Here is a 226025-nt window from a genome sequence, read left to right on the forward strand (position 1 = left end):
GGCGTGCGAAGTATGACGGGCATGCTGGTCACACCCGCGCCAAAGCATTACAATACGCGCCCTGCACTTCTCTGCTCAGAATCAATGGCTAGTTCAATGACCAAAAAACTGCATATCAAAACCTGGGGCTGTCAGATGAACGAATATGATTCATCGAAGATGGCTGACCTACTGAACAGCACGCACGGCTATACCCTGACGGAGGAAGCCGAAGACGCAGACGTTCTGCTGCTGAATACCTGCTCCATCCGTGAGAAGGCGCAGGAAAAAGTGTTTCACTTACTGGGACGCTGGAAGAAGCTGAAGGCGAAGAATCCTGAGCTGATTATTGGCGTGGGCGGCTGCGTGGCTTCGCAGGAGGGCGATAAAATTCGCCAGCGCGCGCAGTGCGTGGACATCGTTTTTGGCCCGCAGACGCTGCACCGTCTGCCGGAGATGATTAATCAGGTGCGCGGCAGCAAGAGTCCGATTGTTGACGTCTCGTTCCCGGAAATCGAAAAGTTTGATCGCCTGCCGGAGCCGCGCGCTGAAGGGCCTACGGCTTTTGTCTCGATCATGGAAGGCTGCAATAAGTATTGCACTTTCTGCGTGGTGCCTTATACGCGCGGCGAGGAAGTGAGCCGTCCCTGCGATGACATCCTGCTGGAAGTTGCCCAGCTCGCAGCCCAGGGCGTGCGTGAAGTGAATCTGCTGGGGCAGAACGTCAACGCTTATCGCGGCGCGACCTTTGACGACCAGATTTGTACCTTTGCCGAGCTGCTGCGTCTGGTGGCCGCGATTGACGGGATTGACCGGATACGTTTCACCACCAGCCATCCGATTGAGTTCACCGACGACATCATCGACGTTTATCGTGATACGCCGGAGCTGGTGAGCTTCCTGCACCTGCCAGTGCAGAGCGGTGCCGATCGTATTCTGACGCTGATGAAGCGAGCGCACACTGCGCTGGAGTACAAAGCGATTATCCGCAAGCTGGTGGCCGCGCGCCCGGATATCCAGATCAGTTCAGATTTCATCATTGGCTTCCCGGGCGAAACCCAGCAGGATTTCGAGCAGACCATGAAGCTGATCGGCGAAATTAATTTCGACACCAGCTTCAGCTTTATCTATTCGGCGCGTCCGGGTACGCCAGCGGCCGATCTGCCGGACGACGTGCCGGAAGAGGAGAAGAAGCAGCGTTTGTACATTTTGCAGGATCGCATCAATCAGCAGGCGATGGCATGGAGCCGCCGCATGCTTGGTACCGTTCAGCGTATTCTGGTGGAAGGTACCTCACGTAAGAATGTGATGGAGCTGACCGGCCGTACCGAAAACAACCGCGTGGTCAACTTTGAAGGCGACGTGCGCATGATCGGTAAATTTGTTGATGTCGAAATCGTCGATGTTTATACCAATTCGCTGCGTGGCGTCGTGGTTCGCACCGAAGAGGAGATGGGCCTGCGCGTCGCGGAGAGTCCGGCATCGGTGATTGCGCGTACGCGTAAAGAGGATGAGATCGGCGTGGGCCTGTATCAACCTTGAGACCGCGATTACTGAGCGACAGCGCACAACGCGCTGTCGCCTGTTTCATCCCGCAGCCCTTGCTTTCCGCAGCTGCCGCCCAAATATCTCCCCTGAAGCTTGCGCCCGGGCGCGACCCCATAAATAATTCCGTAAAGATGCTGACGCCTGGCGTGCGGTATCTGCTATTTCTTTCAACTGGCCCTGAGTGACCCAAAGGATTCATTTGAATATCGAAACTCGTGAAATCGCCCTTGAACCGGCAGACAATCGTCGACTGATGAGCCTGTGCGGTCCGTTTGATGACAACGTAAAACAGCTGGAGCGCCGTCTGGGCATTGAGATCAATCGCCGCGACAACCTGTTTAAGCTGGTCGGCCGCGCCTTGAGTGTCGAGGCGGCCGCCAATATTCTGCGTTCGCTGTACGTTGATACCGCGCCGGTGCGCGGCCAGATCCCGGACATTGAACCGGATCAGATCCATCTGGCGATCAAAGAGAGTCGCGTGCTGGAGCAGACGGCCGACAGCGTGCCGGAGTACGGTAAAGCGGTAAATATCAAGACCAAGCGCGGCGTAATTAAACCGCGTACGCCAAACCAGGCGCAGTACATCGCCAATATTCTCGATCACGACATCACCTTCGGCATTGGGCCGGCCGGGACCGGGAAAACCTATCTGGCGGTAGCCGCTGCAGTGGATGCGCTGGAGCGGCAGGAGATTCGCCGTATTCTGCTGACGCGTCCGGCGGTCGAAGCCGGCGAAAAGCTCGGCTTCCTGCCCGGCGATCTCAGTCAGAAAGTCGATCCTTACCTGCGTCCACTGTATGACGCTCTGTTTGAAATGCTGGGCTTCGAGCGCGTCGAGAAGCTGATGGAGCGCAACGTGATTGAAGTCGCGCCGCTGGCCTACATGCGCGGCCGTACGCTGAACGACGCATTCGTGATTCTCGATGAGAGCCAGAACACCACCATCGAACAGATGAAGATGTTCCTGACGCGTATCGGCTTCAACTCCAAAGCGGTGATTACCGGTGACGTGACGCAGATTGACCTGCCGCGCAGCACCAAATCCGGTCTGCGCCACGCCATCGAAGTGCTGGCCAATGTGGAAGAGATCAGCTTCAACTTTTTCCACAGCGAAGACGTGGTGCGTCATCCGGTGGTCGCACGCATTGTTAATGCTTATGAAGCCTGGGAAGAAGCGGACCAGAAACGCCGTGATAAACTGGCGGAAGAGCGTAAGCGTGAAGCACAGGCGGCACAACCTGCCAGCCAGCCGACGCCGCAGGAGCCTTCATGAGCACGGTGATTTTAGATTTGCAGTTGGCGTGTGCCGATGAAAACGGCCTGCCCGCAGAAGCGGCGTTTCAGCGCTGGCTGGAGGCGGCGGTCACGCCGTTTCAGCCTGAGAGCGAAGTCACGATACGGCTGGTCGATGAAGCGGAGAGTCATGAGCTTAATCTGACTTATCGCGGCAAAGATAAGCCGACTAACGTGCTGTCGTTCCCGTTTGAAGCTCCGCCGGGCATTGAGCTGCCGCTGCTGGGCGACCTGATTATTTGTCGTCAGGTTGTTGAGCAGGAAGCGGCCGAGCAGGGCAAAAGCCCTGAAGCGCACTGGGCACACATGGTGGTTCACGGCACGCTGCATCTGCTGGGTTATGACCATATTGAAGACGAGGAAGCTGAAGAGATGGAAGCGCTCGAGACCGAGATAATGCTTGCTCTTGGCTATCCCGATCCGTACATTTCGGAAAAAGAAGACGCCTGAACCGCCGGTTCAGGACATTGCGCTGCTGGCGAGGATGCCGGCAGTTCCTTTCCCTCATTCGAGAGAACTAAATAAAAACGCCATGAGCGACGACCATTCTCAAAACAACGACGCACCCAGTAGTAAAAAGGGTTTTTTCTCCCTGTTAATCAATCAGCTTTTCCACGGCGAACCCAAAAACCGTGACGAACTGCTGGGGCTGATCCGCGATTCTGAGCAAAAAGAGCTGATCGACCAGGACACCCGCGACATGCTGGAAGGGGTGCTGGATATTGCCGAACAGCGCGTGCGCGACATTATGATCCCGCGCTCGCAGATGATTACCCTGAAGCGCAACCAGAGCCTTGAAGAGTGCCTGGCAGTGATTATTGAATCTGCCCACTCGCGCTTCCCGGTAATCAGCGAAGATAAAGACCATGTTGAAGGCATTCTGATGGCGAAAGATCTGCTGCCGTTTATGAGCAGCAGCGCCGAGCCATTCAGCATGGAAAAAGTGCTGCGCCCGGTCGTGGTGGTGCCTGAGAGCAAGCGCGTCGATCGCATGCTCAAAGAGTTCCGCTCGCAGCGCTATCATATGGCGATCGTCATTGATGAGTTCGGTGGTGTCTCCGGACTGGTGACCATCGAAGATATCCTTGAGCTGATCGTCGGCGAAATTGAAGACGAATATGACGACGAAGAAGATCGCGATATCCGCCAGCTCAACCGCCACACCTATACGGTGCGTGCGCTGACGCCGATTGAGGATTTCAATGAGGTATTTGGTAGCGATTTCAGCGATGACGAAGTCGATACCATTGGCGGTCTGGTGATGCAGGGATTCGGCCATCTGCCGGCGCGCGGTGAAAGCATCGACATTGAGGGTTACCAATTCAAAGTTGCGATGGCTGACAGCCGCCGTATCATCCAGGTGCATGTGAAAATTCCGGAAGACTCTCCGCAACCGCAACTGGAAGACGAATAATTTTATGGCATTAGCCTCTCTCTACTCGCAGCAGCGGGTTCGCCTGCTGCTGGCATTAATTCTGGGTGCCGCGGGCACCCTTGCCTTTTCCCCGTATGATTTCTGGCCCGCCGCCCTGCTCTCTCTGGCTGGTTTGCAGTTGCTGTTGCTGGATCGCCGCAGCGCGCAGGCGGCAGGCATCGGTTTTGCCTGGGGCTTTGGCCTGTTCGGTAGCGGCATCAACTGGGTGTACGTCAGCATTGCGACGTTTGGCGGCATGCCCGGCCCGGTAAATGTGTTCCTCGTGGTGCTGCTCGCCGCCTATCTGGCGCTCTACCCGCTGCTGTTTGCCCTGCTGCTGAACCGCTTCTGGCCACGAGCCACGCTGTGGCGCATGGCGCTGGCGGCACCGGCGCTGTGGCAGATCACCGAGTTTCTGCGCGGCTGGGTGCTGACCGGCTTTCCGTGGCTGCAGTTTGGCTACAGCCAGATCGATGGGCCGCTGAAAGGCCTGGCGCCGCTGGCTGGCGTGGAAACCATCACCTTCCTGCTGATGGTGATTGCCGGTCTGCTGGCCTCGGCCTGCTATCACCGCAGCGTGAAAAACCTGATTATCGCCGTCGCGCTGCTGCTGCTGCCCTGGCCACTGCGGATGCTGCAGTGGTATCAGCCGCTGCCGCAGCGCAGCGTCAATGTAGCGATGGTGCAGGGCAATATTCCGCAGTCAATGAAGTGGGATCCGCAGCAGCTGCTGACCACGCTGCGCGTCTATACCGCATACAGCAAGCCGTTTATCGGCAAAGCGCCCATCATCATCTGGCCGGAGTCGGCAATTACCGATCTGGAGAGTAATCAGCAGCCGTTTCTGCATGCGCTGGATGACGAACTGCGCGCGCGCGGCAGCACGCTGATCACCGGCATTGTTGATTCGCGCGTGGAGAGCGACAACCGCTATCACGATTACAACTCGGTGATTGTGCTGGGCGGCGCGCAGCCTTACAGCTATCAGAGCCGCAACCGCTACCAGAAAAATCATCTGGTGCCGTTTGGCGAGTTTGTGCCGCTGGAAGGTCTGCTGCGTCCGCTGGCGCCGTTCTTCGACCTGCCGATGTCCTCGTTCAGCCGTGGCGCCTACCTGCAGCCGCAGCTGAAAGTGGCGGGCTACAACCTCACCAGCGCCATTTGCTATGAGATCGTGCTGGGCGAACAGGTGCGCGCCAACTTCCGTCCGGACACCAACTTCCTGCTGACGGTATCGAACGATGCCTGGTTCGGTCATTCGATTGGTCCGTGGCAGCATTTCCAGATGGCGCGCATGCGCGCGCTGGAGCTGGGTCGCCCGCTGCTGCGCTCAACGAACAACGGTGTTACCGCAGTGGTGAATGCGCAGGGAGACGTGGAGAACATCATCCCGCAGTTCACCCGCGAAGTGCTGAGCGCAACAGTCACGCCTGCCAGCGGGGAAACGCCGTATGCACGCGTCGGTATCTGGCCGGTATGGCTGCTGACGCTGGCGGGCATCGTGCTGGCGATTTTACGCCGCCGCACCTGATATCCCGCCCCCTTTTACCAGGCGAAGCGCAGGCTTCGCCTTTTTTCTGCGCAGTTTTCCGCTCCCTTTATCCTTAGTCACCACCACTTTCTGCTGCCTTTTTGCCCGCTCTCCGCGTACTGGCACGATCATTGCTAATTATTTCAGTGGTTTTAGCAACATCCGTGATTTGTCAGCGTAATGCCACGTTTGCGCACCATGATCTGGCACCGAAGCGCACTTAATTGGCGCAGAGGCTGTTTTTTGCCTCTTATTGGTGCGGAGCGGCTCGCAAAAAACGAACTTTTTTGTTTCATTACGTTAACAATTCGCTATGTTAATCACTATCCTGCGCGCAGTTGCGCTAAGGGATAATTAAAAAAGCAGCAGGAAATACACACAACATCACAATCTGCGCAGTTTATGTTCTGCGCAACATTCACACGAAGGAGTAGGAACATGCAGATTCGCAAAGTGGCATTATCGCTTCTGCTGTTGGGCGCAGCAGCGGGCGCGGCCCAGGCGGAAGATCTCACCGGCACCCTGAAAAAAATCAATGATAGTGGCGTGATTGTCGTGGGGCACCGTGAGTCATCCGTTCCCTTTTCTTACTACGACAACCAGCAGAAAGTGGTGGGCTATTCGCAGGACTACTCCAACGCCATTGTTGCCGCCATCAAAGCGAAACTGAATAAGCCGGATCTGCAGGTCAAAATGCTGCCGATCACCTCACAAAACCGTATTCCGCTGCTGCAGAACGGCACCTACGATTTCGAGTGTGGCTCGACCACCAATAACGTAGAACGTCAGCAGCAGGCGGCGTTCTCTGACACCATCTTCATCATCGGTACGCGTCTACTGGTGAAAAAAGGTGGCGACATTAAAGATTTCGCCGATCTGAAAGGCAAAACCGTGGTCGTCACCTCGGGCACCACCTCTGAGATTCTGCTGCGCAAGCTGAATGACGAGAAGAAAATGGATATGCGCATCATCAGCGCGAAAGATCACGGTGACTCGTTCCGCACGCTGGAAACCGGTCGCGCAGTGGCCTTCATGATGGATGACGCGCTGCTGGCCGGTGAACGTGCCAAGGCGAAGAAACCGGATAACTGGGAAATCACTGGCACGCCGCAGTCCAAAGAAGCCTACGGCTGCATGCTGCGTAAAGACGATGCGCCGTTTAAACAGCTGATGGATGACACCATCGCCAAAGCGCAGACATCGGGTGAAGCCACCAAATGGTTCGATACCTGGTTCAAACAGCCAATTCCGCCGAAGAACCTGAACCTGAACTTCGAGCTGTCTTCTGACATGCAGGCGCTGTTTAAAGCACCGAACGACAAAGCACTCTGAATTAACAATGAAAACAAGGGCGACACTGCTGCCCTCTCGATTGCTGAACACGCGGTGCGGACAGACAGACTGTAACAGGCCGTTCCCCTGAAGCAGGACACAAGACACCGCTCAACAATCTTATGGGTAGCCTCGCTACCCTTTTTTTACCGGAGCTCGTTATGGGTATCGATTGGAACTGGGGCATCTTTTTACAGCAGGCTCCGTTCGGCAATACGACTTACCTCGGCTGGCTGTGGTCCGGATTTCAGGTGACCGTCGCGGTCTCCTGCTGCGCCTGGATTATCGCCTTCCTGGTAGGTTCCTTCTTTGGCATTCTGCGTACCGTGCCTAATCGCTGGCTGTCCACGATTGGCACCTGCTACGTGGAGCTGTTTCGTAATATTCCGCTGATCGTGCAGTTCTTCTTCTGGTATCTGGTGGCGCCAGAACTGGTCGGGGAGAAGCTCGGCATGTGGTTTAAGGCTGAACTGGACCCGAACATCCAGTTTTTCCTCTCTTCAACCATCTGTCTCGGTCTGTTCACCGCCGCACGCGTGTGTGAGCAGGTGCGCGCCGCGATTCAGTCGCTGCCGCGCGGCCAGAAAAACGCCGGTCTGGCGATGGGCCTGACGCTGCCGCAGACCTACCGCTACGTGCTGCTGCCTAACGCCTATCGCGTGATTGTGCCGCCGATGACCTCGGAAATGCTTAACCTGGTGAAGAACTCCGCCATCGCCTCGACCATCGGTCTGGTCGACCTGGCGGCGCAGGCGGGCAAGCTGCTGGATTACTCGGCGCATGCCTATGAATCTTTCACCGCTATCACCCTGGCCTACGTCGGTATTAACCTGGTGATCATGCTGATTATGAGTCTGGTAGAACGCAAAATCCGCCTGCCCGGCAACCTGGGAGGCAAATAATGTACGATTTTGACTGGAGTTCGATTCCGCCCAGCCTGCCCTATCTGCTGAACGGCATGATCATTACGCTGAAAATCACGGCGGTGGCGGTAGTGTTTGGCATTATCTGGGGCACCATTCTGGCGGTGATGCGCTTGTCCGCGTTCGCCCCGATCCGCTGGTTCGCCAAACTGTACGTGAACCTGTTCCGCTCGGTACCGCTGGTGATGGTGCTGCTGTGGTTCTATCTGGTGGTTCCCAGCTTCCTGCAGCAGGTGCTTGGGCTGTCGCCAAAAACCGATATCCGCCTGATCTCCGCCATGGTGGCGTTTGCGCTGTTTGAAGCCGCTTACTATTCGGAGATTATCCGCGCCGGTATCCAGAGCATCTCGCGCGGTCAGTCCAACGCGGCGCTGGCGCTGGGTATGACGCAGTGGCAGTCGATGAAATTGATCATCCTGCCGCAGGCGTTCCGCGCCATGGTGCCGCTGCTGCTGACGCAGGGCATCGTGCTGTTCCAGGACACCTCGCTGGTGTATGTGTTAAGCCTGGCGGACTTCTTCCGCACCGCGTCCACCATCGGTGAACGTGACGGTACCCAGGTAGAAATGGTTCTGTTTGCCGGTCTGGTCTACTTCGTGATCAGCCTGAGCGCTTCGCTGTTGGTAAGTTATCTGAAAAGAAAAAGGACGGTTTAAATGATTAGCCTGAAAAATGTTTCTAAGTGGTATGGGCACTTTCAGGTGCTGACCGACTGCTCCACCGAAGTGAAGAAAGGTGAGGTAGTGGTGGTCTGCGGACCGTCCGGCTCGGGTAAATCGACGCTGATTAAAACGGTGAACGGGCTGGAGCCTGTGCAGCAGGGCAGCATTCAGGTGAACGGTACCGAGGTGAACAACAAAAAAACCAATCTCGCCCAACTGCGCAGCAAAGTGGGCATGGTGTTCCAGCACTTCGAACTGTTCCCGCATCTCAGCATCATTGATAACCTGGTGCTGGCACAGGTGAAAGTGCTGAAGCGCGACAAAACTGCCGCGCGCGATAAGGGCCTTGCCCTGCTGAAGCGCGTGGGTCTGGCGGCGCATGCGGAGAAATTCCCTGGTCAGCTGTCTGGCGGTCAGCAGCAGCGCGTCGCCATCGCCCGTGCGCTGTGCATGGATCCTATCGCCATGCTGTTCGATGAACCGACTTCCGCGCTGGATCCGGAGATGATCAACGAAGTGCTGGACGTCATGGTGGAGTTAGCCAACGAAGGCATGACGATGATGGTGGTGACGCACGAGATGGGCTTTGCACGCAAAGTGGCGAATCGCGTCATCTTTATGGACGAAGGGAAGATCGTTGAAGACACCAACAAGGATGACTTCTTCAGCAATCCGCAGTCCGACCGTGCCAAAGACTTCCTGGCGAAAATTCTGCACTAATACTCACAATGCTGGCGGTCCACGGACCGCCAGCGTCAGGGCTTATCTTGCCCCTCCTGCACTTCACCAAAATCGATATATTGCTGCTGTGATGCGGTACCCGACTGCGCAAGGCATAGCGTCTTGCCGCACCGGCATGAATCCTCCTGGAGCCTGCCGCCGCGCCTTCCCTGGCGCGGAGGCTGCCGCAAGTCGCTATGCCTTGCGCACCATTAAGCTTCATCATCGCGGTGACTAAATGCGCGCATACCGCCGCACCTGTTTTTTACGGCAGAAGGGATCCTGAACCAAGCCGGACGTCACGCGGCAGGGATGCCGCGTGTCGAGGCACGCAGGGATGCGGGTTTTGCCGATCCGGGCGTGTTCAGGTTCCCTTCTGACAGTCCGCACGCCTTCAGCAGCAATACTTTTTTTGCTTCAGAGCACGGTGATAATTCAGGGCTCAAACGGCTGACGCTGGAACTGATCGTGGCCGCACTCCGGGCAGCGCGTCAGGCTCTCCGGGGTGTAAATCGCCCGGGTAAAACCGCACTTTTCACACACCAGATTGCCCAGCCCCACCACTTCGCCGCTCTGATACACGCCGTGATGCCGCAGATCCTGAAACACTTCGCGCCACTCCAGCTGGCTCTTATCGGTGATATCGGCCAGCTCTTTCCACAGGCTTTCACGGATCACCCGCAGAAACACTGAATCGCCGAGCGCTTCGCTGGATTCCTGATAGCTGAGCGCGAACTCGTGCAAATCGCGCCGCACCGCGCGCATGACCTCGTCGACTTCGGCGGTGGTCAGCGTCTGTTTCTGCAGCAGCGCGCTGCGCGCCTCGGCGACCAGTGCGTCGACATCACGCTCGCCACGCTCCAGCCGCTGGGTTAATGCTGCTACCGTTGCACGATACTCCTGCGCCACATTATTCATTTTGTTCTCCTTTCGGCTGCGGATGCTGAGTTAAGTTTAGCCGCTTTGCCATATTTGCTGCGCTTAGCGCAGAGGAAATCGCAAAAGGGTGAAAGCGCTGGCGCATTCCGCACAAATCACGCCGCCGGAGGGCGTCAATTGTTGTTGAGGGGCGGCCTTATGGGTATGCTATGCGGATCAAAAGTGTTTAAAAAACGATTTCACAAGGACCACAGGCAGCCATGCAAGAGCAATACCGCCCGGAAGAGATAGAATCCCGCGTCCAGCAGCACTGGGACGAAAACGAAACCTTCAAAGTGACCGAGCAGGAAGGCAAAGAGAAATACTACTGCCTGTCTATGCTGCCCTATCCTTCTGGCCGCCTGCACATGGGCCACGTGCGTAACTACACCATTGGCGATGTGATTGCGCGCTACCAGCGCATGCTGGGCAAAAACGTCCTGCAGCCGATTGGCTGGGATGCCTTTGGCCTGCCCGCCGAAGGGGCGGCGGTGAAAAACAACACTGCGCCAGCACCCTGGACCTACGACAACATCGAATACATGAAAAACCAGCTGAAACTGCTGGGCTTCGGCTATGACTGGAGTCGCGAACTGGCGACCTGTCAGCCTGAGTATTACCGCTGGGAACAGTGGTTCTTCACCAAACTGTACGAAAAAGGTCTGGTCTACAAAAAAACCTCCGCAGTCAACTGGTGCCCGAACGACCAGACCGTACTGGCGAACGAACAGGTGATCGATGGCTGCTGCTGGCGCTGCGACACCAAAGTCGAACGCAAAGAGATCCCGCAGTGGTTCGTGAAAATCACCGATTACGCCGAAGAGCTGCTCAACGACCTCGATAAGCTGGAAGACTGGCCGGAGCAGGTCAAGACCATGCAGCGCAACTGGATTGGCCGTTCTGAAGGTGTGGAGATCACCTTTGACGTGGCCAACAGCGCGGAAAAAGTCACGGTTTACACCACTCGTCCGGACACCTTCATGGGGGCAACTTATGTCGCCGTGGCAGCCGGTCATCCTCTGGCGCGCCAGGCTGCCGTCAACAACCCGGCGCTGGCTGACTTCATTGCTGAATGCAGCAACACCAAAGTCGCCGAAGCGGACATGGCCACGATGGAGAAGAAAGGCATGGCCACCGGCCTGCACGCTATCCATCCGCTGACGGGCGAAGAGATTCCGGTCTGGGTCGCTAACTTCGTGCTGATGGAGTACGGCACCGGTGCCGTGATGGCCGTACCGGGTCATGACCAGCGCGACTGGGAATTCGCCACCAAATACGATCTCAACATCAAGCCGGTGGTACTCAACCTCGACGGTACCGCGCCGGATGTCAGCGCCGCAGCGATGACCGAAAAAGGCACGCTGTTCAACTCCGGCGAGTTTGACGGTCTGGACCACGACGCCGGCTTCAATGCCATCGCCGATGCGCTGGCGGCCAAAGGCGTCGGCGTGCGTAAAGTGAACTATCGCCTGCGCGACTGGGGTGTGTCACGCCAGCGCTACTGGGGTGCGCCAATTCCGATGGTGACGCTGGAAGATGGCACCGTGATGCCAACGCCAGAAGATCAGCTGCCGGTAATTCTGCCGGAAGACGTGGTCATGGACGGTATTACCAGCCCAATCAAAGCCGATCCGGAGTGGGCGAAAACCACCGTCAACGGTCAGCCGGCGCTGCGTGAAACCGACACCTTCGACACCTTTATGGAATCATCGTGGTACTACGCGCGTTACACCTGTGCGAACTACAACGAAGGCATGCTGGATCCGGCGGCAGCGAACTACTGGCTGCCGGTCGATCAGTATGTGGGCGGTATCGAACACGCCATCATGCACCTGATGTATTTCCGCTTCTACCACAAGCTGCTGCGCGACGCGGGCCTGGTCAACTCTGACGAGCCGGCCAAACGCCTGCTGTGCCAGGGCATGGTACTGGCAGACGCCTTCTACTACGTCGGCGCCAACGGCGAGCGCAACTGGGTTTCTCCGGTTGACGTTAACGTCGAGCGCGACGAAAAAGGCCGCATCACCAAAGCCATCGACAATCAGGGCCGCGAAGTGATCTACGCGGGCATGAGCAAAATGTCGAAGTCCAAAAACAACGGCATCGACCCGCAGCTGATGGTTGAGCGCTACGGCGCAGATACCGTGCGTCTGTTCATGATGTTTGCCTCCCCGGCGGAAATGACGCTGGAGTGGCAGGAGTCAGGCGTGGAAGGCGCTAACCGCTTCCTGAAACGCGTATGGAAGCTGGCGTACGATCACGTGGCTAAAGGCGCGACCGTGGCGCTGGATGTCAACGCGCTCAACGATGAGCAGAAAGCGCTGCGTCGCGATCTGCACAAAACCATCGCCAAAGTGGCGGATGACATCGGCCGTCGTCAGACCTTCAACACCGCGATTGCGGCGATCATGGAGCTGATGAACAAACTGCTGCGCGCGCCGCAGGAGAGCGAACAGGATCGCGCCCTGATGCAGGAAGCGCTGGTCGCCGTAACGCGCCTGCTCTATCCCTTCACCCCGCACGCCAGCTACGTACTGTGGCAGGCACTGGGTGGCGAAGGCAGCATCGACGACGCCAGCTGGCCGGTTGCCGATGAAGCGGCAATGGTAGAGGATTCGCTGCTGGTGGTGGTGCAGGTCAACGGTAAAGTGCGTGGTAAAATTACCGTGGCGCCGGATGCGACGCAGGAGCAGGTGCAGGCGCGTGCGGCACAGGAGCATCTGGTGGCGAAATATCTGGATGGCGTCACCCTTCGTAAAGTGATTTATGTCCCTGGCAAACTGCTTAACCTGGTCGTAGGTTAAGTTCAGGAGGAACTGTGCGACAACTCGTTATCAGGCTGTTTGTCCTGCTGGCAGTGCTGGTCACTGCCGGCTGTGGTTTTCATCCGCGCGGCACCACGCAGGTGCCACCGGAAATGAAAACGCTGATCGTCCAGAGCGGCGATCCGTATGGCCCGCTGGCGCGCACCGTGCGTCAGCAGCTGCGCATCAACGATGTCAAAATCGTTGAAGACAGCAAAGCGGCCAGTGCGCAATACCCGACGCTGCGTCTCGGCGCGGAGAGCCAGGGACGCGACACCGCGTCGGTATTCATCAGCGGCACCACCGCCGAGTACTCGCTGGTGATGACCGTCAGCGCGCAGGTGTTGCTGCCGGGTAAAGGCATTTATCCGATCAGCACCACGGTATACCGTTCGTTCTTCGACAACCCGAACGCCGCGCTGGCGAAGGATGCCGAGCAGGATATGATTGTGCAGGAGATGCGTCAGCGTGCCGCCGAGCAGCTGGTACGTAAGCTGCTGACGGTACACGCCGCGCAGGAGAGCAACAAAGAGACGCTGCCGCAACCTGAAGTGATTGCGCCAGGCGCGGACTCACCGGAAGTGCCCTCCTCGTCAGCCACCAGTCTGCAATGATCAGGATCTATCCTGAACAACTGCGCGCGCAGCTTCGAGAGGGGCTGCGCGCCTGTTATTTTCTCACCGGTAATGAACCCCTGCTGATTCAGGAGAGCGCAGATGCTATCCGCGCTGCCGCCGCTCAGCAGGGCTTCGACGAACATTTTTCCGTCAGCGTTGATGCGCAGACTGACTGGGAGGCGATTTTCGCCCGCTGTCAGTCGCTGAGCCTGTTCACACAACGCCAGACGCTGACGCTGCAATTGCCGGAAAACGGCCCCAACGCCGCCATCGCCGAACAGCTGGTGAAACTGGCGGCGCTGCTGCACAGCGACATTATGCTGGTGCTGCGGATGGCGAAGCTGACCAAAGCGCAGGAAAACAGCGCCTGGTTTAAAGCGCTCAGCGCCAGTGCGGTGCTGGTGCCGTGCCAGACGCCGGAACAGGCGCAGCTGCCGCGCTGGGTGGCCGCCCGCGCGAAAGCCCTGCAGCTGAGTATTGATGACGCGGCAATTCAGCTGCTCTGCTACTGTTATGAAGGTAATCTGCTGGCGCTGGCCCAGGCGCTGGAGCGGCTGTCGCTGCTGTGGCCGGACGGCAAACTGACGCTGCCCCGCGTGGAAGAAGCGGTGAACGATGCCGCGCATTTCACGCCATTTCACTGGGTTGATGCGCTGCTGGCCGGCAAGAGCAAACGCGCGCTGCACATTTTGCGTCAGTTGCAAAAAGAGGACAGCGAAGTGGTGATTCTGCTGCGCACGCTGCAGCGCGATCTGCTGACGCTACTGCAGCTGCAACGCCAGCAGGCGAAGCAGCCGCTGCGTACGCTGATGGATCAACAGCGTATCTGGCAGAACCGCCGTGCTCTGTTCACTGAAGCGCTGCAGCGACTGGATGCGCAACGGCTGCAGCAAGCGGTGCATCTGCTGGCTCAACTCGAACTGACCATGAAGCAGGACTACGGTCAGAATTTGTGGCCGCAGCTGGAGACGCTGTCATTGCTGCTGTGCCATCGTGATTTTCCGCTGGGTTTAACTGATGTCTGACCTTTACGCGCTGTTTGGCGGCACTTTCGATCCCATTCATTACGGCCATCTGCGTCCGGTCACCGCGCTGGCGCAGCAGGTTGGCCTGCAAAAAGTGACGCTGCTGCCAAACAACGTGCCGCCGCACCGGCCACAGCCGGAAGCCAGCGCACAACAGCGCGTGGCGATGCTGCGCTGCGCCATTGCTGATCGTCCGCTGTTTGATATCGACACGCGCGAGCTGACGCGCACCACGCCGTCATGGACGGTGGACACGCTGGAAACCCTGCGCGCCGAGCGCGGTGCACAACAGCCCCTCGGGTTTATCATCGGTCAGGATTCTCTGCTAACGTTAGGAAAATGGCATCGCTGGCAGGAGCTGCTGTCGCTGTGTCACCTGCTGGTTTGTCAGCGTCCAGGCTACGCCGCGCAGATGGCTACGCCAGAGATGCAGCAGTGGCTGGATGCGCACCGCGCGCATGAAGTGCAGCAGCTGCATTGCGCACCGGCAGGCCACATCTGGCTGGCCGATACGCCGCTGTTCGACATTTCTGCCACTGAGATTCGCCAGCGCCGCCATCATGGCCTGGACTGCGCCGATCTGCTGCCAGCGGCGGTGATCGACTACATCGATCGCGCGGGCTTATATCGCGATTGATCGCCGCGTGCTATACTGCGCCGCTTCATTTTTGGCTGCGTTTTCCGGGGCATTCAGCCTGCCCATAATCACCTGTTTTTAAGGGGAACCTTTTGCAAGGCAAAGCACTCCAAGAGTTCGTTATTGATAAGATTGATGATCTCAAAGGCCAGGACATCGTTGCGATTGATGTGCAGGGCAAATCCAGTATCACCGATTGCATGATTATCTGTACCGGGACCTCCAACCGTCACGTATCCTCCATCGCTGACCATGTGATGCAGGAATCGCGCGCGGCAGGCCTGAAACCGCTCGGCGTCGACGGCAAAGCGGCTGCTGACTGGGTTGTGGTCGATCTCGGTGAAGTGATCGTGCACGTGATGCAGGAAGAGAGCCGCCAGCTGTACGAGCTGGAAAAGCTCTGGAGCTAAACGTTGAAACTGCAGCTTGTCGCCGTCGGCACCAAAATGCCCGACTGGGTTCAGACCGGTTTCATGGAGTACCTGCGTCGCTTTCCCAAAGATATGCCGTTTGAGCTGACTGAAGTGCCGGCCGGTAAACGCGGCAAAAACGCTGACATCAAACGCATTCTGGAAAAAGAGGGTGAAGCGATGCTGGCGGCGGTGGGCAAAGGCAACCGCATTGTGACGCTGGATATTCCCGGACAGCCATGGGAAACGCCGCAGCTGGCGCAGCAGTTAGAGCGCTGGAAGCTGGACGGGCGTGATGTCAGCCTGCTGATTGGTGGGCCGGAAGGCCTGGCGCCGGCGTGTAAAGCGGCAGCCGAACAGAGCTGGTCACTGTCCGCGTTAACGCTGCCGCACCCGCTGGTGCGTGTGCTGGTGGCGGAAAGCCTGTATCGTGCCTGGAGTATTACCACTAATCACCCTTATCACCGTGAATAAACGCCTGACAACCTCCAGACAATAAACGCAGCGGATGAAATTACAGAGCAACGCTTTTCGCGATTACACTGCCGAACAGAAACTGTTTGTCCGCCGCGCCCTGGTGGCCTTTGTCGGCATCCTGCTGCTCTCCAGCGTGCTGGTGGTCAATCTGTATCATCTGCAGATCCTGCGCTTCGACGACTACAGCACCCGTTCAAACGAAAACCGCATCAAACTGGTGCCGGTCGCCCCCAGCCGCGGCATCATCTATGACCGCAACGGTGTGCCGCTGGCGCTCAATCGCACCATTTACCAGGCCGAGCTGGTGCCGGAAAAAGTCGATGACCTGAAGCAGACGCTGCAGGATCTGCGGCCGGTGCTGGATTTGACCGACGACGATATCGATGCGTTTGAAAAAGAGCGCAAGCGCTCGCGCCGCTTTACCTCGATTCCGGTTAAAACCGGCCTGAATGAAGTGCAGGTCGCGCGCTTCGCAGTGAACCAGTACCGTTTCCCGGGCGTGGAAGTGAAAGGCTACCAGCGCCGCTACTACCCTTACGGCCAGACGCTGACGCACGTGGTGGGTTACGTCTCGAAAATCAACGATCGTGATGTCAAGCGCCTTGATGAAGAAGGCAAATGGCCGAATTACGCAGCCACCCACGATATCGGTAAGCTCGGCATCGAAAACTATTACGAAGATGTGCTGCACGGCAAAACCGGTTACGAAGAGGTGGAGGTCAACAACCGCGGCCGCGTGATCCGTCAGCTGCATGAGCAGTCACCGCAGGCCGGACGCGATATCTGGCTGACCATCGATCTCAAGCTACAGCAGTACATCGAAACCCTGCTGACCGGCAGCCGCGCCGCCGTGGTGGTGAGCGATCCGCGCACCGGTGAGATTCTCGCGCTGGTCTCCACACCCAGTTACGATCCGAATCTGTTTGTCGATGGTATTTCGAGTAAAGATTATAAGGCGCTGCTCGGCGATGAGAACCGCCCGCTGTATAACCGTGCGCTGCAGGCATCGTATCCGCCAGCCTCCACGGTTAAACCTTATGTGGCGGTCTCAGCGCTCAGCGCCGGCGTGATCAACCGTAACACCAGCCTGTTCGATCCCGGCTGGTGGCAGCTGCCGGGATCGGAAAAACGCTACCGCGACTGGAAAAAGTGGGGCCACGGTCGCCTCAACGTCACCAAATCGCTGGAAGAGTCGGCGGATACCTTCTTCTATCAGGTGGCCTATGACATGGGCATCGACCGCCTGTCGGAGTGGATGACCAAATTCGGCTACGGCCACCGTACCGGTATCGACCTGCCGCAGGAGAGCCCCGGTAACATGCCGACGCGCGAATGGAAGATGAAACGCTTTAAAAAGCCGTGGTATCAGGGCGATACCATTCCGGTCGGTATCGGCCAGGGCTACTGGACGGCGACGCCGGTGCAGATGAACAAAGCGCTGATGATCCTGATTAACGACGGCGTGATTAAAGTGCCGCACCTGCTGCGCGCCACCCGTGAAGGCAACAGCATGGTGCCGTATCGCCAGCCGCCGGATGCGCCGATTGGCGACATTCACTCCGGCTACTGGGAGATCGCCAAAGACGGGATGTATGGCGTGGCCAACCGCGCCAACGGCACCGCGCACAAAAGCTTTGCCGATGCACCGTACAAGATTGCGGCGAAATCCGGTACCGCACAGGTGTTTGGCCTGAAAGAGAATGAGACTTACAACGCGCATAAAATTGCCGAACGGCTGCGTGACCATAAGCTGATGACCGCCTTCGCGCCGTACGACAAGCCGCGCGTCGCCGTCACCATGATTCTGGAAAACGGCGGTGCCGGCCCGGCGGTAGGCACCGTGATGCGCCAGATTCTCGACCACATAATGCTGGGCGACAACAATACCGTGCTGCCAGAAGCCGCACCCATGCCGCCCGGCTACGAAGGTGAATAACGATGTCGATGAACGATAGTCCCCAGAAAAGAACGATCTGGACGCGTATCCATATCGACCCGCTGTTTATGCTGATTATCATCAGCCTGCTGGCCTACAGCGCCATTGTTATCTGGAGCGCCAGCGGCCAGGATCCGGGCATGATGGAGCGCAAGCTTGGTCAGATTGCCATGGGCACCATCATCATGCTGGTGATGGCGCAGGTGCCGCCGCGCGTGTATGAAAGCTGGGCGCCCTACCTCTATATTGTCTGCGTGATTTTGCTGGTGGCGGTCGATGCCTTCGGCCACATAAGTAAAGGGGCACAGCGCTGGCTGGATCTCGGTTTTGTGCGCTTCCAGCCGTCGGAAATCGCTAAAATCGCCGTGCCGCTGATGGTGGCTCGCTTCATCAACCGCGATGTCTGCCCGCCAACGCTGAAAAACACCGGCATCGCGCTGGTGCTGATTTTCATGCCGACGCTGCTGGTAGCGGCGCAGCCGGACCTCGGTACCTCCATTCTGATCGCCGCCTCCGGCCTGTTCGTGCTGTTCCTCTCGGGCATGAGCTGGAAGCTGATTGGCGTGGCCGTGCTGCTGGTGGCGGCGTTCATCCCGATTCTGTGGTTCTTCCTGATGCACGATTATCAGCGCGACCGCGTGATGATGCTGCTCGATCCGGAGAGCGATCCGCTCGGTGCCGGCTACCACATTATTCAGTCCAAGATTGCTATCGGCTCCGGCGGCCTGCGCGGCAAAGGCTGGCTGCATGGCACCCAGTCGCAGCTGGAGTTTCTGCCCGAACGTCATACCGACTTTATCTTCGCGGTGCTGGCGGAAGAGCTCGGCCTGGTGGGCGTCCTGCTGCTGCTGGTACTTTATCTGCTGCTGATCATGCGCGGGCTGGTGATTGCCGCACGCGCGCAAACCACCTTTGGTCGCGTGATGTCCGGCGGCCTGATGCTGATTCTGTTTGTGTATGTTTTCGTTAACATTGGCATGGTTAGTGGTATCTTACCGGTGGTTGGCGTGCCGCTGCCGCTGGTGAGCTACGGCGGATCGGCGCTGATTGTGTTAATGGCCGGATTTGGCATCGTGATGTCGATCCACACTCATCGAAAAATGTTATCTAAAAGCGTTTAAGAGGCTGCACATGCGTAAGGACTGGCTTGGGGTTGCTCTGGCATCACTGGTACTGGCTGCCTGTTCCACACCGGAACAGCAGACGAACACGGCCCCGCCGCAGCCGGCCTATAATGGTCCGGTGGTGGAGATTCCCGGCGTGGAGCCGCGCTATGAGCCGATCAATCCTTCTACCAGCCAGGACTACAGCGTCAACGGCAAAACCTACCGGGTGATTAAAGATCCGTCCAACTACAGCGAAGTTGGTCTGGCAACCTGGTACGGTGAAGAAGCGCAGGGCAACCGCACCGCGCTGGGTGAAACCTACGATCCGGACGCGTTAAGCGCCGCACACCCTACCCTGCCGCTGCCAAGCTACGTGCGCGTCACCAACCTGGCCAATGGCCGGCAGATTGTGGTGCGCGTCAACGATCGCGGCCCTTACACGCCGGGCCGGATTATCGACCTGTCGCGCGCCGCGGGCGATCGCCTGAATATTTCCAATAACACCCGCGTACGGGTGGATTACATCAAAGTAGCGCCGGACGGTTCGGTGTCCGGCCCGGGCACCATCGGCACCACCGTGGCCAAACAGAGCTATGCGCTGCCGGCGAGGCCTGACCTGAGCGGCGGCATGGTGATGACCGGCGCCAGCAGCGCGCCCGCCCCTGCCGCACAGGACGTCCGCGCGGTGGATAACAGTTCACTGCAGAGCAACGGCAACATCGGTGCACCGGTGCAGAGCAGCGGCTTTCTCGGCGCACCGCAGCCGTTAGCCAGCGGCGTACTGGAAGGCAGCGCGCCGGCCACACCGGTTGTCGCCAGCCCTGCCGCACCAGCTGCGGCTGCGGCAGCGAGTCCGGCTCCGGCCAGCCATAACGCCAGCGCCCATGCCGGCAGCGGTTTTGTGGTACAGGTTGGCGCCCTGAATGACGCCGCACGCGCCCGGCAGATGGCGGACAGCCTAGGCCAGCGCTTTGGTGTACCCGGCGCGGTGGAAGCCAATGGCAACGTCTATCGCGTGCAGCTTGGCGGTTTCAGCAGCCGGGCTCAGGCCGCGGCGCTGCAGCAGCGTCTGAGCAATGAAGCGCAGATCAGCTCCTTTATTACCACGGCCCGCCCGTCAATGTGACGGGCCGTGCCCTTGCCTGCTGACACTGAGGCATAAAGCCAGATGTCGCACGATGGCAGCTTTGCTATAGTAAGGCACTTTTTTCACTCTTAACCCCACGGATGCTGTAGTCCTGAACATGAATACGCTGAAACCTTCTCGTTTTCTGAAACGCCTGACAGTGGGATCACTGGTCGCTCTCTCCCTCAGCCACGTTGCCTTTGCAGATGATGTTAATCTGAAAACCATGATTCCGGGCGTGCCGGACATCGATGCCGAAGCTTACGTGCTGATCGACTATAACTCCGGCAAAGTGCTGGCGGAAAAGAACGCGGACGCGCGCCGCGACCCGGCCAGTCTGACCAAAATGATGACCAGCTACGTCATCGGCCAGGCGGTCAAAGCGGGCAAAATCCATCAGGATGACATTGTTACCGTCGGTAAAGATGCCTGGGCAACCGGCAATCCGGTGTTCAAAGGCTCCTCGCTGATGTTCCTCAAGCCGGGCGATCGCGTACCGGTCTCTCAGCTGACGCGCGGTATCGTGCTGCAGTCCGGTAACGACGCCTGCGTGGCGATGGCCGATTACGTCGCCGGCAGCCAGGACGCGTTCGTTAACCTGATGAACAACTACGTGGGCGCGCTGGGCCTGAAAAATACCCATTTCCAGACCGTGCACGGTCTTGATGCTGACGGTCAGTACAGTACGGCGCGTGACATGGCGCTGATTGGCCAGGCGCTGATTCGCGATGTGCCGGATGAGTACGCGGTCTACAGAGAGAAAGAGTTCACCTTTAATAACATCCGCCAGATGAACCGTAACGGCCTGCTGTGGGATACCAGCCTGAACGTCGACGGCATCAAAACCGGCCACACCGAAGCCGCCGGTTACAACCTGGTGGCGTCAGCGACCGAAGGCCAGATGCGTCTGATCTCGGCGGTGATGGGCGGTCACACCTTCAAAGGCCGTGAAACCGAGAGTAAAAAGCTGCTGACCTGGGGCTTCCGCTTCTTCGAAACCGTGGCACCGCTGAAGGCGGGCAAAGAGTTTGCCTCTGAGCCGGTATGGTTTGGCAACAGCGATCGCGTGCAGCTCGGCGTGGAAAAAGATGCCTACCTGACCATCCCGCGCGGCCGCATGAAAGACCTCAAGGCCAGTTACGTGCTGAACAACACCGAACTGCACGCGCCGCTACAGAAAAACCAGGTCGTGGGCAGCATCAACTTCCAGCTGGATGGTAAAACCATCGAACAGCGTCCGCTGGTGGTGCTGAACGAAGTGCAGGAAGGCGGTTTCTTCAGCCGCATCATCGATTACATCAAACTGATGTTCCATCACTGGTTCGGCTAAGGCGCGCTTGAAAAATCGCCAATCCGTCCCCAGATAAGCTACTATATTGCTCCCGCTTCGGCGGGAGCCTGTTTTTTATGCACCGGAGTTAATATGAAAACCAAACTGAATGAACTGCTCGAATTCCCGACGCCTTTTACCTACAAAGTGATGGGCCTGGCGCAACCGGAGCTGGTTGATCAAGTGGTTGAAGTGGTGCAGCGTCATGCGCCCGGCGACTACAGCCCTGACGTGAAGCCCAGCAGCAAAGGCAATTATCACTCGGTGTCGATCACCATTAACGCCACCCACATCGAACAGGTGGAAACCCTGTACGAAGAGCTGGGCAACATCGAAATCGTGCGCATGGTGCTGTAATGCTGACGCTGGTAAAGGCCGCTTTGCCAGCGTTATACTCTGCCCTCCACTCGCTACCGGACTTCTGCTTTGTCTGCTAATACGCTTCTTGTTCGTCAGCTTGGCCAGCGCGACTGGCAGCCCGTCTCCGATGCCATGCATCACTTTACCGATCGGCGCGACAGCGCCACCGCCGATGAACTCTGGCTGGTGGAACACCCTGCGGTGTTTACTCAGGGCCAGGCGGGCAAAGCCGAACATGTGCTGGTGCCGGGCGATATTCCGGTGGTACAGAGCGATCGCGGCGGCCAGGTAACCTATCACGGCCCGGGCCAGCAGGTGATGTATGTACTGATTGACGTTAAACGCCGCAAGCTGGGCGTGCGCGAGCTGGTCACCGCACTGGAAGAGACAGTCATCGCTACGCTGGCTGATTACGACATCAGTGCGCGTGCGCGTGCGGATGCGCCCGGCGTATACGTTGGCGATGCGAAAATCTGTTCGCTAGGCCTGCGCATCCGTAAAGGCTGCTCGTTTCACGGTCTGGCGCTCAATGTCGCGATGGATCTGGCGCCCTTCCTGCGCATCAATCCCTGCGGCTATGCCGGCATGCAGATGACGCAGATCAGCGCCTTCCAGCCCGGCATCACGCCGGCGGACGTGCAGCCGCGCCTGGTGCAGCATTTCGCGCGCCTGACCGGCTTTAGCGACACGGAATGGCATGATGAGGCCGCGTGCTGACCTTGACCGTACGTGCGCATTTACAAAATTGTAACTTTCGCCACGGCTTATCGGCTGCTTCTGCCCCGGCGAGATGATATAATTTTTGCAATTTTTTCAAATAAAGTTGAAAGCCTGGTTCTCAGTTTGAGTGAGGAAGCTTTCAAATCGCAATCCCGACCGGAACCTGCAGATTTATGAGTAAACCAATTCAGATGGAACGTGGCGTCAAGTATCGCGATGCCGACAAAATGGCGCTGATTCCGGTAAAAACCGTGGTCACCGAACGCCAGGAAATCCTGCGTAAGCCGGAGTGGATGAAGATCAAGCTGCCTGCGGATTCCAGCCGCATTCAGGGCATCAAAGCGGCGATGCGTAAAAACGGCCTGCACTCGGTGTGTGAAGAGGCTTCCTGCCCTAACCTTGCCGAATGCTTTAACCACGGCACCGCCACCTTTATGATCCTCGGTGCCATCTGTACCCGCCGCTGTCCGTTCTGCGATGTGGCACACGGTCGGCCAAACGCGCCGGACGCCAACGAGCCGCTGAAGCTGGCACAAACCATCGCCGACATGGCGCTGCGCTATGTGGTGATCACCTCGGTGGACCGCGACGATCTGCGTGACGGCGGTGCACAGCACTTTGCTGACTGCATCAGCGCCATCCGCGAGAAAAGCCCGACCATCAAAATTGAAACGCTGGTGCCGGACTTCCGCGGCCGTATGGATCGCGCGCTGGAGATCCTCACGGCTACGCCGCCGGATGTGTTCAACCATAACCTGGAAAACGTACCGCGCGTCTATCGCCAGGTGCGTCCGGGCGCCAACTACGAGTGGTCGCTGAAGCTGCTGGAGCGTTTCAAAGAGGCGCATCCGGACGTGCCGACCAAATCCGGTCTGATGGTCGGTCTCGGGGAAACCAATGCGGAAATCATCGAGGTGATGCGCGATCTGCGTCGCCACGGTGTCACCATGCTGACCCTCGGCCAGTACCTGCAGCCAAGCCGTCACCACCTGCCGGTACAGCGTTACGTCAGCCCGGCGGAGTTTGATGAGATGAAAGAAGAAGCGCTGGCGATGGGCTTCACCCATGCGGCATGCGGTCCGTTCGTCCGCTCGTCTTATCACGCTGATATGCAGGCGAAAGGCCTGGAAGTGAAGTAATCTCCTGCCGCGATTGCGCCCTGCTGCGGCGCAATCGCAAAAATTCTGCTTAAACCGCTTAATTCCTGTCGCAAATCTGTCGCTTTAACCGCTGAGGCCATAAGAGCCTGTTTATTATTTTATTTTCTCAGTGTTTTTTTCATAAAGGTCAGATTATGCAATCATCCTTTCATATCGATGAGCTCGATTTTATGCGGGCGGCGGATGTGTCAGGTCCATCCTCTGGTAGACCGCGAAGCGGCGCGTCGGGCGAAAGCCTGGATGCGCTAAAAGCGCGTACCACGCCCATGGATATCACTAATCCGTTCGTGACGCCCCATGCGTCGTGCGAACTGGCGTTTCTTGCAACCGCCATCAGCATCGACCACCGCTACGACGAAATTCATCTGCACCTGCCGCAAAGCGCGCAGCCTGCGTCTGCGCCCGCACTGCCGTTCACCGAACTGCGCAGCGTAACGCCGGATGAAACGCCGTTGCTGCCAGCGCTGCCGCCGCTTGAGTCAGCGCAGCAGGCCGCCGGCGAGAGCGTCTGGCACAGCCTGCCTGAGATTCCGGCGCTCAGCCCGGCGCTGTCGCTGGTCAGCGCGCTGCCTGCGGCATGGTATGCAGCAGAACACCAGACGCCCCACCCGTCGCCTGTCCCCACGCTCCCAGTCCGGCAGCCGCTGAGTCTGCCAGAGGTGGCTGTGCTGCGCGACATACGGCAACACGACTATGCGGTGGATTACGACGACAGCGGTGAGCCGAAAATGTTTAGCGGCACGCTGGCGGCGGGCGCTCAGGTGCATATTTATATCGATAATGTGCTGATCGAGGTGGTAACCGGCGACGAACAGGGTCACTGGCAGTTCGCTCAGCCCGCCGATTTAAGCGCGACACAGCATGTTTTCAGTGCAGAGTTCGTCGATGAACAGGGGCATGTCAGCAGCCGTTACAATAAGTTGATTACCGTACTGCCGCAGCCTGCCGCCATTATCACGCCGATTGATGACAGCGATCTCAGCGCGATTGATTGTGCACTGATGGAACTGGCGATGCAGCAGGATGATATTGCGCCCGCTATTCTGCCGCTGACCTTCAGCGAAGCATGGCTGGATGAGTGGAACAATGCTGACAGCACACTGACCGCCAGCGGCGATCACGGCGGCAACCTGCCAGGCTGGGATGAACCGCTGGAACATCACATTGTCTGGCACTAAAAAACGAAAACCAGACTGTGGCAGTCTGGTTTTTTAACGTAATAAATATTTACACTTATTGACGTTCAGCGCAGAGATTACTCTTTGTGGCCGACGCGTTCAGCAGGCGTTTCTTCGGCACTGCTTTTGGTTGCGGTGGATTCATCATCTTTCATGGCTTTTTTAAAGCCCTTGATTGCGGAACCCAGATCGCCACCCAGTGAACGTAACTTGTTGGTGCCAAAAAGCAGTACGATAAGCGCACCGATGATCAGCAGTTTGGCAATACTGATACCTTCCATATTTTACCTTTCAACCTTCGCGAAAAACGGACAGCACTATTAACGCGCAGTTATTCACCACGCTCAACTGCAATCTGTAACAGAGTGAGATCTCAGCGTCAGATAAAGCGGCTGAGAAACGCCTGGGTACGCGGATGCTGCGGATTGCCAATCACCTGCTCTGGCGGTCCCTGTTCCACCACCACGCCACCATCCATGAACACCACGCGATCGGCGGCTTCACGCGCAAAGCCAATCTCATGCGTTACCACAATCATGGTCAGGCCGCGATTGGCTAAGGTACGCATGGTAGCCAGCACTTCCCCCACCAGCTCCGGATCCAGCGCTGAGGTCGGTTCATCGAACAGCATCAGCAGCGGTTTGATCGCCAGCGCACGGGCGATCGCCACGCGCTGCTGTTGTCCCCCCGACAAATGTCGCGGCCAGGCGTCGGCTTTATCGCTCAATCCGACCGTTGCCAGCAGCTCACGCGCGTGTTGCAGCACCTCATCACGTGGGAACTTGTGCACGCCAATCGGCGCTTCCATGATGTTTTGCAGTACCGTCATATGGGGATAGAGATTGAACTGCTGAAACACCATGCCGATTTTCTGCCGCTGATGGGCAATTTTCCGCGCCGACAGGCGATGCAGCAGACCGCGCTTTAGCGCGTAACCAATCTGCTCGTCGCCCACCATAATCGAGCCGGCATTCATCTCTTCCAGATGATTAATGCAGCGCAGAAAGGTCGACTTGCCTGAGCCCGAAGGCCCGAGAATCACCACCACTTCGCCCGGAAACACATCGAGATCGATGCCTTTCAGCACCGCGTTATCACCGAAGCTCTTTTGCACATTACGCGCACGCACCAGCGGCTGAATCTCGCTCATACGTCCTCCTTTAAACGCGGGGCCGCGGCCAGCGCCGTGTCACTGCTGGCGCGTCGTTTGTTCATCATCACGGTACGTTTGCTGCCGCGCGCGTAGTAGCGCTCAATGGCTGACTGGCCGACGTTGAGGATCGAGGTAATCAGCAGATACCAGATCACCGCCACCATCAGCATCGGAATGATTTCAAAGGTACGGTTATAAACGGCCTGCACCGAATAGAGCAGATCGCCCATCGCGATGACGCTCACCAGCGACGTGGCTTTGATCATGCTAATCAGCTGGTTGCCGGTCGGAGGAATAATGGCGCGCATCGCCTGTGGAATGATGATACGCCGCAGCGCGCGGCTGCGGCTCATGCCAAACGCCTGAGTGGTTTCAACCTGACCGTGATCGACCGACAGCAGGCCGGCACGGATAATCTCCGCCATATAGGCAGCCTCGTTGAGCGCCAGACCGGCGATGGCGGCAGTCAGCGGCGTGATCAGATCGTTAGTGTTCCAGCTGGCAAAGGTGATGTCTGTCCACGGCACGGTGATCGAAAGCGTGGGAAACAGTGTCGACAGGTTGTACCAGAATATCAGCTGCACCAGCAGCGGCGTACCGCGAAAGAACCAGATGTAGAGCGCCGACACGCCGCTCAGCAGTTTATTCTCTGACAGCCGCCAGACCGCCAGCAGCAGCCCCAGCAGGGTGCCCAGCACCATCGACACCACCGTCAGCCCGAGCGTCACCTGCAGCCCTTTCAGCACCGAGCCTTCGGTAAACCACTGCAGCACCACGTGCCACTCAAAATTGGGATTGGTCGCCACCAGCCACAGACCATTCGCTGCCAGCGTCAGGACCACGATCCAGCTAACCCAGCGTCCATACGCGGGCGCGCTACGGGCAAAAGCGACGTCGCGCTGCGGCACGTCGGCCTGATCCGTGGGGCGCGCGTTGGGGCCGACGGCACTCATTTTGCCGTCTCCTGCGCCAGGTTACGTCCCGGCTGCGGCAGCATGTTGCCGTCCAGCTGCCACTTTTTCATGATGGCCGCGTAGGTGCCGTTGGCAAATAGTTCTTTGTAGGCATCCAGCACCACCTCGCCCAGCGGCGAGCCTTTGGGAACGACCGTGCCCTGAAAGATATCGCCAAAGCCGTTTTTCTGCCCCTGACCAGACAGTTCAAGCTGCCCCTGCGCCTGCTCAATGAAATAGGTCAGCGGCGCCTGCGAGGAGAAGAAGGCATCCGAACGCTTCGAGCGCACCGCCAGTATCGACGAAGGCTGATCGGTAAAGGACTGCACTACGACTGCAGGTTTGCCCGCAGCCTCACAGGCGGCTGACTGTTTGCGGATCACCTGCTCCGCCGAACCGGCCGCCATCACCGCAATGCGCTTGCCGCAGGTATCTGCCAGACCGTTGATGTGCGCCGGATTGCCCTTCTGCACGCCAAACACCACGAACTCCTGCACGTAGTCGATGAAGTCCACCTTCTGCTGGCGATCCGGATAATCACCTATCGGCCCGATGGCCATCTGATAGCGTCCGGAATTAATGCCGGCCAGTACGCCGGACAGACCGCTCACCGTCGCGTGTTCAATTTTCACGCCCAGCAGCTGGCCGAGCGCCACGGTAAGATCGGCCGAGGCGCCATCCATTGAGTGCGGCCCGTTAACGATCTCATACGGCGGAAAGGAGCCGTTGTTTACCGAGATCATTTTGCCAGCCTGTTTGATCTGCGCTGGCAGCCGATCGTGCAGCGCCTTATCCATTTTTTGCGTCGGAATGGCGTCCGCTGCCTGGACGACACTCGCCGTCAGGCCGGTCGCCAGCGCGATGGCGGTTAAAAGCATTTTCATCAGTCAGTTTCCCCCAGGCAGGTCAAAGTGATTGCAATTCCGGACGGGCAAAGCGGCGATTTTCCAGTACCGGCAGCACGCTGCGGGCGTAGGCGATGCGGGCCGGATCCAGTTCGGCAAACACCAGTGCAGCGCACTCCGGTGCCTTAGCAATCACCACGCCAAGCGGATCGATCACCAGACTGTTACCAATGTTGCGCGGCCCGCACTCGCCTACCGCCACCATGTAGCAGGTGTTTTCCAGCGCGCGCGCACTGGTCAGCAGTTCCCAGTGCATCTCCTTTAACGGTCCTTTTACCCAGGCGGAAGGCAGCACCAGCACGTCGGCACCGTCCAGCACCAGCCGGCGCGCCAGTTCGGGAAAACGCACGTCGTAGCAGGTCATCAGCCCGACTTTCATGCCGGCCACCTCAACCAGCGGCGGCACGGCATCACCCGGATTGACCCGCTGCGACTCCTGCATGGCGAAGGCATCGTACAGATGCAGCTTGACGTACTGCGCGATGATTTCGCCATTACGCACGGCAATCAGCACGTTGTGCGCTTTGTTATCCTGCGTCGGCACGTGCACGCTCATCATGGTGGTCAGCGCGTTACCTTTGCTGGTTTCCAGCAGCTGACTGACAAACGGCCCGTCCAGCGGCTGTGCGGCTTTTAACACCAGATCGGGATCGGCGATATCGCGCGCCAGCACGCCTTCCGGCAGCACCAGCAGATCGGCGCCCGCCGCCAGCGCATCCTGCATCAGACCGCGACAAATGGCGGTGTTCTCCTGCCATTCGCGGCTAACGGCGAACTGCCCCATGGCTACTTTCATCTTCACTCCCCTCTGGCCGCCGCCGGGAAAATCTCCTCCGGCGAGAGCAACGTTGTGGTTAAGCCCTGCTGAAACAGCTCACGGGCGAAGTCGGCAATCATCCTTTTGTTAGCGGTAAATCCGTTTTGATTCCAGTCGGCAGGCAATTCCTGCGCGGTGCGTCGCAAATCATCCAGCAGCCACGGCGTGGTATCCGCGTACTTCTCGCGTTTGCGCATCCACAGCTGATACGCGCGATCGATCACCTCGCTCAGCGCCTGCGGCAGCCACGGATGCGCCGCCGCCAGCGCCGGCTTCAGCGCCAGCAGATGAATACCGGGCACATAGCCGACGCGGTTGAAGTAGTCGCGCTCAGCACTGACGAAATCCGCCTGCAGCTGGCGCAGACCGGAATCTTTCAGGAAAAAACCCTCAGGCATAAACGGCGTGAACACCGCATCCAGCTCGCCGGCTTTCAACAGTTCAATCAGCGGACGCTCGTCCGGCGCCGGTTCGATGCGGCCCGGGCGACCAAATCCCGCCAGCCGGTCAACAATCGGATGATCAGCGGTCAGGCGTCCGGCAAACCAGAAGGCGTCGTTGATATCGACGCCCGCTTCACGCAGCACGGTGCGCGTCCAGGTATTACCGGAGTCCTGCCAGCCGGTAACGCCGATTCTTTTGCCTTTCAGCTGGGCTGGCGTGGTGAGCGGGCTGGCGGTGGTGGTGATGATGCAGCGCTGGCGAAAGCCACGCATCAGAAAGTGCGGCAGGCCGAGCAGTGAATTGTCGCCGCGCGCCCGTGCCTGCGCATAGCGGCTGAACGACACCTCACCGCCTTCGTAGTGTTCACTGCTGGCCAGGTTATCTACCAGCGTGCCTACGCGGTCAATGATCAGCCTGAAGCCCTGTGGCTGAATATCGCCCAGCGCCAGCGGCGTGAAGTAATCCCAGTCGCGCACCGCCAGTCTGATAGTGATCATCGTTGTGCTTCTCCGTTTGTTCAGCCGCCACGCTGGCGCTGTGCATTTTTTCTGCAAATTGTGCTTGAATTTGAGTCTAAAACGCGAATACTAATCTGAACAATCATTTCTTTGTTACTGAACAAAGCTTTTTCTTATGACGCAAATTGTGGATGCAGAGTGGCTCAGCCAGCAGATTAACGACGCCTCGGTCAAAGGCATTACCCTCGCCGCGTCAACATTGATTCGCGACGGACAGATTGCCGTGGGCATGCAGATGCCGGCGGTGCGCGATTTGGCGGAACGGCTGGGCGTGAGTCCGGCCACGGTATCCGCGGCCTGGGCGCAGCTGAAAAAGCAGAAAGTGCTGGCGGGTAAAGGGCGAAGCGGAATCTGGGTGTGCGGCAACAGTGTGATGCCGCGACCGGTCCGCTTTGAGAAAATTGGCAACTATGGTGAAAACGTCAAAGCCGCGCTGGCGATGGCTGCGCCCGATCCGGCACTGCTGCCGGACCTGCGCCCGGCGATGCTGGCCGGGCTGGCGTCACCGCAGCTGAATAGCTATCAGCGTGAGGCGATTTCGCCACAGCTGCAGGCGGCCATTGCGCCGCGCTGGCCCTGTCCGGCGGAGGCGTGGCTGGCGACCGATGGCGGCTTCGATGCCATGAACCTGATAGTGCAGACGCTGCTGTCACCCGGCGATCGGGTAGTGATTGAAGATCCGACCGCGACGCGTCTGCTGGATATGCTCGACAACATCGGTGCCGAGATCCTGCCGCTGCCCGGTGATGAGCAGGGACCGCTGCCCGCGGTGCTGGCGACACACTTACAGAAAGCGCCAGCGATGTTCATTTATCAGCCACGCACCCACTCGGCGACCGGCTACAGCGTCAGCCAGCAGCGCAGCGAAGCGCTGGCGCAGGTGCTGGCGCAGAGTGCCACCCTGATTGTCGAGGATGATGGCATCGGCGATTTGTCGCGCTGGCCGGTATGGAGTCTCGGCCGCCACTATCCGCAGCGCACGCTGCACGTGCACTCCTTTTCCAAAGCCTACGGCCCGGATCTGCGGCTGGCGGTGGTATCCGGCACGGCAGAACTGGTGAAACGGCTGCAATCGTGGCGTAACTTCGGGGTCAGCTGGACCAGCCGTATTTTGCAGGATGCGGTGGCCTGGATGCTGAGCGATGCGCCCACCCAGCAGCGCATACAGCAGGCTAAAGCCACGTATGCCGCGCGCCGTCAGCAGTTGCTGGCCGCACTGGCGCGGCGCGGGCTGGTACAGGAAGATCGCGACGGCCTGAGCGTGATGCTGCCGGTGGCGTCAGAGCAGTATGCCATGATCACCCTCGCCGCCCGGGGCATCACCGTGCTGCCAGGCGAACGCTGCAGCATCAACAGCGGACAGTTCATTCGCGTCAGCATTGCGCGGCTGCCGGCCGATCAGCTCGACAGCATCGCCGATGCGTTAGTGATTGCCTGCGGACGCGAGCTTAGTATCAGCCCAGATCTTTGATGTGATAGCGTGGCGATTCAACGTAGCCTTCTCGCGCATAAAACTGGTTGGCTTTCAGTCGCGAGGCGTGACAATGCACTTCCATGCGGTCGCAGCCGCGGGCGCGCGCCAGTTGCTCGGCGTGGTTCAGCAGTTGCTGGCCGCTGCCTTTACTGCGCTCGCCCTCGGCGATACAGAAATAGCTGATGCGCGCGAAATCGCCCGCTAATGCCAGCTGCGGAATGAAGTGCAGCGAAAGAAATCCCAGCACCTGGTTACCGTGTTCCGCCACCAGCAGCGTCTCGTCGGGATGGGCGCACAATTGCGCCAGCCGATCGCTGATAAATTTTTCCGTGCCGCGATAACCCAGCTCGGTTAACAGTGCACTCAGGGCAAAGCTGTCTTTGGCCTGTGCTTCACGTATGTTCATCCTGCCTCCTCCGTTCCCTGACTGCTGTTATATAGCGTTGCCGCTAAAAAATCTGCAAGTAAGCTTTGTTATGAGTATGTTACGGGAATTATCTGTGAGCGACGCCGCAGAATGTGCCTTGTCATGCCGCTGTCATGCTGGCTTAAGGCTGGCTTAATCTTGCTTTGCCATGCTGGCATAAATGAAGTTGCGAGGCATGGCACATGAAGAATCTGGTACCGCACTGTTTAAATGAATGGCTGGCGCTGTCGCTCAGTACGCTGGTGATTGTCGCCTGGGCCATTAGCTGGTGGCAGGGCTGAAAAAAGCACAAAAAAAACCCGCCATCAGGCGGGTTTTTAAAATTCTGACTGTTAACTTACAGAGCGGTAACGTTAGCAGCAGATGGGCCTTTAGCGCCGTCGGTGATTTCAAACTCTACACGCTGACCTTCAGCCAGAGTTTTGAAGCCGTTGCTCTGGATAGCAGAGAAGTGTACGAATACATCTTTGCTGCCATCTTCTGGAGTAATGAAACCGAATCCTTTGGACTCATTAAACCACTTAACGTTACCTTTGATCTTGGACATCTATATTACCTTTACATGAAAAATGGACACTAAACTGTGTCGGCATCTAGTACAGCAATTGCAGTGACATTTGTCCAGCGCGAATTGATGAAAAAGTGATAAATATTGATTTTTTCCATGCCCTTCACACTTTCTGCGCATCTTCAGCGATTAAAACTGAAATCTTAACCAGGCAAAATAGACGTTGCCGTTGTTATAAGTGCCTGGAATGTAAGTCATTTGGAAGGTTGCCGGGCCATACCCTATCGAAGCCAGCGGCAATACCAGCGGAACCGGGATATATCGCCAGTTATCTCTGGCCGTCACGCCCGCGGTGTAACCGGCGCCCAGATGGAAATTCTGATCGTTCAGCGGTCGCCAGGTCGCTTCCCAGCCGTAGCCGGCGATGGGCTCCCACTTGTTAAACGAGTCTTTAAACGCCATGGCATACAGGCCGTGCCAGTTGCCCTTTTCATCCCAGCGCGAAACGCCACCGCCTGCGCCCCACGGCCGCTCGTTGTACTTTTTGATGTGTTCATCATCGTAAGTAAAGCGGTTGTGCCAGGTGATAGCCGGGACGTAAAGATCGTAATTTTGCGGTTGTGTCCAGGTTTGCGCCACGTTATCGGAGAAGGTATTCCAGCCCGATTTAATCGCTTCGCCTGTGGTTGCCGCTGGTGTCGAAAAAGAGACCGATGAAATCAAAATACAGCCGCAAAAGGCTGCAGAAATACGCCAGTTCACAACAATGCTTCCTGTTAAATCATCCTGTATCCGGCAGTCACCGCGTAGCGCCACATCGCGCCGCACCATGCTGCCGTGGGTTAATGGCTGATGCCACGAGCGCGTACAGCGCGCGCGCCACGATGGCGCCAGTCGCACCCGGCTCTGCTGGCAATCAGCTGGTTAATTTTACCTCACTGCGCGAACGGAGTCGAAACGGCAAATAAACAAAACGCAGAGGGTAAAAGGTGCAGAAAATGCACCGCTCAGTTGATGATTACTTAGAGTGATTACTTAATATTCAGCAACTTATCCGTAGAAATTGATTTCATGAATAAATTAATAAAATTTATCAATTGAACTCACCCGATGATTGAGATAAATCTCATCACTCCAGGACGGAGAGAGGAGGAACTGAGATGACAATTCGTTGCAGCCGCTGCGGTTGCGCCAAATTTTTTTATACAGTACCCGGCAAGGAAAAGGTCGACGATCCCGATCATCACGGTGCCTGTTGCGCCGCATGCGGCAAGCCGATCAGCCTGCGCGATGTGATCCCGCTGTCATCCCTGCACCCGGCTTCTGCCGCCCGTCACGTTGAATAATGTTTTCAGGCACCCGCCGGGTGCCTGAACGCGTCAGAAAATCAGTTTAAACACGCCAGTAATCGTCAGTAACCCGACAATAAAGATGATGGCAATGATCCACAGTATTATTTTCATAGTTCGCTCCTTCAGGATGAAAAATAACGCATCGTGCATTCAGTATAGATGATTATTCCGGCTTCGCTGGGCGCTGCGAGCGCGATCTCAGTCACTTGCCTCAGAGACTGTTGCCTGCTCTTTTTTTCTGCGAGCCCGGTCGCAGCTTATCGCTTAAGTTGCTATCCCACCGCACGCGTAGCGCGCTGATTGTCTAAAATTACAGCGCCTGTAGCAGGCCTCAATTGTTCGCTATGTCTACGTAACAAGGAGATGATATGAGCACGATTAATACCAGCATGGGTCGTTACAGCCTCAAGGCAAAGGATCATGGCAGTCACATTCGTGGCAGCATTGCGATTAATGACGAAGGCGGTACGCAACTCACCCTGCAAGAGTTTGATGAGCATTATCTTGACGATGTCGTCAACAACGTTATTTATCCAATCACGGGTGGGAACCGTGAAATTGCACGCGCACTGCGTGAACAGATGGTTAAAGCCGGCTTCGAACAGCCGCACTGAGTTTGTTGGGCCACGTGTTGTGGCCCTTTATCAGCCCTAACTTGCGGTTATTATCCATTTCAGCGCAGGATGCTCTCTCCCCCCATAAGGAGATTAACCGCGTGACTGAACTGCATCGTGTTTCCCCTTCCCGCTTACATCAGTTTGTTCAGGCTATCTGGCTGCATGCCGGTAGCAGCGCCGAAGAAGCGCGCCTGGTGGCTGACCATCTTGTTGCTGCTAACCTCGCGGGCCATGACTCCCACGGCGTCGGTATGATACCGAGCTACATGGCCTCGCTGACGCAGGGCTTTCTCCGGCTCAATCAGCACGTCAGCATCGAAAAAGACGCTGGCGCTGTCCTCACCCTTAATGGCCAGAAAGGCTTTGGCCAGGTGGCCGCGTACGAGGCCATGCAGCACGGCATTGAGCGGGCGAACAGGTTTGGCCTTGCGGCGGTTGGCCTGCATCATTCGCATCACATTGGCCGTATCGGTCACTGGGCGGAGCAGTGTGCCGCAGCGGGCTTTGTCTCATTTCACTTCGTTAATGTGATGGGCGATCCGATGGTGGCGCCGTTTAACGGCAGCGATCGCCGCTTCGGCACCAATCCGTTCTGCGCGGTGTTTCCGCGTCGCGACGGCGAACCGCTGCTGCTGGACTTTGCCACCAGCGGCATCGCCTATGGTAAAACGCGGGTGGCGTATAACAAAGGTCAGCCGGTCGCGCCGGGCTATTTGCTTGATGCGCAGGGCCAGCCGACCACCGATCCGGGCGTGATGCATCAGTCGCCGTATGGCGCGCTGACCGCCTTCGGCCTGCACAAAGGCTATGCGCTGGCGACGATGTGCGAAATCCTTGGCGGCGCGCTGTCCGGCGGTCGCACTACGCATGACGCCACGCTGCTCACCGGCACTGACGCCATCTTTAACGGCATGACCACCATTATCCTGAACCCAGACGCGTTTGACGCACCGGCGATGCAGCAGGAAGCCGAAGAGTTTCTCGCGTGGGTCAGGCGTTCACCGCAAAGTGGTGAGGCGGAGATTCTGGTGCCGGGCGAATGGGAAACGCGCAACCGTACAGCACGTGAAAGCGAGGGCATTCCGCTGGACAGCAACAGCTGGCAGCAGATTTGCGCAGCGGCACGCCAGGCTGGCATGCCGGAGGACGAACTGGCGGCCTTCCGCGCCTTAGCGCAGTAAGCCGCCGGGGCTGAGGCACAGTGCCTCAGCCGGTTACAGCGCAGCGGACAGCAGCAAACAGCCCAGCAGACCGCACACCGAGATGATGGTTTCCAGCGCCGACCACGAGCGAATAGTTTCACCGATGGTCAGGTTGAAGTACTCCTTGAACAGCCAGAAGCCCGGATCGTTAACGTGCGAGAAGATGACACTGCCGGAACCGACGGCAATGACCATCAGCTCCGGGCTGGCGCCGCTGGTGGCAATCAGCGGTGCCACAATGCCGCCGGCGGTAATCGCTGCGACGGTGGCAGATCCCAGCGCAATACGCAGCACCGCCGCAATTGACCACGCCATAAAGATTGGCGAGACGTTGGTTTCATGCATCATGCCGGCGATGTATTTATCCACACCACTGTCCACCAGCACCTGCTTGAAGGCGCCACCGCCGCCGATGATCAACAGCATCATGGCGATGATTTTGATCGAATCAGTGATGGTACCCATCACCTCATCCATGCTGCGGCCACGGTTAAGGCCAAAGGTGAAGATGGCAATCAGCACTGCAATCAGCGTTGCCATGATCGGATCGCCAAAAAATTCCGCGTACGGCAGCAGCACATGGCCTTTCGGCAGCAGCATTTCTGCCACGGCACGCAGCGCCATCAGGATCACTGGCACCAGCGCCGTCCACACGCTAACGCCAAAGCCCGGCATCTCCGCTTCGCTGAAAGTTTTCGGGTTCCACAGCCCTTCCGGAATCGGCTTATCAATGCCTTTCAGAAAACGCGCATACACCGGCCCGGCCAGAATCACCGTCGGAATACCCAGCAGCGTACCGTACAGCAGGGTTTTCCCCATGTCGGCATTAAATAACGTGGCGATCGCGGTCGGGCCCGGATGCGGTGGCAGAAAGCCATGCGTGACGGATAAGGCGGCCGCCATCGGCACGCCGACATACAGCAGCGGCACGCGCGCCGACGCGGCAATGCTGAACACCAGCGGCAGCATCAGCACGAACCCGACTTCATAAAACAGCGCGAAGCCCACAGTGAAGCCGGTCAGCACCAGCGCCCACTGAATGTGCTTTTGGCCGAATTTTTTGATCAGCGTGGTGGCGATACGCTGCGCACCGCCGCAGTCGGCCAGCAGTTTCCCCAGCATCGCGCCAAAGCCCATGATCAGCGCCAGGCTGCCCAGGGTACCGCCGACGCCGGTTTTGATCGATCCAATCACTTTATTGACCGGCATGCCCTGCATCATGCCCACCGCCAGTGCCACCAGAATCAGCGCGATGAAGCCGTTAAGTTTGAAGCGAATCATCAGCAGCAGCAGTAACGCCACGCCAATTGCCACATAGAGTAATGGCATAATTTTTCTCCACTTTTGCGCTCGGCGTATTACCGGCAGCGGTTTGTTGTAATGGGACAAAGGGATTATCAGTGCCAGATGTTTCAGAATGCGACATCCTGTTACCGGTATCATGTTAAGGGTAACATTGACGGGAAAGCACCTGGTGCAGCGGGTGAATTTCTGTTTTGCGAAGGTGATCAACTTTTTGTCGGAGGGTTATCAGAATGTTTGCCCCGGCAGCGGCGTGGCTTTTGGTTACACTAGCTGTTTTATGCCAACCGATAAGGATCTGCAGGTGAGTGAGAATCTGATTGAGCTGTACAGTAATCAACAAACCCTGTTTGGCCGTGGCAGCATCGACCGCCTGGTCCCGCTGCTGGCGGCGAATCCGCAGCCCACGCTGCTGTTCTGCGGCCGCTCATTTCTCAACAGTCCGGCGTGGGCACGCCTGGGCGCGACGCTGAACGATCACATTCTGGGCTATGAAATTGTCAGCCATGAAGCCTCGCCAGACGAGATCGATGGCTGGGTGACGCGCTGGCGTGGCCACGTCGATCGCGTTGTCGCCATCGGCGGCGGCAGCGTGCTGGATGCGGCCAAAGCCTTTGGCGCCATGATGCAGCATCCGCTGAATATCGCGCGCTACCTCGAGAAAGTGGGCGATACGCCGGTACAGGCGGTCACGCTACCGCTGATCGCCATTCCTACCACCGCCGGCACCGGCAGCGAGGTCACGCAGAATGCGGTGGTGACCGATCAGCAGCACATTAAGGTGAAGGCCTCGCTGCGCCATCCGGTGTTTGTGCCGCAGGTGGCGATTCTCGATCCCGATCTGCTCAAAGGGGCGCCGGATCGTGTACTGGCTACCTGCGCCATTGATGCCTTTACCCACCTGTTCGAGGCTTATCTGTCACGCAAGGGCAACCTGTTCAGTCAGCAGAACGCGCTCAACGGGCTGCAACTGTTCATGCAGGCGTGGCCGTACCTCAATCAGGACGACAGCCGCGGCGATGCGGCACGTGAAGCGATGATGATGGCATCATGGCTCGGCGGCGTCAGCCTGAGCAGCGCGGGTTTGGGGGTGATCCACGGTATTGCCGGCGAGCTGGGGGCGATTAAACCGTTCCATCACGGCGAAGTCTGCGGTCGTTTGCTGTTCCCGTTCCTGGATGTACTGGCGGAGCGCGCGCACCCCGAACAGCAGCGGCTGATGGCGGCGCTGGCTGAACGCCTGCTGCCCGATGAAACGGCACCGCCGGCGCTGGCGCTGAAAGCCTGGCTGCAGCAGCAGGCTATCGTGCCGTTCTGGCTGGAAGGACCGACGCTGGCTGCGGAAGAGGTCGACTGGATTGTGGCGCGCGCCAACAGCAAAAACGGCTGGGTCAATTATGATCCCGCCACGCTCACGGAGATGATTACCGCCGCGTGGCGCGTCGTCTGAGCCTTTCGGGCAGCGCAGGCTGCCCATTGCTTATTCAGCCAGCAAACGGCCCTTCCCCCGCCAGCATCTGCTCAATCACCTGCAGCACGCCTTCCTGGTTATTGGACGGTGCGCCGTAGCGCGCAGCGTCTTTGACCCGCTGCGGCGCATTCTGCATGGCAAAGCTGAAGCGCGACTGCACCAGCATCTCCAGATCGTTGCCGCCGTCGCCAAACGCCAGCACCTCATCGCTGCTGATGTCCCAGCGCTGCTGCAGCAGGCGCAGACCGTTGGCTTTGTGCAAGCCGGGCACAATCAAATCCACCGAGCCGTGCCCGCTGGAAGTCGCCGCTGCTGCGCCCTGATGCAGACGCTCAATGTCAGCCATCAGAATATCGACATAATCATCGGACAGATTCAGCGCAAACTTGAACAGCCGGTCATCGCCCACGTCCGCGAGGCTATCGATCGCCTTGAGGCGATGGCAGTAGTGACGCATTTTGACCAGCCACTGCTCATCCATGGTGTTGAAGTGATAAGCGCTGTTACGGCCGCAGAGGATGTATTTCAGGTTGGGATAGTTACCGCGCTGCAGGGTATCGAGCACGGCATTAACGTCCTCACGCGAGAACGCGCCGCAGAACAGCTCCTCATCCCTATCGAGGATCCACGCGCCATTTTCGGCGACAAAGGCGATCTCACTGGCGATGTCGGGAAAGAAGGATTTGAGCTGGTAATACTGATTACCGCTGGCGACCACAAATTTGATGCCGCGCCGCGTCATCTCCTGATAGCAGGCCTGAAAACGTGCCCGGTTGTACTGTTTTTTATCGTCGAGAAAGGTGCCGTCCATATCCACCGCCACCATTTTTACCATGGTCATCATGACTCCTTAACGCGTTGAAAGGAAAAACGGGTTGTCCAGAGAATAACCTGGTGAGCGGTGAAAGCGGAGAGAAACACGGATGGCCGTCGCCATCCGTGCGGCAGGATTAGTTAAATGCGTTATTCAGCAAAATGGCGGTGATAATGCCGGTCGCGGCCGCCACTAACACATAATTTCCGTCGATAAAGGCCCAGTGCTCGCCGCGCGGCGGCTCATACAGACCGCGAGCCCGCCAGTCGTCGACGCGATAGTGTGGACCGCGAAACTCCGGCGGTGCCGGATAACCACGGCGAAAATCATGACCGCGCCAGGCAAAGCGATCGCCGCCGCGATGTCCCTCCGGCATACGGTGGTCAGCATAGTGGTCGTGACGATCCGGGCCCGGTCCGCGATCGTGGCCAAAGTCACGACGATCATGATGATCGGGACCCGGGCCGCGATCCTGATGGCGGTCGCCGCCGTGCGGGTCCCAGCGATGGTCACCGGGACCGTCGGCCCAGGAGACGCTGGAAAACAGTGTGCTGCATGCAATAAATGACGCAATAATCGTAAGTGTTGTTTTTTTCATGGTGTTACCTCCAGGGATAACGGCAGTCTGCGCGCCGTTGAGGCTTACTATTGCCTAAACAAAGCTAAAACAGCATTTCCAAAAGTCTTAAAAATCGGATACTTACAATACATTACGCCAGGTTAGCGCTTTCTTAACGATTGTGGAGACTTTATGGTGGCGTGGCACGATAAGGCTGGCAGGGAAATAAGCAGTTAATTCAGCGGGAATAAAGAAAACCCGATCGCGGGGATCGGGCGGACAATGCTATTTCCATAAAAAGCATAAAGCGGGGAAACCCTGCTAAAAAGAGGATAAAACTGAAGCACACAACGCCACATCACTAGCATTGCCCGGAAAGAATAACATTCATCAGGGCAAAATACTTTCAGAAAACTTCTATTTTCAGAAAAAACCGTAAAAATGTTCACGGCAGCGAAAATAACCACCAAAGGTACATAACGTGAAAGGAAATAAGGTCCGTGCTCTGACCAGCTGTCGTCAGAAAATATAGTCAGCCCGTATAAGATATCGACACAAAATCACAATGCATTGAATTTAAGAGATAAAAATTAAGCCATACCATTTTTTAGTTATGCCGCCATTTAAGCCGACCGGCAAACTAGCTGGCCGACACATTTCATTGATAATGCGAGCCCTATTGCTGCCCTGGCAATTAATCGATGTGCGTGATTAATATAACGCTAATTTTTCACTGCGCTGAAGCGTAAGGTTAAATAACCAGCAAGCGGGCGCATAATAATTATGCGCCGGCTATTAATCCAATTGCGCTGGCGAATTTAGCGGGGTGGCGCAGAAACAGGATATCGCTGAGTTGCAGCCGGATGGCGCAGCAGCGCCTGCGCCGGACGTATCGGCCGCCGTACCAGCTCACCCGCACAGTTCGGGCAGTGCTGCGCCAGCACGCCTTCCGCACAGTCAACGCAAAACGTGCACTCAAACGAGCAGATGCGCGCATCAGGCGAGGCCGGCGGCAGATCTTTATCGCAGCATTCACAGTTAGGACGTAATTCCAGCATGGCACTCTCCTGTCAGGGTTCAGGGCTATCATCGCCGCCGCCGCCCTGGCGCGCCAGCCTGTGAGCGGACATCGCGCGGACAGTTCGGGACAGCTTTTCATCCTGCATGCCTTGCCTTGCGCGCTAAAAACATTACATTCCGCAAAAGCCGTTCTATAGTTCATTCGCTACGTTTATCTGCGAGGCTTTTGCATGCGTGTTAAAGGGTTAAATATCGGTTTCTTTATAGTAATTCTGGCGATTGTCACGATCGCCTTTTTTGATGTGCTGGCGCCCTATTTCTCCGCCATTTTGTGGGCGGCGATTCTGGCGGTGATCTTTGCGCCGCTGAAGTCACTGCTGCGGCGCAAAATGGGCGACCGCAACGGGCTGGCCTCTTTTGTGACCTTACTGATTATCTGCCTGATCGTGTTCACGCCGCTGGCGATCATCACTTCGTCGCTGGTGGTCGAGATCAATACGGTGTACACCAAGCTGCAAACCAATTCCGCGCAGTTCCCGACGGTGTTTGCCTCGCTGCTGCAGCATCTGCCGGAGTGGGCACAAACCTGGCTGGCGGATCACGATCTGAACAATGCCGCACAGATTCAGCAAAAACTCTCCGGCTTTGCGCTGAAGGGCGGACAATACATGGCGGGCAGCGTGTTCCTGATCGGTAAAGGGACTTTCACCTTCACCGTGGGCTTTGGCGTGATGCTTTATCTGCTGTTTTTCCTGTTGAAAGACGGCGCCTGGCTGGTCGGGCTGATTCTCGAAGCGCTGCCGCTCTCCACCTATGTTAAGCACCATCTGCTGATGAAATTCGCCGCCGTATCGCGCGCGACGGTCAAGGGCACGGTGGTGGTGGCCGTGGTTCAGGGGGTGCTTGGTGGCTTCGCCTTCTGGATCACCGACATCGACGGCAGCCTGCTGTGGGGCGCGCTGATGGCGTTCCTGTCGCTGATTCCGGCAGTCGGCTCGGCCATCGTCTGGGTGCCAGCGGCCATCTTCTTCTTCGCCACCGGTGCGCTGTGGAAAGGCCTGTTCCTGGTGGGCTTCTTCGTTATCGTGGTCGGGCTGGTGGACAACATCCTGCGTCCGCTGCTGGTTGGCAAAGATACCAAAATGCCGGATTACCTGATCCTGATTGCCACGCTGGGCGGCATGGAAGTGTACGGCATCAACGGCTTCGTGATTGGTCCCTTGATCGCTGCCCTGTTCATCGCCTGCTGGAATCTGCTCTCCGGCCGCGACAACCGGGAAAATGTCGAAGAGATCGACGAAGAGTTTATCGAAGAGGGTAAAACCCGCGAGTAGCAGCGGTATAACAACTAAAGACCTGCTGACGGGCCACTATCGCTCACTGGCAGGCTCATCCAAAGCGGCGCTTTAAAGCGCCGCTTGTCTTTTCAGCGCGGCCGCCAGGCTGTCTCGCACGCAACGCTGTCTGCGCCTTTACTGACCTTTCCCTCCTGCCTTCACCCTTTTACCGGGCTCAGTCAGCACTCAGCCCGGACGTTTCACAATTAAACCCATGCTGCTAAGGTGTCAGAGGACAATCGCGACAATCTGGAGCGTATAATGCTTACAACAATAATTTATCGCAGCCACATCTCTGAAGATGTTCCCGTCAATATCCTGCCGGAGATGGTGGCAAAAGCGAGTCTGCTCAATGCTGAGCATCATGTTACCGGCATCCTGCTGTTTAACGGCACGCACTTTTTTCAAATCCTGGAAGGGCCGGAGCAAGGCGTTCTGGCAATCTACGCCCGCATCTGTGCCGACCGGCGTCATCACAATGTGGTCGAGCTGATGCGCGACTACTCCCCTTCGCGGCGTTTCGGTAATGCTGGCATGGAGCTGTTCGATTTGCGTAATCACCACAGCGGCAGTGTGCTGCAGGCGGTGCTTGATCGCGGCACGTCGAAATATCAGCTGACCTATGACGATCGCGGGCTACAGTTCCTCAGAACCTTTGTCGAAGCGCGTGAAAAAGAGAACTACTTTGAAGTGCCGCCGGCTGATTGCTGGGAGTTCATCCCCGCGGAAGGGCAATCTCCCGCGCCGGCCAGTGGCGTCACTTTCCGCCCAGTGGTTGATCCCCTCGGCCGTGAAGTGACGGCCATTGAGGCGATTCCGCACGCGCAACCCGCCGGATTAAAGGAACATGAGCGTTACATTCATGACCTCAACGTGGTGACAGACGCACTGCATAAAGCCGGCCAGGCATGTCCCGATGGCATGACGCTGTATATCAGTATCCTGCCGATGACGCTGGTTTATCTTCCCGATGCGGTAAGTCAGCTGGTCAGCGCCATCGCGCAGGCGGAGCTGGTGCCGCAGCAAATCATTCTTGGCGTGAGCGAAACGGAAGTCATCTCCCGGCTGGAAGATTTTTCCACGGCGGTCAGACAGCTGAAAGAGGCTGGCATCAGCCTTTCCATTGATAACTTCGGCGACGGCTCGGCCGGTCTCTCTTTACTGGCGCACGTCCAGCCTGACCGGGTACGTATCGGCGCGAATATTGTACGTGATATTCACCGTAGCGGCCCGAAGCAGGCGGTGATGCAGGCGGTCATCCGCTGTTGTTCGGCGCTGGAAATCAACGTCATTGCGGCCGGTATTGAGCGTCCCGAAGAGTGGATGTGGCTGGAGGCGGCCGGGATCATCGATTTCCAGGGCAGCCTGTTTACGCCTGAGGGCGGCGCCGTGGCATGGCCTGAGAGCCGCGAGGCGATCTGAAAGCGGTTAAGCCTGACGACGCAGAACCTCTGAAGAGATAAAACGTCAGGCTCACAGGAGAAGACAATGCTGAGCGATGCCCGACTGCAGTTTATATCCAGCCATCCGGAGGAGAACGAACCGGAGGCGGTTTCCATGGCGCGCGAGTTACTTCGGTACCGCAGTGCGCTGGCGCAGCCATGGGCTGTGGTGGAGGCACTGGGTGTGAAGTACGTGGAGGACGGTAACGGGGCGATGATCTGGCCGGCGCGTTACTGCGAACGCGGCGACACCTTACTTTATCGTCTGGATCAGGCGGCTTCAGAGGTCAGCGGGCGCGCTGAAGCCGCGGAACCCGTCAGAAAGTAGCGCCGTGATGGCCGGCGCAAACGCAAATGTCATCCTCTTTGCAACGCCGGCAACTCAATATGCTGATCATTGCGCCGATAACCCGCGTCCGGCATCTTTTAGCGGAGTTTGATGTGCTCAATGTGTCCGGGTGAGATTCCTGTGGTAAGCTCATTGCCCTAACCGCAGCCGGACAGACTGATGAAAAACAATTTTGACGATAAAATGGCGGATATCATCATCGGAGAAGCCGTAACGGCGTTACTCGATGATAACGTCGCCATAAGCTGGGCGGCCCTCAACGACAGGCTGCAGGCGATGCTTGACCGCGAAACAGACAGTGACCGCATTCGTGCTGTGCTGCGTGTCATTGAGGACGTCAGACGGGAAATGGAGATGAGCGCGGTGAAGAAAGAGGCGTTCACTGCCGGGCATTTTTCTTTTTCCGGCAAGCTGCACTGATCGCTGCCTGACAATCTGCCGCGCCTGACGCTGTGGTTTCTGCTATACTGTATGCTTATCCACCAACGGATGGAGGTCATTTGAGCGATGACACTACCGCCGAAGATATCTACGCCGTTATTGGAACGGTTGTGGCGCGCCTTCTTAAGCCGGACCAGCACCTGACACTTCAGGACATTACCCATGCACTGCATCATCTTGGCGAAACGGCAAGTGAAGATGAACTGCGGCAGGCCTGTTTAAACGCCATCAGTATGCTTGTGAAGCAGATGCACTAAGCTTAATCTACTGCTCCGGCTTACTAACCTTTTCAGAACCCTTCATCATCCGGCGTTCTGCCGACCACGATTTCAAGCACGTTGCGCAGTACATCCAGTTTGACAATATCGGTGGTCATCTCAAGCTCTGAGATGAGATACAGGATGATGGTTTTGCTCGTCACTTTTTGGCCATGGATGACGATGTCGCGAATCACGGCATCCAGTGCCGCGGCTTCGGCCGCATAGCGCTCACCGCCGCTGCGAAAATGGTGAATAAGGGCCGCTTCAGCGCTGAATGAGTGTTCATTGGTTTGCATGTGTAGTTATCCGTAAACCGGGCGCTGCTGACAGCCCGGTGGTCGCCAAAAAAATCGGCCATCCTGAGATGGCCGTGTTATGCCGGGCGTCCTGCCACACTCCGGTTAATCACGAGATCGTATCGTCCCTGTCATTAATGCTTTTTACCAGCCCTGGGTTGTGACATCCCGCCCAGAGCAGCCATCGGCTTTTCACGAATTTCACGGGCTGCTGACTGCATCTGCATTTCCCTGATGGCGATCCTGATCGCCTCCAGACGGTCGGGATTAAATTCCTCTGCGGCCATTGACCGGAGCCGGGCTGAAACGGTCGCCACATTGATTCGTTCATTATTATCGAGCAGCCTGACCACCGCCTCGCCCAGAACGATTTCGGTTAAACGTTCAATTTGACTTCTCTGCATGCCCACCCCCTGCGGGACTGTGCCCTTTCGGACAAGTGGCTGACCCTTCCCGGGTCATAAAGCGCATGCTGCAGGTACCACCGATTATCCCTTTTCGTATCAGCGTTCAAACAGCATGCCAATCAGCGTCTGGTAATGACGCTCTTCTTCATAATTTGCCGCGACCTCAAGGCGTCTCAGCAGTTTGGTGCAGATCGCCTTACGGTTGAGGTTTTTTCCTGCGCGCAGGATCTCAACGACAATCTGCCCCAGCGTTTCCTGCTGAGTAGGTGCTGTCGCTCTGCTGAAATAGCGGGCAATCTCACTGGCGCTGTCTGGAAATTTTGCAACATTCTGACGCATGATGATCCCCTCAGATGGTTAAAATACCGTCGCTTCTCTCTGTGCGTAAACTTATACAAAGAAATAAAACTTGTACAGCAATACTGTTTCTGTATTAGCTACATTCTTGTGCAAAAAATGCTAACACCTTAATCTCAGGGGCTTACGTGCTGAAATAATCAGCATGATGGCTGGGCTAAGCGGCAGGAAAAACGGTATCGATTTGGACAACCCGCTGATTACCTGACACGGTATGAGGATTGTTGCTGTACAGACGATATCGTATCGGTTACTTTGCGCCCTACAAGATGATCGTGTGCTGCAGGTGGACAAATGAGAAACAACGGGCTGCCGCCTTGTCACAATACCGGACTAGCCGGTTACTTCAGTCAGGTCACCGATCCCCGCCAGATTGCGCTACTGGGACGCATCACCGTTGAAATTTTGCGTCAGGAACGTCGGCTGACGCGCACCGCGATCTGCCTCAAGCTTATCGGGCACATCAATGACACGGACGATGACGTCGAAGCGGAACAGGCACGTTCCCTGCTGGCGATGCTGTTTGGTCGCTGATCGTTTGATTCATCCGCTCACCTTCAGCGCGTTGCACATCCGTCGCTAAAGCCCGCATCCGTTGCCACATGCCGCGTTGCCGAAAATCGTTAATACGAGGTTTGATGGTGGTGAAGACGTCATCCCTGACAGTTTTCTCCGGCCGGTACACGCTAACGCGCGTCCGATGAGGTCATCTACGTTGTCGTCTTCCGGCCAGAGCCGGACTACGTCTTATGGCGTCAGTTCTTCTCGTCGTTCAGGCCTGCAAGCGTCTGCAGGTACGGCACATGGATCGCGGCCTGCTCAGGCTCATCAAAGCTTCTGAGCCAGCCGATCGCCTCTGAAATCGCGGACAGGCGTGTGTCGCTGCCGCCAGCGCGTTTCATGTGTCTGAGCTCGTCGATAAGCGTATTAACGCTGATCTTCTTTTTGCCCAAAGCCAGGCTTAGTGCCGCTTCGCCAATAATGACGTGCCCTTTCCCGTCGTGTTGAATAGACAAATTTACTTCCTCCATTTCACGTTGATGAGAACCTCACGTCACACTTTAGACCCTATTGAGCGAACCGGTGCAGGCAAGTTCTGAAATGAAGCCTGTAACAGGATTTATTTTAGTGAGCATGAAAATGCCGCGGCGGGTGCCGCGACAAAGGTTTTTGTCGGCAGGCGCTGACGCAACCTGCCGCAGCATGACGACGATTCAGCCTGATGACGCGGCTTGATCCGCAGGTTCACCAAAATGCTCGCGCATGTGGGATTCAATTTCTTCCAGTGATTTCCCCCGGGTTTCCGGTAACATCACGGCAATAAACACCAGGGAAGCCACATTGATTGCGGCAAAGATAAAGAACGCCTTATTACCCACCAGCGACAGCAAAGGCGGAAACGCCAGCGCCACCACGGCGTTGCATATCCACTGAAACGCTACCGCTGAACCGGTTAATACCCCGCGAACTTTCATCGGAAATAACTCCGACATCAGCAGCCAGTAAACCGGGGAAATGCACATCTGCATAAAGAACAGGAACACCAGAATACACGCCAGCGCCAGCAGGCTTTGCGTCAGGCTTTGCGGCATGAGAACCAGCACCGCGCCCAGCGCCAGCTGCATCGCAATCACCACCGACAGCCCGGTCATCAGCATCGGGCGCCGGCCGAAATGGCTGATGGCTTTAATGCCGGCAAAGGTGGCCAGTACCGATACCACCCCGTTGCCGATGGTGGCCGCAATCGAAGCACTGGTGCCCAGCCCGGTACTTTTCAGAATGACTGGCGTGTAATACATGAAGGCGTTGACGCCGGTAAACTGCGCGACGATGCCCATGCCGCAGCCCAGCAGCAGCAGACGCACAATCCATTTCTCTTTTAACAGTTCGCGCGCGGGTGGCCCCTGACGGGCTTCGCGGGCATTCTGCCGCATCTCTGCCATCTCTTTTTTAATCTCGCGCGGATTTTCCCGCAGTTTGCGCAGGATACGCAGCGCCTCATTAAAGCGCCCTTCCGCCACCATCCAGTGCGGTGAGGCCGGGACAAAAAAGGTACCAATAAACAGCAGAATGCCGGGGATCATCGCCAGCGACAGCATATAGCGCCACATGCCCGGATCGTGTAGTAACAAACTCATGGCGGCGCTGACGACATAAGCCAGCAGTTGCCCTGACACAATCATCAGTTCGTTGCGGCTGACCAGCGGTGCCCGGCGCTTAGGCCCGGCAATTTCAGCGATAAAGACCGGAACCGTTGACGATCCGCCGCCCACCGCGAAACCCAGAATAAAGCGCATCACCACCATGATTTCCAGATTCGGCGCAACCGTGGTGCCTAACGCCCCGGCAATGAACAACAGGGCAAGGCTGCGTAACGTGATACGGCGACCAAAGCGGTCCGAGACATAACCGCTGATGAACGCGCCGAGCGCGGAGCCAAAGGTGAGCGCAGAGGTCACCAGCCCTTCGGTAAATGGCGTGAGATCGAGACCGCCCTGCGCGGCGGGCAGCGTCATGTAGGGCAGCGCGCCGGAAATAATGCCGGTGTCGTAGCCAAACGCCAGCGCGCCCATCGTGGCGACTAACACCACAAAAAACAGGCGCTGCTGAACAGTAAACGTCAGGCTGCCGCCATCATCTGATTGAGACTGCGAAGGATTTTGCTTGCTATCGTCCATGGGTGATTCAAGACCTGGTCAATGACGGGATAAAAAGGAGGTTTGAGTATAGTCAGAAACGAGAAAGTGTGAGGCCGGTCACGATTTTTACCGGATGGCGACTGAATAAAAATCCCGCACCGCCCTGACTGCTCAGCGCAGGTTTGCGCCGCAGCCGCGCCCTCGCACTGCGCTCAACCCCTGGCTGGCCTGCTGAAATCCTGTCCCCGACAGAGGGAAAATTTTCTGCTAAGGTACGCTGGCTGGTTAATGAGAAACACGCTAAGGCGTAACGCAGAAAGGCAGGTCCGGCGACAGGTTGCTGAATTAACGTTCAGGACAACGGTGTCTTTTAAGGTTGAACGTGAAAAAAGAAACGGTTAAGAAAAATATCATTCTCGCGGCGCTGCAGCTGTTTCGGGAGCGCGGCTTCAACAATGTTTCAACCCGCGATCTGACCAATACGCTGGGCATATCCCGCAGCCACATCTACCACTATTTCAAAAACTGGGATGCGCTGAGGCTGGACTCGATTGCTTTCATGCTGGATGAGGACGTTGCCGCTTTCTCTGTAGAGAGTGAAAAGAGGGATGATTCACAGCATGACGCCTTTTTTCGTGCGCTGGTGGATTATCTCCTGCCAGACGGGCCGGCTTCTCACTGGTTGATCTACCTCGAGTTGTGGCCGCTGGCGGCAAGGGATACGCAATTTGAGCAGCTGCTGCTCTCCAGCACGCAGACGTGGACGGCGATCATCCGTCAGGGCTTATCAGGCCAGGCATTTAGCCACCTCAGCGAAGCAGGTAAAGACGAGGTGGCGCGTAATCTTCACGCCCTGATTGACGGTTACTCAAGCGCGCTAATTCTTAACTACTCTGCGGATAAGCGGACACATTTTTTTCTTGAGATAATGGCCGCCTTGCAGAAACTTTGTCGCTAGCAGAGATTTTTCCACATAGCCGCTTACCTCCCGGGCTTTAAATCATTAAACAGCCTGGCCATCTTGCTGCCGGCTGAGGTGTAGGCCGGATTGTTTTTCTCCGGCGCCATCCAGCTTTCATCCGCTTCCGGATGCGGTCCGCTCAGGAGTACCGTGCCTTTACCGTAAGTATATTTCGCCAGCGCGATATCACCGTTGGCATAGCGCGCCAGAGCGACGAAGCCGTGCGCGTCTTCGGCATTCAGGTAAGGACCATCCTGATAATAAAATTTTTCGGTTTTCCCCTGCCAGACAACATCGACAACGTAATCGCCCTCATCGGATATGTTAGTCCCCTTGCGCATGACTTCAGAGTCCAGCGATGAGGGGATCAGCCCCAGCCAGTTTTCATCGGCCAGATACGCGCCCATGCACAATCCGAGAAAGCTTTTTCCATTGCGGACAAATTTGCGTATGGCCTCAGCTCCTTCGTCGCCCAGCGCAGCAAAGGCGCCGGGGATGTCCTGCCCGCCTCCGGGCTGGATGTACACATCAAAAGTGGCGAGATTATACTCCGTGACCTTTATTTTTTCCTGCTCTCCGACATACGCGATGTCCAGCGGCAGACCGCTCTGTTCCAGCGATTTACGGACCATTTCGGAGCAGCCCGGACAACCGGCACCGCCGCGATAGATTGCGACATGGGTGACGGCAGCACTGGCCATATTTACGGTGACTAACCCGCCGGCAAGCAGAATGGCAGCATACGTCAGAAGGTTCTTCATCAGATAACGCCAGAAACGGGAGGAGGCTCTCAGTGTCATTGTTTTCACCATTAGCGGCTGGACCAGGCTCAAAATTAGAGCGACTGCTCAATTTAGGACCAGCACGAAGAGACTGTCAACAGCCTGACAGGGCGAAAAATACAAGCCTCTGTTTTAATTACTCTTTCACATAATTCCGTCAACGGTTGCCGCGATTGTGCCGGTTGCAGAAGGAGTGTCTGAAGCTGATCGGCCGGGAGTTATTCGATAAAACCGCTAGCTGACTGCCGTAACCGCCCGGTGATGGCGATCAGCCCTTCGATGTCTTCCGGCGTCAGCAAATCGAGGAAATTTCGCCGCACGCCCGCGGCATGTATCGGCCGCGCTGTAGCAAGCAGCTGGCTCCCTGCCTCTGTCATGCGGACTGAAATCCCTGCGCGAGTCGCGCGGCTGCGCTGTACCAGATCCCGGACGGCCATACGTGAAAGCTGGTGCGATAGCCGCGACTTGTCCCATTCAAGGTATTCCAGCAGCTCTCGCTGCAGCAGTACGCCCTGCGGACTGCGGTTGATTTCCATCAGGATCATGAAATCCGGACCGGACAACCCGGTCGCCTCATTGATCTCTCTGACAATGCGTCCGGTGATGATTTCAGCAAGCCGGCGATATCCGCGCCATGCCTGCCACTCTGCGTCTGAAATCTCTGTGCTGCCCATTATTTATCCCGTCGCGTAGTTGATATGTCAACTTTGTGATTATACAGTATCCACTTTCACATTGGGGAAGAAAAGACATGTCGGACAAACTGACTATCGCTATTGTGGGCGGCGGCCCGGCAGGCCTCACGGCGGCCGTGATTCTTCAGCGCCACGGTTTTAACGTAACGGTGTTTGAGGATGAGCCGGCGGATGCTGCGCGGAGTCAGGGCGGCTCGCTTGATTTGCATGCTGACAGCGGCCAGGCGGCACTGCGCAGAGCGGGCCTGCTGGAGCAGTTCATCAGTATCGCCAGGCATGAGGATCAGGAAAGCCGGATGCTGAATTACCTTACCGGAGAAGTTGAGGCCGACAGATTCACGCCGGAAGGTGAAATGGATAAACCGGAGATCGATCGCGGCGAGTTGAAAAACCTGCTGCTGAGCGCCCTGTTACCGCAGACCCTGCAGTGGGATCACAAACTGCATTACGTTGACTATGGCCGGCAAAAAGCGCACGGGCTGGTATTCAGAAACGGCAGGCGCTACGAAGCCGATATCGTGATTGGTGCAGACGGTGCCTGGTCGCGGGTCCGCCGTTATCTGACACCGGTACGTCCGTTTTATACCGGCATTACCTTTTTCGAAGGCTGGATAGATCACCCGTCCGACCAAATCAACAGCATTGCCGGCAACGGGACCGCGTTCAGCTTTGGCGATGCGCAGGCGCTGGTCACGCAACGCAACGGCGGCGGGAGGATTTGCGTCTATGCGGCGATGAAGCGCGCCCCTGATGTCATCGATCAACACATAGCCTCCTCCGGCCTCACCGCCTGGGTGCGCGACAGCTACCGCGACTGGGCCGCTTCCCTGCAGTTGGTGGTAAACGCCACCGGTGACTATGTCAGACGCCCGATTTACAGCCTGCCCGCCGATTTTGGCTGGGCACCACGGCCGGGCATCACCCTGATTGGCGATGCCGCTCACCTGATGCCGCCGGTTGGCGTCGGAGTCAACCTGGCGATGCTTGATGCTTCAGACCTGGCTCTGGCACTGTGCGAGGCCTCGCACCCGCAGAACGGGCTGCGCTCTGCGGAGATCCTGATTATGGAACGCGCACGCGACATGATGCCTGATGCAATAGCGGGGTTTCAGCACTGGTTCGATGAGAGAACCTGACACCAGTTTTACGTGACCGCCACCCGCGGTTTACTGTTGCTTTTGTTCCGCCTCTTTCTGTTTTTTGGCGGCCATGTGGTGGCCCACCGCGCAACCAGCTGCCGCACCGGCAACGCCATGATGAACCAGATGACCTGCCACGCCGCCTGCGACGGCGCCTTTCAGACACCCTTTTGCCTCTGCCTGGGCGCTAACGACTAAAAGAAGGCCTGCCGCTGCCAGGGCCGCAATCCACTGTTTTTTCATTGCCTTGAATCTCCATAAAGATACGTGTTATGTCAGTAATGCTGAGCATAGCCTGGCAGAACTGACGGCGTGATATACAGGGGTTAAACGGCAAACTTTGTTACCTATGGTTACGCTTATGCAGCAACGGTCTGATCGGGAGAAAGCCAGTCAGGGCGCAAAACGCACCGGTATCTTTTCTTTCAGATACGCAGGCCGCATGGGAAAGGTATTGGCATCTATCGCCTGCTTTACCGCATCGATAGCGACGGCGCACAGATCAGCATCTCCGGCCTGCGCAGTGACGTTTGTCGGTGGCTGACCTAAGGGCTGCGTAATGACCAAATCACAGGTCTTACCGTGATATAAATTCGCGTCAAAAAACCGATACTGTATTGCGGTAACGGCCTGACAAAGCCACAGATGAGTATCTTTATTTGCTATTTGCGAGGAGGTTTGCGATTCGCACTGGCTTCTTATCTCGGAAGCGGTTGGAAACCTGAATGACTGCCTTGCTGTTTGTTTAGTATGGGACTGGCAGCCGACTAATAACATGACGGCGATAAGTGAGAGTGTTTTTTTCATCATGGCATCCATGCAAATCATTTATGCATTTATAGCATCCCGGACAGATTGCGGAAACCGTGCCTGCTATCGGGTTGCTTTCGCATTGGCAGCGAATACTCACAACCCAGCAACCGACCGCATTATAGATGTGAGAATAAACAGCGTAACGTCTCAAGCCAATTCGCAGACCCCATCAAAGGTTGCGAAATAAGGCCAGCGTGTTTTGGCCAGCCTGACATGCAGGGATAGGTTTCTGTTGAAAGGTCGGGACGGCTGCAGAATAAATTCAGCAAAGATCTTTCCGCCCCACCCGACTCAATCCCCAATATGCAAGTGATTTATTGGGCGTCCTTAGTCTGATTTCTACTCAGGAACGCTGAGCCCTTTTACGTCAGACACGAAATGTGTCCACCATCCCCCGCAGAGCGTGCGCCTGCTCAGAGAGAGACTGAGACGCCGAAGAGGACTCTTCAACCAGCGCAGCGTTATTCTGCGTGACACCATCCATCTGACTTACCGCAATGCTAACCTGAGAAATGCCCTGCATCTGTTCTGAAGAAGCCAGTGAAATATTATCCATGGCCTCTGCCAGTTCGCCCACCATGCTGACAATCTTCAATATGCTCTGCCCTGTACCTGCTGCCACCTCAACGCCGCTTTCGACCTGCTCAACGGCCTGTTCAATCAGCTGTTTGATGTCGCGAGCAGCATTTGCACTGCGCTGTGCAAGCGTTCTGACTTCACCGGCAACCACGGCAAAACCGCGTCCTTCTTCACCTGCCCGTGCGGCCTCCACCGCTGCGTTGAGCGCCAGAATGTTGGTCTGGAAGGCAATGCTTTCGATCACGGAGGTGATGTCCCGTACCTTTGTCGCGCTCAATGAGATCTCATTCATGGTTTCAGACATACGCTGTACGTCGGCCTCTCCTGCGCGTGCCAGCGTTGCCGCATCCCGGGCAGACCCAGCGGTCTGCTGCGCGCCAGCCGTATTACTTTTCACGGTGGCGGTAAGCTGCTCCATACTGGCCGCAGTTTCCTGCAGCGCTGCAGCCTGCTCCTCGGTGCGGGATGACAATTCTGTATTGCCCTGTGATATCTCATCCGCTGCCAGCGCCACAGAAGCAGCAGAGTCTTTTATCTTTGACACCAGACCACGCAGGTTTGCCTGCATGCCATCCAGAGAAGCCATCAGGCTGGTACTGTCATTGTTTCGCAGCGTTACAGGCGTCGTCAAATCGCCAGAAGCAATGGTTGCCGCAAGAGTCTGCGCCTGTACAGGCTCGCCGCCCAGCTGACGCATCAGTACGCGAATGGTCATAACGCACGTTCCCACTGCCAGCAGTGCTGATGCGGCCGCGAGCAACATCAGTATCAGCGATGCTCGGCGTGTCGCCTGACTGTTGGTTTCAACAGCGGACTGCGTATTTTTCATCTGAACCAGCGTCATGTCATTAAGCGCTTTGAGCAAGGTACTCTGCACCGGGCGCGTGACGTTCAGCAGATAGGCAGTGGCTTCCTCAGCGCGATTTTCAAGCCCGAGCCGGCCAGCCTGCTTCAGCGACGAAAGTGCAGGCTCCTCAGCTTCAGTAATGCGGCTCATGACTTCCCGCCCCTGCGGTGTTGAATCCTCCTGCATCACCTCAGCCAGAGCGTTGCGGCTGGCTATATACTGCGCTTCTTGTTTTTGGACGCGCTCCCATTCAGGCTTCATTGCCTGAACATCCGTCAGGAGCGCCAGGTTACGAACCGCAATGCCCATATCCCTGATGCTGCCTCGCATATCCAGCACCAGCTGATACTTTTTCATTTTGACGTTGACCGCATCGTCCATGCCTTTGGTCGCACTACTCAGGGCGTTGAGCGCAATGCCGGTACAGATAATAAAAAGCACAATAAGCAGGCCAAAGCCCGTTGCAAGCCGGGTAGATATTTTCATATTAATTCTCGCTGTAAGTAGATGAGAGTGTCAGATATGAATGTGTTATCGGCATTGTGTGACGCAGATTCATCACCCGGAATAGTTAATTTTAAAATTTATTTCAGACCCGTTGTTCAGATTTACGTGGGTAACATATCGCTATATTAGTGACACTCTCAATATAAAATTAATTACCGGCTTTTTGAGAGAAATAATTCTTGCATGCAGGTAATCAATACCTGGCTTAAAACTCTCCACACCAGGAAATTTTTCACCGATATGCTACCGCTGACACCCTCTTCTTTTCCTGACGCAATAATTCTGGCCACGTTCAGGAACGACGAGCAAAACCATTGATTTAAAGGCAAAAAATAATGAATTAATTTTCTTCAATTGACCTGCAATCCTGCCAACGCTAAACACCTGTTATCATCCAGCCGTAACGCCACTAAACCAGAACAAGAAAAATAGCCCGCAAAGTTTTTATAAAAGGTTAATTATTATTTACTATCCCCATTTAAAATGGTGACAGGTTGATATTAACGGCCGTAAGTATTTAGCAGGAATGGCCTGACGCGCTCCCGAGTCAGGTGCCATAATTATTTCTAAAACATTTTCAATGAATATCGTCATCCGCGCCTGACTGAAAGAGATTCAGAAAATTCACCTGGCAGGAAACCTCGTATCTATCCTGAATGGTCAGGTTAACGTATATAATTCCGGCCTGAAAAGGCATCGCGTGTTGACTGTCAGCGGGAGTATTTCATCAGGGCGCATAGGCCACAATGAGCTGGCGTTTTGTCGCGTCACGCCGTGCTGTAGCCTCAGCACAGAAATGAGCGCATGGGAAAGCATCGAAATGGTTCGCAGGTATGCTCACCTGGCACCTAATCATCTGACAGAGCATGCGAGGCAAATTGACGCGATTTTTGGCAGTCGTGTCCCAAATCTGTCCCACGGGAAATTTTGAAGGCTGAAGGAGGTTGTTAAGTGATTGATTTTATTTGGCACGCCCTACAGGATTCGAACCTGTGACCTACGGCTTAGAAGGCCGGTGCTCTATCCAGCTGAGCTAAGGGCGCATAGAAGATGCGTCGGATTATACGTCGGCACGCTGGCGCGTCAACGTTTTTGCCGCCAACGGACGGCAGAGTGTCGAGGGAATGAACAATTCGGCTTAATGACGCTGACGCCACTCACTCAGCGAGACCAGATTACTCACCTCCGCGGATTCCCCTTCCAGTTCAATCCCCTGCGGCGTAAAGCGCGCATTATACTGCTCGCGTAACGCATTCAGCTCCTGGCTGTCCGGCTCCAGCTGGCGCAGGAACCCCAGCGCCAGCAACAGCTGCTGCCGTGAAATCAGGGCGGAGAACCCCGCCTTCGTCAGAATGTGATGCCAGCGCTGTGCGTTCTCATCGCTGCCATCGACAATCAGCACCTGCCAGATCAGCAGCACTGCCGCGCCATTATTGAGGTGCACTTCGTTGTCGCCGCGAATGTAATCGGTGAACTCGTTTGCCGCCTCTTTGCCCATCTGCGCAAGCAGCGATTCAACATGCACCGGCGGCAGCTGCAGCCGCTTGCTGAGCGCCTGCGCGGCGTGGCGCGAACCGGCGGTCAGCAGCTGAAATCCCACAACAAACACTATCGCCAGCGTGGCGAGCATCAACCAAATCATCACGTGTTCCACATCATTGCCTGGCGGGCATAATACGCGCTAAGCCTGGCGCGCGCCACGGCGAAAAATCGGGAAACCGGTCGCGTAAACGAATCTGTGACTGACAGCCGCACGCGCTTCTGACAGAATAGGCGCCATCCCCGATTCAACTCTCTACAGATGGATTTCCTCTCTGATGGCAGCAAAAATTATTGACGGTAAAACGATTGCGCAGCAGGTGCGCCTTGAGGTTGCCGAAAAAGTGCAGCAGCGTCTCGCTGCCGGTAAACGCGCCCCTGGCCTGGCCGTAGTGCTGGTCGGTGAAAACCCGGCATCGCAGATCTATGTCGCTAACAAACGCCGCGCCTGCGAAGAGGTCGGTTTTGTCTCGCGCGCTTATAACCTGCCCGCCAGCACCAGTGAAGCTGAACTGCTGGATGTGATCGATGAGCTGAACAATGACGACGCTATCGATGGCATTCTGGTGCAGCTGCCGCTGCCGGCCGGGATCGATAATGTCAAAGTGCTGGAGCGCATCACGCCGGATAAAGACGTCGATGGCTTCCATCCTTATAACGTCGGTCGTTTGTGCCAGCGCGCCCCTAAGCTGCGTCCGTGTACGCCACGCGGCATCGTCACGCTGCTGGAGCGCTATAACATCGATACCTACGGCCTGAACGCCGTGGTGGTTGGCGCATCGAATATCGTCGGTCGCCCGATGAGCATGGAGCTGCTGCTGGCCGGCTGCACCACCACCGTCACTCACCGTTTTACCAAAGATCTGCGCCATCACGTTGAGCATGCCGACCTGCTGGTAGTGGCAGTCGGTAAGCCGGGCTTTATCCCGGGCGACTGGATTAAACCAGGTGCGATTGTGATTGATGTCGGCATTAACCGGCTGGAAAGCGGCAAAGTGGTTGGTGATGTAGATTTTGCGTCAGCCTCTGAGCGCGCGGCTTACATCACGCCTGTACCGGGTGGCGTTGGCCCGATGACGGTCGCCACGCTGATTGAGAACACGCTGCTGGCGTGCGAGCAATATCACGATGTGGAGCAGGCATAATGGCGAGTTTTTCACTGGGTAAACATGCGCACGTTGATTTGTGCGATCTGCTGAAGCTGGAAGGCTGGGTGGAGAGCGGTGCGCAGGCCAAAGCGGTGATCGACGAAGGCGAAGTGCGCGTTGATGGTGCTATCGAGACGCGTAAGCGCTGCAAGATTTTTCCCGGTCAGACGGTTGAGTTTGCCGGTCAGCGCGTAACGGTTGTGGCCTGATTTTTACCAGGCAAATCCGGACCTGTAGCGGCGCAATTTATTGCGCAATGAATTGCGCCGCTACGATAAGTGCATCAGGTTAATTACCCATAAACAATGGGTTATAGTTAGCCGTATAAAAAGGGCGAACCGCAGTTCGCCCTTTTTGTTATTTACGGCGCCAGCTTGACCCCTGCGGGCCATCTTCCACGATAACGCCCAGCTCGTTCAGCTTGTCACGTGCGATGTCCGCCTGCGCCCAGTCTTTCGCGGCACGCGCATCGGCGCGGGTTTTCACCCAGTGTTCAATCTCCGCCACTTCATCGGCATTCACCTGTGCGCCACTCTGCAGGAACTGCTCCGGATCCTGCTGCAGAATGCCCAGCACATCGGCCAGCTGACGCAGTTTCGCGGCCAGCGCATCGGCAGCGGCTTTATCTTCACCCTTCAGGCGATTGACTTCACGCGCCATATCGAAGAGCACCGAGTAAGCTTCCGGCGTGTTGAAATCATCGTCCATGGCGGTGCGGAAGCGAGCTTCAAACGCCTCACCGCCGGCTGGCGTCGCGCTGGCATCGGTATGGCGCAGTGCGGTGTACAGGCGCTCCAGCGCCGCGCGTGCCTGATTCAGGTTATCTTCGCCATAGTTGAGCTGGCTGCGATAGTGGCCGGACATCAGGAAATAGCGCACGGTTTCCGCATCGTAGTGCTGCAGCACATCGCGCACGGTGAAGAAGTTGCCGAGCGATTTCGACATCTTTTCCCGGTCAACCATCACCATGCCGGAGTGCATCCAGTAGTTTACGTACGGGCCATCGTGTGCACAGGTCGACTGCGCCACTTCGTTTTCATGGTGCGGGAACATCAGGTCCGAACCACCGCCGTGGATGTCGAAATGGGTGCCAAGCTGTTTGCAGTTCATCGCCGAGCACTCAATGTGCCAGCCCGGGCGGCCGTTGCCCCACGGTGAGTTCCACGCCGGCTCATCAGCCTTGGACATTTTCCACAGCACAAAGTCCATCGGGTTGCGCTTCACTTCCGCCACTTCCACGCGCGCGCCGGCCTGCAGCTGTTCGAGATCCTGACGCGACAGCGCGCCGTAATCTTTATCGCTCAGCACATCAAACATCACGTCGCCGTTATCCGCCACGTAGGCATGGCCGCGATCGATCAGCTTGCCGACCAGTTCGATGATCTCCGCGATGTGGCGCGTGGCGCGCGGCTCCAGATCCGGCGGCAGAATACCCAGCGCGGCAAAATCTTTGTGCATTTCGGCGATCATCCGGTTGGTCAGCGTTTCGATGCTTTCCCCGTTTTCGTTGGCACGTTTGATGATCTTGTCATCGATGTCGGTGATATTACGCACGTATTTCAGTTTATAGCCCACGTAACGCAGGTAACGCGCGACCACGTCGAATGCCACAAAGGTACGCCCATGGCCGATATGACAGAGGTCGTAAACCGTGATTCCACACACGTACATACCGATTTCACCGGCATGAATGGGTTTAAATTCCTCTTTCTGGCGACTCAGGGTGTTATAGATCTTTAGCATTGAACGATTCCGTTGTTTACGTGTGCGGGATACGCCTTCTTGATGTAGCCGGTTATTGTGCCGTATTTTTCCGACTTGTGCATCGCTCGCTTCGCAACTGCCGTTGCCTTACTGACGCGTTATTGGAAATTGTGATATAAGAGGCGTCTACAAAAATGCCCCGCCGCCTTGCCGGTGCGGCAGTTGATACTGACGACAACCTCCACAGGACGAATATAATGGTCACTTTCCAGACGAACCATGGCGATATCGTAATCAAAACCTTCGATGACAAAGCGCCGGCTACCGTACAGAACTTCCTGGACTACTGCCGTGAAGGTTTCTACGACAACACCATTTTTCACCGCGTGATCAACGGTTTCATGATTCAGGGCGGCGGTTTCGAGCCGGGCATGAAGCAGAAAGCCACCAAAGCAGACATCCGCAACGAAGCCAACAACGGCCTGAAAAACACCAAAGGCACGCTGGCAATGGCGCGTACCCAGGCACCTCACTCGGCTACCGCACAGTTCTTCATCAACGTTGCCGATAACGACTTCCTGAACTTCCGTGACGAAAGCCTGCAGGGCTGGGGTTACTGCGTGTTTGCTGAAGTGGTTGAAGGCATGGACGTGGTCGAAAAAATCAAAGCAGTGAAAACCGGCCGCAGCGGCATGCACCAGGACGTGCCGGTTGATGACGTGATCATCCAGAAAGTGACCGTCAGCGAGTAATGTCGCGCACGCTGTTTATCGCAGATTTACATCTGTGTCAGGAAGAACCGGCAATCACTGCCGGTTTTCTGCATTTTTTGCAGGGGGAAGCGCAGCAGTGTGATGCGCTTTACATCCTCGGCGATCTGTTTGAAGCCTGGATTGGCGATGACGATCCTAATCCGCTGCATCAGCAGATCGCCGACGCCCTGCGTGCCCTGCCGGTGCCAAAATTCTTCATTCACGGCAATCGCGACTTCCTGTTAGGTCAACAGTTTGCCCGCGCCAGCGGCATGACGCTGTTGCCCGAAGAGCAGGTGCTGGAGCGCTATGGTCAGCGCGTGCTGATGATGCACGGCGATACACTGTGTACTGACGATCACGGTTATCAGCGTTTTCGCGCCAAAGTGCATCAGCGCTGGCTGCAGCGGCTGTTTCTCGCGCTGCCGTTGCGTCTGCGCATGCGCATTGCCGCGCGGATGCGGGCCGACAGCAAGCAGGCCAACCAGCACAAGTCACTGAGCATCATGGACGTCAATCCGCAGGCGGTAGCCGCGGCGATGACGCGCCAGCAGGTGCCGATCCTGATTCACGGCCACACCCATCGTCCGGCGATTCATCAGTTCGAGCTCGCCGGCACGCCAGCGCAACGCGCGGTGCTGGGCGCGTGGCATGAGCGCGGATCAATGATTCAGCTGGACGCACAGGGCGTGGAGTTAATCGAATTTCCTTTCTGATTGTTTGCGGCGGAAATGCCGGTTTTCCGCCTACGCAACCGTTTTCCTTGCCGCTGTCTCGTGCTATTCTCTGTGCCCTTCTTTACCTGCCCGCCCGGCCAGGTTCGTTTGATTATTCACAGGAGTTGACCGCATGTCATCCAACGCCGCCCCGGCCCGTATCGCCATCGTCATGGGTTCCAAAAGTGACTGGGCTACCATGCAGTTCGCCGAGGAAATCCTTAACAGCCTGGATGTCCCGTTCCACGTTGAAGTGGTCTCTGCGCACCGAACGCCAGATAAGCTGTTCAGCTTCGCAGAGCGCGCAGCCGACAACGGTTTTCAGGTGATCATCGCCGGTGCCGGCGGTGCGGCGCACCTGCCAGGTATGCTGGCGGCGAAAACCCTGCTGCCGGTGCTGGGCGTACCGGTACAGAGCGCAGCGCTGAGCGGCGTGGACAGCCTCTACTCCATCGTACAAATGCCGCGCGGGATTCCAGTCGGTACGCTGGCCATCGGTAAAGCCGGTGCCGCCAACGCCGCACTGCTGGCGGCGCAGATCCTGGCGATTCACGATCGCGATCTGGCTGCACGCCTGGCCGCCTGGCGTCAGAGCCAGACCGATGAGGTGCTGAATAATCCGGATCCGCGGGAGGACGCATGAAGCCAGTTTGCGTACTCGGCAACGGTCAGCTGGGCCGCATGCTGCGCCAGGCCGGCGAGCCGCTGGGCATCGCCGTGTATCCGGTGGGGCTGGACGCGGAGCCGTCGGCACTGCCGATCGCGCAAAGCGTAATCACCGCGGAAATCGAGCGCTGGCCGGAAACCGCGCTGACGCGCGAGCTGGCTAACCATCCGGCGTTCGTCAACCGCGATATTTTTCCGCGCCTCGCCGATCGCCTGACGCAAAAGCAGCTGCTCGACCAGCTCAACCTGGCAACCGCGCCGTGGCAGTTACTGGCTGAGAAAAGCGAGTGGCCGGCGGTATTCAGCACGCTGGGCGAGCTGGCGATCGTCAAGCGCCGCACCGGCGGCTACGACGGCCGCGGCCAGTGGCGCCTGCGCGCCGACGAAACCGCAACGCTGCCGGATGAGTGCTACGGCGAGTGCATCGTTGAGCAGGGTATTAACTTCAGCGGTGAAGTCTCGCTGGTGGGCGCGCGCGGGCACGATGGCCGCACGGTGTTTTATCCGCTGACGCACAACCTGCATCAGGACGGCATTCTGCGTACCAGCGTTGCCTTCCCGCAGGCTGATGCCGCGCAACAGCAGCAGGCAGAAGCGATGCTGAGCGCGATCATGCATGAGCTGAAGTACGTGGGCGTGATGGCGATGGAGTGTTTCGTCACACCGCAGGGCTTGCTGATCAATGAGCTGGCACCGCGCGTGCACAACAGTGGCCACTGGACACAGAATGGCGCCTCAATCAGCCAGTTTGAACTGCACCTGCGTGCGGTGCTCGGTCTGCCGCTGCCGCAGCCGGTGGTGTTTGCGCCGTCGGTGATGGTCAACCTGATTGGCACCGACCTCAATACCGACTGGCTGCAGCAGCCGCTGGTGCATCTGCACTGGTACGACAAAGAAGTCCGCGCCGGACGCAAGGTCGGCCACCTGAATCTGACCGACAGCGATCCGGCACGCCTCACCGCCGCACTCAATGCGCTGGTACCGCTGCTGCCTGACGCCTATGCGAGCGGCATTGCATGGGCCGTGGCGAAGCTGTAGTTCTGTGGTGTTCCCCTCACCCTTGCCCTCTCCCACAGGGAGAGGGGATTATACGGTGCGATCTTTAAGTTTGACGCTCACCTGAACGTTCTGAAGTGCAAAATCACGCATACGGGCTCGATCGGCTCCCTCTCCCGTGGGAGAGGGAATCATGCAGTGCGATTTTTCCGTTTGACACTCACCTGAACGTCCTGAAGTGCAGAATCACTCATACGGGCTCGATCGGCCCCCTCTCCCGTGGGAGAGGGCTGGGGTGAGGGCATCAGGCAGCATCAAATCGTCTGAACAGCGCTTTCCCCTTCAGTAAGCGGACACCCAGCCAGCCGCCGCACAGCGACAGCAGCGCCGCGCCACACAGCGGCAGCGCCAGCCACAGCGTCCAGTCCGGCTGCCACGGGAAATCAAAAATCTTGCGCTGAAGCCCCCACAGTGCCGCTTCCGCCCCCAGCGCCGCCGCGATTCCCGCGACCACGCCAAGCAGCGCAAACTCACACCACAGCGTGCCGCGCAGCAGGCGCTGGCTGGCACCGAGCGTGCGATACACCACCAGCTCCTGCCGGCGCTGGCGCATGCCGACCTGGATCTGCGCCAGCAGCAGCAACACACCGCAAACCGTCACCAGGATCACCATGATCTCCAGCGCCTGGCTCACCTGCGCCAGCACCTGTCCAATCTGCTTCAGCATGCTGCCGACATCCAGCAGGCTCAGCGTCGGGAACGCGCGGTTGAGCTGCGCCAGCAGCGCGGGATCGTTCGCCATGCGGAAGCTGGTCAGCCAGGTTTGCGGCTGCTGATCGAGCGCGCCCGGCGGGAAGATAAAGAAGAAGTTTGGCCGCAGGCTCTCCCAGTCGACCTTGCGCAGACTGGTGATCGTCGCGCTGAACTGCTGGGTATCGCCGCTAAAAGTCAGCCTGTCGCCGAGCCTGACGCCCAGACGGTCGGCCAGCTCGACCTCCATCGAGACTTCACCGGCTTTCGGCGGCCAGCTGCCGGCCACCAGCGGATTGTGATCCGGACGCTCCGCCTGCCACGTCAGATTAAGCTCGCGATTCAGCGCGTTATCCATGTTGGGATCGGCCGGCTTGCCGTTCAGCTCAGTGAGCCTTGCCCGCACGATCGGATAGAAGGTTCCGGCGTTAACCTGATGCTGCCGCAGAAACTCGTCTACCTGCGGCACCTGCTGCTGGGTCAGATTGAGCAGAAAATAGTTGGGCGCATCCGCCGGTAATTGCTGCTGCCAGCGATCGAGCAGATCGCCGCGCATCACCAGCAATAATGCCAGCAGCATAAAGGAAAGCGAAAACGCCGCCAGCTGGCTGAGCGTCATGGCTGGCTGACGCAGCAGACGGTTGATCGCCAGGCGCAGCGCCAGATTACGCACCACCAGTCTGCGCAGCAGCAGAAGCGTGCCCCAGCCGAGCAGCGCCAGCAGCAGTGCCAGCATCACCACGCCAGCCAGCAGCGCCCACAGCATTTTGCTGCCGCCCATCAGCAGCGCAAGGAGTGCCACCACCACCAGCGCCATCACCGGCAGATAAATACGCAGCGGCCATAGCGTGGCTACCGCATCACGACGCAGCACGCGCAGCGGCTGTGTGGCCATCAGCAGACGGTATGGACGCAACCCGACCAGCAGCGAGATCACCACCAGCGCGCCAATCGCCCACAGCCACGGCCAGACGCTGACAGCCGGTAAAGCGGCGGGCAGCACCGGTTTAAGCATTATCAGCAGCGCGACTTCAATGCCCTGCCCCAGCGCACTGCCGGCGATGGCCGCCAGCAGCAGCACGGCCAGCCACTGACCGATAATCAGCCGCTGCAGCGATTTACGCGTGGCGCCCAGCGTTTTCAGCACCGCCACCAGATCGTAACGGCTGCGGCAGTAATGACTCATGGCGACCGCCACTGCGGCAATCGCCAGCAGCAGGGTTAACAGCGCCGAGAGCAACAGGAACTGCTGCGCACGCTGCATTGAGCGGCCCAGCGCATCCTCGGAATTCTCCACGCTGATCCAGCGCTCGCCGGCCTGCAATTGCGGCTGAATCCAGCGATCATAGCGCGCCAGCGGTGCCGCCTCGCCGGAGAACTTATAGCGCCAGCTCAGCCGGCTACCGGGCTGGATGGCGCCGGTTTTCTCCACGTCAGCAAGGTTCATCAGCAAACGTGGCGCCGTCTGAAACGGATTAAATCCGCCGTCCGGCTCCTGAATCACTTCGCCGGCAATGCGCAGCGTGGTATCGCCCACGTCAATGCGGTCACCGACCTTAAGGTTAAGCAGCGCCAGCAGACGCGGTGCGGCCAGCACCGTTCCGGCCACCGGACGCAGGCCGGGCGGATCCGTCTGCAGGGAGCCGAACATCGGGTACGCATCATCGACCGCTTTGACATCGGCCAGCTGCGGCGTCTCCTGCGCAAAGGTCATGGTCATAAAGCTGAGCTGCCGGCTGACCGCCAGCCCCTCTTCGCGCGCTTTGTCCAGCCACGCATCCGGTGCCGGTTTACTGCTGCGCAGCGTGCGGTCGCCCGCCATAAAGTCACGGCTCTGCTGGCTGAGCCCTTTCTCCATGCGATCGCTGATGGAGCCCAGCGCCAGCACGCAGGCCACTGCCAGCGTCAGCGCCAGCCAGACAATCAGCAGCGAGGGCGAACGCCACTCGCGCCAGAACCAGCGCCAGATCATGCTTCCTCCCACAGCTTGCCGTCGCGCAGCCGCAGGCGACGATCGCAGCGTGCCGCCAGCTGCTCATCGTGCGTCACCAGAATCAGCGTGGTAGCGAAATCGCGATTGAGCGAAAACAGCAGATCGGCGATGCGATCGCCGGTTTTGCGATCGAGGTTACCGGTCGGCTCATCGGCAAACAGCAGGCCGGGACGGCCGCTGAAGGCGCGCGCCAGCGCCACGCGCTGCTGTTCGCCGCCGGAGAGCTGGGCCGGCAGATGGTGCAGACGATCTTTCAGTCCGAGCTGCGTCAGTAATTCAGTGGCCTGCGCGCGACTGTCGCGATCGCTGTCTCCGCGCAGCAGTGCCGGAAGCTGGACGTTCTCCAGCGCGTTGAGCGTGGGCACCAGCATAAAGGACTGAAACACAAAGCCGACCTCACGCGCACGTAACGCGGCGCGCTGCTCTTCGTTCATCTGGTGCAGCGGCTGGCCCAGCAGATGCACTTCGCCGCTGCTGCCATCATCCAGTCCGGCGAGAATCCCCAGCAGGGTAGATTTCCCGGATCCCGACTCGCCGATCAGCGCCAGCGTCTCGGCTGGTTTGACAACCAGCTCAACTCCGGTAAGGATGGTCAGCTGATGCTCTCCCTGACCGACGGACTTAGTAAGATGATGAACTGCAACAATGTTTTCCGCTGGCATTATTCCTTCCTGTTGTTATTGCTGCTGCTGGTGTCGCGCATCGCCGCCGCCGATACCCTGCTGATTCTCGGCGATAGCCTGAGTGCCGGCTATCGCATGTCTGCCACTGCCGCCTGGCCGAGCCTGCTCGACAAAACCTGGCAACAGCAGCCCAAAGTGGTTAACGCCAGCATCAGCGGTGATACCGCCGGTCAGGGGCTGGCGCGGTTGCCGGGCCTATTAAAACAGCATCAGCCGCAGTGGGTGTTAATCGAATTGGGCGGTAACGATGGGCTGCGCGGCTTCCCGCCGCAAAACATCGCGCAGGATCTGAGTAAAATTATCGATCAGGTCAAAGCCGCTAACGCCCAGCCGCTGCTGATGCAAATTCGTCTGCCGGCTAATTATGGCCGACGCTACACCGACGCGTTCAGCGCGCTCTATCCGCGCCTCGCGCAGCAGTATCATATTCCGCTGGTACCGTTCTTTATGGAGCAGGTTTATCTGAAGCCGGAGTGGATGCAGCAGGACGGTATTCACCCCAATCCGGATGCGCAGCCGTTTATCGCCAACCTGATGGCTGAACAACTGGCTCCGCTAGTTAAGCATGATTAACGCCGCGACGAGCCCAATGACAGGTAAAGATATGCAAAAGTCTGTATTAATTACCGGCTGCTCCAGCGGCATCGGTCTGGTGGCGGCCAACGATCTGCTGGCGCGCGGCTATCGCGTGCTGGCCGCCTGTCGCCGTGCTGACGATGTGGCGCGCATGGATGAGCTCGGCTTCACCGGCATCCTGCTGGATCTTGACGATCCGGCCAGTGTGGATGCCGCCGCCGATCGCGTGCTGGCCCTCACCGATCACTGCCTGCACGGGCTGTTCAATAACGGCGGCTTCGGCCAGTACGGTCCGCTGACCAGCGTGTCGCGTCAGCAGCTGGAGCAGCAATTCTCCACCAACTTTTTCGGCACCCACCAGCTGACGCTGCGCCTGTTGCCGGCGCTGCAAAATAGCGGCGACGGGCGGATTATCAACACCAGCTCGGTGCTCGGCCTGATTTCCACGCCGGGCCGCGGCGCTTATGCCGCCAGTAAATGGGCGCTGGAGGCGTGGAGCGATGCGCTGCGCATGGAAGTACGCCCCAGCGGCGTGCGCGTCAGCCTGATTGAGCCGGGCCCGATTACCACCCGGTTTACCGAAAACGTGCAGCAGGGCGAACGCGATAAGCCCGTGCGCAACCCCGGTATCGCCGCACGCTTTAGCCTGCCGCCGGAAGCGATTCTGCCGAAACTGCGGCATGCGCTGGAGAGTAAACATCCGCGCCTGCGCTATCCGGTGACGCTGGTCGCCTGGGCGATGAGTCTGCTCAAGCGACTGCTGCCGGGCTGGATGCTGGATCGCATTTTACGCAGTAACTAAACTGCAAGCCGGAATTGAACTTGAAGCCGGGGCGTTTGCCCCCATATCCTCAACACACTTTCTGCCAAGAGACGTATTCATGTCACACGCTTTGATTATCGACATCAACGAATCCAACCTGCAGCAGACGCTGGAGCAATCAATGCAGCTGCCGGTACTGTTCTACTTCTGGTCGGAGCGCAGCCAGCACTGCCAGCAGCTGACGCCGGTGCTGGAGCGTCTGGCACAGGAGTACGCCGGCCAGTTTATTCTGGCGAAGCTGGATTGCGATAAAGAGCAGCTGGTGGCATCGCAGTTTGGTCTGCGCTCTCTGCCGACCGTTTACCTGTTCCAGAACGGCCAGCCGGTCGATGGCTTCCAGGGCCCGCAGCCGGAAGAGGCGATCCGCGCGCTGCTGGAGAAAGTCCTGCCGCGTGAAGAGGAGTTAAAGGCGCAGCAGGCGATGCAGCTGATGCAGGAAGGCAAGCCGCTGGATGCGCTACCGCTGCTGAAAGACGCCTGGCAGCTGAGCAATCAGAACAGTGAAATCGGTTTTCTGCTGGCAGAAGTCCTGATCACCCTGAACCGCAGCGAAGAAGCCGAAGCGGTGCTGGCTGTGGTGCCGTTGCAGGATCAGGATACGCGCTATCAGAGCCTGATTTCGCAAATCGACCTGCTGAAACAGGCCGCCGACACGCCGGAGATCCAGCAGCTGCAGGAGCAGATGGCAAGCGAACCGGACAACGCCGGTCTGGCTGCTAAACTTGCGTTACAGCTGCATCAGGTGGGCCGCAATGAAGAAGCGCTGGAGCTGTTGTTAGGTTTTCTGAAGCGCGATCTCAGCGCCGGTGACGGCGAAGTGCGCAAAATGTTCCAGGAGATTCTGGCGGCCCTCGGCACCGGCGATGCCCTCGCCTCGCGCTATCGTCGCCAGCTCTACTCGCTGCTGTACTGACCGGTACCGCGAGGTAAACGGGCCGAAGCGACTCGGCCCGACAATCTGACAGCCAGGAGGTTATATGTTAACAGTGATTCCCGTCATCATCGTGCTCGCGCTGGTTACCGTGTGGGCCGGTGTCAAAATTGTGCCACAGGGCTACCAGTGGACGGTGGAGCGCTTTGGCCGCTACACCAAAACGTTGCCGCCCGGTCTGAATTTAGTCGTGCCGTTCATGGATCGTATTGGTCGCCGGATCAATATGATGGAGCAGGTCCTCGATATTCCCTCGCAGGAGATCATCTCCAAAGATAACGCCAACGTCACCATCGACGCAGTGTGCTTTATTCAGGTGGTGGATTCGGCGCGCGCCGCTTATGAAGTCAGCAATCTTGAGCTGGCCATCATCAACCTCACCATGACCAATATCCGCACCGTGCTCGGCGGTATGGAGCTGGATGAGATGCTGTCGCAGCGCGATAACATTAATACCCGCCTGCTGCACATTGTTGATGAAGCGACCAATCCGTGGGGGGTAAAAATCACCCGTATTGAAATCCGCGACGTGCGCCCGCCGCAGGAACTGATAGCGGCCATGAACGCGCAGATGAAAGCCGAGCGTACCAAACGCGCCGATATCCTCGCCGCCGAAGGCGTACGCCAGGCGGCCATCCTGCGCGCCGAGGGCGATAAGCAGTCGCAAATCCTTAAAGCGGAAGGCGAACGTACCTCCGCCTTTTTGCAGGCGGAAGCGCGCGAGCGTCAGGCCGAAGCCGAGGCCAACGCCACGCGGATGGTGTCAGAAGCTATCTCTGCCGGAGATATTCAGGCGATTAACTACTTCGTGGCCCAGAAATACACCGATGCCCTGCAAAAAATTGGCGAAGCGAATAACAGTAAAGTGGTGATGATGCCGCTCGACGCCAGCAGCCTGCTCGGCTCGGTGGCCGGTATCAGCGAGCTGCTGAAAGAGAGCCGTCAGGAGCGCAAACCGTGATGCTGATGGAGCTGATTGCGCATCCGCACTGGTTCTGGCTCACGCTGGGCGGTTTACTGCTGGCAGCGGAGATGCTCGGCACCAGCGGTTACCTGCTGTGGAGCGGTGTGGCGGCGGTGCTGGTCGGGATCATTGAGTGGCTGTTTCCGTTCTCGTGGACCAGCCAGGGCATGTTGTTCGCCGCTCTAACGCTGCTGTGCGTGTTTTTCTGGTATCGCTGGATGCGCTTTCGCGAAAGTGCGCAGCAGCCGAATACACTTAATCAGCGCGGCAGCCAGCTGATTGGCCAGCACCTGACGTTAGACAGCGCGCTAAAAGACGGCGTCGGTCATGTGCGCATTGGTGACAGCAGCTGGCGCGTGCAGGCGCAGGAAGATTTGCCGGCGGGCACGCCGGTGCTCGTGACCGGCGTGTCAGGCATCACGCTGCTGATTCAGCCGCGTTTGCCGCCCTCCTGATGACCGCAGCCCGCCAGGTGATTGATGATGGGACATTCGGCACCGTCATCGCCCGGGCAGGCTGCAGCCAGTTCCAGCAGACGCGCGCGCATCGCGTGCAGCTCTTCAATGTGCGCCGCGATCTCATCCGCCTTTTGCAGGGTGCGCGCTTTAACATCGGCACTGTGGCGCGCCGGGTTATTAAACAGCGCGACCAGTTCGCGGCACTCCTCGAGCGTGAAGCCCACCTGCCGCGCCTGGCGCAGAAAATTGAGCTCATCCAGGTGGTGCGCGCCATAACTGCGATAGCCGTTGTCACTGCGTAACGGCGGCGTAACCACCCCTTTCTGTTCGTAAAAACGAATCGCTTTGCTGGTCAGCCCGGTTTTTTTTGCTACATCGCTGATGTTCATCTCTGCCCCTTGACCTTCCCCTGAATGGAAGGTTTAGGCTTTATAACTAATGCAAACCTTGCAGCGAGTCAAACCTGATAAACGAGGAGTTGATGATGTCACACACACAATTACTGGCTCTGGACGGCTTGTCCTGTGGCCACTGTGTTAAACGCGTTAAAGAGGCGCTGGAGCAGCGCAGCGATGTGGAACAGGCCGAGGTAACGCAGCAGGAAGCGCGCGTCACCGGCGCAGCCAGCGCCAGCGATCTGATTGCCACCGTTGAGCAGGCTGGTTATCACGCCACGCTGAAAAATGAGGCGTCCAGCCCAAAGCCTGATCCGTTGCCAGCTCAGGAGCCGCAGCCGGAGGCGCTGACAACGGAGTCGCAGCCGGCAGAAGAGAATCTTGCGGTGCACCATCTGCTGATAGGCGGGATGAGCTGCGCCAGCTGTGTCAGCCGCGTCGAGCAGGCGTTACAGAAAGTGCCCGGCGTGAGCCAGGCGCGCGTCAATCTGGGTGAGCGCAGCGCGCTGGTGCTGGGCGATGCCGTACCCTCAGCGCTGGTCAGCGCCGTAGACGAGGCAGGTTATTCTGCGGAAGTGATCGAAGATGAACAAACCCGGCGCGAGCGCCAGCAGGTCAGCGCACAGCAGGCGATGCGCCGCTTTAGCTGGCAGGCGGCGCTGGCGCTGATCGTCGGCGTGCCGATGATGGTTTGGGGCATGCTCGGCGATCACATGATGCTGAACGACAGCAATCAGACGCTCTGGCGCGTGCTCGGTGCCGTCACGCTGGCGGTGATGGCGCTTGCCGGCGGCCACTTCTATCGCAGCGCGTGGCGCAGCCTGCGTCATGCTACCGCCACCATGGACACGCTGGTGGCGCTCGGTACCGGTGCGGCCTGGATCTACTCGATGAGCGTCGCGCTATGGCCGGCATTTTTCCCGCCGCAGGCGCGCCATCTTTATTTTGAAGCCAGCGTGATGATCATCGGCCTGATTAACCTCGGCCATGCGCTGGAACAGCGCGCGCGCCAGCGCGCCTCACAGGCGCTGGAGCGGCTGCTGGATTTAACTCCGGCGCAGGCCTGCGTGATCACCGCCGAAGGGGAAAAGCCGCTGCCGCTCAGTGAAATCACACCGGGCATGACGCTGAAACTGGTGACCGGCGATCGCGTACCGGTGGACGGCGAAGTCAGCCGCGGCGAAGCCTGGCTTGACGAAGCAATGCTCACCGGCGAAGCGCTGCCGCAGTCGCGCCGTCCTGGCGATAAGATTTATGCCGGGACGCTGGTGCAGGACGGATCGCTACAGTTCACCGCCCGCGCCACCGGCAGCCATACCACGCTGGCCCGAATTATCAATCTGGTGCGTCAGGCGCAGAGCAGCAAGCCGGAAATGGGCCGGCTGGCCGATCGCATCTCGGCGGTGTTTGTGCCGGTGGTGGTGGCGATTGCCCTGCTCAGCGGAGCGGTCTGGTATGTTGTCGGACCGCAGCCGCAGCTGGCCTATACGCTGGTGATTGTCACCACGGTGCTGATTATCGCCTGTCCGTGTGCGCTGGGCTTAGCCACGCCGATGTCGGTGATCGCGGGCGTCGGCCGCGCTGCCGAGCTGGGCGTGCTGGTGCGCGATGCCGATGCGCTGCAGCGGGCCAGTGAAGTCGACACCATTGTGTTTGATAAAACCGGCACCCTGACCCAGGGCACGCCGCAGGTCAGCGAGGTGCTGCTGTACAGCGACTGGGATCGTCAGCAGGTATTGCAGGCTGCCGCCCAGCTGGAGCTGGGATCGGGGCATCCGCTGGCGAAGGCCATCGTCGCCGCCGCACCTACCGTCAGTGACGCCCGCGTTGCGCAATTTCGTACAATACGTGGCAAAGGCGTGAGTGCTACTGTCGCTGACAGAACGCTGCTGCTGGGCAATGCGGCGCTGCTGGAAGAGCAGCACATTGACCTGCGCGCCGCACAGCAGGATATCGCGCGACTTGCTGCGCAGGGCGCCACGCCGGTGCTGCTGGCGGATCAGCAGCAGCTGCTGGGCCTGATCGCCCTGCGTGACCAGCTGCGTCCGGAGAGCCGTGCGGCGCTACAGCGGCTGCATCAACTGGGCTACCGTCTGATCATGCTGACCGGTGACCATCAGACCACTGCCGAAGCTATCGCTGCCGAAGCGGGTATCGATGAGGTGATCGCCGGCGTGCTGCCGGACGGTAAAGCGCAGGCGATTGCGCAGCTGCAACAGCAGGGGCGCAGCGTGGTGATGGTGGGCGACGGCATCAACGACGCCCCGGCGCTGGCGCAGGCGGATGTGGGGATCGCCATGGGCGGCGGCAGCGATGTGGCGGTTGAAACCGCGGCGATGGCGCTGATGCGCAACGATCTGCACTGCGTGGCCGACGCGCTGGCGATGGCCAACGCCACGCTGCGCAATATGCGGCAGAATCTGCTAGGTGCCTTTGTCTATAACAGCCTGGGCATTCCGATTGCTGCCGGCGTACTCTATCCGTTTACCGGCGTGCTGCTCAGCCCCATCGTCGCCGGTGCCGCCATGGCGCTGTCGTCGATCACCGTGGTGAGCAATGCTAACCGTTTGCTGCGCTTTAAACCGGCGCAGCGGCAATAGCAACCTCTGCCCTGTCTTTCGCTGAGCGAAATCGCTAGCATGGATTTTTGACTTAAAAAGGACACGGCATGAGACGCAGTGTGTGGCACCGCCTGCAACAGCTGGCCAGCAGCCTGTTCCCCGCCAGCTACAGCTGGCCCGCCATGGATATCAGACTCGGAGACCGCCGTCTGCATCTGGCTGGCAGTATTCATATGGGCACGCGCGATATGCAACCGCTGCCGGCCGGCTTGCTGCGCCAGCTGGAGAAAGCCGATGCGCTGGTGGTAGAGGCGGATATTACCCGCGGCAGTTCACCGTTTAGTGAGGGTGAAGCATATCCGCCGCTGGCAACGCGGCTGACGCCAGAGACGCTGCAGCAGCTGACGGCGCTGTGCGATGAGCTGTCACTGAACATCGCGCTGTTTGATAGCCTGCCGTTCTGGCAAATTGCGCTGATGCTGCAGGCGCAGCAGGCGCAGCGGCTGGGGCTGCGACCGCAGTACGGTATTGACTATCAGCTGCTGCAGGCAGCGCAGGCGGCAGGAAAACGCATTATTGAGCTGGAAGGGCCGGAAACGCAGATCGCGTTGCTGAAATCACTACCGCAGGATGGCCTGGCGCTGCTGCTGGATACGCTGGAACACTGGCACACCAACGCGCGACTGCTGCAAACCATGATCAGCTGGTGGCTGGATGCGCCGCCCGCCAGTCAGCCGGTGGCGCTGCCGACTACGTTCAGCAGTGAACTGAACGATACTCTGATGCGCAACCGTAATCAGCACTGGCGCGAGCTGCTGCTGGCGTTGCCGCGCGGGCGCTATGTGGTGGCGGTCGGTGCACTGCATCTCTACGGCGAAGACAATTTGCCGCAGCTGCTGAAGGCATAAAAAAAGAAGGCCAATATTGCTATCGGCCCGTCAAAGAGGAATTTGTTTATGATTTTGGTTATCGCCAGGGTGACTGGCGCCGGCCAATTTTCGCGCAAAGTTCAGATTTTCGCCAGTACTTTCACGCAAACCGAGATAAGAATTTTCGTAGCAAGGATTGAATATGACACCCGCCGTAAAACTGCTGGAAAAACAACAGGTCGCTTTTACCCTGCATCCCTACGAGCATGACAGCCATGAAACCCACTTCGGTGACGAGGCGGTGCGCAAGCTCAACCTGGATGCGCGCCAGGTGTTTAAAACCCTGCTGGTGGCGCTTAACGGTGATGGCAAAGCGCTGGCAGTGGCGGTGACGCCAGTCTCCTCACAGCTGGATTTGAAAAAAGTCGCCAAAGCGCTGGGGGCGAAAAAAGCCGACATGGCCGATCCGCAACTGGCGCAGCGCGTCACCGGCTATCTGGTGGGTGGCATCAGTCCGCTGGGGCAGAAAAAGCGGCTGCCGACGGTGATCGATCAGCAGGCCAGCGAATTCCCGACCATCTTTATTTCCGGCGGCAAGCGCGGGCTGGATATCGAACTGGCCGCGCAGGATCTGGCACGGCTGCTGGATGCCACGCTGGCTGACGTGGCGCGCCGCGATTAATCAGGCTGCTGCGCGCACAGTTGGTCGATCATCCAGCGCCCGGCCGGGCCCGGCGGATTGCGCCGCGACCAGATAACATCCACCGCAATATGCTGCGGCCAGCCCGGCACCGGCAGCTCACGCAAGACCTGATGACCAAACTGCTGCACCAGCCAGCGCGGCAGTACGCTCCAGCCAAACCCCTGCTCCGCCATCTCCAGCAACAACAGATAAGTTGGGGCCGACCAGGTGCGGCCGGCTGGCAGCGGCTGGCGGGTTTCCACCCAGGTATTGAGCCGCAGCTGACGCAATTCGCCCAGCTGCGCCTCGCTCACCTGCGAACGGGCTGCCAGCGGGTGATCCTGATGCAGGAAAATCGCCATTTGCGCTTCAACCTGCAGTCGCGCCACCGCCAGATCCGGCGGCAAACGCGGCTGCGCGCGCACCACGCCAAGGTGTACGCGCCCGGCCTGCAGTAAATCCAGCACATCCTCATCTTCTGCAATCATGCATTCGAACTCGATATCCGGATAGCGTGCCTCAAAGCGCGTCAGCAGATTTTCATGGTGATCGGCCTGCCAGAAGTCGGAAATGGCCAGGCTGAGGCGCGGCTCAACGCCCTGCGACAGCCGCACCGCCAGTTCATCCAGCCGCTGGCTGGCAGCAAGAATTTGCTGCACCTGCGCCAGCGCGCGCTGGCCCTGAGCGGTCAGCACCGGCTGGCGTCCGCTGCGATCAAACAGCGCAAAGCCTAAGTCATCTTCGAGATTGGCCACCGCGCTACTGATGGTGGACTGACTTTTTGCCAGCGCACGCGCCGCTGCGGAAAACGAGCCGCTGGCGACGGTCTGGACAAATGCCTCAAGGGATTCTGGTGAGTACTTCATGCTGAACCATCGCTTTTATCGATAGGTAATCATTTTATCTTAGCATTGTGCAGTGAGAAAATGCGTGGCGTTACTCAAAAGGAGGTTTATATGCGTACCCGTTCACTGAAAGAACGTTTTTGTCATGCCGCAGGCTTTGAAGGGTTAGCGATCGTCACGGTTGCGCCGCTGGCCGCCTGGGTCATGGATAAACCGCTGTTTCAGATGGGCGCGCTGGCGATTATGCTGTCGACCGTCGCCATGCTGTGGAACATCATTTATAACAGCGGCTTTGACCGTCTCTGCCCGCCGCAGCGCCAGCGCGGTCTCGGCCTGCGCGCGCTGCATGCGCTCGGCTTTGAGGGCGGCTTTATCCTCATCGGCCTGCCGATTGCCGCGTGGATGTTGCATATTTCGCTGCTGGACGCTTTCCTGCTGGAAGTGGCGTTCTTTCTGTTCTTTCTGCCCTACACCATGGCTTACAACTGGGCATGGGATAAACTGCGCCAGCGCTGGGTGAGCCAGAAATCCTGCCGCGCCTGAAAAACCACGGGCGGCTGAAGTGCCGCCCGTGTTGTCACTCATGCGCCGCGCGCGGCCAGATCCACGCCAGGATCATCTGCGGATAGCTGCGCTTCTTTTGCTTCTCCAGCGCTTTGTCGCGCTCCTCAACCTGCTGCGGTGTCAGGTGCACAATCTGCGGTGGCGCATAATCGGCGACGCGCAGCGGTGAGTGCTGACTGACATAGCTGCGCAGCACCTCCGCATCACGCAGGCCGCTGTTGCGGAAACCAGCATGGCCATCAATCACCGGGTAGCCGTCGCCGCCGCTGGCGTTAAAGCTGTTGGTGGCCATGCGATAGGTTTTATCCAGTTGCAGCGGCTCGCCATTGATTTTCACTGCGCTGACGCTTTTGCCATCGGCCACCAGGCTGATGTTGCTGAACTGCGCGAAACCGCCGGAATCGGCTTTGATATTCGCCACCGTCGCCAGGTAGTTCAGCAGCTCTTTGCCCGTCAGCGTCACGGACACCACCTGATTGCCAAATGGCTGGATCTGCAACAGATCGCGCCAGCTGATCTCTCCTTGCGCCAGCGAGGTGCGAATACCGCCGCCGCTGATAACGGCAAAGTCGGCCTGAGTAGCCGCCATCTGCGCGCGCAGGATCAGCTGAGCCAGCGGCATTTGTTCAAAGCGCACCTTGCTGCGGTCGCCATCAAACACGCTGTCGCTGCGACCCACGTTGACCGCCAGCTGTTTGCCGGCGCGCAGCTGATACGGCGTCAGCAGCTTCATCATTGCGCCGTTCTGCGCTATCGCTTCCTGATACGGCAGCCAGGTTTCGCTGCCATCAAGGTTCTTTACCTTGTGCTTAAGGTTGACCGGAATCAGCTGATAGTTATCCAGCGTCAGCTCACCGTTGCGGAAGGTGAAATCGCCGCGACCGACAAATTTTCCCCACTCTTTTGCCTGCACGATCCACACGCCGTTCTGGCGATCCGGCTGGCACGGCTGTCCGGGCTGATAATCCGCCACGCTGACGTTCTCTTTTGCCATGCACACTGCATCGTGCGAATGGCCGCCGACGATCACGTTAACCGTGCCCGGCGGCAGGCTGCGCGCCAGCTCCACATCGCCCGGTGCGTTGCTGCCATGCTGCCCGTCGTCGTAGTGGCCCATGTGCGTCAGCGCGATAATTACATCCGGCTTGTCGCTGGCGCGCAGTTCCGCCACCGCTTTTTCCGTCTCTTTCACCGGATCGCGAATCTCGATCTGCGCCACGTTCTGCGGATTGGCGATGCGCAGCGTGTCAGTGGTGGTCAGGCCGATCACCGCAATTTTCAGCCCCATACGATTGAATATCGCCCATGGCTTAAACAGGCGCTTATCGCTGCCTTTGGCATAAATGTTGGCGGCAAGAAACGGAAACTTCGCCCATTTCTGCTGCTTCTGCAACACGCTGAGCGGTTTGTCGAATTCGTGGTTACCGAGCGCCATCGCGTCATAGCCGATGAGGTTCATGCCGCGAATGTCCGGCTCGGCGTTCAGCACATCCGATTCCGGCACGCCGGTGTTGACGTCGCCCGCCGACAGAATCAGCGCGCCGCCGCCCTTCGCCTGCACATCATACCGCTGCTGATCCATCAGCGTTTTTTGCGCGGCCAGACCATATTCACCCTGCGCGTTGGCCCAGAAATGGCCGTGATGATCGTTGGTGTGCAAAATGCTGAAGCGATAGCTTCGGTCCGGCTGCCAAGCCTGCGCCAGCAGCGGCAACAGCAGCATAATCAGCGCCAGCCAGCGCCCTCTGTGCGGTGATAACAACAAAGCCGATCTCCTTATTCTGCGTTTTTTACCGGGCGGTGCGCCTGATGTGCTTTTTCGCCCTTCTGTGTCGCACAGTTCGCCCTTTAACTCAAGGCCAAAGGCGAATACAGTCATGCATGACGTAACAATCTGATAACGAAATCCCCACCCCTTCAGGATCTTTATGGCAAGTGAACAGACGTTAACCCCGACGCGCCGCACCGGGCGTACCGCTTTTGGCATTCTTGGTGCCATCAGTCTCGCGCATCTGCTGAACGATATGCTGCAATCGCTGTTACTGGCGATCTATCCGCTGCTGCAGAAAGATTTCAGCCTCAGCTTTGTGCAAATTGGTTTGATTACGCTGACGTATCAGGTGACGGCCTCATTATTACAACCGCTGATTGGCTATTACACCGACAAATATCCGAAACCCTGGTCACTGCCGGTCGGGATGGGGTTTACCCTGTTCGGTCTGGTGCTGCTGACCTTTGCCAGCACTTATCCGCAGGTGCTGCTGGCCGCAGCGCTGGTTGGCTGCGGCTCATCGGTGTTCCATCCGGAATCGTCGCGCGTGGCGCGTATGGCCTCCGGCGGCCGCCACGGGCTGGCTCAGTCGCTGTTTCAGGTCGGTGGTAACTTTGGCAGCGCACTCGGGCCGCTGCTGGCCGCCATCATCGTCGCGCCCTATGGCAAAGGCCATCTCAGCTGGTTCATGCTGGCCGCGCTGCTCGGCATCATTGTGCTGCTGCAGGTGAGCCGCTGGTACAGCCACCAGCAGCGCGCCACGCAGGCCAGCGCTGCCAGCAGGCCGCGTAACCCCCTGCCGCGCAATAAAGTGGCGCTGGCCATCGGCATTCTGCTGCTGCTGATATTCTCCAAGTACTTTTATCTCACCAGCCTGAGCAGCTATTACACCTTCTATCTGATGCACAAATTCGGGCTGTCCGTGCAGGCCTCGCAGTTCCATCTGTTTGCCTTTCTCGGCGCGGTCGCCGCCGGCACCATTATCGGTGGGCCGATAGGCGATAAAATCGGACGGAAATATGTCATCTGGGGATCGATTCTCGGCGTGGCGCCGTTTACCCTGCTGTTACCGCACGCCAGCCTGATGTGGACCAGCGTGCTGAGCGTCATTATTGGTCTGATCCTTGCCTCGGCGTTTTCCGCCATTCTGGTCTATGCCCAGGAGCTGCTGCCGGGGCGTATCGGTATGGTTTCCGGGCTGTTTTTCGGTTTTGCTTTTGGCATGGGTGGCCTCGGCGCGGCGGTCCTGGGCGTGGTAGCCGACCACACCAGTATCGAATGGGTGTATCAAATCTGCGCCTGGCTGCCACTTATTGGCCTGTTGACCGCTTTCTTACCTGATCAGCAGCAGCGCTGAGCCCTTTCGGGGGGCAACTATTTTTCTCTGCCCCCCTCCATTCTGCATAAATCCTGCCGATATGCTGAGATAACTGAGGAAAATAGCGCTTCGGCTGCGTTTTTGTCTCATTTTTTCAATTTTTTCGTCTTTCACCGCTCAAATGTTTAAACGCGGCGAACGATTGTGCATTACACTAGGTTGTTACAAGCGGATACATTTGCACACAAGGAGACAGGCATGCATCACACTACCCCGTTGATCACCACCATTGTCGGAGGTCTGGTCCTCGCATTTCTCCTTGGTATGCTGGCGAATCGCCTGCGCATCTCGCCGCTGGTCGGCTATCTGCTGGCCGGCGTGCTGGCGGGTCCTTTTACCCCGGGCTTCGTCGCGGATACCAATCTGGCCCCCGAACTGGCTGAACTCGGCGTTATTCTGCTGATGTTCGGCGTCGGTCTGCACTTCTCGCTAAAGGATTTGATGTCGGTAAAGTCGATTGCCATTCCCGGTGCCATCGCGCAGATCGCGGTCGCCACGCTGCTGGGAATGGGTCTGTCATGGGCGATGGGCTGGTCATGGATGACCGGTCTGGTGTTTGGCCTGTGTCTCTCTACCGCCAGTACCGTGGTGCTGCTGCGCGCGCTGGAAGAGCGTCAACTGATTGATAGCCAGCGCGGGCAAATCGCCATCGGCTGGCTGATCGTCGAAGACCTGGTGATGGTGCTGACGCTGGTGCTGCTGCCGGCCATCGCCGGCATGCTGGAGCAGGGAAATGCCAGCCCGACGCTGCTGGCGTGGGACCTGTTACTGACCATCGGCAAAGTCGCTGCCTTTATGGTGCTGATGATGGTGGTCGGCCGCCGCGTGGTGCCGTGGATTCTGGCCAAAAGCGCCGCCACCGGTTCACGCGAGCTGTTTACGCTGTCGGTACTGGCGCTGGCGCTGGGTATCGCGTTTGGCGCGGTGGAATTCTTTGATGTTTCCTTTGCCCTCGGCGCCTTTTTTGCCGGCATGGTGCTGAATGAATCAGAGCTCAGCCACCGGGCGGCACACGACACGCTGCCGCTGCGCGATGCGTTTGCCGTGCTGTTTTTTGTCTCGGTCGGCATGCTTTTCGACCCGATGATCCTGCTGGAGCAGCCGCTGGCGGTGCTGGGTGCGCTGGCCATTATCGTGCTGGGTAAATCGATTGCCGCCTGGCTGCTGGTCACGCTGCTCGGCCACTCACGGCGCACCGCGCTGACCATCTCCGTCAGCCTGGCGCAGATTGGCGAATTCGCTTTTATCCTCGCCGGACTGGGGATTTCGCTCGGTATGCTGAGCGATGAAGGTCGCAACCTGGTGCTGGCGGCGGCGATTCTCTCCATCATGCTTAACCCGATTCTGTTTACCGTGCTGGAGCGCTACCTCGATAAAACCGAGACCATGGAAGAGCAGACGCTGGAAGAGGCAATTGAAGAAGAGAAGCAGATTCCGGTGGATATCTGCAATCATGCGGTGATTGTGGGTTATGGCCGCGTCGGCAGCCTGCTGGGACAGCAGCTGATGGAAGCTGATGTGCCGCTGGTGGTGGTGGAGAATTCGCGCCCGCGCGTCGAAGCGCTGCGCGAACAGGGCATCAAAGCCGTGCTGGGCAACGCGGCGCGAGTCGATACCATGGATTTAGCGCGTCTTGACTGCGCGCGCTGGCTGCTCCTGACCATCCCCAACGGCTATGAAGCCGGGGAAATTGTTACCGCCGCGCGCGAAAAGCGGGCAGATATTGAGATTATCGCCCGGGCGCATTACGACGACGAAGTGGCCTATATCATGGAGCGTGGCGCCAATCGCGTGGTAATGGGCGAGCGGGAGATTGCCAACAGTATGTTGCATGTATTGCAGGAAGAGATCGCGCAAAACCCGATTGTGCGCGAGTGCCCGATTTAAGACGTTATTAATTTGCCAGGTCGCCATGAATGGCGACCCTACCATAGGATGCGCCGCCATGGAGACCCATGTAGGGTGCGCATTCATGCGCACCGTTTCGCAAAGCGCAGATATCCATCACGCATTCATGCGCATCGTTTCGCACAGCGCAGATATCCATCACACATTCATGCGCACCGCTTTACACAGCGCAGTCATCCATGACGGATCGCTGGTCAACCCGCCGTTATTACCTGTCCCAGTAAGACTCTTCTAAACTGTCTTCCCGCTCCGGCAGTCCGCGCGTCAGACGCGGGGAGTGCTGGTTCAGCACCTGATAACTGACGCGGTTGGCATATTTGCACACCTGCGCCAGCGACGAGTAGGTCAGGTATTCGCGGGCGTGTTTGCTGGAGTTTGGTACTTTCTGACGATGGAAATTATTGGCGGTAATATCGTGCAGCAGCGCCGCCAGCGCGCCATCACCGGCACCATTGGTGTTCATGATCTTCTCCGGACCGCCCATGTAAGGCGCAATGTGCGAGAAGATCCGCAGCGGCTGCTGACAATCCTGATGGCGCATGGCGCGGCTGAACTCATACTGGTTGAACTCGGCAATCGCCCCCGGCAACAGCGGATGATTGGTTTTGCGCTTAAACGCCTCTTCGGTGAACCCGGCCATATACAGCCCGGTCGGTCCGGCGGTGCACAGCACCAGATCGACCCAGTCCAGCGCCATGTTAGAGGCCAGCAGCGGATCCGCTTCGCCGGTCAGCGCGAACGCTTCCTCTTCATTCATCGCCACAATCGAGACGTGTTCGCGCAGGAAATCGCGCCAGAACTGCGGGTTATCCTGAATCACATATTTGGTACCGAGCGTCAGCACCACCGGTACATTGTGCTTTTTGGCGAACTCGATGGCCCGCAGCGTCGCTTCCGGCATCGGTTCGCCCGGCTGACAGCGCACCAGGTAGGATGTCAGCACCAGTGCAGACGCACCGGCAATCACCTCTTCCGGAATACTGGCGGCCTGCAGCTGGTTCATCAGGCCAGGGCTGATAGCAAAGGTGCGCTCGCCCTGCTCGCCGATCAGGGTAAAGCAGCGGCCAATGGCGCCATCGACGCCCTGCAGGAAGTTAAGGTCCATGCGGCTGGAGGTATTGCACAGGTAGCGATAGGCGTAACCGCCAATCTGGATGTTGTTACACATCACGCCGAGCAGCACCGAACGGTCATCAGCCAGCACCGAGTAATTGTGCAGCGTATTACCGATGGTACCGCCGGCAAACTGGTGACTGATCAGCTGCTCGCGCATCAGCTCGTTATACAGCGCTTCGGCGGTCGCATCGTCGATCACCAGCGAATGACCGGCGCTCAGGCCATAGCGCTGCAGGAAGTCGTCATCGACTTTGGCTTCGATATCCACCAGCGTCTGGTCGATACCCACCACCCAGCTGCCCTCCTCCTGCTCCTGCTGGGAAGCCTGCAGCAGCGGATCGCGCGCGTTGACGGGAAAATAATGTTTGGATTTGCGTTTGCCGGGAAATTTCATGAAAGCTGCCGTCAGGGAAAATCAGGCAGAGAATGATATCACATTCTCTGCCGCACCCTTAGCGCCGCGCTTGTACCAGCTGCACCATCATCTCGATGTGCTCATCATCCGCATTAAGCGCCGGAATGTATTCAAATTTCTCGCCGCCAGCGTGCAGGAAGATTTCGCAGTTTTCGCCGCTGATCTCCTCCAGCGTCTCGAGGCAGTCCGCCGCAAAGCCCGGACTCATCACCTGCACATGTTTGATCCCTTTGGCCGGCAGGCTTTTCATGGTCTCATCCGTGTACGGCATCAGCCATGGCTCGCGGCCAAAGCGCGACTGGAAGGTCATCATGATTTTATGCGGCGCAATGCCGAGCGAGGCGGCCAGGGCGTCGGTGGTGTCTTTGCAGCGCAGCGGATAGTCGTCGCCTTCATTGGCGAAGCGCTGCGGAATGCCGTGGTAAGAGAGCACCAGCAGATCCGGCTCGCCGTGTTGGGCAAACGAGCGCTCCACCGAGGCCTTCAGCGCGGCGATATAGGCCGGATGCTCGGCATAATCGCGGATAAACGCCACCTCCGGCAGGGAACGCAGCGGTTTAAAGCTGGCCGCCAGGCCATCCCACACTGCCGCCACCGTGGAGCAGGAGAACTGCGGATAGAGCGGCAGCACGATGAATTTGGTGACGCCCTGCGCCAGCAGACGCTCAACCGCACCGTTGAGGCTCGGCTGGCCGTAACTCATGCCCAGCTCTACCGGCATATCCAGCCGCTGCGCCAGCGCGGCACGCTGCCGCTTGCTGAACACCATCAGCGGGGAACCTTCGTCCATCCACACCGATGCGTACAGCTTCGAAACACGCGGCGAGCGGAACGGCAGAATGATGAAATTGAGAATCGGCCACCACAACCAGCGCGGCGTATCCACCACGCGCGGATCGCCGAGGAACTGTTTCAGATAGCGTTTCACCGCCGCGGTGGTCGGTGCGTCTGGTGTACCTAAGTTAACCAGTAAAACCCCTGGCTTATCTTGCCTCATTGTATTTCCTTGATGTCGCAGACAATGGTTCTGAATCGGGGGAAATTGTAGCGGAAAAAGCGGAGGGGGAAAGCAATTGCTGCAAAAGGGCCGGACAACCGGCCCTGGTCACCACTTAGCCGAGGATATCGGCCAACTGTGCACTCACTTCGGTCACCTGACGGGTGCCGTCGATTTTGTGGTATTCGGTGTTACCGGCTTCGGCTTCTTTGCTGTAGTAAGCAATCAGCGGCGCGGTCAGCTGATGGTATTCCACCAGACGCTTACGCACGGTCTCTTCCTGGTCGTCTTTACGCGTAGTCAGCTCTTCGCCGGTCACGTCATCTTTACCTTCCACTTTTGGCGGATTGTATTTGATGTGGTAAACGCGGCCTGACGGCGCATGCACGCGGCGGCCGACAATGCGATCGACAATCAGTTCGTCCGGTACGGCGAACTCGAGCACGTAATCCACCTTGATGCCCGCCTCTTTCATGGCGTCAGCCTGCGGGATGGTGCGTGGGAAACCATCGAGCAGGAAGCCGTTTTTGCAGTCTTCCTGCGCGATACGCTCTTTAACCAGCGCAATCACCAGCTCGTCCGTTACCAGTTTACCGGCATCCATGATGGCTTTCGCCTGCTGGCCCAATTCGGTGCCGGCTTTGACAGCCGCACGCAACATGTCGCCCGTGGAGATCTGCGGAATACCGTATTTCTCCATGATGAATTGAGCCTGAGTGCCTTTACCTGCGCCCGGTGCCCCGAGCAGAATAATACGCATTGCGTAATTCCCCTTGCGAATCGCATTGATCAATCTGAGAAGGCCAAGAACATACCATTATGACCCGCACACCACAAGGCAACGGGCCCCCGGGCGCTGAAAGGCCTACTTTGACCTGCTTTAGCGCGGTGCGCCAGTAGCAGGCGCGTTTTTAAGAATTTCGGCTGTCTCTGAGCACCTCGCGCAGCCGTTTTTTTAGCGCAGCGGTGACGTTCTGCGGCTTATTGCCGTTGCCGCGCACGCTGACCGGCAAAAACAGGCGATGCGGCGCGGGCAGCAGCTGCATATCTGCGGGCAACGCTGGCAGCGCACTGCCGGGCGGCAAGGGCAGCAGCGCAAACGGCAGGCCGGGCTGGTGAATCGACTGCAGCGTGAACGGCGTATCCAGCGTCAGGCTGTCGACAGTGGCAACGTTGAAGGGCTGCCAGTCGTCCTGCGCCATGCTCTCCAGCGCGCGTTCCGGCGCGTCACCCAGCGCCAGTCCATGTTCGAACAGCCGCAGTTCGCTGCGCACCAGCGTACTAAAATCATGAGTACGCAGCGCAATCAGCACCAGATCGTCGCTCAGCATCGCATGCTGATTCAGCTGGGTGACAAACAGTCGTGCCTCGCTGATGAGTCGTTTATGCAACACGCTGGCGAAGGAGCCGGACGCGTGCGTCACGCCCTGGCTCTGGCAGGCACTGAGATTGCGCACCCGGCCCTGCTGCATATCGACGTGATCGACCAGCGCGATATTGCCCGCCATCATCGGCAGGGCCGGCAACACGCTGAGTTCGCTGACCGGATATTGCGCGGCGTAGCGCGTCTGATTGCGCGCCTGCTCCTGGCGCAGAAACAGTTGCGAGAGCAGCACGCGCGCGATGTGCAGTGAAGGGGCAAAAAACAGATCGTAATTTTCCAGCCGATAGTGACGGGACAGCAAGCCGCGCAGCCGATCGCGCGCCGCCGCCCTGGCAGTAGCCTGTTGTGAAGTCATCACGTGACATTTCTCTGTATTATTGTGCTGTGTGAAACTGGCGCTGGCAGCGGACATCGCCGCTGCTGTACACAGCGCAGCCGGTCCGTCAACCCGCCAGATTAAGCAGGAAAGGTTAGGTTAATGCGGCTGGACATTAAAATGATATAAACTGACAATCCCTGTTAGGTTTTTACACAGGGGATGAGTATGACCGCGCTTCCGTCGTTACGTGCACTGCACTATTTTCATCAGGCGGCGCTGCATTGCAGCTTTAGCGTCGCGGCCGAATGTCTCCATGTCACCCACAGCGCCATCAGCCATCAGATTCGCCAGCTGGAGAGCTGGATGGGCAAACCTCTGTTCATCCGCACCAACGGGCGCGTGCGCTTAACCTCTCACGGCGAACGCCTGCTGGTGAGCTGCCAGAAAGCCTTTAGCGAACTCTCTACCACCTGCGTAAGTATTCGCACCGGGATGCGCAACCATCTGAGCGTCGCCTGTACCCCAAGTTTTTTATCCCAGTGGCTGATTCCGCGCATCAGCAGCTTTTACCAGCGCTATCCCGATATTGAAGTGCAATTTCAGCCGCAGGGCGAGATTGCTCAGCTGCGCAGCGAACACACCGATGTGCTGATCCTCAGTTATGAACAGGCGCCGGACGACGACATAGATGCCTCGCTCATCAGCGATGATTACGTTGGCCCGCTGTGCGCCCCACAGTACGCGGCGCGTTTTCACAGCGAGCAGGATCTGGCGTCGCTGCCGCTTTTGCACGCCGATACCCGCCTGCAGGCCTGGGCCGAATGGGCGAAGATCAGCGGCGTGCGCGGTAATTTTTGGCTGGGCAAACATTTCGATAATCTGACGCTGGCGATTCAGGCCGCGAGAAACGGACTGGGCGTGATTGTGGCGCCGCGCCTGCTGGTGCGTCAGGAGCTGAACGACGGCACGCTGATTGCGCCGCTGGGGTTTGTGCGCGCCGACCGTGCCACCTGGATGATGACCAAGCGGTCACGCCAGCACGATGCGGAGATTACGTTGTTCCGTGATTGGTTGCGGGATGAAGCGCTGAAGTAAGCAAGGGCAGCATAAATAAAAAGGTCGTCATTAATGACGACCCTACAGAGAGTGGACAGTTGTCGAATCGGTGCCAGGTAACCGGTAGGGTCGGCATGCATGCCGACCGTTCCGATTACCGCACCGCGTTACGCCGTCAGCAACTGATTCATGCGGCGGATAAACTGGTTAGGATCGTCCAGCGTGCCGCGCTCAGCCAGCAGCGCCTGATCCAGCAACAGTTCAACCCACTCCGCAAAGCGCGCTTCATCCTGCGTATCAGCCACGCGTTTCACCAGCGTATGCTCCGGGTTGATCTCAAAGATGTACTTCACTTCCGGCACATCCTGACCGGCCGCGGCGAACAGCTTCGCCATCTGCGTGGTCATTTCGTTGGCGTCGGTGGTGACAATCGCCGGCGTGTCGGTAAGGCGATGGGTCAGGCGCACCTCTTTGACGCGCTCGCCCAGCAGGGTTTTCACGCGATCGACGAACGGCTCCAGCGCTTTTTCCGCTTCCTTCTGCGCTTCCGTCTCTTCATCCGCCAGCTTGCTCAGCGACTCATCCGCTTTGCTCACCGACTGGAACGCTTTGCCATCGAATTCCGTCAGGTAGCTCATCATCCACTCGTCGATACGATCGGACAGCAGCAGGACCTCGATGCCTTTCTTACGGAACAGCTCCAGATGCGGGCTGCTTTTCGCGGCGGCATAGCTGTCGGCAGTGATGTAGTAAATCTTCTCCTGCCCTTCAACCATGCGGCTAACGTAATCTTCCAGTGAAACGGTCTGCGCCGCGCCTTCGCTCTGGGTGGTGGCGAAACGCAGCAGTTTAGCAATCGCCTCCTGGTTGGCATGATCTTCCGCCGGGCCCTCTTTCAGCACCAGACCGAACTCTTTCCAGAACTGCTGATATTTCTCTGCGTCGTCTTTAGCCAGTTTTTCCAGCATCTGCAGGCTGCGTTTGGTCAGCGCGGCGCGCAGGCTCTGCGTGACGCGGCTGTCCTGCAGGATCTCACGGGAGACGTTGAGCGGCAGATCGCTGGAATCTATCAGGCCACGCACAAAGCGCAGGTAGTTCGGCATGAACTGTTCCGCGTCATCCATGATGAAGACGCGCTGCACGTACAGCTTCAGACCGTGCTTGCTGTCGCGGTTCCACATGTCGAACGGCGCACGCGACGGGATGTACAGCAGACTGGTGTACTCCTGCTTACCTTCGACGCGGTTGTGGCTCCAGATGGCCGGATCGCTGAAATCATGGGCGATGTGTTTGTAGAACTCGTTGTACTCTTCGTCGCTGATTTCGCCTTTGTTGCGCGTCCACAGCGCCTGGGCTTTGTTGATCTTCTCCCAGGTGACGGTATCGTTCTCTTCGTCTTTGGTCTCGATCTCCACCGGCAGCGCGATATGATCGGAATATTTGCTGATCACGTTGCGCACGCGCCACGCGTCGAGGAAGTCATCTTCGCCTTCACGGAAGTGCAGCGTAATTTCGGTGCCGCGATCGGCTTTCTCAATCTCCGCCAGCGTATACTCGCCTTCGCCAGCGGATTCCCAGAACACGCCTTCGTCGGCTTTGGCGCCCGCGGCACGGGTGCGTACCGTCACTTTGTCAGCCACGATAAACGCCGAGTAGAAACCGACGCCGAACTGGCCGATCAGCTGGCTGTCTTTTGCCTGATCGGAACCCATCGATTCCAGAAACGCTTTGGTACCGGATTTCGCGATGGTGCCGAGGTTTTCAATCACCTCATCACGACGCATACCGATGCCGTTATCGCTCAGCGTCAGCGTGCGTTTTTCCTTGTCGACCGAGATACGCACGCGCAGGTCGCCATCGCCTTCGTACAGATCCGGCGTCGACAGTGCGCGGAAGCGCAGCTTGTCAGCCGCATCGGAGGCGTTGGAGATCAGTTCACGCAGGAAAATCTCTTTGTTTGAATAGAGGGAATGGATCATCAGGTGCAGAAGTTGTTTTACCTCTGACTGGAAGCCACGCGTCTCTTGTCCTTTCATGGTCATTGCTACCTCAACAGAATCGGGGTTGATCAATTGTTGAGAGTGAAATGGGGATGGTGGGAAGAATTTCAAGCCGGTATCGCAGCAGGATACCGGCAAGTGGTCAGAATTTAATCTTGTGCCGTCCGGCAAGCGAGTGCGACAGCGTTGTGCCGTCGACCATTTCCAGTTCACCGCCGACCGGAACCCCGTGCGCGATGCGGCTGGCATCAACGCCATACTGGCCGCACAGCTCGGCGATATAGTTAGCCGTGGCTTCGCCTTCCACCGTGGGGTTGGTGGCGAGGATCACCTCCTGCAGCGTCTCACGTTCAAGGCGCTGCTCCAGCCGATCCAGGCCAATGTCCTGCGGGCCGATGCCGTCCAGCGGCGACAGATGGCCCATCAGCACAAAGTAACGACCGCCAAACTGGCCGGTCTGCTCGATGGCGTGGATATCCGCCGGGCTCTCCACCACGCAAATCTGGCCGTTTTGCTGACGGCGGGGATTGGCGCAGATGGTGCAGATCTCCTGCTCGGTGAAGGTGTGGCAGTCGGAACAGTGGCCGATTTCTGCCATGGCGCGGGTCAGCGCCTGCGCCAGACGCATGCCACCGCTGCGATCGCGCTGCAACAGATGAAACGCCATGCGCTGCGCCGATTTCGGGCCAACGCCCGGTAAACAGCGCAGCGACTCCATCAAAGCTTCAAGCAGTGGACTGGTTTGCATCAGAACGGCATCTTGAAGCCAGGCGGCAGCTGCATACCGGCAGAGACGGACGCCATCTTCTCTTTCTGCGTTTCATCAATACGGCGCGCCGCATCGTTAAACGCCGCAGCGATCAGATCTTCCAGCATCTCTTTGTCATCTTCCAGCAGGCTGGGATCGACTTCCACGCGGCGGCAGTTGTGCGCACCGTTGATGGTCACTTTGACCAGGCCAGCCCCTGATTCGCCGGTGACTTCCAGTGCGGCGATCTCTTCCTGAACTTTGGCCATTTTATCCTGCATCTGCTGGGCCTGTTTCATCAGGTTGCCCAATCCGCCTTTACCAAACATAGTTTTCTCTCTCTGCTGGGGCTGCGCGCAACACTGCGCGACAGCGTGATCATACGGGTCGGATACTCTCTTCATCCAGGTCCGCATCAAAGAAGCGACGCAGCGTCTGAATGTGGGTATCGCTTTCGATCGACTGACGCGCCTGCGCCAGCTTCTCTTCATAAATGGCCTGACGCCACTCCAGCGGCGTCAATACCGCCGGATTATCGTCTTCCACGATGGTCAGTTCAACCGTCTGGCCGGCCGCCTGGCTCAGCGCATCCTGAATCGCCTGGCGCGCCGGGGCAGAGTTGAGATGACGCTGGCTGCTGCGCAAATGCAGCGTCACGCCCTGCTCATTCACCTCTTTCCACGCGTTCAGCGCGACCTGCTGGACCAGCTTCGGCAGCGTCAGCGTGGCGATTTCCGCCGCCCAGGCATCGCGCTGCAGCGCCTCTTCCGCCAGTTTGAGCGCCAGCTCTGGCGTTTTCTCATGCTCCAGCGCAGAACGCAAGGCTTTTGGCGTCGCCACCGGCTCCGGCTTAATCTCCTCCTGCTGCTGGGCTTTCCAGCGATACGCTTCCGGTTTCGCCGGCGCTTTTACCGCCGGCTCAGACGCGCGCTGTTGCACGCGCTCGGTGACGCTTGCCAGACGTTCCAGCGCCGGGTTTGCCGGCCGCGCGGAACGCGCTGCCGGCTCACTCTTTTTTGCTTTGCCGGCTCCCTGACGCAGCAGCTGCGTCCGCGCCTGTAACAGCTGACTGGTGGCGTCGGGCAAGTTATCCGGGGCCGGCGCCATATCGGGATAATCATCGGCCGGCGGCGGCGACTCATCCATCGGCGGTGCCATCTGCGGCTGCGCGGCCACAGCGGGTGCGGCTTTGGTCTGAGGCGCTGGCGCGGCAACGGCCGGCGCGGCCTGCGGCGTCAGCGACGGGCGCGCCACCGGTTCAGCGATGGTGGCCTGCGGATGAAACGCCAGCGCACGCAGCAGCGTCATTTCCACGCCCAGCCGGCGATCCGGCGCCAGCGGCAAATCTTTGCGCCCCATCAGCAGCGTCTGGTAATAGAGCTGAACGTCAGCAGGCGGCAGCACGCGCGCCAGTTCGCGCAGGCGCTGCGCCTGGTTGGCATCATCATCGCCAAGCGAGCTGGGCAGCAGCTGGACCATCGCGATACGGTGCAGCAGACGCAGCATCTCCACCAGCAGCGCCTCCCACTCCACGCCGCGCGATGCGGCCTGATTCAGCAGCGCCATCACCTGTTCGCCGTTGCCTTCCACCAGCGCTTCAATCAGTGCCAGCGGCTGTTCATCATCCAGCGTGCCCAGCATTTGCGCCACGCTGTCGCGCGTGACGCTGCCCTGCCCCATGGCTATCGCCTGGTCGGTGAGGCTGAGCGCATCGCGCATACTGCCGTCGGCGGCGCGCGCCAGCAGATGCAGCGCGCGCGGCTCGGCGTCAATCTGCTCCTGCTGCAGCACGTGCGCCAGCTGCTGCTGAATCTGTTCGACGTCGAGGGCTTTCAGGTGGAACTGCAGGCAGCGCGACAGAATGGTTACCGGCAGCTTCTGCGGATCGGTGGTCGCCAGCAGGAATTTCACGTGTGACGGCGGCTCTTCCAGCGTTTTCAGCAGCGCATTAAAGCTGTGGCGCGACAGCATATGCACTTCATCGATCAGATAGACCTTAAAGCGCCCGCGCGCGGGTGCATACTGCACGTTATCCAGCAGGTCGCGCGTGTCTTCCACTTTGGTGCGCGAGGCGGCATCGATTTCGATCAGATCGACAAAGCGCCCCTGTTCAATCTCGCGACAGTTATCGCACTGTCCACAGGGCGTGGCCGTGATACCGGTTTCGCAGTTGAGGCCTTTGGCCAGCAGACGCGCAATCGAGGTTTTCCCCACGCCGCGCGTGCCGGAAAACAGATAGGCATGATGGATGCGTCCCAGTGACAACCCGTTGGCCAGCGCCGTCAGCACATGTTCCTGACCGACTACGTCGGCGAAAGCCTGGGGACGCCATTTTCGCGCAAGTACCTGATAGCTCATGTGGATTCAATCACTGGAGTTGTTTAACCTGGCACAGCAGCACGCTCAGTTGCGCCGATTCTGCCGTGGGACTTAGGGGAAAAATGCGGTGACGCAAACCCTGTTTATTTTGACAGGAGTGTAACAGCCACAGCCGGATATGCCTATACCCGTGATACGTCGCGCGCTGCGCTTCAGGGCGGAATACGCCTGTCAGGGAGTGCGAAGAGTGGCGCCGCCGGGCATGAAGGCGGGCGGCGCGATGGCCTTAGTGGCCGGGGAAGTTGACCAGGCTATAGCAGTCGATACCCAGCGCGTTCAGGCGCGCTTCGCCGCTTAAATCAAACAGGTTGATCACGAACGCGGCGTCTTTAACTTCACCGCCCGCACGACGAATCAGTTTCACCGTGGCTTCAAGGGTGCCGCCGGTTGCCAGCAGATCGTCCACTACCAGCACCACATCGCCGGGTTTGATGGCGTCTTTGTGCAGTTCCAGCGCGTCTGAACCGTACTCCAGTTCATAGCTTTCGCTGAAAGTTTCACGCGGCAGTTTGCCCGGCTTGCGCACCGGCACAAATCCCACGCCCAGACCCAGCGCAACCGGCGCCCCGAACAGGAAGCCACGCGCTTCGGTGCCCACCACTTTGGTGATGCCTTTATTACGATAACGCTCTACCAGAATGGCGATCGCTGCGGCATACGCCTGCGGATCTTCCATCAGACTGGTGACGTCACGGAACAGGATGCCCGGCTTCGGATAGTCAGGAATGCTTTTGATGCTGTTTTTGATCAGTTCAAGCTGCTGCGCAGTTGCGGTCATAAAGGTTACGCCTGGAAAAATATCTAAAACGCGCAGCTCCCACAGCGCCAATACCCGGAAACCGGGTTAAGCGAAGTCGTTTCTCAAAGGGAAGCCACGCACGAAGATGCCCAAATCTAAGCAAACAGCCGGCTAAATGCAACCCTGATGCTACGGTTCGTGCGGGTTCGCACTTTCTGCTACAACCGGGATGCGCCACAGCATGAGCAGCAGCAGCGCCAGCATCACACCGAGCAGGATGCGCAGCCACAGCAGCTTCACCAGCCAGATTGAAACCGCAAAGGTGATGACAATCAGCAACATGGCGCGGCTTTTGGCACCGGGCGGCATGGCGCGATGCTGCTGCCAGTGGCGCAGATAGCGGCCAAACGGCGAGCGCCACAGCAGCCAGTGGTGAAAGCGTGGCGACGAGCGGGCAAAACACCAGGCGGCCAGCAACACGAATGGCGTGGTCGGTAGTAAAGGTAATACAATGCCCAGCGTGCCCAGCACAATCGCCAGCCAGCCAAGGCTTAACAGTAAAATGCGCTGCATGCCAGATGCCTGAAAAATGTCACAACAGCGCTACGTTAACACAGACGGAATCGAAGTGATGCCTCAACTGCCCGCCCAACAGCGTCTGCACGCAATGATTGACACGCTGCGCCAGCAGATTGCGCAGCAGCCGGACGGTAGCTGCCGTCAGCCGCGCTTTGACGCGCAGCTGTTTCGCTGCAAAGGCACGCGGCTGGCTGACTATCTGCAAGAGCTGCAGCACAATGCGGCGCAGCTCGCGGCGTCCGACAGTGATGCGTCGCGCCGCCAGTGGCTGGCGCAGAAGGTGCTGGACCAGATTGCCGCGCTGCAGCGCGAGTGCAGTAGCCAGCAACTGCGCGTGGTGCGTGAACGGCCGCGTCGCGATCCGCTGCAGCCGAAGCGTGATGAGTACCGCGGCTATGAAACGCGACTGCTGGCCATGCTGCAGCAGCGCGAACAGCACCTGGCACGCGCTGAAACGCTGAGCGTGCAGCAGCAGCTGATGCGCGAGGTGGAGATTCTGCAGGAGCGGCTGGCGCGCTGCCGCGCCGCGCTGCATAAACTGGAGATCGCGGCGCAGCCGTAAGCCGTTCGCTTTCCTCTATACTGGAAACAGCGCTGACGGGAGGAAAAGCATGACCCTTATCATCTGGATTATTATTGGCCTGGCTGCCGGCTGGCTGAAGCGGAGGGTGTTTCCCGGCCGTCCCGGCGGACTGGTACCGACGCTGGTGCTGGCGGTGATCGGCGCGCTGATTGGCGGCTACATCGCCACGTATTTCACCACGGGTGACCTCGGTACGCTGCATCCGACGGGCTTTGCCGTGGCGCTGGCCGGTGCTCTGCTAATGCTGCTGGTCGCCGCTAAACTACGTATTTAGGAGACACTATGACGCTGGATACCGCGCCGGACGACATCAAGCTGGCGGTCGATTTAATTCAGCTGCTGGAGGAAAACCAGGTACCCACGGCCACGGTGCTGGCTGCGCTGGCGATTGTCCAGCGCGATTATGAGCAGAAGCTGGCGGCCGAGCGCACCGCTTAGCGCGTGCCGGCGAGCGTCGGGCTCAGGCGCAGCATATCTATAAATGCCTCGACCACCTGCGGCGCTTCACTCACCAGATCAAAACTTTGCGGATTGAACAACCAGCTCTCCATCATGCCGCTGATGTAGCCGCGCATCAGCAGCGCCGCCTGACGGGTGTTGAGGCTGGCCGGGAGCTGCCCGGCCTCGATACAGCTGCGCAGCACCTCTTCGATGCGGTCATAACACGCCTGCAGCAGCCCCTGCTGCATCGCCATTAACGTCGACATTTCGCCAACGAACTCACATTTATGGAAGATAATCTCCATTAATGCGCGTCTTTGTGGATCCTTTGCTGTGGCTTCAAGGATATAGATCAGCATCGAACGCATTACAGAAAGTGGATCGCCAGGGTATTTTGTCTGATACTCAAGTTCCACATCGTCGAGCCCGGCGTCGCAGCGCAGCCAGATCTCCTGTAACAGATCGGCTTTATTTTTAAAATGCCAGTAGATAGCGCCGCGCGTGACGCCAGCGGCCGCGGCGATATCCGCCAGTGAGGTGGCGGCCACACCGTGTTCAGAAAAGTGAGCTAGAGCGGCATCCAGAATTTGATGTCGCGTTTCAAGTGCTTGCGCTTTGGTTTTTCGTGCCATAGAGGACTGTTTTTACAAACTGGCAAGTTTACATACATTTGTGAATGTATGTACCATAGCACGACCCGTGTTTTAACGCAGCAATGGGTTTAACGGTTTGTGATCCATTGATCATTTGATATCGGACACTAGAGGTTTATTTATGAATAAAAACAGAGGATTAGCGCCTCTGGCGGCCGCCGTGATGCTTACAGGCAGCTTTTTGTTAACAGGATGTGATGATAATAAATCCCAGCAAGCCGCCCAGCAGCAGCCCCCGGAAGTGGGTGTTGTCACGTTAAAAAACGAGCCCCTGAAAATCACCACCGAACTGCCAGGCCGTACTTCGGCGTTCCGCGTGGCTGAAGTGCGTCCGCAGGTGTCAGGTATCATTCTCAAGCGTAATTTTGTTGAAGGCAGTGATGTTAAAGCCGGCGATTCGCTGTACCAGATCGATCCCGCCACCTATCAGGCCGCGTACGACAGCGCAAAAGGCGATTTAGCCCAGGCTCAGGCCAACGCGCGCGTTGCCCAGCTGACGGTGAATCGTTACAAGCCGCTGCTGGGTACCAAATATATCAGCCAGCAGGACTACGATAACGCCGCGGCCACCGCCGCGCAGACCGCAGCAGCCGTACAGGCGGCGCAGGCCAATGTGGAAACCGCCCGCATTAACCTGGCGTACACCAAAGTGACCTCGCCAATCAGCGGCCGCATTGGTAAATCCTCGGTGACGGAAGGTGCGCTGGTGTCGAACGGCCAGACCACCGCGCTGGCGACCGTGCAGCAACTCGATCCGATGTACGTCGATGTGACCCAATCCAGCGATGATTTTCTGCGCCTGCGCGGCGAGCTGGAGTCGGGTCAGCTGAAGCAGAACGACGGCAAAGCTAACGTTACCCTGCTGATGCAGAACGGTAGCGCATACAGCCAGCCGGGCACACTGGAATTTTCTGATGTTACCGTGGATGAAACCACTGGCTCGATTACCCTGCGCGCGATTTTCCCGAATCCGGATCATCGTTTGCTGCCGGGCATGTTCGTGCGTGCACGTCTGGATGAGGGCACTAACCCGACGGCGCTGCTGGTACCGCAGACCGGCGTAACCCGCACGCCAACCGGTGAAGCCACCGCGATGGTAGTGGGCGCGGATAATAAAGTCGAAGTGCGTAAGATTACCGCGAACCAGGCGTTTGGCGACAAATGGCTGGTGACCGATGGCCTGAAAGAGGGCGATCGCGTGATTACCGTCGGTATTCAGCGTGCTAAACCGGGTGCTCAGGTGACGCCGCAGGAAGTCAAAGATGATGCCAAAGCCGCACCGGAATCTCAGTCTGCTAAATCATCGTCATAAACAGGAGCCGTTGATACATGGCTAAGTTCTTTATCGATCGCCCCATTTTTGCCTGGGTGCTTGCCATCATTATTATGCTGGCGGGTGCGCTATCGATTATCAAACTGCCGATCGAGCAATATCCCAACGTTGCGCCGCCGGCAGTTGAAATCCAGGCATCTTATCCGGGTGCAGATGCGAAAACGCTACAGGATTCGGTAACGCAGGTTATCGAACAGAATATGAACGGCATCGACGGGCTGATGTATATGTCCTCGAGCAGTGACTCTTCTGGTACGCTGACGCTGACGCTGACCTTCCAGTCTGGCACTGACGCCGACATTGCTCAGGTGCAGGTGCAGAACAAACTGCAGCTGGCAATGCCACTGCTGCCGCAGGAAGTACAGCAGCAGGGGATTCAGGTGAAAAAATCCTCCAGCAGCTTCCTGATGGTCGCCGGTTTCGTCAGCGAAGATGGCAGCATGACGCAGAACGACATCTCAGACTACGTAGCGTCGAACATCAAAGATCCGATCAGCCGTACGCCTGGCGTCGGTGATACTCAGGTGTTTGGTGCGCAGTATGCGATGCGTATCTGGCTCGATCCGCACAAGCTTAACAACTACCAGCTGACGCCGGTGGATGTGATCAGCGCGCTGCAAACCCAGAACACCCAGGTGGCCGCCGGTCAGCTGGGCGGTACCCCACCGGTGCCGGGTCAGCAGCTTAACGCTTCGATCATTGCCCAGACGCGTCTGACCTCGACCGAAGAGTTCGGCAACATCATGCTGAAGGTCAATCAGGACGGCTCACAGGTGCGCCTGCGCGATGTCGCGAAAATTGAACTCGGCGGTGAAAACTACGAAATCATTGCCCGTTATAACGGCAAACCAGCCTCCGGTATCGGTGTCAAACTGGCGACCGGCGCCAACGCGCTGGATACTGCCGACGCGGTGAAAGCGGAACTGGCCAAGCTGGAACCGTTCTTCCCGGCCGGCATGAAAACCGTTTACCCGTACGACACCACACCATTCGTTAAGATCTCCATTTTCGAAGTGGTGAAAACGCTGTTCGAAGCCATCGTGCTGGTGTTCCTGGTAATGTATCTGTTCCTGCAGAACTTCCGCGCGACGCTGATTCCTACCATCGCCGTGCCGGTAGTACTGCTGGGCACCTTTGCCATCATCAGTGCCTTTGGCTACTCGATAAACACCCTGACGATGTTCGGCATGGTGCTCGCCATCGGCCTGTTAGTTGATGACGCCATCGTGGTGGTGGAAAACGTTGAGCGCGTCATGGCGGAAGAGGGATTACCGCCGAAAGAAGCCACCAAACGCTCGATGGAACAGATTCAGGGCGCGCTGGTTGGCATCGCGCTGGTGCTGTCAGCGGTATTTATCCCGATGGCGTTCTTCGGCGGCTCAACCGGGGTGATTTATCGTCAGTTCTCGATCACCATCGTTTCGGCGATGGCGCTGTCGGTGCTGGTGGCGTTGATTCTGACGCCAGCGCTGTGTGCCACCATGCTGAAGCCCATCAAAAAAGGTGAACACGGCAAAACCACCGGTTTCTTCGGCTGGTTTAACCGCCTGTTTGACAAGAGCACCAACCATTACGTCGACAGCGTCGGCCACATTGTGCGCAGCACCGGTCGCTATCTGCTGATTTATCTGCTGATTGTGGTCGGCATGGCTTACCTGTTCCTGAAACTGCCTACCTCGTTCCTGCCGGAAGAGGATCAGGGGCTGTTACTGGCACAGGCGCAGCTGCCTGCCGGTGCGACCCAGGAGCGTACGCAGAAAGTGCTGGATCAGGTTACGGATTACTTCCTGACCAAAGAGAAAGACAGCGTGAATTCGGTGTTTACCGTTAACGGCTTTGGCTTCGCTGGTCGTGGACAGAACACCGGTATCGCCTTCGTCAGCCTGAAGCCATGGGATGAGCGTGGTGATGCCAGCCTGAAAGTGCCGGCGATTGCCGGACGTGCGATGCAGGCGCTGGGTCAGATTAAAGATGCCATGGTGTTCCCGTTCAACCTGCCGGCCATTATCGAACTGGGTAACGCCACCGGTTTCGACTTCCAGCTGATCGATCAGGGTAACCTCGGCCATGAGAAGCTGACCGCCGCGCGTAACCAGCTGTTTGGCATGATCGCCCAGCATCCGGATACGCTGGTGGGCGTGCGTCCAAACGGGCTGGAAGATACGCCGCAGTACAAACTGATTATCGATCAGGAAAAAGCGCAGGCGCTTGGTGTGTCGCTGTCCGACATCAACACCACGCTGGGTGCGGCCTGGGGCGGTTCTTACGTCAATGACTTCATCGACCGTGGTCGCGTGAAGAAAGTGTACGTGATGGGTCAGGCCGACTCACGCATGCTGCCGGATGACATCAGCAAATGGTACGTGCGCAACAGCGCCGGGACCATGGTGCCATTCTCTGCCTTCTCTTCGGCGAAGTGGCAGTATGGTTCACCGCGTCTGGAGCGTTACAACGGTCTGCCATCAATGGAGATCCTGGGTCAGGCGGCACCGGGCAAGAGCTCGGGTGATGCCATGAACCTGATGGAGAGCCTCGCCTCGAAGCTGCCTGCAGGTATCGGCTACGACTGGACCGGCATGTCCTATCAGGAACGCCTGTCCGGCAACCAGGCGCCTGCACTGTACGCCATTTCGCTGATTGTGGTGTTCCTGTGTCTGGCCGCGCTGTATGAGAGCTGGTCGATTCCGTTCGCGGTCATGCTGGTGGTGCCGCTGGGTGTGATTGGCGCCCTGCTCTTCACCACGCTGCGCGGTCTGAGTAACGACGTGTACTTTGTGGTGGGTCTGTTGACCACCATTGGTCTCTCGGCGAAGAACGCCATCCTGATCGTCGAATTCGCCAAGGATTTGATGGAGAAGGAAGGCAAAGGGCTGGTCGAGTCGACGCTGGAAGCCTCACGTATGCGTCTGCGTCCGATTCTGATGACGTCGCTGGCGTTCATCCTCGGCGTACTGCCGCTGGCGATCAGCAGCGGTGCCGGCTCCGGCGCACAGAACGCCGTCGGTACCGGCGTAATGGGCGGGATGGTGACGGCCACCGCGCTGGCGATCTTCTTCGTGCCGGTGTTCTTCGTGGTGGTGCGCCGCCGTTTCAGCAAGAACAAGTCTGAGCTGGAACAGGGCCATCCGGTCGATCACCCTCACTGATAGATTTCTCTCTGCTAAAAGGCCGCGCAAGCGGCCTTTTTTATTGCGCACTCCCCTGCTCCGCACGTTCCATGACAAATCCGCACCGGAAGCGTGGTTGCAATCCTGCGGCGCGAGGTTCATAATATTGTTATATTATAACATTACACGAGAGCACTATTATGAAACCAAACATTCATCCGCACTACCGTCTTGTGGTGTTCCATGACACCACCGTCGACGAATACTTCAAAGTCGGCTCGACGATTCAGACCGATCGTACCATCCAGTTTGAGGGCGAAGAGCTGCCGTACGTCACGCTCGATGTGTCGTCGAAGTCGCACGTTTACTACACCGGTAAACAGAAAGAGTTTGCCAAAGAGGGCAGCGCCGCGCGCTTCAACAAGCGTTTTGGCAGCTTCCTGACGCGCAGCAAATAACCGGAGTTCAGCCACATGCAAGTTGTCAGTTCATTGCGGTCTGCCAAGACCCGTCACAAAGATTGCAAAGTCGTGCGGCGTAAAGGTCGTATTTATGTGATTTGCAAAACCAACCCGCGCTTTAAGGCGGTGCAGGGAAGAAAGAAAAAACGTTAGGAAAGTGTCGTGATAATTGGCCGGGATGCTCCCCGGCCTTTTTTTTACTTCATGCTGTGCAGCAGAGTTTCCACGTTGTGCTTAAACGCCGCCTCATAGGTGGGCGCCGGCCCGCTGGCCGCTGACAGCGCTTCCGGATAGAGCTCGCCACCGGGTTGCGCACCGGTTTCACTGGCGATCTGTTTCACCAGACGCGGATCGGTCTGATTCTCCATAAAGTAGGTGGTGATATGCTCGGCCCGGAGCTGTTTGATGATAGCGGCGACATCGCTGGCGCTGGCTTCCGCTTCGGTTGAGAAGCCCACCGGCGCGAGGAATGTCACGCCGTAGCGCTGGCCGAAATAGCCAAAGGCATCATGGCTGGTGAGTACCTTGCGTTTACTTTGCGCCACGCCGGCAAATTCACTTTTGGCCCAGCTATCCAGCTTCTGCAACTGCTGAATATAGCGTTCACCGCTGTGACGGATGTCGGCGGCATCGTCCGGATCGGCTTTGATCAGCGCGTTCATCACGTTGGTGGCGTAGATCACGCCGTTGTGCATGCTGTTCCACGCGTGTGGATCGGTGATGGTTTTGCCATCCTCCTCCATTTTGCGCGTATTGACGCCGTTCGAGGCGACCACCACCGTGCCCTTATAGCCGGACGCGCTAATCAGCCGGTCCATCCAGCCTTCCATGCCCAGCCCGCTGACGAACACCACATCGGCCTGCGCCAGCGCCTGGCTATCCTGCGGCGTGGGCTCAAAGGTGTGCGGATCGCCATCCGGCCCCACCAGCGATTTCACCTTAACGTGATCGCCACCGACCTGTTTAACGATGTCAGCCAGCACGGTAAAACTGGCTACGGCATCAACGGTTTTTGCCAGCGTCAGCGGGCTAATCAGCATCGCGCCAATCGCCAGACTCAACGGTAACTTCTTCATACCTATCCCCTTGTCATCTTATTATCGACGGCGCAGCAGGCCGCCACATGGTCCTGTCAACACTGACAGCAAAAACAGTACGGCCGCACTCAGTACCACCGCCGGTCCGGCAGGCAGGGCATAGTGCCAGGAGAGCAACAGGCCGATAAAGGCGGCGATCAGCGCCAGCAGCATGGCAATCGCCAGCATGCGCGTAAGGTGACGGCTCCAGAAGCGCGCGCTGGTGGCGGGCAGCATCATCAGCCCAACGGACATCAGCGTGCCGAGCACCTGAAAACCCGCCACCAGATTCAGCACCACCAGCGTGAGGAAAATGCCGTGCACCAGCGGTGCGCTCCATTTTCCCTGCGCACGCAGAAAATCAGGATCAAAGGCATCAATGACCAGCGGCCGGAAGATCACGGCCAGCATCAGCAGGGTGAACGCAGCGATGCTGCCAACCAGCACAATCGCGCCGTTATCCACCGCCAGCAGCGAGCCGAACAACACGTGCAGCAGATCGACACTGGAACCGCGCAGTGATACCAGCGTGACGCCGAGCGCCAGCGAACCCAGATAGAAGCCGGAAAAGCTGGCATCTTCCTTCAGGTGGGTATAACGGCTGACCGCACCGGACAGCAGCGCCACCGCCAGCCCGGCAATCAGGCCGCCAATGCCCATCGCTACCAGTGACAGGCCGGATACCAGATAGCCGATGGCGGCGCCAGGCAGTACCGCATGGGACAGCGCATCGCCCACCAGGCTCATACGGCGCAGCGAGAGAAAGACGCCGAGCGGCGTTGCACTGATCGCCAGCGCCATGCAGGCCACCAGAGCCCGGCGCATAAAACCAAACTCAATAAACGGCTGGAGTAACGTCATGACGCCACCCGACACAGCCGCGGTTGCTGCGCACTGTCGCGCTCATCCAGCGACAGCACGTCACGAAAATGGCGCGCCACCAGTAGCTTGTCGTGCAGCACCACCAGCAGCGTGGTGCCCGCCCGCTGCTGCTGTTCGAGAATCGACATCAGTAAGGTTATCGTCGGCGTATCAATGCCGTTGAAGGGTTCATCCAGCAGCCAGAGCTGACTGCGCTGGAGCATCAGGCGCGCAAACAGCACGCGCTGCAACTGCCCGCCGGAGAGCATCGCGGGCTGCGCAGTGGCGAAGTCGCGCATCTGCACCGCCTCCAGCGCGGCATCAATTTCCTGCCTCAGCGCACGCGTGATGCCACCGAACCAGCCGCAGCGCGGCCAGCAGCCCATTGCCACCAGCTCATAGACGGTGAGCGGAAAGCGGGTATCCAGCTCGCTGCGCTGCGGCAACCAGCCCAGCGCTTTTCGCGGCAGCTGCAGTTCACAGCGTCCCGCCACTGGCGGCAGCAGTCCGGCGATAGTTTTGAGCAAGGTTGATTTGCCCGTACCGTTGGCCCCGACCAGTGCCGTCATACTGCCGGCCGCCAGTTCGCCATTCACCACCGGCGTCACCGCCCTGCCCTGATAGCCGCCCTGCAGACGATGAAAACGCATCATTGGTGCAGGCCCCAGACGATGGCTAAAGCCAGCAGGCTACTCAGCAGTAGCGCTACCAGCAGGCGCCCGCCGAGCGAGAGAAGTAATCCACTGTGATTCATGATAGGCAACCAAAATGTTATAACATAACAATATACTACCTGATGGCGTCATCATGACGCGCGGAGGAAAGTGTTTCAAAAGTTGATCAGTGGCGAAACGCCTGGGCGATTTGTGCCATCAAGCCAGCGCCCATCGCAGCAATCGCCCTTTCTGTTTACCAATGGCTTGCAATCTCAGAGCTGAAAGCCAATGATAGAACTCTCCTTGCTTTTTACGGGATGCAGAATGCAGTCTATTATTCATAGTGATATTGACGTGAATGAGGATGATTGCGGCAAGTTACGCCAGATTATCCAGGGGAATATTCTCAAAATAGCCCAGGACCTTGCCGGCGATTTACAGTGGTATTCTCAAAACGCGCAATTAGTTCCTGACAGTTTTACCATTATTTCCATTCAGCCCGTCGGCCACAAACGATTTAAAATGCTTTACGATTTCACGTGGGATTTATTTAATCCCTGCCTTGATTTAAATGAAACCTTTACCCAACGTGAAGAAGTTATGTTCCAGACAACGCCCGGTGCGCTGGTGTTTGAGGTGATAGACAATACCCGCCCGTCACCGTGCGACGAATTGTAATATTTAGTAATTGGGTGAGCAAAACTAATGATTGTGGATTATATTTAAAAGGTCGCTGAATTCTTTTTATTCGTGATCGCTCCCTGGTAGCTTTTCCAAATCTCGCCGCGTCGCGGTAACTGTGCTCGCTATGGAGGGGAAAAAGATGGACGAATACTCACCGAAACGGCATGATATTGCCCAGCTTAAATTTCTGTGTGAGAACCTGTTTGACGAAAGTATGGCGACGCTAACCGACAGCCATCACGGCTGGGTTAATGATCCCACTTCGCCAGGCAATTTACAGCTCAACGATTTGATTGAGCATATCGCCTCTTTCACGATGAATTACAAAATTAAGCATGTTGAAGATGAAGCGCTGATTACGCAAATCGATGAATATCTTGATGATACCTTTATGCTGTTTAGCAGCTATGGAATCAATACCCAGGATCTTCAACGGTGGCAACGTTCAGCAAAACGCTTATTTAATCTGTTTGCCGAAGAGTGCGCTTATCTCCAGCAACCCAGCCATTCCTTTTAGCATCAGAGTGAGACCGGTTTATTTATGAGCAACCCAGCCTTAACCAAAACAGACTATTTGATGCGACTGCGTCGTTGTCGCTCAATTGACACCCTTGAACGGGTGATTGAAAAGAACAAGTATGAATTACCCGATGATGAGTTAGCGGTATTTTACTCCGCAGCCGATCACCGTCTGGCCGAGCTGACCATGAACAAGCTCTATGACAAAGTGCCCGGATCTGTCTGGAAGTACGTCCGCTAAGTTTTCTCCCCGCAGGTCGCTTCGTTACTCACCTTTATTTCCACGGATGACAGGCAGGCAAAGGAGTGCCGATACGGTGCTGTGCCGCATTGCGCGCAGGGATTTTGCATGGGCAGAAATGGTGGAGGCCCTGCCAGCTACATCCCGGCACACGCGTCGCCTGCTGCGGCTGCTTCCTTCCGGACCTGACCGAGTTCACAAGTTAGCGTTGCGGGAGAACCAACAGGGCCCCCATTGACGAGCTCTCATGTTGAGAGCGCTGGCATTATCGGGGAAGCCCCTGGCAATTGCAAGCGCAGGCCGGGCAACCGTTGGTTTCTTGAACAGGCCGGCGGCAAAACCCTGCAGATAGCCGCAATCGCATGCTAAAGTGGCGCTTTTCCCGCAGACGAGGTGCGTCAGTGAGTGAACAGAGCAATTTTTCCGAGCGCGTCTGGCAAATTGTTGCCGCTATTCCTGCCGGTAAAGTGACGACCTACGGCGATGTCGCGCTGCTGGCCGGTTCACCGCGCGCCGCACGTCAGGTGGGCGGCGTGCTGCGGCGCCTGCCGCCAGGCAGCAAACTGCCGTGGTTCCGCGTGATTAATCGTCATGGTCGTATTTCGCTACAGGGCGATGATCTTTTTCGTCAGCGCGATGCGCTGGAAGCCGAAGGTATTGAAGTGAGTGATGCGGGAGAAATTGAACTGGCGAAGTATCGCTGGGAGTATTAATGCTGACAGGCCGCACTCCCTTTAAAGCGCGGGAATGACACAGCAGAAAGTAAAGCGTCACACGCCAGGGATGGCGTGTGCCGAGCGATCAGGGACGAGACAGCGCCTTTACTTTCTGCAGTGCCATTCTGGCGCAGCTTCCGTAACGCGCTGTCTCCCGTTTCAACTTACAGACTGGTTGGTGCCGGCACGGAGGCTGACGGCGTAACCTGGGTTGGCGACGTCGAAGGCACGGTGGTAGCAGCGCCCGGCTGGGTTGGCATCGCCATATTGGTCACCGGTACCAGCAACAGTTCCGCTTTCGTTCCCCCCTGATTAATCACTGGTTTCACCGTATCGGTGATAAACGCCAGCTTGCCGTCGATGGTGATCGCTGCGCTCAGCAAAATGCGCGCGTTCGGCTGGATATCGGCCGGGTTAAAGGGCAGCACAAACTGGAACGGTGCCTGTTTGCCCTCGGTGCGAACCACACGCTGTGACAGCACTTTGGACGGCGCGTCCGCCAGTGACGCATCGGCCAGCGTCACGGTCAGCACCGCATCCGGCGGCAGCGCAATACGCTGGCGAATATAGACGGAACCGCTTACGTTCGGCTGGGCAATCGCCGACGGCTGCCCGGCCACGCTGGCGCCTAAAGTTGGCGTCGGCACGGGTTTACTGTGATCGGCACAGCCTGTGATTGCCACCGCCAGTGTCATACCGCTAATTACATGCCAGAGTTTCATCGATGTCGTCTCCTTATGAACACTATGATTGTCGGCGGTAAATTTATTGGCTGGGTTTTCCACCGCCGATTGCTGTTAATTCTGGCACAAAAATCCGCTTTGCGCCTGAAGCCCCGCCATGCTGCTGAAAACCGGGTAAAAGCGTTGCGCAAACTGGTCGGATCTTTCACACTGACGCCATTGGCATCACTGAGGAATCCGTTATGAGCCAGGCACTGCATAACCTGCTTAATTTATTGAATCTGGAAAAACTGGAAGAAGGCCTGTTTCGTGGGCAGAGTGAAGACCTCGGCCTGCGCCAGGTGTTTGGCGGCCAGGTGGTGGGACAGGCGCTGTATGCGGCAAAACAAACCGTGCCGGAAGCCCGTATCATTCACTCCTTCCACAGCTACTTTCTGCGCCCGGGCGACAGCCAGAAAGCCATTATTTACGATGTGGAAACCCTGCGCGACGGTAAAAGCTTCAGCGCCCGCCGCGTCAGCGCCGTACAAAATGGTCAGCCGATCTTCTACATGACCGCCTCCTTTCAGGCACCGGAAAATGGCTTCGAGCATCAGAACAGCATGCCGCAGGTGCCGGGACCCGATAACCTGCCCTCCGAGCAGGATCTCGCCCATCGGCTGGCTGCGCACCTGCCGCTCAAGCTGAAAGAAAAATTCCTCGCCGAGCGCCCGCTGGATATCCGTCCGGTGCAGATCCACAATCCGCTGAAAGGCCACGTTGATGAGCCGCTGCGCCAGGTCTGGGTGCGTGCCAATGGCCAGCTGCCGGACGATCGCCGCATTCATCAATATTTGCTGGGCTACGCTTCCGATCTCAACTTTCTGCCGGTCGCGCTGCAGCCGCATGGCAAAGGCTTCCTTGAGCCGGATATGCAGGTAGCGACGATTGACCACTCCATGTGGTTCCACCGTCCATTCGATCTCTCGGAGTGGCTCCTGTACAGCGTGGTAAGCACCTCAGCGTCCGGCGCGCGCGGCTTCGTGCGCGGTGAGTTCTTCAGCCGGGACGGCACGCTGGTGGCGACGACGGTGCAGGAAGGGGTGATGCGTCAGCGCGAAGCATAAAAAAAGGGGCGATTATCTCGCCCCTTTCTCATCATTATAGTTATAGCGCACTGCTCTTCTGCCAGCCGGCACTTACTGGTTGTAAGCGTTCTCGCCGTGGCTGTTCACATCCAGACCTTCACGTTCCTGTTCTTCCGGTACGCGCAGGCCAACAATCATATCTGCCAGCTTGAAGCCGATGAAGGCGACCACGCCAGACCAGACGATAGTCAGGCCACAGCTGAACAGCTGAACCCAAACCTGATGGCCCATGGTCACGCCTTCTGCATAGCCGACGCCGCCCAGTGACGAGGAGGCAAACACGCCGGTCAGGATACAGCCGAGGATACCGCACACGCCGTGCACACCGAACACATCGCACGGGTCATCCACGCGCAGCCATTTCTTCAGCGTGGTCACACCCCAGATACCTGCCAGGCCACCGGCCAGACCGATAATCAGTGCGCCGCCGACGCCGACATAACCACATGCTGGCGTGATGGCAACCAGACCGGCGATGAAGCCAGAAGACGCACCCAGCAGTGAAGGCTTACCGCGCAGCGCCCACTCACCGAACACCCACGACAGCACGGCACCCGCAGTGGCCACCACGGTATTCAGGAAGGCCAGCGCCGCGATTTCGTTAGCGGAAGACGCAGAGCCGGCGTTGAAACCGAACCAGCCAACGTACAGAATCGCGGTACCGGTAAACACCATCGGCAGGTTATGCGGTTTGAACGCTTCTTTACCGAAGCCAGCACGCTTGCCTACCAGGTAAGCACCAACCAGACCCGCAACGGCGGCGTTGATGTGCACCACGGTACCGCCAGCGAAGTCCAGCGCGCCATCCTGTGCCAGGAAGCCGCCAGCCCACACCATATGTGCGATAGGCAGATAGGCCAGCGTCAGCCACACCAGCACGAAAATCAGTACCGCCGAGAAGCGAATACGCTCAGCCAGCGAACCAACAATCAGCCCCACGGTGATACAGGCGAAGGAAGCCTGGAACGCCACGTGAATGTACTGATAGAAGCTGCCCATCACCGCTTTCAGCTCGATATTTTTCAGCATTGCCCACTGGAAGTTACCGAAGAAGGCGTTGCCTTCGCTGAACGCCAGCGAGTAGCCGTAGACGATCCACAGTACGCACACTAACGCGAACGTCACAGCGACCTGCGTCAGCATCGACAGCACGTTTTTGCCGCGAATCAGGCCGCCGTAAAACAGGGCAATGCCGGGAATTGTCATGAACAGTACCAGCGCGGTACAAATCATCATAAACGCGTTATCGGCTTTATCCGCTACGGCAGGCGCAGCTGCCATCGCAAGAGACGGTAACAGCGCCAGGCTGGTGAGGCCCAACTTAGTCATTACTTTATTCATTTCTTTCCATCCCATCACAATTCAGAGCCCCAGTTACAGTGCTGCTTCGTCGGTCTCGCCGGTACGAATACGAATCACGCGCTGCAGTTCCGCGACGAAAATTTTGCCGTCGCCAATTTTGCCGGTGTACGCGGCTTTGCTGATCACATCCACCACTTCATCCAGCTGATCGTCCGCAATCGCAATATCGATTTTTACTTTTGGCAGGAAGTTAACGCTGTACTCGGCACCGCGGTACAGTTCTGCATGGCCTTTCTGACGACCGAAGCCTTTCACTTCGGTCACGGTCAGGCCCTGAATGCCAATGGAGGATAAGGCTTCACGCACGTCCTCCAGCTTAAATGGTTTGATTACCACGGTAACCAGCTTCATACGTTCCCCTCCGGATATAAAAATAGGTGAGTCTTCGCGGACACGCAGAGAGTTAAGCAAAGGCTGTGCCACAAATGGCAAAAGTGGGCGCTAAGGCTGCCGGGCGCAGAGTATCGCGCTCCGGTATGGCGTAACGGGCAAGGTTTTCATTCGGAAAAACAGAAAGGTGGGACTTTACTGCACTCCTTTGGTGCTTGCGGCCTCAAAGGAGTGCATCAATACAGAACATTCCGATAAATCTGCGCAAAAAAGGTGCAAATCACCCCTCTGCCGTTGCGGGTATGCCCGCCGCGAGTTCATCGCCAGCCTGCTGCAGCTGGTACATCTGCCAGTAACGGCCCTGCTGCGCCAGCAGTTCGGTGTGTGTACCGCGTTCGACCACCTGACCACGGTGCAGCACCAGAATCTGATCCGCTTCGGTGATGGTGGAAAGACGGTGAGCAATCACCACCAGCGTGCTGTGCTGGCGCAGCGTGCGCAGCGCCTGCTGAATCGCCTGCTCGGTGCCTGAGTCGATATTGGCAGTGGCCTCATCGAGGATCAGAATCTGCGGCAGCGACACCAGCACGCGCGCCAGCGCCAGCAGCTGTTTCTGCCCGACCGACAGCGTGTTCCCCTGCTCACCGAGCCGGGTATGAATGCCGTCGCGCATCGCGCGGGCCAGCGGTGCCAGCTGCACCTTCTCCAGCGCGCGCCACACGACCTCTTCGCTGATATCGCGTCCCAGGCGCACGTTGGCCAATAGCGTATCGGCCAGTACCACCGGATCCTGCTGCACCATCGCCACGCTGCCGCGCAGCGCATCGTGCGTCAACTGGCGCAGCGGGCGGCCATCCAGTTCTATGCTGCCGCGCGTCACCGGATAGTAGCCCATCAACAGATTGGCTAAGGTGCTTTTTCCGCTGCCGGTATGGCCGACCAGTGCCACGAAGCCGCGCGCCGGCACTTCGAGGTTGATATGGCTGAGCACGTCGCGGTTGTCGCGGTAGGCAAAGCTAACATCGCGCAGGGTGATACGCCCGGAAGCCAGCGGCTGAGCGTCACTGCCGTAGCTCTGCTGCGCCGCATCCATCAGTTCAAAAATACGCTCGCCCGACACCACCGCCTGCTGCAGCATTGACTGCTGCGTGGTGAGCTCGATCAGTGGCTCGTTAAGGCGGCCAAGATAAGTGATAAAGGCGTAGAGCACGCCAACCTCAAACACGCCCGGCGTGGCAAAGCTGAACAGCATCAGCAGACCGCACAAAATCAGTGCAGAAAACAGGCTGAGCAGCGGACGCAGCAGAAAGCCGTCCAGCCGCAGCGTCTCCATCCGCGCCAGATAGTGTGAACGGCTGGCTTCGCCCATGCGCTCGCCAAAGCGCGCCTGCTGGCGAAACTGCTGGATCACACTCATGCCGTTAATCACTTCGTTGAAGCCATTATTGATTTCGGCCAGATAGCTACGTACGCGGCGCGCAATCGGCGTGCTGTAGCGCTGATAGATCAGCATCACCGTTAACACCAGCGGGAAAATCACCAGCGCCACCAGCGCCATACGCCAGTCGAGTGCAAACATCGCCACCAGCATCGCGCCAATCAGCGCAGCGCTGCGCAGCACAGTGGCTACTACCGTGACGTAAAGATCTTTGATCACTTCGGTGTCGTTGGTGACGCGCGAGATAATCTGCCCCACCGGCTGGGTATCGAAGGCACTGAGCGGCTGACGCAGCGCCGCATTCATCACGTCGACGCGCAGTTGCTGCACGACACCAATCGCCGCGCGGTTAAACAGCAGCGCCTGGAAATAGTGCAGACCCGCTGCCAGCAGCTGCAGCAGCACAAAGCCCACCAGCAGCGCGGCCACGATGCCCCACGGCATCTGGTGTTTTGCCACCAGGTTATCGATAAAATAGCTGACCAGCACCGGACCGGTGACTTCGGCAGCGGCAGCGATCCACAGCATGCCGACGGCCAGCCACAGCGATTTGCGCCACGGTTTACCGTAGGCCAGCAGGCGTTTCAGCGTTGGCCATAAGCGTTGCGATTTAGCCATGGTCGGCTCCCTGTTCTGACTCGTCCTCATCCAGCGCGGCTTCCAGCTGCTGATAGCGATACATATCGCGATACCAGCCCGGCTGCGCCGCCAGCGTATCGTGATCGCCGCGCTGTGCCACTGCGCCCTGCTGCAATACCAGAATCTCGCTGGCTTCGGTCAGCGCTGACAGCCGATGCGCGCTGATGATCAGCGTGCGCCCTTTGCCCCAAAGGCGCAGGTTATGCAGGATTTCATGTTCGGTACGGCCATCAACCGCCGACAGCGCATCGTCGAGGATCAGAATCTCCGCGTTGAGCAACAGCGCACGCGCAATGGCGATGCGCTGTTTCTGCCCGCCAGAGAGCATGACGCCGCGCTCACCCACTTCGGTAGCGTACCCCTGTGGCAGACGCAGAATGTCATCGTGCACGCAGGCCATCTGCGCCACGCGCTCGATCTCTTCCTGCGTTGCCTCCGGGCGGCCCAGCGCCAGGTTATTCGCAACGGTATCGGAAAACAGGAACGGCGTCTGGCTGACCACCGCCAGCCGGCTGCGCCAGCTGTCCAGCCGCAGCTGCGGTAGCGGAATGGCGTGATAGCAAATCTCGCCCTGATCAATATCAAAGTGGCGCTGAATCAGGCTCAGCAGCGTGCTTTTGCCGCAGCCGGTAGGCCCACACAGCCCAAGCATCTGCCCCGGTTGTAGCTGGAAATGCACGTCGCTCAGCACCGGCGCGCTGCTCGCCGGATAGTGGAAGGCGCGGATCGCCACCTGCAGCACGCCCGCTTCCGCCGGCAGTGGCTGCTGACCATCCTCAACCGCAGGCGCTTCCGCCAGCAGCGCACCAATACGGCTCCACGCCGCGCTGCCGCGCTCGACGATGTTAATCATCCACGCCAGCGCCAGCATCGGCCAAATCATCAGCCCTAAGTACATGACGAAGCTGGTGAGCTGCCCGAGCGTCAGTGAACCGTGCCACACCATCCAGCCGCCACCGCCAATCGCCAGCAGATTCGAAAAGCCCACGGCGATATAAATGATGGGATCGAAGCGCGCATCGACGCGCGCCACGTGCAGATTTTTGCGGCCGGTGTCGCTGGCGATATCCGCAAACTGGCTCGACTGATGATCTTCCAGGCCAAAGGCTTTGATCATGCGGATGCTGGTCAGACTCTCCTGCGTTTGATCGTTCAGGCTGGAGAACGCCGCCTGCGCCACTTTGAAGCGCTGATGCAGGCGCGCGCCGTCTTTCTGAATCACCAGCGCCATAATCGGCATGGGAATCAGCGCCAGCAGCGTCAGCTCCCAGCTGATCTGCACGCTCATTACCGCCAGCACGACCAGCCCCATCACCAGCGAATCCACCAGCGTCAGCACCCCTTCACCCGCAGCAAACACCACGCGATCGACATCGTTGGTCGCGCGCGCGATCAGATCGCCGGTACGGTGGCGCAGGTAAAACGCCGGATGCTGGCGGCTAAGCTGGCGGTAAAAATCTTCGCGCAACTCCACCGCCAGCTGGTAAGAGGCGCCGAACAACAGCACGCGCCAGACGTAGCGCAGCAAATAGACAATCACTGCGGTCACCAGCATCACGCCGATCCACAGAAAAATTTCGCCGCGCGTCAGGCTGTGCTGGGTCACGCCGTCGACAATCACGCCGACCAGATGCGGAGGCAGCAGCTGCAGCAGCGCAATGATAATCAGCAAGCTGATGGCGCCCAGATAGCGCCGCCACTCGCGCAAAAAATACCAACTTAACTGGCTGAATAATCGCACAAAAAAATCTCTTGTGATGCCCGTTCAGGGCGCTACCGGCAAGGCGGTGGTGTATTTAATCTCTTCCATAGCGAAGCTGGAGGTGACGTCAATCAGCCCCGGGACGCCGTTAACCAGACGCTTGTAAAACGCGTCGTAGCTCTTCATATCGGCCACCTGAATGCGCAGCAGGTAGTCGTACTCACCCGCCATGCGGTAGAAGGCCATCACTTCCGGCATCTGCTGTACCACCGCGACAAACTGCTGAAACCAGTCGCTGCTGTGCTGCTGGGTTTTGATCAGCATAAAGGCGGTGAGCGACAGGCCGAGCTTTTCACCATCCAGCAACGCGACGCGCGCCCGAATAATGCCATCATCTTCCAGCTTTTTCAGGCGTTTCCAGCACGGCGTGGTGGTGAGATTCACCGCATCGGCCAGCGCCTGCAGCGACAGCGTGCAGTCTTTTTGCAGCAGCGCCAGCAGTGTGCGGTCAGTTTTATCTAGCATTCGCCACCTCAGGAGAAAAATTTTCTCTTATTTGCCGATTATAACCAACTTTTAGCAACCTCTTTTTCCTGCCAGTGCCTTACACTGAGCGCAATCTCGCTGCCGGAATCGCACCATGCAAACGCCCTGGGTTCGCCACGCTATCAATGAAATTAACGCCGACTTTCAGCGCTCCGCTGATACGCACCTGATCCGTTTTACGCTGGACGATTTCCCCGGCATTCGCTTTTATCTTAAGGATGAAAGCACCCATCCAAGCGGCAGCCTGAAACATCGCCTGGCGCGTTCGCTGTTTCTCTATGGTCTGGCCAATGGCTGGATTGGAGAAAACACGCCGATCATCGAAGCCTCCTCCGGCAGCACCGCGGTGTCGGAAGCCTATTTTGCCCGTCTGCTCGGCCTGCCGTTTATCGCCGTAATGCCAGCCAGTACCGCGCGGCGCAAAATCGAGCTGATCCGCTTTTACGGCGGGGAGTGCCACTTCGTCGCCGATCCGTGCCAGCTGTACAGCGAATCCGAGCGTCTGGCGCGTGAACTCAACGGCCATTTTATGGACCAGTTTACCTATGCCGAACGCGCTACCGACTGGCGCGGCAACAACAATATTGCCGAAAGCATTTTCCGCCAGATGGCGCATGAACCTTTCCCGGTGCCACACACCCTGATCATGAGCGCCGGCACCGGCGGCACCTCGGCTACGCTGGGGCGCTACATCCGCTATCAGGGCCACGACACGCGCCTGCTGGTGGTCGATCCGCAGCACTCGGTGTTTTTCGATTACTGGCACAGCCGCGATCGTAGGCTGCGCAGCGAGCGTGGCAGCCTGATTGAGGGGATTGGTCGCCCGCGCGTTGAGCCGTCGTTTTTACCGGATGTGATTGACGAAATGATGAAAGTGCCCGATGGCGCCACCGTGGCGGCCATGTTAAGGCTGGAGCAGATTCTCGGCCGACGTCCGGGTGCCTCTACCGGCACCAATTTCTGGGGCATGCTGCAGGTGGCAAAACGGCTGCGCGCGCAGGGGCAATCCGCCGCGCTGGTGACGCTGCTGTGTGACAGCGGCGAGCGCTATCCGGATACCTATTACAATCCGCAGTGGGTCGCTGAGCAGATCGGCGATATTCAGGCGTGGCAGCGCGAGCTGCAATAAAAAACCGGACATCCTGTCCGGTTCACTGTAAGCCTCAGCATTCGGGGGAATAATCGAGGTGTGGTGTGGTCATCCAGTGATTTAAGTAGTGAGACACTGCCTGTGTCTCGCAATGGCCAATAATCGGTAAATGGGGCAGCGAGGTTTTTAGCTGGTGCATGGCGTTGCCCATGATGAAACCGCGCCCGACGCGCTCCAGCATTTCGCGGTCATTCATCGCATCGCCGAATGCCATGCAATCCGCCAGCGACAGCGACAGATGCTGGCACAGCCGCGCCAGCGCGGCGCCTTTGTGGCAATCCACCGGTAAAACTTCCAGACACTCCCTGGCGGAGAAGCACAGGCTGGCGCGATCGCCGAGCGCCTGTTGCAGTTCAATCTTCAGCGCCAGCAGCATCTCATACGGCGCGATAAAGCAGATCTTGGTGACTTCATGAGCCGGCATGCGGCGTAAATCACGCAGCTGATAGTGAAACCCGCTCATCGCGTGCGCTTCCAGCAATCCCGGGAGCGGTTTATCGGTAAACCAGCCTTCGTCATTAAAGATGTGGATCGACGCGGGGGTTTGCCAGTGACTGTGCAACACCTCTTCCGCCACCGATGGCGCCAGATCACAGCCATACAGCTGTCTGCCCTCGACATCGTGAATGCGCGTGCCGTTACCGGTGATCAGCCAGGCGGGCAAGGTGATCTGCTGACGTACTGCCTGCATATCCAGCAGGTGACGCCCCGTGGCAAACGCCAGCGTAACGCCACGCTGGTGTAAGGCGTTGAGGCTCTGCAGCGTCTCCGCACCTAAACGGTGGGTAGGCAGCAGCAGTGTACCGTCCATATCAAATGCCGCGAGGCGGGCCATAGGAACTCTCCGGTCTGAATGAGGGGTTTACTATCGCCTGGTAATTACGGAACTAATAGTGAATACTTTCAAAAAACTGTTCCGGGTTTAATCATGCGACAGCTTCATCGGGTTAATCAGTTTCAGCGCCTGTGGCAGCTTAGCCAGGGCGAAGCGCAGCGCATCAGCGTTGCGGCCATGGCGCAGCACTGCTTTTGCAGCGAGCGCCACGTGCGCACCCTGCTGCGGCAGTGGCAGCAGGCGGGCTGGCTGCAGTGGCACGGTGCGGCGGGACGCGGTAAACAAGGCGAATTGCGCTTTCTGCTCTCTCCCGAACAGCTGCGTCAGCAATTGCTCAGCCAGCAGCTGGCAGCCGGTGAAGCGGTACAGGCACTGCAGGTACTGGATGTCGCGCCTGAACGGCTGGTGAAAATGCTGCGCCCACTGATGGGCGGCCAGTGGCAGAATCAGGCGCCGGTGCTGCGCATTCCCTATTATCGCGCGATGGAGGCGCTGGATCCGCTGCAGCTCACCGGACGCGCCGAGCAGCATCTGGTACGCCAGATTTTCTCCGGCCTGACGCGCTTTAACGCGGATGATGTCGAGGGCGATCTGGCACATCACTGGCAGCACGATGCGCAGGGCCGCGAATGGTATTTCTGGCTGCGGCCACTGCTCAGCTGGCATAACGACGAACCGGTGCAGGCGGCACAGCTGGTCCAGCAGCTGCAACGAATCATGCAGACGCCGCAGGGCGGCCGTCTGCTGGCGGCGGTGGAACACATCGATGCACCACATCCGCTGGCGCTGCGTATCCGGTTGCGCACCAGCGATTACTGGCTGCCGCAGCGGCTGGCGCATCAGTTTTGCCTGCTGCCGCATCCGGAGCATGCCTATACCGGCAGCGGACCATGGCGCCTGACGCACTTTACCCGCGAGCTGGTGCGGCTGGAGAGCCATGCACGCTGGCACCATCAGCGTCCGCTGATTCAGGTGGTTGAATACTGGATTACGCCGCAGCTGTTCGAGCGCGGGCTGGGCACCAGCTGTCGCCATCCGGTGCAGATCGCCATTGGCGATCCCGACGAGCTGGACACGCTGCGGCCGGTGGATCGCAGCATCAGTCTCGGTTTCTGTTACCTGGCGCCGCGTTTCTCGGCTCGCTTCAGCCAGGCGCAGGCCAAAACGCTGCTCGCGCTGATTCAGCACAGCGGCGTCATTCAGCAGTTGCCGCTGGATGAAGGCTTAATTACGCCAACCGCAGAGCTGCTGCCCGGCTGGCCGCTGCCCGCCCCACACCGCCCGGAAGGCACACTGCCCGCAACGCTGACGCTACATTATCACCTGCCCATCGAACTGCACGTCATGGCGCAGGCGCTGGTGCCGCTGCTGGCGGCACAGGGCTGTACCCTCACCTGCGTATTTCACGACGTCAAAAGCTGGCGCGATGACATCGATCTGAGTGACGCCGACATCATCATGGGCGACCGTCTGATTGGTGATGCGCCGCAGTTTACCCTGGTGAACTGGCTGGAAAATGATGCGGTCTGGCAACCGCTGCGTCCGGCGGTACTGCAGGCACCGCTGCACGCTATCGCCCGTCAGGCCAGTCCGGCACTGCGCAGCGCCGCGATTCATCAGCTGTTTCAGCAGCTGATGCGCGACGGCCATCTGCTGCCGCTGTTTAACTATCGCTACCAGGTGTTTGCTCCGCCAGGCGTCGAAGGTATTCAGCTTAACAGCATGGGCTGGTTCGATTTCACCCGCGCCTGGATCCCGCCGCCTGCCGCAGGCGGTGCTGTTCAGCCCGCGCCAGAGCCAGTACCATAGGCGCACTGATTTATGGGGAAGAAAACATGAAACGAGCCGTTGTCGTATTCAGTGGCGGACAAGACTCCACCACCTGTCTGATTCAGGCGCTGCAGCAGTATGATGAAGTGCACTGTGTGACCTTTGATTATGGTCAGCGCCATCGCGAAGAGATCAGCGTCGCCGCAGAGCTGGCGCACCAGCTGGGCGCGCGGGCGCACAAAGTGCTGGACGTAACGCTGCTCAATGAACTGGCGGTCAGCAGCCTGACGCGCGATAACATTCCGGTGCCGGCCTACAATCCGCAGGCCAGCGGCCTGCCCAGCACCTTCGTGCCGGGACGTAACATCCTGTTTCTGACGCTGGCCTCAATTTATGCTTATCAGGTGGAAGCCGAAGCGGTGATCACCGGCGTGTGTGAAACCGATTTTTCCGGCTACCCGGATTGCCGTGACGAGTTTGTCAAAGCGCTGAACAACGCCGTCACTCTCGGCATGGCGCGCGACGTGCGTTTTGAAACGCCGCTGATGTGGCTGAATAAAGCAGAAACCTGGGCGCTGGCGGACTACTGGCAGCAACTGCCGCTGGTCCGCTCGGAGACGCTAACCTGCTACAACGGCGTTAAAGGCGACGGCTGTGGTGAGTGCGCGGCCTGCCACCTGCGCGCACGCGGTCTGGCCGATTACCAGGCCAATGCGGCCAGCGTGATGGCGGCGATGAAACAGAAAAGCGGCCTGCGCTGATTGCGGCCGCGCTGCGGGCTGGCGTGCTTTCTGGGCATGCCAGCTCAGGAAGTCGCGGTCATCAATGCCGCCAGGCGTTCACGTAACTCCCCTTCCAGCGGCACGGTTTTTTGCGTGCGCAAATCGATGCAGACGAAGGTCAGCGCCGCATCCGCCACCAGCGTGTTATCACCCGCCAGCACCACCCGCTGTAAAATAATGCCGCTTTTGCCGTTGAGCTGCGAGACCTCGCTCTCTATGTGCAGCACGTCGCCCAGCACCGCCGGACGACGATAGTTAATGTTGATATTCACCACCACAAACGCCAGCTGCTGCTCCAGCAGCCAGTGAAAGGCATCGGCATCTTCCAGCCACTGCCAGCGCGCCTCTTCCAGAAATTCCAGGTAGCGCGCATTGTTCACATGCTGATAGACGTCAAGATGATAGCCGCGCACTTTGATGGTGGTTTGCATGATTGCTCCTGTTCAGGCTGTGAATGACAACTGGTTGGACCTGTTGAGCATAGCACAGCCTGATGGGCCGCTTTAGCAATCCTTCAGAGTCGCGAGCCGCTTCACAATTTCAGCCGCGCGCTGTTCCGCTCCACCAGCGCACTGCCAATACCAGGTACTTCTTTCAGCTGCTCGATGGCGCTGAAGGGCCCGTACTGCTCACGATAGCTGACAATTGCCTGCGCTTTTTTCAGTCCAATACCGTTCATGGCGGCGGCCAGCTGCTCGGCCGTGGCCTGATTGATGCTGACCTGTTCCTGCTGCGGCGTGGACACCTGCGTCGCCTGCGTTTCACTGGGGCTTTCCGCCGCCGCCAGTCCGCTGGTCCAGAGCGCGCCGCCCAGCGCCAGCGTGATGCAAAAGGCACGAAATGTTGATTTAACCATGCTGTGTTTCTCCTTGTGTTTGACAGCCACTGCAGGGTGGCACAAGCGAGAAACGCACTCAAAAGGCGATGATCAGAAATGGAAAAGGCCGCAGAAGCGGCCTTTCGGTATTGCAGCAGTTTACCTTTTTTTGTGAGGCTTACTGGTTTTGTGCGGCGGCGCCGTACTTAATCTTCGCCTCTTTGCGCAGGTTTTCCAGCAGCGCTTCAAAGGCAATCTGCGCGTTGTTTTGCGTCACGCCTTTCACCATTTCGTCGATCTGCGCCTGCGGCATGTTGCCCGCGCTGACCTTATCCAGCGCGACCAGCACCACGTTGCCCTGCATATCTTCGCTGACACCCCAAGACGGCTTGTTATCCGCTGGCTGTGGCAGGTTGAATGCGGCCTGAGCCACCGGATCCTGCGCGTTGCGATCGACGGTTTTGCTGGCGCTCAGCGTCAGGCCAGCCGCCTGCAGCGCGTCCTGTTTGCCCGCTTTCAGCTCGGTCAGCAGTTTGTCTGCCTGCGCTTTGGCCTGCTGCGTCGCTTTGTCATGCTTCAGGCTGTCGGCAATCTGCGCTTTGACCTGATCCAGCGGTTTAACCGCTTCCGGTTTGTGCTCGCTGATGCGCAACACAAACGCCCGATCGCCATCGACGCTGATGATGTCAGAGTTGTTGCCCGGCGCGCCGTTCTGACCGGTCAGGCCACCGTTGAAGATCGCCTGTTTAACCGCATCGAAATCGAGATCGGCCGGCACGTTATCGCGGGTGATCCAGCCCGTTTCCACCACTTTCAGGCCAGATGCCTGTGCGGCGCCCGCCAGGGATTCGTTGTCGTTGCTGGCGGCTTCGCTCACCTTCTGCTGCATCTTATAGAAGGCGTCGACGGCTTTTTCCTGCTTCACTTTATCCGCCACCGCATCGTGCACCTCCGCCAGCGGTTTAACCTGCTCTGGCTGGATATCGTCCAGACGCACCACCAGGAAACCTACTGAGGACTTGATCACGCCAGACAGCTGACCTTTCTGCGTCAGGTTGGCGTTTTTCAGTTCGTCCGGCGTGGTGTTCGGCTCCAGCCAGCCCATGTCGCCGCCTTTACGCGCAGAGATTGGGTCGATGGATTTGCTCTTCGCCAGCGTGGCGAAATCCTCGCCCTTTTTCAGCGCATCCAGCACCGCGTTGGCATCGGCTTCGGTTTTGGTCTGAATGATGCTGTAACGGTTGCGCTGCGGCTGTGAATAGTCGGCTTTGTGCTGATCGTACCAGCTCTGAATATCCGCTTCGCTGGCGTTCTCCTGCAGGCTGGCCGCATCCATTTTGATGTAACTGACGCGGAACTGCTCAGGTGCCATAAAGCTGCTCTGATGCTGCTGGTAGTACTGATTGATTTCGTCGTCGCTGGCGGTTTGTTTCGCGGCCAGCGCATTAACGTCAATCACCGCCTGACGAATCTCGCGCTGCTGCGAGACCAGATCCACCAGCTTGCTGGTTTCACCCTTCAGCATGAAGTCGGTATTGGCGATGGCGTTGATCAGCTGCTGCGTCGCCAGCTGCTTGCGCAGCGCTTCGGCGTACTGATCGGCACTAAAGCCCATGCTGGCGATCAGGCCGTTGTATTTCGCGTTGTCGAACTTACCGTTGGTCTGGAAAGCCTGCTGATTGAAAATAGCCTGCTTCACCTGATCGTCGCTGATGCCAATGTGCAGATCTTTGATGTACTGATCGAGCAGCGCCTGATCGATCAGCTGCGACAGCGCCTGCTGGCGCATCTGCTGCATGTAGCCGTCGTTGCTGGCCAGCTGCGAGAACTGGTCGCCCAGCATCTGCTGCTGACGGTTGCGCTCGTTGTTAAACGCCTGTTCCAGCTCACCGCGGCTAATTTCATGGCCGTTCACTTTGGCAGCGTAATCGCTGTTACCGCCAATCAGGTAGTTGCCCACCCCGGTCAGTACGAATGACAGGATGATCAATCCCAGAATGATCTTGAGCACGACATGGTTCGACGCCGCGCGTAAATTGTCCATCATGGTATGACAACACTCCGCTGTAGTGTGGATGTAAAGCTCTGACACGATGTCATCATCGTGCAGCTGCGGTTCAGGCTGGCAGCTGGCAACCATGCGGAGACTGAAGCCAGCGGCTAAAGTCGCGCATCAAGATAAAAAAAGGCACATCAAAAATGATGTGCCCGTATGTTACATGAGAACGCCTTTTTCGTCCTCAATCCATGGAAGAAAATGCTTCGATGGACAGGTCAGCGGTCATTAATTGACGGCGTCTTTCAGTGCTTTACCTGCACGAAAACCCGGTACTTTACCAGCCGGGATGGTGATTTCTTTACCGGTTTGTGGGTTACGGCCGGTGCGGGCAGCACGCTCGCGTACAGAGAAGGTACCGAAACCGACCAGTGCCACTTCGTCACCGCCTTTCAGCGCGTCAGAAACGGAGCCCATGAATGCATCTAACACACGTCCCGCTGCCGCTTTAGAAATGTCAGCGTCTGCAGCAATTTTGTCGATCAACTGTGACTTATTCACTCTCTTCATCCCCTCTTTTATTATTCACTCGCACCCGCGCTTCCCGCCCGGTGCGAACGCGCAGCCAGTTATATCAAGCCTGTGGAGCTGAAACAACGGTATTCATCTTAATCGTTGATCCAGCAGCCCCCTAAATTAGCGGCACAAAAAAAAGCTGGCAAGCCCGATTTGGCCTGCCAGCTTCGCTTTTTAGCGCTTTTTGTCGCTAATCACTATTTTGCCGTGGCAACCTGCATCCCGTACGGGGCATTTTCCAGCGCCAGGCTCAGCACTTCTTCAATACGCTTCACCGGATGGATCGACAGATCGGCAATCACGTTCTGTGGAATCTCTTCCAGATCGCGCTTGTTTTCGTCCGGGATCAGCACGGTTTTGATGCCGCCGCGATGCGCCGCCAGCAGTTTCTCTTTCAGGCCACCAATCGGCAGTACCTGACCGCGCAGTGTGATCTCGCCGGTCATCGCCACGTCCGAACGCACCGGGTTACCGGTCAGACAGGAGACCAGTGCGGTACACATCGCGATACCGGCACTTGGACCATCTTTCGGCGTCGCCCCTTCCGGTACGTGTACGTGGATGTCACGCTTCTCGTAGAAGTCGCCGTTGATGCCGAGTTTCTCCGCACGGGCGCGGACTACCGTCAGCGCCGCCTGGATGGACTCCTGCATCACCTCACCGAGTGAACCGGTGTAGGTCAGCTTGCCTTTGCCCGGCACGCAGGCGGTTTCGATGGTGAGCAGATCGCCACCCACTTCGGTCCACGCCAGGCCGGTGACCTGACCAACACGGTTTTCGCTGTCGGCGCGGCCGTAATCAAAGCGCTGCACACCCAGGAAATCCTTGAGGTTTTCGCCGTTGATTTTGATGCTCTTTTTCGCTTTGTCCATCAGCAGCGCTTTCACCGCTTTACGGCACAGCTTGGAGAGTTCACGCTCCAGGCTACGCACGCCCGCTTCACGGGTGTAATAGCGGATAATGCCGATAATGGCGCTGTCGTCAACGCTGATCTCTTTCTCTTTCAGCGCATTACGCTCGATCTGCTTCGGCAGCAGGTGCTGTTTAGCGATGTTGAGCTTCTCATCTTCGGTGTAGCCGGAGAGACGAATCACTTCCATACGATCCAGCAGCGGAGCCGGAATGTTCATGGAGTTAGAGGTAGCCACAAACATCACATCTGACAGATCGTAATCCACTTCCAGATAGTGATCGTTGAACGCAATGTTCTGCTCCGGATCCAGTACCTCCAGCAGCGCTGAAGCCGGATCGCCGCGCATATCGGATGACATTTTGTCGATCTCATCCAACAGGAACAGCGGGTTTTTCACGCCGACTTTTGCCATTTTCTGGATCAGTTTGCCCGGCATCGACCCGATATAGGTACGACGGTGGCCGCGGATTTCCGCTTCGTCACGCACGCCGCCCAGCGCCATACGCACATATTTACGGCCGGTGGCTTTGGCGATTGACTGTCCCAGCGAGGTTTTACCCACGCCCGGCGGTCCGACCAGGCACAGAATCGGCCCTTTGATTTTGCTAACGCGACTCTGCACCGCAAGATACTCAAGGATGCGGTCTTTCACGCGCTCCAGACCGTAATGGTCGGTATCCAGCGTCTCCTGCGCTTTCCGCAGGTCTTTTTTCACCTTGCTGCGCGCGTTCCACGGTACCTGCACCATCCAGTCGATGTAGCCGCGCACCACGGTGGCTTCCGCTGACATCGGTGACATCATCTTCAGCTTCTGCAGTTCGGCTTCGGCCTTCTCGCGCGCCTCGACCGGCATTTTCGCCGCGTCGATTTTGCGTTTCAGCGCTTCGTATTCATCCGGCGCATCGTCCATCTCGCCCAGCTCTTTCTGAATCGCTTTCATTTGCTCATTCAGATAGTACTCGCGCTGGCTTTTCTCCATCTGCTTTTTAACGCGGTTGCGAATACGCTTCTCAACCTGCAGCAGATCGATTTCAGATTCCATCATCGCCATGAGATATTCCAGACGCTCATTGATGTCGGACATCTCCAGCACTGACTGTTTGTCAGCCAGCTTAAGCGGCATGTGCGCCGCCACGGTGTCGGCGAGACGCGCCGCGTCGTCGATGCTGTTGAGTGAAGTCAGCACCTCCGGCGGGATTTTTTTGTTCAGCTTGATGTAGCCTTCAAACTGATTGATGGCGGTACGCACCAGCACTTCCTGCTCGCGCTCTTCAATTTCCGGCGAGATCAGGTATTCGGCCTGGGCAACAAAGTGGTCGCCATTGTCCGCTAAAGTGGTGATGTGTGCGCGCTGAAGACCTTCCACCAGCACCTTAACGGTGCCGTCTGGCAGTTTCAGCATCTGCAGTACGGAAGCAACGGTCCCTACCGCGAAGAGATCGTTAATACCAGGTTCATCCGTTGAAGCCTCTTTCTGGGCAACCAGCATGATCTTCTTGTCATGATCCATCGCCGCTTCGAGGCAACGAATCGATTTTTCCCGACCAACAAACAACGGAATTACCATGTGCGGATAAACCACCACGTCGCGCAACGGCAACACGGGGATTTCAATGCGTTCAGAACGCTCAGGATTCATAGAGCTCTCTCTTAGTTTAATGTCCGCCAGGTGATGGGAACCGCGTGATACAGGCTGTATGCAGTTAGACCCACAGGATTATGAGTATATGGGGATGCTTGCACGACATTCAATGTCACAGAGGTGAGAAAAATAAAAGGGGAAACATTTTCCCCTTTTTTAAGATAACAACGTGGTGTAATTGATTATTTATTCGCCAGAAGCCTGGGCTTCATGCTTACCGTAAATCAGCATCGGGTCAGATTGCCCCTCGATCACTGACTCATCGATCACCACTTTCTCTACGCCTTCCATCGATGGCAGGTCGTACATGGTTTCGAGCAGCGCCGCTTCTACGATAGAACGCAGACCACGTGCCCCGGTTTTACGCGAGTTCGCTTTCTTCGCAATCGCCGTCAGCGCTTCGTCACGGAACTCCAGCTCCACGCCTTCCAGGTTAAACAGCGCCTGATACTGCTTGGTCAGCGCGTTTTTCGGTTCACGCAGGATCTGGATCAGTGCTTCTTCGCTCAGCTCGTTGAGCGTCGCCACCACCGGCAGACGACCAATGAACTCCGGAATCAGACCAAATTTGATCAGATCTTCCGGCTCAACCTGTGACAGCAACTCACCTTCGCTGGCTTTCTGCGATTTACCTTTTACGGTCGCGCCAAAGCCAATACCGGAGCCGGTTTCAACACGCTGTGAAATCACTTTATCGAGGCCGGCAAACGCACCGCCACAGATAAACAGGATTTTCGAGGTGTCAACCTGCAGAAACTCCTGCTGCGGATGCTTACGTCCACCCTGCGGCGGCACGGCAGCCACTGTGCCTTCAATCAGTTTCAGCAGCGCCTGCTGCACGCCTTCACCTGACACATCACGGGTGATAGACGGGTTGTCTGATTTACGGGAAATCTTATCGATTTCATCGATGTACACGATGCCGCGCTGCGCTTTCTGTACGTCGTAGTCGCACTTCTGCAGCAGTTTCTGGATGATGTTTTCCACATCCTCGCCCACATAACCGGCTTCAGTCAGCGTGGTGGCATCCGCCATGGTGAAAGGCACATCCAGCAGGCGCGCCAGCGTTTCCGCCAGCAGGGTCTTACCGCTACCGGTTGGACCGATCAGCAGAATGTTACTTTTGCCCAGTTCAATCCCGTTGCTGGTGTCACCGTTACGCAGACGTTTGTAGTGGTTGTACACCGCCACCGCCAGCACTTTTTTCGCCTTCTCCTGACCGATAACATAATCGTCAAGGTGATGGCGAATCTCATGCGGCGTCGGGAGCGCGCTGCGCTCGCGGTGCGGGGCCACTTCTTTAATCTCTTCGCGAATGATGTCGTTACACAGATCGACACACTCGTCGCAAATATACACTGACGGCCCGGCAATCAGCTTACGGACTTCATGCTGGCTTTTGCCGCAGAAAGAGCAGTACAGCAACTTACCTGAACCGTCTTTGCGCTTATCTGTCATCAGCTAACCTCTTTTCGTTCTCAGACCTAATTGGTGTACGGCAATGGCCGTACAGCAACGGCCGATATGCATGCAACTCACCTGTCTGCACCCGTTAACTATAGCGTAAGGGGCAGACAGATGTGTCTTATTGGCGATGCGTCAGGATGGAGTCGACCAGGCCATACTCTACCGCTTCGCTGGCAGAGAGGAAACGATCGCGCTCGGTGTCGCGTTCAATCTGCTCCAGCGATTTGCCGGTATGTTCCGCCATCAGCTCATTCATACGCTGCTTCACTTTCAGGATTTCACGCGCGTGGATCTCAATGTCCGTCGCCTGGCCCTGATAGCCGCCCAGCGGCTGGTGAATCATCACGCGTGAGTTTGGCAGACAGAAGCGCTTGCCTTTGGTCCCCGCCGTCAGCAGGAATGCGCCCATCGAACAGGCCTGGCCCATACAGATGGTGCTCACGTCCGGCTTGATGAACTTCATTGTGTCATAAATCGACATACCGGCGGTAATCACACCACCTGGCGAGTTAATGTAGAGGTAAATGTCTTTTTCAGGATTCTCAGCTTCCAGAAACAGCATCTGCGCCACAATCAGGTTCGCCATGTGATCCTCAACCTGACCGGTCAGGAAGATCACGCGCTCTTTAAGCAGGCGGGAGTAGATGTCGTAAGAACGCTCGCCGCGCGAGGTTTGTTCGACCACCATTGGCACCAGCGCATTGGTTGGTGCAGTAAATTCACGATCGCCACTGTATGACATTACCGTCTCCTGATAAATTTCATTGGCAACATTCTGTACCGATTTTACGCGAGGCGCGCGGCGAAAACTATGCGCAGCGGTCTCGTTCCGACATAACAGGACGGTTAATCAGCCAGTCTTACTGTTTTCACGCATTCTCCCTGTATCTGGGGATGCAGCCCAGTTGTTTCAAGCATAACAACCTTTTCCCCATTCGCTAACACGGAAAAACAGCTTAGCGAAGAATTTGCCGATTAATTAGTCAAATAGCGCACAAATGTAGTTGGTTTCCGCCAGAAACGAAAAAGCCCGCGACACAGCGGTCGCGGGCTTTAGCACTCAGGGTTAACTCACGAATCAGGCCGCAGAGGTCTGGTTCATCAGCTCCTGGAAGTTAGTGGCTTTGTCAGTCACTTTGGCTTTCGCCAGTACCGCTTCAACCGCCTGCTCTTCCAGCGCAACGTTGCGCATGTTGTTCATCAGCTCGCTGTTTTTGCTGTAGAACTCGATCACTTCCTGCGGATCTTCGTACGCAGAAGCCATCTCTTCAATCAGCGCTTTAACGCGATCTTCATCGGCTTTCAGCTCGTTGATGCGAATTACTTCGCCCAGCAGCAGACCGACCACAACGCGACGTTTTGCCTGCTCTTCGAACAGTTCACGAGGCAGTTCCAGCGCCTGCTTCTCGTTGCCGCCGAAACGCTGTGCAGCCTGACGACGCAGAACGTCGATTTCGCTGTCGATCAGTGCCACTGGCACGTCGATTTCGTTCGCGTTAACCAGACCGTCAATCGCCTGCGTCTTCACGCGGTTACGGATAGCGCCTTTCAGCTCGCGCTCCATGTTCTTACGCACTTCAGCGCGCAGACCTTCGATGGAGCCATCTTCCACGCCGAAACGCTTGATGAATTCAGCGGTCAGCTCCGGCAGTTCGCGGGTTTCCACTTTCTTCAGCACGATGTCGAACTTCGCATCTTTGCCTTTCAGGTTTTCCGCGTGGTAGTCATCCGGGAATTTCACGTCGATGGTGAAGGTGTCGCCGGCTTTCTTGCCAGTGATGCCTTCTTCGAAGCCTGGGATCATACGACCCTGACCCATCGCCAGCACGAAGTCAGACGCTTTGCCGCCTTCGAACTCTTCGCCGTCTACAGAGCCGGTAAAATCGATGGTCGCGCGATCTTCTGCTGACGCCGCTGCATCGGTCTCTTTCCAGGTCGCCTGCTGCTTCTGCAGGGTTTCCAGCATGGTGTCGACGTCAGCGTCGGTCACTTCAACCACCGGTTTTTCGACTTCGATTGCATCCAGGCCTTTCAGCTCAACTTCCGGATACACTTCGAACTCAACCGCGTAAGTGAAATCTTCACCTTCTTTATACTCACCCGGCACGTAGTTCGGTGCGCCAGCTGGGTTGATCTTCTCTTTGATGATGGCGTCAACGAAGTTACGCGTCATCAGCTCGCTCAGGACGTCCTGACGAACAGAGGCACCGTAGCGCTGATTAATGATGGTAGCCGGCACTTTGCCTTTACGGAAACCGTCGATACGGACTTTCTTAGCCACTTCCACCAGTTCTTTCTTCACTGCGCTTTCGATGCTGTCCTTAGGAACAGTAATCGAAATGCGACGGCCCAGACCCTGAGTGGTTTCTACTGAAACTGTCATCTTGTTACCTCAAAAAATCACGTGCTCGGTCAACTTCAGACACCACACAATTAATGCGCCGTATCCAACAACCGGGACGGCCTCTGCAGGCAGAACCTAATCCCTGTCACCAGAAGCGTCCCGAAGACATTCCGGAAAAATAGACGCCGCATTATAGCGGCATCCCCGGAATGAGTCGAGGCTGCAAACTCACCACTTTTTAACGGTTTTGCTGCTTTTTTGCGCCGCAGATCGCGTTTGTGCATCATTGAGGTAAGAAAAAACGGCCCGCAGGCCGTTTTGGAGAAAGCTGGAGAGGAAAACTCAGGCCAGCGTACCGGCACCGCGACAGTTCGGTGAGGCGAGTACGGTATCCTGCAGTCCATCCCACTCTTTGCGCGTGTAGGTATGCAGCGCCAGCGCATGGACGCTGCCTGCCAGCTCGGTTGCCAGCTCGCCATAAATGGCGCGGTGACGCTGCAGGAAGCGCTGTCCGGTGAAAAGGTCGCTGACGATCACCACTTTGAAGTGACTTTCAGAACCGGCAGGCACGTTATGACGATAGCTTTCGTCATGCACTTCGAGATGTGCAGGCTCAAAAGCGTTACGCAGCTTTTCTTCTATTTGTTCGCGAATCATTGTTAACACTCCTCTACGGCGAGCGCTGTGCCCCATCTGTTTAAATATTAGTAGGTTTTTTACCTTTCCCGCAGTCTGGCAGGAAATAAATCCTGCTGCGCTGCGCATCTTAGCCTGCTGAGGCTGCCGGTCAATCGGTTACCGCGTCCGGCGGTCCGAAAAAATCCTTTACAATCAATTTCCCCTGGTGCGGGGCTTTTTTCGCCGTGCCGCAATGCTATGATGGCCGCAGTTTTGCAAACCAACCCATATGCTAACGAGAATGAGTATGTTGAAAAAACTGTTATTCCCTCTGCTGGCTGCCTTTATTTTGGCCGGCTGCGCCAGCAATAACACCACGCTGAACATCCAGCCAAAAATCCAGCTGCCACAGCAGGATCCGAGCCTGATGGGCGTTACCGTCAGCGTTAACGGTGCCGATCAGCGCAGCGATCAGGCGCTGGCCAAAGTGAACCGCGACGGCCAGCTGATCACCCTGACCCCGTCACGCGACCTGCGTTTCCTGTTGCAGGAAGTGCTGGAGAAGCAGATGACTTCACGCGGCTACATGATTGGCCCGAACGGCGCGGTGGATCTGCAGATCGTGGTTAATGGTCTGTACGCCGATGTCACGCAGGGCAACGTGCGTTACAGCATCACCACCAAAGCGGATATCTCTATTATCGCTACCGCGAAAAACGGCAACAAGCAGGTGAAAAACTACCGTCAGACCTACAGCGTAGAGGGTGCCTTCAGCGCCACTAACGATAAGATCACCAACGCGGTTAACTCGACCCTGAGCGACGTGATTGCCGATATGGCGCAGGACACCAGCGTCAATAACTTCATCAAGCAAAACGCGCGTTAATTTTCCGCTGTAACCTGCCCGGTCCCCGCTGACCGGGCTTCATTTCAGGCTGGCTATGACATCTCACTATCTGCGTATTTTTACTCAACGTAACGCTGCGGTCCTGCTGCTGCTGCTCGGTTTCGCTTCCGGTCTGCCGCTGGCGCTGACCGCCGGTACGCTACAGGCGTGGATGACGGTAGAGAATGTCGACCTGAAAACCATTGGTTTCTTCTCCCTCGTCGGTCAGGCTTATGTGTTTAAGTTCCTGTGGTCGCCGATGATGGATCGCTATACTCCGCCCTTTCTTGGCCGGCGGCGCGGCTGGCTGCTGGTCACGCAGTTAGCGCTGATTGCCGGCATTGTGGCGATGGGCTTTATGCAGCCGTCACGCGACCTTACCCTGCTGGCGGCGCTGGCGGTGCTGGTGGCGTTCTGCTCAGCCTCACAAGATATTGTGTTTGATGCGTGGAAAACCGATGTGCTGCCGCCGGAAGAGCGCGGCAGCGGCGCGGCGATTACCGTGCTCGGTTACCGGCTGGCGATGCTGATTTCCGGCGGCCTGGCGCTGTGGCTGGCGGATCGCTATCTCGGCTGGCAGGCCACCTACTGGCTGATGGCGCTGCTGATGGTGCCCGGACTGATCGCCACGCTGCTGGCGCGTGAACCTGAGGCACCGGTGCGCGAGCCGCACTCGCTGCGTCAGGCCGTCGCGTTTCCGCTGAAGGATTTCTTTCAGCGCAACAACGCCTGGCTGCTGATCACCTTAATCATTCTCTACAAGCTGGGCGATGCGTTCGCCGCTTCGCTCACCACCACCTTCCTGATTCGCGGCGTGGGCTTCAGCGCCGGTGATGTCGGTCTGGTGAACAAAACGCTCGGCCTGCTGGCGACCATTATCGGTGCGCTGTACGGTGGCGTGCTGATGCAGCGCCTGAGCCTGTTCCGCGCGCTGATGATCTTCGGCGTGCTGCAGGCAGTATCTAATTTCGCTTACTGGCTGCTGGCGGTAACGCCACCGCATCTGTGGAGCATGGCCAGCGCGGTCTTTATCGAAAACCTGTGCGGCGGTATGGGCACCGCCGCCTTTGTGGCGTTGCTGATGACGCTGTGCAACAAATCGTTCTCGGCCACGCAGTTCGCGCTGCTGTCAGCGCTGTCAGCGGTTGGACGCGTGTATGTCGGTCCGGCGGCTGGCTGGCTGGTCGAACTATGGGGCTGGCCGGTATTTTATGCCTTTACCGTGGTGGCCGCCGTACCAGGCCTGCTGCTGCTGTGGGCGTGTCGCGGCACGCTACAGGCAATGCAGCACAGCGGTGAATTCATGAAGCGCAGCCTGTGGCCACAGGGTTATCGCTGGACGGTACGCCTGTTCGCGACGGGCTGTACGCTGCTGGCGCTCTGGCTGCTGACGCTGGCACTGCGTGCGGCGGATATCTGGCACAGCGCGACGCTGCCAACCCATCTGTTTGAGGCAGGGATGGCGCTGGCGCTGCTGGCGGTGCTGCTCGGTGTGATGCTGGACTGGCTGGCATTAAGAAAAACAGCGTCAAATCGTGCACATTAACGCTGCGCTATTTGCCAGACGGGGATAAATCGCTTAAAAATAGCCCCCGGCGAATTTTAAGCGATAGCATTTTTTTTAACGCGAAATAGAAACATTAAATTAACAATCCTGCGTAATATTTAAATCCGGTGAGCAATTAATTTGTAGAAATTTCATCGCCAAAATGATGCAGAATTGTTAAATAAATGAGTATTAAAACTCCGGTTTATGCTTTCCCTGTTTTCTCTGCGGTTAATGTCATTGGTTTTTGTTATATTGCCGCCAACTGCTTGTCGCAGTTAATAATTTGTCACCCTGCGCAACATCTGTGACACCCTTAGCAAAAGGTGTCAACAGCCTTCTGACACATCCTTAAGCTGGTTTACACTGCATAAACCTTCCCGTAAAATGCGCGCACACTTAAACGACAATAGAGCCCTTTGTCATTGAGGTCGTTAAATGAGACTCAGGAAATACAATAAAAGTTTGGGGATTTTGTCATTAATTGCAGGCGCTGTATTACTCAGCGGCTGCGATAGTGCGTTGTTAAATCCCAAGGGACAGATTGCACTGGAGCAACGTTCACTGATTCTGACAGCTTTCGGCTTGATGATGATCGTCGTTATTCCGGCAGTCTTAATGGCTGTTGTGTTCGCCTGGAAATATCGGGCAACCAATACCAACGCGAAGTATAGCCCTAACTGGTCACACTCTAACAAAGTGGAAGCCGTGGTCTGGACCATTCCGATCCTGATCATTCTCTTCCTCGGCGTGCTGACCTGGAAATCAACCCACGCGCTGGAGCCGAGCAAACCGCTGGCCTCTGACGTGAAACCGGTTGAGATCGACGTAGTGGCACTGGACTGGAAATGGCTGTTCATCTACCCGGAACAGGGTATTGCAACCGTCAACCAGATTGCCTTCCCGGCAAATACTCCGGTGAACTTCAAGATCACCTCGAACTCCGTCATGAACTCCTTCTTTATTCCTACGCTCGGCAGCCAGATCTACGCCATGGCGGGTATGCAGACCAAACTGCACCTGATCGCCAACGAGCCAGGTACGTTCGACGGTATCTCTGCTAACTTCAGCGGTCGCGGTTTCTCTGGCATGAAGTTCAAAGCCATTGCCACCAAAGACGATGCGGAATTCCAGCAGTGGGTTGCCAAAGTTAAAGCGGCACCTAACACGCTGACCACTATGGATGATTTCGAAAAACTGGCTGCGCCAAGCGAAAATCACCCGGTGGAATATTTCTCAACTGCTAATCCGGAACTGTTCAAGCAGGTTATTGATAAGTTCATGATGAGCCACGGGAAAATGGACATGTCGCACGAAGGCATGGACATGAATCACGCCGCAGCTGCGGGAGCCGAGGAATAATACGATGTTCGGAAAATTAACACTGGATGCAGTGCCCTACCATGAACCCATTATCATGGTTACGGTCGCCGGTATCATCATTGGTGGTCTGGCGCTGATCGCTGCTATTACCTATTTCGGTAAATGGCAGTATCTGTGGTCTGAATGGTTAACCTCCATCGACCACAAAAAACTGGGTATCATGTACATCATCATGGCCTTCGTCATGCTGCTGCGCGGCTTTGCCGATGCGGTAATGATGCGTACCCAACAGGTGATGGCTTCCGCCGGGGAAGCAGGCATACTGCCACCGCACCACTACGACCAGATCTTCACCGCTCACGGCGTGATCATGATCTTCTTCGTGGCGATGCCTTTCGTGGTGGGTCTGATGAACATCGCGGTTCCGCTGCAAATCGGTGCCCGTGACGTTGCCTTCCCGTTCCTGAACAACCTGAGCTTCTGGTTCACCGCTATCGGTGTGATCCTGGTTAACCTGTCACTGGGTGTGGGCGAATTCGCACAGACCGGCTGGCTGGCTTATCCACCGCTCTCGGGGGCAGAATACAGTCCTGGCGTCGGGGTCGATTACTGGATCTGGAGTCTCCAGCTCTCCGGTATTGGTACCACGCTGACCGGTATCAACTTCTTCGTGACCATTCTGAAGATGCGTGCACCGGGCATGGACCTGTTCAAGATGCCGGTATTCACCTGGGCAGCACTGTGTACTAACGTCCTGATTATCGCTGCGTTCCCGGTTCTGACCGTGACGCTGGCACTGTTGACGCTTGATCGTTACCTCGACTTCCATTTCTTTACCAATGATATGGGCGGTAACATGATGATGTACGTCAACCTGATCTGGGTCTGGGGTCACCCGGAGGTGTACATCCTCGTTCTGCCGGTGTTTGGTGTCTTCTCTGAAGTCACGGCCACCTTCTCGAAAAAGCGTCTGTTTGGTTACACCTCGCTGGTGTGGGCAACCATCGCCATTACCGTTCTGTCGTTCATCGTTTGGCTGCACCACTTCTTCACCATGGGTGCCGGTGCGAACGTTAACGCCTTCTTCGGTATCATGACGATGATCATCGCGATTCCGACCGGGGTGAAAATCTTTAACTGGCTGTTCACCATGTATCAGGGTCGTATCGAGTTCAACTCGGCGATGCTGTGGACCATCGGCTTCCTGGTCACCTTCTCCGTTGGTGGGATGACCGGCGTACTGCTGGCGGTGCCAGGCGCAGACTTCGTGCTGCACAACAGCCTGTTCCTGATTGCACACTTCCACAACGTTATCATCGGTGGTGTAGTGTTCGGTTGTATGGCTGGCGTGACCTACTGGTTCCCGAAAGCCTTCGGCTTCACCCTGAACGAAACCTGGGGCAAACGTGCTTTCTGGTTCTGGATCATCGGCTTCTTCGTTGCCTTTATGCCGCTGTACGCGCTGGGCTTCATGGGGATGACCCGTCGTCTGAGCCAGGACATCGATCCGCAGTTCCACTCTCTGCTGGTGGTTGCAGCAGGCGGTGCGGCGCTGATCGCCTGCGGTATCCTATGCCAGCTTATCCAGTTCTGGGTATCGGTACGTGACCGTGAGCAGAACCGCGATCTGACCGGTGACCCGTGGGGCGGCCGTACGCTGGAGTGGGCAACCTCTTCACCTCCGCCGTTCTATAACTTTGCTGTGATCCCACATATCCACGAGCGTGATGCGTTCTGGGAAATGAAAGAGAAAGGCGAAGCGTACAAGCAGCCAGAAAAATATGAAGAAATTCATATGCCGAAAAACAGCGGCGCGGCCATTGTTATCGCTGCCTTCATGACAGTCTTCGGTTTTGCCCTGATCTGGCACATCTGGTGGCTGGCAGGTCTTACTTTCCTTGGCACCATCGTGACCTGGATTGTGAAGAGCTTCGATGAAGACGTGGATTACTACGTACCGGTTGCTGAAATCGAGCAGATCGAGAAGAAGCACTTTGATGACATCAGCAAAGCAGGTCTGAAATAATGTCAACTGAAACCGTTAAACACCACCACGACGCCCATGCGGAGCATGGGCATCACGATGCGGGAGCCAATAAAGTCTTTGGCTTCTGGATCTACCTGATGAGTGACTGCATTATCTTCGCAACCCTGTTTGCGACCTATGCGGTCATGGTTAACAACACTGCCGGTGGCCCGGCAGGTAAAGATATCTTCGAACTGCCGTTTGTGCTGGTTGAAACCGCGCTGCTGCTGCTGAGCTCCATCACGTATGGTATGGCAGTGATTGCGATGAACAACCAGAACAAAGGTTCGGTCATCAGCTGGCTGGCGTTGACCTTCCTGTTCGGTGCCGGATTTATCGGGATGGAAATCTATGAATTCCATCACCTGATCAAGGAAGGTTTCGGTCCTGACCGCAGCGGCTTCCTGTCTGGCTTCTTTACTCTGGTCGGTACGCACGGTCTGCACGTGACCTCTGGTCTGATCTGGATGGCCGTGCTGATGTTCCAGATCGCTAAACGCGGTCTGAGCGCCACCAACCGCACCCGTATCATGTGTCTGAGCCTGTTCTGGCACTTCCTGGATGTGGTGTGGATCTGCGTATTCACCGTTGTCTATCTGATGGGGGCCATGTAATGAGTCATTCTGTAAACGAACATGGTGCATCTCACGGTAGCGTGAAGTCTTACATGATCGGCTTCATCCTCTCGATCATCCTGACGGCGATCCCGTTCTGGATGGTGATGGATGGCAGTGCTTCTCACGGCACCATTCTGGGTGTGGTTCTGGTGTGTGCAGTGGTTCAGGTGCTGGTGCACCTGGTCTACTTCCTGCATCTGGACAGCAAATCCGAGGGTGGCTGGAACATGGTGGCCATTGTCTTCTCCGCAGTCATTATCCTGATTGTGGTGATTGGCTCACTGTGGATTATGTGGAACCTCAACTACAACATGATGGCCCACTAAAGAGTCACGCGTAATGATTAAGCAATACCTGCAAGTAACAAAACCAGGAATTATTTTCGGCAATTTAATTTCTGTGATCGGTGGATTCCTGCTGGCTTCAAAAGGCAGCATTGATTACCCCCTGTTTCTCGTCGCTTTGGTGGGCGTTTCGCTGGTGGTCGCATCCGGTTGTGTATTCAACAATGTGATTGACCGCGACATCGACATCAAAATGGAGAGAACGCGGAACCGTGTTCTGGTCAAAGGCCTGATCTCGGCGAAAGTAAGCCTGGTTTATGCAACCGCATTGGGTATTGCTGGCTTTGCGTTGCTGTATTTTGGCGCTAACCCGCTGGCCATGTGGCTGGCGGTGATGGGCTTCGTCGTCTATGTCGGCATTTACAGCCTCTACATGAAGCGTCATTCGGTCTATGGCACGCTGATTGGCAGCCTCTCTGGCGCCGCGCCGCCAGTAATTGGCTACTGCGCGGTGACCAACCAGTTTGATGCTGGCGCGTTAATCTTACTGGCTATCTTTAGCCTGTGGCAGATGCCGCACTCCTACGCGATTGCCATCTTCCGCTTCAAAGATTATCAGGCCGCCAATATTCCGGTTCTGCCGGTGGTGAAAGGCATCTCCGTGGCGAAAAATCATATTACGCTGTACATCCTGGCGTTCATGATTGCCACGCTGATGCTGTCGCTGGGCGGTTATGCTGGCTACAAATATCTGGTGGTGGCTGCCGCCGTCAGCGTGTGGTGGCTGGGTATGGCACTGTCAGGTTACAAAACCTCAAACGACAAAGTTTGGGCGCGTAAACTGTTCGTGTTCTCCATTGTCGCCATCACTGCGCTGAGCGTGATGATGTCGGTGGACTTTATGGCCCCGGCCTCTAAGGATCTGCTGACTTACGTCTGGTAAGTCAGACCGTTACTCCGGACAAGGGCGCGAATTTCGCGCCCTTTCTTTTTGTTACCACTGCTTAAAAACAATTGTTTTACCCGCCCTGCCCTGCTTTCTAAAATAAGCGCTGCATGCCCCGGTGAGCCGGGTCGCAGATAAGGGCGCGCAACCTGTGCCGCTGCAACCTGAAGTCCCAGGGGCATAAACTTACAGAGGTTGGAATGAACGATAATAGAATGACACCAGTTGAGCTTCGGGCAACATGGGGTTTAGGCACAGTTTTTTCCCTGCGCATGCTGGGAATGTTTATGGTCCTGCCGGTACTGACCACTTACGGTATGGCTTTACAGGGCGCCAGCGAAACGTTGATCGGTCTGGCAATTGGTATTTATGGTCTGGCGCAGGCCGTGTTTCAGATCCCCTTTGGTCTGCTGTCCGACCGTATTGGCCGCAAGCCGCTGATTGTCGGTGGCCTGCTGCTGTTTGTGCTCGGTAGCCTTATTGCCGCCACCAGCACCTCCATCTGGGGCATTATCCTTGGTCGCGCACTGCAGGGCTCCGGTGCCATTGCCGCGGCGGTGATGGCACTGCTGTCAGACCTGACCCGTGAACAGAACCGCACCAAAGCGATGGCGTTTATCGGCATCAGCTTCGGCGTTACCTTTGCGATTGCCATGGTGGTCGGCCCGATTGTCACGCATGCGCTGGGTCTGCACGCGCTGTTCTGGATGATTGCCCTGCTCGCCAGCCTGGGTATCGTGATCACCCTGCTGGTAGTGCCCAATGCGCCGGGCCACGTGCTGAACCGCGAATCCGGCATGGTCAAAGGCAGCATTCGCGCAGTGCTGGCTAATCCCAAATTGCTGAAGCTGAATATCGGCATTCTCTGTCTGCACATTTTGCTGATGTCGAGCTTCGTCGCGCTGCCGGGCCAGTTTGAACAGGCAGGCTTCCCGGCGGCTGAACACTGGAAAGTGTATCTGGTGACCATGCTGGTGGCGTTTGTCGCCGTGGTGCCGTTTATTATCTATGCCGAGGTAAAGCGCCGCATGAAGCGGGTGTTTGTCGGCTGCGTGGCGCTGATCATCATCGCGGAAATTGTACTGTGGGGCGCCGCGGGCCACTTCTGGACGCTGGTGATTGGCGTGCAGCTGTTTTTCCTCGCCTTTAACCTGATGGAAGCGATTCTGCCGTCGCTGATCAGCAAAGAGTCGCCGGCGGGCTACAAAGGCACGGCCATGGGCATTTATTCCACCAGCCAGTTTATTGGCGTCGCGATTGGCGGCAGCCTGGGCGGCTGGATTTTCGGCCACTTCGATGCGCAAACGGTGTTTCTGGTCGGCGCGATAGTGGCTGCGGCGTGGCTGTTTGTCGCCATGTCGATGCAGGAGCCGCCGTACGTCAGCAGCCTGCGCCTGGTGCTGAGTGATGCGGTGCTGGCAGTACCGAATCTGGAGAAGCGGCTGCGCGCGCAGCCCGGCGTGGCGTCAGTGTTTATCGTGCCGGAAGAGAAAAGCGCCTACATTAAAATTGACAGCAAAGTGACGAGCCGCGTGGAGCTGGAGGCGCTGCTCGCCAGCAGTTAATGACTTAGCCCACAGCGGACCGCGATGCTCTGGCGTCACGCGGTCCGCTCAGCGACGTTACAGCGACATATCCACCACAATACGCCCTTCAATTTTGCCGGCGTGCATGCGCGCAAAGATATCGTTGATGTTAGTCAGCGGCTCAACCGCGACATTCGCTTTCACCTTATGGCGACCGGCAAAATCCAGCGCCTCCTGCAGATCTTTACGCGTGCCGACAATTGAGCCGCGCACCGTAATGCCATCCAGCACCATGTCGAAGATCGAGAGATCGAATTTCCCTGGTGGCAGGCCGTTAAGCACCATGGTGCCGCCGCGACGCAGCGTGCCGATCGCCTGTTCAAACGCTTTTGGCGATACCGCCGTCACCAGCACGCCGTGCGCACCGCCAAAACTTTCCTGAAACACCTTCGCCGGATCGACCTGCTTCGCATTGGCAACCACGCTGGCACCGAGCCGTTTGGCAAACGCCAGCTTATCGTCGTCGATGTCGACCGCCGCCACGTTGAGCCCCATCGCCACCGCATACTGAATAGCCATGTGTCCCAGCCCGCCGATGCCGGAAACCACCACCCAGTCACCCGGTTTGGTATCGGTCATCTTCAGGCCTTTGTAAACCGTTACGCCAGCACATAAAATCGGTGCCACTTCATTAAACTCAACGTTATCCGGAATGATGCCGACGTAGTTGGCATCCGCCAGGCAGTACTCGGCAAAGCTGCCGTTGACCGAATAGCCGGCATTCTGCTGCGACAGACACAGCGTCTCCCAGCTGTCGAGGCAGTGCTCGCAGTGGCCACACGCCGAGTAGAGCCACGGTACGCCGACGCGATCGCCCAGTTTGAGATGTTTCACCCCTTCGCCAATGGCTACCACCTGCCCGACGCCTTCGTGACCGGGAATGAACGGCGGATTGGGCTTGATCGGCCAGTCGCCTTCGGCGGCGTGCAGGTCGGTGTGACACACGCCGGTGGCGGCGATTTTCACCAGAATCTGTCCTGGCCCAACGGACGGCACCGGCACCTGCTCAATCACCAGCGGTTCACCAAACGCCTTTACAATCGCGGCTTTCATGGTGGTTTTGATTTGCATATTCATCTTTCACTCTCCATTTGAACGGATGCGGACTCAGAACAGCCCCAGTGGCGCTGTGCCATAGCTGACCAGCAGATTTTTGGTTTGCTGATAGGCGCTGAGCGCCATTTTGTGGGTTTCACGCCCGACGCCCGACTGCTTGTAGCCACCGAATGCCGCATGGGCGGGATAGATGTGATAGCAGTTGGTCCAGACGCGACCGGCTTTAATGCCGCGGCCCATGCGATACGCCAGATTGGTATCGCGCGTCCACACGCCCGCGCCCAGACCAAACTGGGTTTCATTGGCGATCGCGAGCGCCTCTGCCTCATCGTGGAACGTGGTGACGCCAATCACTGGCCCAAAAATCTCCTCCTGGAAACAGCGCATCTGGTTGCTGCCCTTGATCAGGGTGGGCTGGATGTAGAATCCGTTATCCAGCTCCTCGGCGATATGCGCACGCTCGCCCCCTGTCAGAATCTGCCCCCCTTCCTCGCGGGCAATGTTGATATAGGACAGGATTTTGTCGAATTGCTGGCGGGAAGCCTGAGCACCGATCATGGTGTCGGTATCGAGCGGATCGCCACGGCGAATGGTGGCAACCTTGGCCAGCACCCGCTCCATAAAGGGCTGGTAGATCGATTCATGAATTAACGCACGCGATGGACAGGTACAGACTTCGCCCTGATTAAAGAAGCCCAGCACCAGCCCCTCGACCGCTTTCTCGATGAACGCCTCTTCACCCGACATCACATCCGCGAAGTAGATGTTGGGTGATTTGCCGCCCAGCTCGACGGTGCAGGGAATGATGTTCTCCGCCGCACAGGCCATGATATGCCGCCCGACCGGCGTGGATCCGGTAAAGGCAATTTTAGCGATGCGCTTGCTGGTGGCCAGCGCTTCGCCGGCTTCGCGGCCAAAGCCCTGCACCACATTCAGCACGCCCGGTGGGAACAGATCGCCAATCAGCTCCATCAGCAGCGTAATACCAAGCGGCGTCTGCTCAGCCGGTTTCAGCACCACGCAGTTACCGGCGGCCAGCGCCGGTGCCAGCTTCCACGCCGCCATGAGCAGCGGGAAATTCCACGGGATGATCTGTCCGACCACGCCGAGCGGCTCGTGGAAGTGATAGGCCACCGTGGTTTCGTCGATCTCGGCGGTGCTGCCCTCCTGCGCGCGCAGGCAGCCGGCAAAGTAGCGAAAATGGTCGACCGCCAGCGGCAGATCGGCGTTGAGCGTCTCGCGAATCGGTTTACCGTTATCCCAGCTCTCCGCTACCGCCAGCTTCTCAAGACTGGCTTCCATGCGATCGGCCACCTGCAGCAGCAGGTTGGCGCGCTGCTGTACGCTGGTTTTGCCCCACTCATCGGCGGCCTGATGCGCCGCATCCAGCGCCAGATCGATATCGCGCGCGTCGGATCGCGGGAACCGGGCAATATCGCTGCCGTCTACCGGCGAGGTGTTCATAAAGTACTGGCCGCTCAGCGGCTCGGTGAAGTTGCCGGCGATATAGTTGCCGTAGGTCGCCTGGAAAGAGACCAGCGCGCCGGGCGTGCCGGGATGTGCATAACGCATCGCAAACTCCTTATTATCAGGTCAGAGGGTCTGAACAGGCAGCGCAACTGCCTGTGTTGGTGATTGCAGCACGCGTGCCAGTTTTTTCTCATCAGGCGCAAAAGCAATAAATGCATTATTTATCAATCAAATAAAATCATGCCCCGCCAGCAAACCTGTCAGTCCTCCAGGACAAACGCGGTATCTGTGTTGCGTATCGCAACAGTGCGGAAACCCTAACGCTACAATGTTGCAACACTTACACGCCGTTCTGAGGTCACTCATGCAGGGAAATTCAGCCGCGTCTGCCGTGCACGCTAACCCGCTGTTAAGCGACTCCTGGTTCCGCAGCCAGCTGTATGGATTAGAGCGCAGCGCCGACGATTTCCCGCGCGTGCGTCAGGGCGAGCTGGCCGATGTGCTGGCCAGCAACGCCGGGCTGCAGCAGTTTGCGCAGCCGGTCATCCGCCAGCTGGCGCAGCAGATGGCGGAGACGCAGTCGGTGGTGATCCTGTCCGATGCCAGCGGGCTGGTGCTGAACACCTTTGGCGATATGCAGGCGCTGGAGAAAGCCCAGCGCTTTGCCCTGGCACCCGGTAATTTGTGGAGTGAATGCGGACGCGGCACCAATGCAATTGGCACCGCGCTGGCGATTGATGACGGCTGTGAAATTGATGGCCAGCAGCATTTCCTGACGCGCAACCAGGGTCTGTACTGCGCCGCAATGCCGTTGCAGATGCCCAACGGCCAGATAGCCGGCGTGCTGGATATCTCGGGTCCGGCACACTTTCCGCATCCGCATACCCTGAACCGGGTGAAAGCAGCGGCAAAGCAGATCGAGTACCTGTGGGTGAAGCAGAGCCTGCATCCGCAGCAGTGGCTGCTTAGTCTGCATCCGCAGCCGCAGGGCATCGACACCAGTGATGAACTGCTGCTGGTGTTTTCTGACAATGTGCTGACCGCAGCTAACCGGCTGGCGATGCGCGAACTGGCTCTCAGCGCCGATCGCTTTGCCAGCCTGACGTTTCAGCAGCTGTTTCCGCAACTGCAGCAGCAGGCCAACAGCGTTCCCGCCGCGGTCGACATTGGCACGCAGCGCTACTGGTTCCGCCTGCGCGCGCCGCAGCGCAGCCACGTCAGCGTGCCGGACAGTCGCACGCATGATCTGCCGCGCGTGCTGGGAGCTGACGGCGCAAAAATGCTGCGCTTGCTGGATGCCGGCGTTTCGCTGTGCATTTATGGTGAAACCGGCAGCGGCAAGGAGTATGTCAGCCGCGCGCTGCACCAGCAAAGCCGCTGGCGCACGGGCAAGTTTGTCGCCATCAACTGTGCCGCCATCCCCGAAGCGCTGATTGAATCTGAACTGTTTGGCTACCAGCCCGGCGCATTTACCGGCGCCAGTAAAAATGGCTACATCGGCAAAATTCGCGAAGCGGATGGCGGCGTGCTGTTTCTGGATGAAATCGGTGACATGCCGCTGACGCTGCAGACCCGTTTGCTGCGCGTGCTGCAGGAAAAAGAGGTGGCGCCACTCGGCTCCAGTCGCAGCTGGCCGGTGAATTTTGCCGTAATTTGCGCCACGCATCGCGATCTGGCCCAGCGCGTGGCCGCAGGCGAATTTCGTGAGGATTTGCTCTATCGTCTGCAGGAGTTTGCGCTGACCCTTCCGCCACTGCGCGCCTGGCCGAACGTCGCCGGGTTTATCCGCGATTTATGGCAGGAACTGGGAGCCGCGCAGCGTGGCGTACAGCTGTCTCCGGCGCTGCTGACGGCGCTGGCGCAGCAGCCATGGCCAGGCAATGTGCGCCAGCTACGCAGTCTGCTGCGCGTGCTGCTGGCGCTCGCCGATGAGGGCGAAACGCTGACGGAAAGTCACCTGCCGGCAGAGTATCGCCGCCCGCCGGCACCGCCGCTGCGCGAACGCCACGATGAACAGCTGATCAGTGAAACGCTGCAGCGCTATGACGGCAATATCAGTAAAGCGGCGCAGGCGCTGGGGGTCGCGCGCAGCACGCTGTATCGTCGTGCGGCGCGCGACAGAGGGGATTAATCGCGGAAGTTTTTGAACTGGAACGGCTGACCCAGGTTGCCACCGCGCACCAGCGCCATCGCACCCTGCAGATCGTCGCGGGATTTACCGGTGACGCGCAGCTCTTCACCCTGAATCTGCGTCTGCACTTTCAGTTTGCTGTCTTTGATCAGCTTAACGATTTTCTTCGCGACATCGCTTTCGATGCCTTTTTTCAGCTTCGCTTCAACGCTCCAGCTTTTACCGCTGTGCACAATCTCTTCCGGTACTTCAATCGCCGCGCCTTCAATGCCGCGCTTCAGCAACTTTTCACGCAGAATATCCACCAGCTGCTTCACCTGAAAATCCGATTCGCTGGTGACTTTGATGGTCTCATTCTTTTCGTTGAGCTCAAAGCTGGCGCTCACGTTGCGGAAATCGAAACGGGTTGAGATCTCACGGTTGGCATTCTCCACCGCATTACGCACTTCCGGCAGTTCGACTTCGGAAACGATATCGAAAGATGGCATCTTTTCTTCTCCTGATACTAAAGTGACATGCATAATACGCGTCTTGTCGCGCTAATAAAACACGCGACGCGGAAAGCTATAATTAAGGGTGTGACACCCATTCACCCACCCGCCAGCGGGAGGCATAATGAAAATTACCGTGTTGGGTTGCGGCGCCCTGGGGCAAATCTGGCTCGCGGCCCTTGCACGCCAGGGACATGACGTTCAGGGCTGGCTGCGCGTACCGCAGCCGTACTGTTCGGTCAACGTGGTCGATCCACAGGGCCACGTCAGCAATCACACCTTCATCGCTAACGATCCGCTGTTTCTGGCTGAAAGCCAGCTGCTACTGGTGACCCTGAAAGCGCCACAGGTTTCACCTGCGGTGAAAAACCTGCAAAGCGTGCTACCGCGCCACGCGCCGATCCTGCTACTGCACAACGGCATGGGTACCATCGAAGAGCTCAAAGAAGTGCAGCAGCCGCTGCTGCGCGGCATCACCACGCACGCGGCGATGCGCGACGGCACGGTGATTAAGCATGTCGCGCAGGGCATCACCCACATCGGGCCTGCCAGCCGCGAAAGCGCGGCGCTGAGCGATATCGCCGATATTCTGCATCAGGCACTGCCGGACGTGGCGTGGCACGATAACATCGCGTCTGCCAGCTGGCGCAAGCTGGCAGTTAACTGCGTGATCAACACACTGACGGTTGAGCACGACTGCCAGAACGGTGCGCTGCGCGCCTGGCCGGAACAGATTAACCGGCTGTGCGAGGAGCTGGCCTGGGTGATGGAGCGCGAGGGCCAGCACATCGCGCTGGATAATCTGCGCGACATTATTTACGACGTCATCGACAGCACCGCCGCCAACGTCTCCTCAATGCTGCAGGATGTGCGTGCGCAGCGTCAGACTGAAATTGATTACATTACCGGCTACCTGCTGCGCCGCGCCCGTGCGCAGGGGATTGCGCTGCCGGAAAATACCCGCCTGTACGACCTGATTAAACGCAAGGAGTCCCAATATGAGCGCGAACGCATCAGTGCTGGTTTGCCTGGCCCATGGCAGTGAAGAGACCGAAGCGGTCACGACTATCGACCTGCTGGTCCGCGCCGGCCTGAAGGTGACCACCGCCAGCGTGGAGAGCGACGGCACGCGCGAGATTGTCTGCTCCCGCGGTGTGCGCCTGCTGGCTGACGCACCGCTGGTGGAAGTGGCGGATAACGATTTTGCCGCCATCGTCCTGCCGGGCGGCCTCAAAGGCGCTGAAACCTTCCGCGACAGCCCGCTGCTGGTGGAGACGGTACGCCAGTGTCATCTGTCAGGAAAAATTGTCGCGGCGATTTGTGCCGCGCCGGGCACGGTGCTGGTGCCGCATGACCTGTTTCCGGTGGGCAACATGACCGGTTTTCCCGGCCTGAAGCACACCATTCCGGAAGAAAAATGGATGGAGCGCCGCGTGGTGTGGGATCCGCGCGTGAATCTGCTGACCAGCCAGGGGCCGGGCACGGCGATCGATTTTGCCCTGAAGCTGATTGATCTGCTGGTGGATAAAGAGCAAGCGCGTGAAGTCGCGTCACAGCTGGTGCTGGCGGCAGGGATTTATAATTATCAGGAATTTGAAGAGCGCGCGTAAAAAAGGTCGCCATCAATGGCGACCTCACGGGATCAGCGCACAGTTTTATTCGTCGCGGTGATTACAGGGGGCGCATTCCTGCGCACCGGGTTTTGCCCGTACACCCGAAATCAGGCGCGCCAGGCTTAACTCCCGCCGCGGTTACGGACGGTACACCTTCACGTTCTTAAAGCCCTGCTCATGCAGATACAACGCCTGCAACCGGCTCATCACGCCGCGATCGCAGTACAGCAACCAGGTTCTGCTCTGATCGAGATCGCCGAACTGAGTGCTCAGCTTATAGAATGGCAGCGATTTCACTTCCACGCCGGTCAGCGCCAGCGGCTTGTCGTCCTGTTCATCAATTGAACGGATATCCAGCACCACATCGTTGCCGCTGAAGGACGCCACGGTTTCCACTTCCACCACTTCTTCTTCCGTCTGCTCCGCGATTTCACGGATATCGACGTTGCTGGCTTCCTGCACCACGCGCTGCAGAATGTCGAAATCGAAGTTCTGCTCTTCGGCTTCGATCTTCGCCTTCACCGCTTTCACCGTGGGGCTTTTCGAAATCACGCCGCAGTACTCCGGCATGGTGCGGGCAAAGTCTTCGGTGCCGATCTGACGCGCAATATTGATGATGTGCTCTTTATCGTGCGAGATCAGCGGGCGCAGAATCAGCGTGTCGGACGCGTTATCAATCAAACGCAGGTTAGTCAGCGTCTGGCTGGAGACCTGGCCCAGCGCCTCACCGGTCACCAGCGCCTGCACGCCGTAACGCTCAGCCACCATCGACGCCGCACGCACCATCATGCGCTTCAGCACCACGCCCATCTGGCCGTCATCAACTTTTTCCAGAATCTCGCCCACCACCGGCTCAAAATTGATGGCGACAAAACGCACGCGATGTGAACGGCCAAAACGCTGCCACAGATAGTGCGCCACCTGACGCACGCCGATTTCATGCGCCGCGCCACCAAGGTTAAAGAAGCAGTAATGCACGCGACAGCCGCGGCGCATCAGCATATAGCTGGAGACGCCGGAGTCAAAGCCGCCGGAAATCAGCGACAGCACATCTTCCTGGGTGCCGATCGGGAAGCCGCCCAGGCCTTCATAGCGGCCGGTAATCAGCAACAGACGATCGTCTTCAATCTCCAGATTCACCGTCACATCCGGGTGATTCAGCTGCACGCGCGCGCTTTCAATGTGCTGATTGAGACCGCCGCCGACGTAGCGCTCCACATCCTGCGAGCTAAAGCTGTGCTTGCCGCGACGCTTCACGCGCACGCAGAAGCTCTTGCCTTCCAGCCGCTCGCGGTTGAGCGCCAGCGTCTGCTCGAAGATATCGTGCATGTCGGTATAGGCGCGGTCTTCGACCGCCAGCACATGGTGGATACCGGGAATGCGCGTCAGCTCTTCCGTGACGGTGGCACGCAGCGCTTCCTTCTTCGCGCGCACTTCGATGTGATCCCAGTGGCGCACCACGGCGATCTCTTCGTCGAGGGTGCGCAGGGTATTACGGATGTTACCGGTCAGAATTTTGATAAAGCGCAGGCGCACCGACTGACTTTTGATGGTGATTTCAGGGAAGAGCTTGATGATAAACTTCATGGCGACACAGCTTCGTTGGGCAAATAAGTGCTAAAATCATCAACACTTAGCTGGTAAAATCATATAATTGCGGGTTGGCATCAGCCACCGCATCCGAGGCGCGCAATTATATCACCTTTGTCGGGTGACTGCTGTAAGCAACCTTCGCCGCATTGATTATTTTGCTAATCAATGCCCGTCGGCTACCATGACCGATTGCAACATAATGTCCCAACCTGTGAGTCGACACTGATTATGCCGAAAAAAGCCGAAGCGCCCGTGAGTTTTGAAAACGCACTGCAGCAGCTGGAACAGATTGTCAGCCGTCTGGAGAGTGGCGAACTGCCGCTGGAAGAGGCGCTGAATGAATTCGAGCGCGGCGTACAGCTGGCACGCAGCGGCCAGCAAACCCTGCAGGCGGCGGAACAGCGCGTGCAGATTCTGCTGAGCGACGACAAAGACGCCCCGCTCGCCCCTTTCACGCCGGAAAATGAGTAATGGATTTCGTGCAACTGCAGCGCGCCTACCATGAGCGCGTGAACCAGGCGTTGACGCGCTTAATAGATCCACTTCCTTTTCAGAGTTCTCCTCTGGTGAACGCCATGCAATATGGGGCACTATTAGGCGGTAAGCGCCTGCGCCCGTTTCTGGTGTATGCCACTGGCGAGATGCTGCGCGCCGAGGCGGCCAGCCTGGATGCCCCCGCCGCAGCGGTGGAGTGCATTCACGCTTACTCATTGATTCATGATGACCTGCCGGCGATGGACGACGATGCGTTACGTCGCGGGCAGCCAACCTGCCATATCAAATATGGCGAAGACACGGCGATTCTGGCCGGCGATGCCCTGCAAACCCTGGCGTTTACCATTCTTGCGGACCAGCCGATGCCCGGCGTAAGCCCGCAGGATCGCATTGCCATGATTTCCGAACTGGCGCAGGCCAGCGGCGTGGCCGGCATGTGCGGTGGCCAGGCGCTGGATTTAGCCGCCGAAGGCCAATCCGTGGACCTGAACCAGCTGGAGCAGATCCATCGCCACAAAACCGGCGCGCTGATCCGCGCCGCCGTGCGTCTCGGCGCCCTCACTGCGGGTGCCGCGGGCCGCGATGCGCTGCCGCAGCTGGATATCTACGCCAACGCCATCGGACTGGCGTTTCAGGTGCAGGATGACATCCTTGATGTGGTCGGCGATACCGCCGTTCTGGGCAAAACCCAGGGAGCCGATCAGGCGCTGGGGAAAAGCACTTACCCGGCGCTGCTGGGACTGGATAACGCGCGGGCCAAAGCGCAGGATCTCTATCGCGAAGCACTGGGCGCGCTGGAGGTGCTGGCGGCACAGTCGTATGACACGTCCGCTCTGCAGGCGCTGGCCAGCTTTATAATTGAACGCGATAAATAACTTATATAATGAGTCTCTGATGAGTTTTGATATTGCAAAATACCCGACACTGGCGTTAGCAGGCACGGTTCAGGAATTACGTTTACTGCCTAAAGAAAAACTTCCGGACCTGTGCGACGAGCTGCGTCAGTATCTGCTGGACAGCGTGAGCCGCTCCTCCGGCCACTTTGCTTCGGGTCTGGGCGTCGTCGAGCTGACCGTCGCGTTGCATTATGTGTATAACACCCCGTTTGATCATCTGGTGTGGGACGTCGGCCATCAGGCCTATCCGCACAAGATTCTGACCGGCCGCCGCGACCGTATCGGCACTATCCGTCAGAAAAATGGCCTGCACCCGTTCCCGTGGCGCGGCGAAAGCGAATATGACGTGCTGAGCGTGGGCCACTCGTCGACGTCCATCAGCGCCGGTCTCGGCATGGCCGTGGCCGCCGAACGCGAAGGCAAAGGTCGCCGCACCGCCTGTATTATTGGCGACGGCGCGATTACCGCGGGCATGGCGTTTGAAGCCATGAACCACGCTGGTGATATCAAGCCGGACATGCTGGTGATCCTCAACGACAACGAAATGTCGATCTCTGAAAACGTGGGCGCGCTGAACAATCGCCTGGCGCAGATTCTCTCGGGGAAAACCTATTCACGCCTGCGCGAAGGCGGCAAGCGCGTGCTGGGCGGGCTGCCGCCGATCAAAGAGCTGGTGAAGCGCACCGAAGAGCACCTGAAAGGCATGGTGGTGCCGGGCACGCTGTTTGAGGAGCTGGGCTTTAACTATATCGGTCCGGTCGACGGTCACGATGTACTGACGCTGGTCAGCACGCTGAAGAATATGCGCGATCTGAAAGGGCCGCAGTTCCTGCACATCATGACCAAAAAGGGCAAGGGCTACGCGCCGGCGGAAGAAGATCCGATAACCTGGCACGCGGTGCCAAAATTCGATCCGGCCAGCGGCTCGCTGCCGAAAAGCGCGCCGGGCCTGCCGAGCTACTCGAAAATTTTTGGTAACTGGCTGAGCGAGATGGCCGCCGACGATGCGCGGCTAATGGCCGTGACGCCGGCCATGCGCGAAGGCTCCGGCATGGTGAGCTACTCGCGTGATTATCCGCAGCAGTATTTTGACGTGGCGATCGCCGAGCAGCATGCGGTGACGTTCGCCGCGGGCATGGCCATCGGCGGTTATAAGCCGGTGGTGGCGATTTACTCCACCTTCCTGCAGCGCGCCTACGATCAGGTCATTCACGACGTGGCAATTCAGCAATTGCCGGTACTGTTTGCTATCGATCGCGGCGGTATCGTGGGTGCCGACGGCCAGACGCACCAGGGGGCGTTTGATATCGCCTATCTGCGCTGCGTGCCGGGCATGGTGATCATGACGCCTAGCGATGAAAACGAGTGTCGTCAGATGCTTTACACCGGCTACCACTATCAGGATGGCCCGAGCGCGGTGCGCTATCCGCGCGGCACCGGCACCGGCGCCACGCTGGAACCGCTGGCCAGCCTGCCGCTTGGCAAAGGGGTCATCCGGCGTCGCGGCGAGCAACTGGCCATCCTCAACTTTGGTACTCTGCTGCCGGAAGCGCAGGCCGCCGCCGACGCGCTCAACGCCACGCTGGTCGACATGCGCTTTGTTAAGCCGCTGGATGAAGCCCTGATTAGCGAACTGGCGGCCAGCCACGACGCGCTGGTTACGCTGGAAGAAGGCGCGATCAAAGGCGGTGCCGGCAGCGGCGTCAACGAATACGTGATGGCGAAACGCCTGCGCGTGCCGGTGCTTAACCTCGGCCTGCCGGATGAGTTCATTCCGCAGGGGACGCAGGAAGAAGTGCGTCAGGATTATCAGCTGGACGCCGCAGGCATCCAGCAGCAAATCGCCGCCTGGCTGGCGCAGTAACCGCCCTTCCCCGCTCCTGCTGCTATGCTTGAGGGTAAAACCCCACGCATAAGAGCAGGAGCCCTTCATGAAAACCGTTCGTTTAGGCCAGACCGATCTGCAGGTTTCACGTCTCTGTTTAGGCTGTATGACCTATGGCGATCCGCTGCGCGGTAACCACGCCTGGACGCTGCCGGAAGAGAGCAGCCGACCGCTGATTAAGCAGGCGCTGGACGCGGGCATCAACTTCTTCGACACCGCTAACAGCTACTCCGACGGCAGCAGTGAGGAGATCCTCGGCCGCGCGCTCAAAGATTACGCGCAGCGCGATCGGGTGGTGGTGGCGACTAAAGTCTACTTTCCGCTGAGCAACCTGTCGCAGGGGCTGTCGCGCACCAATATTCTGCAGTCGATTGATGACAGCCTGACGCGGCTTGGCATGGAGTATGTCGATCTGCTGCAGATTCATCGCTGGGATTACGCCACGCCGATTGAAGAGACGCTGGAAGCGCTCGATCAGGTAGTGCGGTCAGGCAAAGCGCGTTACATCGGGGCTTCCTCGATGCATGCCACACAGTTTGCGCAGGCGCTGCAGTTACAGCAGCAGCATGGCTGGGCGCGTTTTGTCAGTATGCAGGATCAGTACAACCTGATTCAGCGCGAAGAAGAGAAGGAGATGCATCCGCTGTGCCAGCGCGAAGGCATCGCGGTGCTGCCATGGAGCCCGCTGGCGCGCGGTAAGCTGACGCGTCCGTGGGGAGAAACCACTGCGCGTTCGGTGTCGGATAACGTGATGGAAAAACTCTATACCGGCACCGAAGAAAATGACGCGGCGATTGCGCAACGGCTGGCAACAGTGGCTGCGGACAAAGGCGTGACGCGCGCGCAGGTGGCGCTGGCGTGGCTGCTGCATAAGCCGGTGGTTACCGCGCCGATTATTGGTGCCTCGCGCGAGCAGCAGTTTGCCGAACTGGTGAAAGCCGTGGACGTGGAGCTGAGTTCAACCGATATCGCCGAGCTGGAGAGCGTCTACCAACCGCATCCGGTGGTGGGATTCGAGTAACGTCCAGTCAGGTCGCCTTCAGTGCGACCTGATGTCACAGGCAGCGCATGCATGGCGACCTGCCTGTGGTCTACGTATTCATACGACCTGCCTGCGGGCTACGCATTCCTGGCGACCTGCCTGCGGCAACGCATTCATGGCAACGCTTTCTGTAGGGTGCGCATTCATGCGCACCTGGCGCATTAAAGCACCAGCCCCAGCCCATACAAAATCGCCGCTGAAATGACCCCGGCGATAATGTCATCGACCATAATGCCCATGCCGCCGTGCACGTTACGGTCGAACCAGCGAATCGGCCACGGCTTCCACATGTCGAAAATACGGAAAATCACAAAGCCGGTCAGCACCCATTGCCAGCTCATCGCCGGTATCGCCATCAGCGTAATCCACATGCCGATGAACTCATCCCACACGATGCTGCCATGGTCGTGCACACCCATATCACGCGCGGTGCGGTGACACAGGTAGACACCCACGCTAATGCCAATCAGCACCAGCAGCGAATACAGCTGCAGCGGCAGCAGCGTCATCAGCCACCAGAAGGGAATGGCGGCAATTGAACCGGCGGTGCCGGGCATAATCGGGCTCAGGCCGCTGCCAAAACCGGTCGCCAGCAGGTGCCACGGATTGGCCATGCGCAGACGGCTTTTAGCCACATCTTTATTTAGCGTCAAAGTGATCAAATCCCTTGTGATGGAAACTGCGCGGCTTGCCGTTCTCCAGCAGCGTCAGCCCTTCTGCTTCCGGCGCGATCTGGCCGATGCAGGTATACGCCACGCCAAGATGGCCCAGCGCCACATCCAGCGCACCACGATTGACTTCCGGCACGGTAAAGCACAGCTCATAATCTTCCCCCCCGCTCAGCGCCCAGCGCAGCACCTGCTCCGGCTCAAAGTGATCGCGCAACGCGGCCGACAGCGGCAGCGCATCCAGATTGATGCGGGCACCGACGCGGCTGGCGGTGAGAATGTGGCCGAGATCGGAGATCAGACCATCGGACAGATCGATGGCTGATGTCGCCAGATTACGCAGCGCCTGGCCCTGCAGCACGCGCGGCATCGGGCGCAGATGACGCTTGATCAGCACTTCATGCACCGCCGGATCGTTCAGGCGATGATGGTGCTGCAGCAGCGACAGGCCGGCAGCGCTGTCGCCCAGCGTGCCGGTGACAAAAATCCAGTCACCCGGTTTGGCCCCGGCGCGCTTCAGCGCACGGCCGGCCGGCACCAGGCCATGAATGCCCAGCGTCAGGCTGAGCGGCCCGCGCGTGGTATCGCCGCCTATCAGCTGCATATCGTAGTAATCCAGCAGCTCAAACAGGCTGTCGCTGAACGCCGCCAGCCACGGCTCATCCACTTCGGGCAGGGTTAACGCCAGCGTTAACCATGCCGGATCGGCGCCCATCGCCGCCAGGTCGCTCAGGTTAACCGCCAGCGCTTTGTAGCCGAGATCGGCCGGATGGATATCACGTAAGAAATGCACGCCCGCCACCAGCGTATCGGTGCTGATGGCCAGCGTCTGTTTTTCCGGCACGTTAAGCAACGCGCAGTCGTCACCAATTCCCTTCTCCACATCGCGGCGGGAGCTGGTGACGCGGTTAAAATAACGTGCGATCAGTTCGAATTCACCACAGGACATAAGTCAGGTCTCAATGAAAAAAGGCCGGTGAGCCGGCCTTTTGCACTTATTTTTTGTTCGGTCGAATTTGCGGAGCGGCTTTGTCCAGCACGCCGTTAACAAATTTATGGCTGTCTTCAGCACCAAACACTTTGGCCAGTTCGATACCTTCGTTGATCGCCACTTTGTACGGCACATCGTCACGCTTGCTCAGTTCATAGAGCGAAATGCGCAGGATGGCTTTTTCTACCTGGCCCAGCTCTTCCAGCTGGCGCGACAGGTAAGGCTTCATCAGGCCGTCCAGGAACGCGCTGTTGGTCGCCACACCGGCCAGCAGTTCGCGGAAATAGCTAATATCGACGTCTTTGACGTCTTGTTCCGCCAGAAACTGGTATTCCACATCGGCAATGTCGTTGTTAGACAACTGCCAGGAGTAAAGCGCCTGGACAGCGCACTCACGGGCGCGACGACGAGCAGCAGGTTTCACAAAATTCCCCTTACAAAAATCAGGCTTTGATGGCTTTCAATACGTTAATCATTTCAAGTGCGGTCAGGGCCGCTTCGGCGCCTTTGTTACCCGCTTTGGTGCCGGCGCGTTCAATCGCCTGCTCGATGTTTTCGGTGGTCAGGACGCCGAAGGTCACCGGAATTTCGCTGTTCATCGCTACGTGAGCGATGCCGGAGCTGGCTTCACCCGCCACGTATTCGAAGTGTGCGGTACCGCCACGGATCACCGTGCCCAGTGCAACGATCGCGTCGTGCTTGCCGGTTTTCGCCAGGGCGCGTGCCGCCAGCGGCAGCTCGTAAGCGCCCGGTACCCAGACCACGGTGATGTTTTCCGCTTTGACCTGGCCAATACGCTTCAGCGCGTCAACTGCACCGTCCAGCAGGCTGTCATTGATGAAATTGTTAAAACGCGCGATTACGATGGCAATCTTGGCATCAGGCGTGGCAACAGCAGCTTCGATAACTTTCATACATATCCTTTGGGTGTTTGTTTTATGGCCCCGCAGAAGGGGGCGGATTCTATCATACTCTTCGGCAACGCGCTCAGGCTTTTCCGTGCATGCTCAGCGTGGTGTCAGGGTCAGCCGTAAATCGTCGCCGACCTGACGCACATCGCTAAAATTCAGCGCTGGCGCATCGGCCAGCGTTTCCAGTCCCGGCAGCGCACACAGGCCGCGCGCGGCATTACCCAGCAGTTTCGGGGCCAGATAAACGATCAGTTCATCCACCAGTCCGGCCTGCAGCAGCGCACCAGCCAGACCGGCACCGGCCTCGACCCACACGCTGTTGATCTGACGCTGACCGAGCAGCATCATCATCGCCACCAGATCGAGCTGCTCACCGCGCGGCGGCACCTCAATCTGACTCACGCCCGGCGGCCAGCTTTGTGCATCAGCCTCCGTGCGCATCAGCCAGGTTTCGCCGGGCTGGGCGATCAAACGGTGCTGCGGCGTCACGCGCTGCTGGCTGTCGATCACCACCCGCACCGGCTGACGCAGCTGGCTCTCATCCAGCTGCTGGCGCACGGTCTCGCTCAGTTCATCCCAGCGCACCGTCAGCGACGGATTGTCCGCCAGCACGGTGGCGCTGGTGGTAAGGATAGCTGAACTGCGGGCACGTAAACGTTGCACATCGCGCCTTGCCGCTGCGGAAGTGATCCACTGGCTTTCGCCGCTGGCCATGGCGGTACGGCCATCCAGCGAGGCACCCAGTTTGAGCTGAATCCACGGAAAACCGGTACGCATGCGTTTGAGAAAACCGCGATTAAGCGCTTCCGCTTCATTCATCATCAGGCCGTGACTCACGTCGATGCCGGCCTGCTGTAAACGATACAAGCCGCGCCCGGCCACCTGCGGATTAGGATCCTGCATCGCCGCGACCACCCGGCTGACGCCGGCGGCAATCAGCGCATCGCAGCACGGCGGCGTCCGACCGTGATGGCTGCAGGGTTCCAGCGTGACATACGCGGTCGCACCGCGTGCGTGGTCACCGGCCATGCGCAGCGCGTGCACTTCCGCGTGCGGTTCACCGGCGCGCTGATGCCAGCCTTCGCCCACGATCGTGCCGTCGCGCACGATAACGCAGCCGACGTTAGGATTTGGGGTGGTGGTATATTGTCCGCGCCGCGCCAGTTCCAGCGCGCGCGCCATGTAGTGCGCATCGGTCATGGATTAATCCTGTAAGCGGGCGATCTCTTCGCCAAAATCACGAATATCTTCAAAACTGCGGTACACCGATGCGAAGCGAATATAAGCGACTTTATCCAGCTTCTTCAGCTCTTCCATCACCAGGTTACCAATCAGCTTGCTGGGAATTTCACGTTCGCCGGTGGCGCGCAGCTGGGTTTTGATGTGATTAACCGCATTGTCGACGGCATCCGCGCTCACCGGACGCTTCTCCAGCGCCTTCATCATGCCGCTGGCCAGCTTATCTTCGTTAAAGGGTTCGCGCACGTCGTTGCTTTTCACCACGCGCGGCATTACCAGCTCGGCCACTTCAAAGGTGGTAAAACGCTCATGGCATACCAGGCACTGGCGGCGGCGGCGCACTGAGGAGCCCTCACTAACCAGACGTGAATCAATCACTTTGGTGTCCACAGCGGAGCAGAATGGGCAATGCATGACGTTTCCTGTCGCGAGAATTGGGGGCAGATAGTGTAGCGCGTTCCCGGTTGCAACAAAATACAGGGCGCAGAATCGCCACCTGGCTCACAGCGACGCCTGACGGTTACAGCAAACCGTGAAAAGTTACTAAGCTTAGAGAGCCAATCCGGCTTAATGACAGGAGGATGTATGGGTTTATTCAATTTCGTCAAAGAAGCGGGTGAAAAACTGTGGGATGCGGTGTCAGGCGGCGATGACCAGAGCAAAAAGCTGCAGGAGCACATTAATCAACTCGGCCTGCCCGACAGCGATAAAGTGAAAGTCGATGTCCAGGGCGATACCGTGAAGGTCAGCGGTGACGGTATCTCGCAGGAGTTGAAAGAGAAGATTCTGGTGGCGGCGGGTAACGTGGCCGGCATCACCAAAGTGGAAGATAACGTCACCACCAGTGACAGCGCCGCGCAGGCCGAATTCTACACGGTGAAAAAAGGCGATACCCTGAGCGCTATCTCGAAGCAGGTGTACGGCACGCCGAACGAATACAACAAGATCTTTGAAGCGAACAAGCCAATGCTGACGCATCCTGATAAGATCTATCCCGGCCAGGTTTTACGTATCCCTAAATAACCGGAAGGACATTGCATGACATTCAGGATGATTTGGGTGCCGGCAGCGCTTGCTGCGCTGGTGCTCAGTGGTTGCAGCTCCACCCCCGCTTCACCTCAGGTCAAAGCGCTGCATCAGGAAGTGAGCCAGCTCAACCAGCAGATGCGCAAACTGACCAGTCAGGCCAGCGCGCTGGAGATTCAGGGGCAGCTCAACAGCCAGTCGACGCAGGGCGCATGGTTACTCCCGCAGGCGAATACGCCGGTAGAGCTGCAGACGCAGCTGGGTAAACTGCGCCTGTCGCTGTCGCACGTTGAGGGGGAAGCCAGCGGCAGCCGCGCTAACCTGAATATCCGTTCAACCGATGATAAGCCGGTGCCGGCGCTCAGCGCCCGCGTGGTATGGGGCGAAATCGATCCCGCCAGCGGCAAGCCGCTGAACGCCGACAGCCTGAGCCAGACCATTACCGTGCCCGCCAGTCTGATGCCGCGCAATTCGGTCAGCGTACCGCTGCGACTCAGCGGGCTGGCACCGGGTCAGCCCGGCTACGTGCGCGTGCATGATGTGCAGGCGGTGACGGACGTCAGCACGGTTGTCACAGGCCAGTAACTCTGGCGTCAGGCATAAAAAAACGGGCTGCACTCAGGCAGCCCGTTTCATTTCTCCGGCACAATTACGGCAGAATCGAAGGCTGATCGGCGCCCTCTTTCTCCACTTTCTGCACCAGCATGTGTTCACGCTTCATGCCCAGCTTCAGCGCCAGCGCGGACGACACGTAGATCGACGAAATGGTACCGATGGTGACACCGATCAGCATGGTCAGCGAGAAGCCTTTCAGCAGCGCGCCACCAAAGATGAACAGGATCAGGATCATCGCCAGTGTGGTGATCGAGGTGATCAACGTACGGCTCAGCGTCTGGGTCAGCGACACGTTAGTGATGTCGTAAGAAGAACCGCGACGGATTTTGCGGAAGTTCTCACGAATACGGTCGGAAACCACGATCTTATCGTTGAGCGAGTAACCAATCACCGACATCAGCGACGCCACAATCGTCAGATCGATCTCGATGTGGAACAGCGACAGAATGCCGCAGGTGATGATCACGTCGTGCGCCAGCGCCAGCACGGTGCCCAGCGCCAGACGCCACTCAAAGCGAAAGCCGATGTAGATCAGAATCGCAATCAGCGCCGACAGCAGCGCCATCGCCCCGGCCTGCGCCAGATCGCTGCCCACGCTCGGGCCCACGAACTCAATCCGCTTCACAGTCGCGTTCTGCTGCGTCGTCTGGTTGATCGAGGCAACCACTTTGTTGCCCAACTCCTGGCCTGCATTGCCGGTGGTCGGTGGCATACGCACCATCACATCACGGCTGCTGCCAAAGTTCTGTACCAGCGGCTCCTCAAAGCCTGCCTTCACCAGCCCGTCACGCAGCGCATCCAGATCCGCCGGCTTCTCGAGGTTGATCTCAATCACCGTCCCGCCGGTGAAATCGAGCCCCCAGTTAAAGCCGCGCACACCGATAATGGCGATGGACGCCACAATCAGCAGGCCGGAGATGATAAAGGCCAGCGTGTCCCAGCGCATAAAGTCGACGACTTTACGCCCATGGTTCAGCTGTTCAATACTATATTCCTGTGCCACAACGCACTCCTCAGATAGACAGCTTATTGATGCGTTTGCCGCCGTACACCAGGTTAACGATGGCACGGGTGCCGACGATAGCGGTGAACATGGAAGTCGCAATACCGATAGCCGTGGTAATCGCAAACCCTTTGATCGAGCCGGTACCGACCGCATAAAGAATGATAACTTTAATCAGCGTGGTGACGTTGGCGTCGACGATACTGGAGAAGGCGCCTTTATAGCCTTCATGAATCGCCTGCTGTACCGAGCGTCCGTTACGCAGTTCTTCTTTAATACGTTCGTTAATCAACACGTTAGCATCCACCGCCACCGCCAGCGTCAGCACGATACCGGCAATGCCCGGCATCGTGAGCGTTGCGCCCGGTAACAGTGACATGATGCCGACAATCAGCACCAGGTTGCACAGCAGTGCGCTGGTCGCAATCAGACCAAACTTCTTGTAGAACACCACCATAAAGATGATGGAGGCGATCAGACCCCACAGACAGGCTTCGAGACCCTGCGTGATGTTCTGCTGGCCCATGGTTGGACCGATGGTCCGCTCTTCCACAATCTGGATTGGCGCAATCAGCGCACCGGCACGCAGCAGCAGCGACAGCTGACGCGCTTCGTTCGGGTTGCTGATACCGGTAATTCGGAAGCTATTGCCGAGGCGCGACTGAATGTTCGCCACGTTAATCACTTCTTCCTGCTTCACCAGAATCGCACGACCGTTCGCATCTTTCTTACCGCTGTCCTTGTACTCCACAAACAGGGTCGCCATCGGCTTGCCGATGTTGTCCTTGGTGAAGTTGGACATGATGTTACCGCCGGCGCCATCAAGCGAGATATTCACCTGCGGCTGGTTGTACTCATCCATACTGGACGTCGAGTCGGTAATGTGGTCACCGGTGAGAATCACGCGCTTGTACAGCACCACCGGCTGACCTTCACGCGTCTTTTTCACTTCCGAGTCACCCGGCACGCGGCCGCTGGCGGCAGCGCTCGGATCCACCGAGGTGTTGACCAGGCGGAACTCCAGCGTTGCGGTAGCACCCAGAATCTCTTTGGCACGCGCGGTATCCTGGATACCCGGCAGCTCAACCACGATGCGGTCAGCACCCTGACGCTGTACCAGCGGCTCAGCTACACCCAGCTGGTTCACACGGTTACGCAGGATGTTAATGTTCTGCTGCACCGCATATTCGCGCGCTTCACTCAGACGCGCATCGGTCATCACCGCACGCAGCGTGTCGCTGCCAGCGCTGGTGATCACCAGGTCGCGATGGCGCGGCGTCAGATAGCTGATGGCCGCATCACGGCTGGCGCCGTCGCGGAAGCGTATTTCGGTGCCGTAGTTAGCGATTTTGCTAACGTTGGTGTAAGGGATATTTTTTTCGCGCAGATCGCTGCGCAGGCCATCAGCATTCTGCTCCTGCAGCTTGCCGAGGGCAGTATCCATGTCGACTTCCATCAGGAAGTGCACGCCGCCGCGCAGATCGAGGCCGAGTTTCATCGGTTCAGCGGCCAGCATGGTCAGCCAGCGCGGTGTGGCAGGGGCCAGGTTGAGCGCCACGACGAAATCTTCGCCCAGCGCATTGGTGATGGCTTCACGCGCGCGCAGCTGAATATCCGTGTTAGCGAAACGGGCCAGAATGGCACCATTTTCCAGCGCGAGGGATTTGCTCTGGATATTGTCTTGTTTTAATACGGTCTGGATCTGATCCAACGTTTGCTCACTGGCGGCGCCACCGCGCGCACCAGTGATCTGAACGGCCGGATCCTCACCATAAAGGTTAGGAAGCGCATACAGCAGGCCGACGAGAATCACGACGACCAGCATGATGTACTTCCACAAAGGATAACGGTTTAACACGGCAGTTCCCTTCGGGAAGAATAAATTACAGCGCCTTCATTGTACCTTTCGGCAGAACGGCGGCCACGAAATCACGTTTAATCACTACTTCAGTGGTGTCGTTCAGGGCGATAGCGATGTAGCCGGTTTCAGCCACTTTCGTTACGCGTCCCACCAGGCCACCGTTGGTCAGCACTTCATCACCTTTGGAGATGGAATCCATCAGCTTTTTGTGATCTTTGGCGCGCTTCTGCTGTGGACGCAGGATCATGAAGTAGAAAATCAGACCAAAAACCACCAGCATGATCACCAGAGAATACGGACTTCCCTGAGACGGAGCGCCAGCTGCGGCCACGGCGTCAGAAATGAAAAAGCTCATTAAATTTCCCTCATTGATAGAATTATCAGACGTTTAACGGTGGAACCGCTTTGCCCGTCCGTTGGTAGAACTCGCTAACAAAGTGCTCTAATTTACCCTCTTCGATGGCCTGGCGTAAACCCGCCATCAGACGCTGGTAATAGCGCAGATTGTGGATGGTGTTCAGACGTGCGCCCAGTATTTCGTTACAGCGATCAAGATGATGCAAGTAGGCACGCGTGTAATTGCGACAGGTGTAACAATCACACTCCGCATCCAGCGGCGCGGTGTCATCTTTGTATTTCGCATTGCGGATTTTCACCACGCCATCGGTGACGAACAGATGGCCATTGCGCGCGTTACGCGTTGGCATAACACAGTCAAACATATCGATACCGCGGCGAACGCCTTCCACCAGATCTTCCGGTTTGCCGACGCCCATCAAATAACGCGGTTTGTCTTGCGGAATTTGCGGACAGACGTGTTCCAGGATGCGGTGCATGTCCTCTTTCGGTTCACCCACCGCCAGGCCGCCCACAGCGTACCCATCAAAGCCAATCTCTACCAGACCTTTAACCGAGACATCACGTAAATCTTCGTAAACCCCGCCCTGAATAATGCCAAACAGCGCATTTTTGTTACCGAGCGCGTCAAAGCGGTCGCGGCTGCGCTGCGCCCAGCGCAGTGACATCTCCATCGAGCGTTTAGCGTAATCCCAGTCCGCCGGATACGGCGTACATTCGTCGAAGATCATCACAATGTCGGAGCCGAGATCGTACTGAATCTCCATCGATTTTTCCGGGTCGAGGAAAATCGGATCGCCGTTGATGGGGTTGCGGAAATGCACGCCGGCTTCGGTGATCTTACGAATATCGCCGAGGCTGAACACCTGGAAGCCGCCGGAGTCGGTCAGGATTGGTCCCTGCCAGTGCATGAAATCGTGCAGGTCGCCGTGCAGTTTCATGATCTCCTGCCCCGGACGCAGCCACAGGTGGAAGGTGTTACCCAGCAGGATCTGCGCGCCGGTCTCTTTCACTTCTTCCGGCGTCATGCCTTTGACCGTGCCGTAGGTGCCGACCGGCATAAACGCCGGGGTTTCCACGACGCCGCGATCAAAGACCAGACGGCCACGGCGCGCGCGCCCGTCGGTGGTATCTAATTCAAATTTCACATTGACCTCTTTCGATAATCAGAGAAACAGTCTGATTACTCAGCCACCAACGATTTCGTCGGGAGCCTGTGGATTACGGGTGATGTACATCGCATCCCCGTAGCTAAAGAAACGGTACTGCTCCGCCACCGCGCTCTGATAAGCCGCCATGGTGTGTTGATAACCGGCAAACGCCGAGACCAGCATAATCAGCGTCGATTCCGGCAGGTGGAAGTTGGTGATCAGCGCATCAATCACCTGGTAGTGATAGCCCGGATAGATAAAGATCTGTGTGTCATCGAAAAACGGCGCGATCAGCCCCTCCTGGCAGGCCTGCGCTGCGCTCTCCAGCGATCGCACCGAGGTGGTGCCCACCGCCACCACTTTGTTACCGCGCGCTTTGCACGCCAGCACCGCGTCCACTACATCTTGCGGCACTTCGGCATATTCAGAGTGCATGATGTGATCGTTGATGTTCTCTACGCGCACCGGCTGGAAGGTGCCAGCGCCGACGTGCAGCGTCACAAACGCCATCTCCACGCCTTTCGCCTTCAGCGCCGCCAGCAGCGGCTCATCGAAGTGCAGACCGGCGGTCGGCGCTGCCACCGCGCCGGGGCGCGCGCTGTACACCGTCTGGTACAGCTCGCGGTCAGCTTCCTCATCCGGACGATCGATGTACGGCGGCAGCGGCATATGGCCGACGCTGTTCAGGATATCCAGCACCGCGCGATCGTCCGCAAACTCGATTTCGAACAGCGCATCGTGGCGCGCCACCATGGTGGCTTTGACGCTTTCGTCGTCGCCCAGCAGTAATTCGGCACCCGGCTTTGGCGCTTTGGAGGCGCGCACGTGCGCCAGCACACGTTTGTCATCCAGCATGCGCTCAACCAGCATCTCAATTTTGCCGCCGCTGGCTTTACGGCCATAGACGCGCGCCGGAATCACCCGGGTATTGTTGAACACCAGCAGATCGCCCGGATTGAGCTTATCCAGCACATCAGTAAACACGCCATGGTTCAGCGCCCCGCTCGGGCCATCCAGCGACAGCAGACGACATCCGCTGCGCTGCGCCTGCGGATAGTGGGCGATCAAAGATTCCGGTAATTCAAAGGCAAAATCGGCTACACGCATGCATCACTTCTTCAGGACTCAAAAAACAGGCGGCATAGTTTAGCGGAAAAGTGGGCAATTCTGAACAACTGGCTGCGCCGGTGTGATTCTGCCTATAATGCGCCATGAACTTTCTTGCTCACCTTCACCTTGCAACCCTGGCCGACAGCTCACTGCTGGGTAATCTGCTGGCCGACTTCGTGCGCGGCAACGTTGAGGCGCAGTGGCCGCAGCCGGTGGTGGCCGGTATTGCCCTGCACCGGCGCATTGATGTGCTGACCGATAACCTGCCGGAAGTGCGCAGCGCGCGTCAACTGTTCCGCGCCGAAACGCGCCGCGTTGCGCCGATTACCCTCGACGTGATCTGGGACCACTTCCTGGCGCGCCACTGGGATCAGCTGCATCCGGCGCAGTCGCTGTCTGCTTTTAGCGCCGCCGCCGAGCGCGACATTGTGCCGCAGCTGCCCGGCACGCCGGGCGATTTTATCGAGCTCAACGCGGTAATGTGGCGCGAACGCTGGTTTGAACACTATGCTGACCCGGCGCGGCTGGCGCGCGTGCTAAGCGGCATGGCGCATCGCCGTCCACGGCTGGCGGCGCTGCGCGACTCCTATCAGGATTTTGTCGACCACTACACCCAGCTCGAACCGCTGTTTTTCCAGTTCTATCCACGCCTGATGGCCGCCGCGCGCGCCCGGCAGCTGTGAAGCACAATTTGCCGCTGCCCCGCATTGCCTCCCCTTGCCAGCCGCAGCCATCTGCGGCTTAATGAAGCCTTGCTTAACTTTTGTTAAGCCAGTCACACAGCCATGGCGCTTTATCCGGCGTGGTTCGCCACGTCGATTGCCAGTGAATGATAAGAGGGAAAAATGTCATCAGCTACGCTAACCGAATTAGATGCCCGTTATCACTATGCCTGTGAGGTGGCGAAAACCGCCGCCAGCCGCGCGCTGGCGTGGTATCAGCAGCGCCATCAGCTGGTGGTGGAGCACAAGAAGGATTTGCAGGATGTGGTCAGCGAGGCGGATCGCAACGTTGAGCTGCTGGTAAAACACCTGATTCATGAGCGTTTTCCTGACGATGCGGTGCTGGGTGAAGAGAGCGGCGGTGACGTCAGCGGCGCGCGCTTTATCTGGGTCATCGATCCGATTGACGGCACCAGCAGCTTTCTTAACGGCCTGCACAACTGGTGCGTCTCGCTGGCGATTGTCTGTGACGATCAGCCGGTGATTGGCGTAGTCAGCGATCCTAATCATCAGGAAACCTTCCACGCCTGCCGCGGCAAAGGTGCCTGGGTGAATGACAAGCGCATTCAGGCACACAGCGCGCAGCGGCTCGATCAGGGGCTGCTGGGTCTCAGCAGCTCGAACAGCCAGCCGATTGAACCGCTGACCACCTTTATCAGCCAGCTGCTGGCGCAGGGCGGCATGTTTATCCGCAACGGTTCCGGTGCGCTGATGAGCGCCTGGGCGGCCGCCGGCCGGCTGATTGGCTATTACGAAGCGCATATGAATCCGTGGGATGGCCTGCCTGGCATTGTGCTGATGCGCGAAGCGGGCGGCGTCACCAACGATTATCTCAGCCACCATGGCCTGCAACAGGGTAATCCGGTGCTGCTGGCCAACGCGGTGCTCTATCCGCAGCTCAAAGCGCTGCTGCCGGCACAACCAACGCTATGAAACATCTGCTGCTGAGCGCGCTGCTGGCTTTGCTGGCGCTCACCGCGCAGGCGCAGCCGCGCTACCAGCTGGAAAAAGTGGTAGAGATCAGCCGTCACGGCGTGCGTCCTCCCACCGCAGGTAACCGTACGGAAATCGAAGCCGCCACCCAGCGCGCCTGGCCGCGCTGGCGCAGCGCCGACGGCGAACTCACCGCACACGGTTATGCAGCGGTCGTGAATAAAGGTCGCTGGCAGGGTGAACACTATCGCCAGCTCGGCCTGCTGCGCGCCGGCTGTCCCGATGCCGGGCAAATCTACGTGCGCGCCAGTCCGCTGCAGCGCACCCGCGCTACGGCGCAGGCGCTGCTGCAGGGCGCCTTTCCTGGCTGCGATGTGGCAGTTCATCACGTCGCGGGGGCGGTCGATCCGCTGTTTCAGAGCGAAAAACTGCCGTTTGGCCAAACGGATGCTGCCACGGAGCGGGCAGCGGTCGCGGCGCGCGCCGGCGATCTCGCCGCACTGCAACTGCGTTTACAGCCCGCCGTGCAGCAGCTCAGGCAGGCGGTATGCGCGGCAGATTGCCCGTTCTTCGATCGACCCTGGCAGCTGAAGCAGAGTAAAAGCGGCCATACCTACGTGCAGGGTCTCAGCGTGCTGGCCAGCATGGCCGAAACCTTACGGCTCGGCTGGAGCGAAAATCTGCCGTTCAGCCAGCTGGCGTGGGGCAACATCACCCGGGCGCAGCAGATCAGCGCCCTGCTGCCGCTGCTGACCGCCAATTACGATCTGAGTAATGATGTGCCGTATATCGCGCAAAAGCGTGCGTCGATTCTGCTGGACGCGGTGGTGCGCAACCTGCAGGACGATGCGGCGACGCCCTCCACCCGCTGGCTGCTGCTGGTGGCACACGATACTAATATCGCCATGCTGCGCACGCTGATCGGCTTCAGCTGGCAACTGCCCGGCTATGCGCGCGGTAATATTCCGCCCGGCAGCAGCCTGGTGTTTGAGCGCTGGCGCGATAACCAGACGCAGACGCTGCTGCTGCGCGTCTATTTTCAGGCGCAAAGTCTGGATGCGCTGCGCCAGCTAACGCCGATCGATCGGCAGCACCCGCTGCTGCGCCAGGAGTGGCATCAGCAAAACTGTCGCCAGACGGCAGTGGGCACGCTGTGTCCTTATCAATCGACGCTTGAGCACTGGCGCAACGCCATTGATCAGCGCGCGGTAATCCCCGTGGACTATCCCTGACGCCAGCCGCCGGGTTAAGCCAGACTGATTACACCGGCTTATTCCTGCAGCGAAATTACAGCAATAAACTGCAAGCTGGTGGGCACGGTTATCTGAGACTTTTCTTTTTTTTCCCTTAAAAGCGTTAGCGCTGTAAAACTGCGATATGCTGCACGGGTCAATCATCCCTTAGTAATACCTTTCTCTTTTTACATTTTTCGGCGACAGGATGCGCCGAGCTATTTTTACCCGCAGTAATGAAATCGCAAATTAACATTGAATAACTGGGATCCTGTTATGTCTGTACCTGTTTCGCTGCGCTATCGTCCGGATATCGATGGTCTGCGCGCTGTCGCCATTATATTGGTTGTGCTGTTCCACTGCGGCGTCAGCGCCGTGCCGGGTGGCTTTATTGGCGTCGATATATTTTTCGTTATTTCCGGCTTTTTAATTGGCGGCATTATCAGTAAAGAAATTACCGCCGGCACCTTCTCGTTTTATCAGTTTTATTTACGCCGCATCCGGCGTATTGCGCCCGCCCTGTTTTTTATGCTGATGGTATTGCTGCTGCTCGGTTATCTGCTGTTATCACCGCTGGAATTAAGCCAGCTGGCAAAATACAGCATGGCGGTGTTTCTCTCGGTGCCCAATATGCTGTTACTGAAGAGCGGCGACTATTTCAGTGCGGATGCCGATCTCAATCCGCTCCTGATGACCTGGTCGCTGGGCATTGAGGAGCAGTTCTATATCGTGCTGCCGTTTGTTCTGCTGCTGGCCGTGCGGCTGCGGCGCACAATGACCGGCGTGGTGCTACTGCTCAGCCTGCTGTCGCTGGCCGGCTGCCTGTGGTTAACGCCCCTCTCCAGCACTCAGGCGTTTTATCTGCTGCCAACCCGCGCCTGGGAACTGGGTGCCGGCGTGCTGCTGGCGCTGTGGCAACCCCGCCCCGTCACCGGCCGGCTGGCCAGCCTCTGTCATCTTGCTGGCTGGCTGTTGATCATCGGTGCCACGCTGTTACTCAGCCATAGCGATCGCTTCCCTGGCTGGCTGGCGCTGCTGCCGGTGCTGGCGGCCTGTCTGATGATCGGTGCACGCAGCCCGCTCAATCAGCGGCTGCTGGAGAACGCGCCGATGCGCTTCATCGGTAAAATTTCCTACTCGTGGTATCTGTGGCACTGGCCGCTGCTCAGTCTGGCACGCATCTGCAGCGATCGACCGCTCAGCATCTGGCAGGCGTTGAGCATCTGTGCCGTTGCGCTGGTCATCGCCTGGCTCTCCTGGCGCTTCGTCGAACAGCCATTCCGTCGGGCGCGCAGCGGTATGCGCTGGCTGATCCCCGGCTACTGCGCCTCGTCGCTGCTGGCAGCCGGTGCCATGGTGCTGCTGTGGCAGAGCGGTGGCCTGAAATCGCGCGTCAGTGAAGCGGTGATGCTTGGCGACGAATGGAAAGTCGCCGCCCAGCGCGATCCCTGCCTGCTGGATTACGGCGCCACGCGGCCCGCCCGCGATGCGCAGTGCCAGCCGCAGAGTGACACACCGGCGATAGCGCTGATCGGCGACAGCCATGCCGCCGCGCTGGCGGCCAACGTCGCCGATTACGCCCGGCGGCAGCAGAAACCGCTGTTTCAGCTGACCAAAGCCTCCTGCCCTTTCCTGCTTGACGCCACGCGCGCGATGCCGCAAAAACCGCAGCATGCACAGCAGTGCCTCGATTTTAATCAGCGGGTTCTGCCGATCATCCTGAGCGATAAAATAGACGAAGTGGTGATCAGCGCGTTCTGGGCGGCGGGCCTCAGTGCGCAGCCGGACAGCGGATTCCGCAGTCTCCGCGATCCGGCGCAGGACAATCTGCAGGCGCTGAAAAGCGGGCTGGATACCGTGGTGGCGCAGCTGCTGGCGGCGGGGAAAAAGATCACCCTCATAGACGATGTGCCGACCATCACGCTCGATCCGCTGCGCTACAGCCATAACCGCAATATGCCGCTGCGCCGCAGCCTGAATAGCTGGCTCAGCGCGCAGGATGGCGCGGCGCTGGCGGCGGAACGCACGCAGCAGATGCAGATGCCAAACGCATCGGTGGCAAATCTGTTAAAGGATTATCAGCAGCGCGGCGTGCGCGTGTTGTCACTGCAGGAGACGTTGTGTAATGCGCAGGGTTGTCTGGTCACTCATCAGGGCATGCCGCTCTGGTACGACAATAATCACCTGAATCCGTACGGCGGAGAGATGGCGCTGGGGAAAAACTGGTAATGCACAGCGGGCGAAGTCTCGCTTCGCCCGCTGTAAAGTTACTTACGCTTTACGTTTCTTCGCCAGCGGCCACGCCAGCAGCAGCAGAACAATCCACGCAAACCCGACGTACAGCGAGATACGCGTATCCGGGAAGTAGCCAATCAGCGCGATGATAAAGGCAAGGAACAGCACCCCCACCCACGCCGTAGCACTGCCGCCCGGCAGAGCAAACTGCAGCTTACCGGCCTGTTCTTTGCCGATTTTGTGGCGGAACGCGATCTGCGACAGCAGAATCATAATCCACACCCACACGGTGGCAAACGTCGCCAGCGAGGCAATCACCAGGAACACTTTTTCCGGCATCAGATAGTTGAGGTACACCGCCACCAGCATGGCAAGCATCATCACCAGCACCGTGACCCACGGAATGCCGCGATTCGACACCTTCATAAACATCTTCGGCGCATGACCCTGCTGCGCCATACCGTGCAGCATGCGGCCGACGCCAAACACATCGCTGTTAATCGCCGACAGCGAGGCAGTCAGCACCACAAAGTTCAGAATGGAGGCGGCGGCGGCGATACCGAGGTGCTGGAAAGTCAGCACGAACGGGCTGCCTGCGGTACCGACCTGGTTCCAGGGATAGATCGACATGATCACAAACAGCGTGCCGACATAGAACACCAGAATGCGCAGCGGTACGGAGTTGATGGCGCGCGGGATCGATTTCGCCGGATCTTTAGCTTCGCCGGCGGTGATACCAATGATCTCAATGCCGCCGTAGGCGAACATCACCATCTGCAGCGACAGCAGCATGCCGACGATACCGTGAGCAAAGAAGCCGCCGTTGGTCCACAGGTTATGGATGCCGGTCGGCTGACCGCCGTTGCCGATGCCCCAGAAAATCATGCCGAAACCGGCCACGATCATGATGATGATGGTGGCGACTTTGAAGAAGGAGAACCAGAACTCCACTTCGCCAAACACCTTCACGCTCATCAGGTTGATGGCGCCGATGATCAGCACCACCGACAGCACCCAAATCCAGTGCGGCACCTCCGGGAACCACACGCCCATGTAGATACCAAAAGCCGTGACGTCGGCGATCGCCACAATCAGGATTTCAAAGCAGTACGTCCAGCCGGTGATATAGCCCGCCAGCGGTCCGAGGTAATCCTGCGCGTAGCGTGAAAACGAGCTGGCCTGCGGATTGTTAACCGACATCTCGCCCAGCGCGCGCATGATGATATACGCCACGGCGCCGCCGATGATGTAGGCCAGCAGTACGCTGGGGCCTGCCATTTTGATGGCATCTGCCGAGCCGTAAAACAGCCCGGTGCCGATCGCCGATCCCAGCGCCATAAAACGGATGTGGCGCGTGCTCAGTCCGCGTTTGAGCTTATTGGTTTCTTGCATAACAAACAGTACCTGTGGAAATGAAAAAACCACGGGCAAGCCCGTGGTCGGAATTAACAGCGATGTCGCTTACTGGTGAACGGCAACCTGCTCACGCCCTTTCACCCGGTCAACCACCGCAGCAATCACCAGCATCGCCAGCGACGGCGGCAGCCAGGAGAGACCCTGATCGGCCAGCGGCAGATGCTGGCTAAACAGCGGCAGCGCATCTTTAAAGCTGGTGGTTTTGATGGCGTCGACGATACCAAACAGCAGGCTGATCAGCATGGTTGGCGCAATGATGCGCGTGCTGCGATTCCACCAGCTCAGGGTAAAGCTCAGTACCACCAGTACGATGCACGGCGGATAGATAGCCGTCAGTACCGGAATCGAAATCTGAATCAGGTGGCTGAGACCGAGGTTCGACACCAGCATGGCGAACAGGCCGAGAATAAACACCAGCGCTTTATACGACAACGGCAGATATTGCGCAAAGAATTCTGCGCAGGCGCAGGTCAGGCCCACCGCCGTAACCATACAGGCGACGAAAATCAGCGCCGCGAGGAAGACGCTGCCCATGCCGCCGAAGGTCTGCTGCACGTAAGCATGCAGAATCGAGGCGCCGTTAGCGTTCTGATCGACAATCGCGCCGCTGCCGGAGCCCAGCTTGAACAGGCTGAGGTACACCAGCGTCAGACCGACACCGGCGATCACGCCGGCCAGCATGGTATAGCGCGTCAGCAGTTTGCTGTCTTCCACGCCACGTGAACGCGCCGCATTAACGATGACGATACCGAACACCAGCGCGCCGAGCGTATCCATGGTCAGATAGCCGTTCACGAAACCGCTGGAGAAGGCCGCACGCTGGTAGTCGGCGGTGGCCGGCGAAATGCCGCCAGCCGGCCAAAGCAGCGCCGCGACGCCCAGAATGGTCAGCGCAACAATTTTCAGCGGCGCGAGGAAGTGGCCGACGGTGTCCAGCAGCTTGCCCGGATAGAGCGAAATGCCGATCACCAGCGCGAAGTACACCAGGCTATAGATAAACAGCGGCAGCGGGCCGTCGCCGGTCAGCGGTGCAATCCCGACTTCAAATGAAACGGTCGCGGTGCGCGGCGTGGCAAACAGCGGGCCGACGGCGAGATAGCACACGGTGGCGAGCAGCAGACCGGCCGCTTTACCAATCGGTGAGCTGAGCGCATCAATACCGCCGCCGACGCGCGCCAGCGCGATCACGGTCATCACCGGTAAACCAACCGCGGTGATCAGGAAGCCGAAGGCGGCAATCCAGACATGTTCACCAGACTGAATACCGACCATAGGCGGGAAAATGATGTTTCCTGCGCCAACGAACAGGGCAAAGGTCATGAAGCCCAGCGCCAGGATGTCCCTGGAGGTTAAACGATGTGTCATAAACTTCTGTACTGCCTGTAGCTGATGTTGCGGTGGAAGTTGGGTTTGTGTTGTCCCCTGGATGCGCGAAAACAATGGCTTAACTGGCTTGACCAGTGCGTTATGCGGGCCGAATCGGTACAGCGCAGGTGATTTAAACTGCTTTTCTTCTGTTCACAGAGGGATGAATCGACAACGGCGCAAATTAAAACGTTTATAGCGAAGAAAGGCAATACGGGATCGGAAAACCAGAAGGATATAACAGGAAAGCGTCAGAACGCAGTGGATAAGCAGGAAATAGTCGGAAAACACCTGAGATGATTTGCTTAAAGTTTCTGCAAAGCGGGCGATCTCCTTGCAGAAACCGCCGCAGGGATGCACAAAAGGCGCGCTTTACGCGCCTGTTTGCACAACTTTACAGCATCACCACACCTGTTGTGCGATGTCGACAACCAGACGAATCTTCTGCCACTGCTGCGCTTCGGTCAGGCTGTTGCCCTCTTCCGTTGACGCAAAGCCACACTGCGGGCTGAGGCAAATCTGGTCGAGGCTGACAAACTGCGCCGCTTCCTGCAGGCGCGCCTTCACCTGTGCAGCGTCTTCCAGCTCGCCGGTTTTGGTGGTGATCAGCCCTAATACCACCTGCTGATGACCCGGTTTGATGAAACGCAGCGGCTCAAAGCCACCGGAGCGCTCATTATCGTACTCGAGGAAAAACGCGTCGATGTTCACGCTGCCAAACAGAATTTCCGCCACCGGCTCGTAGCCGCCTTCCGAGATCCAGGTCGAGCGGAAGTTACCGCGGCACACGTGCAGGCCGACGGTGAGATCCGCCGGTTTATCTTCCAGCGCGCGATTCAGCACCTGGGCATAAATGCGCGCCAGCTGTTGCGGATCTTCACCGCGCTCGCGGATTTGCTGCTGCTGATCGCCTGAACACAGGTACGCCCACACGGTGTCATCCAGCTGCAGATAGCGGCAGCCAGCGTCGTAAAACGCCTTGATCGCCTCTTTGTAAGTCTGTGCCAGATCGGCGAAGTACTGCTCCAGATCCGGATACACCGTGGCATCAATCACTTTACGGCCGCCGCGGAAGTGCAGCACGCTCGGGCTGGGAATGGTCATTTTCGCCACCGCATCGCCGGCTACGCTTTGCAGGAAGCGGAAATGGTCCAGCATCGGATGCTGCGGGTTGAAAGCGACTTTGCCGGTGACCTTCACGCCGTGCGCTTTGGTCTGCACACCGTTGAACTGAATGCCCTGATCGGCCTCGAACAGCTCGACACCGTGCAGATGGCCAAAGAAATCAAAGTGCCACCAGGCGCGGCGGAATTCACCGTCGGTCACCACCTGCAGACCGCTGGCGCGCTGCTGCTCCACCACCTGGCGAATCGCATCGTCTTCTACCTGACGCAGCTGGTCGGTGCTGATGGCACCACTGGCGAACTGTTCACGTGCCTGTTTAATGGCAGCGGGACGCAGAAAGCTGCCGACGGTATCGGCGCGGAACGGGGCGGTGTTGCGTTGCATATTCACTCCTGCACTGACACATAATTGCGTCAGGGTATAATTGCGTACGGTTATTTTTGGCCATCTGGATGGCTATATGTCCATAAGAGTGACATGCCGCCCCACCGGCGGCAATGGAAGAAAATTCAGGGGACGTGAAAAAAATTCATGATCGGTCAGCGTGAATTAGTTTTGCGCAATCGCCGCGCGCGCCTGCGCGATCTGGCTGTCGGACAGCGGCAGGTAGCCGGCCTCCGTTACGCGGCGCTGCCCCTGCGCAGAGAGCACCTGCTGCAGAAAGGCGGCGACCAGCGGCGGCAGCGGTTTGCCGGGTGCTTTGTTAACGTAGATATACAGAGGGCGCGACCACGGATAACGGCCGCTGCGGATCGATTCGGCATCCGGCATGACGCTGTCGCCGCTGGCGGTGACGATCGGCAGGGTTTTCACGCCGCTCAGGTGAAAGCCAAAGCTGGCGTAGCCGATGCTGTTCGGCGTGCTGGCGACCGCCTGCACCACCGCCGCCGAGCCGGGAAACTCCGCGACGTCAGCGCGGAAATCGCCGCGACACAGCGCCTGCTGCTTGAAAAAGCCCCAGGTGCCGGAAGCGGAGTTACGGCCAAAGCGCTGAATACTGCGCGTTGCCCAGTTCGCCGTATGCAGGCCAACATCGCCCCAGCGCTGCGGCACCTGCTGTGCGCCGCACAGCCGGGTCACGGAGAACAGCGCATCCAGCTGCGGCTGACTGATGGACGGCAGCGGATTGTCCTGATTAACCACCACCACCAGCGCATCCATCGCCACCGGCACCGCCAGCGGTGCATAGCCATAGCGCGCGATAAACAGCTGACGCTCATCCACCTGCATCGGCCGGCTCATAGCGCCAAGCTGAGCGGCCCCGGCGGCCAGCGCGGTCGGCGCCGTCGACGATCCCGCCGCCTGCACCTGCACGTTGACACCCGGCGACTGACGGCTGAAATCTTCGCCCCACAGCGTCATCAGGTAGCCCAGCGTGTCCGAGCCCACGCTGCTCAGGTTGCCGGTCAGCATGCTTTGCTGAGCCGTCGCCAGCAGCGGGCACAGTAATAAAAGAGAGAGCAGCAGCGATTTCATCACAGAGTCCGGTGGCGTTTACTGCGCCACATTCTCGCGGATTCCGTTCGCCACAATCAAGCGCGGTGGCAGCACGAAGCGGAAGCAGGTTTCCTGATGCGGCACGCTGCTGATCTCCAGCCGCGTGGTGTGGTGGCCGAGCGCGTGCTTAACAATGGCCAGCCCCAGCCCGCTGCCGCCGGTGGCGCGCGAGCGCGCTTTATCCACGCGGTAGAAGCGTTCGGTCAGGCGCGGCAGATGCTCCTCGCTGATGCCGGGCCCGTTGTCGCACACTTTAAATTCGGCGCCCTGTTTGGTGCGCAACCAGCTGATGTCGATGCGCGTGCCATCCGGCGTGTGGTTCACCGCGTTATACACCAGATTGGAAATCGCGCTGCGCAGCTGTTCATCATTGCCGAACACCTTCAGGTGTGGATCGGTATGGAAATGGATGCTGTGCCGGCCCTGGCTAAGGGTTTCCGCCTCGCGCTGCAACAGCAGCAGCATGGTCGGCACATCCACCGTCTCTTTCAGATCAATGGCGGGGGCCGCTTCGATGCGTGACAGCGTCAGCAGCTGCTTCACCAGGCTGTCCATGCGTCGCGTCTGCTCCTGCATGGTACTGAGCGCCTTGCTGCGGGTGCGCTCGTTCATCCCGGCATCGTCCATCATCTCCAGATAGCCCTGCAGCACCGTCAGCGGGGTACGCAGTTCATGGCTGACGTTGGCGAAGAAGTTACGCCGCGCCCCTTCCAGCTGGTGCATCTGGGTGACATCACGCGCCACCATCAGCCACTGCCCTTCGCTGTAAGGCATGACGCGAAACTCCATGTGATGCTGATTATTCAGCACCAGCGTCAGCGGCTTGTTGAAGTCGCGCTGGCGGATATAGCGGGAGAATTCAGGGTAGCGCAGCAGGTTAAGGATATTCTGGCCATTATCTTCCGGCCAGCGCAGCCCGAGATGCTGCTGAGCCAGACCGTTACACCAGAAAATGGTGCCCTCTTCGGTGGTGAGCACCACCGCGTCCGGCAGCGACTCGGCCCCGCTGCGAAAGCGTTTGATCAGATTGCCCAGCTCGCGCCGGCGGCGGCGATTGCGCAACTGCATTTGATACAGGCCGTAAAACAGCGGTTCCCAGCTGCCGCGCCCGGTGGGCGGCGTCATTGAACGATCAATCCACAGCCAGTGCGACAGCCGCATCAGATTTTTGAAGTGCCAGAACAGCACGCCGCACACGGCCAGTAACAGCCACCACGGCAGATAGCCAACCAGCAGACCCAGCACCAGCGCAGGCAGACACACCAGCGCCAGCTCGGTCAGTAATCTCTTCCAGGAGAGTCGTTCCAGCACGGTAAAAGACTCCGTTTAGTAGCGGGCAGAGAAACGATACCCTGTTCCGCGAACGGTTTGTACCATGCGATCGTGGCCGGAAACTTCCAGTGCTTTACGTAAACGACGGATATGCACATCCACGGTGCGGTCTTCCACATACACGTTAGTGCCCCACACGTGATTCAGCAGCTGTTCGCGGCTGTATACGCGCTCCGGATGCGTCATAAAGAAGTGCAGCAGTTTGTATTCGGTCGGTCCCATTTCCAGCGGCGTGGTTTCGGACATCACACGATGCGAGGAGGGATCGAGGCTCAGCCCCTGCATCTCAATCACCTCTTCCACCGCCATCGGTGAGATACGGCGCATCACGGCTTTAATGCGCGCCATCAGCTCTTTGGGCGAGAACGGCTTGGTGATGTAATCATCGGCGCCCACTTCCAGCCCGCGCACGCGATCTTCCTCTTCACCGCGCGCCGTCAGCATCATCACCGGAATATCACGCGTCATGGCTTCACGCTTTAAATGTTTGATGAACTGAATGCCGCTGCCGCCGGGTAACATCCAGTCCAGCAGAATCAGATCGGGCCAGGGTTCGATCAGCTTGCCAATCGCGCTGTCATAGTCCTCAGCCTCAATCGGCTGGTAATCGTTTTGTTCCAGCACGAAACATAACATTTCACGGATGGGAGCTTCGTCTTCCACAACCAAAATGCGCTTAGCCATTATTACTCCTGCGATTGTGACGGCATGTCACGGGGGTTTGCGGCGCCATTATGCGTCAGTTTTGTGACACTTTTATGAAAAACCCACCTCATGATAATCAGATAAAAAGCGCAATTGTGACAACCGGTTTCGCTTTTTTTTCATTGCGTTGTTAAGCGGTTATACTGCCGCTTTGCGATAGCAGGCACGGAGCATTCATGCGCATTATTCACACCGCTGACTGGCATCTCGGTCAGTTCTTTTACAGCAAAAGCCGCGCCGCCGAGCACCAGCAATTCCTCGACTGGCTGCTGGCCGCGATTGTGCAGCATCAGGTGGATGCGCTGATCGTCGCTGGCGACCTGTTTGATACCGGTTCGCCGCCCAGCTACGCGCGCGAACTGTTTAACCGCTTCGTGGTGGCGCTGCAGCCCAGCGGCTGCCAGCTGATTGTGCTGGCCGGCAATCATGATTCGGTCGCCACGCTGAATGAATCGCGCGAGCTGCTGGCCTGCCTCAATACCCGCGTCATTACCAGCGCCACGCCCGGCGGCGAGCAGCAGGTGCTGACGCTGCAACAGCGTGACGGCACGCCGGGCGCGCTGCTGTGCGCCATTCCCTATCTGCGTCCGCGCGACATCCTGCGCAGCCAGGCGGGTCAGTCCGGACGCGATAAGCAGCTGTCGCTGCTGCAGGCGATTGAGCAGCACTATCAGCACTGTTATGCCGCCGCCGTGGCGCAGCGCGAAGCCATGGGCAGTACGCTGCCGATCATCGCCACCGGGCATCTCACTACCGTGGGCGTCAGCAAGAGCGATTCGGTGCGTGATATCTACATCGGCACGCTGGACGCCTTTCCGGCGCAGGCCTTCCCGCCAGCCGACTACATTGCGCTGGGCCACATCCATCGTGCGCAGCGCATCGCCGACAGCGATCACATCCGCTACAGCGGTTCGCCGATTGCGCTCAGTTTTGATGAGCTGGGGCGTGAGAAAAGCGTATTCCTGCTGGAATTTAGCACCCGGCTGGAGTCCGTCACACCGCTGGTTATTCCGTCATTCCAGCCGATGCAGATGTTAAAAGGCGCCATGGCGGAGATCGAACAGCAGCTGACCGCGTTTCACACCTATGAAGGCGATCTGCCGGTGTGGCTGGATATCGAAATCACTACTCAGGAGTACCTGAGCGACCTGCAGCGCCGCATCGAACAGCTTACCGACGCGCTGCCGGTTGAGGTGCTGCTGGTGCGCCGCAGTCGCGATCAGCGTCAGCGCAGCCTGGCGCGGCTGGAGAACGAAACCCTGAGCGAACTGAAAGTTGAAGAGGTATTTGCCCGCCGGCTGGCGCTGGAGGAACAGCTGGAGGATGAACAGCGCGCGCAGTTAACGCAGCTGTTTCGCAGCACGCTGGCGACGCTGGAGGATCCGGGCGCATGAAAATTCTGACGCTGCGTTTTAAAAACCTCAACGCGCTGCGCGGCGAGTGGTTTATCGATTTCCGCCGCGAGCCGTTTGCCAGCAACGGGCTGTTCGCCATCACCGGCGCCACCGGCGCGGGTAAAACCACGCTGCTGGATGCCATCTGTCTGGCGCTCTATCACCAGACGCCGCGCCTTGGTGGCCTGTCGCAGAGCGAAAATCAGCTGATGACGCGTGACACCGCTGAGTGCCTCGCCGAAGTGGAGTTTGAGATCAAAGGTGAAGCCTGGCGCGCCTTCTGGAGCCAGAACCGCGCGCGCGGCCTGGCGGAAGGTAAACTGCAGGCGCCGCGCGTCGAACTGGCGCGCGTGGCGGACAACCAGATCGTCGCCGATAAAGTCGGTGACAAGCTCAAAGCCATCGAAACCTTGTCCGGTCTCGATTTTGCCCGCTTCACCCGTTCGATGATGCTGTCGCAGGGGCAGTTTGCCGCCTTCCTCAATGCCAAACCCGGCGAGCGCGCCGAGCTGCTGGAGGAGCTGACCGGCACCGAAATCTACGGTCACATCTCGATGCAGATCTACGAGCGCTGGCGCACGGCGCGCGCGGCACTCGACACGCTGCGCGCCCGCGCCGGTGCGGTGCTGTTGCTCGACGACGCCCGCCGCGCCGAACTGGCGCAGCAGCTGGAGCAGCTGACCCGCACCGAACAGGATCTGAGCGAGCAGCTGGCGCAGGCCCAGCAGCAGCAGCAGTGGCTGACGCAGCAGCAGCAGCTCAACGCGGAGCAACAGCAGGCGCAGCAGGCGTTGCAGGCTGCCGCCACGGCCTGGCAGCAGGCGGAAGGCGATCGTCAGCGGCTGGCGCGTGCTGAACCGGCGGAGAAGCTGCGCGACAAACTGCAGCAGCGCGAACAGCTGCAGCGCGATCAGCAGACACTGAACCAGCAGGCGCAGCAGTTACAGCAGCAACAGCAACAGGCGCAAGCGGCGCTGCAGCAGGGTGAAAGCCACTATCAGGCCGCACAGCAGGCACGTGAACGCGCGCTGGCCGAACAGCAACAGCTGGAGACGCTGCTGAGCGAACAGGTGATCCCGCTCGATCAGCAGATCGCCAGCCGTGCACAGCAGCTTGAGCAGCAGCAGGCGCTGCTGAGCGAACAGCAAAAAACGCTGTTACTCAGCCAGCAGGCGCTGGATCAGCACAAGCAGGCAAGTGAACGCTTACAACAGCAGCTGGCGCAGCAGCAGGCGTTTCGCCTGAGTGAAGCCGCTGTCGCCCGCTGGGGCGGCGAACTGGCGCGCTGGCAGGCCGAACTCGCCCGGCTCGAAGAGCGTGAGCAAACGCTGACGCAGCTCAGCGCGCAGCAGCAACAACTGCAAAGCCAGCTCGAACAGCAGCAGCAGGCGCTGCAGGCGCGCGAACAGGCGGCACAGCCGCTGCAACAGGCAGAAGCCGCGGCACAGCAGCAGCGCCAGCAGGCGGAGCAGGTGCTTACTTCGCTGGAAGCGGAGATCGCCAGCCCGGCGTTGCGGACGGCGCTGGTGCAGCATCAGCAGCAGCGCGGCGTACGTCAGCAGCTCAGCCTGCTGGCGGCACAGTGGCAAACGCTCCAGCCGCAGCGCCAGCAGCGCCAGCTTAAGCTGCAGCATTTACAGCAGCATGCTGAGCAGGAAGCGCTGGCGTTGCAGCAGCTGCGCGAGGAGTACAAGCGCGAGCATCAGACGCTGCTGGACGTGCGTCGCCTGTGTGAACTGGAGCGCACCATTATTCAGCTGGCCGATGAACGGGCGAAGCTGCAGCCGGAACAGCCCTGCCCGCTGTGCGGCTCCTGCCAGCATCCGGCCATCGACCGCTACCAGCAGTTGCAGCCGGACGAAAATCAACAGCGCCTGGCCGCGCTGGAGAGCCGCGTGATGCAGCTCAGGGAAGCCGGTACCGCGCGGGGCGAGCAGCTTAAACTGTCGCAGCAGCAACAGCAGGCGCTGCAACAGGAAATCGCCGAGCTCGACCAGCAGATCGCCGCCACCCGCGAGCGCTGGCAGGCGCTGTGCGGTGAGCTGGCGCTTACCTTCAGCGCTGAACAGCACGCAGAATTCAGCGCCTGGCAGCAGCAGCAGGACGCGCTCGAAGCCCGCCAGCAGCAGCAGTTGCAGGCGCGTGAACAGGCGGCCGTCACGTTGCAGCAGGCCAAAGACGCGCATCTGCACCAGCAGCAGCGCTGGCAGCAGCATCTGCAGCAGCAACAGCTGGCGCAGCAGCAGCTCACCAGCGCCCAACAGCAGCGCGATGAGCTCGACCAGCGCATCAGTGGTGAACGTCAGGCGTGTCAGCAGCAATTGCAGCAGCTGGAACAGCAGCTGGCTGCCCATCAGCTTAGCCTGCCTGCAGCGCCCGAGCGCGCCGGCTGGCTGCAAACGCTGCAGCAGCGCTGGCAGCAGTGGCAGGAAAGTGAGCGGTTACTTGCTGAGCTACAGCCGCAGCTGGCGAAAAGCGAAACGGAAGGCAGCAGCCTGCAGCACGCTCTGGCGCGTGAACAGCAGCAGGTCGCCAGCCTGCAGCAAGCCCTTAACCACCTGCAACAGCAGCAGCAGGCCCAGCAGCAGCAGCGCCAGCAGCTGTTTGGCGACCGGCGCGTGGCGGACGCGCGTCAGCAGCAGCACGCCGCGCTGCAACAGCATGACCAGGAGCTGGCGCAACAGCTGCAGCGCTGGCAGCAGGCGCAAAGCGAGCTGCACGGCCTGAAAGGTCAGTATGAACAGATTGTCAGCCAGCAGCAGACGCTGGCGCAGCGCACAGCGGACGCCGAAAGCGTCTTCCGGCAGGCATTGCTGCTCAGTGATTTCGCTGACGAAAGCGCCCTGCGCGCCGCGCTGCTGGCGGAAGATGAGGTGCAGACGCTGCGCCAGCGGCTGCAAACGCTGGAGCAGCAGCATCAGCAGCACACCGCGCTGCATGCCAGACTGGCGCAGCGGCTGAGCGATCACCTGCAGCAGCGCCCGGCCGCGCTCAGCGATGCCGATGCCGGCTCCATCGCTGCCCGGCTCGAGCAGCTGCGCGTAGCGCTGCGTGACAACGCACGCCAGCAGGGGGAAGCGCAGCAGCAGTTGCACAGCGATACCCAACAGCGTCAGCAGCAGCAAACGCTGCTGGCGCAGATCGCCGCTGACGAAGCGGAACTGGCACAGCTGAGCCGCCTCAACGATCTGATCGGGTCGGCCAAAGGCGACAAGTTCCGCCGCTTTGCTCAGGGTTTAACCCTCGATCATCTGGTGTGGCTGGCAAACCGCCAGCTCGATCGCCTGCACGGCCGCTATTTATTGCAGCGCCGCGTCAGCGATGAGCTGGAGCTGGAAGTGGTGGATACCTGGCAGGCCGATGCCACGCGCGACACGCGTACGCTGTCCGGCGGCGAGAGCTTCCTCGTCAGCCTCGCGCTGGCGCTGGCGCTGTCCGATTTGGTCAGCCATAAAACGCGCATTGAATCGCTGTTTCTCGACGAAGGCTTCGGCACGCTGGATGCCGAAACGCTGGACACCGCGCTGGATGCGCTGGATGCGCTTAACGCCAGCGGGAAAACCATCGGCGTGATCAGTCATGTGGAAGCGATGAAAGAGCGTATCCCGGTGCAGATCCGGGTGCGTAAAATGAACGGGCTCGGCTACAGTAAACTGGAGCTGCCGGGCGAGTGATGCGTGAAGTGGCGCGGCGATCAGCTGATCGCCGCGCCAGGTAGATTAACGTGTAACCGGTGCTTTGTAGCGCGGACCGGCCAGCAGACCACCGTGCTCGTTCTGCGCTAACAGACGTGCGCTGGTGACACCCGCAATGGTGTGCGCTTTGTCGCCCGCGTTGCTGGCGATCTGTTTGATCGCCGCCGACACCAGCATGCCAATGATGCCGCCGTTGCTGTTGTTGCTGTTCTCAGAATCATTGGCGGTGGCCATGCCCTGCCACAGCTCTTTACCGCTGCGCAGGTCGACCAGACGGGCAGTGGCCGAGACCGTGGTCACCGAATCAACCACCAGATAGCTGCTGCCATAATCGGTAATCGAAATGTACAGTGCGCTGTCTGCGTTGAAGATGTCATGCAAGCGCTTCGTGCTCACCGCCTGAATTTCATGCCCGTTGCTCAGGCCGTTCTGCTGGAAGGTCTCTTCCACCACCGCCACCGGGAACACGTAGTATCCCGCTTCCGCCAGCGGCTGGGTCACCAGCGAGGTGAAGCTGTGCGACGCGTTGATATCCGGCGCACGGTTATCGGCAGGCAGCACCAGAATTGACGCTGGCTTACTGGCACGGAAGGCGCTGTAATCATACGGTTTCTTATTCTGGGCACAGCCGGTCAGCAGCAGCGCCGCGAATACGCCGCACACGGCAATCAGTTTTTTCATTGGTTCACACCTTTTTTCTTCATCAGAAAGTCCATGTACGGGGCCGATTCCGGAAACAGCTGCTTCTCAAGGGCGAACTGGCTGAAAGCTTTATCCGTATTGCCGTTTTTGGCGTACAGCAGGCCCAGCTGGGCGTGCAGACCCGGTGCTACCGGCTTGTTCACTGCTTTGGCCTTTTCGATATCCAGATTCAGCGCATCAATCTGCTTCTGCGGATCGCTGTCTTTCTGGTAATAGCTGTAGACCTGCTGCTGGTAATCACCCCAGTAGTAGATCGGCTCCGGTCCTTTTGGCGCACAGCCGGCCAGCACGCCTGCCGCGATCAGCGCGGCGCTCAGTTGCAGTAATTTCATCGTCAATATCCTTATTTCACCGGGCGCCATGCGCCGTTATTGATGCCATCCACCAGGTGGTCGACCGCTTCACGGATCGCCAGATCCATCACTTTGCCGTTCAGGGTAGAGTCATAGCTGGCGGTACCGCCAAAGCCGATCACCTCACGCGCTGACAGCTGGTATTCACCCGCGCCCTGCACGCTATAAACCACTTCTGAAGTGGTCACATCCACCACATTCAGGTTCACTTTGGCGTAAGCGATCTGGCTTTTACCGCGGCCGAGGATGCCCCACAGCTGCTGGTCGCCCACTTCTTTGCGCCCGAACTCGGTGATGTCACCGGTGATGATATAGTTAGCGCCCTTGATGTTCTGCTGGCTGTGTTTGAAGTCGGCTTCCTGCTGCAACTCTTTCAGGTTGCTGCGATCCAGCACGTTGAAGCGATTGGTCTGCTGCAGATGCGTAATCAGAATGGTTTTGGATTGGTTGCCCAGACGATCAACGCCGTCGGAGAAAATCCCATTCATGTATGACGAACGGTTATCAAACTGTCCCACCGCGATTGGGCTGCGCACGCCCTGATAAGCCGGCTGGCTTGCGGCGCGAACCTGAGGTGCATCGATGGCGCGCGACGACTCGGTGGCACAGCCACTGAGCAGCGCGGCGCTTAACAAGGAGAGTGCCGCAAAGGCATATTTCTTCTGCATTTCTGGTCCATGAATAAAGGAAGGGATAACACCGCCACCAGGCGGCAAATTCTGGTTATGCCGACAGTCAGAGTAATGCCATAGCATTCCCTGCTGCGGTCTGTAGACTGTCGGCAGCAGCGCCAGAAATCTTTAGTGAAAATGCAGGCTTATTAATGAATTTAATTAATCGATTAGCGAGACTATCAGGTGGGTTAGTGATGATGGTGGGGCTCAGCGCCTGCCAGCAGGTGTCCGCGCCAGCCCCCAGCCTGGCCAATCAGTGCCAGCCGCAGGACAATGCTGACAGCGCCGCCTGCCACTGGAGTGAAGCACTGCAGCAGCAGCTCAATAAACAGTTTCACGATGCGGCGCGCTATGCCGGACAGCAGTGCTGGGTGCGCCTGGAGTGGCAGAACAGTGGGCGCTACGCGGTGACGCAAACCCAGGGCGACGAAGCGCTGTGTTTGCGTGCGTGGCAACTTATTGGTCAGTCGCGCGGCTTACCGCCTCCGCCGCAGCGCGACCAGCCAGCGTGGTTTGGCTTTGCGCCACACCGGCCTGACTTACCAGCCCATCCTGGCGCCACTGGCGCGGGCTGATGCCGAACCAGCGGCGGAAGGCGCGGGAAAACGCGCTGACCTCGGAATAGCCGAGCAGCAGCGCCATCTCCGAGATGGGCAGCTGTCTTTGCTGCAGGTAGTGCGTGGCCATTTCGCAGCGCACCTTATCCACCAGCGCGCTAAAGCTGATGCCCTCTTCGCGCAAGCGTCGCTGCAGCGACCAGCTCGACAACCCCATTTTGCCAGCGATCTCCTCCAGTACCGGTTCGCCCTGAATGAGCGTCAGGCTGACCTGCGAACGCGCCTGTTCGACCACGCTCTGCACGCTGGCGCTGCTGTTAAGGCGGCGAATGGCATCCTGCATCACCATCAGCAGCATCGCATCCTGCTCCGGCATGGCGCGCTGCAGGTCGCGTTTCGCGATCAGCAGTGAGTTAAACGGCTGATCGAACCAAACCGGCGCATCAAACACTTTGCAGTGCTCGTGCCACTGCTCCGGACGCGGATGTTCAAAGTGCACCTCGCGCGGCGCCCAGTTTTTGCCCGCCACGTGGCGAATCAGGTTGAGGAACATGCCGAGCGTCAGCTCCGCATCCTGACGGCGTGCCAGGATCGCCCCGTGGCGCACCTGATAATCGAGCCGCCAGCAGTCGCCCTTGTCCACCAGCCGCGTCAGCGTATCGTGCTGGTGCCAGGGAAACGCGTTCACTACATTGTGCAGCGCCTGCTCCAGCGTCGGCGAGCACAGTCCGATGTAGCCAATTAACCCTAATGACTGCGGTTTGAACTGCCTGCCGTAATGCAAACCGAAGTTATCAAAGCCGGAGTGGCGCGCCGCTTCTTCCATCACGCGGCAATAGTTCACCAGCCCCAGACTCAGTGTCGGGCTGGCCAGCAGTTCAGAATCGATACCGCTGATGCCAAAGATGCGATCGACATCGCCGCCTTTATCCGTAATGAAGGCGCTCAGACCGGTCGCCGCCGCGGCCAGAACGCCACGGTTGCTGGCGGGCGTGGCAAACGCGCTGAAGGCATCAGCAGCAGAGATGAGTGATTGCATGGGAACCTCTCAGGGATCGCGCGGATAACAGAATGAAGGGATCCAGCAATTTTCATACCAGCGTCACCCGGCGGCGCGCGGTGCAAGGCAATGCACCGCCTGGCCGCCGCTGGCGCGCTCCCGGTGGCGATCCGCATGCCTGTCAGCGCGCCTGTGACGGCTGGCGCGCTTGATGCGCAGGCACCAGATTACGCCATCAGCGCGCGCCGCTGCCCTCTGCTGGTGCAGGTCACGCGCCTACCGGCAGCTGGCTGCTCTCAAGATAGCGACGGCACAGCCGCACCGAATGGCTGGCCCAGTGCGGCCCGAGGCTGAGCGCCATCTCGGTATCGGCGTGCGTGCCCATCCACGCCGTCATCTGAATACGACGCTGGATCAGCAGCGTCGGCACCAGCGCCATCTCAGCATCGCTGATGTGCGCCACGCGTTCATAGCCGAGGATCCAGTTATCCACCCACTCCGCCGCACGCGGATGGTGCTCGACGAAACTGATCGCGGCCGCCAGATCGTGCAGATACCAGCCCATGCCGCAGTCATCGAAGTCGATCACCCGGGTTTCGCCTTTGTGCAGCAGCAGATTGGTCAGCCGCAGATCGGCGTGGATCAGGCCGTAGCGATCGCGCTCTTTACCAAATTCCGCCAGCGCCTGCCCGGCGCGCTCCACCGCCGCTGCGATAATGCCGTGATCGGCCGGATCGAGATGCGGCGCATCCTGCCAGCGCCCCCAGTGGCTGTGCTCGCTGACCATGGTGTGATGATCCCAGATAATGCGCTGAAAACCTTCGGGTTTCTGCCAGCTACGGCTGTGCTGATGCAGGCGCGCGGTGATGGTCCCGAGCTGCTGAAAGGCTTTGGGATCGACGTCGGTGGTCGGCATCTCGCCGTCAATCCAGTGGAACAGCACCGCATGACGCGTGCTGCCGTCCGCCAGCGTCAGCGTCAGCACGCTTTCACCGTCGCGCGCCGGGATGGCCTGCGGCACCATGATGCCGGTCTCGCGCAGCGCATCGAGCCACATCAGTTCACTGAGAATATCCGCTTTGCTGTGGTAATCCGGCCGGTGCAGGCGCAGCGCGTAGCGTTTGCCGCCGGCACGCAGCAAAAAGGTGGCGTTCTCCGAACGGCACAGCAATTGCAGCTCACCGTGCAGGACGGCGGGATAGCAGGCCAGCGCACGTTGCGCCAGCAGGGTGATCTCGGCATCGGTCAGGGATTCGGCTTGTTTGGCGCTCATTCATCACTCTCCAGCATCAGTCTCTATAAACCAGTGTTATCAGCATGGGATGAGGTCGTCCTGACTGCCTGACCGCAGAACAGCAAAAGTTGACCGCAGCGTACAGCCAGCGCTTTTTCTGGCAGCGAGTTGACCGCAGAGGACAAAACTCACTGCGCCGGCGTCAAGTTTTCCCGTCCCGGGCAGCGGCATTATCCCTTCACTGTAGCGCAAACCCACAATAGCGCGGTGCCAACGCCGCACAACAAGCATGACGGGGAGATGAAGATGACAGGCAAACTAAAACCCACGCTGGGCACCCTGCATTTATGGGGTATTGCGGTTGGACTGGTGATTTCCGGTGAGTATTTCGGCTGGAGCTATGGCTGGGGCGTGGCCGGGACGCTGGGATTCCTGATCACCACCGCGCTGATCGCCACGCTTTATACCTGCTTTATTTTTAGCTTTACCGAACTGACCACGGCGATTCCGCACGCTGGCGGGCCGTTCGCTTACAGCCGTCGGGCATTTGGCGAAACCGGTGGTCTGATTGCCGGTCTGGCGACGCTGATTGAATTCGTGTTCGCCCCGCCGGCCATCGCCATGGCGATTGGCGCCTACCTCAACGTGCAGTATCCCGATCTCAACCCCAAAACGGCGGCAGTCGGGGCTTATTTATTGTTTATGGCACTGAATATTCTCGGCGTGAAGCTGGCCGCGATGTTCGAACTGGTGGTGACGGTGCTGGCGGTGCTGGAACTGCTGGTGTTCATGGGTGTGGTGTCGCCAGGTTTCAGCGTCGCGAACTTCGCCGCCAACGGCTGGGCCGGCAGCGATCATTTTGGCATGCCTGCGCTGTCCGGCATCTTTGCCGCCATTCCATTCGCTATCTGGTTCTTCCTCGCCATTGAAGGCGCGGCCATGGCGGCCGAAGAAGCCAAAGATCCGAAGCGCACCATCCCGAAAGCCTACATCAGCGGCATTCTTACCCTGGTGGTGCTGGCGATTGGCGTGATGCTGCTGGCCGGCGGCGCGGGCGACTGGCGCAAGCTGTCGGACATCAACGATCCGCTGCCGCAGGCGATGAAGATGATCGTCGGCGAGCACTCTAACTGGATGCATATGCTGGTGTGGATCGGCCTGTTTGGCCTGGTCGCCAGTTTCCACGGCATCATCCTTGGCTACTCGCGTCAGTTCTTTGCCCTGGCGCGCGCGGGCTATCTGCCGCCCAGCCTGGCGAAGCTGTCGCGCTTCCAGACGCCGCACCGCGCCATCATCGCCGGCGGTGTCATCGGTATCGCCGCCATTTACAGCGACGGACTGATCAATCTGCAGGGCATGACGCTGACGGCGGCGATGATCACCATGGCGGTGTTCGGCGCGATTGTGATGTACCTGATGAGTATGCTGAGCCTGTTTAAGCTGCGCCGCAGCGCACCGGATCTGGAGCGCAGCTTCCGTGCGCCGGGCTATCCGCTGGTACCGGGCATCGCACTGGTGCTGTCGCTGGTGTGTCTGGTGGCGATGCTGTGGTTCAACCCGGTGATTGGCGGATTGTTTGTGGCGATCATGGTGCTCGGCTACCTTTACTTCCTCGCCACCAAAGCCCAGCGCGAGCGCGCACCGCAGGATTCCATGCTGGTCGGCGAGTAAGCAACGCATTGCCCCTGCCCTTCAGGCAACGGAGGCGGGTACACAGAGCCCTTTGTGTACCCGCCTCTTTCTGCCCCACGCGATAAATCCACCCCACCACAGCACCGCTCCGGTCATGCTGCTGTGATACCTTTTTTGCATGACGAAAATGACAATTCATTACGCGTAATCGGGGTGCAACAATCAAAAAAACCACAAAAGGAGCCACTATGCACACCCGACATTTATCGCAAACCCTGACTGTCAGTTCGATCGGCTATGGTGCCATGGGACTGAGCGAATTTTATGGCCAGACAGACGACCACGCTTCACTGCAGCTGTTACACGCGCTTATCGACCTGAATATCACGTTTATCGACACCGCGGATATGTACGGGCGGGGCCATAATGAGCGGCTGATTGGCCACTTTCTTGCCGGTCTGGATAACACCACGCGTGAGCAGTTTAAAATTGCCACCAAGTGCGGTATCGATCGCCCTGCGGACCAGGCTTATGCCCGGACGATTAACAACCAACCTGACTACATCACCCGCTGCTGTAATGAATCGCTTAAAAGGCTTGGCGTTGAGCGCATCGATCTGTTCTATCTTCACCGCGTGAGCCAGGTTACGCCGATTGAAGAGAGCATGGAATGCCTGAGCCGCCTCGTTAAAGCGGGTAAGATCAACCACATTGGCCTGTGTGAAGTTTCTGCTTCAACCCTGCGCCGGGCCCATACCGTCCACCCGATCGCCGCCCTGCAAACCGAATATTCACTGTGGACGCGCGATATCGAAGCTGAGATTCTGCCGGTGGTGAAAGAGCTGGGTATAGGTTTAGTTCCCTACTCTCCGCTGGGCAGAGGGTTTCTGACCGGAAAGTATCGTCATAACAGCGACTTCGCTGAGGGTGATTTCCGCAAAAATAATGCGCGCTTTAGTCAATCCAGCCTCGACCATAACGCCCAGCTTCTTGACGCGGTGCACCCGCTTGCTGAAAAGTACAGCTGCACGCCGGGGCAGATTGCGCTGGCCTGGCTACTGGCGCAGTACGACAAGCTGATCCCCATTCCGGGAACGAAACAGTCACGTTATCTGGCAGAAAATGCGCAGGCCGCTGATATCGTGCTGGAGCAGGCAGATATCGCCTTACTGAACGCTATCCACCAGCATATTGAGATCAGGGGCGAGCGCTATTCTCAGGAAGGGATGAAAAGCATTAATGCCTGAAGCCATAACCGGGTAACGCCCGGTTATTTTTTCTGACGTCGCGCCGCCAGCCTGCTGCGCGTCCAGACCGATTAACCCCATATCCTGCTGATCTTTAGCGGGGTAGAATAACGTCTTTGATTACCCGGATGGACTTATGGCGACGGCAGAGCACCTTATCAGCAACCATCTCCCCAGCGTGAAACAGCTGCAATGCTTTCTTGCGGTTGCGCACGAGCTGAACTTTCGCCGGGCCGCCGAACGGCTCAGAATGACTCAGCCTCCGCTAACCCGACAGATTAAGCGCCTTGAGGCCGTGCTGGAGCAGCCGTTGTTTAGCCGCAGCACCCATGACGTCAGTCTGACGGACGCTGGCCGGGCGCTGGTAATCAAAGCGGAGAAGATCCTTCAGGCGCTGAATGAACTCAAGCCTGGCTCGCTTTCTTCAGAAAAGCGCCTGCGTATCGGCCTCACCCGCACGCTGAATTTTGCACTGATTGCGCCCATTCACCAGCAACTGCTGAAACTGGACGCCGCCGACGATGTGGAAACGCCCGATCTGACGTCTGCGCAGTTGCTGCAGTGTCTGGCAAAAAACCGCCTGGACCTGGTACTGACGGGCGAAAGGGCAACCGGCCACGAAGATACCGTGCAGTACCAGAGGATCGGTCGTGAGCCTTTGCTGGTAGCAATGCCGGCCAGACATCCGGCCAGCCTGAAAGAAAAAGTCTCGCTGGAAGCGATCGGTGATTTACCGCTGTTCTGGTTTGCCAGAAGCGCCAATCCGTCATTCTACGATAAATGTGAACGCTTGTTTTCACAGCTCCACACCCCGCTTAAAAGAGTTAAAGAGCCCGATGATTCACTGGTTATGCTGACACACATTGCCCGAGGAAAAGGCTTTGCCCTGATGCCGCAGTCGAAATGTACCTTTCATCAGGAAGGATTGTGTTATCGCGCACTGGCTGACGATGAAGCGCAAAAACTGCATATCGATATTTATGCCGCCATCCGACTGAATGAAAACCGGCCGGCCGTACTGCATGCGCACGATATCGTGTGTCACGCCGGTCAGTTAAGCCAAAACTGACCCCTCTTCCGCCGGAAGAGGGGTTAAACACGCATAAAGCGCCGTGACGCTACCCTTTCACCGGCCACAGCCAGGCGGCACCGCGCACGCCGCTGGAGTCACCGTGCACCGCTTTCAGCACCGGCGTTTCGCACTCGCGGCCAAACACCCACTGCTTCATCAGCGTCGGCACCGTCTGGTACAGCCGATCGTTGTTGCTCATGCCGCCGCCGAGCACAATCACATCCGGATCGAGCAGGTTAACCACCTGCGCCAGCGATTTGGCCAGCCGCGTTTCATAACGGCTCATCGCCAGCTCGGCTACCGGATCCTGCTGTTCGATCAGCCGGATGATCTCCGCGCCCTTCAGCGCCTGTCCGCTGAGACGCTGATAATCAATGGCGAAGCCGGTGCCGGAGACAAACGTCTCAATACAGCCCTGCAGCCCGCAGTAGCACGGCACTTCCGCGCGATAACGCAGTTCATCTTCATCCATCCACGGCAGCGGATTATGCCCCCACTCGCCTGCGTTACCGTTACCGCCAATGCGTGATTCTCCGTTGATGGCCACGCCTGCGCCGGAACCGGTGCCAATGATCACCGCAAACACCAGCGGCTGGCCTGCGCCTGCGCCATCGACCGCTTCGGAAACCGCCAGGCAATTCGCGTCGTTGGCGATGCGCACGTCACGATTCAGCGCACGCGCCAAATCTTTGTCCAGCGGCTGGCCGTTGAGCCACGTCGAGTTAGCATTTTTTACCCGCTGGGTATAAGGAGAAATCGTGCCGGGAATGCCGATGCCGACCGTCCCCTGCTGCCCGGTCTGCGCTTCCGCCAGCAGGACTAAATCGACAATCGCCTGCACCGTGGCCGCGTAGTCGTCACGCGGGGTATTCACGCGGTGGCGAAACAGCTCCTCGCCCTGGTCAGACAGCGCAATCACTTCAATTTTGGTGCCGCCTAAATCAATACCGATACGCACGATTTATTCCTCATTATTCGTTCAGGTGACAGATACAGTAGAAGGCTGAATCGGGAAAGGCAATGAAACCACTCCGATGTTTCGCTATCATGCGCGCTGACTGTTTTAGACTTGTGCGCCCGATCGCACCCACGGTAAGGAATCCTGATGTTGTGGTTTAAAAATATGATGGTTTATCGTCTGAATCGGGACATCCCGCTGTCCGCAGACGATCTGGAAAAACAGCTCGACGCCTTCACCTTCACGCCGTGCGGCAGCCAGGACATGGCCAAAACCGGCTGGGTCTCGCCGATGGGCAACCGCAGCGAAGCGCTGACGCATGTGATTAACGGTCAGATAGTGATCTGCGCCCGCACCGAGCAGAAAATTCTGCCGTCGCCGGTGGTGAAGCAGGCGCTGGAAGCCAAAATTGAGAAGCTGGAGGCGGAACAGAGCCGCAAGCTGAAAAAGACCGAAAAGGATTCGCTGAAAGATGAAGTGCTGCACAGCCTGCTGCCGCGTGCCTTCAGCCGTTTCAGTCAGACCTTTATGTGGATCGACACGGTCAATAATCTGATCATCGTCGACTGCGCCAGCGCGAAGAAAGCGGAAGATACGCTGGCGCTGCTGCGTAAGAGCCTCGGCTCGCTGCCGGTGGTGCCGCTGACGCTGGAAAATCCGATTGAGCTGACGCTGACCGAATGGGTGCGCTCCGGTGAATTGCCGGCGGGTTTCACCCTGATGGACCAGGCTGAGCTGAAGGCGATACTGGAAGATGGCGGCGTGATCCGCTGTAAAAAGCAGGATCTGGTTTCCGACGAGATCGCCACCCACATCGAAGCCGGTAAAGTGGTCACCAAACTGGCGCTCGACTGGCAGGAGCGTATTCAGCTGGTGATCGCCGATGACGCCTCGGTGAAGCGTCTGAAATTCAGCGACACGCTGCGCGAGCAGAATGACGATATCGATCGCGATGATTTCGCCCAGCGTTTTGATGCCGATTTCATTCTGATGACCAGCGAGCTGGCGGCATTGATCAGCAATCTGGTGGAAGCGTTAGGCGGCGAAGCGCAGCGTTAAGCGGACATCGCCGGCTTAAAGGATAGTACGGGTGTGTTTAACGGTCGCCATGAATGACGCCCCTGCAAATATGCTGATTCATACCTGTAGGGTCAGCATTTATGCTGACCTCAGGCCACACCCCATGCTGGCGCATAAAAAAACCGGTAACGCCGCACAGGCTTTACCGGTTGATAATGGATGCTGCTTTAACGCTTAAAGATAGCGGCACAGGTAAGACGTTGGCTCTGCCACCTGCAGGTGGAATTCGCTGTGGCCCGGCACGTTAAATACCGATCCGGCTTCGTACCATTTCCACTCGGCTTCGCCCGGCAGCAGCACTTTCAGCGCGCCGCTCACTACCGTCATCTCTTCCGGCTGGCCGGTACCAAAGGTGTATTCGCCTTCCGCCATCACGCCAACGCTGGCCCGGCCAATGGTCACGCTGTCGAAACCAATGGATTTCACTTTTCCGTCGAAATACTCACTTACGTTGAGCATGTTACTTCCTCACAGCACATTAGGGTTACCGGCAGATTACAAGGGAACTCGCTGATCTGTCACGCGAATTAGCGCCGCCCGTCGCAAGTTGTGATCGGCCTCGATCAGACGATCAGTTCAGCCGCCAGTTTCGCCACCAGCACATTCGACAGCAGCACCGGAATGCCCAGCATGTTCTGCAGGAAATCGCGGTGTTTCTGGTGATAACCGATACAGTCGAGCACCACCACATCAGCGCCCTGCTCCTGCAGGGTCAATCCGGCTTCCATCAGTTCGCTCTGCTGCGCCAGGTATGGACTGGCGACGGCAAAACAGGGCGTGCTTTGCAGGTTACGCCATTTGCTGGCCTGCTCAGCGATCTGCTCCTCAACCGGCACCACGATGCCGATTTTGTGCGCCTGTACGATGGCGCTGACCAGCGGCGGAATGATGCGATCCGGCTCCAGCAGCAGCGCCGACGTGGTTTTTAGCGTGCCGAACTCACCGGTACACAGCAGCAGAATGGTGTCGTAACCCTGCTGCTCCAGCGCGGTAATTTTACGCTGCAGTCCCTGTTCGACGGTGGCCGCCGCCAGCCGTACCTGTTCGCCGCTGCTCATGCGCGAAACCAGCACTTTATCGCCCGGCGCGGGAGCGTATAACTGCTCCACTTCAGCCAGCGTCAGGCCATCCAGCAGACCGGCATGCGCGACGGCGTCGGCGGGCAAATGCTCCTGCAGCAGCGGCAAAATATCGCTACGCGGTGACTGGCCAATGGTTAAGGTTACAAGCGACGGTTTCATCATCAGGCTTTCCGGCTGCGCAGGTGGCTGAGGCTACCATACAAAGATAGCAGCAGCGCGTACTCCTGCGGGTCATAAAACTGGCAGGTCTCACGGCCAAACTCTTTGGCCACTTCCACCGCAAAGCGCACGGTCGCCGCGATGTCCACTTCATGGCTGGCGCCGGTGCCGCAGCCAGGCACCACGGATTGCGCACAAATCGCGACGCCCACCACTGGCACATCAGTGGCGGTGGACGGTTGCAGGATGCTGTTGAGGTGATACACGCCGTTGCCGTAAGGGGTGATGTCCTGCGTGGTGATCGGGAACGTCACCGCAGGCTGACCGCTGGTCATCTCCATGATGCGCAGCAGATCTTCCGACACGCGCAGGATGTAGCCCTCTTTCACCGTGGGTGACAGCGCATAGCCCTTATGGTTGAGGATGCGGTTTCCTTTAGTGGTATCGATAGAGAGAATCGCGTCGACGCCCGCAACCACTTCGTTGTCATTCATGGTGATGTCGTCGCACGGCGAATCCATGAAGTCCACCGGCTCGTGCGGCCGGGTCGGCGCATCCGGACAAATATGCGTGGTTACGATCACATCGCCGGCCAGCACGTCGCCTTTGGTCTGCATCTGTGCCAGCTTCAGCGCGCTGCTCACCGCAGCAACCGCACCGTCGGCGTCGGACACCATGCCGATGCGCGTCGGGCGCGCACCGATGCCGCCGAGACGGCCAATGATCCCCAGCGTCGGCGCGCTGCCGCCCCGGCTTTTGCCCTGGGCGCCCGGAATGTCGATGCGCACAAAATCGGTGCGCCCTTTTGGCCCGCTGACGTGCTTAAAGCTGGCTTGCACGCCAGGATAGGCGGCGAACAGATCGACCACCTGCTGGCCATCCACGTAGGCGCTGTCGAGTAACTCAAAAACCTGTAGTGTCTGCTGTAAACTCATCGCTAAATCCCTGGATTATTTCTTACTGCTACTGGCAAAAAGTGAGTGGAAGAAGCTGTACAGCGCGTCGCCCGCAATGAATCCAGCGGCCATCACCTCCATCGGTGAACGTCCACGCTCGCCCCACACGCGCAGGATCAGGACACGTAACGCAATCCCGACCAGCACCGCCCAGCCTGCGGCGGCGTTGTTGATTAACAGACCGGTGGCTAACAGCACGCCGAGCTGGCGCTTAGGCCCGCCGATCAGCTGAATAATCGCCCCCGGAATCGCCCACATCAGCAGGCTACCGGCAATGCCCGGCTCCGCGCCGGCCTGAATAGTTTTGGCGTAAACGCGCGCCACCGGCGGCAGCAGGTTGTCGACAAAGAACAGGTTATGCGCATACCACACCACCGGAATTGCGATGACGAAAGCGATCATCGCGGCGATCAGCTGGATGCGGCGGCCCCACAGCTCCTGCTGCACATCGGCCCCGTTACCGCGCAGAATAAAGCCGGCCTTCAGGTCATAGCCCATATCAGCAAAGGCCGGACCGGTGGCCGCGGTGAAGCCGCACAGCAGGCACAGCGCCAGCGGCGGGAAGCCGAGCAGAATGCCGAGGATCAGGGTGATCAGCGCTACCGCGAAGGCCGGGAACCAGCCCGAGTGCATGGCGGCGATGCCGACAATCAGCTCATGCACAAAGGCGGCAAAGGCCGCGTAGATAATAAACAGCAGCAGCATCGGCAGGCCCATTTCGCTCCACAGCCCGCCACCCAGCGCCAGCAGTGCCGAGATTACGATATAGCCGACAGTCCCCAGGCCGAGCGCGCGTTTGACTTCGCTGTCGCTGCGGCTGACGTTGAGGTTGTCGTGACGGCGACTGCGAATCACCTGCACCACCTGAATCAGCGCCACCAGACCGGCTCCGACCATTACGCCGTGCGGAATGTACAGCGCATTAATATCAATACCGGCAACCGGTTGCGCATAGGCACGCAGCAGGAAGCCGATGCCGAGCATGGTCAGCGCCCAGATATTGCCAATGAATGCCGTACCAAAGGCGGACATCGGGATTTTCAGCATCGAGCCCGCGACGCCGCCCACGATTCCAGCCACCAGCAGCCACGCCTGGCGACCGCCCTTATCACCGGCTTTGATCGCTTCTGCCGCTGCCACGCCCGGTGGCCATGCATTGCTGGCCGGGAACACGCGCGTATCAAACAGACGATACAGCAGCCACGCATCCAGCAGCATTGCCGCGCTGACGCCGACAAACAGCGGCAGCACCAGCTGCGGCTCACCCAGCGCCCACGGCACGGCAATCGGCATCAGCAGGCTGTTGGCAGCGCCGAAGGTGGCGGAAGAGATGGCGGTCTGTGCAAGGTTTTGCACTTCAACCGAACGGTAGCGGCGAAACCACTGCAGTGGAATGCGCGCCAGCAGCATGGCAAATAGCGCGCCGATAATAGAAGTATTGGGCGTTACCCCAATAGTTGTGATCAGCTGTACCCCAATGATGGCCCCTGCAACTGACAGCAGAACCAGCATCAGGCCCACGCCAATATTTTTTATTGGATTATCCAGACGCATATTATCCCCGTATTTTCACCCTGTAGAAAACGCGCAATGACATTGTGCCCGACACGCGGAACCTCAACGTTTTATTCATCGTTCCCTGATTATTGAAATAAGCAGGTCCGAAGACCTGCTATTTCCCCGGTGTGGCGCGAAGTATTACGCCTTGAAATCAAATTAGGGTTGTCCTGTTTTATTCAGGACGCTGCGCCGTATTTTTCGGCCATCAGTGCAGCCGTTGCGCGCAATTCGCTGAGCAGCGCTTCCGGATAACCCGGGGCCGCTTCCTGCGAAAGAAATGAGAGACAAAGTGCGGCACTTTCACCGCGGTGTTTATTGGTTACCGCTACGGCAAGCGAGCTAATGCCAGGCAGCGTTTCATTGCGGGCCAGTGCCCAGCCCTGCTGACGAATCAATGCCAGCTCTTTGCACAGTGCATCGATGTTCAGCGGTGAATTGATCGACGCGGTTTGCCAGTTATCGCTGAAGCGCGCGCGCACCTCGTCATCGCTCAGCTGCGCTAACAGCACGCGGCCGGTCGACGTGCCGGTAACCGATACCCGTGTACCAGGCGGCGTCACCAGCTGGGTAAAGAAGCGACCGTGGTACATGCGCATCACCAGCACATCGTCCCCGTCCAGCACCGAGATATAGCCCATGCAGCCGCTGCTGGCCGCCAGGCGCGCCATCGGCGCCGATGCGCTGTCAATCAGCGGTGTCGAAAGATAGTGCCCGGCAACGGACAACAGCACGCGGCCAATCTGAAAACAGCGGCTGTCGGGATCGCGCTCCAGTAAGCCTTCACTTTCCATGGTCGCCAGCAGGCGCGACACGGTACTTTTCGGCAGCCCCAGCGCCTCCACCACCTCGGTAAAGGTCAGGCCGGGATGGCCCTGCGCCACGCCAAAGCGCTGAAACAGCTTAAGCACGGCGGCGGCATTTTCGAGTGTGGTCATGGCGCTGGTTTCACTATATGGAACTGAGTTCCTGTATCGATAACCCGAAAGTAAAACGCGACGGTTTATCGGTCAAGCGCAAATTTTGCACCGGACAAAACGCAGGCTATTTAAGGCAGCAGAAAATAAGGGCTAAAGGAAAAATAAAAAGACGTTATCAGGCAGGAGAGCGATTAAACAGAAAAGACGGCAGCTTTTATCGCCGTAATTAGCGCATCAGGGAAAATAAAAAATCTATTTAGCGACCGGACGTAATTACGCTAAAGCGGGCATCCCTGCCCGCCGGGATTATTCTTTTTCCACATCTTCATAGCGGTCTTTGGCATCCTGCGCTTCCGCTTCCGATTTATGTTCGCTAATTAAGGTATCCGGACGTGGATGGTCAGCCCGTAATTCATACCAGGTGACGGTATTGCCCGCCTGCCCTTTTTCAACGGCAACAATGCGCGCTTCTCGCGGATAGGGTGGTCTGGTTGGCATCGTTTTCCCTCTTATGTCAGGTTTCCACACAGACAGCGGTGATCCTCTGCCTGCTATTGAGTATAGACAATCGAGGATCGCTGTAAAAAAGAGGGAGAATTCTTAGGCAGTTAGCTGGCGCGGGCGAGAGACAGCGATTGCAGAATATGTTCCACCACCTGCTCCGGTGCCTGCATCGCGTTGACTTCATGGTGCGCAGCCTGACGATAGAGCTGCGCGCGTTCACGCAGGATATCTTCCATCTCTTCCGCGATAGGCCGGCCGGTCAGGGTCGGACGCTGTGCCGCTTCTGGCTGACGCTCCAGCCGATCGGCCAGCACGCCAGAGGGCGCGTTGAGCCAGATGACCTGGCCATGCTCGCGCATGAAGTGGCGATTGACATCAGCCAGCACCATGCCGCCGCCGGTGGCGATTACGCTGGCAGGCGCGGTAACCGCCCGCAGCGATTCACTTTCACGCGCGCGAAAGCTGTCCCAGCCCTCCGTCGCCACAATCTCTGCCACGCTGCGCTGTGTGGTGAGCTGCAGGTGGTGGTCGGTGTCACGAAAGGCATAGCCCAGCGCTTGCGACAGCGCCTGGCCAATGGTGGTTTTACCGCAACCGCGTGCGCCGATCAGATAGATGGGTAATGACATCCGGGCTCATCCTCCGCCGTAGTCTGCCGCGCGGGCAACGTCATCAGGTCAATAATGCGTCGCATGATACCTGGATTTTATTTTATCAGCCAGCCGCGAAGCACGAATTACGCGTATTTCAGCGATAGCTAATGCCATTCTTTTGATTTTTAACGGAAAAACGATGCGCATTTCGTGCATCAGGCGATTTGTAAACGCGGGGCAACATTTGCTTACCAGGCCATTGATTTACTTTCTGTCACGCAGCCCGCATATACGCTTTATAGTTCAGGCAACGGACGTCCTGTTGGTCGCCTGAAGAACAACACGCTATGCCTAACCGGAGGTTCACCATGCAGAGCCAGGAACAACAACTTATTGAAAGCCTGTTCAGCCGTCTGAAACAGGCAGAAAGCCAGAGCGGCCCGCGTGATGCCGGTGCCGAACAGTTAATCAATCAGCATTTACAGAGCCAGCCCGGTGCGCCCTACTACATGGCGCAGGCGATCCTGATTCAGGAAGCGGCGATGAAAAAGCTCAACGCGCAGGTATCGGAGCTGGAGAGCCGTCTGGCGCAGGCGCAGCAGCAGGCCCCGCAGCAAAGCAGCGGCGGTTTCCTGTCGAGCCTGTTTGGCGGCGGTTCACGCCCGGCGCAGCCGCAACAGCCGGCATGGAACAGCGCACCGCAACAGCCACAATATGCCGCACCGCCTCAGCAGCCGTATGCTGCACCGGCGCGCGGTACCGGCTTCCTGGGTGGCGCACTGCAAACGGCTGTCGGCGTGGCCGGCGGTGTGGTGATGGCGGACATGCTCACCAGCCTGTTCCACCATTCGCAGCCGGAAGAGATCGTCAATATCATCAACGAACCGGCGCTGCCGCAGGTGGATGATAATCTGGACACCTTCAACGGCAATGACAGCAACAATGCCTTCCTGAATGACAATTCAGGCTGGGACAACAACAGCTTTGCCGATAACAATGATTTCAACGATTTCGGCAGCGGCGGTGATTTTGACGACGACGACAACTTCGTCTGATTAACGCTGACGTAACCATTTATCCAGTTCGTTAGCAAACTGCTGGCGGTCACGTGGGCTTAATGCCGACGGGCCGCCGCTCTGAATGCCGCTGGCGCGCATCGTTTCCATAAAATCGCGCATGGTCAGACGCTGGCGAATGGTGTCGCTGCTGTAACGCTCCCCGCGCGGATTCAGCGCTGCCGCCCCTTTCTCCAGCACTTCTGCTGCCAGCGGAATATCGCCGGTAATCACCAGCTCGCCCGGCTGCACGCGTTTCACAATCTCGTTATCGGCCACGTCAAAGCCGGCCGCTACCTGCAGCGTTTTCAGAAACGGCGACGGCGGTACGCGCAGCGGCTGGTTAGCAACGAAGGTCACGGTGACTTTGGTGCGCTCAGCGGCGCGATACAGCACCTCTTTGATGACATTGGGACACGCATCGGCATCCACCCAAATCGACATGTTTAATCCTTATTAACGGGCAATGCCTGCGATCTTGCCGCGCTGGCCGCGAATGGCAAATGTTATTTGTGCGCGACTTGTTATTCACCGCCGCTGACGTAAGCTAACCCACTGAGAAAACCGAACCACGTAAAGGATAAAGCGATGCTGGAGAAGAAAATCGGGTTTGTCGGCTGCGGCAATATGGCGAAAGCCATCATCAGCGGCCTGGTGAACAGCGGGCAGATCGCCCCGGCCAATATCTGGGTGCACGATCGAAAACCCGACACCAACCAGGCGATGGCGCAGCAGTATGGCGTGACGGCGGCGGAAAGCGTCGAGAGCCTGGCACGTGAAGTGGACATTCTGTTTGGCGCGGTGAAACCCAACGTGATTCTCAAAGTGCTCAAGGATCTGGCCGGCCAGCTGAAGAAAGATGCGCTGGTGGTGTCGATTGCTGCAGGTGTGACGCTGGATTCGCTGGCGGCGGTGCTCGGCCACGACCGTAAAATCATCCGCGTGATGCCGAATACGCCGTCGCTGGTCAATGAAGGCATGACCTCTATTACGCCGAACGTGCTGGTGGAACCGCAGGAAGTGGACGAGGTGGTGACCATTTTTGAGAGCTTCGGCAAAGCGGCGGTGGTGAACGAGTATCTGATTCATGCCGTGGTGGGTGTCAGCGGCTCGGCACCGGCTTACGTGTTTATGTTTATCGAAGCGATGGCTGATGCCGCCGTGCTGGGCGGCATGCCGCGGGCGCAGGCTTATCAGTTTGCGGCGCAGGCGGTAAAAGGTTCCGCCCAGATGGTGCTGGAGACCGGCAAACACCCTGGCGAACTGAAAGATATGGTGTGCTCACCGGGCGGCACCACCATTGAAGCGGTGAAGGTGCTGGAAGAGAAAGGCTTCCGCGCTGCGGTGATGGGCGCGATGCAGCAGTGCATGGCGAAGTCCGAGGCGCTGAGTAAGCAGTGATGGTGCGGGTTTCCCCTCACCCTAACCCTCTCCCGCTTGCGGGAGAGGGGACTGTTGGGTGCGGACTTGAACCTTAACCCTGATACGCTTCAAACAGCGCCAGGCCTTGTTCCAGCGTCATTGGCTGCTGCATCTCATGCACCAGCGCGGCGGTGAGCGTATACATGCCGGCTGAACACACTGCCGCAATCATGCCCTGCTGGCAGTAAAAAGCGATAAAGCGCTTGTCCTGCAGCGATCCCAGCAGGCGATAATCGTCCCACTCCTCTGCATGCCCCAGATACTCATAGCGGGTGCCGTAATGCGCAGTCCAGAAGAACGGCACGCGATCGTACATGATGCGTTTGCCCAGCATATTCAGCGCGGCAATGCGCCCCTGCTGATGCGCCACGCGATAGTGCTCAATGCGCTGCACGCCGCGCGGCGTGAGATAGCTGGCAATATCCCCCGCGACCCAGATGTTTTCACTGACCCGCAACTGACTGTCGGCCAGCAGGCTGCCATCCTTCTGTAAGGGCAGGTCGTGAATAAAATGGGTGGCTGGCACAATGCCGGTGGCAAACAGCACCTGGCTGGCTGGCACGGTTTTGCCATCTTTGAGCCGCACGCCACTCACTGCGCCTTCGCCGGTCAGCGCTTCCGGTTCACCCTCGACAAATTTCACGCCGTTGCTGCGGTGCAGCTCATAAAAATGACGGCCAATCTCTTCGCCGAACTGGCTGGCAAACGGCAGCGGATGACGCGCCACCACCGTGACATCTATGTCGCGGTTACGCAGCGCACCGGCCACTTCCATACCGATAAAACTGTTGCCGATAATCACCAGCTGCTGCGCCTCATCCACCTGCGAAATCAGCGTGTCGGCCTGGCGCAGTGAACGCAGCAGGTGCACGCCATCCAGATCCTTGCCCGGGATATCAAGCGGCTGCGGCACGCCGCCGGTCGCGATCAGCAACTGGTCAAACTTCACCTGCTGCCCGTCTTTCAGCACCAGCGTCTGCTCCTGCGCCTTCAGCTGCACCACCTCCCCCTGCAGCCACACCACCGGGCCCAGCACATCCTGTTTCAGCAGCTTTGGTACCTCATCGATGGCCATCTTGCCGGAAGGGACAAATTTACTCAGCGTGGTGCGATCGTAAGGTGCGTCGCTTTCACGCTCGATACGCACAATACGGCCGCTAAAGCCTTCATCGCGCAGCGTCCAGATCGCAGCACTGCCCGCCGCGCCAGAGCCGAGAATCACGCACACCGGCGCTTCACCCTGAGCTACCGGCGCACTGGCCGGCGACATCGCCTGCGGATTGATCAGCACCTGCCCCTGTTCAATGCGCACCGGATAGCGTTTGAGATTGGCCAGCGCCAGCGGCTCGCACATTTTGCCATCGCGCAGCTCAAATACCGCCTTATGCCACGGACACACCAGTTTGTCGCCGCACACTGCGCCCTGCTCCAGCGGCGCGCCCGCGTGCGGACATTTTGCCTGCAGCGCCTGCACGCGGTCGCCGTCGCGAATCAGCACCATATCCGTTTCGCCGACGGTCACTTTAGTGGGTTTACGCTGCGCCAGCGCCTTGAGTTCCACGACAGATTGATAGCTCACGGTTCGCCTCCTTCGGGGTTATTCGTCTGATACGACAATTCCTTACAAAGAGTAAGTGTGGCAAAGCGTGAGGATTTAGCAGGAGAAACAAAGCGAAACGGCGGTTAACTGACTGTTAAACCGCCGTTTTAAGCGGCACGAAAGGATCAGAAGAACACGCTGGGCACGATGATTAGCGCGAAAATCGCCACAATCAGTCCATGTTTGACCCAGTAATACAACCGGCGATTGCGTTTCTTCAGGTTCTGACCGGCATCGCGCAGCGCATAAACGTATTTGAAGATGCGGTTGAGGAAGCCGGTACGATCGTTTTCGTCGTTGGGCGATGCCGCTGCTGACATTAACGTCGAGCCCACCCAGTGATTGACCGCCTGTGCCCAGCGCCATTTCATTGGCCGCTCGATATCGCAAAACAGAATGATACGCGTCTGCTCGCTTTCATTCTGCGCCCAGTGCACGTAAGTTTCGTCGAAAATCACCGCCTGACCGTCGCGCCAGCTGTGGCGCTGACGATCCACTTCAATAAAGCAGCGATCGTCGTTCGGCGTTTGCAGCCCGAGGTGATAGCGCACCGAACCGGCATAAGGATCGCGGTGTTTGCCCAGATGGCTGCCCGGCGGCAGTTCAGCAAACATGGCCGCTTTAACGCCGGGAATGTTGCTCACCAGTTCGGTGGTTACCGGACAGAGTTCGCGCGCTGACGGATGTGCATCGCTATACCATTTTAAATAGAAACGCTTCCAGCCACGCTTGAAGAAGGTATTAAATCCGGCATCGTTATGCGTCTGCGCCGCTTTAATGTGATCCTGCAGGCGAATGGCTTCATCGCGAATCACCTGCCAGTTATCGGTCAGCTGACGCAGCTCAGGAAAATCCTCAACCGGAAAATAGGGCTGTTTAGCCGGCAGTCGCGACAGCCCGGTCATAAACATATTGATCGGCGCCATAAAAGTGGAGTGATCAAATAACTGACGGGAAAACTTTTGCTTTTCCACGCCGCGTGAGTGGGCGTAAAGCACACTAATAATAAATACACCAATAATGATCGCAGCGACCATACAACAGGTTCCTTATGTTGCACGTAAAGCCGCTCTGTCCACGGTTAAGCGTCAGAGAGACTGGATGGGGAGAAATGGAATTTTATGTAAGGATTTTGTAAAGTTTTGGCAACGCGTGCCGTTTATGACAGAAAAAATACGTCGCGCATTAACCCTGCGAGTGCGGACACAAAAAAGCGGCCCGCAGGCCGCCAGAGGTTTAAGCACTCTTCTTCAGACAGCTGCTCATAAAGGTTTTACGCGCATCGCCGCTGAGTTTTTTCTCTCCTGCTTCGCTATTACAGCTTTTCATTTTCATCTGCTGCGGCGTCATATTGCCCATTTTGCTGTCTTTCTTCAGGCATTCGCTCATAAAGCTTTTACGCGCATCGCCTTTCAGATTTTGCGCGCCTGCATGCTGATTACACAGCGTCATTTTTTCCTGCTGCGCGGTTTTCTCCGCCGCGCCCGCACCGCCAGCCAGCAGCAGGCCTGCTGCCATTATTGCCACAAGACACGATTTCATTGCCGGTTTCTCCGTGTGATTATTGCCTGTTAAGCATGGCACGGAATAAGCAAAGCGGAAAAAAATATATGCGCATACGGCGGGATTATTCGCGCGGGTGGTTGAGCAACTTTTCGACGTAATTACGCAGCATCAGCGCGTCCGGATTTTCCTGCACGGAAGCGGCGGGCGGCATCGCGCGATCAATACCCGCCGCGATGTCGCTAACCTGGGCGGCATCCAGTCTGCGCAGCATGGCGGTGAGCACGATTTCCAGCGCCTCAACCTGGACCACTAATTCTTTAGACTCTTCTTCTTTTTCTGCCAGCTTGAGCAGGAGTTCCGCAATCAGGTTTTTCATGCGATGGACTCAGTCAGAATGGGAAAACAAAAATTAGCATTGGCAGGATTAAAACAACAAGAATTTTTGCCGGCCAGAGGAAAAATAATGGTTAGCCGAAGCGTAAAAAAAGTGGCTGAAATTCAATATATAACGGCGAAACGTTTCACTGACAAAATACGCCGCAGATAAAACGTTTCGCATCGCTGCATTAATTATGCACTGGCGCTAAATTAACGCGGTCCCTGATACCCATGGCCGGGACCGCCACCGCCAGGACCACCCCAACCTCCTCCGCCGCCGCCCGGCGGGGGAAAAAGACAACCGCTTAACGCGGACACCAGCGCCACAACGGCAGCGAGCTTAACGATACGGATCATATTGACCTCAGGTTGCTGAAATTGCGCTGAGTGTATGAAGCGGCGGTTAACACGACAATACAGAATGCTCCGCAACCCGGCGCTATTCATGCCTGCTCACCACGCTTAACGTTTTAGTGGCAAGAAACCGCTAAAAAAGCCTCACAGACCGCGCAATACGCCAGCTTAAGTTACAGCGAACGCTGTGCCGCAAACGTCAGTGCTGCTCGCTGTGCGCGCAGTAACAAAATTGCGCGCTGCGTCTTTACAGCTAACGCCATTTCACGCAATGTGAGCGCAATACAATTAATGAGATCTCACTATGACCTTAGCGGCTGTTTCTCTGAGTGAAGTGCTGGCGCGCCGTGACTGGGAAAACCCGGTTATCACCAGCCTGCATCGCCTGGACGCGCATCCACCGTTTGCCAGCTGGCGCGATGAAGTCAGCGCGCGCGATGGCCATCCCTCACCTGCGCAGCAGCGGCTGAATGGTCAGTGGGCCTTCAGCTATTTTACCGCGCCGGAAGCAGTGCCGCACAGCTGGCTGTTACAGGACTTACCGGACGCCGCAACGCTGCCGGTGCCTGCCAACTGGCAGTTGCACGGCTACGACGCGCCCATTTATACCAACGTGCAGTATCCCATTCCGGTCAATCCCCCTTTGGTGCCACGCGAGAACCCCACCGGATGTTACTCGCTCACATTTAAAGTTGATGACGGCTGGTTAAGCCAGGGACAGACGCGCATCATCTTCGATGGTGTCAGCTCGGCCTTTTATTTGTGGTGCAACGGACAGTGGATGGGCTATTCGCAGGATAGCCGCTTACCCGCCGAATTTGATCTCAGCCACGCGCTGCAGCCGGGAAACAACCGTCTGGCGGTCATGGTGCTGCGCTGGAGCGACGGCAGCTATCTGGAAGATCAGGATATGTGGCGCATGAGCGGCATTTTCCGCGACGTGACGCTGCTGCATAAACCGGACACTCGCCTGAGCGATGTGCAGATCGAAACCGCGCTCAGCCCGGAATATCTGCGCGGCGATTTACGCGTGAGTGTCAAAATCCATGCCGGCGCGCGCCCGCTCAGTCAGTGTCGGGTGCGCGTCACGCTATGGCGCAACGGCGACTGCATCGCACAACACCAACAGCCGCCGGGCAGCGCCATCATTGATGAACGTGGCCACTATCCGGAACGTACCCTGCTGGTGTTGCCGGTGCTACAACCGCTGTTGTGGAGCGCCGAAACGCCTCATCTCTACCGCGCGGTAGTCACGCTGCTTGATGATACCGGCGAGGTGATTGAAGCCGAAGCTTATGATGTAGGTTTCCGACGCATCAGCATTGAGCACGGCCAGCTGTGCCTCAACGGCAAGCCGCTGCTGATACGCGGCGTTAATCGTCATGAGCACCATCCCGAGCGCGGTCAGGTGGTGGATGAAGCCAGCATGCGTCAGGACATTGAACTGATGAAGCGCCACAACTTTAACGCGGTGCGCTGCGCTCACTATCCTAACCATCCGCTGTGGTATCGGCTATGCGATGAGTACGGCCTGTATGTGGTTGACGAAGCCAATATCGAAACGCACGGCATGCAGCCGATGAACCGCCTCTCCGACGACCCGCGCTGGTTTGCCGCCTATAGCGAACGTGTAACGCGCATGGTGCAGCGCGATCGTAATCATGCCTGCATCATCATCTGGTCGCTGGGCAATGAGTCCGGCCACGGCAGCACGCACGATGCGCTGTACCGCTGGGTGAAAAGCAGCGATAACACGCGCCCGGTACAGTATGAAGGCGGCGGTGCCAACACGGCGGCCACCGATATTCTGTGCCCGATGTATGCGCGCGTCGATCAGGACCAGCCCTTCCCGGCGGTGCCGAAGTGGTCACTGAAAAAATGGATCAGCCTGCCGGATGAAGCGCGTCCGCTGATCCTGTGTGAATACGCCCATGCGATGGGAAACAGCTTTGGTGGCTTTGCCAAATACTGGCAGGCATTTCGCCAGTTTCCGCGGCTGCAGGGTGGCTTCGTCTGGGACTGGGTCGATCAAAGCCTGACGCGCTATGACGAACACGGCCAGCCGTGGCAGGCGTACGGAGGCGATTTCGGTGACACGCCCAACGATCGCCAGTTCTGCATGAACGGGCTGGTGTTTGCCGATCGCAGGCCGCATCCGGCGCTGTTTGAAGCACAGCGCGCCCAGCAGTTTTTCCAGTTTACGCGCGATCCCGGCGATGCGTATCGCGTAACCGTCACCAGCGAATATTTATTCCGCCGCAGCGACAACGAACGGCTGCGCTGGTGGATTGAGCAGGACGGTGTAACCCTCGCGCGCGGTGAATGGGTGCTGGATCTCGATGCTGAAGGCAGCCACACCTTTACCGTGCCCGCGCCTGAAGCGCTGCAGGGTGAAGCGTGGCTCAACCTCGCGGTGCATCAGATCGCCGCCACGCCCTGGTCTGAGGCGGATCATCGCGTGGCCTGGGATCAGTGGGCGCTGCCGGCCGCGCTGCCGGTTACGTTGCCGCCGCTCAGCGCCTGCGCGCCCCAGCTGGAAACCAATCACAATCAGGTGGCGGTGGTGCTGCCCACGCAGCGCTGGCACTTCTGTCGCCGCAGCGGCGCGCTGCTGCAATGGTGGGTGAACGATCGTGAAACCATGCTGACACCGCTGGAGGAGTGCTTTATTCGCGCACCGATCGATAATGATATTGGCACCAGCGAAGCTGCCAATATCGACCCTAACGCCTGGGTCGAGCGCTGGAAACGCGCGGGCTATGATCGGCTGCAAACAGAGCTGCTGGCGATGCAGGTCGACAGCCTGCAGCACGGCGTGCAGATTGAAACCTGGCATCGCGTACTGGGTGAGGGTCAGCACCTGTTTACCAGCCATAAGCGTTATGGCATCAGTGGCGATGGCGAACTGACTATCAGCGTCGATGTACAACAGGCCGCCGGTCTGCCGCCGCCCGCGCGCATCGGCCTGCGCTGCCAGCTGGCTCAGGTCCCGCACCAGGTGAGCTGGCTGGGACTGGGGCCTCATGAAAACTATCCGGATCGCCAGCTGGCGGCGCAGTTTTCACGCTGGCAGCTGCCGCTGGCGGCGCTCAGCACCGGCTACGTCTTTCCGGGTGAGAATGGCTTGCGCTGCGGCACGCGCCAGCTGGATAGCGGCAGCTGGCAGATCAGCGGCGACTTCGCCTTCTCGCTCAGCCGCCACAGCCTTGAGCAGCTGCGCGCCACCTCGCACCGCCATTTGCTGCAGGACGAACCCGGCTGCTGGCTGCATCTCGACGGCTTCCATATGGGCGTCGGCGGCGACGATTCGTGGAGCCCGAGCGTCAGCCCGGAGTTTTTGCTTTCTCAGCGGCGCTGGCACTATGCGCTGACGCTGCGTCAGCCGGCTTAGTGGCGGCCGCCGGGCTAAGGGGTTTCAGCTCGGTTTTTGGCCGGCGATAGAAGCGCTGCAGCAACAGCACATTGAGCAGGACGACGACCGCGGTGGCGAAGAATACCCAGCGGTAACCGGTGGCGGCAGAGACCGCTGCACCCAGCAGCGGTCCGGCGACGTTACCGAGGTACATGAACGACTGGTTATAACCAAAAATACGGCCGGTGACGTTATCGCGTGAATGACGCACCAGCAGGGTTTGCACCGCCGGCATCATCGCGCCATCGGCAAAGCCGAGCAGAAAGCGCAGGACGCCCAGCTGCGTGGCGCTGGTGACAAACGACATGGCAATCAGCAGCAGCAGCGAGGCGATCATGGTCGCCAGCAAAATACGCTGGGTACCAATGCGATCGCCGAGTTTGCCGAGACGCGGTGCGGCGATGAGTGCCGACACGCCGGGCAGCGCGGCAATCACACCACTGAGAAACGCGATATTCTGCGCATCCGGCGCCAGCTCACGCACGAACAGCGTCAGAATAGGATTCACCGAGCCGTTACACATCTGAATCACCATAGTGGTGACGAACAGGCAGAACATCAGGCGTGGATTATCGAGGCTGCGCATCACCTCACGCCCGCTCAGTTTGTCCTGCTTGCTCACCGGCGTGTAGCCGGTCTCCTTAATCAGAAACAGCGTCACCAGAAAGCTGACCATCAGCAGTATCGCGGTAACGATAAACACCATGCGCAGGCCCAGCCAGTCGGCCAGCAGACCGCCAATCATCGGCCCGAGGATCACGCCGCCAATTTGTCCGGTCGACACGCAGCTCAGCGCCCAGCCGCTGCGCTCACGCGGCACCTGCGCGGCCACCAGCGCCATGGCGTTGGGAATATAACCGGACGTCAGTCCCATCAGCGCGCGCAGCAGCAACAGCTGCCACGCCTGAGTGACAAACGCCTGCAGCAGAATCACCGCGCCCATGCCAAACGAAGCGCGCAGCAGCATCAGCTTGCGCCCTTTGCGATCGGCAAGGCTGCCCCACAGCGGCGCCACGGCGGCAGAAACAATAAAGGTGACACTGAAGGTCAGACCTGACCAGATACTGAGCGCGTTGCCGCCACGGATACCCAGCTCTTCCACGTAAAGCGGCAGGAAAGGAATGATCTGACTAATGGCCAGGCCGGTAAAAAAGCAGCCAAACCAGACGGATATCAGATTGATCTTCCAGGATTCGATGGAGCGTAGCATGAGCGCAGATGTCAGAAAAAAATGAAACGAGGGTTCAGTCTAACAACCTCGTAACATTACCGGACGGCAAAACATGGCATGCGGATGAAAACGCAGTTTTTCGCTGCCGGGCGTGATTCTGCTCACAGCAAATAGGGCGATGTCTCACTTTTGTAGTGTCTTTATGTGCGGTTACCTGGCCTAAGGCCCGATAAGCGCATCGCGAGAGACGGCAAACGTGAAAAAATATGACGATTCGTTACTGACAATATTCCACACCGCATCTATGTTTAAAAAATCACCAGTCATCACTGGCGAGGCGCTGCCCGTCCTGGACAGTCCGCATGCTTAATTCAGGTTTTCAGTTGCTGCCCGTCGAGGGTGGCAGGCTTCGTTGTCTCTGCGGAGGTCGGCTATGAGAACGCACCATGACAGCGCCAGTCGGGCGATTACCGACTATTTCAACAGCCCCGCCTGGCACGCGCCGCACGAGAGCGATTTGCTGGCCGCCATCATGCGCGAGCTGATGGATGATGGCCAGCCCGCCACCAATAAAGCGGTGATTGCCCGCGTGATTACCCGGCTGGAAGTGGAAGGCGATGAACAGCGCCTGCAGAGTTACCGCAACCTGCTGGCGCAGCTGTTAGAAGCAGGGCCGCAAAAATAGCGGCCCCGGAGATTATTTCACCACCCGCAGCTGGTCGGCTTCGCTGACCACTGCTTTACCGCTCTGACGCTGATACAGGCACAGTTCCCGCCCCAGCTGATTTTTCATGTGCTTTTGCGGATAGCGGCCTTCCAGCAACAGCGCATCGTAGCCAACGCTGTCGTCGTACATGATCGGCTTGCCCACCACTTTCACCGCTTTCAGACCGCTGGCCTGCACACATGCCTGCTGCAGGTTTTTATCGTGCTGCTGCCATGCCGCCTCGCTTGAGGCCTGCGCCAGCGGGCTGAGCAGCAGCGTCAAATACAGCGTTCGGGTCAGGTATTTCATCGTCACTCCTGTAAGGTCAGTCTGTTATTGCTGCCTGTACGCCTGACGCCGCAGAACCGCGATTAAACGCGCGCTATGGCGGGGGCAATATGGCGCAGCAGGCAGGTTATAGCGAAAAAAATTCCCGCCGTAGCGGGAAGAAACAAGACGAGCATTGCATATTCGAGAGTGACGAGGAAATCTCCGTAATGCGCAGCTATCCTCACCCGCCGTCGTGACAGCCCGATGACAATGCCGTGTCCGTTTGGTGTTACCCGCAGTAAACCCGGGAAATTTTCCCGTTCTGATCGCCGAGGAAATTCAGGCGGCGCAGATTGAAGTCCATGGTGGCGGCACCGTTCCACGGAATCGCGCGCACCGGTACGGCAAAGCGCTGGGTATCAAGCGCGCTCAGCGGCTGACCGAGGTAGTTCTGATACTGCGAGGCACCGCACTGGTCGGTTTCCGGATCGTGGCTGACGGCGTGATTGCTGTCAGTTTTACTGGCTGACTGACAGGCCGTTAAGGCGAGCATCGCCGTGAGCAGCAGCGCTTTTCCATAATGGTTCACAATTTTCTCCTCCTGGATAATGAACAAGCGGTTCCTGAGAGTAACAAAGCGTGCCGCCGATGCGAAAATTTTTCCAGCAGACTGGTCGCATTGCGTGACAAAAGGCGCGATTTCCTGCTCACATTTTCGGATTAATCGCACGCCGTGTCTAAAAATCACCCAGGCAGACGCTACAATTATCTAAGACTTTTCTGAGGAGATAATGATGGAACTGGCTATTTTTATCGGCTTCGCCATCGTGATGACCTTCGTGGCCGTCCGGGTGCGTTAAGCCTCGTTAATTTTCTCTCTGCCGTTGTGCACCAAACGGTGCCAGCGGCATTCTCCGCGCCAGATAAGTGATTCGGTTCCCTCTCCGCCTGCTGCTCAGCGATGAAAGCGCAAGCTACCATGCCGCGCATCGCCTGTGATGAGACGGTCGGTTAGCGCCGCGATTGTGGCGTATCTGAACCGGCGAAAATCTCCGCAAACGCACCTCGACAGCACCGATCGCCGTTGCTACTATGCGTCTTCCTCTGCCCGCTGAGTCGCCTATGGACACCCAATCCGACAAAGTTACGTTGACCCTGTTTTACGTCGGTAGCTTTGTGGTTTATTACCTCGTGACCATGCTGATTACGCTGTTTCCCAATTACGGGACGCTGCGCAATAACGGCTTGCTGGTGCCAGTGCTGTGCCTGTTTGAATTTGCCGTGATTTATCCCCTGTACCGTTTCTACTGCCAGCGCCGCAGCGACATTCCCCTGGGCTTTCTGCGTCCCGGCCAGGCACTGCTGTTTATCGGCGCGCTGTTTGTACTGATGGTGGCGCAGACGCAGTTCCTGCAGCCGGAAGGCTGGCTGATTGAACAGAGCCAGCAGGGGCGCAGCTCAATGCTGATTCTGCTGCTCACCGCCGTGCTGCTGGCGCCGGTGTTTGAAGAGGTGCTGTTCCGCGGCTTTCTGCTGCAGGCGTTTTTGCTGTGGGCGCCCAAAAGCCGTTTTGCCTGCATGTTGCTCACTTCGCTGCTGTTCGCCGCGTTACACACGCAGTACGTGCACTGGGAAACCATCGTTGCGCTGACGCTGTTCTCGCTGCTGCTGTGCTACGCGCGTCTGCGCAGCAACAGCCTGGCGCTGCCGATTTTTCTGCATACGCTGAATAACCTGATCGCCATCCTGCCCGCCTGGTTCTACGCCTGATCCCCCTCACTGTTTGCTAACGATGCCATTAATTTCCCTGCATTTTCAGGTACTATCGCTTTTTAGCCTGCAGGAATGATGGTCGAAGCGCTGATGATTACTATGCTGGATGTGGCCCGCAAAGCGGGCGTTTCTAAAGCCACCGTGTCGCGCGTGCTGGCGGGCAACCGCTATGTGAGCAAATCCACGCAGCAGAAAGTGTTTCAGGCGATAGAGGAAACAGGCTACCGCCCGAATCTGCTGGCGCGCAGTCTGGCGACGCAAAAATCGCAGAATATCGGCCTGATCGTCACCCATTCGCTGTTTAACGGCCCCTATTTCAGCGAGCTGCTGTACCAGACGGCCACGCTGACCAATAACTATGGCCGCCAGCTGATCCTCGCCGATGGCAAAACCAGCGCTGACGATGAGCGCGCGGCAATCGAGTTTCTGCTCGATCTGCGCTGCGACGCCATCATTATCTACCCGCGTTTTCTCGACACCGCCGCGCTGGAAGCGATCATCGACCAGCACGATATCCCGATCATGGTGGTTAACCGCCGTCTGACGCAGCACGCGGCGAACTGCGTCTGGGCTTCGCACCAGCAAAATACCCGTGATGCGGTGAACTACCTGATTGCGCGCGGTCACCATGACATCGCGTTTATCACCGGACTGGCGGGATCGCCCACCGCCGCCGCGCGTCTGGCTGGCTATCAACAGGCGCTGGCCGATCATCAGCTGCCGTATGAAGCGGCGCGCGTACTGCCGGGCGCGTGGACGCCGGAGAGCGGTCAGGCGGCGGTACGCCAGCTGCTGAGCGCCGGCGTACCGTTCAGCGCGCTGATGGCCAGCAATGACGATATGGCGATTGGTGCCGCGCTGGCGCTGAATGCGGCGGGCAAACGGCTGCCGCAGGATGTATCGCTGATGGGCTTTGATGATATTCGCATGGCCGAATTTTTCCTGCCGCCGCTCACGACGGTTCACGTGCCGGTGGCGGAGATGATTCAGCACACGCTGGCGCAGCTGGTGGCGATGCTGGAGGGCGAAGCGATTGCGCCCCTGCCGCCGTTCAGCGGACGGCTGATTGAACGCGCCTCCGTGGCAGATGGACCATTTCGCCGCTCATAACGCCTGATCGCCGTCATCCTGCGTGACCAGCCACTGCTCCAGCTGCTGTAGCGTAGCAGCCTTAACGCTCTCCTGCGGGCGCACCAGGTAATAGGTGTGCCGTCCACAGTCCAGCTGGTAATCCTCCATGGCGATCAGCGTGCCCGCCTTCAGCTCCGCTTCCACCAGCACGCGCTGCGCCAGCGCAATCCCCTGCCCTTCAATGGCGGCCTGATAGGCCAGCGCCGAACTTTCCATCTGCCGCCGGTGCGGCAGCGCGTCCATTTCCACGCCAAATGCTTCGCACCAGCGCTGCCAGTCATCAGGACGTCCGCGCACCAGCAGCAGGGTATGCTGCGCCAGCCCGGCCAGATGCATGCTGGCGCGCCGGTCAGCCGTCGGACGGCACACCGGCACCAGCACGTTTTTCACCAGCGGCGTGGCGTGCTGCTGCGGCCACGTACCGTCACCAAGCCGAATCGCCGCGTCGCAATCCACCGTATCGTCCCATTCCGACGCGGTCGTCAGGCGCACGTCAATCGCCGGATGCGCCAGCTGAAACTGTGCCAGCCGCGGAATCAGCCAGCGGGTGGCGAAGGTGGTGAAGGAGTGCAGCCGGATGACCGTGCGGCCGGCATTGCGCTGCAGCGTGGCGCTCGCCTGGCGAATACCGTCGAGGTGCTGGCTGATTTGCAGAAAATAGGCATTGCCGGGCAGTGTCAGTACCAGCCCGCGCCCCTGACGCTGAAACAGCGCCGTGCCAAAGTACTCTTCCAGCAGACGAATCTGACGACTCACCGCGCCTGGTGTCACCGACAGGCCATCAGCCGCTGCCCGCACGCTGCCGCTACGGGCGACATATTCAAACGCCAGCAAGGCATTCAGGGGTGGCAAATCACGCATCAGTTAACCGTTCAGTTTTTCTCAATGATGGAGCAATTTTAATCGATTGTGGCGAAAAGGCCAGACGCGCATCATTTCTGCACAGCGGCAGCCAGCCCGATAACGCTGACTGCCAGGTTGTCACATTGATTCTGACACTGGAGCACACTGGAATGATTAAAGTCACCAATCCTGCCGACGGCAGCCTCGTCGGCGAAGCACCGTTCATGCGCCACGACGAAGTCGCGGCCGCTATCGATCGCACCTGTGCCGCGTTTCCGGCATGGGCGGCAAAAAGCGCGAAACAGCGCAGCGACCTGCTGCGTGGCTGGTACGATCTGGTACGCGCCGATAAGCACCTGTTTGCTGAACTGATGGTCAGGGAGAACGGCAAATGCCTGAGCGAAGCGCTGGGCGAAATCGAGTACGGTCTCGGCTTTATTGAGTGGTATGCGGAAGAGGCCAAACGCGTCAACGGTGATACCCTGCCGTCGCACGATGCTAACGCCTCCGTGCTGGTGGTAAAAGAGCCGGTCGGCCCGACCGCGGCCATCACGCCGTGGAACTTCCCGTTTATGATGATCACCCGCAAAATCGCTACCGCGCTGGCCGCAGGCTGCACCATGATCATCAAACCGGCAGAAGAGACGCCGCTTACCGCGTATAAACTGCTGGAGTATGCACGTCAGGCCGGTATTCCCGCGGGCGTGTTTGAGATGGTGACCGGCGATCCGCAAGCCATCGGCGAAGCTTTTACCAGCGATACGCGCATCCACAAAATCTCCTTCACCGGATCAACCCGCGTCGGCAAACTGCTGGCGCAGCAGTGCGGGGCCACGCTGAAAAAGATGACCATGGAGCTGGGCGGCAACGCGCCGTTTATCGTGTTCGCCGACAGCCCGCTGGAAGAGAGCGTGGCCGGGCTGGTCAGCGCCAAACTGCGTAACTCCGGCCAGGTGTGTATTTCGCCTAACCGCATCTTTGTGCATGACGCGATTTACGATGCCTTTGTGCAGCAACTGGTGAAAACAGTCAGTGAGATCCGCGTCGATCAGGGTATGCAGCAGGAATTTGTGGTTGGCCCGCTGATTAACCGCATGGCGCTCGATAAAGTCACCGCGCTGGTGGATGATGCGGTAGCGCAGGGGGCGACGCTGCACCTTGGCGGCAAGCCACACGCGAAGGGCGGGCTGTTCTATGAACCAACCATCCTGTGCGATCTGGACGCCTCGTTTGCCGTGCACAACACCGAGATTTTCGGACCGGTATTTGCCCTGTACCGTTTCAGTGATGAAGAGCAGGTGATTCGCTGCGCTAACGACACCGAATACGGTCTGGTGGCCTATGCGTGGACGCGTGACGTTGGCCGCGCTTTCCGCCTGTCGAAAAAACTGGAAGCCGGCATGGTGATCCTCAATTCCGGCTCGGTCGGTACGGCGTCAGTGCCGTTTGGCGGTATCAAGCACTCCGGCTACGGCCGCGAGGGCGGCCATTACGGTATTGAAGAGTATGTGCAGGTAAAATATGTGCTGATGGCGGGACAACACCGCTAATCACGCTGCTGGTGCGGCGGCGACCCAGTCGGGATGCCGCCGCACCGCGCGTTAGTATTCCACCTCCGCATCAGGCTGTGCGCCGTTATTGCGGATCAACTGCTGATACCAGAAAAAGCTCTTCTTGCGATAGCGCGCCAGATCGCGCAGATCGTGTTCATCGCGGTTAACGTAGATAAAGCCGTAACGTTTGCTGATGCCCTGATGGGTGCTGACCAGATCGATGGCCGACCACGGACAGTAGCCAAACAGCTCGACGCCATCGGCAATGGCCAGCCGCAGCTGGGCGATATGCTCACGCAGATAGGCGATGCGGTAGTCGTCATACACTTTGTTGCCCGCCTCCAGCGTGTCGAACGCACCGAGACCGTTTTCTGTCACAATCAGCGGCAGGCGATAGCGCGCGTAGATCTCGCGCGCGGTAATGCGGAAACCGACCGGATCGATATACCAGCCAAACTGATTCTGCTGCAGATGCGGATTGTTGCAGCCGACGTACACTGATTTGTCGATGCCGGCCATCTGCTGGTCGGCCTGCTGCTTACTGTTCAGCTCACCGCGCGCGACCTCAGGCATGTCAGCACTGACGGTGGCCGATGCATAATAGTTGAAGGCGATAAAGTCCGGCTGGCCGGCGGCGATGGTCGCCATATCCTCCGCCTCAATGTGCGGCAGCCAGCCGCGCTGCTGCAGAAACGCCCACACCACGTTGTTGTAATGGCCGTGTACCGCCAGGTCGAGGTAGAGCCAGTTGCGGATCGCTGAAAAGTTATCGGCGGCCAGCACATCTTCCGGTCTGGCGCTGGCGGCATAGATACAGGAGATGTTCGGTGCCGGGCCAATTTTGGCCTGCGGCAAGCGCTGGTGACAGGCAATCATCGCTTTGGCCTGCGCCAGCATCATATGGTGGTTCTGCTGATACAGCGTCTTCTGCGCATCCACCGTGCCGGCCGGCAGCGTGCCAATCACCTCACCTTTGAGGATCATCATGTTCTGTTCATTGATGGTCAGCCAGTATTTCACCCGGTCGCCATAGTGCTCGAAACAGGTGATGGCGAAGCGCTCAAAAGCGGCCACGGTACGCCGGTTTGACCAGCCGCCATCCTGCTGCAGCGCCCACGGCAGGTCGAAGTGATAGAGCGTGACCAGCGGCTCAATGCCGTGGCGGCAAATTTCATCAATCAGCTGCTGATAAAACTGAATGCCCGCCGGATTCAGCTCGCCGTCACCCTGCGGATAGATGCGGCTCCAGGCGATGGAGAATCGATAGGTTTTCAGGCCCAGCTCCGCCAGCAGCGCGATATCTTCCCGGAAGCGATGATAGTGATCGCTGGTGACGGTGAAATCCGTCATCCCCTCAGGAAAATGGCCTTTATCGATCACCGACGGCCCTTTGCCGTCTTCGTTCCAGGCACCCTCAACCTGATACGCCGAGGTTGAAGCGCCCCACAGAAAGCCGTGCGGAAACGCACCGGGGTTAGGATGTTGCATACTGCCTCCTTGTTAGTCCGCAGCCAGCTCGCGCCGCAGCTGGATGATCTCTTCCGCCAGTTCACGGCACAGCATGGCGTTCATCAGATGATCCTGCGCATGCACCATGATCAGATTGACCGGAATTTTGCCGCAGCCTTCGTCGGCACCAATCAATTCGGTCTGGATACGGTGCGCGGCTCTGGCCGCCTCGCTGGCTTCGCTCAGCAACGCATCGGCGCGTGGCCACTCTTTGCGCCGCGCAGCGCGCAGCGCCTCCATCGAGCAGGAGCGCGCTTCTCCCGCCTGAATAATCAGTTCCATGACCGTGCTCTCATCAATTTCCATCATGCCTCCTTAACCGGTTGCGCTGCGGCGGCCTGCTCAAGCTCCTGCTGCAGCAATTGCCGCTCATAAATTTTGAAAAACGGGTAGTAAATCAGCGTGGCGATGGTTACCAGCACGGCAATCAGCACGATGACGCGCCAGTCCCAGCCGGTCGACCAGGCCGCCCCGATCGGTGCCGGCGTGGTCCAGGGGGCCAGCGACACCACGTGGTTAATCAGGTGGGTTTTGGTGGCTGTCCAGGCGAGCGTGGCGTTGACTAACGGCGCGCAGATAAACGGAATGAACAGAATCGGATTCATCACCACCGGCGAACCGAAGATGACCGGCTCGTTGATGTTGAACATGCTGGGCACAATGCTCAGCTTGCCAAGCGAGCGCAGATGCGCCGAGCGGCTGCGCAGGTAGAGCAGCACCAGTCCCATGGTGGAACCGGAGCCGCCAATAACGATGAAAAACTGCCAGAACGGCTCGATAAACACGTGCGTGATCGGCTCACCGGCGTTGAGCGCCTGCTGGTTGAGGCCAAGGTTAGTCAGCCAGAACGCCTGCAGAATGCCGCCGACAATCACCGCACCGTGAATGCCAGCGAACCACAGCATGTGGCACAGCAGCACCGCCACCAGCACCGCCGGTAACGAATCCGAGGCGGAGATAATCGGTGCGAACAGCGCCATGATCGCCTGCGGCAGCAGCAGGCCAAACTGCGCCTGCACCCACAGGCTGAGCGGAAACAGCGTGATGAAGATGGCGATGATCGGGATCAGCAGATCGAACGACTGACGAATTTTGGGCGGCACCTGCTCCGGCAGCTTAAAGCCGATGTTGTGCTTTTGCAGGAAGTGCATCAGCTCAGTGGCGAACAGCGCCACCAGAATCGCGGTGAAAATGCCCTCGCCGCCGAGTGAGCCAACCGGCAGCGTGCCGTTGCTCTGGGGGGCGGCCACCACCAGAAACGCCATCAGCGCCAGGCTGGCCGCCATAAAGCCGTTCATTTTGTAGCTGTTCGCCAGGTTATAGGCGATGGCGCTGGCGATATACAGCGCCATGATGCCCATGGTCATGTTATACGGCATCATGATTTGCGCTTCATGCGCGCGCACCATACCGAGCCACCACTGGGCAAACGCCCATGAGCTGTCAGCTGAGAACGGCGGATGGGCAAACAGCAGCATAAATGAGCCCACAATCAGAAACGGCATCGAGGCGATAAATCCATCGCGGATGGCGATCACATGGCGCTGGCTGGAGAGGCGTCCGGCCAGCGGGCTGATGCGGTTTTCAATCACACCAAATAACGATTCGCTTATGCTGCTCATCGGCGAGCTCCTTGCATCAGGCAACAACAGAATAAGCCTGTGCATTGGCGCACAGGCGTAAACAATTATTTTATTTTCGGAACAATCGTCAGGCGTGAATCAGCTTTAGCGAATCATCTAATATTTTCGCGCCATTCATCATGCCGTAATCCATGCTATTAATCACAGTGATAGGCTTATTTAGCTGCTGCGCCAGCGGCTGGAAGTCCGCCAGTTTGTATTTAATCTGCGGCCCGAGCAGGCAACAGTCAAAGTTCGCGATCTGATCGTTAAACTCTTCAATGCCAACGGCTTTTATCTCAACCTCGACGCCCTTCTCTTTGGCGGCCTTCTCCATTTTCTGCACCACCATGCTGGTGGACATCCCGGCGGCGCAGCAGAGTAGAATCTTTGGCATCATTCAATCCTCAGTGTGGGGTTTAATTAACGAATACCCGCGCTAAAGATTTTCTGCAACCGGTTTCAGATTTGCGTTACGGATCTGTGAGAAATATCAAAAAGCGCGCTGCAAATTTAATCGGGATGCAATAATAAACGGAAGAGATTATGTGAAAGTCGGGGAACGGTGGCGCGGCCAGACACAGCGCGCCACCGGGGCAGAACGTCAGGAGATGGCGGAATCTTTTTGCTTGTCGGCTTCGAAGTGTGCCTTGAACTGTTCGTAGATGGAGATCATATTGGAGGCATCGCCGTGCAGCGGGCTCAGTTTACCGGCGCGCACCAGTTCGATGACCAGTTGCAGGGCGGCCTGTTTTGGGCTGCTGGCCGGATGGGCAATTTCATGAGACATCAGATATCACTCCTTATTGTTGTCAGTGCCGCACAGTTTAGCCCAGATTGTGCTGCTAATGGGCGCGGCGCTGGTTATCATCATTCTGTTCGGACAAAAAAGCCGCTCAGGCTGTTCATTGACGCCTGAGGCGTTTAGCTATACTGGATCAAAAAAAGGAACACACAGCCACGCATTCCGTACCACGGGAATGGTGCAGAAGGAGTCGGTTATGTTGATTGGTTTTGTCTTGTTAGTGAGCGCCTGCGGCCACGATGCCTGTGATGCCCTGCCGGTGTCGGAGCGGATTTACCCCACGAAAGTGGCCTGCGAACAGATGGCCGATCGCATCCATAAAGTCCGGCCGAACGTGGTGCTGCTTTGTGGGGAAGTGCACCGTTAATTCGGTGCCAGTGCGTCATCAATTGCATAAAAAACAGCCAGACGGCATTGCAACCTGGGCCCGCAGCGTTCAAAATATAAGCTGCTTTACACTATTACAGTTGTGAATCCCATGAAAAAAACTCGCCCCCGTCGTCCCAACGGACGCTGGGTTTATTACATTTTGTATGACGGCATTCTCTGGCCCTGTCCGGTGCGCTGGGAGTGGGAGAGCGGCTTCGGCGGCTGGCTGCCGTTTTACTATTCGCCCACCTTTGAATTTGTTGCGGGCGATCCGCGCAAAGCCTACCGCATTGCGCGCAGCAGCGTGCGCAATCTGCGCCAGCATGAGCATGACGGCGAATATGCCTGAGGCGTCAGAACTGCCATGGCAGCCACGAGGCCGTCAGCAGGTAGTGCACCAGTTCCAGCACCAGAATAATCATCACCAGCACCCCGAGCTTGTGGCGGCATACCCAATCCTTTAGCCCCATATCATCGCCGCCCAGCGAATCAGCATCAGCGCGCCGCAGATGCACAGCAACACCACAATCATCTTCCAGTGTTTTGTCGCAGCCAGTTTTTTTGCCACGTCTCCTCCAGACAGCAGAAAGCAACGATGCGCCCGCAGGCGCATCGCATAGTCTACCGCTGGTCACCCGTGAGGGCGATTAATTATTCAGCGTATAGTCGAGGGTGATTTCGGCATTCAGCACCTGAGACACCGGGCAGCCGGCTTTGGCTTTCTGAATGATTTCATCAAATTTGGCATCATCGATGCCCGGCAGCGCAATGGTGCTGTTGAGGGCAATTTTGGTGATGGCGAAGCCGTCGCCCTTTTTGTCCAGTGAAACATCGGCGGTGGTGTCGATGCTTTTCGGTGGATGACCGGCCTGGCCCAGCATCAGCGACAGCGCCATGGAGAAGCAGGCGGCGTGTGCCGCGCCAATCAGCTCTTCCGGATTGGTGCCCTTCTCGCCTTCAAAACGGGTGTTAAAACCGTATGGCTGGTTGCTGAGCACGCCGCTTTCAGTGCTAACCGTGCCTTTGCCTTTGATGTCGCCTTCCCAATGGGCCGATCCTTTCTTATGAATGGTCATGTCATTCCTCCTGTTAGTCAGACAGCTATTCAGTATAGACAAGAGCCGGCGCTTTGCCTGGCTTAGCGCACCGCGTGTGGGCGCGCCGGGCTGAGTCCGGCTTCGCTCAGCAGCGCATTCGCCTGCACCAGCGAATCCTGCGTGATGTCCGCAATGGTTTTCGCGCCGGTCAGCGTCATCGCCACCCTCATCTCTTTCTCAACCAGACTCAGCAGATTCTCCACGCCGCGCTGGCCGTGCGTCGCCAGCGCATAGATAAACGCGCGTCCCAGCAGCACGCTGTCAGCCCCCAGCGCGATCATGCGCACCACATCCAGCCCGTTACGAATGCCGCTGTCGGCCAGAATGGTGATGTCGCCCTTTACCGCGTCGGCGATGGCCGGCAGCGCGCGCGCCGACGACAGCACGCCATCCAGCTGACGTCCGCCGTGGTTGGAGACCACGATGCCATCGGCGCCAAAACGCACCGCATCGCGCGCATCTTCCGGGTCGAGAATGCCTTTGATCACCATCGGCCCTTCCCAGAATTCGCGAATCCACTCCAGATCCTGCCACGAGATCGACGGGTCGAAATTTTTCGCCAGCCAGCCGATATAATCTTCCAGTCCGGTAGGGTTACCGAGGTACGTGGAGATATTGCCGAGATCGTGCGGACGCCCGTGCAGCCCGACGTCCCATGCCCACTGCGGATGGGTGACCGCCTGCCAGTAACGGCGCAGCGCGGCATGCGGGCCGCTCATGCCGGAGTGCGCATCGCGGTAGCGCGCGCCCGGCGTCGGCATATCGACGGTGAACACCAGCGTCGAGCAGCCTGCCACTTTGGCCCGCTCCAGCGCGTTACGCATAAAGCCGCGATCGCGCAGCACATACAGCTGAAACCACATCGGGCGGTTAATCGCCGGTGCCACCTCTTCTATCGGGCACAGCGACACCGTCGACAGGGTAAATGGAATACCGCGATTGGCTGCCGCACGTGCCGCCTGCACTTCACCGCGTCGCGCGTACATGCCGCACAGGCCGACCGGCGCCAGCGCCACCGGCATCGACAGCGTTTCATTGAACAGCCGTGTTTCCAGGCTCAGCTCAGCCATGTTTTTCAGCACGCGCTGACGCAGCGCCACGTCAGAGAGATCGGCCACGTTGCGCTTCAGGGTATGTTCTGCGTAGGCCCCGCCGTCCAGATAGTGAAACAGGAATGGCGGCAGGATACGTTGCGCCGCGGCGCGATAGTCACTGGCAGCAGAAATAATCATCAGTTGTCTTCCTTACGGGTAACCTGCGTGGCGCCCGGTAACCGCGTGATGCGGGCCTGGCGCGCTTCGTCTTCATGCAGCGTTTTCATGGTGGTGTGAACAAAGCCGAGGTGATCCATCGCCGCCTGGCGCGCCGCGTCGGCGTCGCCCGCCATCACCGCATCGAACATCGCCTGATGCTGGGCGTTGAGCTGGTTGAAGATAACCGGCTGGGTGTACATACGCTGGCGGCTGTGCAGCACGGAGGATTGCAGCAGATCGAAAAATCCGCGCATGGTCTGCAGCAGCACCAGATTATGCGAGGCTTCGGCAATGGCGAGGTGGAAGCGCAGATCGGCCTGCGCGGCCAGTTCGGGATCGTCGCAGTCGTTCATTTGTATCAGCGCGTCAAAGGCATAGCGCAGCCGCTCTTTATCCGCCTCGGTGGCGCGCTGCGCGGCGTGCCAGGCGGTGCTGGCCTCAATCGCGTGGCGCGCCTCAAGAATATCCCAGCGGTAGTCAGGATCGGCGGCCAGCAGCTGACGAATCGGCTCAACGATGCGCTGTTCTGACCACGGCTCCTGCGGCTCGCACAGCCAGGTGCCGCCGCCGCGTTTACTGATCAGCACACCACTGCTGATCAGCTGCTGGATGGCCTCACGCACCGACGAGCGCGACACGCCGAAGCGGGCGGCCAGCGCACGCTCCGAAGGTAAACGCATGCCGGGTTTCAGCTGATGCTCTTCAATCCAGGCGCTAAGACGCGCGCGCAGCGTATCCGCCAGCCGCGGTGTGGGTTCAGTCATGGAATCATCCAGGTAAAGACATACGCCTGCAGCGTGGTGATCACGCCGACCATACAGGTAAAAATCAGGCTGTGTTTAACGGTAAACCGGAACAGATCGGACTCGCGCCCCACCAGCCCCACGGCGGCGCAGGCGATGGCGATCGACTGCGGCGAAATCATTTTACCGGTGACGCCACCGGTAGTATTGGCGGCCACCAGCAGCACATCCGACACCCCAATCTGCTGCGCGGTGGTCGCCTGCAGCGCGGCGAACAGCGCGTTGGAAGAGGTATCGGAGCCGGTCAGAAAGACGCCCAGCCAGCCGAGGAACGGCGAGAAGAAGGTGAAGGCCTGACCGGTGTGCGCCAGCGCCAGGGCCAGCGTGGCCGACAGCCCGGAATAGTTTGAGATGAACGCAAAGGCCAGCACCATGCCGATGGAGTAAATCGGCAGCGCCAGCTCCTTCAGGGTTTCGCCAAAGGTGCGCAGCGCCGCCGCCGGCTTCATGCGCAGGAAAATCACCGAAATCACCGCCGCCAGCAGAATCGCAGTGCCGGTGGCGGAGACCACGTCAAATTTGAACAGCGCCGCATACGGCGTTGCTGCGCTCACTACCGGCGGCATGCGTGCCACCAGCTCGTGCAGCAGCGGCACCGGCACGCTAAACACCCAGTCATACAGCGCGCCGCCTTTAGCGAACAGTGCTTTAAACGGCGGAATACTCCACAGCGTAACGGTCGCGGTAAGGAACAGGAACGGCATCCAGGCATGCACAATCTGCGCCAGCGTGTAGCGTTGCGTCCCTGATGGCGCAGTCTCTGGCGCGGGCTCTTTAAAGCGGAAGATGCGCACCGGCTGCCAGCGGCGCAGAAACAGCGTCAGGCAGATCAGCGAAGCCAGCGACGAAATAATGTCCGGCAGCTCCGGGCCAAGGAAGTTAGAGCTGAGGTACTGGGCGATGGCAAACGAGCCGCCGGCCACCATCACCGCCGGCCAGGTCTCTTTGATGCCGCGCCAGCCATCCATGATCGCCATGATCCAGAACAGCACGATGAGGGTGAGAAACGGCAGCTGGCGTCCCGCCATCTGGCCAATCTGGAAGCTGTCCAGCCCGGTGACCTGACCGGCGACGATGATCGGAATCCCCATCGCGCCGAACGCCACCGGCGCGGTGTTGACGATCAGGCACAGTCCGGCGGCATAGAGCGGATTAAAGCCCAGCCCGACCAGCAGTGCGGCGGTGATCGCCACCGGTGCCCCAAAGCCTGCCGCGCCCTCTAAAAACGCGCCAAACGAAAAGCCGACGATCAGCATCTGCAAACGCTGGTCTGGCGTAATGGAGAGAATCGAGGCGCGAATGATATCGAACTGGCCGGTTTTCACCGAGATCTTGTAGACAAATACCGCCGCCACGATAATCCAGGCAATCGGCCACAGGCCGTATAAAAAACCATACGCCACCGACGCCAGCGCCTGGGGCACCGGCATGCCGTACAGCAACAGCGCCACCAGCAGCGCCAGCACCACGGTGATCGTACCGGCCTGATAGCCCTTCAGCTTGAGCTTAATCAGCGCGAAGAAGAAAAAAACAATCGGGATCACCGCCACCAGGCTGGATAGCCACAAATTGTTGAGCGGATCGTAGTTTTGTTGCCACACCTGCATGCCGTTTCTCCAGAGGTCACCAGAGGGATGCGGCGCATCGGCAAAAGCAGGCGTGCGCCGCAGGTAGTTGCCCCGTTTTGGACCACAATTGGTAGGACCACATTGCGGCTGACGGGCTTTATGGCTCCAGATAGTTAATGCATTGTTAACTCAAAGCAACGCGGCAGGCGTGATTTTTCGTATTATGTGACCATGTGGCTACATTTTTATAACATTGGTAGGACCAATCAGCGCGCTGCCGCACCAAAGGCGCGCGCATAGCTGCGCGGATGAAAACGCAGATTCAGTCCGATCAGCCCCAGCGTCACGATGCCCTGCATCAGCCATACGCTGGCAAAGCTATGGGTGAGCACCTGCAACTGACCGGCAATAAACGGCATGCAGCCGGCGATGATGAATCCTGCGCCCTGCATGAAGGCCACCAGCCGCGCGCCTGCCTGCGGCTGCGGCAGATGATCGAGCGCCAGCACCATCGCCAGCGGGAACGCGGCACCGAGACCGAAGCCGGCGATGGCGGCCCACAGCCACGGCGCCAGCAGTGGCGCAAAAAGAAACCCGCTCATCCCGGCCAGCTGACACAGCAGACTGACAATCAGCTGCGGACGACGATCGACACCGCGCGCCAGCAGTGGCATCAGCAGCGCGCCGGCAACCTGGCTCAGAATCATCACGCCCAGCAGCGAGCCGCCGGCCTGCGCCGACCAGCCCAGCCGGTGATACGCATCCGGCAGCCAGGCAACGCAGGTGGCATAGCCGCCGTTGACCAGGCCAAAGCTCAGCGCCAGCGACCAGGCGCGCGGCTTACGCCACAGCGGCGGCAGCGTTACCTGCGCGGCATCCGGCGCAGCAGGCACGCGCACCCGTAGCCACAGCAGGATAGCCAGCAGCACCGGCAGCGCCCAGCCGCTGAGCGCCAGCGGTACGCCAAGCTGCGCGCTGAGCCACGGCGACAGCGTCGCGCCCAGTCCGCCGCCGCCCATCAGCGCGCCCGCCCACAGCCCGGTGACCGCCGCGCTGCGCCGGCTAAAACGCTGACGAATCAGTCCCGGCATCGCCATCTGCACCACGCCGACGCCGATGCCGGCGAACAGCGCGCTGAGCACCAGCCCGCTGCCGCTGTCGATCACGCCGCGCGCCGCCAGTGCCAGCAGCAGCAGCGTCAGCCCGGCCAGCAGTAAGGGCTTTAAGGCCACGCGCTGCATCAGCCTGGCGCTGAACAACGCCACCGCGCCCATCATCACCATCGGCACCGCCGGCAGCAGCGAGGCGGCCAGCACTGACAGATGCAGGCTGTGGCGCAGCTGGCCCAGCAGCGGACTGACCGAGGTCAGCAGCGGGCGCATGTTCAGCCCGGCCAGCACCAGCGCAGCCAGCGTTAACGTATTGGCATGTCGGTTCATAACCCATCCTGCAGTGAAAAGGTTGTCAGCATCGCAGCAGACAGTACTATTTGGAAATGAAATAACACCATGATGGGCAGTGGATAAATGAATCGTCAGCCAATGTTTACGCCGCAGCAGCTATTGAGCTTTGTGGCGGTGTGCGAGACCGCCAGCTTTACCCGCGCCGCCGAGCGTGTGCACCTGTCGCAGTCGACGGTCAGTCAGCAGGTGCGGCGACTGGAAGAGATGGTGGGTAAAGCGCTGTTACAGCGCACCTCGCATCAGGTGGCGCTGACCGAAGAGGGAGAAAAATTGCTCGGCTACGCGCGGCGCATTATCGCCCTCAATGGTGAAGCGCACGATGTGCTGAGCGATAAGTGGCGCGACGGCATTGTGCGCATTGGCGTGCCGGAGGATTTTGCCGCCCCGACCGCCAGCCTGCTGGCCGGATTCAGCCGACAGCATCCGCAGCTGCGTCTTGACGTGATGAGCGGCATGTACGTCGATTTGCATCGCGCATGGCAGCGCGAAGAGCTGGATCTGATGCTGATCAAGCAGCCGGGCGGCGATCGCCCGCTGGCCGCCCGGCCCGAGCCGCTGCTGTGGCTGGACAGTGCTGAACATCCCTGCTTTGACCAGACGCCGCTGCCGCTGGTGGTGTTTCCGCAGCAGGGGCTGTATCGCGAAGATATGTGTCAGACACTGGATGCGCTCGGCCGCAGCTGGCGCATCAGCTACAGCAGCGCCAGTCTCGTGGCCCTCGCCAGCGCCAGCGCCGCTGGTCTCGGCCTGACGCTGCTGCCCGCCAGCTGCCGCCTGCCCGGTCACCGCGTGCTGGGCAGCGCTGAGGGTTTACCGGTGATCAGCCATTTTGAGCTGGCGCTGTTCTGCCGTAAGCCGCAGGATGCGCTGCAACAGGCGCTGGCCGCTGCGCTGGTGCAATTCTGCCAGCTACAGTGGCAGTGATTTTTCCACTGCCTGGCAGTGGGAAATATCGCAGCGCGGCGGCGTCGGTTTTGCCAGATTAGGTTTTTTCCTTTTGCCTGAAGTTTCCGATGCCTCTGACCGCTTCCAGCCGCCGTGATTTCCTCAGCCACGGCGTGCGCCTTACTGCCGCAGGCAGCCTGATGATGGCTGGCATGAGCAGCGCCGCCCGTCCCGACACACCACCGGTCTCGTCCACCCCGCCGCCTGCCGTGGCGCACTATCAGCTGCTGAATGTGCGCCTCGAAGAGGGATTTGAGCGCGACGGCGCGGAGATAGTCGCCACCCGCACTGCGCTGTACGACATCACCATTAAAGAAGGCAAGTTCAGCGCCATTAGCGCCGCCGGCCAGGCGCGCCAGCCTGCCCTGCCGCAGTGGGATGCCGGCGGTGCGCTGCTGTTACCGCGCACGCGGGACATGCACATCCATCTGGATAAAACCTTCTACGGCGGACCGTGGCAGGCACCGCGCCCGCGGCAGGGCAAGACCATCATGGATATGATTGCGCGCGAGCAGGTGCTGATTCCCCAGCTGCTGCCAACCTCGCAGGCGCGCGCCGAAGCGCTGATTGGCCTGCTGCAAAGTAAAGGCAGCACCGAAGCGCGCAGCCACTGCAACATCGATCCAGTCAGTGGCCTGAAAAGTCTCGAACATCTGCAGCTGGCGCTGGCCAACCATCCGGCGTTTCGCTGTGAGATCGTCGCCTTTCCGCAGCATGGTTTGCTGCATTCGCAGGTCGATGGTCTGATGCGCGAGGCGATGCAGCTCGGCGTGCAGTATGTCGGTGGGCTGGATCCCACTAACGTGGACGGCGCCATGCAGGCTTCACTTGATGCGATGTTCCGCATCGCGCTCGATTACGATCGCGGCGTGGACATTCATCTGCATGAGACCAGCGCCGCCGGCGTGGCAGCCATTCAGTACATGATCGCCACCATCGCCCGTAATCCACAGCTGAAAGGCAAAGTGACGCTGAGCCACGGTTTCGCGCTCGCCACGCTGGAAGGTAAGGCGCTGGATGAGATTATCGCCGGCATGGCCGAACAGCAGATGAGCGTGGCGTCAACGATTCCGATTGGCAAGCTGACGATGCCATTGCCGCAGCTGCAGGCAGCGGGCGTGACAGTGATGACCGGCACCGACAGCGTGATCGATCACTGGTCGCCGTTCGGTACCGGCAACATGCTGGAGAAAGCCAATCTGTATGCCCAGCTGTATCGCGGATCGGATGAGTTTGGCCTGAGCCGCGCGCTGCATATCGCCACCGGCGGCATTCTGCCGCTTGCCAACAGCGGTGCGCGCCAGTGGCCACAGCTGCAGGATGAAGCCAGTATGATGCTGGTCGACGCCAGCTGCTCGGCGGAAGCCGTGGCGCGCATTGCGCCGGTGCGCGCTACGTTCCAGCGCGGCACGCCGGTATTCAGCGCCTGATGGCACATCGCAGCCAGCACCAGCACGCCAGACCCGGCCAGAAAAAAGCCTCCCGCAGGAGGCTTTGGAAGGTGACACCGGCGCGGCAAGCCCGATGATAATGCTGGATTTAAGACAACATCTGAATCGCCAGCGCATACAGGCGCTGGTGCTCATCGTCATTAACAGGCTCTTCTTCCGCATAACAGGCAATCATGGAGCTGACTTTATCGGAGGATAACGTCTCTCCATGCAGATGCAGCGTTAGCACGGCGCGGCCGACGATTTTCAGAACGTCTTCGTTTTGTCCCTGGACATAGTGACTCAATGAGGTGACCTCTGAAGTAATTATTAATTGCCAAATGGCGCGCTAAATATAAAGCAAAGCGGTTAGGATTTTTACTCAGATTTTCCGCATAACGCGTAACATATAAGCGAAATATCACTGAAAATCACCGCAACGTGCCGCGATAATGCCGTATCGCTGCGGCTAATATCATTTTTTCCCTCGAAAAAGCGTTTTTACCGTTCGTGCTGCCTCGTGTGAAATTCGGAACATTCATTAAAACTTTGCGATAGTTGCACCTCATCATTGACCTGACAAAGCGCAACGGCTGACTAATTTCACCGCGTGATTATTGCCGTAATTGCCGTTGCCGATAGCCCGCCTTTCTGCCAGACTGGCCGCCGCTATTCCTGCTACTACCTGAGATGCTCCTGTGACTGCTTTTTCTACCCTGACGCAACTGCCTGCCAGCCAGCTCGACAACCTGCGCGAGATGGGCTTCGACGCCATGACGCCGATTCAGGCCGCTTCCCTGCCGGCCATCCTTAGCGGACGCGATGTGCGGGCGCAGGCGCAAACCGGCAGCGGTAAAACCGCCGCCTTCGGTATTGGCGTGCTGAACCGCATCGACAGCGGGCGTTTTCATACCCAGGCGCTGGTGCTGTGCCCGACGCGTGAACTGGCCGACCAGGTCAGCAACGTGCTGCGTCAGCTGGCGCGCTTCACCCGCAACATCAAGATCCTGACGCTGTGCGGCGGCCAGCCAATGAGCGCGCAGCGCGATTCGCTGGTGCACGCGCCGCATATTGTGGTCGGCACGCCGGGGCGCATCCTCGATCATCTCAAGCGTGACAATCTCGATTTAAGTCAGTTGCAGAGCCTGGTGCTGGACGAAGCCGATCGCATGCTGGAGATGGGTTTCCGCGACGATATGGAAGCTATCATTGGCTTTACGCCGGATTCACGTCAGACGCTACTGTTCTCCGCCACCTGGCCCGATACCATTGCCAGCCTGAGTCAGCGCTTTCAGCGCGATGCGCTGGCGGTAGCGACCGAAGCGCAGTCGGAACTGCCGGCGATTGAGCAGCAGTTTATTGAAACCAGCGCCAGCGAGCGTATCAACCTGCTCAGCGCTCTGCTCAGCCAGCAGCAACCGGCTTCCTGCGTGGTGTTCTGTAACACCAAACGGGAATGCGATGAAATTGCAGCCGCGCTCAACGATCGCCAGATCAGCGCGCTGGCGCTGCACGGCGATCTGGAACAGCGCGATCGCGAACGCGTGCTGATTCGCTTTGCCAACGGCAGCATCCGCGTGCTGATCGCCACCGACGTCGCCGCGCGCGGCCTCGACATTAAATCGCTGGCGCTGGTGGTTAACTTCCAGCTGGCGTGGGATCCGGAAGTGCACATCCACCGCATTGGCCGTACCGGCCGCGCCGGCGAACAGGGGCTGGCGGTCAGCTTTGTGGCGGCCGACGAAATGGTGCGCGCTCATGCGCTGGAAGATTACCTGCAGCAGAAGCTCAACTGGCAGCCGGCCAGCACGCTGAAAGGCAAAGGCGCACAGCCGCTGCCGGCGGCAATGATGACGCTTTGCATTGACGGTGGGCGCAAAGCCAAGATGCGTCCCGGCGATATTCTGGGCGCCCTGACCGGTGAAGCCGGTTTCAGCGGCGATCAGATCGGTAAAATCGATCTCACCCCGACCCATGCGTATGTCGCCATCGACGCCGCGCAGGCGAAAAAAGCACTGATCAAGCTGAAAGAGGGCAAGATCAAAGGCAAAAGCGTGCGCGCGATTCTGCTGAAGTAACTGTCGTGAGCGTGAGGGCGATCGCCCTTACGCTAAATTTTCATCGCCCTTCCCTTCATTTTTTTCCTCCGCTGCCGATAAGTTAATCATGGCGCTATTGCCCTGCCCTTTACTCCGCCCAGATTCTGCCCCGAGGCCACAATGGATAATTTTCAGAAAGAGATCGATGAACGCGCCAACCTTGCGCTTTCTAACAAATTCGAACTGCTGCTGTTCCGGCTGGGTTCCGATCGGCTGAAAGGCAAGTCTGAGCTGTACGGCATCAACGTATTTAAACTGCGTGAAATTGTGCCAATGCCGACGATTACCCGCGCCGCCGGCATGAATTCACCGCTGCTCGGCATGGCCAGCATTCGCGGCCAGTTTATTCCGGTAATCGACCTGCCGGCCGTAACCGGCTGCAAACCGGAAACCGGCCTCAACCTGCTGCTGGTCACCGAATACGCGCGCAGCACCCAGGCATTTGCCGTGGAATCAGTGGAGAACATTGTGCGTCTCGACTGGAATCAGGTGCACACGGCGGAAGCAGGCATCGGCAGCCGTAACATCACCAGCATCGCCTGTCTGGACACCGACGGTCAGAGCAACAATCTGGCACTGGTGCTCGACGTCGAGCAGATTCTGTATGACATCATTCCGTCGGTGCGCGGCGTTGAGCCGAGCGAAGAGACGGCGAAGAATTTCAACCTTAAACCCGGCCAGGTTGCGATTGTTGCTGAAGACTCTAAAGTGGCGCGTCAGCTGCTGGAACAGGGGTTGAAAAGCATGGGCATTCCGGCCATCATGCATAATACCGGGCTTGAAGCGTGGATTAAAATCAGCGAGATGCAGAAAGAAGCGCAGGCTAACGGCGAGTCGATTCACGACAAAATCGCGCTGGTGCTGACCGACCTCGAAATGCCGGAGATGGACGGCTTTACCCTGACGCGCAACATCAAGCGCGACGACGCGCTGCGGCAGATTCCGGTGGTGATTCACTCTTCGCTCTCTGGCAGCGCCAACGAAGATCACGTGCGCAAAGTGGGCGCTGACGGTTACGTCGCTAAGTTTGAAATCAACGAGCTTTCCAGCGTGATTTATCGCGTGCTGGAGAAG

Annotated in this window: 230 protein-coding genes, 1 tRNA gene, 1 other RNA gene, 1 pseudogene and 1 other annotated feature (1 of these 234 running past the window's edge); of the genes and pseudogenes, 114 read left to right on the forward strand and 119 right to left on the reverse strand. The window is 58.3% G+C overall.

The genetic code is table 11. From position 1 onward, the window contains the following. Positions 1-96 precede the first annotated feature (96 nt). The 9 genes from miaB to AC6I79_RS13730 all read left to right on the forward strand — a co-directional run bounded on the left by miaB (position 97) and on the right by AC6I79_RS13730 (position 9402). Positions 97-1521: a tRNA (N6-isopentenyl adenosine(37)-C2)-methylthiotransferase MiaB gene (gene miaB, locus AC6I79_RS13690; RefSeq protein ID WP_159378373.1), complete on the forward strand. Its 1425-nt coding sequence runs from the start codon at positions 97-99 to the stop codon at positions 1519-1521. Between the two features lie 205 nt (positions 1522-1726). Further along, complete coding sequence (locus AC6I79_RS13695) at positions 1727-2800, forward strand: PhoH family protein (RefSeq protein WP_058769440.1); 1074 nt, start codon at positions 1727-1729, stop codon at positions 2798-2800. Next, the gene (gene ybeY, locus AC6I79_RS13700; protein ID WP_010616134.1) at positions 2797-3270 is read left to right on the forward strand and encodes an rRNA maturation RNase YbeY; all 474 of its coding nucleotides are present in this window, start codon (positions 2797-2799) and stop codon (positions 3268-3270) included. The genes AC6I79_RS13695 and ybeY overlap by 4 nt, the downstream gene beginning before the upstream one ends. A gap of 82 nt (positions 3271-3352) precedes the next feature. Continuing rightward, positions 3353-4234 carry a CNNM family magnesium/cobalt transport protein CorC gene (corC, locus tag AC6I79_RS13705; RefSeq protein ID WP_021508571.1) on the forward strand — a complete coding sequence of 294 codons (882 nt, stop codon included), beginning with the start codon at positions 3353-3355 and terminating at the stop codon, positions 4232-4234. A 4-nt stretch (positions 4235-4238) separates the two neighbouring features. After that, positions 4239-5765, forward strand: coding sequence for an apolipoprotein N-acyltransferase (gene lnt / locus AC6I79_RS13710; RefSeq protein ID WP_159378374.1), 1527 nt, complete (start codon positions 4239-4241; stop codon positions 5763-5765). A gap of 438 nt (positions 5766-6203) precedes the next feature. Further along, the gene (locus tag AC6I79_RS13715; protein ID WP_021508573.1) at positions 6204-7097 is read left to right on the forward strand and encodes a glutamate/aspartate ABC transporter substrate-binding protein; all 894 of its coding nucleotides are present in this window, start codon (positions 6204-6206) and stop codon (positions 7095-7097) included. A 161-nt stretch (positions 7098-7258) separates the two neighbouring features. Continuing rightward, the gene (locus AC6I79_RS13720; RefSeq protein WP_021508574.1) at positions 7259-7999 is read left to right on the forward strand and encodes an amino acid ABC transporter permease; all 741 of its coding nucleotides are present in this window, start codon (positions 7259-7261) and stop codon (positions 7997-7999) included. Continuing rightward, entirely contained in the window at positions 7999-8676 is a 678-nt protein-coding gene (gltK, locus tag AC6I79_RS13725) for a glutamate/aspartate ABC transporter permease GltK (RefSeq protein WP_021508575.1), read from the forward strand. The genes AC6I79_RS13720 and gltK overlap by 1 nt, the downstream gene beginning before the upstream one ends. Beyond that, positions 8677-9402, forward strand: coding sequence for an amino acid ABC transporter ATP-binding protein (locus tag AC6I79_RS13730; RefSeq protein ID WP_058757895.1), 726 nt, complete (start codon positions 8677-8679; stop codon positions 9400-9402). A gap of 435 nt (positions 9403-9837) precedes the next feature. On the opposite strand, the gene AC6I79_RS13735 is transcribed toward AC6I79_RS13730, so the two are convergent. Next, positions 9838-10320 (reverse strand): zinc ribbon-containing protein, encoded by a 483-nt coding sequence (locus tag AC6I79_RS13735; RefSeq protein ID WP_021508577.1) that lies wholly within the window; start codon positions 10318-10320, stop codon positions 9838-9840. A gap of 221 nt (positions 10321-10541) precedes the next feature. On the opposite strand from AC6I79_RS13735, the gene leuS reads away from it, so the two are divergent. The 14 genes from leuS (at position 10542) to AC6I79_RS13805 (ending at position 25206) form a co-directional block, all read left to right on the forward strand. After that, on the forward strand, positions 10542-13124 hold the full coding sequence (gene leuS, locus AC6I79_RS13740) for a leucine--tRNA ligase (protein WP_021508578.1): 2583 nt from the start codon (positions 10542-10544) through the stop codon (positions 13122-13124). 14 nt (positions 13125-13138) lie between these two features. Next, positions 13139-13738, forward strand: a complete 600-nt coding sequence (lptE, locus tag AC6I79_RS13745) for an LPS assembly lipoprotein LptE (protein WP_021508579.1) — start codon at positions 13139-13141, stop codon at positions 13736-13738. Continuing rightward, positions 13735-14766: a DNA polymerase III subunit delta gene (gene holA / locus AC6I79_RS13750; RefSeq protein WP_136545697.1), complete on the forward strand. Its 1032-nt coding sequence runs from the start codon at positions 13735-13737 to the stop codon at positions 14764-14766. The genes lptE and holA overlap by 4 nt, the downstream gene beginning before the upstream one ends. After that, entirely contained in the window at positions 14759-15403 is a 645-nt protein-coding gene (nadD, locus tag AC6I79_RS13755) for a nicotinate-nucleotide adenylyltransferase (RefSeq protein ID WP_058775277.1), read from the forward strand. The genes holA and nadD overlap by 8 nt, the downstream gene beginning before the upstream one ends. 92 nt (positions 15404-15495) lie before the next feature. After that, complete coding sequence (rsfS, locus tag AC6I79_RS13760) at positions 15496-15813, forward strand: ribosome silencing factor (protein WP_021508582.1); 318 nt, start codon at positions 15496-15498, stop codon at positions 15811-15813. 3 nt (positions 15814-15816) lie between these two features. After that, on the forward strand, positions 15817-16287 hold the full coding sequence (gene rlmH / locus AC6I79_RS13765) for a 23S rRNA (pseudouridine(1915)-N(3))-methyltransferase RlmH (protein ID WP_058757899.1): 471 nt from the start codon (positions 15817-15819) through the stop codon (positions 16285-16287). A 34-nt stretch (positions 16288-16321) separates the two neighbouring features. Then, positions 16322-18226, forward strand: a complete 1905-nt coding sequence (mrdA, locus tag AC6I79_RS13770; RefSeq protein ID WP_021508584.1) for a peptidoglycan DD-transpeptidase MrdA — start codon at positions 16322-16324, stop codon at positions 18224-18226. A gap of 8 nt (positions 18227-18234) precedes the next feature. Beyond that, positions 18235-19347: a peptidoglycan glycosyltransferase MrdB gene (gene mrdB / locus AC6I79_RS13775; RefSeq protein ID WP_031279886.1), complete on the forward strand. Its 1113-nt coding sequence runs from the start codon at positions 18235-18237 to the stop codon at positions 19345-19347. A 10-nt stretch (positions 19348-19357) separates the two neighbouring features. Beyond that, positions 19358-20458: an endolytic peptidoglycan transglycosylase RlpA gene (gene rlpA / locus AC6I79_RS13780; RefSeq protein ID WP_159378378.1), complete on the forward strand. Its 1101-nt coding sequence runs from the start codon at positions 19358-19360 to the stop codon at positions 20456-20458. Positions 20459-20576: 118 nt separating this feature from the next. Then, complete coding sequence (gene dacA, locus AC6I79_RS13785; protein ID WP_021508587.1) at positions 20577-21788, forward strand: D-alanyl-D-alanine carboxypeptidase DacA; 1212 nt, start codon at positions 20577-20579, stop codon at positions 21786-21788. Between the two features lie 93 nt (positions 21789-21881). Next, entirely contained in the window at positions 21882-22145 is a 264-nt protein-coding gene (gene ybeD, locus AC6I79_RS13790) for a DUF493 family protein YbeD (protein WP_010618866.1), read from the forward strand. Between the two features lie 69 nt (positions 22146-22214). After that, the gene (gene lipB, locus AC6I79_RS13795) at positions 22215-22865 is read left to right on the forward strand and encodes a lipoyl(octanoyl) transferase LipB (RefSeq protein WP_127833797.1); all 651 of its coding nucleotides are present in this window, start codon (positions 22215-22217) and stop codon (positions 22863-22865) included. A 176-nt stretch (positions 22866-23041) separates the two neighbouring features. Further along, complete coding sequence (gene lipA / locus AC6I79_RS13800; RefSeq protein ID WP_058757902.1) at positions 23042-24007, forward strand: lipoyl synthase; 966 nt, start codon at positions 23042-23044, stop codon at positions 24005-24007. 155 nt (positions 24008-24162) lie between these two features. Continuing rightward, positions 24163-25206, forward strand: a complete 1044-nt coding sequence (locus tag AC6I79_RS13805; protein WP_146068778.1) for a hypothetical protein — start codon at positions 24163-24165, stop codon at positions 25204-25206. A 77-nt stretch (positions 25207-25283) separates the two neighbouring features. Here AC6I79_RS13805 and tatE read toward each other — a convergent pair whose 3' ends face one another. The 6 genes from tatE to AC6I79_RS13835 form a co-directional block, all read right to left on the reverse strand. Continuing rightward, complete coding sequence (gene tatE, locus AC6I79_RS13810) at positions 25284-25487, reverse strand: twin-arginine translocase subunit TatE (protein WP_010618871.1); 204 nt, start codon at positions 25485-25487, stop codon at positions 25284-25286. Positions 25488-25585: 98 nt separating this feature from the next. Then, positions 25586-26356 (reverse strand): amino acid ABC transporter ATP-binding protein, encoded by a 771-nt coding sequence (locus AC6I79_RS13815; RefSeq protein WP_058757904.1) that lies wholly within the window; start codon positions 26354-26356, stop codon positions 25586-25588. Then, positions 26353-27312 carry an amino acid ABC transporter permease gene (locus AC6I79_RS13820; RefSeq protein ID WP_152391259.1) on the reverse strand — a complete coding sequence of 320 codons (960 nt, stop codon included), beginning with the start codon at positions 27310-27312 and terminating at the stop codon, positions 26353-26355. The genes AC6I79_RS13815 and AC6I79_RS13820 overlap by 4 nt, the downstream gene beginning before the upstream one ends. Continuing rightward, positions 27309-28196 (reverse strand): ABC transporter substrate-binding protein, encoded by an 888-nt coding sequence (locus AC6I79_RS13825; protein WP_104092684.1) that lies wholly within the window; start codon positions 28194-28196, stop codon positions 27309-27311. Before AC6I79_RS13825 ends, AC6I79_RS13820 begins: the two co-directional genes overlap by 4 nt. A gap of 22 nt (positions 28197-28218) precedes the next feature. Then, positions 28219-29013, reverse strand: a complete 795-nt coding sequence (locus tag AC6I79_RS13830; RefSeq protein WP_058781249.1) for a deaminated glutathione amidase — start codon at positions 29011-29013, stop codon at positions 28219-28221. Positions 29014-29015: 2 nt separating this feature from the next. Continuing rightward, positions 29016-29975 (reverse strand): nitrate ABC transporter substrate-binding protein, encoded by a 960-nt coding sequence (locus AC6I79_RS13835; protein ID WP_021508595.1) that lies wholly within the window; start codon positions 29973-29975, stop codon positions 29016-29018. A 136-nt stretch (positions 29976-30111) separates the two neighbouring features. Between AC6I79_RS13835 and AC6I79_RS13840 the strand changes: the two genes are divergently transcribed. After that, the gene (locus AC6I79_RS13840) at positions 30112-31467 is read left to right on the forward strand and encodes an aminotransferase class I/II-fold pyridoxal phosphate-dependent enzyme (RefSeq protein ID WP_021508596.1); all 1356 of its coding nucleotides are present in this window, start codon (positions 30112-30114) and stop codon (positions 31465-31467) included. On the opposite strand, the gene AC6I79_RS13845 is transcribed toward AC6I79_RS13840, so the two are convergent. From AC6I79_RS13845 to pagP, 3 genes are all read right to left on the reverse strand, one after another. Then, a complete protein-coding gene (locus AC6I79_RS13845; RefSeq protein ID WP_021508597.1) occupies positions 31451-31876 on the reverse strand; it encodes a GNAT family N-acetyltransferase in 426 nt (141 codons plus the stop codon). The two genes, AC6I79_RS13840 and AC6I79_RS13845, sit on opposite strands and share 17 nt — an antisense overlap. A gap of 358 nt (positions 31877-32234) precedes the next feature. Then, the gene (gene cspE, locus AC6I79_RS13850; RefSeq protein ID WP_010615627.1) at positions 32235-32444 is read right to left on the reverse strand and encodes a transcription antiterminator/RNA stability regulator CspE; all 210 of its coding nucleotides are present in this window, start codon (positions 32442-32444) and stop codon (positions 32235-32237) included. A gap of 150 nt (positions 32445-32594) precedes the next feature. Then, positions 32595-33167, reverse strand: coding sequence for a lipid IV(A) palmitoyltransferase PagP (gene pagP, locus AC6I79_RS13855; RefSeq protein ID WP_153001988.1), 573 nt, complete (start codon positions 33165-33167; stop codon positions 32595-32597). Positions 33168-33565: 398 nt separating this feature from the next. Between pagP and AC6I79_RS13860 the strand changes: the two genes are divergently transcribed. Continuing rightward, complete coding sequence (locus AC6I79_RS13860) at positions 33566-33751, forward strand: hypothetical protein (protein WP_058775268.1); 186 nt, start codon at positions 33566-33568, stop codon at positions 33749-33751. Positions 33752-33784: 33 nt separating this feature from the next. Here AC6I79_RS13860 and AC6I79_RS13865 read toward each other — a convergent pair whose 3' ends face one another. Continuing rightward, the gene (locus AC6I79_RS13865) at positions 33785-33907 is read right to left on the reverse strand and encodes a small membrane protein YohP (RefSeq protein ID WP_445081475.1); all 123 of its coding nucleotides are present in this window, start codon (positions 33905-33907) and stop codon (positions 33785-33787) included. 218 nt (positions 33908-34125) lie between these two features. On the opposite strand from AC6I79_RS13865, the gene AC6I79_RS13870 reads away from it, so the two are divergent. After that, positions 34126-34371, forward strand: a complete 246-nt coding sequence (locus AC6I79_RS13870) for a hypothetical protein (RefSeq protein WP_021508600.1) — start codon at positions 34126-34128, stop codon at positions 34369-34371. 101 nt (positions 34372-34472) lie between these two features. Continuing rightward, positions 34473-35555: a malate/lactate/ureidoglycolate dehydrogenase gene (locus tag AC6I79_RS13875; protein ID WP_498027335.1), complete on the forward strand. Its 1083-nt coding sequence runs from the start codon at positions 34473-34475 to the stop codon at positions 35553-35555. 33 nt (positions 35556-35588) lie between these two features. Here the strand turns inward: AC6I79_RS13875 and gntT are convergent, their stop codons facing one another. Beyond that, the gene (gene gntT / locus AC6I79_RS13880) at positions 35589-36905 is read right to left on the reverse strand and encodes a gluconate transporter (RefSeq protein ID WP_159378382.1); all 1317 of its coding nucleotides are present in this window, start codon (positions 36903-36905) and stop codon (positions 35589-35591) included. A 277-nt stretch (positions 36906-37182) separates the two neighbouring features. On the opposite strand from gntT, the gene AC6I79_RS13885 reads away from it, so the two are divergent. Further along, on the forward strand, positions 37183-38328 hold the full coding sequence (locus tag AC6I79_RS13885; protein WP_159378383.1) for an iron-containing alcohol dehydrogenase: 1146 nt from the start codon (positions 37183-37185) through the stop codon (positions 38326-38328). Between the two features lie 34 nt (positions 38329-38362). Here the strand turns inward: AC6I79_RS13885 and AC6I79_RS13890 are convergent, their stop codons facing one another. The 3 genes from AC6I79_RS13890 to AC6I79_RS13900 all read right to left on the reverse strand — a co-directional run bounded on the left by AC6I79_RS13890 (position 38363) and on the right by AC6I79_RS13900 (position 40780). Next, the gene (locus AC6I79_RS13890) at positions 38363-39190 is read right to left on the reverse strand and encodes a Cof-type HAD-IIB family hydrolase (protein WP_021508604.1); all 828 of its coding nucleotides are present in this window, start codon (positions 39188-39190) and stop codon (positions 38363-38365) included. Positions 39191-39299: 109 nt separating this feature from the next. Beyond that, on the reverse strand, positions 39300-39761 hold the full coding sequence (locus AC6I79_RS13895; RefSeq protein WP_058781243.1) for an RcnB family protein: 462 nt from the start codon (positions 39759-39761) through the stop codon (positions 39300-39302). 779 nt (positions 39762-40540) lie between these two features. Next, positions 40541-40780 (reverse strand): DUF1272 domain-containing protein, encoded by a 240-nt coding sequence (locus tag AC6I79_RS13900; protein ID WP_058781242.1) that lies wholly within the window; start codon positions 40778-40780, stop codon positions 40541-40543. A gap of 192 nt (positions 40781-40972) precedes the next feature. On the opposite strand from AC6I79_RS13900, the gene AC6I79_RS13905 reads away from it, so the two are divergent. From AC6I79_RS13905 to AC6I79_RS13925, 5 genes are all read left to right on the forward strand, one after another. Next, on the forward strand, positions 40973-42076 hold the full coding sequence (locus AC6I79_RS13905) for an AI-2E family transporter (protein ID WP_058769423.1): 1104 nt from the start codon (positions 40973-40975) through the stop codon (positions 42074-42076). 264 nt (positions 42077-42340) lie between these two features. After that, positions 42341-43501 carry a diguanylate phosphodiesterase gene (locus AC6I79_RS13910; RefSeq protein WP_104092678.1) on the forward strand — a complete coding sequence of 387 codons (1161 nt, stop codon included), beginning with the start codon at positions 42341-42343 and terminating at the stop codon, positions 43499-43501. A 66-nt stretch (positions 43502-43567) separates the two neighbouring features. Then, the gene (locus AC6I79_RS13915) at positions 43568-43849 is read left to right on the forward strand and encodes a hypothetical protein (protein WP_088516275.1); all 282 of its coding nucleotides are present in this window, start codon (positions 43568-43570) and stop codon (positions 43847-43849) included. 180 nt (positions 43850-44029) lie between these two features. Then, positions 44030-44290, forward strand: coding sequence for a hypothetical protein (locus AC6I79_RS13920; RefSeq protein ID WP_021508609.1), 261 nt, complete (start codon positions 44030-44032; stop codon positions 44288-44290). A gap of 80 nt (positions 44291-44370) precedes the next feature. Further along, the gene (locus AC6I79_RS13925; RefSeq protein ID WP_021508610.1) at positions 44371-44568 is read left to right on the forward strand and encodes a hypothetical protein; all 198 of its coding nucleotides are present in this window, start codon (positions 44371-44373) and stop codon (positions 44566-44568) included. Between the two features lie 32 nt (positions 44569-44600). Here AC6I79_RS13925 and AC6I79_RS13930 read toward each other — a convergent pair whose 3' ends face one another. The 3 genes from AC6I79_RS13930 to ycgZ form a co-directional block, all read right to left on the reverse strand. Further along, positions 44601-44867: a biofilm development regulator YmgB/AriR family protein gene (locus AC6I79_RS13930; RefSeq protein WP_058757917.1), complete on the reverse strand. Its 267-nt coding sequence runs from the start codon at positions 44865-44867 to the stop codon at positions 44601-44603. 134 nt (positions 44868-45001) lie between these two features. After that, positions 45002-45271, reverse strand: a complete 270-nt coding sequence (locus tag AC6I79_RS13935) for a hypothetical protein (protein ID WP_159378384.1) — start codon at positions 45269-45271, stop codon at positions 45002-45004. Positions 45272-45370: 99 nt separating this feature from the next. After that, complete coding sequence (gene ycgZ, locus AC6I79_RS13940; RefSeq protein ID WP_021508613.1) at positions 45371-45613, reverse strand: regulatory protein YcgZ; 243 nt, start codon at positions 45611-45613, stop codon at positions 45371-45373. A gap of 312 nt (positions 45614-45925) precedes the next feature. Here ycgZ and AC6I79_RS13945 point away from each other — a divergent pair, with 312 nt between their 5' ends. Continuing rightward, positions 45926-46165 carry a biofilm development regulator YmgB/AriR family protein gene (locus AC6I79_RS13945; protein WP_021508614.1) on the forward strand — a complete coding sequence of 80 codons (240 nt, stop codon included), beginning with the start codon at positions 45926-45928 and terminating at the stop codon, positions 46163-46165. Positions 46166-46386: 221 nt separating this feature from the next. Here AC6I79_RS13945 and AC6I79_RS13950 read toward each other — a convergent pair whose 3' ends face one another. Then, positions 46387-46647, reverse strand: coding sequence for a hypothetical protein (locus AC6I79_RS13950; RefSeq protein WP_031279895.1), 261 nt, complete (start codon positions 46645-46647; stop codon positions 46387-46389). A gap of 198 nt (positions 46648-46845) precedes the next feature. Then, the gene (locus AC6I79_RS13955) at positions 46846-48309 is read right to left on the reverse strand and encodes a sugar porter family MFS transporter (protein WP_264441532.1); all 1464 of its coding nucleotides are present in this window, start codon (positions 48307-48309) and stop codon (positions 46846-46848) included. A gap of 343 nt (positions 48310-48652) precedes the next feature. Between AC6I79_RS13955 and AC6I79_RS13960 the strand changes: the two genes are divergently transcribed. Further along, positions 48653-49228 carry a TetR/AcrR family transcriptional regulator gene (locus tag AC6I79_RS13960; protein ID WP_164861039.1) on the forward strand — a complete coding sequence of 192 codons (576 nt, stop codon included), beginning with the start codon at positions 48653-48655 and terminating at the stop codon, positions 49226-49228. Between the two features lie 23 nt (positions 49229-49251). Here the strand turns inward: AC6I79_RS13960 and AC6I79_RS13965 are convergent, their stop codons facing one another. Together AC6I79_RS13965 and AC6I79_RS13970 are read right to left on the reverse strand one after the other, a co-directional pair. Then, on the reverse strand, positions 49252-50043 hold the full coding sequence (locus AC6I79_RS13965) for a BPL-N domain-containing protein (protein ID WP_498027336.1): 792 nt from the start codon (positions 50041-50043) through the stop codon (positions 49252-49254). Positions 50044-50231: 188 nt separating this feature from the next. After that, positions 50232-50687: a MarR family winged helix-turn-helix transcriptional regulator gene (locus AC6I79_RS13970; RefSeq protein WP_127833787.1), complete on the reverse strand. Its 456-nt coding sequence runs from the start codon at positions 50685-50687 to the stop codon at positions 50232-50234. A 77-nt stretch (positions 50688-50764) separates the two neighbouring features. On the opposite strand from AC6I79_RS13970, the gene AC6I79_RS13975 reads away from it, so the two are divergent. Next, positions 50765-51844 carry an FAD-dependent oxidoreductase gene (locus tag AC6I79_RS13975; RefSeq protein ID WP_498027337.1) on the forward strand — a complete coding sequence of 360 codons (1080 nt, stop codon included), beginning with the start codon at positions 50765-50767 and terminating at the stop codon, positions 51842-51844. A 30-nt stretch (positions 51845-51874) separates the two neighbouring features. Here AC6I79_RS13975 and AC6I79_RS13980 read toward each other — a convergent pair whose 3' ends face one another. The 3 genes from AC6I79_RS13980 to AC6I79_RS13990 form a co-directional block, all read right to left on the reverse strand. Next, complete coding sequence (locus AC6I79_RS13980) at positions 51875-52090, reverse strand: hypothetical protein (protein ID WP_021508621.1); 216 nt, start codon at positions 52088-52090, stop codon at positions 51875-51877. Positions 52091-52240: 150 nt separating this feature from the next. Then, positions 52241-52666: a cell envelope integrity TolA C-terminal domain-containing protein gene (locus tag AC6I79_RS13985; RefSeq protein ID WP_262256343.1), complete on the reverse strand. Its 426-nt coding sequence runs from the start codon at positions 52664-52666 to the stop codon at positions 52241-52243. A 361-nt stretch (positions 52667-53027) separates the two neighbouring features. Continuing rightward, positions 53028-54572, reverse strand: coding sequence for a methyl-accepting chemotaxis protein (locus AC6I79_RS13990; RefSeq protein ID WP_058775255.1), 1545 nt, complete (start codon positions 54570-54572; stop codon positions 53028-53030). Positions 54573-55386: 814 nt separating this feature from the next. Here AC6I79_RS13990 and AC6I79_RS13995 point away from each other — a divergent pair. Continuing rightward, positions 55387-55524 (forward strand): annotated as a pseudogene (locus tag AC6I79_RS13995) (integrase); the annotation flags it as partial. Positions 55525-55559: 35 nt separating this feature from the next. On the opposite strand, the gene AC6I79_RS14000 reads toward AC6I79_RS13995, so the two are convergent. Both AC6I79_RS14000 and AC6I79_RS14005 read right to left on the reverse strand, forming a co-directional pair. After that, a tRNA-Arg gene (locus AC6I79_RS14000) sits at positions 55560-55636 on the reverse strand. Positions 55637-55731: 95 nt separating this feature from the next. Then, positions 55732-56235: a DUF1198 family protein gene (locus tag AC6I79_RS14005; protein WP_058769413.1), complete on the reverse strand. Its 504-nt coding sequence runs from the start codon at positions 56233-56235 to the stop codon at positions 55732-55734. A gap of 175 nt (positions 56236-56410) precedes the next feature. Here AC6I79_RS14005 and folD point away from each other — a divergent pair, with 175 nt between their 5' ends. Further along, positions 56411-57277 (forward strand): bifunctional methylenetetrahydrofolate dehydrogenase/methenyltetrahydrofolate cyclohydrolase FolD, encoded by an 867-nt coding sequence (folD, locus tag AC6I79_RS14010; protein WP_021508629.1) that lies wholly within the window; start codon positions 56411-56413, stop codon positions 57275-57277. Then, the gene (ybcJ, locus tag AC6I79_RS14015; RefSeq protein ID WP_010618497.1) at positions 57277-57489 is read left to right on the forward strand and encodes a ribosome-associated protein YbcJ; all 213 of its coding nucleotides are present in this window, start codon (positions 57277-57279) and stop codon (positions 57487-57489) included. The genes folD and ybcJ overlap by 1 nt, the downstream gene beginning before the upstream one ends. 148 nt (positions 57490-57637) lie before the next feature. Here ybcJ and cysS read toward each other — a convergent pair whose 3' ends face one another. After that, positions 57638-59023: a cysteine--tRNA ligase gene (gene cysS, locus AC6I79_RS14020; RefSeq protein ID WP_021508630.1), complete on the reverse strand. Its 1386-nt coding sequence runs from the start codon at positions 59021-59023 to the stop codon at positions 57638-57640. A 218-nt stretch (positions 59024-59241) separates the two neighbouring features. Between cysS and ppiB the strand changes: the two genes are divergently transcribed. The 4 genes from ppiB (at position 59242) to purK (ending at position 62156) form a co-directional block, all read left to right on the forward strand. Next, positions 59242-59736, forward strand: a complete 495-nt coding sequence (ppiB, locus tag AC6I79_RS14025; RefSeq protein WP_021508631.1) for a peptidylprolyl isomerase B — start codon at positions 59242-59244, stop codon at positions 59734-59736. Beyond that, positions 59736-60452 carry a UDP-2,3-diacylglucosamine diphosphatase gene (locus AC6I79_RS14030; RefSeq protein ID WP_058775254.1) on the forward strand — a complete coding sequence of 239 codons (717 nt, stop codon included), beginning with the start codon at positions 59736-59738 and terminating at the stop codon, positions 60450-60452. The genes ppiB and AC6I79_RS14030 overlap by 1 nt, the downstream gene beginning before the upstream one ends. A gap of 133 nt (positions 60453-60585) precedes the next feature. Then, positions 60586-61095: a 5-(carboxyamino)imidazole ribonucleotide mutase gene (purE, locus tag AC6I79_RS14035; protein WP_021508633.1), complete on the forward strand. Its 510-nt coding sequence runs from the start codon at positions 60586-60588 to the stop codon at positions 61093-61095. Continuing rightward, entirely contained in the window at positions 61092-62156 is a 1065-nt protein-coding gene (gene purK / locus AC6I79_RS14040; RefSeq protein ID WP_021508634.1) for a 5-(carboxyamino)imidazole ribonucleotide synthase, read from the forward strand. The genes purE and purK overlap by 4 nt, the downstream gene beginning before the upstream one ends. A gap of 262 nt (positions 62157-62418) precedes the next feature. On the opposite strand, the gene ybbP is transcribed toward purK, so the two are convergent. Both ybbP and ybbA read right to left on the reverse strand, forming a co-directional pair. Then, positions 62419-64836: a putative ABC transporter permease subunit YbbP gene (ybbP, locus tag AC6I79_RS14045; RefSeq protein WP_498027338.1), complete on the reverse strand. Its 2418-nt coding sequence runs from the start codon at positions 64834-64836 to the stop codon at positions 62419-62421. Continuing rightward, a complete protein-coding gene (ybbA, locus tag AC6I79_RS14050) occupies positions 64833-65519 on the reverse strand; it encodes a putative ABC transporter ATP-binding protein YbbA (RefSeq protein ID WP_021508636.1) in 687 nt (228 codons plus the stop codon). Before ybbA ends, ybbP begins: the two co-directional genes overlap by 4 nt. On the opposite strand from ybbA, the gene tesA reads away from it, so the two are divergent. From tesA to AC6I79_RS14075, 5 genes are all read left to right on the forward strand, one after another. Next, positions 65487-66113: a multifunctional acyl-CoA thioesterase I/protease I/lysophospholipase L1 gene (gene tesA, locus AC6I79_RS14055; protein ID WP_021508637.1), complete on the forward strand. Its 627-nt coding sequence runs from the start codon at positions 65487-65489 to the stop codon at positions 66111-66113. The two genes, ybbA and tesA, sit on opposite strands and share 33 nt — an antisense overlap. 31 nt (positions 66114-66144) lie before the next feature. Beyond that, a complete protein-coding gene (locus tag AC6I79_RS14060; RefSeq protein ID WP_058781232.1) occupies positions 66145-66918 on the forward strand; it encodes an SDR family oxidoreductase in 774 nt (257 codons plus the stop codon). Positions 66919-66997: 79 nt separating this feature from the next. Beyond that, the gene (locus tag AC6I79_RS14065) at positions 66998-67852 is read left to right on the forward strand and encodes a thioredoxin family protein (protein ID WP_021508639.1); all 855 of its coding nucleotides are present in this window, start codon (positions 66998-67000) and stop codon (positions 67850-67852) included. 64 nt (positions 67853-67916) lie between these two features. Beyond that, on the forward strand, positions 67917-68831 hold the full coding sequence (locus tag AC6I79_RS14070) for an SPFH domain-containing protein (RefSeq protein WP_021508640.1): 915 nt from the start codon (positions 67917-67919) through the stop codon (positions 68829-68831). Then, positions 68831-69289, forward strand: coding sequence for an NfeD family protein (locus AC6I79_RS14075; RefSeq protein WP_348879046.1), 459 nt, complete (start codon positions 68831-68833; stop codon positions 69287-69289). The genes AC6I79_RS14070 and AC6I79_RS14075 overlap by 1 nt, the downstream gene beginning before the upstream one ends. On the opposite strand, the gene cueR is transcribed toward AC6I79_RS14075, so the two are convergent. Further along, positions 69265-69681 (reverse strand): Cu(I)-responsive transcriptional regulator, encoded by a 417-nt coding sequence (cueR, locus tag AC6I79_RS14080; protein ID WP_021508642.1) that lies wholly within the window; start codon positions 69679-69681, stop codon positions 69265-69267. The two genes, AC6I79_RS14075 and cueR, sit on opposite strands and share 25 nt — an antisense overlap. Before the next feature lie 95 nt (positions 69682-69776). Between cueR and copA the strand changes: the two genes are divergently transcribed. From copA to ybaK, 3 genes are all read left to right on the forward strand, one after another. Then, entirely contained in the window at positions 69777-72287 is a 2511-nt protein-coding gene (gene copA, locus AC6I79_RS14085; RefSeq protein ID WP_498027743.1) for a copper-exporting P-type ATPase CopA, read from the forward strand. Positions 72288-72355: 68 nt separating this feature from the next. Beyond that, positions 72356-73156 (forward strand): TraB/GumN family protein, encoded by an 801-nt coding sequence (locus tag AC6I79_RS14090; RefSeq protein ID WP_498027339.1) that lies wholly within the window; start codon positions 72356-72358, stop codon positions 73154-73156. Between the two features lie 163 nt (positions 73157-73319). After that, positions 73320-73799: a Cys-tRNA(Pro)/Cys-tRNA(Cys) deacylase YbaK gene (gene ybaK / locus AC6I79_RS14095; RefSeq protein WP_021508645.1), complete on the forward strand. Its 480-nt coding sequence runs from the start codon at positions 73320-73322 to the stop codon at positions 73797-73799. Here ybaK and AC6I79_RS14100 read toward each other — a convergent pair. Continuing rightward, positions 73796-74665 carry a LysR family transcriptional regulator gene (locus AC6I79_RS14100; RefSeq protein ID WP_021508646.1) on the reverse strand — a complete coding sequence of 290 codons (870 nt, stop codon included), beginning with the start codon at positions 74663-74665 and terminating at the stop codon, positions 73796-73798. The genes ybaK and AC6I79_RS14100 overlap by 4 nt on opposite strands. A gap of 90 nt (positions 74666-74755) precedes the next feature. Here AC6I79_RS14100 and AC6I79_RS14105 point away from each other — a divergent pair, with 90 nt between their 5' ends. After that, positions 74756-75187 (forward strand): multidrug/biocide efflux PACE transporter, encoded by a 432-nt coding sequence (locus tag AC6I79_RS14105; RefSeq protein WP_021508647.1) that lies wholly within the window; start codon positions 74756-74758, stop codon positions 75185-75187. 34 nt (positions 75188-75221) lie between these two features. Here AC6I79_RS14105 and ushA read toward each other — a convergent pair whose 3' ends face one another. Further along, positions 75222-76973: a bifunctional UDP-sugar hydrolase/5'-nucleotidase UshA gene (gene ushA, locus AC6I79_RS14110; protein ID WP_141496711.1), complete on the reverse strand. Its 1752-nt coding sequence runs from the start codon at positions 76971-76973 to the stop codon at positions 75222-75224. A 163-nt stretch (positions 76974-77136) separates the two neighbouring features. Between ushA and AC6I79_RS14115 the strand changes: the two genes are divergently transcribed. After that, on the forward strand, positions 77137-78336 hold the full coding sequence (locus AC6I79_RS14115) for an MFS transporter (protein WP_058769404.1): 1200 nt from the start codon (positions 77137-77139) through the stop codon (positions 78334-78336). A 219-nt stretch (positions 78337-78555) separates the two neighbouring features. Then, a complete protein-coding gene (ybaL, locus tag AC6I79_RS14120; RefSeq protein WP_021508650.1) occupies positions 78556-80244 on the forward strand; it encodes a YbaL family putative K(+) efflux transporter in 1689 nt (562 codons plus the stop codon). A 229-nt stretch (positions 80245-80473) separates the two neighbouring features. Here the strand turns inward: ybaL and AC6I79_RS14125 are convergent, their stop codons facing one another. The 4 genes from AC6I79_RS14125 to AC6I79_RS14140 all read right to left on the reverse strand — a co-directional run bounded on the left by AC6I79_RS14125 (position 80474) and on the right by AC6I79_RS14140 (position 84532). Next, positions 80474-81775, reverse strand: a complete 1302-nt coding sequence (locus AC6I79_RS14125; RefSeq protein ID WP_211725697.1) for an inosine/guanosine kinase — start codon at positions 81773-81775, stop codon at positions 80474-80476. A 58-nt stretch (positions 81776-81833) separates the two neighbouring features. Next, positions 81834-82793, reverse strand: coding sequence for a ferrochelatase (gene hemH / locus AC6I79_RS14130; protein WP_211725698.1), 960 nt, complete (start codon positions 82791-82793; stop codon positions 81834-81836). Positions 82794-82908: 115 nt separating this feature from the next. Beyond that, on the reverse strand, positions 82909-83553 hold the full coding sequence (gene adk / locus AC6I79_RS14135; RefSeq protein ID WP_021507222.1) for an adenylate kinase: 645 nt from the start codon (positions 83551-83553) through the stop codon (positions 82909-82911). A 151-nt stretch (positions 83554-83704) separates the two neighbouring features. Beyond that, positions 83705-84532, reverse strand: coding sequence for a DUF6024 family protein (locus AC6I79_RS14140; protein ID WP_498027744.1), 828 nt, complete (start codon positions 84530-84532; stop codon positions 83705-83707). Positions 84533-84721: 189 nt separating this feature from the next. Here AC6I79_RS14140 and AC6I79_RS14145 point away from each other — a divergent pair, with 189 nt between their 5' ends. Then, positions 84722-85591, forward strand: a complete 870-nt coding sequence (locus AC6I79_RS14145) for a LysR substrate-binding domain-containing protein (RefSeq protein ID WP_058769402.1) — start codon at positions 84722-84724, stop codon at positions 85589-85591. 128 nt (positions 85592-85719) lie between these two features. Here the strand turns inward: AC6I79_RS14145 and htpG are convergent, their stop codons facing one another. The 6 genes from htpG to AC6I79_RS14175 form a co-directional block, all read right to left on the reverse strand. Continuing rightward, complete coding sequence (gene htpG / locus AC6I79_RS14150; protein ID WP_185749251.1) at positions 85720-87588, reverse strand: molecular chaperone HtpG; 1869 nt, start codon at positions 87586-87588, stop codon at positions 85720-85722. A gap of 106 nt (positions 87589-87694) precedes the next feature. Next, a complete protein-coding gene (gene recR, locus AC6I79_RS14155; protein ID WP_498027340.1) occupies positions 87695-88300 on the reverse strand; it encodes a recombination mediator RecR in 606 nt (201 codons plus the stop codon). Continuing rightward, positions 88300-88629, reverse strand: coding sequence for a YbaB/EbfC family nucleoid-associated protein (locus tag AC6I79_RS14160; RefSeq protein WP_010616869.1), 330 nt, complete (start codon positions 88627-88629; stop codon positions 88300-88302). Before AC6I79_RS14160 ends, recR begins: the two co-directional genes overlap by 1 nt. Positions 88630-88678: 49 nt before the next feature. Next, complete coding sequence (gene dnaX / locus AC6I79_RS14165) at positions 88679-90658, reverse strand: DNA polymerase III subunit gamma/tau (protein ID WP_498027341.1); 1980 nt, start codon at positions 90656-90658, stop codon at positions 88679-88681. Further along, positions 89276-89337: a sequence feature (DnaX frameshifting element), on the reverse strand. It overlaps the preceding gene by 62 nt. Positions 90659-90905: 247 nt before the next feature. Then, a complete protein-coding gene (gene apt / locus AC6I79_RS14170) occupies positions 90906-91457 on the reverse strand; it encodes an adenine phosphoribosyltransferase (RefSeq protein ID WP_031279659.1) in 552 nt (183 codons plus the stop codon). 150 nt (positions 91458-91607) lie between these two features. Beyond that, on the reverse strand, positions 91608-91991 hold the full coding sequence (locus AC6I79_RS14175; RefSeq protein WP_058775241.1) for a DUF454 family protein: 384 nt from the start codon (positions 91989-91991) through the stop codon (positions 91608-91610). A gap of 58 nt (positions 91992-92049) precedes the next feature. Between AC6I79_RS14175 and priC the strand changes: the two genes are divergently transcribed. Genes priC through rsmS form a run of 3 tightly spaced genes read left to right on the forward strand, consistent with a single transcriptional unit; the run spans position 92050 to position 93018 of the window. Beyond that, positions 92050-92559 (forward strand): primosomal replication protein PriC, encoded by a 510-nt coding sequence (gene priC / locus AC6I79_RS14180; protein ID WP_021507214.1) that lies wholly within the window; start codon positions 92050-92052, stop codon positions 92557-92559. Between the two features lie 49 nt (positions 92560-92608). Then, entirely contained in the window at positions 92609-92854 is a 246-nt protein-coding gene (locus tag AC6I79_RS14185; RefSeq protein ID WP_010616865.1) for a GlsB/YeaQ/YmgE family stress response membrane protein, read from the forward strand. 8 nt (positions 92855-92862) lie between these two features. Continuing rightward, on the forward strand, positions 92863-93018 hold the full coding sequence (gene rsmS, locus AC6I79_RS14190; protein ID WP_021507212.1) for a pleiotropic regulatory protein RsmS: 156 nt from the start codon (positions 92863-92865) through the stop codon (positions 93016-93018). On the opposite strand, the gene acrR is transcribed toward rsmS, so the two are convergent. Then, positions 93015-93653, reverse strand: a complete 639-nt coding sequence (acrR, locus tag AC6I79_RS14195) for a multidrug efflux transporter transcriptional repressor AcrR (RefSeq protein ID WP_031279658.1) — start codon at positions 93651-93653, stop codon at positions 93015-93017. The two genes, rsmS and acrR, sit on opposite strands and share 4 nt — an antisense overlap. 142 nt (positions 93654-93795) lie before the next feature. Between acrR and AC6I79_RS14200 the strand changes: the two genes are divergently transcribed. The 4 genes from AC6I79_RS14200 to ykgO all read left to right on the forward strand — a co-directional run bounded on the left by AC6I79_RS14200 (position 93796) and on the right by ykgO (position 98728). Next, the gene (locus AC6I79_RS14200) at positions 93796-94986 is read left to right on the forward strand and encodes an efflux RND transporter periplasmic adaptor subunit (protein WP_058757947.1); all 1191 of its coding nucleotides are present in this window, start codon (positions 93796-93798) and stop codon (positions 94984-94986) included. Positions 94987-95003: 17 nt separating this feature from the next. After that, positions 95004-98153: a multidrug efflux RND transporter permease subunit AcrB gene (locus AC6I79_RS14205; protein WP_021507209.1), complete on the forward strand. Its 3150-nt coding sequence runs from the start codon at positions 95004-95006 to the stop codon at positions 98151-98153. Positions 98154-98314: 161 nt separating this feature from the next. Next, entirely contained in the window at positions 98315-98572 is a 258-nt protein-coding gene (locus AC6I79_RS14210) for a type B 50S ribosomal protein L31 (protein ID WP_498027342.1), read from the forward strand. Positions 98573-98587: 15 nt separating this feature from the next. Continuing rightward, on the forward strand, positions 98588-98728 hold the full coding sequence (gene ykgO, locus AC6I79_RS14215) for a type B 50S ribosomal protein L36 (protein WP_010616859.1): 141 nt from the start codon (positions 98588-98590) through the stop codon (positions 98726-98728). A gap of 44 nt (positions 98729-98772) precedes the next feature. Here the strand turns inward: ykgO and AC6I79_RS14220 are convergent, their stop codons facing one another. The 3 genes from AC6I79_RS14220 to AC6I79_RS14230 are packed head-to-tail and all read right to left on the reverse strand — an operon-like array spanning position 98773 to position 101165. Next, the gene (locus AC6I79_RS14220) at positions 98773-99651 is read right to left on the reverse strand and encodes a metal ABC transporter substrate-binding protein (protein WP_058769397.1); all 879 of its coding nucleotides are present in this window, start codon (positions 99649-99651) and stop codon (positions 98773-98775) included. A 21-nt stretch (positions 99652-99672) separates the two neighbouring features. After that, the gene (locus AC6I79_RS14225) at positions 99673-100512 is read right to left on the reverse strand and encodes a metal ABC transporter permease (RefSeq protein ID WP_021507206.1); all 840 of its coding nucleotides are present in this window, start codon (positions 100510-100512) and stop codon (positions 99673-99675) included. Beyond that, on the reverse strand, positions 100509-101165 hold the full coding sequence (locus tag AC6I79_RS14230) for a metal ABC transporter ATP-binding protein (RefSeq protein WP_021507205.1): 657 nt from the start codon (positions 101163-101165) through the stop codon (positions 100509-100511). The genes AC6I79_RS14225 and AC6I79_RS14230 overlap by 4 nt, the downstream gene beginning before the upstream one ends. A 327-nt stretch (positions 101166-101492) precedes the next feature. On the opposite strand from AC6I79_RS14230, the gene AC6I79_RS14235 reads away from it, so the two are divergent. From AC6I79_RS14235 to AC6I79_RS14245, 3 genes are all read left to right on the forward strand, one after another. Then, positions 101493-101846 (forward strand): hypothetical protein, encoded by a 354-nt coding sequence (locus AC6I79_RS14235; RefSeq protein WP_031279656.1) that lies wholly within the window; start codon positions 101493-101495, stop codon positions 101844-101846. 145 nt (positions 101847-101991) lie between these two features. Further along, on the forward strand, positions 101992-102369 hold the full coding sequence (tomB, locus tag AC6I79_RS14240; RefSeq protein ID WP_021313568.1) for an Hha toxicity modulator TomB: 378 nt from the start codon (positions 101992-101994) through the stop codon (positions 102367-102369). 24 nt (positions 102370-102393) lie between these two features. Next, positions 102394-102612, forward strand: coding sequence for an HHA domain-containing protein (locus AC6I79_RS14245; RefSeq protein WP_021507203.1), 219 nt, complete (start codon positions 102394-102396; stop codon positions 102610-102612). Between the two features lie 128 nt (positions 102613-102740). Here AC6I79_RS14245 and ffs read toward each other — a convergent pair. Then, positions 102741-102837, reverse strand: an RNA gene (gene ffs, locus AC6I79_RS14250) — signal recognition particle sRNA small type. 176 nt (positions 102838-103013) lie between these two features. On the opposite strand from ffs, the gene AC6I79_RS14255 reads away from it, so the two are divergent. Continuing rightward, on the forward strand, positions 103014-103325 hold the full coding sequence (locus AC6I79_RS14255) for an MGMT family protein (protein WP_021507202.1): 312 nt from the start codon (positions 103014-103016) through the stop codon (positions 103323-103325). Positions 103326-103492: 167 nt separating this feature from the next. Here AC6I79_RS14255 and AC6I79_RS14260 read toward each other — a convergent pair whose 3' ends face one another. Beyond that, positions 103493-104050, reverse strand: coding sequence for a YbaY family lipoprotein (locus AC6I79_RS14260; RefSeq protein ID WP_021507201.1), 558 nt, complete (start codon positions 104048-104050; stop codon positions 103493-103495). A gap of 15 nt (positions 104051-104065) precedes the next feature. Between AC6I79_RS14260 and AC6I79_RS14265 the strand changes: the two genes are divergently transcribed. Together AC6I79_RS14265 and tesB are read left to right on the forward strand one after the other, a co-directional pair. Further along, a complete protein-coding gene (locus tag AC6I79_RS14265; protein WP_146068777.1) occupies positions 104066-104257 on the forward strand; it encodes a hypothetical protein in 192 nt (63 codons plus the stop codon). Beyond that, complete coding sequence (gene tesB / locus AC6I79_RS14270; RefSeq protein ID WP_211725173.1) at positions 104254-105117, forward strand: acyl-CoA thioesterase II; 864 nt, start codon at positions 104254-104256, stop codon at positions 105115-105117. Before AC6I79_RS14265 ends, tesB begins: the two co-directional genes overlap by 4 nt. 72 nt (positions 105118-105189) lie before the next feature. Here tesB and amtB read toward each other — a convergent pair whose 3' ends face one another. The 5 genes from amtB to AC6I79_RS14295 all read right to left on the reverse strand — a co-directional run bounded on the left by amtB (position 105190) and on the right by AC6I79_RS14295 (position 111134). Beyond that, a complete protein-coding gene (gene amtB / locus AC6I79_RS14275) occupies positions 105190-106479 on the reverse strand; it encodes an ammonium transporter AmtB (protein WP_058775238.1) in 1290 nt (429 codons plus the stop codon). A gap of 33 nt (positions 106480-106512) precedes the next feature. After that, positions 106513-106851, reverse strand: coding sequence for a P-II family nitrogen regulator (glnK, locus tag AC6I79_RS14280; protein ID WP_007886947.1), 339 nt, complete (start codon positions 106849-106851; stop codon positions 106513-106515). Positions 106852-107110: 259 nt separating this feature from the next. Next, positions 107111-108886, reverse strand: coding sequence for a SmdB family multidrug efflux ABC transporter permease/ATP-binding protein (locus AC6I79_RS14285; protein WP_241798667.1), 1776 nt, complete (start codon positions 108884-108886; stop codon positions 107111-107113). After that, positions 108879-110648 (reverse strand): SmdA family multidrug ABC transporter permease/ATP-binding protein, encoded by a 1770-nt coding sequence (locus tag AC6I79_RS14290; protein ID WP_058775236.1) that lies wholly within the window; start codon positions 110646-110648, stop codon positions 108879-108881. Before AC6I79_RS14290 ends, AC6I79_RS14285 begins: the two co-directional genes overlap by 8 nt. Before the next feature lie 24 nt (positions 110649-110672). Continuing rightward, positions 110673-111134, reverse strand: coding sequence for an Lrp/AsnC family transcriptional regulator (locus tag AC6I79_RS14295; RefSeq protein ID WP_021507196.1), 462 nt, complete (start codon positions 111132-111134; stop codon positions 110673-110675). 115 nt (positions 111135-111249) lie between these two features. Here AC6I79_RS14295 and AC6I79_RS14300 point away from each other — a divergent pair, with 115 nt between their 5' ends. After that, positions 111250-112284, forward strand: coding sequence for a PLP-dependent cysteine synthase family protein (locus tag AC6I79_RS14300; RefSeq protein ID WP_058769393.1), 1035 nt, complete (start codon positions 111250-111252; stop codon positions 112282-112284). A gap of 34 nt (positions 112285-112318) precedes the next feature. Here AC6I79_RS14300 and cof read toward each other — a convergent pair whose 3' ends face one another. After that, on the reverse strand, positions 112319-113140 hold the full coding sequence (gene cof / locus AC6I79_RS14305; protein ID WP_058757954.1) for an HMP-PP phosphatase: 822 nt from the start codon (positions 113138-113140) through the stop codon (positions 112319-112321). Positions 113141-113233: 93 nt separating this feature from the next. Between cof and AC6I79_RS14310 the strand changes: the two genes are divergently transcribed. Further along, positions 113234-114949: an SgrR family transcriptional regulator gene (locus AC6I79_RS14310; protein ID WP_498027343.1), complete on the forward strand. Its 1716-nt coding sequence runs from the start codon at positions 113234-113236 to the stop codon at positions 114947-114949. A gap of 26 nt (positions 114950-114975) precedes the next feature. Then, positions 114976-115671, forward strand: coding sequence for a 7-cyano-7-deazaguanine synthase QueC (gene queC / locus AC6I79_RS14315; protein WP_058757956.1), 696 nt, complete (start codon positions 114976-114978; stop codon positions 115669-115671). Between the two features lie 44 nt (positions 115672-115715). Here the strand turns inward: queC and AC6I79_RS14320 are convergent, their stop codons facing one another. The 9 genes from AC6I79_RS14320 to bolA all read right to left on the reverse strand — a co-directional run bounded on the left by AC6I79_RS14320 (position 115716) and on the right by bolA (position 126104). Then, positions 115716-116123: an acyl-CoA thioesterase gene (locus AC6I79_RS14320; protein WP_166719923.1), complete on the reverse strand. Its 408-nt coding sequence runs from the start codon at positions 116121-116123 to the stop codon at positions 115716-115718. A gap of 101 nt (positions 116124-116224) precedes the next feature. After that, positions 116225-116548 carry a ComEA family DNA-binding protein gene (locus AC6I79_RS14325; RefSeq protein ID WP_058775229.1) on the reverse strand — a complete coding sequence of 108 codons (324 nt, stop codon included), beginning with the start codon at positions 116546-116548 and terminating at the stop codon, positions 116225-116227. Positions 116549-116687: 139 nt separating this feature from the next. Further along, positions 116688-118556, reverse strand: coding sequence for a peptidylprolyl isomerase (gene ppiD / locus AC6I79_RS14330; RefSeq protein WP_088516477.1), 1869 nt, complete (start codon positions 118554-118556; stop codon positions 116688-116690). A 237-nt stretch (positions 118557-118793) separates the two neighbouring features. Next, positions 118794-119066 carry a nucleoid-associated protein HU-beta gene (gene hupB / locus AC6I79_RS14335; RefSeq protein WP_014606441.1) on the reverse strand — a complete coding sequence of 91 codons (273 nt, stop codon included), beginning with the start codon at positions 119064-119066 and terminating at the stop codon, positions 118794-118796. A 212-nt stretch (positions 119067-119278) separates the two neighbouring features. Beyond that, positions 119279-121633 (reverse strand): endopeptidase La, encoded by a 2355-nt coding sequence (gene lon, locus AC6I79_RS14340; protein ID WP_058775228.1) that lies wholly within the window; start codon positions 121631-121633, stop codon positions 119279-119281. Positions 121634-121822: 189 nt separating this feature from the next. Further along, complete coding sequence (gene clpX / locus AC6I79_RS14345; RefSeq protein WP_021507186.1) at positions 121823-123094, reverse strand: ATP-dependent protease ATP-binding subunit ClpX; 1272 nt, start codon at positions 123092-123094, stop codon at positions 121823-121825. Between the two features lie 127 nt (positions 123095-123221). Then, on the reverse strand, positions 123222-123845 hold the full coding sequence (gene clpP / locus AC6I79_RS14350) for an ATP-dependent Clp endopeptidase proteolytic subunit ClpP (protein WP_010616837.1): 624 nt from the start codon (positions 123843-123845) through the stop codon (positions 123222-123224). A 336-nt stretch (positions 123846-124181) separates the two neighbouring features. After that, positions 124182-125486 (reverse strand): trigger factor, encoded by a 1305-nt coding sequence (gene tig, locus AC6I79_RS14355; protein ID WP_021507185.1) that lies wholly within the window; start codon positions 125484-125486, stop codon positions 124182-124184. A 303-nt stretch (positions 125487-125789) separates the two neighbouring features. Further along, positions 125790-126104, reverse strand: a complete 315-nt coding sequence (gene bolA, locus AC6I79_RS14360) for a transcriptional regulator BolA (protein WP_058757958.1) — start codon at positions 126102-126104, stop codon at positions 125790-125792. 268 nt (positions 126105-126372) lie between these two features. Here bolA and AC6I79_RS14365 point away from each other — a divergent pair, with 268 nt between their 5' ends. The 8 genes from AC6I79_RS14365 (at position 126373) to AC6I79_RS14400 (ending at position 135258) form a co-directional block, all read left to right on the forward strand. Next, positions 126373-126951 (forward strand): lipoprotein, encoded by a 579-nt coding sequence (locus AC6I79_RS14365; RefSeq protein WP_021507183.1) that lies wholly within the window; start codon positions 126373-126375, stop codon positions 126949-126951. Between the two features lie 55 nt (positions 126952-127006). After that, positions 127007-128497: a muropeptide MFS transporter AmpG gene (gene ampG / locus AC6I79_RS14370; RefSeq protein WP_498027344.1), complete on the forward strand. Its 1491-nt coding sequence runs from the start codon at positions 127007-127009 to the stop codon at positions 128495-128497. Positions 128498-128935: 438 nt separating this feature from the next. After that, positions 128936-129859 carry a cytochrome o ubiquinol oxidase subunit II gene (gene cyoA / locus AC6I79_RS14375; protein ID WP_031279652.1) on the forward strand — a complete coding sequence of 308 codons (924 nt, stop codon included), beginning with the start codon at positions 128936-128938 and terminating at the stop codon, positions 129857-129859. A 4-nt stretch (positions 129860-129863) separates the two neighbouring features. Next, positions 129864-131846, forward strand: a complete 1983-nt coding sequence (gene cyoB, locus AC6I79_RS14380; RefSeq protein WP_021507180.1) for a cytochrome o ubiquinol oxidase subunit I — start codon at positions 129864-129866, stop codon at positions 131844-131846. Beyond that, the gene (locus tag AC6I79_RS14385) at positions 131846-132460 is read left to right on the forward strand and encodes a cytochrome o ubiquinol oxidase subunit III (protein ID WP_021507179.1); all 615 of its coding nucleotides are present in this window, start codon (positions 131846-131848) and stop codon (positions 132458-132460) included. Before cyoB ends, AC6I79_RS14385 begins: the two co-directional genes overlap by 1 nt. After that, a complete protein-coding gene (locus tag AC6I79_RS14390) occupies positions 132460-132789 on the forward strand; it encodes a cytochrome o ubiquinol oxidase subunit IV (RefSeq protein ID WP_022549333.1) in 330 nt (109 codons plus the stop codon). The genes AC6I79_RS14385 and AC6I79_RS14390 overlap by 1 nt, the downstream gene beginning before the upstream one ends. A 13-nt stretch (positions 132790-132802) precedes the next feature. Continuing rightward, the gene (gene cyoE / locus AC6I79_RS14395; protein ID WP_021507178.1) at positions 132803-133690 is read left to right on the forward strand and encodes a heme o synthase; all 888 of its coding nucleotides are present in this window, start codon (positions 132803-132805) and stop codon (positions 133688-133690) included. A 203-nt stretch (positions 133691-133893) separates the two neighbouring features. After that, on the forward strand, positions 133894-135258 hold the full coding sequence (locus AC6I79_RS14400) for an MFS transporter (protein ID WP_031279651.1): 1365 nt from the start codon (positions 133894-133896) through the stop codon (positions 135256-135258). Positions 135259-135315: 57 nt separating this feature from the next. Here AC6I79_RS14400 and adhP read toward each other — a convergent pair whose 3' ends face one another. Further along, complete coding sequence (gene adhP / locus AC6I79_RS14405) at positions 135316-136350, reverse strand: alcohol dehydrogenase AdhP (RefSeq protein WP_031279650.1); 1035 nt, start codon at positions 136348-136350, stop codon at positions 135316-135318. A gap of 36 nt (positions 136351-136386) precedes the next feature. Beyond that, positions 136387-137907: an acetaldehyde dehydrogenase ExaC gene (gene exaC / locus AC6I79_RS14410; RefSeq protein WP_159377436.1), complete on the reverse strand. Its 1521-nt coding sequence runs from the start codon at positions 137905-137907 to the stop codon at positions 136387-136389. A 262-nt stretch (positions 137908-138169) separates the two neighbouring features. Here exaC and AC6I79_RS14415 point away from each other — a divergent pair, with 262 nt between their 5' ends. After that, positions 138170-139936, forward strand: coding sequence for a sigma-54-dependent Fis family transcriptional regulator (locus AC6I79_RS14415; RefSeq protein ID WP_159377437.1), 1767 nt, complete (start codon positions 138170-138172; stop codon positions 139934-139936). On the opposite strand, the gene AC6I79_RS14420 is transcribed toward AC6I79_RS14415, so the two are convergent. Further along, entirely contained in the window at positions 139933-140424 is a 492-nt protein-coding gene (locus AC6I79_RS14420; protein ID WP_021507173.1) for a YajQ family cyclic di-GMP-binding protein, read from the reverse strand. The genes AC6I79_RS14415 and AC6I79_RS14420 overlap by 4 nt on opposite strands. A 127-nt stretch (positions 140425-140551) precedes the next feature. Between AC6I79_RS14420 and panE the strand changes: the two genes are divergently transcribed. Both panE and yajL read left to right on the forward strand, forming a co-directional pair. Then, positions 140552-141472, forward strand: a complete 921-nt coding sequence (panE, locus tag AC6I79_RS14425) for a 2-dehydropantoate 2-reductase (protein ID WP_058757963.1) — start codon at positions 140552-140554, stop codon at positions 141470-141472. Beyond that, complete coding sequence (gene yajL / locus AC6I79_RS14430; RefSeq protein WP_058781215.1) at positions 141426-142037, forward strand: protein deglycase YajL; 612 nt, start codon at positions 141426-141428, stop codon at positions 142035-142037. Before panE ends, yajL begins: the two co-directional genes overlap by 47 nt. A 141-nt stretch (positions 142038-142178) precedes the next feature. On the opposite strand, the gene thiI is transcribed toward yajL, so the two are convergent. Then, positions 142179-143627, reverse strand: coding sequence for a tRNA uracil 4-sulfurtransferase ThiI (thiI, locus tag AC6I79_RS14435; protein ID WP_021507170.1), 1449 nt, complete (start codon positions 143625-143627; stop codon positions 142179-142181). Between the two features lie 234 nt (positions 143628-143861). Between thiI and xseB the strand changes: the two genes are divergently transcribed. The 4 genes from xseB to AC6I79_RS14455 all read left to right on the forward strand — a co-directional run bounded on the left by xseB (position 143862) and on the right by AC6I79_RS14455 (position 147930). Further along, a complete protein-coding gene (gene xseB / locus AC6I79_RS14440) occupies positions 143862-144104 on the forward strand; it encodes an exodeoxyribonuclease VII small subunit (protein ID WP_058757966.1) in 243 nt (80 codons plus the stop codon). After that, complete coding sequence (ispA, locus tag AC6I79_RS14445) at positions 144104-145003, forward strand: (2E,6E)-farnesyl diphosphate synthase (RefSeq protein WP_021507168.1); 900 nt, start codon at positions 144104-144106, stop codon at positions 145001-145003. Before xseB ends, ispA begins: the two co-directional genes overlap by 1 nt. A gap of 19 nt (positions 145004-145022) precedes the next feature. Continuing rightward, the gene (dxs, locus tag AC6I79_RS14450) at positions 145023-146888 is read left to right on the forward strand and encodes a 1-deoxy-D-xylulose-5-phosphate synthase (RefSeq protein ID WP_058769385.1); all 1866 of its coding nucleotides are present in this window, start codon (positions 145023-145025) and stop codon (positions 146886-146888) included. A gap of 67 nt (positions 146889-146955) precedes the next feature. Next, positions 146956-147930 carry an aldo/keto reductase gene (locus tag AC6I79_RS14455; RefSeq protein ID WP_021507166.1) on the forward strand — a complete coding sequence of 325 codons (975 nt, stop codon included), beginning with the start codon at positions 146956-146958 and terminating at the stop codon, positions 147928-147930. Positions 147931-148112: 182 nt separating this feature from the next. On the opposite strand, the gene pgpA is transcribed toward AC6I79_RS14455, so the two are convergent. The 6 genes from pgpA to nrdR form a co-directional block, all read right to left on the reverse strand. Continuing rightward, positions 148113-148604, reverse strand: coding sequence for a phosphatidylglycerophosphatase A (gene pgpA / locus AC6I79_RS14460; RefSeq protein WP_058781213.1), 492 nt, complete (start codon positions 148602-148604; stop codon positions 148113-148115). Then, positions 148591-149568 (reverse strand): thiamine-phosphate kinase, encoded by a 978-nt coding sequence (gene thiL / locus AC6I79_RS14465; protein WP_021507164.1) that lies wholly within the window; start codon positions 149566-149568, stop codon positions 148591-148593. The genes pgpA and thiL overlap by 14 nt, the downstream gene beginning before the upstream one ends. A gap of 46 nt (positions 149569-149614) precedes the next feature. Next, the gene (nusB, locus tag AC6I79_RS14470; RefSeq protein ID WP_031279648.1) at positions 149615-150034 is read right to left on the reverse strand and encodes a transcription antitermination factor NusB; all 420 of its coding nucleotides are present in this window, start codon (positions 150032-150034) and stop codon (positions 149615-149617) included. 19 nt (positions 150035-150053) lie between these two features. Continuing rightward, positions 150054-150524: a 6,7-dimethyl-8-ribityllumazine synthase gene (ribH, locus tag AC6I79_RS14475; protein WP_058769383.1), complete on the reverse strand. Its 471-nt coding sequence runs from the start codon at positions 150522-150524 to the stop codon at positions 150054-150056. Between the two features lie 93 nt (positions 150525-150617). After that, positions 150618-151721 carry a bifunctional diaminohydroxyphosphoribosylaminopyrimidine deaminase/5-amino-6-(5-phosphoribosylamino)uracil reductase RibD gene (gene ribD / locus AC6I79_RS14480; RefSeq protein ID WP_058781212.1) on the reverse strand — a complete coding sequence of 368 codons (1104 nt, stop codon included), beginning with the start codon at positions 151719-151721 and terminating at the stop codon, positions 150618-150620. A 3-nt stretch (positions 151722-151724) separates the two neighbouring features. Beyond that, the gene (gene nrdR / locus AC6I79_RS14485; protein ID WP_031279647.1) at positions 151725-152174 is read right to left on the reverse strand and encodes a transcriptional regulator NrdR; all 450 of its coding nucleotides are present in this window, start codon (positions 152172-152174) and stop codon (positions 151725-151727) included. 171 nt (positions 152175-152345) lie between these two features. Between nrdR and lysM the strand changes: the two genes are divergently transcribed. Continuing rightward, positions 152346-152783: a peptidoglycan-binding protein LysM gene (gene lysM, locus AC6I79_RS14490; protein ID WP_058769381.1), complete on the forward strand. Its 438-nt coding sequence runs from the start codon at positions 152346-152348 to the stop codon at positions 152781-152783. A 15-nt stretch (positions 152784-152798) separates the two neighbouring features. Beyond that, the gene (locus tag AC6I79_RS14495; RefSeq protein ID WP_394516810.1) at positions 152799-153371 is read left to right on the forward strand and encodes a SadB/YajI family lipoprotein; all 573 of its coding nucleotides are present in this window, start codon (positions 152799-152801) and stop codon (positions 153369-153371) included. 64 nt (positions 153372-153435) lie between these two features. Here AC6I79_RS14495 and secF read toward each other — a convergent pair whose 3' ends face one another. Genes secF through queA form a run of 5 tightly spaced genes read right to left on the reverse strand, consistent with a single transcriptional unit; the run spans position 153436 to position 158880 of the window. Beyond that, on the reverse strand, positions 153436-154404 hold the full coding sequence (gene secF / locus AC6I79_RS14500) for a protein translocase subunit SecF (RefSeq protein ID WP_058769379.1): 969 nt from the start codon (positions 154402-154404) through the stop codon (positions 153436-153438). Between the two features lie 10 nt (positions 154405-154414). Beyond that, positions 154415-156262, reverse strand: coding sequence for a protein translocase subunit SecD (secD, locus tag AC6I79_RS14505; RefSeq protein WP_071813591.1), 1848 nt, complete (start codon positions 156260-156262; stop codon positions 154415-154417). Between the two features lie 25 nt (positions 156263-156287). After that, complete coding sequence (gene yajC, locus AC6I79_RS14510) at positions 156288-156620, reverse strand: preprotein translocase subunit YajC (protein ID WP_021507155.1); 333 nt, start codon at positions 156618-156620, stop codon at positions 156288-156290. Positions 156621-156645: 25 nt separating this feature from the next. Next, the gene (gene tgt / locus AC6I79_RS14515; RefSeq protein ID WP_021507154.1) at positions 156646-157770 is read right to left on the reverse strand and encodes a tRNA guanosine(34) transglycosylase Tgt; all 1125 of its coding nucleotides are present in this window, start codon (positions 157768-157770) and stop codon (positions 156646-156648) included. Positions 157771-157809: 39 nt separating this feature from the next. After that, positions 157810-158880 carry a tRNA preQ1(34) S-adenosylmethionine ribosyltransferase-isomerase QueA gene (gene queA, locus AC6I79_RS14520; protein ID WP_278707830.1) on the reverse strand — a complete coding sequence of 357 codons (1071 nt, stop codon included), beginning with the start codon at positions 158878-158880 and terminating at the stop codon, positions 157810-157812. Positions 158881-158984: 104 nt separating this feature from the next. On the opposite strand from queA, the gene AC6I79_RS14525 reads away from it, so the two are divergent. From AC6I79_RS14525 to AC6I79_RS14540, 4 genes are all read left to right on the forward strand, one after another. Beyond that, positions 158985-159566, forward strand: a complete 582-nt coding sequence (locus AC6I79_RS14525; protein WP_058781210.1) for an ACP phosphodiesterase — start codon at positions 158985-158987, stop codon at positions 159564-159566. 162 nt (positions 159567-159728) lie between these two features. Next, positions 159729-160538: an inositol monophosphatase family protein gene (locus AC6I79_RS14530; protein WP_021507151.1), complete on the forward strand. Its 810-nt coding sequence runs from the start codon at positions 159729-159731 to the stop codon at positions 160536-160538. Further along, on the forward strand, positions 160535-161770 hold the full coding sequence (locus AC6I79_RS14535) for a histidine-type phosphatase (RefSeq protein ID WP_498027345.1): 1236 nt from the start codon (positions 160535-160537) through the stop codon (positions 161768-161770). The genes AC6I79_RS14530 and AC6I79_RS14535 overlap by 4 nt, the downstream gene beginning before the upstream one ends. Positions 161771-162046: 276 nt before the next feature. Next, on the forward strand, positions 162047-163999 hold the full coding sequence (locus AC6I79_RS14540; protein WP_498027346.1) for an acyltransferase family protein: 1953 nt from the start codon (positions 162047-162049) through the stop codon (positions 163997-163999). Between the two features lie 42 nt (positions 164000-164041). Here AC6I79_RS14540 and proY read toward each other — a convergent pair whose 3' ends face one another. The 6 genes from proY to phoB form a co-directional block, all read right to left on the reverse strand. Then, positions 164042-165397 (reverse strand): proline-specific permease ProY, encoded by a 1356-nt coding sequence (gene proY / locus AC6I79_RS14545; protein WP_058775216.1) that lies wholly within the window; start codon positions 165395-165397, stop codon positions 164042-164044. A 69-nt stretch (positions 165398-165466) separates the two neighbouring features. Then, positions 165467-166786 (reverse strand): branched-chain amino acid transport system II carrier protein, encoded by a 1320-nt coding sequence (gene brnQ / locus AC6I79_RS14550; protein ID WP_088516226.1) that lies wholly within the window; start codon positions 166784-166786, stop codon positions 165467-165469. A 402-nt stretch (positions 166787-167188) separates the two neighbouring features. Next, the gene (locus AC6I79_RS14555; RefSeq protein ID WP_498027347.1) at positions 167189-168295 is read right to left on the reverse strand and encodes a cobalamin-independent methionine synthase II family protein; all 1107 of its coding nucleotides are present in this window, start codon (positions 168293-168295) and stop codon (positions 167189-167191) included. A gap of 165 nt (positions 168296-168460) precedes the next feature. Next, positions 168461-169387 (reverse strand): PstS family phosphate ABC transporter substrate-binding protein, encoded by a 927-nt coding sequence (locus tag AC6I79_RS14560; RefSeq protein ID WP_058781206.1) that lies wholly within the window; start codon positions 169385-169387, stop codon positions 168461-168463. Positions 169388-169405: 18 nt separating this feature from the next. Beyond that, complete coding sequence (phoR, locus tag AC6I79_RS14565; RefSeq protein WP_021507144.1) at positions 169406-170719, reverse strand: phosphate regulon sensor histidine kinase PhoR; 1314 nt, start codon at positions 170717-170719, stop codon at positions 169406-169408. 15 nt (positions 170720-170734) lie between these two features. Further along, positions 170735-171424: a phosphate response regulator transcription factor PhoB gene (gene phoB / locus AC6I79_RS14570; RefSeq protein WP_021507143.1), complete on the reverse strand. Its 690-nt coding sequence runs from the start codon at positions 171422-171424 to the stop codon at positions 170735-170737. Positions 171425-171621: 197 nt separating this feature from the next. Here phoB and sbcD point away from each other — a divergent pair, with 197 nt between their 5' ends. Further along, positions 171622-172839 (forward strand): exonuclease subunit SbcD, encoded by a 1218-nt coding sequence (gene sbcD / locus AC6I79_RS14575; RefSeq protein WP_058769372.1) that lies wholly within the window; start codon positions 171622-171624, stop codon positions 172837-172839. After that, the gene (locus tag AC6I79_RS14580; protein WP_498027348.1) at positions 172836-176513 is read left to right on the forward strand and encodes an AAA family ATPase; all 3678 of its coding nucleotides are present in this window, start codon (positions 172836-172838) and stop codon (positions 176511-176513) included. Before sbcD ends, AC6I79_RS14580 begins: the two co-directional genes overlap by 4 nt. 45 nt (positions 176514-176558) lie before the next feature. Here the strand turns inward: AC6I79_RS14580 and AC6I79_RS14585 are convergent, their stop codons facing one another. The 3 genes from AC6I79_RS14585 to AC6I79_RS14595 are packed head-to-tail and all read right to left on the reverse strand — an operon-like array spanning position 176559 to position 178257. After that, positions 176559-177215, reverse strand: coding sequence for a DUF799 domain-containing protein (locus AC6I79_RS14585; protein ID WP_152391305.1), 657 nt, complete (start codon positions 177213-177215; stop codon positions 176559-176561). After that, positions 177212-177568 carry a DUF4810 domain-containing protein gene (locus AC6I79_RS14590; RefSeq protein ID WP_021507139.1) on the reverse strand — a complete coding sequence of 119 codons (357 nt, stop codon included), beginning with the start codon at positions 177566-177568 and terminating at the stop codon, positions 177212-177214. The genes AC6I79_RS14585 and AC6I79_RS14590 overlap by 4 nt, the downstream gene beginning before the upstream one ends. Positions 177569-177579: 11 nt before the next feature. Continuing rightward, positions 177580-178257: a CsgG/HfaB family protein gene (locus tag AC6I79_RS14595; protein ID WP_021507138.1), complete on the reverse strand. Its 678-nt coding sequence runs from the start codon at positions 178255-178257 to the stop codon at positions 177580-177582. 200 nt (positions 178258-178457) lie between these two features. Here AC6I79_RS14595 and AC6I79_RS14600 point away from each other — a divergent pair, with 200 nt between their 5' ends. After that, on the forward strand, positions 178458-178838 hold the full coding sequence (locus tag AC6I79_RS14600) for a cell envelope integrity TolA C-terminal domain-containing protein (protein ID WP_227746428.1): 381 nt from the start codon (positions 178458-178460) through the stop codon (positions 178836-178838). Here the strand turns inward: AC6I79_RS14600 and qhpR are convergent. Both qhpR and AC6I79_RS14610 read right to left on the reverse strand, forming a co-directional pair. Then, a complete protein-coding gene (gene qhpR, locus AC6I79_RS14605) occupies positions 178720-179859 on the reverse strand; it encodes an AraC-like transcriptional regulator QhpR (protein ID WP_021507136.1) in 1140 nt (379 codons plus the stop codon). The two genes, AC6I79_RS14600 and qhpR, sit on opposite strands and share 119 nt — an antisense overlap. 229 nt (positions 179860-180088) lie before the next feature. Then, positions 180089-181093: a phosphotransferase enzyme family protein gene (locus AC6I79_RS14610; RefSeq protein WP_498027349.1), complete on the reverse strand. Its 1005-nt coding sequence runs from the start codon at positions 181091-181093 to the stop codon at positions 180089-180091. Positions 181094-181360: 267 nt separating this feature from the next. Here AC6I79_RS14610 and eat point away from each other — a divergent pair, with 267 nt between their 5' ends. The 3 genes from eat (at position 181361) to AC6I79_RS14625 (ending at position 185002) form a co-directional block, all read left to right on the forward strand. Next, on the forward strand, positions 181361-182725 hold the full coding sequence (gene eat, locus AC6I79_RS14615) for an ethanolamine permease (protein WP_058758051.1): 1365 nt from the start codon (positions 181361-181363) through the stop codon (positions 182723-182725). A 209-nt stretch (positions 182726-182934) separates the two neighbouring features. Then, positions 182935-183933, forward strand: a complete 999-nt coding sequence (locus AC6I79_RS14620; protein ID WP_498027350.1) for an aldo/keto reductase — start codon at positions 182935-182937, stop codon at positions 183931-183933. A 136-nt stretch (positions 183934-184069) separates the two neighbouring features. Continuing rightward, positions 184070-185002 (forward strand): LysR family transcriptional regulator, encoded by a 933-nt coding sequence (locus AC6I79_RS14625; protein ID WP_498027351.1) that lies wholly within the window; start codon positions 184070-184072, stop codon positions 185000-185002. Positions 185003-185051: 49 nt separating this feature from the next. Here AC6I79_RS14625 and mak read toward each other — a convergent pair whose 3' ends face one another. After that, complete coding sequence (gene mak / locus AC6I79_RS14630) at positions 185052-185963, reverse strand: fructokinase (protein ID WP_021507130.1); 912 nt, start codon at positions 185961-185963, stop codon at positions 185052-185054. Between the two features lie 147 nt (positions 185964-186110). On the opposite strand from mak, the gene rdgC reads away from it, so the two are divergent. Continuing rightward, positions 186111-187022 (forward strand): recombination-associated protein RdgC, encoded by a 912-nt coding sequence (gene rdgC, locus AC6I79_RS14635; RefSeq protein ID WP_498027352.1) that lies wholly within the window; start codon positions 186111-186113, stop codon positions 187020-187022. A 195-nt stretch (positions 187023-187217) separates the two neighbouring features. Here rdgC and ppnP read toward each other — a convergent pair whose 3' ends face one another. From ppnP to AC6I79_RS14660, 5 genes are all read right to left on the reverse strand, one after another. Then, a complete protein-coding gene (ppnP, locus tag AC6I79_RS14640; RefSeq protein ID WP_010616577.1) occupies positions 187218-187502 on the reverse strand; it encodes a pyrimidine/purine nucleoside phosphorylase in 285 nt (94 codons plus the stop codon). A 104-nt stretch (positions 187503-187606) separates the two neighbouring features. Further along, on the reverse strand, positions 187607-188284 hold the full coding sequence (locus tag AC6I79_RS14645; protein WP_031279662.1) for an AroM family protein: 678 nt from the start codon (positions 188282-188284) through the stop codon (positions 187607-187609). Between the two features lie 2 nt (positions 188285-188286). Next, complete coding sequence (locus tag AC6I79_RS14650) at positions 188287-189219, reverse strand: DUF1177 domain-containing protein (protein WP_498027353.1); 933 nt, start codon at positions 189217-189219, stop codon at positions 188287-188289. Between the two features lie 15 nt (positions 189220-189234). Beyond that, the gene (locus tag AC6I79_RS14655; protein ID WP_104092635.1) at positions 189235-190794 is read right to left on the reverse strand and encodes an OPT/YSL family transporter; all 1560 of its coding nucleotides are present in this window, start codon (positions 190792-190794) and stop codon (positions 189235-189237) included. A gap of 182 nt (positions 190795-190976) precedes the next feature. Then, positions 190977-191735, reverse strand: a complete 759-nt coding sequence (locus tag AC6I79_RS14660) for an IclR family transcriptional regulator (RefSeq protein ID WP_058757986.1) — start codon at positions 191733-191735, stop codon at positions 190977-190979. Positions 191736-191752: 17 nt separating this feature from the next. On the opposite strand from AC6I79_RS14660, the gene AC6I79_RS14665 reads away from it, so the two are divergent. Continuing rightward, positions 191753-191947: a hypothetical protein gene (locus AC6I79_RS14665; RefSeq protein WP_132466392.1), complete on the forward strand. Its 195-nt coding sequence runs from the start codon at positions 191753-191755 to the stop codon at positions 191945-191947. A 76-nt stretch (positions 191948-192023) separates the two neighbouring features. On the opposite strand, the gene AC6I79_RS14670 is transcribed toward AC6I79_RS14665, so the two are convergent. Together AC6I79_RS14670 and aroL are read right to left on the reverse strand one after the other, a co-directional pair. Then, entirely contained in the window at positions 192024-192215 is a 192-nt protein-coding gene (locus tag AC6I79_RS14670) for a YaiA family protein (RefSeq protein ID WP_021507229.1), read from the reverse strand. A gap of 110 nt (positions 192216-192325) precedes the next feature. Beyond that, complete coding sequence (gene aroL / locus AC6I79_RS14675; protein WP_021507230.1) at positions 192326-192850, reverse strand: shikimate kinase AroL; 525 nt, start codon at positions 192848-192850, stop codon at positions 192326-192328. 332 nt (positions 192851-193182) lie between these two features. On the opposite strand from aroL, the gene AC6I79_RS14680 reads away from it, so the two are divergent. Further along, the gene (locus AC6I79_RS14680) at positions 193183-193869 is read left to right on the forward strand and encodes a DUF2076 domain-containing protein (protein ID WP_211725583.1); all 687 of its coding nucleotides are present in this window, start codon (positions 193183-193185) and stop codon (positions 193867-193869) included. Here the strand turns inward: AC6I79_RS14680 and AC6I79_RS14685 are convergent, their stop codons facing one another. Then, a complete protein-coding gene (locus AC6I79_RS14685; RefSeq protein WP_010616571.1) occupies positions 193870-194313 on the reverse strand; it encodes a YaiI/YqxD family protein in 444 nt (147 codons plus the stop codon). Between the two features lie 144 nt (positions 194314-194457). On the opposite strand from AC6I79_RS14685, the gene proC reads away from it, so the two are divergent. Continuing rightward, a complete protein-coding gene (gene proC / locus AC6I79_RS14690; RefSeq protein WP_021507232.1) occupies positions 194458-195270 on the forward strand; it encodes a pyrroline-5-carboxylate reductase in 813 nt (270 codons plus the stop codon). A 73-nt stretch (positions 195271-195343) separates the two neighbouring features. On the opposite strand, the gene AC6I79_RS14695 is transcribed toward proC, so the two are convergent. From AC6I79_RS14695 to iraP, 4 genes are all read right to left on the reverse strand, one after another. Then, complete coding sequence (locus AC6I79_RS14695; RefSeq protein WP_021507233.1) at positions 195344-196870, reverse strand: FAD-dependent oxidoreductase; 1527 nt, start codon at positions 196868-196870, stop codon at positions 195344-195346. A 146-nt stretch (positions 196871-197016) separates the two neighbouring features. After that, positions 197017-197928, reverse strand: a complete 912-nt coding sequence (gene lpxO / locus AC6I79_RS14700) for a lipid A hydroxylase LpxO (RefSeq protein WP_021507234.1) — start codon at positions 197926-197928, stop codon at positions 197017-197019. 199 nt (positions 197929-198127) lie between these two features. Further along, on the reverse strand, positions 198128-198433 hold the full coding sequence (locus tag AC6I79_RS14705; RefSeq protein WP_058757988.1) for a PsiF family protein: 306 nt from the start codon (positions 198431-198433) through the stop codon (positions 198128-198130). A gap of 85 nt (positions 198434-198518) precedes the next feature. Then, positions 198519-198773, reverse strand: coding sequence for an anti-adapter protein IraP (gene iraP, locus AC6I79_RS14710; RefSeq protein ID WP_021507236.1), 255 nt, complete (start codon positions 198771-198773; stop codon positions 198519-198521). Between the two features lie 18 nt (positions 198774-198791). Between iraP and AC6I79_RS14715 the strand changes: the two genes are divergently transcribed. Both AC6I79_RS14715 and AC6I79_RS14720 read left to right on the forward strand, forming a co-directional pair. Further along, positions 198792-198944, forward strand: a complete 153-nt coding sequence (locus AC6I79_RS14715; protein WP_155519908.1) for a hypothetical protein — start codon at positions 198792-198794, stop codon at positions 198942-198944. A gap of 489 nt (positions 198945-199433) precedes the next feature. Further along, on the forward strand, positions 199434-202520 hold the full coding sequence (locus AC6I79_RS14720; protein WP_159377448.1) for a beta-galactosidase: 3087 nt from the start codon (positions 199434-199436) through the stop codon (positions 202518-202520). On the opposite strand, the gene AC6I79_RS14725 is transcribed toward AC6I79_RS14720, so the two are convergent. Next, a complete protein-coding gene (locus AC6I79_RS14725) occupies positions 202453-203751 on the reverse strand; it encodes a multidrug efflux MFS transporter (RefSeq protein WP_159377449.1) in 1299 nt (432 codons plus the stop codon). The two genes, AC6I79_RS14720 and AC6I79_RS14725, sit on opposite strands and share 68 nt — an antisense overlap. Positions 203752-204145: 394 nt before the next feature. Between AC6I79_RS14725 and AC6I79_RS14730 the strand changes: the two genes are divergently transcribed. Beyond that, the gene (locus AC6I79_RS14730) at positions 204146-204397 is read left to right on the forward strand and encodes a biofilm development regulator YmgB/AriR family protein (protein ID WP_021313231.1); all 252 of its coding nucleotides are present in this window, start codon (positions 204146-204148) and stop codon (positions 204395-204397) included. 12 nt (positions 204398-204409) lie between these two features. Here AC6I79_RS14730 and AC6I79_RS14735 read toward each other — a convergent pair whose 3' ends face one another. After that, positions 204410-204727 (reverse strand): hypothetical protein, encoded by a 318-nt coding sequence (locus AC6I79_RS14735; RefSeq protein WP_159377450.1) that lies wholly within the window; start codon positions 204725-204727, stop codon positions 204410-204412. 250 nt (positions 204728-204977) lie between these two features. Next, the gene (locus AC6I79_RS14740; RefSeq protein WP_159377451.1) at positions 204978-205277 is read right to left on the reverse strand and encodes an I78 family peptidase inhibitor; all 300 of its coding nucleotides are present in this window, start codon (positions 205275-205277) and stop codon (positions 204978-204980) included. Positions 205278-205810: 533 nt separating this feature from the next. On the opposite strand from AC6I79_RS14740, the gene AC6I79_RS14745 reads away from it, so the two are divergent. Beyond that, the gene (locus AC6I79_RS14745; RefSeq protein ID WP_021507241.1) at positions 205811-206458 is read left to right on the forward strand and encodes a CPBP family intramembrane glutamic endopeptidase; all 648 of its coding nucleotides are present in this window, start codon (positions 205811-205813) and stop codon (positions 206456-206458) included. A gap of 93 nt (positions 206459-206551) precedes the next feature. Further along, positions 206552-207571, forward strand: a complete 1020-nt coding sequence (locus AC6I79_RS14750) for a LacI family DNA-binding transcriptional regulator (protein WP_058781290.1) — start codon at positions 206552-206554, stop codon at positions 207569-207571. On the opposite strand, the gene AC6I79_RS14755 is transcribed toward AC6I79_RS14750, so the two are convergent. Next, on the reverse strand, positions 207566-208453 hold the full coding sequence (locus AC6I79_RS14755) for a LysR substrate-binding domain-containing protein (protein ID WP_127833733.1): 888 nt from the start codon (positions 208451-208453) through the stop codon (positions 207566-207568). The genes AC6I79_RS14750 and AC6I79_RS14755 overlap by 6 nt on opposite strands. A 152-nt stretch (positions 208454-208605) precedes the next feature. Between AC6I79_RS14755 and AC6I79_RS14760 the strand changes: the two genes are divergently transcribed. Next, positions 208606-209985 carry an NAD-dependent succinate-semialdehyde dehydrogenase gene (locus tag AC6I79_RS14760; protein ID WP_159377452.1) on the forward strand — a complete coding sequence of 460 codons (1380 nt, stop codon included), beginning with the start codon at positions 208606-208608 and terminating at the stop codon, positions 209983-209985. Positions 209986-210036: 51 nt separating this feature from the next. Here the strand turns inward: AC6I79_RS14760 and AC6I79_RS14765 are convergent, their stop codons facing one another. The 5 genes from AC6I79_RS14765 to AC6I79_RS14785 all read right to left on the reverse strand — a co-directional run bounded on the left by AC6I79_RS14765 (position 210037) and on the right by AC6I79_RS14785 (position 213909). Next, entirely contained in the window at positions 210037-211476 is a 1440-nt protein-coding gene (locus AC6I79_RS14765; protein WP_159377453.1) for a glycoside hydrolase family 1 protein, read from the reverse strand. 12 nt (positions 211477-211488) lie between these two features. After that, positions 211489-211803 carry a PTS lactose/cellobiose transporter subunit IIA gene (locus AC6I79_RS14770; RefSeq protein ID WP_010618140.1) on the reverse strand — a complete coding sequence of 105 codons (315 nt, stop codon included), beginning with the start codon at positions 211801-211803 and terminating at the stop codon, positions 211489-211491. Beyond that, positions 211803-213119, reverse strand: a complete 1317-nt coding sequence (locus AC6I79_RS14775) for a PTS sugar transporter subunit IIC (RefSeq protein ID WP_498027354.1) — start codon at positions 213117-213119, stop codon at positions 211803-211805. The genes AC6I79_RS14770 and AC6I79_RS14775 overlap by 1 nt, the downstream gene beginning before the upstream one ends. Before the next feature lie 88 nt (positions 213120-213207). After that, positions 213208-213516: a PTS sugar transporter subunit IIB gene (locus AC6I79_RS14780; RefSeq protein WP_031279665.1), complete on the reverse strand. Its 309-nt coding sequence runs from the start codon at positions 213514-213516 to the stop codon at positions 213208-213210. Between the two features lie 207 nt (positions 213517-213723). Beyond that, positions 213724-213909: a hypothetical protein gene (locus AC6I79_RS14785; RefSeq protein WP_021507248.1), complete on the reverse strand. Its 186-nt coding sequence runs from the start codon at positions 213907-213909 to the stop codon at positions 213724-213726. Between the two features lie 58 nt (positions 213910-213967). On the opposite strand from AC6I79_RS14785, the gene AC6I79_RS14790 reads away from it, so the two are divergent. After that, positions 213968-214291, forward strand: a complete 324-nt coding sequence (locus tag AC6I79_RS14790) for a hypothetical protein (protein WP_125310664.1) — start codon at positions 213968-213970, stop codon at positions 214289-214291. A 111-nt stretch (positions 214292-214402) separates the two neighbouring features. Further along, positions 214403-214642 (forward strand): hypothetical protein, encoded by a 240-nt coding sequence (locus AC6I79_RS14795; RefSeq protein WP_021507249.1) that lies wholly within the window; start codon positions 214403-214405, stop codon positions 214640-214642. A 111-nt stretch (positions 214643-214753) separates the two neighbouring features. Here the strand turns inward: AC6I79_RS14795 and yniD are convergent, their stop codons facing one another. The 6 genes from yniD to AC6I79_RS14825 all read right to left on the reverse strand — a co-directional run bounded on the left by yniD (position 214754) and on the right by AC6I79_RS14825 (position 220453). Beyond that, positions 214754-214861 carry a small membrane protein YniD gene (yniD, locus tag AC6I79_RS14800; protein WP_021507251.1) on the reverse strand — a complete coding sequence of 36 codons (108 nt, stop codon included), beginning with the start codon at positions 214859-214861 and terminating at the stop codon, positions 214754-214756. Between the two features lie 79 nt (positions 214862-214940). Beyond that, positions 214941-215369, reverse strand: a complete 429-nt coding sequence (locus tag AC6I79_RS14805; protein WP_021313986.1) for an OsmC family protein — start codon at positions 215367-215369, stop codon at positions 214941-214943. A 62-nt stretch (positions 215370-215431) separates the two neighbouring features. Then, positions 215432-216622: an FMN-dependent L-lactate dehydrogenase LldD gene (gene lldD, locus AC6I79_RS14810; protein WP_498027355.1), complete on the reverse strand. Its 1191-nt coding sequence runs from the start codon at positions 216620-216622 to the stop codon at positions 215432-215434. After that, complete coding sequence (gene lldR / locus AC6I79_RS14815; protein WP_059011939.1) at positions 216622-217407, reverse strand: transcriptional regulator LldR; 786 nt, start codon at positions 217405-217407, stop codon at positions 216622-216624. Before lldR ends, lldD begins: the two co-directional genes overlap by 1 nt. Continuing rightward, positions 217404-219053 (reverse strand): L-lactate permease, encoded by a 1650-nt coding sequence (lldP, locus tag AC6I79_RS14820; protein WP_159377456.1) that lies wholly within the window; start codon positions 219051-219053, stop codon positions 217404-217406. The genes lldR and lldP overlap by 4 nt, the downstream gene beginning before the upstream one ends. Before the next feature lie 227 nt (positions 219054-219280). Then, positions 219281-220453: a cyanate transporter gene (locus tag AC6I79_RS14825; protein WP_498027356.1), complete on the reverse strand. Its 1173-nt coding sequence runs from the start codon at positions 220451-220453 to the stop codon at positions 219281-219283. Between the two features lie 87 nt (positions 220454-220540). Here AC6I79_RS14825 and AC6I79_RS14830 point away from each other — a divergent pair, with 87 nt between their 5' ends. Both AC6I79_RS14830 and AC6I79_RS14835 read left to right on the forward strand, forming a co-directional pair. Continuing rightward, positions 220541-221401 carry a LysR family transcriptional regulator gene (locus AC6I79_RS14830; RefSeq protein ID WP_058757998.1) on the forward strand — a complete coding sequence of 287 codons (861 nt, stop codon included), beginning with the start codon at positions 220541-220543 and terminating at the stop codon, positions 221399-221401. 89 nt (positions 221402-221490) lie between these two features. Then, on the forward strand, positions 221491-222852 hold the full coding sequence (locus AC6I79_RS14835; protein ID WP_159377458.1) for an amidohydrolase family protein: 1362 nt from the start codon (positions 221491-221493) through the stop codon (positions 222850-222852). Between the two features lie 109 nt (positions 222853-222961). Here AC6I79_RS14835 and AC6I79_RS14840 read toward each other — a convergent pair whose 3' ends face one another. Next, a complete protein-coding gene (locus tag AC6I79_RS14840) occupies positions 222962-223159 on the reverse strand; it encodes a hypothetical protein (protein WP_010618157.1) in 198 nt (65 codons plus the stop codon). 391 nt (positions 223160-223550) lie between these two features. On the opposite strand from AC6I79_RS14840, the gene dbpA reads away from it, so the two are divergent. Together dbpA and AC6I79_RS14850 are read left to right on the forward strand one after the other, a co-directional pair. Further along, the gene (dbpA, locus tag AC6I79_RS14845; RefSeq protein ID WP_159377459.1) at positions 223551-224930 is read left to right on the forward strand and encodes an ATP-dependent RNA helicase DbpA; all 1380 of its coding nucleotides are present in this window, start codon (positions 223551-223553) and stop codon (positions 224928-224930) included. A gap of 141 nt (positions 224931-225071) precedes the next feature. Then, positions 225072-226025 carry the 5' portion of a chemotaxis protein gene (locus AC6I79_RS14850; RefSeq protein ID WP_021507259.1) on the forward strand. 9 nt of this gene lie beyond the right edge of the window, so only the first 954 of its 963 coding nucleotides appear in the window; it begins with the start codon at positions 225072-225074; its stop codon lies off the right edge, out of view.

It is taken from the genome of gamma proteobacterium symbiont of Scutellera amethystina (assembly GCF_059730845.1).

Bases quoted from the DNA above. Each gene is read 5' to 3' on its own strand.
- AC6I79_RS14230 (WP_021507205.1), bottom strand. From the start codon at position 101,165: ATGATGCGTTTTCATCGTCTGCAGGGCGGCTATCAGGGCAGGGCGGTG.
- AC6I79_RS13890 (WP_021508604.1), bottom strand. From the start codon at position 39,190: ATGACCATGGTAAAAATGGTGGCGGTGGATATGGACGGCACCTTTCTC.
- AC6I79_RS14100 (WP_021508646.1), bottom strand. From the start codon at position 74,665: ATGAAGTACTCACCAGAATCCCTTGAGGCATTTGTCCAGACCGTCGCC.
- AC6I79_RS14720 (WP_159377448.1), top strand. From the start codon at position 199,434: ATGACCTTAGCGGCTGTTTCTCTGAGTGAAGTGCTGGCGCGCCGTGAC.
- AC6I79_RS14645 (WP_031279662.1), bottom strand. From the start codon at position 188,284: ATGAAACCGTCGCTTGTAACCTTAACCATTGGCCAGTCACCGCGTAGC.
- AC6I79_RS14735 (WP_159377450.1), bottom strand. From the start codon at position 204,727: ATGAAATACCTGACCCGAACGCTGTATTTGACGCTGCTGCTCAGCCCG.
- AC6I79_RS13935 (WP_159378384.1), bottom strand. From the start codon at position 45,271: ATGCAGAGAAGTCAAATTGAACGTTTAACCGAAATCGTTCTGGGCGAG.
- cyoE (WP_021507178.1), top strand. From the start codon at position 132,803: ATGATTAAGCAATACCTGCAAGTAACAAAACCAGGAATTATTTTCGGC.
- htpG (WP_185749251.1), bottom strand. From the start codon at position 87,588: ATGAAAGGACAAGAGACGCGTGGCTTCCAGTCAGAGGTAAAACAACTT.
- AC6I79_RS14420 (WP_021507173.1), bottom strand. From the start codon at position 140,424: ATGCCATCTTTCGATATCGTTTCCGAAGTCGAACTGCCGGAAGTGCGT.
- AC6I79_RS13915 (WP_088516275.1), top strand. From the start codon at position 43,568: ATGCTGAGCGATGCCCGACTGCAGTTTATATCCAGCCATCCGGAGGAG.
- ybbA (WP_021508636.1), bottom strand. From the start codon at position 65,519: ATGCCAGCGGAAAACATTGTTGCAGTTCATCATCTTACTAAGTCCGTC.
- yajL (WP_058781215.1), top strand. From the start codon at position 141,426: ATGAGCGCGAACGCATCAGTGCTGGTTTGCCTGGCCCATGGCAGTGAA.
- dxs (WP_058769385.1), top strand. From the start codon at position 145,023: ATGAGTTTTGATATTGCAAAATACCCGACACTGGCGTTAGCAGGCACG.
- eat (WP_058758051.1), top strand. From the start codon at position 181,361: ATGACAGGCAAACTAAAACCCACGCTGGGCACCCTGCATTTATGGGGT.
- mrdB (WP_031279886.1), top strand. From the start codon at position 18,235: ATGAACGATAGTCCCCAGAAAAGAACGATCTGGACGCGTATCCATATC.
- AC6I79_RS13860 (WP_058775268.1), top strand. From the start codon at position 33,566: ATGACAATTCGTTGCAGCCGCTGCGGTTGCGCCAAATTTTTTTATACA.
- adk (WP_021507222.1), bottom strand. From the start codon at position 83,553: ATGCGTATTATTCTGCTCGGGGCACCGGGCGCAGGTAAAGGCACTCAG.
- brnQ (WP_088516226.1), bottom strand. From the start codon at position 166,786: ATGACACATCGTTTAACCTCCAGGGACATCCTGGCGCTGGGCTTCATG.
- leuS (WP_021508578.1), top strand. From the start codon at position 10,542: ATGCAAGAGCAATACCGCCCGGAAGAGATAGAATCCCGCGTCCAGCAG.
- AC6I79_RS13990 (WP_058775255.1), bottom strand. From the start codon at position 54,572: ATGAAAATATCTACCCGGCTTGCAACGGGCTTTGGCCTGCTTATTGTG.
- cyoA (WP_031279652.1), top strand. From the start codon at position 128,936: ATGAGACTCAGGAAATACAATAAAAGTTTGGGGATTTTGTCATTAATT.
- AC6I79_RS13930 (WP_058757917.1), bottom strand. From the start codon at position 44,867: ATGCAAACCAATGAACACTCATTCAGCGCTGAAGCGGCCCTTATTCAC.
- AC6I79_RS14235 (WP_031279656.1), top strand. From the start codon at position 101,493: ATGCAGTCTATTATTCATAGTGATATTGACGTGAATGAGGATGATTGC.
- AC6I79_RS13805 (WP_146068778.1), top strand. From the start codon at position 24,163: ATGCAATCATCCTTTCATATCGATGAGCTCGATTTTATGCGGGCGGCG.
- ppiD (WP_088516477.1), bottom strand. From the start codon at position 118,556: ATGATGGACAATTTACGCGCGGCGTCGAACCATGTCGTGCTCAAGATC.
- AC6I79_RS14745 (WP_021507241.1), top strand. From the start codon at position 205,811: ATGGACACCCAATCCGACAAAGTTACGTTGACCCTGTTTTACGTCGGT.
- AC6I79_RS14580 (WP_498027348.1), top strand. From the start codon at position 172,836: ATGAAAATTCTGACGCTGCGTTTTAAAAACCTCAACGCGCTGCGCGGC.
- AC6I79_RS13955 (WP_264441532.1), bottom strand. From the start codon at position 48,309: ATGGACGATAGCAAGCAAAATCCTTCGCAGTCTCAATCAGATGATGGC.
- purK (WP_021508634.1), top strand. From the start codon at position 61,092: ATGAAGCCAGTTTGCGTACTCGGCAACGGTCAGCTGGGCCGCATGCTG.
- copA (WP_498027743.1), top strand. From the start codon at position 69,777: ATGTCACACACACAATTACTGGCTCTGGACGGCTTGTCCTGTGGCCAC.
- cyoB (WP_021507180.1), top strand. From the start codon at position 129,864: ATGTTCGGAAAATTAACACTGGATGCAGTGCCCTACCATGAACCCATT.
- AC6I79_RS13830 (WP_058781249.1), bottom strand. From the start codon at position 29,013: ATGAAAGTAGCCATGGGGCAGTTCGCCGTTAGCCGCGAATGGCAGGAG.
- lnt (WP_159378374.1), top strand. From the start codon at position 4,239: ATGGCATTAGCCTCTCTCTACTCGCAGCAGCGGGTTCGCCTGCTGCTG.
- AC6I79_RS14030 (WP_058775254.1), top strand. From the start codon at position 59,736: ATGTCGCGCACGCTGTTTATCGCAGATTTACATCTGTGTCAGGAAGAA.
- AC6I79_RS14090 (WP_498027339.1), top strand. From the start codon at position 72,356: ATGAGACGCAGTGTGTGGCACCGCCTGCAACAGCTGGCCAGCAGCCTG.
- AC6I79_RS14070 (WP_021508640.1), top strand. From the start codon at position 67,917: ATGTTAACAGTGATTCCCGTCATCATCGTGCTCGCGCTGGTTACCGTG.
- adhP (WP_031279650.1), bottom strand. From the start codon at position 136,350: ATGCAAATCAAAACCACCATGAAAGCCGCGATTGTAAAGGCGTTTGGT.
- AC6I79_RS13865 (WP_445081475.1), bottom strand. From the start codon at position 33,907: ATGCACGATGCGTTATTTTTCATCCTGAAGGAGCGAACTATGAAAATA.
- rlpA (WP_159378378.1), top strand. From the start codon at position 19,358: ATGCGTAAGGACTGGCTTGGGGTTGCTCTGGCATCACTGGTACTGGCT.
- ppnP (WP_010616577.1), bottom strand. From the start codon at position 187,502: ATGCTCAACGTAAGTGAGTATTTCGACGGAAAAGTGAAATCCATTGGT.
- AC6I79_RS13970 (WP_127833787.1), bottom strand. From the start codon at position 50,687: ATGGGCAGCACAGAGATTTCAGACGCAGAGTGGCAGGCATGGCGCGGA.
- AC6I79_RS14390 (WP_022549333.1), top strand. From the start codon at position 132,460: ATGAGTCATTCTGTAAACGAACATGGTGCATCTCACGGTAGCGTGAAG.
- dacA (WP_021508587.1), top strand. From the start codon at position 20,577: ATGAATACGCTGAAACCTTCTCGTTTTCTGAAACGCCTGACAGTGGGA.
- priC (WP_021507214.1), top strand. From the start codon at position 92,050: ATGCCTCAACTGCCCGCCCAACAGCGTCTGCACGCAATGATTGACACG.
- corC (WP_021508571.1), top strand. From the start codon at position 3,353: ATGAGCGACGACCATTCTCAAAACAACGACGCACCCAGTAGTAAAAAG.
- AC6I79_RS14320 (WP_166719923.1), bottom strand. From the start codon at position 116,123: ATGCAAACCACCATCAAAGTGCGCGGCTATCATCTTGACGTCTATCAG.
- AC6I79_RS14260 (WP_021507201.1), bottom strand. From the start codon at position 104,050: ATGAAACTCTGGCATGTAATTAGCGGTATGACACTGGCGGTGGCAATC.
- lldP (WP_159377456.1), bottom strand. From the start codon at position 219,053: ATGCAGGTGTGGCAACAAAACTACGATCCGCTCAACAATTTGTGGCTA.
- AC6I79_RS14660 (WP_058757986.1), bottom strand. From the start codon at position 191,735: ATGACCACACTCGAAAATGCCGCCGCCGTGCTTAAGCTGTTTCAGCGC.
- AC6I79_RS13920 (WP_021508609.1), top strand. From the start codon at position 44,030: ATGAAAAACAATTTTGACGATAAAATGGCGGATATCATCATCGGAGAA.
- AC6I79_RS14665 (WP_132466392.1), top strand. From the start codon at position 191,753: ATGGAACTGAGTTCCTGTATCGATAACCCGAAAGTAAAACGCGACGGT.
- tomB (WP_021313568.1), top strand. From the start codon at position 101,992: ATGGACGAATACTCACCGAAACGGCATGATATTGCCCAGCTTAAATTT.
- AC6I79_RS14715 (WP_155519908.1), top strand. From the start codon at position 198,792: ATGGGAAAACAAAAATTAGCATTGGCAGGATTAAAACAACAAGAATTT.
- AC6I79_RS14780 (WP_031279665.1), bottom strand. From the start codon at position 213,516: ATGCCAAAGATTCTACTCTGCTGCGCCGCCGGGATGTCCACCAGCATG.
- AC6I79_RS14325 (WP_058775229.1), bottom strand. From the start codon at position 116,548: ATGGTTAAATCAACATTTCGTGCCTTTTGCATCACGCTGGCGCTGGGC.
- AC6I79_RS14560 (WP_058781206.1), bottom strand. From the start codon at position 169,387: ATGAAATCGCTGCTGCTCTCTCTTTTATTACTGTGCCCGCTGCTGGCG.
- AC6I79_RS14220 (WP_058769397.1), bottom strand. From the start codon at position 99,651: ATGAAGAAGTTACCGTTGAGTCTGGCGATTGGCGCGATGCTGATTAGC.
- miaB (WP_159378373.1), top strand. From the start codon at position 97: ATGACCAAAAAACTGCATATCAAAACCTGGGGCTGTCAGATGAACGAA.
- AC6I79_RS14060 (WP_058781232.1), top strand. From the start codon at position 66,145: ATGCAAAAGTCTGTATTAATTACCGGCTGCTCCAGCGGCATCGGTCTG.
- AC6I79_RS13985 (WP_262256343.1), bottom strand. From the start codon at position 52,666: ATGGATGCCATGATGAAAAAAACACTCTCACTTATCGCCGTCATGTTA.
- recR (WP_498027340.1), bottom strand. From the start codon at position 88,300: ATGCAAACCAGTCCACTGCTTGAAGCTTTGATGGAGTCGCTGCGCTGT.
- lpxO (WP_021507234.1), bottom strand. From the start codon at position 197,928: ATGGTCGCTGCGATCATTATTGGTGTATTTATTATTAGTGTGCTTTAC.
- thiL (WP_021507164.1), bottom strand. From the start codon at position 149,568: ATGTCCTGTGGTGAATTCGAACTGATCGCACGTTATTTTAACCGCGTC.
- lldD (WP_498027355.1), bottom strand. From the start codon at position 216,622: ATGATTATTTCTGCTGCCAGTGACTATCGCGCCGCGGCGCAACGTATC.
- AC6I79_RS14760 (WP_159377452.1), top strand. From the start codon at position 208,606: ATGATTAAAGTCACCAATCCTGCCGACGGCAGCCTCGTCGGCGAAGCA.
- AC6I79_RS14530 (WP_021507151.1), top strand. From the start codon at position 159,729: ATGTCATCAGCTACGCTAACCGAATTAGATGCCCGTTATCACTATGCC.
- AC6I79_RS14225 (WP_021507206.1), bottom strand. From the start codon at position 100,512: ATGACGTTACTCCAGCCGTTTATTGAGTTTGGTTTTATGCGCCGGGCT.
- queA (WP_278707830.1), bottom strand. From the start codon at position 158,880: ATGCGTGTAGCCGATTTTGCCTTTGAATTACCGGAATCTTTGATCGCC.
- AC6I79_RS13965 (WP_498027336.1), bottom strand. From the start codon at position 50,043: ATGGTGAAAACAATGACACTGAGAGCCTCCTCCCGTTTCTGGCGTTAT.
- proC (WP_021507232.1), top strand. From the start codon at position 194,458: ATGCTGGAGAAGAAAATCGGGTTTGTCGGCTGCGGCAATATGGCGAAA.
- yajC (WP_021507155.1), bottom strand. From the start codon at position 156,620: ATGAGCTTTTTCATTTCTGACGCCGTGGCCGCAGCTGGCGCTCCGTCT.
- AC6I79_RS14310 (WP_498027343.1), top strand. From the start codon at position 113,234: ATGCGACAGCTTCATCGGGTTAATCAGTTTCAGCGCCTGTGGCAGCTT.
- AC6I79_RS14400 (WP_031279651.1), top strand. From the start codon at position 133,894: ATGAACGATAATAGAATGACACCAGTTGAGCTTCGGGCAACATGGGGT.
- AC6I79_RS14625 (WP_498027351.1), top strand. From the start codon at position 184,070: ATGGCGACGGCAGAGCACCTTATCAGCAACCATCTCCCCAGCGTGAAA.
- AC6I79_RS14005 (WP_058769413.1), bottom strand. From the start codon at position 56,235: ATGATTTGGTTGATGCTCGCCACGCTGGCGATAGTGTTTGTTGTGGGA.
- nrdR (WP_031279647.1), bottom strand. From the start codon at position 152,174: ATGCATTGCCCATTCTGCTCCGCTGTGGACACCAAAGTGATTGATTCA.
- AC6I79_RS14145 (WP_058769402.1), top strand. From the start codon at position 84,722: ATGACCGCGCTTCCGTCGTTACGTGCACTGCACTATTTTCATCAGGCG.
- AC6I79_RS14825 (WP_498027356.1), bottom strand. From the start codon at position 220,453: ATGAACCGACATGCCAATACGTTAACGCTGGCTGCGCTGGTGCTGGCC.
- AC6I79_RS13840 (WP_021508596.1), top strand. From the start codon at position 30,112: ATGACGCAAATTGTGGATGCAGAGTGGCTCAGCCAGCAGATTAACGAC.
- iraP (WP_021507236.1), bottom strand. From the start codon at position 198,773: ATGAAAAACCTGATTGCGGAACTCCTGCTCAAGCTGGCAGAAAAAGAA.
- ampG (WP_498027344.1), top strand. From the start codon at position 127,007: ATGACATCTCACTATCTGCGTATTTTTACTCAACGTAACGCTGCGGTC.
- AC6I79_RS14750 (WP_058781290.1), top strand. From the start codon at position 206,552: ATGATTACTATGCTGGATGTGGCCCGCAAAGCGGGCGTTTCTAAAGCC.
- ybbP (WP_498027338.1), bottom strand. From the start codon at position 64,836: ATGATCTGGCGCTGGTTCTGGCGCGAGTGGCGTTCGCCCTCGCTGCTG.
- AC6I79_RS14705 (WP_058757988.1), bottom strand. From the start codon at position 198,433: ATGAAATCGTGTCTTGTGGCAATAATGGCAGCAGGCCTGCTGCTGGCT.
- lysM (WP_058769381.1), top strand. From the start codon at position 152,346: ATGGGTTTATTCAATTTCGTCAAAGAAGCGGGTGAAAAACTGTGGGAT.
- AC6I79_RS14685 (WP_010616571.1), bottom strand. From the start codon at position 194,313: ATGTCGATTTGGGTGGATGCCGATGCGTGTCCCAATGTCATCAAAGAG.
- apt (WP_031279659.1), bottom strand. From the start codon at position 91,457: ATGACCGCAACTGCGCAGCAGCTTGAACTGATCAAAAACAGCATCAAA.
- AC6I79_RS14755 (WP_127833733.1), bottom strand. From the start codon at position 208,453: ATGCGTGATTTGCCACCCCTGAATGCCTTGCTGGCGTTTGAATATGTC.
- clpP (WP_010616837.1), bottom strand. From the start codon at position 123,845: ATGTCATACAGTGGCGATCGTGAATTTACTGCACCAACCAATGCGCTG.
- AC6I79_RS14830 (WP_058757998.1), top strand. From the start codon at position 220,541: ATGAATCGTCAGCCAATGTTTACGCCGCAGCAGCTATTGAGCTTTGTG.
- AC6I79_RS13730 (WP_058757895.1), top strand. From the start codon at position 8,677: ATGATTAGCCTGAAAAATGTTTCTAAGTGGTATGGGCACTTTCAGGTG.
- AC6I79_RS13820 (WP_152391259.1), bottom strand. From the start codon at position 27,312: ATGAGTGCCGTCGGCCCCAACGCGCGCCCCACGGATCAGGCCGACGTG.
- ybaK (WP_021508645.1), top strand. From the start codon at position 73,320: ATGACACCCGCCGTAAAACTGCTGGAAAAACAACAGGTCGCTTTTACC.
- AC6I79_RS14455 (WP_021507166.1), top strand. From the start codon at position 146,956: ATGAAAACCGTTCGTTTAGGCCAGACCGATCTGCAGGTTTCACGTCTC.
- ybcJ (WP_010618497.1), top strand. From the start codon at position 57,277: ATGGCGAGTTTTTCACTGGGTAAACATGCGCACGTTGATTTGTGCGAT.
- ycgZ (WP_021508613.1), bottom strand. From the start codon at position 45,613: ATGCGTCAGAATGTTGCAAAATTTCCAGACAGCGCCAGTGAGATTGCC.
- AC6I79_RS14245 (WP_021507203.1), top strand. From the start codon at position 102,394: ATGAGCAACCCAGCCTTAACCAAAACAGACTATTTGATGCGACTGCGT.
- AC6I79_RS13825 (WP_104092684.1), bottom strand. From the start codon at position 28,196: ATGAAAATGCTTTTAACCGCCATCGCGCTGGCGACCGGCCTGACGGCG.
- AC6I79_RS14585 (WP_152391305.1), bottom strand. From the start codon at position 177,215: ATGAAAAAACTGATTGCCGTGTGCGGCGTATTCGCGGCGCTGCTGCTG.
- ribD (WP_058781212.1), bottom strand. From the start codon at position 151,721: ATGACCGATGCGCACTACATGGCGCGCGCGCTGGAACTGGCGCGGCGC.
- AC6I79_RS13845 (WP_021508597.1), bottom strand. From the start codon at position 31,876: ATGAACATACGTGAAGCACAGGCCAAAGACAGCTTTGCCCTGAGTGCA.
- AC6I79_RS14765 (WP_159377453.1), bottom strand. From the start codon at position 211,476: ATGCAACATCCTAACCCCGGTGCGTTTCCGCACGGCTTTCTGTGGGGC.
- cof (WP_058757954.1), bottom strand. From the start codon at position 113,140: ATGGCCCGCCTCGCGGCATTTGATATGGACGGTACACTGCTGCTGCCT.
- AC6I79_RS14590 (WP_021507139.1), bottom strand. From the start codon at position 177,568: ATGAAATTACTGCAACTGAGCGCCGCGCTGATCGCGGCAGGCGTGCTG.
- AC6I79_RS13720 (WP_021508574.1), top strand. From the start codon at position 7,259: ATGGGTATCGATTGGAACTGGGGCATCTTTTTACAGCAGGCTCCGTTC.
- ybeD (WP_010618866.1), top strand. From the start codon at position 21,882: ATGAAAACCAAACTGAATGAACTGCTCGAATTCCCGACGCCTTTTACC.
- ppiB (WP_021508631.1), top strand. From the start codon at position 59,242: ATGGTCACTTTCCAGACGAACCATGGCGATATCGTAATCAAAACCTTC.
- AC6I79_RS14075 (WP_348879046.1), top strand. From the start codon at position 68,831: ATGCTGATGGAGCTGATTGCGCATCCGCACTGGTTCTGGCTCACGCTG.
- AC6I79_RS14835 (WP_159377458.1), top strand. From the start codon at position 221,491: ATGCCTCTGACCGCTTCCAGCCGCCGTGATTTCCTCAGCCACGGCGTG.
- AC6I79_RS14650 (WP_498027353.1), bottom strand. From the start codon at position 189,219: ATGAGTTTACAGCAGACACTACAGGTTTTTGAGTTACTCGACAGCGCC.
- lldR (WP_059011939.1), bottom strand. From the start codon at position 217,407: ATGACTGAACCCACACCGCGGCTGGCGGATACGCTGCGCGCGCGTCTT.
- ispA (WP_021507168.1), top strand. From the start codon at position 144,104: ATGGATTTCGTGCAACTGCAGCGCGCCTACCATGAGCGCGTGAACCAG.
- AC6I79_RS13945 (WP_021508614.1), top strand. From the start codon at position 45,926: ATGAGAAACAACGGGCTGCCGCCTTGTCACAATACCGGACTAGCCGGT.
- AC6I79_RS14115 (WP_058769404.1), top strand. From the start codon at position 77,137: ATGGCAAGTGAACAGACGTTAACCCCGACGCGCCGCACCGGGCGTACC.
- aroL (WP_021507230.1), bottom strand. From the start codon at position 192,850: ATGTCATTACCCATCTATCTGATCGGCGCACGCGGTTGCGGTAAAACC.
- ykgO (WP_010616859.1), top strand. From the start codon at position 98,588: ATGCAAGTTGTCAGTTCATTGCGGTCTGCCAAGACCCGTCACAAAGAT.
- AC6I79_RS13910 (WP_104092678.1), top strand. From the start codon at position 42,341: ATGCTTACAACAATAATTTATCGCAGCCACATCTCTGAAGATGTTCCC.
- exaC (WP_159377436.1), bottom strand. From the start codon at position 137,907: ATGCGTTATGCACATCCCGGCACGCCCGGCGCGCTGGTCTCTTTCCAG.
- AC6I79_RS14300 (WP_058769393.1), top strand. From the start codon at position 111,250: ATGCAAACGCCCTGGGTTCGCCACGCTATCAATGAAATTAACGCCGAC.
- AC6I79_RS14785 (WP_021507248.1), bottom strand. From the start codon at position 213,909: ATGTCTCATGAAATTGCCCATCCGGCCAGCAGCCCAAAACAGGCCGCC.
- AC6I79_RS13735 (WP_021508577.1), bottom strand. From the start codon at position 10,320: ATGAATAATGTGGCGCAGGAGTATCGTGCAACGGTAGCAGCATTAACC.
- queC (WP_058757956.1), top strand. From the start codon at position 114,976: ATGAAACGAGCCGTTGTCGTATTCAGTGGCGGACAAGACTCCACCACC.
- gltK (WP_021508575.1), top strand. From the start codon at position 7,999: ATGTACGATTTTGACTGGAGTTCGATTCCGCCCAGCCTGCCCTATCTG.
- tig (WP_021507185.1), bottom strand. From the start codon at position 125,486: ATGACAGTTTCAGTAGAAACCACTCAGGGTCTGGGCCGTCGCATTTCG.
- AC6I79_RS14655 (WP_104092635.1), bottom strand. From the start codon at position 190,794: ATGCGTCTGGATAATCCAATAAAAAATATTGGCGTGGGCCTGATGCTG.
- AC6I79_RS14140 (WP_498027744.1), bottom strand. From the start codon at position 84,532: ATGACTTCACAACAGGCTACTGCCAGGGCGGCGGCGCGCGATCGGCTG.
- bolA (WP_058757958.1), bottom strand. From the start codon at position 126,104: ATGATTCGCGAACAAATAGAAGAAAAGCTGCGTAACGCTTTTGAGCCT.
- AC6I79_RS14595 (WP_021507138.1), bottom strand. From the start codon at position 178,257: ATGCAGAAGAAATATGCCTTTGCGGCACTCTCCTTGTTAAGCGCCGCG.
- ybeY (WP_010616134.1), top strand. From the start codon at position 2,797: ATGAGCACGGTGATTTTAGATTTGCAGTTGGCGTGTGCCGATGAAAAC.
- AC6I79_RS14725 (WP_159377449.1), bottom strand. From the start codon at position 203,751: ATGCTACGCTCCATCGAATCCTGGAAGATCAATCTGATATCCGTCTGG.
- cueR (WP_021508642.1), bottom strand. From the start codon at position 69,681: ATGAACATCAGCGATGTAGCAAAAAAAACCGGGCTGACCAGCAAAGCG.
- AC6I79_RS14535 (WP_498027345.1), top strand. From the start codon at position 160,535: ATGAAACATCTGCTGCTGAGCGCGCTGCTGGCTTTGCTGGCGCTCACC.
- hemH (WP_211725698.1), bottom strand. From the start codon at position 82,793: ATGAGGCAAGATAAGCCAGGGGTTTTACTGGTTAACTTAGGTACACCA.
- purE (WP_021508633.1), top strand. From the start codon at position 60,586: ATGTCATCCAACGCCGCCCCGGCCCGTATCGCCATCGTCATGGGTTCC.
- AC6I79_RS14125 (WP_211725697.1), bottom strand. From the start codon at position 81,775: ATGAAATTTCCCGGCAAACGCAAATCCAAACATTATTTTCCCGTCAAC.
- rsmS (WP_021507212.1), top strand. From the start codon at position 92,863: ATGACGCTGGATACCGCGCCGGACGACATCAAGCTGGCGGTCGATTTA.
- amtB (WP_058775238.1), bottom strand. From the start codon at position 106,479: ATGAATAAAGTAATGACTAAGTTGGGCCTCACCAGCCTGGCGCTGTTA.
- AC6I79_RS14555 (WP_498027347.1), bottom strand. From the start codon at position 168,295: ATGCAACGCAACACCGCCCCGTTCCGCGCCGATACCGTCGGCAGCTTT.
- AC6I79_RS13870 (WP_021508600.1), top strand. From the start codon at position 34,126: ATGAGCACGATTAATACCAGCATGGGTCGTTACAGCCTCAAGGCAAAG.
- clpX (WP_021507186.1), bottom strand. From the start codon at position 123,094: ATGACAGATAAGCGCAAAGACGGTTCAGGTAAGTTGCTGTACTGCTCT.
- proY (WP_058775216.1), bottom strand. From the start codon at position 165,397: ATGCAAGAAACCAATAAGCTCAAACGCGGACTGAGCACGCGCCACATC.
- AC6I79_RS14770 (WP_010618140.1), bottom strand. From the start codon at position 211,803: ATGGAAATTGATGAGAGCACGGTCATGGAACTGATTATTCAGGCGGGA.
- AC6I79_RS14415 (WP_159377437.1), top strand. From the start codon at position 138,170: ATGCAGGGAAATTCAGCCGCGTCTGCCGTGCACGCTAACCCGCTGTTA.
- AC6I79_RS14210 (WP_498027342.1), top strand. From the start codon at position 98,315: ATGAAACCAAACATTCATCCGCACTACCGTCTTGTGGTGTTCCATGAC.
- AC6I79_RS14205 (WP_021507209.1), top strand. From the start codon at position 95,004: ATGGCTAAGTTCTTTATCGATCGCCCCATTTTTGCCTGGGTGCTTGCC.
- rdgC (WP_498027352.1), top strand. From the start codon at position 186,111: ATGTTGTGGTTTAAAAATATGATGGTTTATCGTCTGAATCGGGACATC.
- AC6I79_RS14610 (WP_498027349.1), bottom strand. From the start codon at position 181,093: ATGAGCGCCAAACAAGCCGAATCCCTGACCGATGCCGAGATCACCCTG.
- AC6I79_RS13815 (WP_058757904.1), bottom strand. From the start codon at position 26,356: ATGAGCGAGATTCAGCCGCTGGTGCGTGCGCGTAATGTGCAAAAGAGC.
- AC6I79_RS14790 (WP_125310664.1), top strand. From the start codon at position 213,968: ATGGGCGCGGCGCTGGTTATCATCATTCTGTTCGGACAAAAAAGCCGC.
- cspE (WP_010615627.1), bottom strand. From the start codon at position 32,444: ATGTCCAAGATCAAAGGTAACGTTAAGTGGTTTAATGAGTCCAAAGGA.
- nadD (WP_058775277.1), top strand. From the start codon at position 14,759: ATGTCTGACCTTTACGCGCTGTTTGGCGGCACTTTCGATCCCATTCAT.
- lipA (WP_058757902.1), top strand. From the start codon at position 23,042: ATGAGTAAACCAATTCAGATGGAACGTGGCGTCAAGTATCGCGATGCC.
- qhpR (WP_021507136.1), bottom strand. From the start codon at position 179,859: ATGCAATCACTCATCTCTGCTGCTGATGCCTTCAGCGCGTTTGCCACG.
- AC6I79_RS14265 (WP_146068777.1), top strand. From the start codon at position 104,066: ATGAACACTATGATTGTCGGCGGTAAATTTATTGGCTGGGTTTTCCAC.
- AC6I79_RS14680 (WP_211725583.1), top strand. From the start codon at position 193,183: ATGCAGAGCCAGGAACAACAACTTATTGAAAGCCTGTTCAGCCGTCTG.
- AC6I79_RS14385 (WP_021507179.1), top strand. From the start codon at position 131,846: ATGTCAACTGAAACCGTTAAACACCACCACGACGCCCATGCGGAGCAT.
- cysS (WP_021508630.1), bottom strand. From the start codon at position 59,023: ATGCTAAAGATCTATAACACCCTGAGTCGCCAGAAAGAGGAATTTAAA.
- AC6I79_RS14670 (WP_021507229.1), bottom strand. From the start codon at position 192,215: ATGCCAACCAGACCACCCTATCCGCGAGAAGCGCGCATTGTTGCCGTT.
- glnK (WP_007886947.1), bottom strand. From the start codon at position 106,851: ATGAAGCTGGTTACCGTGGTAATCAAACCATTTAAGCTGGAGGACGTG.
- dnaX (WP_498027341.1), bottom strand. From the start codon at position 90,658: ATGAGCTATCAGGTACTTGCGCGAAAATGGCGTCCCCAGGCTTTCGCC.
- AC6I79_RS13980 (WP_021508621.1), bottom strand. From the start codon at position 52,090: ATGAAAAAACAGTGGATTGCGGCCCTGGCAGCGGCAGGCCTTCTTTTA.
- AC6I79_RS14285 (WP_241798667.1), bottom strand. From the start codon at position 108,886: ATGGCTAAATCGCAACGCTTATGGCCAACGCTGAAACGCCTGCTGGCC.
- AC6I79_RS14775 (WP_498027354.1), bottom strand. From the start codon at position 213,119: ATGAGCAGCATAAGCGAATCGTTATTTGGTGTGATTGAAAACCGCATC.
- AC6I79_RS14175 (WP_058775241.1), bottom strand. From the start codon at position 91,991: ATGCAGCGCATTTTACTGTTAAGCCTTGGCTGGCTGGCGATTGTGCTG.
- tesA (WP_021508637.1), top strand. From the start codon at position 65,487: ATGATGAACTGCAACAATGTTTTCCGCTGGCATTATTCCTTCCTGTTG.
- ybaL (WP_021508650.1), top strand. From the start codon at position 78,556: ATGCATCACACTACCCCGTTGATCACCACCATTGTCGGAGGTCTGGTC.
- acrR (WP_031279658.1), bottom strand. From the start codon at position 93,653: ATGGCACGAAAAACCAAAGCGCAAGCACTTGAAACGCGACATCAAATT.
- tesB (WP_211725173.1), top strand. From the start codon at position 104,254: ATGAGCCAGGCACTGCATAACCTGCTTAATTTATTGAATCTGGAAAAA.
- AC6I79_RS13895 (WP_058781243.1), bottom strand. From the start codon at position 39,761: ATGAAAAAAACAACACTTACGATTATTGCGTCATTTATTGCATGCAGC.
- AC6I79_RS14540 (WP_498027346.1), top strand. From the start codon at position 162,047: ATGTCTGTACCTGTTTCGCTGCGCTATCGTCCGGATATCGATGGTCTG.
- holA (WP_136545697.1), top strand. From the start codon at position 13,735: ATGATCAGGATCTATCCTGAACAACTGCGCGCGCAGCTTCGAGAGGGG.
- AC6I79_RS14200 (WP_058757947.1), top strand. From the start codon at position 93,796: ATGAATAAAAACAGAGGATTAGCGCCTCTGGCGGCCGCCGTGATGCTT.
- gntT (WP_159378382.1), bottom strand. From the start codon at position 36,905: ATGCCATTACTCTATGTGGCAATTGGCGTGGCGTTACTGCTGCTGCTG.
- mrdA (WP_021508584.1), top strand. From the start codon at position 16,322: ATGAAATTACAGAGCAACGCTTTTCGCGATTACACTGCCGAACAGAAA.
- AC6I79_RS13900 (WP_058781242.1), bottom strand. From the start codon at position 40,780: ATGCTGGAATTACGTCCTAACTGTGAATGCTGCGATAAAGATCTGCCG.
- sbcD (WP_058769372.1), top strand. From the start codon at position 171,622: ATGCGCATTATTCACACCGCTGACTGGCATCTCGGTCAGTTCTTTTAC.
- AC6I79_RS14795 (WP_021507249.1), top strand. From the start codon at position 214,403: ATGAAAAAAACTCGCCCCCGTCGTCCCAACGGACGCTGGGTTTATTAC.
- folD (WP_021508629.1), top strand. From the start codon at position 56,411: ATGGCAGCAAAAATTATTGACGGTAAAACGATTGCGCAGCAGGTGCGC.
- AC6I79_RS14600 (WP_227746428.1), top strand. From the start codon at position 178,458: ATGATGGTGGGGCTCAGCGCCTGCCAGCAGGTGTCCGCGCCAGCCCCC.
- AC6I79_RS14365 (WP_021507183.1), top strand. From the start codon at position 126,373: ATGTTGAAAAAACTGTTATTCCCTCTGCTGGCTGCCTTTATTTTGGCC.
- AC6I79_RS14495 (WP_394516810.1), top strand. From the start codon at position 152,799: ATGACATTCAGGATGATTTGGGTGCCGGCAGCGCTTGCTGCGCTGGTG.
- AC6I79_RS14730 (WP_021313231.1), top strand. From the start codon at position 204,146: ATGAGAACGCACCATGACAGCGCCAGTCGGGCGATTACCGACTATTTC.
- AC6I79_RS13905 (WP_058769423.1), top strand. From the start codon at position 40,973: ATGCGTGTTAAAGGGTTAAATATCGGTTTCTTTATAGTAATTCTGGCG.
- AC6I79_RS14185 (WP_010616865.1), top strand. From the start codon at position 92,609: ATGACCCTTATCATCTGGATTATTATTGGCCTGGCTGCCGGCTGGCTG.
- AC6I79_RS14620 (WP_498027350.1), top strand. From the start codon at position 182,935: ATGCACACCCGACATTTATCGCAAACCCTGACTGTCAGTTCGATCGGC.
- xseB (WP_058757966.1), top strand. From the start codon at position 143,862: ATGCCGAAAAAAGCCGAAGCGCCCGTGAGTTTTGAAAACGCACTGCAG.
- thiI (WP_021507170.1), bottom strand. From the start codon at position 143,627: ATGAAGTTTATCATCAAGCTCTTCCCTGAAATCACCATCAAAAGTCAG.
- AC6I79_RS14105 (WP_021508647.1), top strand. From the start codon at position 74,756: ATGCGTACCCGTTCACTGAAAGAACGTTTTTGTCATGCCGCAGGCTTT.
- AC6I79_RS13715 (WP_021508573.1), top strand. From the start codon at position 6,204: ATGCAGATTCGCAAAGTGGCATTATCGCTTCTGCTGTTGGGCGCAGCA.
- AC6I79_RS14160 (WP_010616869.1), bottom strand. From the start codon at position 88,629: ATGTTTGGTAAAGGCGGATTGGGCAACCTGATGAAACAGGCCCAGCAG.
- AC6I79_RS13835 (WP_021508595.1), bottom strand. From the start codon at position 29,975: ATGATCACTATCAGACTGGCGGTGCGCGACTGGGATTACTTCACGCCG.
- lon (WP_058775228.1), bottom strand. From the start codon at position 121,633: ATGAATCCTGAGCGTTCTGAACGCATTGAAATCCCCGTGTTGCCGTTG.
- AC6I79_RS14525 (WP_058781210.1), top strand. From the start codon at position 158,985: ATGAACTTTCTTGCTCACCTTCACCTTGCAACCCTGGCCGACAGCTCA.
- AC6I79_RS13975 (WP_498027337.1), top strand. From the start codon at position 50,765: ATGTCGGACAAACTGACTATCGCTATTGTGGGCGGCGGCCCGGCAGGC.
- AC6I79_RS14065 (WP_021508639.1), top strand. From the start codon at position 66,998: ATGTCACACGCTTTGATTATCGACATCAACGAATCCAACCTGCAGCAG.
- AC6I79_RS14295 (WP_021507196.1), bottom strand. From the start codon at position 111,134: ATGCTAGATAAAACTGACCGCACACTGCTGGCGCTGCTGCAAAAAGAC.
- tatE (WP_010618871.1), bottom strand. From the start codon at position 25,487: ATGGAAGGTATCAGTATTGCCAAACTGCTGATCATCGGTGCGCTTATC.
- ribH (WP_058769383.1), bottom strand. From the start codon at position 150,524: ATGAAAGTTATCGAAGCTGCTGTTGCCACGCCTGATGCCAAGATTGCC.
- AC6I79_RS14805 (WP_021313986.1), bottom strand. From the start codon at position 215,369: ATGACCATTCATAAGAAAGGATCGGCCCATTGGGAAGGCGACATCAAA.
- panE (WP_058757963.1), top strand. From the start codon at position 140,552: ATGAAAATTACCGTGTTGGGTTGCGGCGCCCTGGGGCAAATCTGGCTC.
- phoB (WP_021507143.1), bottom strand. From the start codon at position 171,424: ATGGCTAAGCGCATTTTGGTTGTGGAAGACGAAGCTCCCATCCGTGAA.